This window comes from Levilactobacillus suantsaii, from assembly GCF_014069315.1.
Classification (GTDB): Bacteria; Bacillota; Bacilli; order Lactobacillales; family Lactobacillaceae; genus Levilactobacillus; species Levilactobacillus suantsaii.
Genome location: NZ_CP059603.1, coordinates 1,323,337 through 1,554,022, shown reverse-complemented (window position 1 = coordinate 1,554,022; position 230,686 = coordinate 1,323,337). Strand labels below are relative to the sequence as shown.

At 50.8% G+C, this 230,686-nt stretch carries 208 protein-coding genes, 4 tRNA genes, 2 other RNA genes, 6 pseudogenes, 1 riboswitch and 1 other annotated feature (2 of these 222 running past the window's edge); of the genes and pseudogenes, 44 read left to right on the top strand and 176 right to left on the bottom strand.

Going from position 1 to position 230,686, the window contains the following annotated elements; translation table 11 throughout:
* Both H3M12_RS07175 and deoC read right to left on the bottom strand, forming a co-directional pair.
* Positions 1-259: the beginning of a phosphopentomutase gene (locus H3M12_RS07175; protein WP_182150566.1), read on the bottom strand. 929 nt of this gene lie to the left of the window's left edge; the window shows 259 of its 1,188 coding nt (coding positions 1-259); the start codon lies at positions 257-259; its stop codon lies beyond the left edge, outside the window.
* 32 nt (positions 260-291) lie between these two features.
* Complete coding sequence (gene deoC / locus H3M12_RS07170; protein ID WP_129032902.1) at positions 292-981, bottom strand: deoxyribose-phosphate aldolase; 690 nt, start codon at positions 979-981, stop codon at positions 292-294.
* 394 nt (positions 982-1,375) lie between these two features.
* Positions 1,376-1,439, top strand: a riboswitch (Fluoride riboswitch).
* Positions 1,440-1,521: 82 nt separating this feature from the next.
* On the opposite strand from deoC, the gene eno (H3M12_RS07165) reads away from it, so the two are divergent.
* Both eno (H3M12_RS07165) and H3M12_RS07160 read left to right on the top strand, forming a co-directional pair.
* On the top strand, positions 1,522-2,808 hold the full coding sequence (gene eno, locus H3M12_RS07165) for a phosphopyruvate hydratase (protein WP_129032903.1): 1,287 nt from the start codon (positions 1,522-1,524) through the stop codon (positions 2,806-2,808).
* A gap of 49 nt (positions 2,809-2,857) precedes the next feature.
* Positions 2,858-5,146, top strand: a complete 2,289-nt coding sequence (locus tag H3M12_RS07160) for an HAD-IC family P-type ATPase (protein ID WP_182150565.1) — start codon at positions 2,858-2,860, stop codon at positions 5,144-5,146.
* Positions 5,147-5,204: 58 nt separating this feature from the next.
* On the opposite strand, the gene H3M12_RS07155 is transcribed toward H3M12_RS07160, so the two are convergent.
* The 3 genes from H3M12_RS07155 to H3M12_RS07145 all read right to left on the bottom strand — a co-directional run bounded on the left by H3M12_RS07155 (position 5,205) and on the right by H3M12_RS07145 (position 7,945).
* Complete coding sequence (locus H3M12_RS07155; RefSeq protein ID WP_129032905.1) at positions 5,205-6,005, bottom strand: fumarylacetoacetate hydrolase family protein; 801 nt, start codon at positions 6,003-6,005, stop codon at positions 5,205-5,207.
* Between the two features lie 183 nt (positions 6,006-6,188).
* Entirely contained in the window at positions 6,189-7,055 is an 867-nt protein-coding gene (locus H3M12_RS07150) for an aldo/keto reductase (RefSeq protein ID WP_182150564.1), read from the bottom strand.
* A 23-nt stretch (positions 7,056-7,078) separates the two neighbouring features.
* Positions 7,079-7,945, bottom strand: coding sequence for an aldo/keto reductase (locus H3M12_RS07145; protein WP_182150563.1), 867 nt, complete (start codon positions 7,943-7,945; stop codon positions 7,079-7,081).
* Between the two features lie 114 nt (positions 7,946-8,059).
* On the opposite strand from H3M12_RS07145, the gene H3M12_RS07140 reads away from it, so the two are divergent.
* A complete protein-coding gene (locus H3M12_RS07140; RefSeq protein ID WP_129032908.1) occupies positions 8,060-8,923 on the top strand; it encodes a LysR family transcriptional regulator in 864 nt (287 codons plus the stop codon).
* Here the strand turns inward: H3M12_RS07140 and H3M12_RS07135 are convergent.
* Entirely contained in the window at positions 8,896-10,311 is a 1,416-nt protein-coding gene (locus H3M12_RS07135; RefSeq protein ID WP_129032909.1) for an MFS transporter, read from the bottom strand. The two genes, H3M12_RS07140 and H3M12_RS07135, sit on opposite strands and share 28 nt — an antisense overlap.
* A 775-nt stretch (positions 10,312-11,086) precedes the next feature.
* Positions 11,087-11,455, bottom strand: a complete 369-nt coding sequence (locus H3M12_RS07130; protein WP_170954988.1) for a pyridoxamine 5'-phosphate oxidase family protein — start codon at positions 11,453-11,455, stop codon at positions 11,087-11,089.
* 189 nt (positions 11,456-11,644) lie between these two features.
* Here H3M12_RS07130 and H3M12_RS07125 point away from each other — a divergent pair, with 189 nt between their 5' ends.
* A complete protein-coding gene (locus tag H3M12_RS07125) occupies positions 11,645-12,691 on the top strand; it encodes an oxidoreductase (protein WP_182150562.1) in 1,047 nt (348 codons plus the stop codon).
* An 87-nt stretch (positions 12,692-12,778) separates the two neighbouring features.
* Here the strand turns inward: H3M12_RS07125 and H3M12_RS07120 are convergent, their stop codons facing one another.
* The 10 genes and pseudogenes from H3M12_RS07120 to H3M12_RS07080 all read right to left on the bottom strand — a co-directional run bounded on the left by H3M12_RS07120 (position 12,779) and on the right by H3M12_RS07080 (position 22,708).
* Positions 12,779-13,060 carry a hypothetical protein gene (locus H3M12_RS07120; RefSeq protein WP_233449148.1) on the bottom strand — a complete coding sequence of 94 codons (282 nt, stop codon included), beginning with the start codon at positions 13,058-13,060 and terminating at the stop codon, positions 12,779-12,781.
* A 178-nt stretch (positions 13,061-13,238) separates the two neighbouring features.
* Positions 13,239-14,357, bottom strand: coding sequence for an NADH-dependent flavin oxidoreductase (locus tag H3M12_RS07115; protein ID WP_129033354.1), 1,119 nt, complete (start codon positions 14,355-14,357; stop codon positions 13,239-13,241).
* 21 nt (positions 14,358-14,378) lie between these two features.
* Positions 14,379-15,059 carry a type 1 glutamine amidotransferase domain-containing protein gene (locus H3M12_RS07110; RefSeq protein WP_129033353.1) on the bottom strand — a complete coding sequence of 227 codons (681 nt, stop codon included), beginning with the start codon at positions 15,057-15,059 and terminating at the stop codon, positions 14,379-14,381.
* Positions 15,060-15,124: 65 nt separating this feature from the next.
* Positions 15,125-15,658, bottom strand: a complete 534-nt coding sequence (locus tag H3M12_RS07105; protein WP_170955019.1) for a MerR family transcriptional regulator — start codon at positions 15,656-15,658, stop codon at positions 15,125-15,127.
* A 182-nt stretch (positions 15,659-15,840) separates the two neighbouring features.
* The gene (locus tag H3M12_RS12995) at positions 15,841-16,029 is read right to left on the bottom strand and encodes a GNAT family N-acetyltransferase (RefSeq protein ID WP_225423578.1); all 189 of its coding nucleotides are present in this window, start codon (positions 16,027-16,029) and stop codon (positions 15,841-15,843) included.
* Positions 15,941-16,357, bottom strand: coding sequence for a hypothetical protein (locus tag H3M12_RS12895; RefSeq protein WP_225423577.1), 417 nt, complete (start codon positions 16,355-16,357; stop codon positions 15,941-15,943). Before H3M12_RS12895 ends, H3M12_RS12995 begins: the two co-directional genes overlap by 89 nt.
* 217 nt (positions 16,358-16,574) lie before the next feature.
* Positions 16,575-18,535 (bottom strand): annotated as a pseudogene (locus H3M12_RS07095) (alpha-L-rhamnosidase-related protein).
* Positions 18,536-18,572: 37 nt separating this feature from the next.
* The gene (locus H3M12_RS07090; protein WP_129033350.1) at positions 18,573-19,826 is read right to left on the bottom strand and encodes an MFS transporter; all 1,254 of its coding nucleotides are present in this window, start codon (positions 19,824-19,826) and stop codon (positions 18,573-18,575) included.
* 12 nt (positions 19,827-19,838) lie between these two features.
* Positions 19,839-21,416 (bottom strand): alpha-L-rhamnosidase-related protein, encoded by a 1,578-nt coding sequence (locus tag H3M12_RS07085; protein WP_129033349.1) that lies wholly within the window; start codon positions 21,414-21,416, stop codon positions 19,839-19,841.
* A gap of 11 nt (positions 21,417-21,427) precedes the next feature.
* Positions 21,428-22,708 (bottom strand): MFS transporter, encoded by a 1,281-nt coding sequence (locus tag H3M12_RS07080; protein ID WP_182150561.1) that lies wholly within the window; start codon positions 22,706-22,708, stop codon positions 21,428-21,430.
* A gap of 166 nt (positions 22,709-22,874) precedes the next feature.
* Here H3M12_RS07080 and H3M12_RS07075 point away from each other — a divergent pair, with 166 nt between their 5' ends.
* Entirely contained in the window at positions 22,875-23,789 is a 915-nt protein-coding gene (locus tag H3M12_RS07075) for an AraC family ligand binding domain-containing protein (protein ID WP_129033347.1), read from the top strand.
* Here the strand turns inward: H3M12_RS07075 and H3M12_RS07070 are convergent.
* Complete coding sequence (locus H3M12_RS07070; protein WP_182151057.1) at positions 23,724-24,755, bottom strand: IS30 family transposase; 1,032 nt, start codon at positions 24,753-24,755, stop codon at positions 23,724-23,726. The two genes, H3M12_RS07075 and H3M12_RS07070, sit on opposite strands and share 66 nt — an antisense overlap.
* 177 nt (positions 24,756-24,932) lie before the next feature.
* Here H3M12_RS07070 and H3M12_RS13130 point away from each other — a divergent pair, with 177 nt between their 5' ends.
* Positions 24,933-25,097 (top strand): helix-turn-helix domain-containing protein, encoded by a 165-nt coding sequence (locus H3M12_RS13130; RefSeq protein ID WP_407657795.1) that lies wholly within the window; start codon positions 24,933-24,935, stop codon positions 25,095-25,097.
* 102 nt (positions 25,098-25,199) lie between these two features.
* On the opposite strand, the gene rlmD is transcribed toward H3M12_RS13130, so the two are convergent.
* The 12 genes from rlmD to H3M12_RS07005 form a co-directional block, all read right to left on the bottom strand.
* Positions 25,200-26,570 carry a 23S rRNA (uracil(1939)-C(5))-methyltransferase RlmD gene (gene rlmD, locus H3M12_RS07060; protein ID WP_129031051.1) on the bottom strand — a complete coding sequence of 457 codons (1,371 nt, stop codon included), beginning with the start codon at positions 26,568-26,570 and terminating at the stop codon, positions 25,200-25,202.
* 174 nt (positions 26,571-26,744) lie between these two features.
* The gene (locus H3M12_RS07055; protein WP_129031052.1) at positions 26,745-27,785 is read right to left on the bottom strand and encodes a diacylglycerol kinase; all 1,041 of its coding nucleotides are present in this window, start codon (positions 27,783-27,785) and stop codon (positions 26,745-26,747) included.
* Between the two features lie 22 nt (positions 27,786-27,807).
* Positions 27,808-29,229: an Asp-tRNA(Asn)/Glu-tRNA(Gln) amidotransferase subunit GatB gene (gene gatB, locus H3M12_RS07050; protein WP_129031053.1), complete on the bottom strand. Its 1,422-nt coding sequence runs from the start codon at positions 29,227-29,229 to the stop codon at positions 27,808-27,810.
* Entirely contained in the window at positions 29,229-30,698 is a 1,470-nt protein-coding gene (gene gatA / locus H3M12_RS07045; protein ID WP_182150560.1) for an Asp-tRNA(Asn)/Glu-tRNA(Gln) amidotransferase subunit GatA, read from the bottom strand. The genes gatB and gatA overlap by 1 nt, the downstream gene beginning before the upstream one ends.
* A 7-nt stretch (positions 30,699-30,705) precedes the next feature.
* The gene (gatC, locus tag H3M12_RS07040; RefSeq protein ID WP_129031055.1) at positions 30,706-31,011 is read right to left on the bottom strand and encodes an Asp-tRNA(Asn)/Glu-tRNA(Gln) amidotransferase subunit GatC; all 306 of its coding nucleotides are present in this window, start codon (positions 31,009-31,011) and stop codon (positions 30,706-30,708) included.
* A gap of 231 nt (positions 31,012-31,242) precedes the next feature.
* Positions 31,243-32,367 (bottom strand): CamS family sex pheromone protein, encoded by a 1,125-nt coding sequence (locus tag H3M12_RS07035; protein ID WP_170954917.1) that lies wholly within the window; start codon positions 32,365-32,367, stop codon positions 31,243-31,245.
* A 39-nt stretch (positions 32,368-32,406) separates the two neighbouring features.
* Positions 32,407-34,461 carry an NAD-dependent DNA ligase LigA gene (ligA, locus tag H3M12_RS07030; protein WP_129031057.1) on the bottom strand — a complete coding sequence of 685 codons (2,055 nt, stop codon included), beginning with the start codon at positions 34,459-34,461 and terminating at the stop codon, positions 32,407-32,409.
* A 90-nt stretch (positions 34,462-34,551) separates the two neighbouring features.
* On the bottom strand, positions 34,552-36,804 hold the full coding sequence (gene pcrA / locus H3M12_RS07025; protein WP_129031058.1) for a DNA helicase PcrA: 2,253 nt from the start codon (positions 36,802-36,804) through the stop codon (positions 34,552-34,554).
* Between the two features lie 183 nt (positions 36,805-36,987).
* Entirely contained in the window at positions 36,988-37,227 is a 240-nt protein-coding gene (locus tag H3M12_RS07020; protein ID WP_170954909.1) for a type II toxin-antitoxin system prevent-host-death family antitoxin, read from the bottom strand.
* Positions 37,228-37,418: 191 nt separating this feature from the next.
* The gene (locus tag H3M12_RS07015; protein WP_129031060.1) at positions 37,419-38,579 is read right to left on the bottom strand and encodes an ATP-grasp domain-containing protein; all 1,161 of its coding nucleotides are present in this window, start codon (positions 38,577-38,579) and stop codon (positions 37,419-37,421) included.
* Between the two features lie 109 nt (positions 38,580-38,688).
* Positions 38,689-39,264 carry a xanthine phosphoribosyltransferase gene (locus tag H3M12_RS07010; RefSeq protein ID WP_129031061.1) on the bottom strand — a complete coding sequence of 192 codons (576 nt, stop codon included), beginning with the start codon at positions 39,262-39,264 and terminating at the stop codon, positions 38,689-38,691.
* Between the two features lie 92 nt (positions 39,265-39,356).
* Positions 39,357-40,268, bottom strand: a complete 912-nt coding sequence (locus tag H3M12_RS07005; protein WP_129031062.1) for a 1,4-dihydroxy-2-naphthoate polyprenyltransferase — start codon at positions 40,266-40,268, stop codon at positions 39,357-39,359.
* 100 nt (positions 40,269-40,368) lie between these two features.
* Between H3M12_RS07005 and H3M12_RS07000 the strand changes: the two genes are divergently transcribed.
* Positions 40,369-41,346 (top strand): polyprenyl synthetase family protein, encoded by a 978-nt coding sequence (locus tag H3M12_RS07000; RefSeq protein ID WP_129031063.1) that lies wholly within the window; start codon positions 40,369-40,371, stop codon positions 41,344-41,346.
* 100 nt (positions 41,347-41,446) lie between these two features.
* On the opposite strand, the gene H3M12_RS06995 is transcribed toward H3M12_RS07000, so the two are convergent.
* Positions 41,447-42,037 (bottom strand): DUF805 domain-containing protein, encoded by a 591-nt coding sequence (locus tag H3M12_RS06995; protein WP_129031064.1) that lies wholly within the window; start codon positions 42,035-42,037, stop codon positions 41,447-41,449.
* Positions 42,038-42,620: 583 nt separating this feature from the next.
* Between H3M12_RS06995 and H3M12_RS06990 the strand changes: the two genes are divergently transcribed.
* Complete coding sequence (locus H3M12_RS06990) at positions 42,621-43,187, top strand: GIY-YIG nuclease family protein (protein WP_129031065.1); 567 nt, start codon at positions 42,621-42,623, stop codon at positions 43,185-43,187.
* A gap of 47 nt (positions 43,188-43,234) precedes the next feature.
* Complete coding sequence (locus H3M12_RS06985; protein WP_129031066.1) at positions 43,235-43,612, top strand: hypothetical protein; 378 nt, start codon at positions 43,235-43,237, stop codon at positions 43,610-43,612.
* A gap of 1 nt (position 43,613) precedes the next feature.
* Here the strand turns inward: H3M12_RS06985 and rfbB are convergent, their stop codons facing one another.
* The 5 genes from rfbB to H3M12_RS06960 form a co-directional block, all read right to left on the bottom strand.
* Positions 43,614-44,633, bottom strand: coding sequence for a dTDP-glucose 4,6-dehydratase (gene rfbB / locus H3M12_RS06980; RefSeq protein WP_182150559.1), 1,020 nt, complete (start codon positions 44,631-44,633; stop codon positions 43,614-43,616).
* 73 nt (positions 44,634-44,706) lie between these two features.
* On the bottom strand, positions 44,707-46,443 hold the full coding sequence (cydC, locus tag H3M12_RS06975; protein ID WP_129031068.1) for a thiol reductant ABC exporter subunit CydC: 1,737 nt from the start codon (positions 46,441-46,443) through the stop codon (positions 44,707-44,709).
* Positions 46,440-48,173, bottom strand: coding sequence for a thiol reductant ABC exporter subunit CydD (gene cydD / locus H3M12_RS06970; RefSeq protein ID WP_182150558.1), 1,734 nt, complete (start codon positions 48,171-48,173; stop codon positions 46,440-46,442). Before cydD ends, cydC begins: the two co-directional genes overlap by 4 nt.
* A 223-nt stretch (positions 48,174-48,396) precedes the next feature.
* Complete coding sequence (gene cydB, locus H3M12_RS06965) at positions 48,397-49,407, bottom strand: cytochrome d ubiquinol oxidase subunit II (RefSeq protein ID WP_129031070.1); 1,011 nt, start codon at positions 49,405-49,407, stop codon at positions 48,397-48,399.
* A complete protein-coding gene (locus H3M12_RS06960) occupies positions 49,400-50,860 on the bottom strand; it encodes a cytochrome ubiquinol oxidase subunit I (RefSeq protein ID WP_182150557.1) in 1,461 nt (486 codons plus the stop codon). The genes cydB and H3M12_RS06960 overlap by 8 nt, the downstream gene beginning before the upstream one ends.
* 280 nt (positions 50,861-51,140) lie before the next feature.
* Between H3M12_RS06960 and H3M12_RS06955 the strand changes: the two genes are divergently transcribed.
* From H3M12_RS06955 to H3M12_RS06945, 3 genes are all read left to right on the top strand, one after another.
* Positions 51,141-52,091: an NAD(P)-dependent oxidoreductase gene (locus H3M12_RS06955; protein ID WP_129031072.1), complete on the top strand. Its 951-nt coding sequence runs from the start codon at positions 51,141-51,143 to the stop codon at positions 52,089-52,091.
* A 216-nt stretch (positions 52,092-52,307) separates the two neighbouring features.
* Positions 52,308-52,538, top strand: coding sequence for a CsbD family protein (locus tag H3M12_RS06950; RefSeq protein WP_129031073.1), 231 nt, complete (start codon positions 52,308-52,310; stop codon positions 52,536-52,538).
* Between the two features lie 126 nt (positions 52,539-52,664).
* Positions 52,665-53,039, top strand: a complete 375-nt coding sequence (locus H3M12_RS06945; protein WP_129031074.1) for a hypothetical protein — start codon at positions 52,665-52,667, stop codon at positions 53,037-53,039.
* 118 nt (positions 53,040-53,157) lie between these two features.
* On the opposite strand, the gene ppsA is transcribed toward H3M12_RS06945, so the two are convergent.
* From ppsA to H3M12_RS06860, 17 genes and pseudogenes are all read right to left on the bottom strand, one after another.
* Complete coding sequence (gene ppsA, locus H3M12_RS06940) at positions 53,158-55,617, bottom strand: phosphoenolpyruvate synthase (protein WP_182150556.1); 2,460 nt, start codon at positions 55,615-55,617, stop codon at positions 53,158-53,160.
* 1,189 nt (positions 55,618-56,806) lie between these two features.
* Complete coding sequence (locus tag H3M12_RS06935) at positions 56,807-57,628, bottom strand: HNH endonuclease (RefSeq protein ID WP_182150555.1); 822 nt, start codon at positions 57,626-57,628, stop codon at positions 56,807-56,809.
* A gap of 37 nt (positions 57,629-57,665) precedes the next feature.
* Positions 57,666-58,043, bottom strand: a pseudogene (locus tag H3M12_RS06930) (hypothetical protein).
* A 173-nt stretch (positions 58,044-58,216) separates the two neighbouring features.
* On the bottom strand, positions 58,217-58,486 hold the full coding sequence (locus H3M12_RS06925; protein ID WP_182150554.1) for a head-tail connector protein: 270 nt from the start codon (positions 58,484-58,486) through the stop codon (positions 58,217-58,219).
* A 120-nt stretch (positions 58,487-58,606) separates the two neighbouring features.
* The gene (locus H3M12_RS06920; protein ID WP_182150553.1) at positions 58,607-60,142 is read right to left on the bottom strand and encodes a phage major capsid protein; all 1,536 of its coding nucleotides are present in this window, start codon (positions 60,140-60,142) and stop codon (positions 58,607-58,609) included.
* Positions 60,139-61,239 carry a phage portal protein gene (locus H3M12_RS06915; protein ID WP_182150552.1) on the bottom strand — a complete coding sequence of 367 codons (1,101 nt, stop codon included), beginning with the start codon at positions 61,237-61,239 and terminating at the stop codon, positions 60,139-60,141. The genes H3M12_RS06920 and H3M12_RS06915 overlap by 4 nt, the downstream gene beginning before the upstream one ends.
* Positions 61,236-61,433 carry a hypothetical protein gene (locus H3M12_RS06910; RefSeq protein WP_182150551.1) on the bottom strand — a complete coding sequence of 66 codons (198 nt, stop codon included), beginning with the start codon at positions 61,431-61,433 and terminating at the stop codon, positions 61,236-61,238. The genes H3M12_RS06915 and H3M12_RS06910 overlap by 4 nt, the downstream gene beginning before the upstream one ends.
* Positions 61,393-63,090: a terminase large subunit gene (locus H3M12_RS06905; protein ID WP_182150550.1), complete on the bottom strand. Its 1,698-nt coding sequence runs from the start codon at positions 63,088-63,090 to the stop codon at positions 61,393-61,395. Before H3M12_RS06905 ends, H3M12_RS06910 begins: the two co-directional genes overlap by 41 nt.
* Positions 63,087-63,560 carry a phage terminase small subunit P27 family gene (locus H3M12_RS06900; protein ID WP_182150549.1) on the bottom strand — a complete coding sequence of 158 codons (474 nt, stop codon included), beginning with the start codon at positions 63,558-63,560 and terminating at the stop codon, positions 63,087-63,089. Before H3M12_RS06900 ends, H3M12_RS06905 begins: the two co-directional genes overlap by 4 nt.
* Before the next feature lie 787 nt (positions 63,561-64,347).
* Positions 64,348-64,758 (bottom strand): HNH endonuclease signature motif containing protein, encoded by a 411-nt coding sequence (locus H3M12_RS06895; protein WP_182150548.1) that lies wholly within the window; start codon positions 64,756-64,758, stop codon positions 64,348-64,350.
* Positions 64,759-64,971: 213 nt separating this feature from the next.
* On the bottom strand, positions 64,972-65,247 hold the full coding sequence (locus H3M12_RS06890; RefSeq protein WP_233449146.1) for a phage head closure protein: 276 nt from the start codon (positions 65,245-65,247) through the stop codon (positions 64,972-64,974).
* Positions 65,248-65,299: 52 nt separating this feature from the next.
* On the bottom strand, positions 65,300-65,491 hold the full coding sequence (locus tag H3M12_RS06885; RefSeq protein WP_082265209.1) for a hypothetical protein: 192 nt from the start codon (positions 65,489-65,491) through the stop codon (positions 65,300-65,302).
* A 14-nt stretch (positions 65,492-65,505) separates the two neighbouring features.
* Positions 65,506-65,985: a hypothetical protein gene (locus tag H3M12_RS06880; RefSeq protein WP_182150547.1), complete on the bottom strand. Its 480-nt coding sequence runs from the start codon at positions 65,983-65,985 to the stop codon at positions 65,506-65,508.
* 145 nt (positions 65,986-66,130) lie between these two features.
* Positions 66,131-67,525: a virulence-associated E family protein gene (locus H3M12_RS06875; RefSeq protein WP_182150546.1), complete on the bottom strand. Its 1,395-nt coding sequence runs from the start codon at positions 67,523-67,525 to the stop codon at positions 66,131-66,133.
* Positions 67,525-68,325, bottom strand: coding sequence for a bifunctional DNA primase/polymerase (locus tag H3M12_RS06870; protein ID WP_182150545.1), 801 nt, complete (start codon positions 68,323-68,325; stop codon positions 67,525-67,527). Before H3M12_RS06870 ends, H3M12_RS06875 begins: the two co-directional genes overlap by 1 nt.
* An 11-nt stretch (positions 68,326-68,336) precedes the next feature.
* On the bottom strand, positions 68,337-68,564 hold the full coding sequence (locus tag H3M12_RS06865) for a hypothetical protein (protein WP_182150544.1): 228 nt from the start codon (positions 68,562-68,564) through the stop codon (positions 68,337-68,339).
* A gap of 256 nt (positions 68,565-68,820) precedes the next feature.
* Positions 68,821-69,000: a MerR family transcriptional regulator gene (locus tag H3M12_RS06860; protein ID WP_182150543.1), complete on the bottom strand. Its 180-nt coding sequence runs from the start codon at positions 68,998-69,000 to the stop codon at positions 68,821-68,823.
* A 116-nt stretch (positions 69,001-69,116) separates the two neighbouring features.
* On the opposite strand from H3M12_RS06860, the gene H3M12_RS06855 reads away from it, so the two are divergent.
* Both H3M12_RS06855 and H3M12_RS06850 read left to right on the top strand, forming a co-directional pair.
* The gene (locus H3M12_RS06855; protein ID WP_182150542.1) at positions 69,117-69,743 is read left to right on the top strand and encodes a helix-turn-helix domain-containing protein; all 627 of its coding nucleotides are present in this window, start codon (positions 69,117-69,119) and stop codon (positions 69,741-69,743) included.
* A gap of 64 nt (positions 69,744-69,807) precedes the next feature.
* Positions 69,808-70,965, top strand: coding sequence for a site-specific integrase (locus H3M12_RS06850; protein ID WP_182150541.1), 1,158 nt, complete (start codon positions 69,808-69,810; stop codon positions 70,963-70,965).
* Positions 70,966-71,296: 331 nt separating this feature from the next.
* Here the strand turns inward: H3M12_RS06850 and H3M12_RS06845 are convergent.
* The 3 genes from H3M12_RS06845 to H3M12_RS06835 all read right to left on the bottom strand — a co-directional run bounded on the left by H3M12_RS06845 (position 71,297) and on the right by H3M12_RS06835 (position 75,002).
* Positions 71,297-71,368 (bottom strand) — tRNA-Gln (locus H3M12_RS06845).
* 217 nt (positions 71,369-71,585) lie between these two features.
* Positions 71,586-73,637 (bottom strand): glycoside hydrolase family 31 protein, encoded by a 2,052-nt coding sequence (locus tag H3M12_RS06840; protein ID WP_129031076.1) that lies wholly within the window; start codon positions 73,635-73,637, stop codon positions 71,586-71,588.
* Positions 73,638-73,655: 18 nt separating this feature from the next.
* On the bottom strand, positions 73,656-75,002 hold the full coding sequence (locus H3M12_RS06835; protein WP_129031077.1) for an MFS transporter: 1,347 nt from the start codon (positions 75,000-75,002) through the stop codon (positions 73,656-73,658).
* Positions 75,003-75,196: 194 nt separating this feature from the next.
* Here H3M12_RS06835 and H3M12_RS06830 point away from each other — a divergent pair, with 194 nt between their 5' ends.
* Positions 75,197-76,129 carry a helix-turn-helix domain-containing protein gene (locus tag H3M12_RS06830; RefSeq protein ID WP_129031078.1) on the top strand — a complete coding sequence of 311 codons (933 nt, stop codon included), beginning with the start codon at positions 75,197-75,199 and terminating at the stop codon, positions 76,127-76,129.
* A gap of 247 nt (positions 76,130-76,376) precedes the next feature.
* Positions 76,377-76,449: transfer RNA gene (locus H3M12_RS06825), tRNA-Glu, on the top strand.
* Between the two features lie 147 nt (positions 76,450-76,596).
* Here the strand turns inward: H3M12_RS06825 and H3M12_RS06820 are convergent.
* The 7 genes from H3M12_RS06820 to H3M12_RS06790 all read right to left on the bottom strand — a co-directional run bounded on the left by H3M12_RS06820 (position 76,597) and on the right by H3M12_RS06790 (position 85,410).
* Complete coding sequence (locus tag H3M12_RS06820; RefSeq protein ID WP_182150540.1) at positions 76,597-78,603, bottom strand: mucin-binding protein; 2,007 nt, start codon at positions 78,601-78,603, stop codon at positions 76,597-76,599.
* Positions 78,597-79,052 (bottom strand): hypothetical protein, encoded by a 456-nt coding sequence (locus H3M12_RS06815; protein ID WP_182150539.1) that lies wholly within the window; start codon positions 79,050-79,052, stop codon positions 78,597-78,599. Before H3M12_RS06815 ends, H3M12_RS06820 begins: the two co-directional genes overlap by 7 nt.
* 434 nt (positions 79,053-79,486) lie before the next feature.
* A complete protein-coding gene (locus H3M12_RS06810) occupies positions 79,487-80,833 on the bottom strand; it encodes a glucose-6-phosphate isomerase (RefSeq protein ID WP_129031081.1) in 1,347 nt (448 codons plus the stop codon).
* Positions 80,834-80,976: 143 nt separating this feature from the next.
* A complete protein-coding gene (locus tag H3M12_RS06805) occupies positions 80,977-81,846 on the bottom strand; it encodes a GRP family sugar transporter (RefSeq protein ID WP_129031082.1) in 870 nt (289 codons plus the stop codon).
* Between the two features lie 178 nt (positions 81,847-82,024).
* Complete coding sequence (locus tag H3M12_RS06800) at positions 82,025-83,173, bottom strand: class I SAM-dependent methyltransferase (protein ID WP_129031083.1); 1,149 nt, start codon at positions 83,171-83,173, stop codon at positions 82,025-82,027.
* Between the two features lie 45 nt (positions 83,174-83,218).
* Positions 83,219-84,685 (bottom strand): sensor histidine kinase, encoded by a 1,467-nt coding sequence (locus H3M12_RS06795; protein ID WP_129031084.1) that lies wholly within the window; start codon positions 84,683-84,685, stop codon positions 83,219-83,221.
* Positions 84,685-85,410, bottom strand: coding sequence for a response regulator transcription factor (locus tag H3M12_RS06790; RefSeq protein ID WP_129031085.1), 726 nt, complete (start codon positions 85,408-85,410; stop codon positions 84,685-84,687). Before H3M12_RS06790 ends, H3M12_RS06795 begins: the two co-directional genes overlap by 1 nt.
* A 405-nt stretch (positions 85,411-85,815) precedes the next feature.
* Here H3M12_RS06790 and ssrA point away from each other — a divergent pair.
* Positions 85,816-86,186: a transfer-messenger RNA gene (gene ssrA, locus H3M12_RS06785) on the top strand.
* A 217-nt stretch (positions 86,187-86,403) separates the two neighbouring features.
* On the opposite strand, the gene H3M12_RS06780 is transcribed toward ssrA, so the two are convergent.
* Positions 86,404-87,927: an endonuclease MutS2 gene (locus H3M12_RS06780; protein WP_170954910.1), complete on the bottom strand. Its 1,524-nt coding sequence runs from the start codon at positions 87,925-87,927 to the stop codon at positions 86,404-86,406.
* Positions 87,928-88,645: 718 nt separating this feature from the next.
* On the opposite strand from H3M12_RS06780, the gene H3M12_RS06775 reads away from it, so the two are divergent.
* A complete protein-coding gene (locus H3M12_RS06775) occupies positions 88,646-90,112 on the top strand; it encodes a peptide ABC transporter substrate-binding protein (protein ID WP_233449144.1) in 1,467 nt (488 codons plus the stop codon).
* A gap of 52 nt (positions 90,113-90,164) precedes the next feature.
* Here the strand turns inward: H3M12_RS06775 and H3M12_RS06770 are convergent, their stop codons facing one another.
* The 6 genes from H3M12_RS06770 to H3M12_RS06745 all read right to left on the bottom strand — a co-directional run bounded on the left by H3M12_RS06770 (position 90,165) and on the right by H3M12_RS06745 (position 96,873).
* Positions 90,165-90,833: a hypothetical protein gene (locus tag H3M12_RS06770; protein ID WP_182150538.1), complete on the bottom strand. Its 669-nt coding sequence runs from the start codon at positions 90,831-90,833 to the stop codon at positions 90,165-90,167.
* A 75-nt stretch (positions 90,834-90,908) separates the two neighbouring features.
* Positions 90,909-92,078 (bottom strand): hypothetical protein, encoded by a 1,170-nt coding sequence (locus H3M12_RS06765; protein WP_129031087.1) that lies wholly within the window; start codon positions 92,076-92,078, stop codon positions 90,909-90,911.
* Between the two features lie 339 nt (positions 92,079-92,417).
* Positions 92,418-93,377, bottom strand: a complete 960-nt coding sequence (locus H3M12_RS06760; protein WP_233449143.1) for a helix-turn-helix transcriptional regulator — start codon at positions 93,375-93,377, stop codon at positions 92,418-92,420.
* A gap of 127 nt (positions 93,378-93,504) precedes the next feature.
* Positions 93,505-94,341, bottom strand: coding sequence for a metallophosphoesterase family protein (locus tag H3M12_RS06755; protein WP_182150537.1), 837 nt, complete (start codon positions 94,339-94,341; stop codon positions 93,505-93,507).
* Between the two features lie 99 nt (positions 94,342-94,440).
* A complete protein-coding gene (locus H3M12_RS06750; protein ID WP_182151055.1) occupies positions 94,441-95,226 on the bottom strand; it encodes a glucose-1-dehydrogenase in 786 nt (261 codons plus the stop codon).
* 237 nt (positions 95,227-95,463) lie between these two features.
* A complete protein-coding gene (locus H3M12_RS06745) occupies positions 95,464-96,873 on the bottom strand; it encodes a DASS family sodium-coupled anion symporter (RefSeq protein ID WP_233449141.1) in 1,410 nt (469 codons plus the stop codon).
* Between the two features lie 333 nt (positions 96,874-97,206).
* On the opposite strand from H3M12_RS06745, the gene H3M12_RS06740 reads away from it, so the two are divergent.
* Positions 97,207-98,025: a glycosyltransferase family 8 protein gene (locus H3M12_RS06740; RefSeq protein WP_129031090.1), complete on the top strand. Its 819-nt coding sequence runs from the start codon at positions 97,207-97,209 to the stop codon at positions 98,023-98,025.
* A gap of 402 nt (positions 98,026-98,427) precedes the next feature.
* The gene (locus H3M12_RS06735) at positions 98,428-99,426 is read left to right on the top strand and encodes an NlpC/P60 family protein (RefSeq protein ID WP_182150535.1); all 999 of its coding nucleotides are present in this window, start codon (positions 98,428-98,430) and stop codon (positions 99,424-99,426) included.
* Positions 99,427-99,507: 81 nt separating this feature from the next.
* On the opposite strand, the gene H3M12_RS06730 is transcribed toward H3M12_RS06735, so the two are convergent.
* From H3M12_RS06730 to H3M12_RS06715, 4 genes are all read right to left on the bottom strand, one after another.
* Complete coding sequence (locus H3M12_RS06730; RefSeq protein ID WP_182150534.1) at positions 99,508-100,227, bottom strand: hypothetical protein; 720 nt, start codon at positions 100,225-100,227, stop codon at positions 99,508-99,510.
* Positions 100,228-100,267: 40 nt separating this feature from the next.
* Entirely contained in the window at positions 100,268-100,987 is a 720-nt protein-coding gene (locus tag H3M12_RS06725) for an ATP-binding cassette domain-containing protein (protein ID WP_129031093.1), read from the bottom strand.
* Positions 100,980-101,354, bottom strand: a complete 375-nt coding sequence (locus H3M12_RS06720; RefSeq protein WP_129031094.1) for a GntR family transcriptional regulator — start codon at positions 101,352-101,354, stop codon at positions 100,980-100,982. The genes H3M12_RS06725 and H3M12_RS06720 overlap by 8 nt, the downstream gene beginning before the upstream one ends.
* A gap of 192 nt (positions 101,355-101,546) precedes the next feature.
* Positions 101,547-102,041: an alcohol dehydrogenase gene (locus H3M12_RS06715; RefSeq protein WP_129031095.1), complete on the bottom strand. Its 495-nt coding sequence runs from the start codon at positions 102,039-102,041 to the stop codon at positions 101,547-101,549.
* A 215-nt stretch (positions 102,042-102,256) separates the two neighbouring features.
* Here H3M12_RS06715 and H3M12_RS06710 point away from each other — a divergent pair, with 215 nt between their 5' ends.
* Positions 102,257-102,628, top strand: a complete 372-nt coding sequence (locus H3M12_RS06710; RefSeq protein WP_129031096.1) for a DUF1304 domain-containing protein — start codon at positions 102,257-102,259, stop codon at positions 102,626-102,628.
* Between the two features lie 545 nt (positions 102,629-103,173).
* Here H3M12_RS06710 and H3M12_RS06705 read toward each other — a convergent pair.
* Positions 103,174-103,365 (bottom strand): hypothetical protein, encoded by a 192-nt coding sequence (locus H3M12_RS06705; RefSeq protein ID WP_129031097.1) that lies wholly within the window; start codon positions 103,363-103,365, stop codon positions 103,174-103,176.
* Positions 103,366-103,734: 369 nt separating this feature from the next.
* On the opposite strand from H3M12_RS06705, the gene H3M12_RS06700 reads away from it, so the two are divergent.
* Positions 103,735-104,190 (top strand): OsmC family protein, encoded by a 456-nt coding sequence (locus tag H3M12_RS06700; protein WP_129031098.1) that lies wholly within the window; start codon positions 103,735-103,737, stop codon positions 104,188-104,190.
* 43 nt (positions 104,191-104,233) lie between these two features.
* Here the strand turns inward: H3M12_RS06700 and H3M12_RS06695 are convergent, their stop codons facing one another.
* Together H3M12_RS06695 and H3M12_RS06690 are read right to left on the bottom strand one after the other, a co-directional pair.
* A complete protein-coding gene (locus H3M12_RS06695) occupies positions 104,234-104,407 on the bottom strand; it encodes a hypothetical protein (RefSeq protein ID WP_170954911.1) in 174 nt (57 codons plus the stop codon).
* Between the two features lie 26 nt (positions 104,408-104,433).
* The gene (locus H3M12_RS06690) at positions 104,434-104,901 is read right to left on the bottom strand and encodes a MarR family winged helix-turn-helix transcriptional regulator (RefSeq protein ID WP_129031099.1); all 468 of its coding nucleotides are present in this window, start codon (positions 104,899-104,901) and stop codon (positions 104,434-104,436) included.
* A 220-nt stretch (positions 104,902-105,121) separates the two neighbouring features.
* On the opposite strand from H3M12_RS06690, the gene H3M12_RS06685 reads away from it, so the two are divergent.
* The 5 genes and pseudogenes from H3M12_RS06685 to ppx all read left to right on the top strand — a co-directional run bounded on the left by H3M12_RS06685 (position 105,122) and on the right by ppx (position 110,641).
* Positions 105,122-105,943 (top strand): LicD family protein, encoded by an 822-nt coding sequence (locus H3M12_RS06685; RefSeq protein WP_182150533.1) that lies wholly within the window; start codon positions 105,122-105,124, stop codon positions 105,941-105,943.
* Between the two features lie 77 nt (positions 105,944-106,020).
* Positions 106,021-106,347 carry a hypothetical protein gene (locus H3M12_RS12890; RefSeq protein WP_225423460.1) on the top strand — a complete coding sequence of 109 codons (327 nt, stop codon included), beginning with the start codon at positions 106,021-106,023 and terminating at the stop codon, positions 106,345-106,347.
* Positions 106,311-107,552 carry an acetate and sugar kinases/Hsc70/actin family protein gene (locus tag H3M12_RS06680; RefSeq protein ID WP_225423461.1) on the top strand — a complete coding sequence of 414 codons (1,242 nt, stop codon included), beginning with the start codon at positions 106,311-106,313 and terminating at the stop codon, positions 107,550-107,552. The genes H3M12_RS12890 and H3M12_RS06680 overlap by 37 nt, the downstream gene beginning before the upstream one ends.
* A pseudogene (locus tag H3M12_RS06675) lies at positions 107,549-109,715 on the top strand (RNA degradosome polyphosphate kinase). Before H3M12_RS06680 ends, H3M12_RS06675 begins: the two are co-directional and overlap by 4 nt.
* The gene (ppx, locus tag H3M12_RS06670) at positions 109,715-110,641 is read left to right on the top strand and encodes an exopolyphosphatase (RefSeq protein WP_182150532.1); all 927 of its coding nucleotides are present in this window, start codon (positions 109,715-109,717) and stop codon (positions 110,639-110,641) included. The pseudogene H3M12_RS06675 and the gene ppx overlap by 1 nt, the downstream one beginning before the upstream one ends.
* Before the next feature lie 106 nt (positions 110,642-110,747).
* On the opposite strand, the gene H3M12_RS06665 is transcribed toward ppx, so the two are convergent.
* From H3M12_RS06665 to cdaA, 8 genes are all read right to left on the bottom strand, one after another.
* Positions 110,748-111,056 carry a hypothetical protein gene (locus H3M12_RS06665; protein ID WP_182150531.1) on the bottom strand — a complete coding sequence of 103 codons (309 nt, stop codon included), beginning with the start codon at positions 111,054-111,056 and terminating at the stop codon, positions 110,748-110,750.
* Between the two features lie 474 nt (positions 111,057-111,530).
* Complete coding sequence (locus H3M12_RS06660; RefSeq protein ID WP_129031103.1) at positions 111,531-112,616, bottom strand: ABC transporter ATP-binding protein; 1,086 nt, start codon at positions 112,614-112,616, stop codon at positions 111,531-111,533.
* 216 nt (positions 112,617-112,832) lie between these two features.
* A complete protein-coding gene (locus H3M12_RS06655) occupies positions 112,833-114,260 on the bottom strand; it encodes a glycoside hydrolase family 73 protein (RefSeq protein WP_129031104.1) in 1,428 nt (475 codons plus the stop codon).
* 95 nt (positions 114,261-114,355) lie between these two features.
* Entirely contained in the window at positions 114,356-115,060 is a 705-nt protein-coding gene (locus tag H3M12_RS06650) for a glucosamine-6-phosphate deaminase (RefSeq protein ID WP_170954918.1), read from the bottom strand.
* A gap of 621 nt (positions 115,061-115,681) precedes the next feature.
* The gene (gene glmS / locus H3M12_RS06645; RefSeq protein WP_129031105.1) at positions 115,682-117,499 is read right to left on the bottom strand and encodes a glutamine--fructose-6-phosphate transaminase (isomerizing); all 1,818 of its coding nucleotides are present in this window, start codon (positions 117,497-117,499) and stop codon (positions 115,682-115,684) included.
* Between the two features lie 264 nt (positions 117,500-117,763).
* Positions 117,764-119,128, bottom strand: coding sequence for a phosphoglucosamine mutase (gene glmM, locus H3M12_RS06640; protein WP_129031106.1), 1,365 nt, complete (start codon positions 119,126-119,128; stop codon positions 117,764-117,766).
* 36 nt (positions 119,129-119,164) lie between these two features.
* Positions 119,165-120,130, bottom strand: a complete 966-nt coding sequence (locus H3M12_RS06635) for a CdaR family protein (protein ID WP_129031107.1) — start codon at positions 120,128-120,130, stop codon at positions 119,165-119,167.
* On the bottom strand, positions 120,130-120,978 hold the full coding sequence (cdaA, locus tag H3M12_RS06630; protein WP_129031108.1) for a diadenylate cyclase CdaA: 849 nt from the start codon (positions 120,976-120,978) through the stop codon (positions 120,130-120,132). Before cdaA ends, H3M12_RS06635 begins: the two co-directional genes overlap by 1 nt.
* A 266-nt stretch (positions 120,979-121,244) precedes the next feature.
* Here cdaA and H3M12_RS06625 point away from each other — a divergent pair, with 266 nt between their 5' ends.
* A complete protein-coding gene (locus tag H3M12_RS06625; RefSeq protein WP_129031109.1) occupies positions 121,245-121,895 on the top strand; it encodes a DUF1361 domain-containing protein in 651 nt (216 codons plus the stop codon).
* 112 nt (positions 121,896-122,007) lie between these two features.
* Here H3M12_RS06625 and H3M12_RS06620 read toward each other — a convergent pair whose 3' ends face one another.
* Together H3M12_RS06620 and murB are read right to left on the bottom strand one after the other, a co-directional pair.
* Positions 122,008-124,143: a cation:proton antiporter gene (locus H3M12_RS06620; RefSeq protein WP_129031110.1), complete on the bottom strand. Its 2,136-nt coding sequence runs from the start codon at positions 124,141-124,143 to the stop codon at positions 122,008-122,010.
* Positions 124,144-124,158: 15 nt separating this feature from the next.
* The gene (gene murB, locus H3M12_RS06615) at positions 124,159-125,067 is read right to left on the bottom strand and encodes a UDP-N-acetylmuramate dehydrogenase (protein ID WP_129031111.1); all 909 of its coding nucleotides are present in this window, start codon (positions 125,065-125,067) and stop codon (positions 124,159-124,161) included.
* Between the two features lie 331 nt (positions 125,068-125,398).
* Here murB and H3M12_RS06610 point away from each other — a divergent pair, with 331 nt between their 5' ends.
* The gene (locus tag H3M12_RS06610) at positions 125,399-126,163 is read left to right on the top strand and encodes an exodeoxyribonuclease III (RefSeq protein ID WP_129031112.1); all 765 of its coding nucleotides are present in this window, start codon (positions 125,399-125,401) and stop codon (positions 126,161-126,163) included.
* Between the two features lie 22 nt (positions 126,164-126,185).
* Positions 126,186-126,722, top strand: a complete 537-nt coding sequence (locus tag H3M12_RS06605) for a 3'-5' exonuclease (RefSeq protein ID WP_129031113.1) — start codon at positions 126,186-126,188, stop codon at positions 126,720-126,722.
* Between the two features lie 144 nt (positions 126,723-126,866).
* Here the strand turns inward: H3M12_RS06605 and H3M12_RS06600 are convergent, their stop codons facing one another.
* A complete protein-coding gene (locus tag H3M12_RS06600) occupies positions 126,867-129,302 on the bottom strand; it encodes a flavocytochrome c (RefSeq protein WP_182150530.1) in 2,436 nt (811 codons plus the stop codon).
* Between the two features lie 3 nt (positions 129,303-129,305).
* Positions 129,306-129,923 carry an NADPH-dependent FMN reductase gene (locus tag H3M12_RS06595; protein WP_129031115.1) on the bottom strand — a complete coding sequence of 206 codons (618 nt, stop codon included), beginning with the start codon at positions 129,921-129,923 and terminating at the stop codon, positions 129,306-129,308.
* Positions 129,924-130,127: 204 nt separating this feature from the next.
* Here H3M12_RS06595 and H3M12_RS06590 point away from each other — a divergent pair, with 204 nt between their 5' ends.
* Positions 130,128-131,072: a LysR family transcriptional regulator gene (locus H3M12_RS06590; RefSeq protein ID WP_182150529.1), complete on the top strand. Its 945-nt coding sequence runs from the start codon at positions 130,128-130,130 to the stop codon at positions 131,070-131,072.
* 102 nt (positions 131,073-131,174) lie between these two features.
* Here H3M12_RS06590 and H3M12_RS06585 read toward each other — a convergent pair whose 3' ends face one another.
* From H3M12_RS06585 to H3M12_RS06555, 8 genes are all read right to left on the bottom strand, one after another.
* Positions 131,175-131,312 (bottom strand): hypothetical protein, encoded by a 138-nt coding sequence (locus H3M12_RS06585; RefSeq protein ID WP_170954912.1) that lies wholly within the window; start codon positions 131,310-131,312, stop codon positions 131,175-131,177.
* A gap of 1 nt (position 131,313) precedes the next feature.
* On the bottom strand, positions 131,314-131,964 hold the full coding sequence (locus H3M12_RS06580; protein WP_129031117.1) for a DsbA family oxidoreductase: 651 nt from the start codon (positions 131,962-131,964) through the stop codon (positions 131,314-131,316).
* Between the two features lie 75 nt (positions 131,965-132,039).
* A complete protein-coding gene (locus H3M12_RS06575) occupies positions 132,040-132,684 on the bottom strand; it encodes an ArsR/SmtB family transcription factor (RefSeq protein WP_129031118.1) in 645 nt (214 codons plus the stop codon).
* Positions 132,685-132,846: 162 nt separating this feature from the next.
* Positions 132,847-133,047 carry an N-acetyltransferase gene (locus H3M12_RS12885; RefSeq protein WP_233449140.1) on the bottom strand — a complete coding sequence of 67 codons (201 nt, stop codon included), beginning with the start codon at positions 133,045-133,047 and terminating at the stop codon, positions 132,847-132,849.
* 21 nt (positions 133,048-133,068) lie between these two features.
* Positions 133,069-133,356, bottom strand: a complete 288-nt coding sequence (locus H3M12_RS12880) for a hypothetical protein (protein ID WP_225423462.1) — start codon at positions 133,354-133,356, stop codon at positions 133,069-133,071.
* Positions 133,349-133,825 (bottom strand): tRNA (adenosine(37)-N6)-threonylcarbamoyltransferase complex ATPase subunit type 1 TsaE, encoded by a 477-nt coding sequence (gene tsaE, locus H3M12_RS06565; protein WP_129031119.1) that lies wholly within the window; start codon positions 133,823-133,825, stop codon positions 133,349-133,351. Before tsaE ends, H3M12_RS12880 begins: the two co-directional genes overlap by 8 nt.
* 109 nt (positions 133,826-133,934) lie before the next feature.
* Positions 133,935-134,909 carry a phosphate acetyltransferase gene (gene pta, locus H3M12_RS06560; protein ID WP_129031120.1) on the bottom strand — a complete coding sequence of 325 codons (975 nt, stop codon included), beginning with the start codon at positions 134,907-134,909 and terminating at the stop codon, positions 133,935-133,937.
* A 47-nt stretch (positions 134,910-134,956) separates the two neighbouring features.
* Positions 134,957-135,670, bottom strand: a complete 714-nt coding sequence (locus H3M12_RS06555) for a uracil-DNA glycosylase (protein WP_129031121.1) — start codon at positions 135,668-135,670, stop codon at positions 134,957-134,959.
* A gap of 170 nt (positions 135,671-135,840) precedes the next feature.
* Here H3M12_RS06555 and H3M12_RS06550 point away from each other — a divergent pair, with 170 nt between their 5' ends.
* Positions 135,841-136,401, top strand: a complete 561-nt coding sequence (locus H3M12_RS06550; protein WP_129031122.1) for an LURP-one-related/scramblase family protein — start codon at positions 135,841-135,843, stop codon at positions 136,399-136,401.
* A gap of 34 nt (positions 136,402-136,435) precedes the next feature.
* Here the strand turns inward: H3M12_RS06550 and smpB are convergent, their stop codons facing one another.
* The 12 genes and pseudogenes from smpB to H3M12_RS06490 all read right to left on the bottom strand — a co-directional run bounded on the left by smpB (position 136,436) and on the right by H3M12_RS06490 (position 149,675).
* Complete coding sequence (smpB, locus tag H3M12_RS06545; protein WP_182150528.1) at positions 136,436-136,909, bottom strand: SsrA-binding protein SmpB; 474 nt, start codon at positions 136,907-136,909, stop codon at positions 136,436-136,438.
* Between the two features lie 15 nt (positions 136,910-136,924).
* Positions 136,925-139,354: a ribonuclease R gene (gene rnr, locus H3M12_RS06540; RefSeq protein WP_182150527.1), complete on the bottom strand. Its 2,430-nt coding sequence runs from the start codon at positions 139,352-139,354 to the stop codon at positions 136,925-136,927.
* Positions 139,355-139,367: 13 nt separating this feature from the next.
* Positions 139,368-140,117, bottom strand: coding sequence for an alpha/beta hydrolase (locus H3M12_RS06535; protein ID WP_129031125.1), 750 nt, complete (start codon positions 140,115-140,117; stop codon positions 139,368-139,370).
* A gap of 120 nt (positions 140,118-140,237) precedes the next feature.
* Entirely contained in the window at positions 140,238-140,474 is a 237-nt protein-coding gene (gene secG / locus H3M12_RS06530; protein ID WP_129031126.1) for a preprotein translocase subunit SecG, read from the bottom strand.
* Between the two features lie 86 nt (positions 140,475-140,560).
* A pseudogene (locus H3M12_RS06525) lies at positions 140,561-142,119 on the bottom strand (chloride channel protein).
* 27 nt (positions 142,120-142,146) lie between these two features.
* Entirely contained in the window at positions 142,147-143,418 is a 1,272-nt protein-coding gene (locus tag H3M12_RS06520) for a hypothetical protein (protein ID WP_129031128.1), read from the bottom strand.
* 142 nt (positions 143,419-143,560) lie between these two features.
* Entirely contained in the window at positions 143,561-144,880 is a 1,320-nt protein-coding gene (eno, locus tag H3M12_RS06515) for a phosphopyruvate hydratase (protein WP_129031129.1), read from the bottom strand.
* Positions 144,881-144,984: 104 nt separating this feature from the next.
* On the bottom strand, positions 144,985-145,743 hold the full coding sequence (tpiA, locus tag H3M12_RS06510) for a triose-phosphate isomerase (protein WP_129031130.1): 759 nt from the start codon (positions 145,741-145,743) through the stop codon (positions 144,985-144,987).
* Positions 145,744-145,876: 133 nt separating this feature from the next.
* Entirely contained in the window at positions 145,877-147,079 is a 1,203-nt protein-coding gene (locus H3M12_RS06505; protein WP_129031131.1) for a phosphoglycerate kinase, read from the bottom strand.
* Between the two features lie 187 nt (positions 147,080-147,266).
* On the bottom strand, positions 147,267-148,277 hold the full coding sequence (gap, locus tag H3M12_RS06500; RefSeq protein ID WP_129031132.1) for a type I glyceraldehyde-3-phosphate dehydrogenase: 1,011 nt from the start codon (positions 148,275-148,277) through the stop codon (positions 147,267-147,269).
* A gap of 68 nt (positions 148,278-148,345) precedes the next feature.
* Positions 148,346-149,374 (bottom strand): sugar-binding transcriptional regulator, encoded by a 1,029-nt coding sequence (locus H3M12_RS06495; protein WP_182150526.1) that lies wholly within the window; start codon positions 149,372-149,374, stop codon positions 148,346-148,348.
* 229 nt (positions 149,375-149,603) lie between these two features.
* Positions 149,604-149,675 (bottom strand) — tRNA-Arg (locus H3M12_RS06490).
* 251 nt (positions 149,676-149,926) lie between these two features.
* Between H3M12_RS06490 and H3M12_RS06485 the strand changes: the two genes are divergently transcribed.
* Positions 149,927-150,535, top strand: coding sequence for an ECF transporter S component (locus tag H3M12_RS06485; protein WP_129031134.1), 609 nt, complete (start codon positions 149,927-149,929; stop codon positions 150,533-150,535).
* A gap of 91 nt (positions 150,536-150,626) precedes the next feature.
* Here the strand turns inward: H3M12_RS06485 and H3M12_RS06480 are convergent.
* The 3 genes from H3M12_RS06480 to H3M12_RS06470 form a co-directional block, all read right to left on the bottom strand.
* Positions 150,627-150,698: transfer RNA gene (locus tag H3M12_RS06480), tRNA-Arg, on the bottom strand.
* A 75-nt stretch (positions 150,699-150,773) separates the two neighbouring features.
* Positions 150,774-151,502 carry a LiaF transmembrane domain-containing protein gene (locus H3M12_RS06475; RefSeq protein WP_129031135.1) on the bottom strand — a complete coding sequence of 243 codons (729 nt, stop codon included), beginning with the start codon at positions 151,500-151,502 and terminating at the stop codon, positions 150,774-150,776.
* A complete protein-coding gene (locus tag H3M12_RS06470; RefSeq protein WP_129031136.1) occupies positions 151,499-151,960 on the bottom strand; it encodes a LytTR family DNA-binding domain-containing protein in 462 nt (153 codons plus the stop codon). Before H3M12_RS06470 ends, H3M12_RS06475 begins: the two co-directional genes overlap by 4 nt.
* A 300-nt stretch (positions 151,961-152,260) precedes the next feature.
* Here H3M12_RS06470 and clpP point away from each other — a divergent pair, with 300 nt between their 5' ends.
* Entirely contained in the window at positions 152,261-152,857 is a 597-nt protein-coding gene (clpP, locus tag H3M12_RS06465; RefSeq protein WP_129031137.1) for an ATP-dependent Clp endopeptidase proteolytic subunit ClpP, read from the top strand.
* Between the two features lie 70 nt (positions 152,858-152,927).
* Here clpP and H3M12_RS06460 read toward each other — a convergent pair whose 3' ends face one another.
* The 31 genes and pseudogenes from H3M12_RS06460 to H3M12_RS13125 form a co-directional block, all read right to left on the bottom strand.
* Positions 152,928-154,271 carry a PFL family protein gene (locus tag H3M12_RS06460; RefSeq protein ID WP_182150525.1) on the bottom strand — a complete coding sequence of 448 codons (1,344 nt, stop codon included), beginning with the start codon at positions 154,269-154,271 and terminating at the stop codon, positions 152,928-152,930.
* A 9-nt stretch (positions 154,272-154,280) separates the two neighbouring features.
* Positions 154,281-154,550 carry an ACT domain-containing protein gene (locus H3M12_RS06455; protein WP_129031139.1) on the bottom strand — a complete coding sequence of 90 codons (270 nt, stop codon included), beginning with the start codon at positions 154,548-154,550 and terminating at the stop codon, positions 154,281-154,283.
* A 150-nt stretch (positions 154,551-154,700) separates the two neighbouring features.
* A complete protein-coding gene (gene whiA, locus H3M12_RS06450) occupies positions 154,701-155,642 on the bottom strand; it encodes a DNA-binding protein WhiA (protein ID WP_129031140.1) in 942 nt (313 codons plus the stop codon).
* Between the two features lie 2 nt (positions 155,643-155,644).
* Positions 155,645-156,658 carry a gluconeogenesis factor YvcK family protein gene (locus tag H3M12_RS06445; protein WP_129031141.1) on the bottom strand — a complete coding sequence of 338 codons (1,014 nt, stop codon included), beginning with the start codon at positions 156,656-156,658 and terminating at the stop codon, positions 155,645-155,647.
* A complete protein-coding gene (gene rapZ / locus H3M12_RS06440) occupies positions 156,655-157,539 on the bottom strand; it encodes an RNase adapter RapZ (protein WP_129031142.1) in 885 nt (294 codons plus the stop codon). The genes H3M12_RS06445 and rapZ overlap by 4 nt, the downstream gene beginning before the upstream one ends.
* A 238-nt stretch (positions 157,540-157,777) precedes the next feature.
* Positions 157,778-158,323 carry a DUF308 domain-containing protein gene (locus H3M12_RS06435; RefSeq protein WP_129031143.1) on the bottom strand — a complete coding sequence of 182 codons (546 nt, stop codon included), beginning with the start codon at positions 158,321-158,323 and terminating at the stop codon, positions 157,778-157,780.
* Positions 158,324-158,502: 179 nt separating this feature from the next.
* On the bottom strand, positions 158,503-161,352 hold the full coding sequence (gene uvrA, locus H3M12_RS06430; RefSeq protein WP_129031144.1) for an excinuclease ABC subunit UvrA: 2,850 nt from the start codon (positions 161,350-161,352) through the stop codon (positions 158,503-158,505).
* Positions 161,353-161,372: 20 nt separating this feature from the next.
* Positions 161,373-163,379, bottom strand: coding sequence for an excinuclease ABC subunit UvrB (uvrB, locus tag H3M12_RS06425; RefSeq protein ID WP_129031145.1), 2,007 nt, complete (start codon positions 163,377-163,379; stop codon positions 161,373-161,375).
* A 104-nt stretch (positions 163,380-163,483) separates the two neighbouring features.
* A complete protein-coding gene (locus H3M12_RS06420) occupies positions 163,484-164,029 on the bottom strand; it encodes an acetyltransferase (protein ID WP_129031146.1) in 546 nt (181 codons plus the stop codon).
* Position 164,030: 1 nt separating this feature from the next.
* A complete protein-coding gene (locus H3M12_RS06415; protein ID WP_129031147.1) occupies positions 164,031-164,675 on the bottom strand; it encodes a YfbR-like 5'-deoxynucleotidase in 645 nt (214 codons plus the stop codon).
* Between the two features lie 179 nt (positions 164,676-164,854).
* A complete protein-coding gene (gene trxB, locus H3M12_RS06410; RefSeq protein ID WP_129031148.1) occupies positions 164,855-165,796 on the bottom strand; it encodes a thioredoxin-disulfide reductase in 942 nt (313 codons plus the stop codon).
* Between the two features lie 67 nt (positions 165,797-165,863).
* A complete protein-coding gene (galU, locus tag H3M12_RS06405; protein ID WP_129031149.1) occupies positions 165,864-166,763 on the bottom strand; it encodes a UTP--glucose-1-phosphate uridylyltransferase GalU in 900 nt (299 codons plus the stop codon).
* 33 nt (positions 166,764-166,796) lie between these two features.
* Entirely contained in the window at positions 166,797-167,810 is a 1,014-nt protein-coding gene (locus tag H3M12_RS06400) for an NAD(P)H-dependent glycerol-3-phosphate dehydrogenase (RefSeq protein ID WP_129031150.1), read from the bottom strand.
* 14 nt (positions 167,811-167,824) lie between these two features.
* On the bottom strand, positions 167,825-168,679 hold the full coding sequence (gene lgt, locus H3M12_RS06395; RefSeq protein WP_129031151.1) for a prolipoprotein diacylglyceryl transferase: 855 nt from the start codon (positions 168,677-168,679) through the stop codon (positions 167,825-167,827).
* Positions 168,676-169,623, bottom strand: a complete 948-nt coding sequence (gene hprK / locus H3M12_RS06390; RefSeq protein WP_129031152.1) for an HPr(Ser) kinase/phosphatase — start codon at positions 169,621-169,623, stop codon at positions 168,676-168,678. Before hprK ends, lgt begins: the two co-directional genes overlap by 4 nt.
* A gap of 133 nt (positions 169,624-169,756) precedes the next feature.
* A complete protein-coding gene (locus tag H3M12_RS06385) occupies positions 169,757-170,128 on the bottom strand; it encodes a phage holin family protein (RefSeq protein ID WP_129031153.1) in 372 nt (123 codons plus the stop codon).
* Positions 170,129-170,470, bottom strand: coding sequence for a PspC domain-containing protein (locus tag H3M12_RS06380; RefSeq protein ID WP_129031154.1), 342 nt, complete (start codon positions 170,468-170,470; stop codon positions 170,129-170,131). It abuts the gene before it with no gap.
* 175 nt (positions 170,471-170,645) lie between these two features.
* Positions 170,646-171,323 (bottom strand): phosphate signaling complex protein PhoU, encoded by a 678-nt coding sequence (gene phoU, locus H3M12_RS06375; RefSeq protein WP_129031155.1) that lies wholly within the window; start codon positions 171,321-171,323, stop codon positions 170,646-170,648.
* Between the two features lie 10 nt (positions 171,324-171,333).
* The gene (gene pstB, locus H3M12_RS06370; protein ID WP_182150524.1) at positions 171,334-172,095 is read right to left on the bottom strand and encodes a phosphate ABC transporter ATP-binding protein PstB; all 762 of its coding nucleotides are present in this window, start codon (positions 172,093-172,095) and stop codon (positions 171,334-171,336) included.
* A gap of 15 nt (positions 172,096-172,110) precedes the next feature.
* Complete coding sequence (pstB, locus tag H3M12_RS06365; RefSeq protein ID WP_225423467.1) at positions 172,111-172,899, bottom strand: phosphate ABC transporter ATP-binding protein PstB; 789 nt, start codon at positions 172,897-172,899, stop codon at positions 172,111-172,113.
* Positions 172,900-172,950: 51 nt separating this feature from the next.
* A complete protein-coding gene (gene pstA / locus H3M12_RS06360; RefSeq protein ID WP_129031158.1) occupies positions 172,951-173,835 on the bottom strand; it encodes a phosphate ABC transporter permease PstA in 885 nt (294 codons plus the stop codon).
* 1 nt (position 173,836) lies between these two features.
* Positions 173,837-174,769 (bottom strand): phosphate ABC transporter permease subunit PstC, encoded by a 933-nt coding sequence (pstC, locus tag H3M12_RS06355; RefSeq protein ID WP_129031159.1) that lies wholly within the window; start codon positions 174,767-174,769, stop codon positions 173,837-173,839.
* Positions 174,766-175,653: a phosphate ABC transporter substrate-binding protein gene (locus H3M12_RS06350; RefSeq protein WP_182150523.1), complete on the bottom strand. Its 888-nt coding sequence runs from the start codon at positions 175,651-175,653 to the stop codon at positions 174,766-174,768. The genes pstC and H3M12_RS06350 overlap by 4 nt, the downstream gene beginning before the upstream one ends.
* Before the next feature lie 276 nt (positions 175,654-175,929).
* Positions 175,930-177,336 (bottom strand): sensor histidine kinase, encoded by a 1,407-nt coding sequence (locus H3M12_RS06345; RefSeq protein WP_129031161.1) that lies wholly within the window; start codon positions 177,334-177,336, stop codon positions 175,930-175,932.
* A complete protein-coding gene (locus H3M12_RS06340; protein ID WP_318531324.1) occupies positions 177,333-178,037 on the bottom strand; it encodes a response regulator transcription factor in 705 nt (234 codons plus the stop codon). Before H3M12_RS06340 ends, H3M12_RS06345 begins: the two co-directional genes overlap by 4 nt.
* A gap of 3 nt (positions 178,038-178,040) precedes the next feature.
* Positions 178,041-179,198: a PDZ domain-containing protein gene (locus H3M12_RS06335; protein ID WP_182150522.1), complete on the bottom strand. Its 1,158-nt coding sequence runs from the start codon at positions 179,196-179,198 to the stop codon at positions 178,041-178,043.
* A gap of 123 nt (positions 179,199-179,321) precedes the next feature.
* Positions 179,322-180,438, bottom strand: a protein-coding gene (gene prfB / locus H3M12_RS06330) for a peptide chain release factor 2 (protein ID WP_182150521.1) whose coding sequence is annotated in 2 segments (ribosomal slippage) — positions 179,322-180,365 and positions 180,367-180,438 — 1,116 coding nt in all. Because the reading frame shifts where the segments join, the coding sequence is not laid out codon by codon here.
* 111 nt (positions 180,439-180,549) lie between these two features.
* On the bottom strand, positions 180,550-182,913 hold the full coding sequence (gene secA, locus H3M12_RS06325) for a preprotein translocase subunit SecA (protein ID WP_129031165.1): 2,364 nt from the start codon (positions 182,911-182,913) through the stop codon (positions 180,550-180,552).
* A 279-nt stretch (positions 182,914-183,192) separates the two neighbouring features.
* Positions 183,193-183,756, bottom strand: a complete 564-nt coding sequence (hpf, locus tag H3M12_RS06320) for a ribosome hibernation-promoting factor, HPF/YfiA family (protein WP_129031166.1) — start codon at positions 183,754-183,756, stop codon at positions 183,193-183,195.
* Between the two features lie 139 nt (positions 183,757-183,895).
* The gene (locus tag H3M12_RS06315) at positions 183,896-184,570 is read right to left on the bottom strand and encodes a ComF family protein (RefSeq protein ID WP_182150520.1); all 675 of its coding nucleotides are present in this window, start codon (positions 184,568-184,570) and stop codon (positions 183,896-183,898) included.
* Positions 184,570-185,879: pseudogene (locus H3M12_RS13125) on the bottom strand (DEAD/DEAH box helicase). The gene H3M12_RS06315 and the pseudogene H3M12_RS13125 overlap by 1 nt, the downstream one beginning before the upstream one ends.
* A gap of 75 nt (positions 185,880-185,954) precedes the next feature.
* On the opposite strand from H3M12_RS13125, the gene H3M12_RS06305 reads away from it, so the two are divergent.
* Positions 185,955-186,617, top strand: coding sequence for a YigZ family protein (locus H3M12_RS06305; protein WP_129031167.1), 663 nt, complete (start codon positions 185,955-185,957; stop codon positions 186,615-186,617).
* A gap of 89 nt (positions 186,618-186,706) precedes the next feature.
* Here the strand turns inward: H3M12_RS06305 and H3M12_RS06300 are convergent, their stop codons facing one another.
* A complete protein-coding gene (locus H3M12_RS06300; RefSeq protein ID WP_182150519.1) occupies positions 186,707-187,801 on the bottom strand; it encodes a glycosyltransferase family 4 protein in 1,095 nt (364 codons plus the stop codon).
* Between the two features lie 626 nt (positions 187,802-188,427).
* Between H3M12_RS06300 and H3M12_RS06295 the strand changes: the two genes are divergently transcribed.
* Both H3M12_RS06295 and lrgB read left to right on the top strand, forming a co-directional pair.
* Positions 188,428-188,796, top strand: a complete 369-nt coding sequence (locus H3M12_RS06295) for a CidA/LrgA family protein (RefSeq protein ID WP_129031222.1) — start codon at positions 188,428-188,430, stop codon at positions 188,794-188,796.
* Between the two features lie 31 nt (positions 188,797-188,827).
* The gene (gene lrgB, locus H3M12_RS06290; protein ID WP_129031169.1) at positions 188,828-189,634 is read left to right on the top strand and encodes an antiholin-like protein LrgB; all 807 of its coding nucleotides are present in this window, start codon (positions 188,828-188,830) and stop codon (positions 189,632-189,634) included.
* 150 nt (positions 189,635-189,784) lie between these two features.
* On the opposite strand, the pseudogene H3M12_RS13120 reads toward lrgB, so the two are convergent.
* Positions 189,785-190,475, bottom strand: a pseudogene (locus tag H3M12_RS13120) (sulfite exporter TauE/SafE family protein).
* Positions 190,476-190,645: 170 nt separating this feature from the next.
* On the opposite strand from H3M12_RS13120, the gene H3M12_RS06280 reads away from it, so the two are divergent.
* Positions 190,646-191,221 carry a TetR/AcrR family transcriptional regulator gene (locus H3M12_RS06280; RefSeq protein WP_129031170.1) on the top strand — a complete coding sequence of 192 codons (576 nt, stop codon included), beginning with the start codon at positions 190,646-190,648 and terminating at the stop codon, positions 191,219-191,221.
* An 82-nt stretch (positions 191,222-191,303) separates the two neighbouring features.
* On the opposite strand, the gene H3M12_RS06275 is transcribed toward H3M12_RS06280, so the two are convergent.
* The 4 genes from H3M12_RS06275 to H3M12_RS06260 form a co-directional block, all read right to left on the bottom strand.
* The gene (locus H3M12_RS06275; RefSeq protein ID WP_129031171.1) at positions 191,304-193,139 is read right to left on the bottom strand and encodes an APC family permease; all 1,836 of its coding nucleotides are present in this window, start codon (positions 193,137-193,139) and stop codon (positions 191,304-191,306) included.
* A gap of 315 nt (positions 193,140-193,454) precedes the next feature.
* A complete protein-coding gene (groL, locus tag H3M12_RS06270; RefSeq protein ID WP_182150518.1) occupies positions 193,455-195,080 on the bottom strand; it encodes a chaperonin GroEL in 1,626 nt (541 codons plus the stop codon).
* Positions 195,081-195,143: 63 nt separating this feature from the next.
* Entirely contained in the window at positions 195,144-195,428 is a 285-nt protein-coding gene (gene groES / locus H3M12_RS06265) for a co-chaperone GroES (RefSeq protein WP_129031173.1), read from the bottom strand.
* 304 nt (positions 195,429-195,732) lie between these two features.
* The gene (locus H3M12_RS06260) at positions 195,733-196,374 is read right to left on the bottom strand and encodes a redox-sensing transcriptional repressor Rex (RefSeq protein WP_129031174.1); all 642 of its coding nucleotides are present in this window, start codon (positions 196,372-196,374) and stop codon (positions 195,733-195,735) included.
* A gap of 393 nt (positions 196,375-196,767) precedes the next feature.
* Here H3M12_RS06260 and H3M12_RS06255 point away from each other — a divergent pair, with 393 nt between their 5' ends.
* Positions 196,768-198,729 (top strand): ABC-F family ATP-binding cassette domain-containing protein, encoded by a 1,962-nt coding sequence (locus tag H3M12_RS06255; protein WP_129031175.1) that lies wholly within the window; start codon positions 196,768-196,770, stop codon positions 198,727-198,729.
* Positions 198,730-198,803: 74 nt separating this feature from the next.
* On the opposite strand, the gene tsaD is transcribed toward H3M12_RS06255, so the two are convergent.
* The 21 genes from tsaD to uidA form a co-directional block, all read right to left on the bottom strand.
* Positions 198,804-199,847: a tRNA (adenosine(37)-N6)-threonylcarbamoyltransferase complex transferase subunit TsaD gene (gene tsaD, locus H3M12_RS06250; RefSeq protein ID WP_182150517.1), complete on the bottom strand. Its 1,044-nt coding sequence runs from the start codon at positions 199,845-199,847 to the stop codon at positions 198,804-198,806.
* 38 nt (positions 199,848-199,885) lie between these two features.
* Entirely contained in the window at positions 199,886-200,488 is a 603-nt protein-coding gene (rimI, locus tag H3M12_RS06245; protein ID WP_129031177.1) for a ribosomal protein S18-alanine N-acetyltransferase, read from the bottom strand.
* Positions 200,472-201,194, bottom strand: a complete 723-nt coding sequence (gene tsaB / locus H3M12_RS06240; RefSeq protein ID WP_129031178.1) for a tRNA (adenosine(37)-N6)-threonylcarbamoyltransferase complex dimerization subunit type 1 TsaB — start codon at positions 201,192-201,194, stop codon at positions 200,472-200,474. Before tsaB ends, rimI begins: the two co-directional genes overlap by 17 nt.
* A gap of 200 nt (positions 201,195-201,394) precedes the next feature.
* The gene (locus H3M12_RS06235; RefSeq protein ID WP_129031179.1) at positions 201,395-202,135 is read right to left on the bottom strand and encodes an acyl-[acyl-carrier-protein] thioesterase; all 741 of its coding nucleotides are present in this window, start codon (positions 202,133-202,135) and stop codon (positions 201,395-201,397) included.
* The gene (gene rsmI / locus H3M12_RS06230; RefSeq protein WP_182150516.1) at positions 202,125-203,021 is read right to left on the bottom strand and encodes a 16S rRNA (cytidine(1402)-2'-O)-methyltransferase; all 897 of its coding nucleotides are present in this window, start codon (positions 203,019-203,021) and stop codon (positions 202,125-202,127) included. The genes H3M12_RS06235 and rsmI overlap by 11 nt, the downstream gene beginning before the upstream one ends.
* A 16-nt stretch (positions 203,022-203,037) precedes the next feature.
* On the bottom strand, positions 203,038-203,379 hold the full coding sequence (locus tag H3M12_RS06225) for a DNA replication initiation control protein YabA (protein WP_129031181.1): 342 nt from the start codon (positions 203,377-203,379) through the stop codon (positions 203,038-203,040).
* 24 nt (positions 203,380-203,403) lie between these two features.
* Positions 203,404-204,420 carry a DNA polymerase III subunit delta' gene (gene holB, locus H3M12_RS06220; RefSeq protein WP_129031182.1) on the bottom strand — a complete coding sequence of 339 codons (1,017 nt, stop codon included), beginning with the start codon at positions 204,418-204,420 and terminating at the stop codon, positions 203,404-203,406.
* 9 nt (positions 204,421-204,429) lie between these two features.
* Positions 204,430-204,759, bottom strand: coding sequence for a cyclic-di-AMP receptor (locus H3M12_RS06215; RefSeq protein WP_129031183.1), 330 nt, complete (start codon positions 204,757-204,759; stop codon positions 204,430-204,432).
* Between the two features lie 16 nt (positions 204,760-204,775).
* On the bottom strand, positions 204,776-205,444 hold the full coding sequence (gene tmk, locus H3M12_RS06210) for a dTMP kinase (protein WP_129031184.1): 669 nt from the start codon (positions 205,442-205,444) through the stop codon (positions 204,776-204,778).
* 230 nt (positions 205,445-205,674) lie between these two features.
* The gene (locus H3M12_RS06205; protein WP_129031185.1) at positions 205,675-206,532 is read right to left on the bottom strand and encodes a diguanylate cyclase; all 858 of its coding nucleotides are present in this window, start codon (positions 206,530-206,532) and stop codon (positions 205,675-205,677) included.
* Positions 206,525-207,172 (bottom strand): hypothetical protein, encoded by a 648-nt coding sequence (locus H3M12_RS06200; RefSeq protein ID WP_233449139.1) that lies wholly within the window; start codon positions 207,170-207,172, stop codon positions 206,525-206,527. The genes H3M12_RS06205 and H3M12_RS06200 overlap by 8 nt, the downstream gene beginning before the upstream one ends.
* Positions 207,154-208,629 carry a cellulose biosynthesis cyclic di-GMP-binding regulatory protein BcsB gene (locus tag H3M12_RS06195; RefSeq protein WP_182150514.1) on the bottom strand — a complete coding sequence of 492 codons (1,476 nt, stop codon included), beginning with the start codon at positions 208,627-208,629 and terminating at the stop codon, positions 207,154-207,156. The genes H3M12_RS06200 and H3M12_RS06195 overlap by 19 nt, the downstream gene beginning before the upstream one ends.
* Positions 208,574-209,827 carry a glycosyltransferase gene (locus H3M12_RS06190; RefSeq protein ID WP_182150513.1) on the bottom strand — a complete coding sequence of 418 codons (1,254 nt, stop codon included), beginning with the start codon at positions 209,825-209,827 and terminating at the stop codon, positions 208,574-208,576. Before H3M12_RS06190 ends, H3M12_RS06195 begins: the two co-directional genes overlap by 56 nt.
* Before the next feature lie 19 nt (positions 209,828-209,846).
* Positions 209,847-211,427 (bottom strand): hypothetical protein, encoded by a 1,581-nt coding sequence (locus H3M12_RS06185; protein WP_129031188.1) that lies wholly within the window; start codon positions 211,425-211,427, stop codon positions 209,847-209,849.
* Complete coding sequence (wsfD, locus tag H3M12_RS06180) at positions 211,420-212,904, bottom strand: glycan biosynthesis hexose transferase WsfD (RefSeq protein ID WP_129031189.1); 1,485 nt, start codon at positions 212,902-212,904, stop codon at positions 211,420-211,422. The genes H3M12_RS06185 and wsfD overlap by 8 nt, the downstream gene beginning before the upstream one ends.
* 20 nt (positions 212,905-212,924) lie before the next feature.
* Complete coding sequence (locus H3M12_RS06175; protein ID WP_225423464.1) at positions 212,925-214,061, bottom strand: glycosyl hydrolase family 8; 1,137 nt, start codon at positions 214,059-214,061, stop codon at positions 212,925-212,927.
* Positions 214,062-214,217: 156 nt separating this feature from the next.
* Complete coding sequence (locus H3M12_RS06170) at positions 214,218-214,481, bottom strand: YaaL family protein (protein ID WP_129031190.1); 264 nt, start codon at positions 214,479-214,481, stop codon at positions 214,218-214,220.
* A gap of 12 nt (positions 214,482-214,493) precedes the next feature.
* On the bottom strand, positions 214,494-215,093 hold the full coding sequence (gene recR / locus H3M12_RS06165) for a recombination mediator RecR (protein WP_129031191.1): 600 nt from the start codon (positions 215,091-215,093) through the stop codon (positions 214,494-214,496).
* 21 nt (positions 215,094-215,114) lie between these two features.
* Positions 215,115-215,432 carry a YbaB/EbfC family nucleoid-associated protein gene (locus H3M12_RS06160; protein WP_129031224.1) on the bottom strand — a complete coding sequence of 106 codons (318 nt, stop codon included), beginning with the start codon at positions 215,430-215,432 and terminating at the stop codon, positions 215,115-215,117.
* Positions 215,433-215,463: 31 nt separating this feature from the next.
* Entirely contained in the window at positions 215,464-217,233 is a 1,770-nt protein-coding gene (dnaX, locus tag H3M12_RS06155) for a DNA polymerase III subunit gamma/tau (RefSeq protein WP_129031192.1), read from the bottom strand.
* A 245-nt stretch (positions 217,234-217,478) separates the two neighbouring features.
* Positions 217,479-219,287, bottom strand: coding sequence for a beta-glucuronidase (gene uidA / locus H3M12_RS06150; protein WP_129031193.1), 1,809 nt, complete (start codon positions 219,285-219,287; stop codon positions 217,479-217,481).
* Between the two features lie 170 nt (positions 219,288-219,457).
* Between uidA and H3M12_RS06145 the strand changes: the two genes are divergently transcribed.
* Positions 219,458-220,621: a helix-turn-helix transcriptional regulator gene (locus H3M12_RS06145; protein WP_129031194.1), complete on the top strand. Its 1,164-nt coding sequence runs from the start codon at positions 219,458-219,460 to the stop codon at positions 220,619-220,621.
* Positions 220,622-220,736: 115 nt separating this feature from the next.
* Here the strand turns inward: H3M12_RS06145 and ffs are convergent.
* From ffs to H3M12_RS06130, 3 genes are all read right to left on the bottom strand, one after another.
* An RNA gene (gene ffs, locus H3M12_RS06140) (signal recognition particle sRNA small type) lies at positions 220,737-220,823 on the bottom strand.
* A gap of 42 nt (positions 220,824-220,865) precedes the next feature.
* Positions 220,866-221,396: a tRNA adenosine(34) deaminase TadA gene (gene tadA, locus H3M12_RS06135; RefSeq protein WP_182150511.1), complete on the bottom strand. Its 531-nt coding sequence runs from the start codon at positions 221,394-221,396 to the stop codon at positions 220,866-220,868.
* Between the two features lie 17 nt (positions 221,397-221,413).
* Positions 221,414-222,028, bottom strand: coding sequence for a class I SAM-dependent methyltransferase (locus tag H3M12_RS06130; RefSeq protein WP_129031196.1), 615 nt, complete (start codon positions 222,026-222,028; stop codon positions 221,414-221,416).
* 201 nt (positions 222,029-222,229) lie between these two features.
* Here H3M12_RS06130 and nrdH point away from each other — a divergent pair, with 201 nt between their 5' ends.
* The 4 genes from nrdH to H3M12_RS06110 all read left to right on the top strand — a co-directional run bounded on the left by nrdH (position 222,230) and on the right by H3M12_RS06110 (position 226,499).
* Positions 222,230-222,457: a glutaredoxin-like protein NrdH gene (gene nrdH, locus H3M12_RS06125; RefSeq protein WP_129031197.1), complete on the top strand. Its 228-nt coding sequence runs from the start codon at positions 222,230-222,232 to the stop codon at positions 222,455-222,457.
* A gap of 97 nt (positions 222,458-222,554) precedes the next feature.
* A complete protein-coding gene (nrdE, locus tag H3M12_RS06120) occupies positions 222,555-224,720 on the top strand; it encodes a class 1b ribonucleoside-diphosphate reductase subunit alpha (protein WP_129031198.1) in 2,166 nt (721 codons plus the stop codon).
* Positions 224,721-224,753: 33 nt separating this feature from the next.
* A complete protein-coding gene (nrdF, locus tag H3M12_RS06115) occupies positions 224,754-225,755 on the top strand; it encodes a class 1b ribonucleoside-diphosphate reductase subunit beta (protein ID WP_182151054.1) in 1,002 nt (333 codons plus the stop codon).
* Between the two features lie 165 nt (positions 225,756-225,920).
* Entirely contained in the window at positions 225,921-226,499 is a 579-nt protein-coding gene (locus tag H3M12_RS06110; protein WP_129031199.1) for an LOG family protein, read from the top strand.
* Positions 226,500-226,565: 66 nt separating this feature from the next.
* Here H3M12_RS06110 and mprF read toward each other — a convergent pair whose 3' ends face one another.
* The 3 genes from mprF to rplJ form a co-directional block, all read right to left on the bottom strand.
* A complete protein-coding gene (mprF, locus tag H3M12_RS06105) occupies positions 226,566-229,181 on the bottom strand; it encodes a bifunctional lysylphosphatidylglycerol flippase/synthetase MprF (RefSeq protein ID WP_404819996.1) in 2,616 nt (871 codons plus the stop codon).
* Between the two features lie 433 nt (positions 229,182-229,614).
* Positions 229,615-229,980, bottom strand: coding sequence for a 50S ribosomal protein L7/L12 (rplL, locus tag H3M12_RS06100; RefSeq protein WP_125701924.1), 366 nt, complete (start codon positions 229,978-229,980; stop codon positions 229,615-229,617).
* A 57-nt stretch (positions 229,981-230,037) separates the two neighbouring features.
* A complete protein-coding gene (gene rplJ / locus H3M12_RS06095) occupies positions 230,038-230,544 on the bottom strand; it encodes a 50S ribosomal protein L10 (RefSeq protein ID WP_129031201.1) in 507 nt (168 codons plus the stop codon).
* Between the two features lie 24 nt (positions 230,545-230,568).
* Positions 230,569-230,686, bottom strand: a sequence feature (ribosomal protein L10 leader region); it runs 11 nt beyond the window's last position.

The window sequence follows — 230,686 nt, the reverse complement described above, 5'->3', positions numbered from 1 at the left end:
AATCCTTACCTGCCGAAATCTCTTGCATCTTGCCATAATAAGCATGCGGGTTCTGAGCTACCGGTACGCCGACAATCGGAGTGTCCCGTAAATTCGAGATACCTAGTTTAGCCAGGTTCGGCAACGCTAGTTTCCCGGCAAAATGTTCGCCGACGTGGCCGATGGTGTCGGCCCCGGCGTCACCAAACTGCTTGGAATCGGGAGCGGCTCCAGTCCCGACGGAATCCATTACAATGCCAAAGATACGTTTGAATGTCATACTGTTCTGCCTCCTACAACTGTCATGTCATCCTAATAACCGGCCTTTTTCGCGGCGGGCTGACCCGTTAAGATTGCCACCGTGGCACTGACCCCCAAGCGGCTGGCCCCGGCGTCGATCATGGCGAGCGCTTCCTCTTTACTGTGAATCCCGCCGGACGCCTTGACGCCTAAGCGGTCGCCCACGGTCTGCCGCATCAGTTTCACGTCGGCGACCTTGGCCCCCGCCGTAGAGAACCCGGTGGACGTCTTCACGAAGTCGGCCCCGGCCTGTTCACTCAACTGGCAACCCGTGACGATTTCATCGTTGGTCAGCAAGCTGGTCTCCAAAATCACCTTCAAAATTTTGTCCTTGGCGTGGACGGTCGCCGCCACGCTTTGAATATCTTCTTTTACAGCCTCATTGTTACCCGATTTTAATTCACCGACGTTGATGACCATGTCGATTTCTTCGGTCCCGTCATCAATGGCCGTCGCCGCTTCGAAACTCTCGCTAGCCGTGGCCATGGCCCCTAGTGGAAAGCCCACAACGGCGATAGGATTGACGGAACTGTCCTTCAATTGTTCAGCCACGAACGGAATCCAGTAAGAATTCACGCAGACAGAAGCCACGTTGAATTGTTTGGCTTCTTCGCAGGTTTGGCGGATTGAAGCTTCGGTCGCATCCGCTTTTAAATTGGTGTGGTCCAGGTATTTCGCCAATTCTGCAGTCGTTAATGTCATGATTATGAAACCCCTTTCATTTGTCACCCTTAATATACCGAATCTCTGCACATTTGTAAAGGAATTTATTGAAATTATGTTCAAAAGCAATCCAGATAGATAATTAATTCACAATAAATCCCAACACCGTCCCTGCGCGCCCACCTCACTAGCTTGCTCCGTATCCTAACCAACTACTCTGGCGGAGGAGCCAACGTTAATCGCGACTATTAACCATCATTAGGCTATGTTCAATTATTTTGGGAGGGACTGGCTCAAGCCGCACCGTTGCCGTCAAACCCATGGTCCCGTCATTAGTTGTGCCCCATTAGTATTCCCGCTCGCCTTACCAACTCGGTCTGCCGGCTTATCATCGATTGCGCGGGTCAATGCCGTGGGGTACACTAAGAGCGTAAAATCTAATGGCGATGACGTTCGCCAAAATAATTGAGCAATCAATTGATGACGTCTACTGGCTTTATTTCCCCCTGCATAACTTGCGATGCCCGGGAAAAACCGGTAGATGTCTTTTTTTGAAAGCGCGAAAGGGAGTAAATTTTTATGTCTGTTGTGATTGAACAAGTTAAAGCACGGGAAATTTTCGATTCACGGGGAAACCCTACCGTTGAGGTCGACGTCATCCTGTCCGACGGGATTCGGGGTCGCGCGGCGGTCCCATCCGGCGCTTCCACTGGGGAGAAGGAAGCCGTCGAATTACGGGATGGCGGCGAGCGTCTGCAAGGCAAAGGTGTCGCCACGGCCGTCAAGAACGTGACCACCGAAATCAACGCGGCGTTACGCGGCGCAGACCCCTTCAACCAGGCCCACGTGGACCAAATCATGATCGACCTCGATGGGACGCCAAATAAAGCGCGTTTAGGGGCTAACGCCATCTTGGGTGTCTCCATGGCCACGGCTTGCGCGGCGGCGCTGGAAACCCACCAACCTTTGTACCGGTATTTAGGCGGTGAAGACCTCGAACTGCCCCAGACCTTCCACAACGTCATCAACGGTGGCGAACACGCCGATAACGGCATCGGCATGCAGGAATTTCTGATCACCGCCGTGGAACGGACTAGCTTCCGGGACGGGTTCGAAAAGATCGCCAACACCTACCACACCTTAAAGAAGGTCATCGAAGACGCCGGCTTTACTACCGGATTAGGTGACGAAGGGGGCTTTGCGCCGGACCTTAATTCGTCGGAAGAAGCCTTAAAGATGTTACGGGAAGCCATCGTCAAGGCCGGCTACGAACCCGGCAAGGAAATCGCCATCGCCTTTGATGCCGCCGCATCGTACTTCTATAACGACCAGACCAAGAACTACGACCTCGAGGGCACGACCTACACGCCGGACGAACTCAGCGACTACTACGGTAAGCTCCTCGACGAGTTCCCCGAAATCATTTCCGTGGAAGACCCGTACGATGAAAATGACTGGGAAAACTTCGAGAAGTTCACCCAAAAGTATGGTGACCGGGTCCAAATCATCACCGATGACAACATCTGCACCAACCCGAAGTTGATTCGTCAGGCCATCAAGGACGGCATGGCCAACGCCATCTTAGTCAAACTGAACCAAATTGGGACGGTCACCGAAACGCTAGAAGCCATGCGCTTAGCTCGGAAGAACGGCTACAACACCATGATGTCTCACCGCTCCGGTGAGACCGAAGATACCTTCTTAGCCGACTTCACGGTCGCGACCAATGCCGGACAACTGAAGTCCGGGGCGCCAGCTCGTTCCGAACGGGTCGCTAAGTACAACCAACTCTTACGGATCGAAGAAGAGTTGGGCCAAGACGGGACTCGGTTAGCGAAGTTCCCCAACGAGGTCGACGCCGATTAACTTCACACTAGACTGTGGGGAGTCTTATTCGTGAAGGAAGTGACTGGTCATGGAACACCTGACCACTTTTAACGCGACCGGTCTGGCCGCCGCTCAAGTAGCCAAACGGGTCACCACTGACGGGCCCAACGACGTTCCCGAGACCCCGTTTAGTTTTCCGAAAGCCGTGCTTGCGCGCCTCTGGGAACCCTCGGCGTGGATCTTGGAAGGCGCCCTGGTCTTAGAAATCATCCTGGGCAAGACTGTTCAGGCCGGTTTCATTTTACTGATGTTGTTGTTCGCCGCCATCGACGGGGCGATTCAAGCCAAACGGGCCACCACCGTGCTTCAGTCCTTGGCCCACCAACTCACGCCCACGGTGACCGTGAAACGTGACGGGACCTGGCAACAGCGTCCCGCTAAAGACCTGGTCGTCGGCGACCTGATTAGTCTCAACCGAGGCGACTTGGTCCCGGCCGATGCGGAGGTTCTGACCCACCCCTTAGAGCTCAACGAAAGCTCGATCAGCGGGGAAGCCAACGCCCTCACCCGTGATCCAGGGAGCACGATTTTTGCCGGCACCGAAGTTCTAAATGGCCACGCCCTGGCTACCGTCACCCAAACCGGGGTCAACAGCCGTGCGGGCAAGACCATCAGCCTGGTCAACCAATCGTCATCCCCGGGACATCTCCAGCGCTTACTGGGTAAGATCATTGGTTACCTGGCGCTACTCGATACGGTACTTGCGGTCATCTTGATTGGCGTCGCCCTCTTGCGGGGAGAAAACCTGATTACCATGTTGCCGTTTCTGGCGATGCTCTTCATTGCGACGATTCCGATTGCCATGCCCTCGAGTTTTGCGGTCGCTAACTCCGTTGAAGCCAAAGTACTCAGCCAAAAACACGTGTTGGTCAGTGATCTAACGGGGATTCAGGAAGCCGCTAATTTAGACTTACTGTTGGTCGATAAGACCGGGACCATCACGGCCAACCAACCCCAAGTCGTCCAGTTCACAAACCTATCAGCGCTCAGTGACGCCACGCTGATCCAACTGGCAGCTAGTGCCACGGACCCACGTCATCCGAGTGTTATCGACCAGGCCCTACGCGCTTATGCGGCGGCTCGGCAGTTGACCGCGTTGGTTCCACAGCGCTTCATTCCATTTACCGCTGCCACGGGGTATTCTTCAGCGACCGTGGTCACCGCTGACACCACGTTTAACTTGCACCTAGGGGGGTACACCAAGTTAAGTGCGCTGTTGTCAGACGACATCCCAATCACCGTTGATTTTGCAGCCGGCCGCACCGTTGCGCTGACGGTCAACGATGCGTTAGCAGGTATCTTCGTGTTGCAAGACCAACCGCGGCCGGACAGCGCTACGGCAATCCAGACCATCCAACACCGCGGCGTACAGGTCATGATGCTGACCGGCGACAATGTGCGCACCGCCCAAGCAGTGGCCCAACAAGTCGGTTTGACCGGCCAAGTCGTGAGTTTTGACCACCTCGACCAAGTGGCTGACCCGCACCAGCTCGCCGGCATCGCCGACGTGGTCCCCGAAAATAAACTCGCCGTCGTGGAACGGTTCCAACAACTAGGCCACGTGGTCGGTATGACCGGTGACGGGGTCAACGATGCCCCAGCTTTGAAACAAGCCGAGGTCGGCATCGCCGTGGCCAACGCCACCGATCTGGCCAAGCGTGCCGCGAAAGTCGTCTTATTGACGCCGGGGCTGACCGCCTTGACCACCATTCTTGACAGCGGCCACCGCGTTTACCAACGGATGATGACCTGGACGATCACCAAACTGTCCCGAACAGCTGAGCTGACGCTATTGTTGACCCTGGGTTACCTGTGGTTGCGCCACATTCCGTTGGCACTGAACGCTATGATCTTGGTCGCCATTCTAAACGACGTGGTCACCTTGGTCTTAGGGACCGACCACACCATCACCACGGTTCAACCGGAACACTGGAATTTGCGGCGGCTTAGCCGGTTAGCCGGGGTCCTGGCCGGGAGTTGGACGATCATCGGGCTACTCCTGATGGCTATTCTAAGCGCAAGTGGTATCCCGACTGGACAGCTCAGCACGGTGCTTTACGTTTACTTGATCACCAGCGCCATGCTGACGATTCTGATGACCCGAACACCACATCACTGGTGGCAGAGTCAGCCTAGCCGGCCCGTTATGGTGGCTATCGGGACCAACTTAGCCTTGACCATTGGCCTGGCGCTTACGGGATGGGGCGTCACCGCCATCACGGTGACGCTGCTGGTTAGCACGCTTGTTGGCACCTTACTGGTTAGTTTGTTGCTCGATATCGGGTACGTGCACCTACAACGACACGATGCATTATGAGTTAAAAAATCGCCACCGTAACGGTTCGAATGAATCGCTATGGTGGTGATTTTTTAACTTATTGAATGGTCATTTTCAGTGTACCCAAGTGCGTGATGCTTCCGGTCAACTGGTCACCGGGCTTCAAAAAGAGTGGTGGCTGGTGACCGACGCCGGTTCCACTCGGCGTCCCGGTAAAAATCAAATCGCCAGGTTCGAGGGCCACAATCGTCGACAGGTAGTGAATCAAATCCGGCACCTTGAAAATCATCTGCCCCAACGGTGCCGACTGTTTCGTCGCCCCGTTCACGATGGTCGTGATGACCTCTTGGTCCAGATTGGCCACCTCGTCGAGCGTCGTCAGCCACGGCCCCACCGGCGCGTAGTTTTGAAACGACTTGCCCATGGAAAATTGAGGGTTGTCGTTCTCAAATTGCACTTCCCGGTCGGATAGATCTTCCCCGACCATCACGCCAGCCACGTGGTCCAGGGCCGACGCCACCGGAATGTCTCGGCCGCCGTCACCAATCACCACGACCAGTTCCGTCTCCCAGTCGGTCCGGGGGCCGTGGGCGGCCACCGTGACTACTGAGGGCGCCAGCGAACTACTGAACTTGGTAAAAATGCTGGGTGTCTTGGGTAAATCGATATGGATCTCCGCCGAGTGGTCTTGGTAGTTCATCCCCACCGCAAAAATCTGCCCGGGCGCATGGACTGGTAGACCTAAGTCGGCCTGGTCAAAGCGAGTTACGTCCCCTAACTGCAGTTGATTGACGGGCGTCTGGACCGTCTCTAAGACCGTAGCGGCGTTCAACACCGCTTGGCCGTGCTGATCGTCGGTCACCAAAAATGGTAATCCACGGCGTACCCCAATTTTCATCTTATCACCTCAAGTTTATGGTACCGCTTTCTGGGTGCCGAGGAAACGTTAAATTTGACCAATTACAAAAGCCGCTAGCAACGCCCCTTCTTCAATTGAAGAAAGGCTTGCTAGCGGCGGCCTATGAGTTAGCGGTAGTGTCTCCGTGCCCCATAGTCACTCTGTTGTGGGGCCTACGGTAAATTAATCGTTAGCGTGAACGTCAAAGGCGTTGAGCAACATGTCTTTCGTTCCCGGCGTGTCAGGATCGTGTTGCCCCTGGCCCTTGTCGAGTTGCCGTAATTGCGCTACTTCATCATCGGTCAAGCTAAAGTCGAAGATGTCGAGGTTGCTCTTGATACGGGCTTCGTGGACCGACTTCGGGAAGACGATGATGCCTTCTTGGTGTTCAAACCGCAGGATGATTTGGCCCACGTCCTTATTGTACTTAGCCGCCAGCTTGGTAATCACGGGTTCTTGTAAGAGGTCTTGGTTTCCCTGACCTAGCGGCGCCCAGGCTTCAAGCTTGACGTCCTTAGGTGCCAAAAGCTTCCGTAATTCGGTCTGCTGGAAGTACGGGTTGAATTCCACTTGGTTGACGGATGGCAACGTTTCAAAGTCCGGGACGAACTGGTTCCAAATCTTCGGTGTCATGTTGGACACCCCAATGGAATTCAGCTTACCCGCCTTTTTCGCAGCTTCCATGGCACGCCAAGCCCCCGGAACATCTCCGTAAGGTTGGTGAATCAGGTAGAGGTCGATGTAGTCAAGACCTAATTCGCTCAATGAGCGGTCGATGGCCTTAGTGGCGGCCTCGTAACCGAAGTCTTGGAGCCAGAGTTTACTGGTGACCCAGATTTCATCACGCGGAATGCCGCTGTCGCGGATGGCCCGGCCCACTTCGTCTTCGTTGAAGTAAGCGACCGCCGTGTCGATGTGGCGGTAGCCTGCCGCTAAAGCGTCCTTAACAGCTTGATACGTCGTGCCGTCATCCGGGCTTTGGAAGGTTCCAAAGCCGATGGCTGGAATGGCGTTGCCGTCGTTTAATTGAATCGTTGGTGTCGTTGTCATTTCAAAAACACTCCTTTGAAAAATTAGTCGTGTAACTGCTGTAAACTGGACCCAAAAATCTGTTCGATGGTCACCGGATCACGGTGGTCAAAGAACTGACTCTCCTGGCGGTCCAATCCCGCCAAGGTCGTCATTTCTGTGTCACTCAACTCGAAGTCAAAGACGGCCAGGTTCTCCGCCATACGGTCGGGGTGCACGGACTTGGGAATCACCGTGATGCCACGCTGGAGCAACCAGCGTAAGATGACTTGCCCCGTGGTCTTACCGTGATCCTGGGCGATTTTTTGGATGGTCGCATCGGTAAAGATGTCGTGTTTGCCCTCCGCAAACGGTGCCCACGCTTCAACCCGGAGACCCTCGCGTTGGTTGAAGGCAACTTCTTCGGGTTGCTGGTACCACGGGTTGACCTCGATTTGGTTCAGCACCGGAGCCACACTCATGGTCAATTCCAAGTTTTTCAACTGATCAGCATAAAAGTTCGAGACCCCAATGGCCCGAATCTTACCGGCGTGGTAGGCCTCTTCCATGGCCCGCCAAGCGCCCATCACGTCACCATAAGGCTGGTGCAGCAGGTATAAGTCGAGGTAATCGAGCTCCAACTTTTCTAATGAGGCATCGATGCCCTTTTTGGCCCGGTCGTAAGTGAAATCGGACACCCAGAGCTTCGACGTCACGAAGAACTCTTCGCGGGGCACGCCACTCTTTTGAATGGCCCGGCCCACCGCGGCCTCGTTTTGGTACGCCGTGGCGGTATCGATCAACCGGTACCCGGCCTTAATCGCGGCCGTGACCGCCGCTTCACATTCAGCTAAATCGGGGATTTGAAACACACCAAACCCCAATTGTGGCATTTGGACCCCGTTACTCAGGGTCGTCGTTGGAATCGTCATCTAATCGTCCTTTCTTGACTGGATGACTTTAGTATAATCACAATCGGTTTAATTGAAAATTACCTGTTTGCTATACTAGTATACGAGTAACGTATTCTAAGGAGCTGAACATCTTTGATTGACCTTTATTTATGGATGGAACTCGCCACCTTCGCACGGACTGGCACCCTGGCCCAGACTGCGACGGCCTTGAACGTCACCCAACCCACGGTCACCCGGGGCATGCAAAAATTGGAAGACTTGCTGGGGGTGACCCTGTTTGACCGTCACCCCAACCGGCTGGCATTGACGCCAACGGGCCAACTCGCGGCGACTCTGGCCCAACAACTGGTCACGGCTAACGACCAAGCCGTCGCACAGATTCACACCTACGACCAGGAACAACAAACATTCATCATCAAGAGCACCCTGCCAGGACCGCTCCTACTCATTGACCGCGTCCTCAACACCACCGCTCACCAGACGGAGTTCGACCCCAACTTGGTGCCCGACCAGACGTTGTTAAGTCACGCCGCCAGCCTGGTATTGTCTAGTCACGGCCTTACGACCAAGCAAATCGAGTCCCAATACCTAGGGACCGAAAGTCTTGCGGTCAACCTGGACCAGTTCATGTATCACGCCAACCAGGCCACGATTCGTTTCCAAGAGTTAAGGGGCTTAAGTTTCTTGGTACTCCAAGACATTGGCCAGTGGCGGGACATCATCCAAGACCAGATTCCGGGAGCTAACTTCCTTTATCAGGCGGAACATACCGCCTTTACCGAAATCACCCAGTACTCCGACTTTCCGTATTTCAGTACCAACCTATCGACCGCCATTCCGGCTGACCAGGCAGCTAACGACAACCGCGTGCGCATCCCCATCAGCGATACCGCCGCTCAAATGCCCATCTATGCCAGCTATTTGCGGTCCCAACGCCAACGGGTTATGCCGGTCTTAACCATGATTCGTCAAGCTTGGCCGGAAGCAGTGCGTTGAGCTTTTCGGTGTTGTTGCCAGTAGTTTATGCAATTGATTATGGCGATACACAGGGCTAATGCCCCGGTCAACCAGAAGTCGACCCGACCACCACGATAAGTCCGGGTCATGAGGCTCCCCTGACCTTGATTTTGGAAAATAGCCATCAGCGCCGTCAGGAAGACGACCCCGGTCGCGCCGGCCAGTTGCTGGGTCATGTTGAACAAGGAACTGATATCCGTGGCAGATTGTAGCGGCACATTAGTCGTTGCGTTGGAAATCGTGTTGGAGAAGCACAGGTTGAACCCGGCCCGTAAAATGATGAAGAACACCATCAACAGGATGGCGGTCAGCCAAGGCTGAAAACTGATAAAACTGACCGCTCCGATAATCATTAGGGCACTTCCGGTCAAAACCGGTAAGGCGAATCCCCGTCGATCCGCTAAGTGACCAGCTAACGGCGAGATCACCGCACCAACCAAGGTTCCCGGTAACAGAATCAAGCCGGCGACTAGTGCCCCGTTCCCCAAGACATATTGGGCGTAAACAGGAATCACGACGGAAATCCCGATGTTCAAGAATTGTAAGCCAAAGTAGGTGATGGCATCTAAGCGTACCGCGGGGATGCGAAAGACACTCAAATTGACCAGTCGCGACGTCCCACGATTGTTCTGCCATACAAAGCCGCCAAATAAAATTAGTGCGGCCACTAATAAGCCCCAGAACTCGGCGTGAAATCCATGTTTGCCGATGACGGAAAAAGCGTAGATCCAGGTCGTCATGGCTAGCGCTAACAGAATAAAGCTGCCCCAACTAAAGGGACTGACGTTGGGCGTCACCTTGCCGCGGACCCAGAGCTGGCCTCCAATCAGACTGACCAAGCCAAACGGTAATAGGAACCAGAAAATCATCCGCCAACTCATGGTCGACGAGACCAGGCCCCCGTAAGTTGGGCCCAATGCCGGCGCCAAGGAAATGATCATCCCGGCGATCCCGGTCATCATCCCTAATTTTTGCCGGGGAATCTGGGTAAAAATCAAGTGAAACAGTAGCGGCGTTGCAATCCCCGTTGCGGCAGCTTGAACTAACCGACCGACCAACAACAAGCCAAAGCTTGGGGCCAGCGCACACACCACGTCACCGACCATAAAGAAGACCACGGCCAACGCGTGCAACATTTGCGGTTGGTGTTTCTTTAATAAGTAAGCCGTCGTCCCCATCATAATGGTCACCATCAACAAGTAAGCCGTGGTGATCCACTGCGTCATGTCCAACGACTGGTGGAATAGCCGGGAAAGCTCCGGATAAGTCACGTTCATCGAGGTCTCGGTCATGATTCCCAGGAGACTTAACAGCGCTACCGAGCAAATCGCACCCCAGGTTCGGGGCTGAATCTTAGTATCATCCATATAGGTTGTCCTTCTTTACACGAAATTAAGTACTCACCCATTTTACCCCCCATTTCAAAAATGCGCTAAGGGAAGTCTCGGGCTAATTCCGGATAACTAAGACAAAAATAAAAAGGCCTCAACTGGTCGCAATCTAACCAGCTGAACCCTTTTCACGATGTGTTTGGAGGAACGCATCTTTTTTAAGATTAAGGGTGCTTAAGCCTTAATCGTGTAGTTGTTAGCCGACTTAATCGTCGGCACTATCTGTAACAGTCTGCTACTACCGTTACAGTTGGTTCTGATAAGGAACCCGCTATGCTGGCAAACTAAGCACCTGCTACCGTACTAGTCAGTACCACCATAGCCACGACACCGAAAATCGTTGCCGCTAACTTTAAAGTAAGTCAATTGACTTTATTAAATTGCGATTGCTTAGGCTCATATCGCTGGAGCCGCTAAATAATAGTTAGTTCCGCTAGAACAATTTCAGTATAACAAATCATGTCGTAATTTTTGGGGTTTTCGCTTAAGCTTAAGGGTTTTAAGGTTTATATAAGAAAATAATTCACCCGTTAACATCAGGTTTAGACGTTACCGCTTTTTTCTTATAATTACCGGTATGTCGCCATTTTATAGTTTTTGAATTTGTCCAGGTGCCAACCCATCTTTTTGACCAATCAACCTTAAATGTAACTTAAAACCTTAGTGGTCGTTTCTCCCGGTGACGCAAAAAACGACTGCACCGAGTGCCTTTTTTAGGTGCCCAGTCCAGTCGCAGCGTCACACTTCAAAATTAGATTTTTTGCTGGATATCGTCAATGGTGACCACGAGGACCGCGCGAATCCAGTCGAACTGTTGCTTCATACGGTCAAAGTTAGCGCCGGACGTTGCAAACTTTCCGGTCCCGTGGATGTGATACCCACGGCCCATCCCCTGGCTCCCCTCAACTTTGTAACTCCCGATGGTCACGGTCAGATGATTATCGGCAGTCAAATCATTTTCGATGGAATGCATGCCGGCGGAGGGAATCAATAGCGTATGGTCGTCCACCACGTTGATGTAGTGGCTCCAGGTGTTGACGACACTTGCGGGATGCGCATTAATTGTGATGATGGTCGCGGGCGTTTGGTCCTTGATCACGTCTAAGAATTCTTGTTCCATTTGATGACCAGCTTCCTTAAAATTAGTTGCCTCCAATTAAATTTGATGGGGCTTAAATTTGAGGCATAACTAGTTTACCGCGGGCTTAGGCGTTTGTCGAGGGGGCGTTGAGTCGTTATTTGAAGGCCAGCGCGGTATAATAATCAATGAATCGTTAGTTTCAGGAGTGTTTTCGGAAAGGAAGATTAGATGTCGAAATTACTGAGTCCCGTTCAGATTGCTAAACTCTCATTAAAGAATCGCGTCGTGATGTCTCCCATGTGCCAGTATGCCGTTCAAGCCGAAGATGGGCTGTTAACCCCATTCCACTTTGCCCACTATCTCACTCGGGCGATGGGTCAGGTCGGCTTGATCATCACCGAATCAACGGCGGTGACCCCCGAAGGCCGTATCACTAACAACGACCTGGGCCTCTGGAACGACCAACAGGCCGACCGTTTACACGACCTAATCACCCAACTACACCAGTTGGGGGCTAAGGCCGGCGTGCAATTGAACCACGCGGGCCGCAAAGCCGCCGACGCTAAGACACCAGTTGGTCCCAGCGACCAACGTTATGACGACAGCTATAAACAGCCACACCCGTTGACCGTCGACGAGATTCACACCATTGTCGATGAGTTTCAAGCGGCGGCGAAACGCGCGACCAAGGCCGGTGTCGACGTTATCGAGATTCACGGTGCGCACGGCTACCTCATCGACCAATTTCTTTCCCCGGCACTCAACCAACGCCATGACCCGTATGGCGGTTCGTTACAGGACCGCTACCGCTTACTCCACGAAGTCGTGGACGCCATTCGCCGCGAATTCCACGGCTCACTCTGGGTCCGATTGTCGTTGACCGACTACATGCCGGCCGGACAACAGACCAGCCTGTCCGAGTGGCAACGAGTCGCCCAGTGGCTACAACGCGATGACGTCGATTTGATTGACGCCTCGACCGGGGGCCTGTTCCCTAAGAAACCGGACTTCCCAGTCCACGACGGCTACCAGACCCGCTTCGCTACGGCGTTGAAACAAGCCGTTGACATTCCAGTCGCCACGGTCGGTTTGCTCGACAATCCCGGTTTAGCCGAGTACATCTTGCAGAACCGGCAAGCCGACTTAATCGTGGAGGGGCGCGCCTTGTTGCGGAACCCGAACTGGGTCGCGACTGCCGACATTGCGTTACACGATCATCAACTCGAACGCGATACGTTTAACCACTCATACTATCGCGGGATGGCAGAACATTGACGCACCACTACCCAATTAAATAGTAGTCAAAAAAACAGGACCACCTTCGAAACGAACAAGGTGGTCCTGTTTAACGTTATTCAAAGTTTAGTTCAACCCATCGAAGCCGTCCAAGACCCAAAACGCGACGCCCCCGACCAACACGGCCAAGATAATGACCCCACCGAGCAGGACGTTAAACGCCAACCCCAGGCCCCCACAGAGCAACAGCAGGATAAAGATGAAGGGGTGGCGAAAACAAAACTTGATGAACCCCACAATCAATTTAAAGAGCAAGATGATAAAAACAATCAGTCCAATGGCAATCGCCAACTTGGCACTGGTCGTCATTTCTAATAGGACTAGTGGCATGGTTAACTTCCTTTCCACCGCGACGGTCGGTTATACCGGCCCACTTTCCGGTCTCTGGCACCTGCCAAAGACCTCCTTAGTGAAGAAAGTTTACGCCAATTTAGCCCAAAATACCAGCCTTACCGAACTCATCAGCTCCCGATTTAAGTTTATCTTAACGAGAAGGCCCCGCCACAATGGTGAGACCGTTCAAACGCTAAATATTAGGGGTGGATTGGTAACGTTCGCCCAAGAAAGTCCGCAATGGCAAAGCAAATTGATCTTGCTCGCGGTTGAATAGGGTCTCAAACGAAGCAGTGGTCAAGTCACCGGCCGATTCCTTACCAGCTAACAGGTTGGTGGCCCAGTCCGGATCATACAGGAGCTGTTCGCCAACGGCAACCAGGTCGCTAGTGGCTAAGACTTGTTCCACGTCTGCGCGTTGCCGAACTTGACCAACACCCACGACGGGTACCCGACCATGAACGGCCTCGTTGACGTACGCTAAGATGGATTTGTCTTGATAATCCTCAGCCCGCGCGACGCGGTCGAAGTTGTTCAAGGAAATGTGGATGTAATCCAATGGCGTTTGAACCAATTTTTCCAAGAGGGCTAGGGTATCAGCAAACCGAATCCCTGGGGTCTCGAATTCTTCGGGTGAGACCCGGTAACCAACAATAAATGGCTTCTTGGCGTATTGCTTGACCGCCGCGAAGACACTGTCTAAGACCGCACCGATGAAACGGTAGCGGTTCTCTCGACTACCGCCCCACTTGTCGGTCCGCCGGTTGGAGTGCGGGGAGTAGAACTGTTGTAACAAGTAAGTGTTGGCCCCGTGGAGTTCGATGCCATCGAAGCCGGCTTCGATGACCCGCCGCGTTGCCGCCCCAAAGGCGTCGATGGTGGCTAAAATTTCGTCTTCGGTCATTTCCCGGGGCGTTTCCGCATCCGGTCGTAAGGCCGGCACGGCACTGGCCGAAACGATTTGTTCACCGCCCAACGTGGCTTTATGCGTCATCCGGCCAGCATGAAAAATTTGTACGATGGCCTTGGCACCGGCACCCTGAATGGCACTTGCAAGGTCATGTAACCGGGGCACCATCGTGTCGTCAGCGATGCTGAGTTCACCAGGCCAGCCCTTGCCTAAGGGTTCCACGTTCGCGGCCCCCGTGATGATGGCACCAACCCCGTGGGCCCGCCGTTCGTAATACTTGATTTCGTCGGTGGTCACTTCACCATCGAAGAAACTCTGCCGCGTAGTCATCGGCGACATCATCAAACGGTTCTTTAACGTGACACCGGATGGTAACTTTAGTTCATCTGTAAACTTTGCCAAAATCAAAAAACTCCTTTCATCTTAAGCCAAAAGTTGGAGGACAGCTTCACCCACACCACGAGCGGATTGTGGGTTCTGGCCCGTCACTAAGCGGCCATCCGTCACCACGTGCGGCGTGTAAGCGGCCGACTGGGAGTACTTTCCCCCGGCCTTAATCAACGCGTCTTGTGTCAAAAACGGCACAGCATCGGTCAACTGGTTTTGTTGTTCCTCTTCGTTGGAGAAGCCAGCGACTTGCTTACTCGCAATTAATTCCTGGCCATCGGTCTCGTGTAAGCCCAGTAAGCCAACTACTCCGTGGCATACAGCGGCTGTCACGCCCCCGTTGGCGTGAATAGCATCGGCAATGCTCATCAGGTCAGGATTGTTGGGGAAGTCCCACATAGCGCCGTGACCACCGGCAAAATAGATAGCTGCATAGTCTTGCGGATTGACGTCCTGCGGCTTTAATGATTGCGCCAGATAGTGGTTTCGAAATGCGGAATCGTTATAGTACGCCCACGTTGTGTCGTCCATGCCGTCCAGGCTGCCCGGATCAAGTGGCACGTAACCGCCTTGGGAACTAACGTAATCGACATCGATACCGTGGTCCGCCATCACCGCGTGAAAATGGACACTTTCGCTTAACCATAGTCCCGTTGCCCGGTCAAGGTCACTAAACCGGTTAGTGGAAGTCACCACGACTAATACTTTTTTCGTCATGCTTCAGGAACTCCTTTAATTGAGATTAAAACTTACGATATCACCTCATCTCGAGATGAGGTCAATCAATTTGTTTGAGCGACTAGTAATTCTTTTAGACTGACTGCGCACAATCCGTCTGGATACTTAGCTAGGAGGCGATTGAAGGTGGTCAACTGGTCAGTTTGACCGGTGTTTTTTAAATGGGTGGCAAACTCAGCAGCCGAACGAGCCTGAAAGTCGGCTTCTTGGACTGACCCCAGTGTGACCAATTGGTCAGCATACCACTGTTTGAAAGCCACGTAGACTTGAGTCTCAGCCAACTGTGCGGCCTGTTGGGCCAACCGGTCGGCTTGTTTGTCATAAACCTCCCGCCGGTCTTCCCAGGTCGCATCCCCCTCCTGATACAGGGTCAAATAGGTTGCGATGTCCGTTAATGGCATCTTGGTTCGTTTGAGGTTGACGATTTGGGCCACAATTTTCAGGTCGTGTGCACTGTATTGCCGCCGTCCCGCGGCATCTCGGGCAATCGGCAGTAATAGTCCCTCTTGTTCATAAAAGCGTAATGCCGGCACCGTCACCTGGTACATCGTGGCCACTTCACCAATGGAATAACTCATCTTGCCACATCCTTTCGTTAACTCGTTTAATGGAAAAATAAAAACGCCCGCTATAACCCGAACGTCTTTATTGAATTCTAAATTTAATTGTCTTTGAATTAAGAACATCATTAGCGATGTCCCTTAACTTTTAAGCATAGCTGGTCAGAGTTACGCCGTCAATTATCCCGTTACGGACTGAATTAAAGCTGACACTCGTACAACTTAGCGGGGGTCACACCGAGGTCTGGATAGTCTAGTGGCATGTCGGCGACCAATTTGAACCCATTCTTTTCGTACAGTTTATCGGCGGGGACGTTGCCTTTGACCACATCTAAATGAACCACGGTCGCGCCCTGCTGCTTGGCCGTCTTTAAAATGGCTTGGAGCATCGCTGATGAAACGCCCTGGCCCCGAAACCGCGTACAGGTGCAAGACGGCCACTTGATTGTCCGTGGCTTCGGTCGGCCACGGGACCGCATGATAGGTTGGGTCGTCACCGCGAGTGAGTTTTCCCGCCGCAGCTAAACGGCCTTCTTGATACCCACCGAGCAATTGGCCCTGCTGGCAAGCTGCCAGGATATCCGCTTGGTTCGGGTAATCGCCCCAGGTCCATTCAGGGCCGTAATCGTCTTGGGCCTGGTGGGCACAGACCGCTTGGTAGAAGTCACCGGCCGTAGTAGCATCTGCGGCTGTTAAGATTTTGACTTGATCTAACATGGGTTATCCTCCTGTTATCAATTTTCAATGTCTAGTTTGACTATTGTTTGTTATATCTTACTTTGGACCTCATGGCAAGACTCAAATGAGAAGCTCTCTCCCTGTTATGATCATGATTTCCCACAAAAGAGAAAAAGAAAAGGAATCCACTTCAGCGAACTAGACTCCTTTCCCCTTCACTAATTTAACTGACAAAATATGCCTTACTTTAAACCCTTTAGACCGTTAATTTAACGTCTACCTTAACGGCTTGCCCTTTCTTTAAAGGGAGGCGCTGCCCATCAGCGATGACCACGCCGCCATCACGGGTACTCGTGACGGTTAACTGGCCATCAGCCAAATGGAAGTCGACCTGACCACCCTTGACCGGTAAGCTACAGTCAAGTTGAGTAAAGTCATCTAAGTGTGGTTGAACTTCAAAGGTCTCATACCCGGCTTTAGTGGGTTGCAGCCCTAAGAAGTAACGACCCAATAAGTAAATAGGACTGGCTCCCCAGGCATGGCAGAGACTCTTGCCAAAGGGGTCGCCATACATCGCGTACTGGTCTTTCCCCTGAACCTGTGGATCGTACTCTTCCCAAACCGTCGTGGCACCCTTTTTGACCATGGCCCCCCAGTAGTCTTTGATGGTCGCCAAAACTTGAGGTAATTGCCCCAAGCGGCATAAGGCATCCTGTTCAAAGAACTTAAAGTACGGCGTAGTCAATTGGGTAATCTGGTCGTTAAGCAACACGTTCTTTAAGATCTGTTGTTGCTTGTCAGCGTCAACTAAATCGAACAGTACGGCTAAGATATTGGCGTGCCGGGTGACGTGATTCTTACCGGACTCATAGCTGTCAATAAAGGCGCCCTTTTGGTCATTCCAAAAGTACTTGACGACGTTTGCTTTCAGCGTGGTAAAGCAGTCCTGATACTTAGCAGGATCTTCACCGATGACTTCTTTAGCCGTCATCATGGCCTTCAAGGCCTGGAGCAAAACATCTGCTCAGCCGCTATCGTGCCATCTTTATCCATTTCCGACCAATCTACAAAGATCCAATCGCCCTTACGTCCGTAGATAAAACCTAACTTATTGGTCTGGGCCAACAAGTAGTCCATCATCGATTCCATGCGGGGCATGATCATCCGGATAAAGGCCTGATCGCCAGTCGTTTCATAATGGTTATAAATACTGATGACCCATAGCAGAGAGTAATCAACAATCGTATTGATGTGCTGCTTGATCTCATCGTGTCCGCGCAAGGCGATAATGGTCCGCTTATCCACGTCTTCGTTGAAGAAGGTATATTGGTTGATGAAAGCATCCTGATACGCATCACCGCCCCAGATCCAGCGGTCACGCTTGACGCCATCAATATAGAACAAATCAGTACAAAGTTTAAAGGTGCGCGTTGACATATCCCAGATCTGGTTGATTAAGGTCTCATTACTCTTAAACGAAGATCGGTTAGGCATCTTCAAGCCCACCGTTGTGGCCGTGATATCCAGATGATCAGCTTGATAATTAGGCACAAACAGATACTGAAACGCCCGCTTAGGAATCTTAGTCTCACTTGTGATTCCAGCTTGCTGATAGTAACAGTTTACCGTGTCCAGCGCTTCAGTCCGCGATTCGCCATAACAGATCGTAATTGGTGTTGTTTGGTTTGCAACCCGCAATTTCGCGTTAATCTCTTCCCCAAAGTCGATCAAGAGGCCACCATTCACCGCCTCCGTGGTCTTCGGCTGGACGTCATGCTCCTCGTATGGGATCACATTCGGATCATCGTCGAGGGTCGTAAACAGATTGCTGTAGCCAACGGCTCGCTGCGTCACGTAGTTATCCGCTACCCAACTGGCATCGGAATGAATAACCTCGCCTTCAATGTAGACGGTCGGTTGCTCCGTGGCACTAAAAATGTATGCCACAATCTCTTGTTTCCCGGCATCCAGGGTAATCGGCTGGTTGACTAGATATTTTTTATCATTAATCGTCAGGTAGCCAGCTTGCCGTGTGTGGACCGTAAACGTGGTGGCTTGCTTAAGAGTGTAAGTTCTTTCAAACTTCACATTGCAGTAATTGTCATCCACGTACCAATAGGCCGGCCAGCGCATCCCCCGTTCTTCTCGCGAAAAGTTCTGTAACATGCCTTGATGGATTTCGAAATCGCCTGGATACCAAATCCAATAAACACCCATGATAAAACTCCCTTCTCAATTCTATTTTTAAAATGCTTTAAGCTAAACCACGCCGGTGAAGCATCCGGACAATCACCACGGCAAAGCCACCGGAAATCAACGCACAAGCGAAAATGATCCAGAGAAACTTTTGAACGGACCAGGCCATCAACATCGGCGTAAACAGTGAGAAGATGGCCGTAAAGAACCGGACAAAGCCGTAAGAAAAACCGGTGATGGAAGCCCGGACGTCGACCGGATAGAATGTCTGGGTCCAAATCTTATAAATCGGTTCCCCACACAGCGTATTCGTCGCTGAATAAAGGATGTAAGCCACTGTGAAGGCCCACCAAACGCTACTCCAAATGCCCGCGCAGAAGAAGGCTAACGACCCCACGATAATCGCACCGTACATCACGGGATAACGGTACTTCGTATCAGACACTTTAATATAGATTGAATTGGAAGCCAAGTTGAACAGATTGGCCACCAACGCGACCAGCGTGGCAAAAGCCTGGGTTCGCCCTGAAACCGTTACCAAAAAGTAGTTGACAAACGAACCCCAGGTGTTGGCTGGTAAGTTCCAGAATAGGTAGAACAGGGTCAATACGATCAGCACGCTCAAGTATTGCTTATTCTTGAAAACATCCCATAGTTTGAGCTTCTTTTGTTCCCGTTGATCATCAGCATTGCCAGCTTCTTTTTGTTGCAAGCTAATTTCAACGTTTTTGAACTTCGTCGAAAAGGCCCGGACACACCAGTTAGCAAAGGCAACGACCGCAATCACACTAAAGATCCACCGAACGGACCCGTAAGTCATGCCGGACGTTAAGAACCCAATGAACTGCGACAGCAAAATACCGACGGTCCAAAAGACTTGGGTAATCGTAATTGAGCGCCCATACATGCTGTCAGACGTCCGTTCAGAAATGACGGCTAACGAAGTTGGCAAGTCAGCCCCCGACGCAATTCCAGCGATAATCGTCCCCACTAACAACACGGGAAGGTTGCCCGCAAAGGCAATGATAGTGGCACCAATGGCCACAAAAAGAATATCTAGATTGAAGACTCGAACCCGACCAAAGCGGTCAGACAGCCAGCCCCCAACAACTGCACCCAAGGCAACCATCAGCGTCAGTAGCGTTGAAATAAATCCGGTCAGTAACGGCGTCAAATGCATGACTTTCGTCCAAATTGGTAAAGCCACCCCTAAACTGACCAACAAACTGGAATCCAAATACGACGCAATCCCAGCGACAAATACTAGCGAAAGGGTCTTACTATCCATTTTTTGCTTTGGACTCGTCCCCATTTCGATCAACTCCTAATTTAATAAGTACTTTTTAATCAGATAAGCCGGTGTGCAACCCCAAGCATGGCAATAGCTCGATACAATGGGATTATCGTACGGTGAGTAGTCTGGATTTTCCGGTTCAAACGCTTCCCAATAAGTATCGGCTCCCAGATCGATCATCTTACCCCAATAGCTCTTCAACAATCGAATGCCGTCCTGCTTTAAACCGGATTTCAGTAAGGATTCCGCTACGTGGTGATACATATAAGGCGTCGCAATGCCTTTGATGGGAAAGAGTTCTTTTTCGGCAGTCGCCATGACATCATGCGCTTGTTTAGCTGGCATCACATCCGCTAGGGTCATCCAAACTTGACTAGAGACGTTCACTTCAGCTTGATCACCACTGACAAATAAGTTCTTGGCTGGGTCAAACAGTTCATTTAACGAGTAAGTCACCATCTTTTGCAACACAGCAGCGTACTTTTGTGTTTCCTGTTGTGTCTCTTTTAACAACGTCATAAATTGCTTCAGCACGTAGATGATAATCGCTTCACCCGAAGTGGTCTTGTCAAATTCATTTGACCAGTCCACAAAGACGGGGTAATCCTCGTCTTCATGGAAGACCCCGTTTTGGTCAATGTACTGTAAGGCATAATCCATTTGTTTTTGTGCCACGGGCAGTAGATCCGTCAAAGCAGTTTGGTCATGCGTGTGCTGCTCATAATCATATAATGTTGAGATAAAGAATAAACTGTAATCCAGTAAGAAGGTATCGTCAGGTTGTGGATCCGCGCTGGTAAAGACGTTGGCCACGATACGACCATCTTGGGCCGTCATCCCACCAAACAGATACAGGCAACGCTTTACCAAATCATTGTTTCCAAACGTGGCGTAATTGGCCAACGCCTGAAGTCTCAGGTCCCCTAGCCACAAACGCCGATCACGCTTGGGGCCGTCTTCAAAGACTTCTTGCATGCAATCATGCAACGTGTCAACACTGACATCGTAAATTTTTTGCAAATCCGGATCAGTCAATTTGATTGGCGTCAAAGTTCGTTCATCGGCGGAACTGACCGCCGTGACTTCTGGCTGGCTAAAGACCGCTGACCATTTCGGTGATGTGTCAATCACCGTTAATTCCACGTACCGAAACGCATAGCGCCGTGGTAAGGTCAACTCAACCGGGAGCTGATCAATATGGAACACTTCTTCTTGGATCCAGGATTTACTCAACCATCCGTCATAGTCCGCCGACTCATACGTCAGTTCGGCTGGAACTTCCGCAAACTTGATGCGTAATGCTAACGGCGCATCTTGAGGTGATCCCACGTGTCGAATATTAAGTTTGAATTTGCCCACGTAATGGCGGCCAAAATCTAAAACCACTTTTCCATCCCGTTGAAACTTCATTTGATCCAAATCACTAACATCGGCAACCTTTTCCATACCAACTTGGTCTAATTTACTTTTATTCGGAACAACCTTGGTTAGCATCACCGGGTGGACGACCTTTTCGGTCAATTTGGGTGTTAGTTGTGCCGCCTTCTTTAACAATTTAGTATCGTGATTAAAGGTCACGTCATTATTAATTTGAAACTTAAATGCCATTCTATCTCACCTTATCCTTTTTCGCCTTCACTAATGCCGTACTTCTTTTGGAGGGCAATGACGACTAGCCCGCCAACAAAGCCAATGGCAATCAACGCCGTGAAACCAAACATAGTGTAGCGAATCACTGATGGCATGACTAAGGCTGGCGTCACGAACGCAAACAGACCACAGGCAAACCGGGAGAACCCGTTCATAAATCCTTGCAAGGATGCACGGGATTCAACTGGGAAGGATTCCTGTGTCCAAACCTTATAAATAGCTTCCCCAGCGATATTGTTCCCAATGTTGTAGCACCCAATGGCGATAACGATTGGCCATAAATCATGACTTGAAATAGCTAAGCCAAACATTGCGGCCGCTTGAATAATCATCCCAACAATAAAGAACGTATTCCGCTTAGGACCCGCAGCAACCGACGAAAAGAGCATAACCGCAGCTAACCCAACGAAGTTTAAGACAATTCCGGCACCAGTTGCGAACGTTTGAGAGGCGTTAGCTTGGACCAACGTAAAGGTCTGGAATTGACCAAAGGTATTCGCTAATAAATTCCAGAAAATATAGAAGATGAAAATACCTAAGAACAGCCCCAAGTAATGGTTCTTCTTGCTCCCACTGAATAAGAGCTTGATGGCTGACCCACCACTAACTTCGTTAGACGTGGTCTTTTCATCAGCCGCCCGGTACTGGTTGTCCTTTTCGTGAAAGGTCTTGAATTTTGTTGAGAATGTCCGCCATAACCAAGTGATCAGCGCAATAACGGTTAAAATAGCAAAAACGATTCGGGCACCCGTAGCCCCGCTCATCTTGGAAACAATAAATGAACAAATGTATGAAATAAAAATCCCAATCTGCCAGTAAACTTGCGTCGAGGAAACTAAGCTAGAGGATACCTTGTCGTTCGGTGCATCGTGTGAGATCACCGTTAAACTCAAAGGTAAATCCATGCCTGACGCTAATCCCGTCACAATGACCCCTAATAGCAAAACTACGTAGCTTGGTGCAAAAACGCAAATAAGTGCTCCTAACGCATAAACCAAGTTCATCCAATTGAATGAACGCATCAAACCAAACATTCTGCCGACCGGTCCCGATAAGAAACCACCAATCGCAATGGCAAACGTTAACGCCGCCGAGATAACCCCGACTTCACTATTGGTCAGGCCTAATCCCTTTTGCCAGACGGTAATCGTGGCCGACAGCCCAACAATAATTCCGGATCCCAAGATCGAACCAATTCCCGCAGCAGCGGCTAAAGGTCGATATTGAGAGACTAATGCTTTATCATCCATGTTGACACTCCTTTTCTATCTAAACTCGCTACATCTATTATATTAGACGTTTTGACAGCGCTTACAATATCATAAAACTCGTATTTTTATTGCAAAACTACAGAAAATCCTTTTATAATATAACTAACAATAGCCTGTTCAATTACTATTTAAGGGGACTAAGCTAATGAATCAATTATTTGAACTATTACATCGTGAAGACGTTGTCGAAATCCAACAGCGCCTAAATCACGGGATAAACATTAACGATATGGGTCTGCGCTTTGGCCCAAATATTATTCCGCGTATCCCCAAAGGCACTTTCTTTCAACACTCCTTTGTGGCCAGTACCAAGCAACATCGATATTCCTACATGCCATCCCATACACATAACTTTGTGGAACTCAACTATCAATACTCCGGTACTTCTCACCAACACTTAGATGGTCAATCTTTTACCCTAACTGCTGGTCATCTCTTGGTCATGGATCGTGAAATTATTCAAAATTACGGCTACATGGGCAAAGATGATTTACTGGTCAACATCTTATTGGATATTGACCAGCTTCCCACCAACTTTCTCACCGAAATTTCCAACGCAAAATATTTCAGTCGTTTTTTGTACACAGCACAAGCGACCGAAATCAATCACGAAAACTTTCTGATTTATGATTTAAGCCAGCAGGTTCCAGCCACACAACTGTGGGAAACACTTATGCTGTATCTGTTAACACAAGCGCAACCTTATGCTACACGTGGGCTACTCATGGAAGCTGCAATCAGTTGTTTACCAAAACCGCTCTTCACTAATCTTCATACTCTTAAAACGACTGTAGATCCCATCTATCAAGTCATTCACTACATTGATGAACATTACGACTCGGTGACGTTAGATGAGCTTAGCCACCGATTTAGCTACAATAAAAACTACCTAAGTAATAAAATAAAAAGTCCCAAATTGCAAGAACAAATTAGCCACACGATAAATCCTATTAAATCAGTATTTTCATTAATATTCATATTTTATGGACTTAACTTAACCGGCGGAAGCAGCGGAGAAAAGCTCTTTGGGTGTTTGATAGCCAGTTTGCCGGCGCGGTAAATTGTTTAGCTTTGACTCAACTGCTTGGATATCATGAGGACCCAAAATATCCATGGATAGACCCTTGGGTACATCGCGGCGGATCATTCGATTATGCGCTTCGTTAGTCCCACGCTCAGAGGAACGATATGAATGGGCATAATAAAGGTCAGCGACACCGGTAAGTACAGCGCCAACTTCCGAGAACTCAGCGCCATTATCGGCAGTAACTGACTTCATGATTGATCCGTATTCTTGACAGATCTTGGCCAGCTCATAGTTGACTGAATCGGCATCACGACCATCGATCAAACGTAGAATTTGGCAGCGGGATTGACGCTCGATCAGCGTTAAGATCACACTCTCTTGACCGTTGCGCTTGCCCACCACGGTGTCCAATTCGAAATGGCCGAACTCTTGGCGCTGGTCGATACTTTTAGGCCGTTCATCAATACTCCGTCCGGCCAGACGCTTGTGCTTGATCGAGTGATGATGTTTGGCACGGTGGCGCGTTTTTTCGAGTAGATCAAGATTGCGGACTTCAAGTAACTGGGCATCAATATAGTGGTATAGCGTCTTGGTCGAGACCATCTCCTCAGGTTGATATAAGCCTTCAAGTTTGGCCCGTCCTACTGCTGCATCAGGCGACCAACCATCTTGACGCAAATGAGTCGTAAAATAGTCGATAAAATCAGCGACACCGACGAGTTTCAAAGGTCGATGACAGTGGGCTCGATTAGCTTCGTACTTAGCTTGTGCTGTTTCTGGTGAGTATACAGCGTAATATTGGCGTTGACCATTCACTTTTTTTACTTGGTCGATCTCGCCGCGGCACAATTCATTATTGATTGTTTGATGACAAACATTAAGCGCTCTGGCAATTGCACGATTGGAATAGCCTTGGCTGTGCAGCGTAGCAATTCTGCCTCGTTCAAACGAAGTTAGGTGCTGACCTTTTTTTCTGACTGTGGTATTCTGTTCTTGCATCAAGACAATAACCTCTTTCATTGTTTGTGTAGGAACATCAATGATAACAGAGATTTATCTTGGTGTTTTTTATTTTATCAATTAGCTAAAAGTATTTGGCTAACTTGATTATAAAACGCGCGTAAAATAAAAAGTTATACCAACTCATCATTTGGTGAACTGCTCAATCGAAAAAGGTTGCTCATCGCTGAAGGCCTCTTGCTCGACACTACTCTCCCTATCAGCACAATTTCAGCAAAAATTGGTTACAAAAATCCTTCATCCCTCTTTCGCTTGTTTACAGCCAAGCTCAACATGACACCTACCCAATTTAGGCGACAACATGCTGGTGAACACAACTAATCTCCTTAATAATCGTTTTTTCTAATAGTAAAAGCCCCTACTGAAGTTAGCATCAACTTCAATGGGGGCTTCCTTTTTGTCTTATTCAATTGTTCAAATTATTTACTTCGCCCGTTTTAACACCGTCACGGATTCCACGTGTGGCGTTTGTGGGAACTGGTCCACGGGCTGGATAGCGCCATCAATGGCGTACCCCAACTCCTGGAAGTGGGCCACGTCACGAACCAACGTTGCCGGGTTACAGCTCACGTAGACTACCTTTTCTGGGGCCATCTTGGCAGCACTGTCAATCAGACTCGATGCCAGACCCTTCCGTGGCGGGTCGACCACGATGACGTCAGGCTTCACACCCGCTTCTTGCCACTGGGCCATCTGATCTTCGGCCTTGTTCACCGCAAATTCCACGTTGGTGATGTGGTTCTTTTGCGCGTTGACCTTGGCGTCTTCGATGGCTTCAGGGACGATTTCGACCCCGTAGACCTGCTTGGTGTGCTTGGCTAAGGCCAAAGAAATGGTCCCAATCCCACAGTACGCGTCGATCACGGTCTCGTTACCGGTCAAACCAGCCTTGTCGATGGCCATCTGGTAAAGTTTTTCGGTCTGCTGCGGATTGACCTGGTAGAACGACCGTGCCGAAATGGCAAACGTCAGGCCCAACAATTGGTCTTCAATCGTTGGCTTGCCGTAAAGTACCCGGGTGACGTTCCCCATGATGACGTTGGTCCGGCGAGCGTTGACGTTCAAAATGATACTCGTCGCTGCCGGAATCTCTTTGTGGATTTCTTCCACCAGCTGTGCCTGGCTAGGTAATTTCTGTTGGCGACTGATCAGGACGATCATCATCTCGTGGCTGTAGTAGCCACGCCGCACCATCACATTACGGATGACACCCTTATCGTTGATTTCATCGTAGGCCGGGATCTCAAACTGCCGTAAGAGGTCGCGGACCTTGACGATGGCCTTATCGATTTCGGGGTCTTGAATGTAAAAGTCGGTCAACGGAATCAATTCGTGGCTGTGTTGCCGGTAAATGCCGGTTTCCAATTGCCCCTTGACCATCCGGACCGGCACTTGGGCCTTGTTCCGGTACTGCGTCGGGTTGGCCATCCCCAGCGTGGGGTCGACCGTTACATCAATGTGAGCCTTAGCAAAAAGTTCTTCGATTTGGTGTTGCTTAAAAGTTAATTGCGCCGGGTATGCCAAATGTTGCAGTGGCGCAATTCCCGTTTGCCGGTAAGTCTTGTCGACGTCGGCAACTCGGTCGGGTGACGTTGTTTGCCACGACACGACCCGGGCGAACCCGTAGTGCTTTTGGACCTTGGTGACCTGAATCGTCACCTGCTCACCGGGTAAGGCGTTTTCGACGAACAACGAAAAGTCGTCGACCTTGGCCACGCCCATGCCTTGATACGTCAGGTCGGCGATAGTCACGTCGACCCGTTGATTCTTAGTCACTGGTGCTTTGATTTTCATTAATCTACCTCATTATTTTCTAGCGTCAGAAAAGGGACTTTGCCCCATTATCACGCAAAATCCCTTTCCCGTAAACCTATATCCCTTTAAATGATGCAACGTGGACAGCAAGCTCCATGAAAATCGCCTAGCAATTTCGCAAGTTGCCCTCGGCAAACGGTTAACCACCACCGTTTAGTCTTGGTCACCTTTGGCCGATGAGACATCAGCCGTATCGTCCTCGTCTTCCGGCAAGTTCTGGACCTGCTTGACGAATTTCTCTTCGGCTTCCAGCATCTCGGCCGTTTCGTTGGTCACGGCCGAATCCGGAATGGCATCCAGATTGGCGTACATTTCGATGTGTTGCCGCAGGTTGCGGAACTTCATGGGGGCATCGCCACCGTATTCACCATCCAAATTGATCATCATGCGGTCGTGCACGGGCCGCGCCGTGACCTTATTGGTCTTGACGTAGACGATATGGGGATCGTTGATGTGCCGACCACCATTCAAGACCAACCCCATCAGCCGCAACATTTCCGGCATACTGGCGGTCTTCACGATGATCATCGTGAACTTACCGTCGTCTAAGGCGGCATCCGGCACAATCTTTTCAAACCCACCAATCGAGTTGGTCAGCGCCAACAAAAACATCGACGCCTTACCGCGGAAGTGGCCCCCATCGTAGGTCAAATCCATCTCAATCGGTTTGATCTGTGGCAGGAGTTCAGCGCCTTTGATCAGATAAGCCAGGTACCCAAAAATGGATTTCAGGTTTGACGGCACGTCGTAGGTCAGTTCGGTCAACAGACCGCCACCCGCGATGTTGATAAAGTACTGTTCGCCGGCCTGGCCAATGTCCATCTTGATGGTTTGATCTTTTAAGACCACCTTAGCCGCTGCCAACGGGTCCTCGCGGGGAATGTGTAACGCCCGCGCGTAATCGTTAGTGGTTCCGGCCGGGATGATGGCCATTTTAGGCCGGTGCGGTAAACCCGCGATGCCGTTGACTACCTGATTGATAGTCCCATCACCGCCGGCTGCAACGATGAGTTCAAAACCGGCCTTAGCCGCCCGTGTCGCCTCGTCACGTGCCGAGTGCGGTGCTGGGGTGGTCGCGTAGGCGCTGGTTTCATAGCCCGCCTGTTCGAACACCGCTAAGATGTCGATCATATCTTTCTTTAACGCCTCGCGGCCTGAGGTTGGGTTATAAATGACCCGTGCCCGTTTACGCATGTTTGGTGCCTCCGTGTTTTCTCTAGTGAGTCAAAGCGGCCATCAAGAGTTTGTTGACCACTTGAGGGTTGGCTTGGCCGTGGGTCTGCTTCATGATTTGACCCACGAGGTAACCAACGGCCCGCTTCTTCCCGTTGTTGTAGTCTTCGATAGATTGCGGATTTTGGTCCAGCACATCATCGATGATCGGTTGTAACTTCGCTGGGTCGGATAATTGTACCAACCCATGTTCTTCAACGTACGCCTTGGGTTCTTCGCCCTTAGTGACCGCCTTGAAGACCTTCTTGGCCATCTTGGTCGAAATGGTTCCGTCGGAAATCAAGTTGATCATGCCGGCTAAGTTTTCTGGTGTCAAGTCGGTCTGGCTCAAGTCGACCTGGTTATCGTTCAGGTAGGCGTTCACGTCCCCTTGCAGGTAGTTGGCCGCCATCTTCGGATCGGCCTTCAAGTCGACCATCCGGTTGAAGAAGTCGGACATTTCCTTGGTCTGGGTGATGACCATGGCGTCGTAGTCGGTTAGGCCCAAGTCACTGACGTAGCGCTTCCGCCGGTCAGTCGGCATTTCAGGCATGGCCGCATCGAGTTCCTTGATCCAGTCGTCAGAAATCTGTAAGGCTGGTAGGTCTGGTTCAGGGAAGTAGCGGTAATCGTCGGACCCTTCCTTGACCCGCATCAAAATCGTTTCGCCGGTCTTTTCGTCGAACCGCCGCGTTTCTTGACGGACGGACCCGCCGGACATCAAGACCTGTTGTTGCCGCTTTTCTTCGTATTCCAACCCGCGCTTAACGTAGGTAAAGGAGTTCAAGTTCTTCAGCTCAGTCTTGGTCCCGAATTTATCTTGGCCCACGGGACGGACAGAAATGTTGACGTCGACCCGCATGGACCCTTCTTCCATCTTCACGTCGGAGATCCCGGTGAATTGAATCCGTTGCCGTAAAGCTTCCAGATAAGCGTAAGCCTCAGCCGGCGACGCAATATCTGGCTTCGAGACGATTTCAATCAGCGGCGTCCCCTGCCGGTTCAAGTCGACGTAGGAATGATCACGTTCGTGGGTGTTCTTCCCGGCATCTTCTTCGATGTGCATTTCGGCGATACCGACCTTTTTCTTCTTACCGTCAACGTCGATTTCAATCCAACCATCGTGACCGATAGGCTTGTCGGCCTGCGTGATTTGGTAAGCTTTCGGGTTATCCGGGTAGAAGTAGTTCTTCCGGTCAAAGTGGGTGTTTTGTTCCACCGTGGCGTGTAATGCCAAAGCGGCGATAATCCCATCGGCGACCACGCCCTTGTTGGTGCTGGGCAAGACCCCAGGATACCCCCAGTCGATCACGTTGGTGTTGGCGTTGGGCTCGTCACCATATTCTACCGGTGACGGACTAAAAATTTTCGAGTTGGTCTTTAATTCCACGTGGACTTCCAACCCAATGGTCGTTTCAAAATTCATTAGTTTTGGCCTCCTAACGTGGGAATTTGGTTATGAAATTCGGTGTTTTGTTCAAAGACGTAACCGGCCTTATACAGTGTGCTTTCGTCAAACGGCCGTCCAATCAGTTGCATTCCGATTGGTAAGCCCTGACTGAAGCCAGCTGGCAAGGACAAGCCAGGTAGACCCGCCAAGTTGACCGGAATCGTCAAGATATCGTTCATGTACATGGTCATCGGGTCCGTGACTTCGGAACCGATATTGTAAGCCGTGGTTGGCGCGACCGGACCCAAGATAAAGTCGTGGTCCTTCAAGATGGCCTTGAAGTCGTTCAAAATGACGGTCCGCACCTTAGCCGCCTTCAAGAAGTAGGCATCGTAGAACCCAGCGGATAAGGAGAAAGTCCCCAACATGATGCGCCGCTTAACTTCGGGACCGAAGCCTTCGGAACGGGACTTCACGTAAACGTCGTCTAAGCTCTTAACGTCGTTCGCCCGGTAACCGTAGCGAATCCCGTCGAACCGTTGTAAGTTTGAGGACGCTTCGGATGAGGAAATGATGTAGTAAGCCGCAACCCCGTACTTATTGTGCGGTAAGGAGACTTCGTCGACCGTCGCACCCAACTTCTGGTAGGTGTCGGCGGCGGCTAAGATGGCTTGCTTGACGTCATCGTTGACCCCTTCAGCCAGGAATTCCTTGGGTAACCCAATCCGCAGGCCCTTAACGTTAGTGGCCGCGGTCAAGTCAGCCGCAAAATTCGGCACTGGTTGTGTCGAAGTGGTCAAATCGTGCGCATCGTGGCCCGCGATGGCACTTAACATGGTGGCATTGTCCTTCACGCCCCGCGTCATGGTCCCGATTTCATCAAGGCTGGAACCAAAGGCAATCAGGCCCCACCGAGAGACCCGACCGTACGTGGGCTTCATGCCGACCACACCGTTGAAGGCTGCGGGTTGGCGAATTGAGCCCCCGGTATCAGAACCTAAGGCTGCGGGTACCATGCCAGACGCAACGGCAGCTGCCGAACCACCTGACGAGCCACCGGGAACCTTGGTTTGGTCCCAGGCGTTCTTGGTGGTTTTGAAAGCAGAGTTTTCTGTTGAACCACCCATGGCGAACTCATCCAGGTTGGTCTTCCCAACAGCGACCATCTTGGCTGCGTTCAGCTTTTGAACTACCGTGGCGTCGTAGACTGGCTTGAAGTTTTCCAGAATTTTCGAGCCGGCCGTCGTCGGTTCGTCCTTGGTGACCAAGTTGTCCTTAAAGGCCAATGGAATCCCAGCTAAGGGCTGGTCATCGCTGATGCCCGCTTGGTCGATCTTTTCGGCTTGGGCTAAGGCTTGGTCTTCGTTTAAGTGTAAAAAGGCACTAATCTTGGGGTCGGTCGCTTTGATATTGTCAAAAGTAGCCTGCGTTAATTCCTTAGAACTAATCTTCTTGGCCACCAAATCAGCGTGGAGACTCGCGAGATCTGACTTAAAATAATTCATAGATTGATTAATCCTCGCTTTCGTCGATGATGGTTGGCACCTTGATGTAGCCGCGAGCGGCATCCGGTGCGTTCTTTAACAGTGCGTGGCTTTGTCCCCAGTCTTCGGCAACATCGTCGCGCATGACGTTAAGCTGATCCGTGACGCTACTGGTTGGTTCCACGTTAGTGGTATCCACTTCACCCAACGACTCGAATAAGCCGATGATGTCGTCGAGTTGTGGGGTTAAGGCGTCCAATTGGTCGTCCGTAAACTCCAGCTTGGCCAGTTCGGCCACGTGCTTGACCTGTTCACGATTGATTCGATTAGCCATCAATTTATCCCTCTTTCTAATTTATCCGGTATCCCCGTTTGCACCGTAAATCCCACAATGCAAACATACATTGCTATTCTACCATAGAACGGAGAACCACCAAAGAATCTCACCAAAAATCGGTCGTTTTACCATTTGGTGGCCATACCCCCCCATTCAAACAGGCAAAGTGGCCGGTCCCGAAATTGACTAAATTTCACTGGACCGACCACTCATAAGTGACGTTAAACTTTAATAACTGTTGAAGACGTGACTACTAAATTTCTTGGCATTCTTCGACCGGGACAAGAAACTTTGAATCCCATCCGTCGAGGATACCGTGATGTCGATTGGGACACCCGATGGCAAGTACTTCTGCGCCGTCGTCTGCAAGTACTGCGTGAAACTAATGATTTCCGTTTGACTGTAGAACTGCGTGGTGATGTTGACGTGCATCCCCGACAAGGACTTCCCATCGTATTGGGCTTGCGCAGTGACCCCACTCAGATTCGGGAAGAAGTCCTCGACCTCACTCTTAAAGTTCGAGAACGCACTAGAATCGTTACTGTTCGGACTACTCTGGCCGCTTTGCAACGGGAAGGTGTAGTTCTTGACGTCGAGGGGTGTCCACGATGAGACGCTGGTCTTACCCGCCTTATTGGTCGAGTAAGCCAGGAAGTTCCCGCCGACCAGGCTATCGTTAGATGCCTGCCGGTAGACTGCAATGACGATTGGGACGTTCTTCAACGCCGACTTTTTCCGTAAACGTTGTAAGACCGTGTTAGCCGCCTTCTTGGCGTAGGCTTCTCCTTCGGCTTTACTGATCTTGGTCTGATAAGTCGACCCGTACTGGGTCTTCTTGTAGTAGTCGATCGAGTTAACGGCAATCCCGATGGTCACGCCGCCTAAGGACAATTTATTGTTCTTTTGGGTCATGTAGTCCTGTTCTTCCAAGGCCTGAATGTAGATTGGGTTCCGCTTGTTCGGCGACTTCGACCCATTAGACGCCGGGTTCAACCCCGTCGAATTAGACTTCGACTTGCGGTCTAACCAGTTCTGGACGGTATCGCTGCTGAGGTACTGCCCTTCCTGGAAGACGTACTTCTTGGTCGAGAAGACCTTCTTCGACACGTTCAACATCCCATTTTCAAAACTCTTCAGGTTATAAGTGTTGTCGGAGTCTTGGGAGTTGGTCACGCCCCGTGACTTGCTGACCCGGTAGTGGCCACTCTCAATGACCCCTTCATAATCACTATCGGTAGACTGCCCCGTTAATTGGGTGCCTCCCGACTTACTGTTGTTCGAGCTTGTCGACACGCTCGAACCGCCTAAATCACCACATCCCGCCAAAATCAAGGGGACGGCGGCTAAGGCCATAAAGGTTCGTAACCGTTTCACGACTGTTTCCTCCTAAGATTATCCGTTATTTTCGTCCGCCATGGCCGCACTCAGCTGGGCTTCATCCCATACGGGAATCCCCAACTCCTGGGCCTTGGTCAGCTTACTCCCGGCCGCTTCACCCGCAATCACCAGGTTGGTGCTCTTGGACACGGAACTAGTCACTTTGGCGCCGCGGGTCTCCAACCATTTCGTGGCTTCGGGGCGGGTCAGATTCTGTAGCTTCCCGGTCAAGACCACCCGTTGGTCCGCAAACTGGCTGTCCGGTGCCGTGACGATTTCACCACTGGTATAGGTCAAATTGACCCCCGCGGCATCGAGCCGAGCCACCAAGTGTTGCGCCTGGTCGGTCGCAAAGTAAGTCACCACACTATCGGCGATGATCTGCCCCACGGTGTCGATGGCAGCGATAGTCGCGGTGTCCGCCGCCATTAAGCTTCGCAAATCACCGAAACGTTCCGCTATCGAGCGAGCGGCCTTAGCGCCCACGTGGCGGATGCCTAGGCCAAAGAGCAAGCGTTCTAATGAATTATGGCGACTATTGTCAATGGCTGTCAAGAGGTTTTGGGTCGACTTCTCCCCAAATTTATCTAAAGTTAACAATTGCTCAGCGGTCAAATGGTACAGACTGGCCACGTCTTGGACCAGTTGCTTATCGAAGAGTTGCGCCACAATCTTTGGCCCCAAGCCATCGATGTTCATCGCGTTACGGGAGGCGAAGTGGGCCATTCCAGACGCTAATTGGGCCGGGCAACTAGGATTGATGCACCGCAAGGCCACTTCTTCATCTAAATGGACCAGCGGCGCCCCGCAGGACGGACACGTCGTCGGAATCGGCGCTGGTTGGGCATCTTTAGGCCGTTTGTCCGCCACGAAGTTCGAAATTTCCGGGATGATGTCACCCGCTTTGTGCAGTAAGACCGCATCCCCGAGACGAATATCTTTGGCCTGCAAGTAGTCCGGGTTATGCAACGACGCGCGCGCCACGGTACTTCCCGCCAACTTCACGGCGTCCATCACCGCAGTCGGCGTGACGATGCCGGTCCGTCCCACGGTCCACTCGATATCGCGGACCACGGTCTCGACCTCTTCGGGCGGAAACTTGTAGGCAATCGCCCACCGGGGCACCTTGACAGTCGCCCCGATGGCCCGCTGTAACGGTAACGGGTTGGCCTTGATCACGATACCGTCGATGCCGTACGCCAAGTCGGCGCGTTTGGCTTGGTACTGGTCGATATAGGCCGCCACGTCGTCCATGTTATGGGCGACCTGGTAGGTCGGATTGGTGCTAAACCCCAATTCTGCGAGCTCGTCTAACAACCCACTTTGGGTGCGGGTGTCGAGTGGCTCGTAGTCAGCGATGTTGTACATGAAAGTTTCGAGCTTACGTTCCGCCGTGACCTGCACATGTAACTGCCGTAAACTACCAGCCGCCGCATTCCGTGGGTTAGCGAACGGGGCTTTTCCTTCGGCTTCACGCCGGGCGTTCAAGTCCAAGAAAGCTTGCTTAGGCATGTAGCATTCGCCCCGCACATCGATGGTCAATGGCCGGCTCAACTTTTTAGGAATCGATGGCAAGGTGGCCAAATTATCGGTGATGTCTTCCCCGATGCTTCCATTGCCCCGCGTCGAACCCTGGACAAACTTGCCATTTTCGTACCGTAACGAAATCGCTAGGCCGTCAATCTTTAATTCGCAGTTATAGTCGAAGCCCTCATCAGTCGTATCTTCAGTGGCCACGTCCTTGCGTAGTCGGTCGTTGAATTCCCGCAGTTCGTCTATAGAAAAGACATCGCCTAACGATAACATGGGAATATCGTGGTTGACCTTGGGCAAGTCACCGCGTACGCTCCCGCCGACGTGTTGGGTCGGGGAATCCGGCGTCACTAACGCCGGAAAGGCCGTTTCTAAGGCTACTAAACGGGCATAGTTACGGTCGTACACGTCATCTTCAACGGCTGGATTGTCAGCATCATAATATTGTTGGCCCCACTTGCGCAATTGGGGCCGTAACGTCGCCGCTTCCTCAGCGGCCGCTTGCTCAGTCATCTCTTGAACGGGTTTGTCAGTCATATCTGAAACGCTCCCTCTTTTAGGATTATCGTCGGTGCATCGCCAAGAACCACCAGCGCTCACCCTTTTTCAGCCATTCTTTTAACCAGGCTAATCAACACGTTGAATCGGTGCAAAGGCGGCCAATAATCGCTTGACCCCTTGTTCTGGAAAGGCAATGTCGAGTTCGGCATCTTCGCCGGTTCCACTGACCTTGACCACGGTCCCAACGCCCCACTTCTTGTGGCTGGCCTTGTCGCCGACGGTCCAGGCAACCTTCTCAGCTCCGGTCCCGGTGTTGGTGGTAATTCGACCAGTCTTACCGTGGTACGGTTTGACGACCGCACCAGCCGTCCGGCGGGCAAACGGAATATCTTTACGCCCCGGCGTCAGTCCGCGCTGGGTCTCACTGTTGTCCAGATGCAACAATTCGGGGTCGATTTCACCCACGAAGCGCGATTCTGGATTGTTCTGCCGCCGGCCATAAAGCATCCGCGAATAGGCGTTGGTCAGATACAACTTGTCCTGCGCCCGGGTGATACCGACGTAAGCCAAGCGCCGCTCTTCTTCCAGTTCGCTTTCCTCGAGCATCGCCCGGGATAGCGGAAAGATGCCTTCTTCCAACCCCATCAAAAAAATCACGGGGAATTCGAGGCCCTTTGCCGCGTGCAACGTCATCAACGTGACCTCGGCGGGATCTTCATCCACGTCGTCTTGGGCGGAGACTAAGGCTAAATCAGCCAGGAACTCCGTCAACCGATCGTCCGTCTCGTCGTGGTCGGCTTGATCCCAATCACTGTCGAACTTCTGCGTCACGGAAAGGAATTCTTCGATGTTTTCGACCCGAGTCTCTGCTTCCAAGGACTTGGAATCCTTTAAAATCTGGAGGTAACCCGTCTTATCCAGAATCGCCGTTGTCAAATCCGATACACTGCTGGTGGCCGCCGTAGCTTGGACGCCCGCAATCATTTGTCCAAACTTTTCCATAGCGTTCCGGGTGCGGGTACTGATGTTAGTAGCCAGCGTCACATTTTGGGTGGCTTCCAACTCACTCCAGTCGTTGTAATCGGCAAAGTCACGAAGCTTCTCTAAGCTAGTCGCCCCGATGCCACGTTTGGGTTCGTTGATGATGCGTTCTAGACTCAAGGAGTCGGCGGGATTGGCAATCAACGTCAAGTAAGCCAAAACATCGCGAATTTCCTTGCGGTCGTAGAACTTGTGGCCCCCGACGATGGTGTAAGGCACGTTAGCCTTGACCAGTGTTTCTTCAATCACCCGTGACTGCGCGTTGGTCCGGTATAAAATGGCAAAGTCCCCGTAGCCGCGGTGGTGCTGGTCGATCTCTTCTTGAATCTTAGCGACGACGTAATGGGCTTCATCGTTTTCATTTTGCCCGCGATAATATGAGATTTTGTCACCCTGGTCGTTTTGCGTCCAGAGATCTTTCTTCTTCCGATTGACGTTTTGCTGGATGACGTCGTTGGCCGCCTGCAAGATGGTCTTGGTCGAGCGGTAGTTTTGCTCCAACAACGTCACGTGGGCGCCTGGATAATCCCGTTCAAAGTTCAGGATATTCTCCATATTGGCGCCCCGCCAGCCATAGATACTCTGGTCGCCATCCCCGACGACACAAAGATTCTCATGTTTTTTAGCCAACATGTTGACCAGCATGTACTGCGCATCGTTGGTATCTTGGTATTCGTCGACGTGGATGTACTGGAACTTGTCCTGGTAGTAGCCTAAGACGTCTTTATCCTGCTGAAACAGCTGGATGGTCAACATAATCAAATCGTCGAAATCCATCGCTTGGTTGGCCTTCAAGGCATGTTGGTAGCGGTCATAGACCTCCGCGACCTTTTGTTTGAAGGGGTCTCCCGCATTGGCCGCCATCATAGCTGGCGTCTGTAGGGCGTTTTTAGCGTTGGAAATGGCCCCTAACACCGAGCGGGGATCGAATTTCTTCACATCTAAGTTCAAGTCGCGCAAGGTCCGCTTGATCAGCGTCCGTTGTTCGCCACTATCCGCGATGGTAAAAGCCCGCGTGTACCCCAATTTGTCGGCGTAGCGCCGTAAGACCCGCACGCACAGGGCGTGGAACGTCGAGACCCACACGTCGCTACCATCCGGGCCCAACAACTTGATGACCCGTTCGCGCATTTCTTTGGCGGCCTTATTGGTAAAGGTAATCGCCAAGATGTGCCACGGCAACACGTGGTTATGTTCGATCAAATAAGCTACCCGGTGGGTCAACACGCGGGTCTTTCCACTGCCGGCGCCGGCTAGGACCAAGAGTGGTCCTTCCGTCTGCAGCACGGCCTCCGTTTGTTTGTCATTCATGCCCGTCAATAATTCTTCTCCTGCCACCGTGAACACAATCCTCTCTGTTATTAGTCCTGACCATTATACCAAAGAAACATACGTTCCGCTGGCGTCCGGGTCGATTTTAAGGGAAAATTTCTCCAGCGAATTTGCCACACGAAAACGGGTAGGCTAGGCGTCTGCCGACCCTGACCTACCCGAATTAAGTTATCCATTTACTTGACCGTTCTAAGATGTATGTACGGCCTTGTCCTGGACTTGTCGTAAGAGCGCTTGAATCCAAACTTGGTGTTGCGGGTCACCTAAGATCCGTTGATTAGCTCGCAGATTCTGGTAGTCGGCCTCCGAAATCAAAACGACTTCTTCACCGGCGCCCGTGGTGACCATCACCGGCTTTTGACGGTCCGTTACCCCGTTCAAGTAGTGACAAAGCTTACGTTGTAGCTCTGAATCCGTAACATGTTCCATCATGAAGACCTCCTTGGCTGGGCAACGGGCAAATTCATTCGTTCTTATCATACGCGTTCGGCGGCCAAAAAGCTCACGCAAAGTTCTCATTTACTTTAAAACGTCAACTTTGTAAACCATACTATCCAAAAATGGCGACCGCCCCAAAATATGCTTCAGGTACAGTCGCCACTCATAACGTTTATTTTTAATTACTCATCAACTGGACCAGCATCATCGTCGTCATTAGCTGACCAAATACCAGTGTCGTCCAGTTGGTCCAGCATGGTCTTCACTGAATCCCCCTGTAAGGCCACATGACCCATGATATCATCAGGGCGCTGGTTCCGCAGGTGATAGAAGGTAAAGTGCCAGTTGGGCTTGATCTGCCATTGAGTGCGCATTGCCGGTTGCTGGCTGACCATGAAGGCCACGGTCACAGCAGGCGTCAAAATCTTCGGCTCAGCTAACGGCAAGCCACAGATGGCCCGCAAGTGCTCGTCGAACTCATCGACGGTCGCTGCAGCAGCAAAGACGTAGCCGTTTTCACTTGGCGCCGGTGTAATCTTCTTGACGTAGATGGCCCCGCTTTGCGTGAGGTAACAGCTGACCTCAAAGACACCGACGTAGTTCACATGTTTGCCTACTTCACCGGCGATCCGTTGCAGTTCACTAGCCACCGCGGCGTCCACGTTAGCGGGAACCCAGGTCTTAAACGGCCGGTCATCCACGGATTGCGCTTCAATGATGGGGAAGAGTTGCTGGTTGCCATCGGCATCGCGTGCGACCAATAAGGAATATTCCTTATCATAAGCAATCTGTGATTCAAGGATGTACGTCCCCCAGTCCAACAAACCTGCCGCTTTAGCGATGTCCGTTTGGGTCTTGATGACCAGTTCTCGGCCCCGGGACCATTCCTTTTGAATCGGCTTCAACACGCACGGATAACCAATCGAATTGATAGACTGGTACACGTCATCTAAACTGATGATGGTGGCGTACGGGGCAATATTGACGTTGAGTTGTTCGAAGAAGGCCCGTTCGAGTAACCGGTCCTGCATCATCTCCAACAGATCACTACCTTGCGGAATCCGGGTGTACTGGGACAAGAATTTCACCACGTCCGTGCTGACGTGATCGGAATCATAAACGACGACCGCGCAGCTTTCAGCAAAGTGCTGTAATTTATCCTTATCCTTCGCAGATCCGACCGCTTTAAAATCAGCTAACTGTAACGCTTCGCTGGTTTCGTCAGACCCGTACGCCCCCACGCGTAAACCCATTTTACGCGCCTTGGTAACGAGCATCGCGGCGTTTTCGCTACTCCCAATGACCCCAATGGTATCTCCTGGATATAAGACCGTATTCGCCAATTTACTCCCTACTTTCCACTTTTAATTTAATCCTGATGCGAAAACATTGAGTCTCTACTATTAGTTTACGGTTTCGACAAGTATTACACAAGTCTCACCCTTAAGTTGGTTAATCTTGAGCAAAGGTGACCGACCCGTTCTCAAACTTAGCAATGCTGGCCAGTGCCACTAGCGGCAAGCCGGCGTCCTTGACTAGTTGGTGTCCCTTCTGGAACCGTTTTTCAATGACCACACCGACCCCCGCAACCTTGATTTGAGCGGATTCGGCGATATCCAGCAAGCCCTGAACGGCCTGCCCGTTGGCCAAGAAATCATCAATAATTAACACGTTATCATCGGCGGACAAGAACCGGCGGTCGATAGAAATGTCGTTATTGCCCTGCTTAGTGTAAGAATAGACCTTGGCCGTATACAAATGGTCGGTCAACGTCAGGCTCTTGTGTTTCCGGGCAAAAATCATCGGCACGCCTAAGTGCAATGCAGCCATGACCGCGGGCGCGATGCCGGAAGATTCGACCGTGAGGACCTTCGTCACCCCGGCGTTTTTGAAGCGCCGGGCGAACTCGGCACCCAGCTGATCCATCAGTTGCGGGTCGACCTGGTGGTTCAAAAAGTTGTCGACCTTCAACACATCACCCGGTAAGATGGTGCCGTCCTGTAAAATGCGATCCTCTAATATTTTCATGATAGCCTCCGTTTGCCTTTTAAAGATTAACCTCCATTTTACCCGAATCCCCCGCCAAAAAACAACGACTAGCCCCAGAAATTTAGGCAACTTTAAGCCAATAGCAAGCCTAGCGCCTCGGCAACCACCGTGCTGAGGGCAAAGAGTCCCAGATTACGGACGGCCAAAATAAAAGTCTGCTTCTTGACGTGGACTTGAAAAAAGGCGCGGATATTTTTCGTGACCGGGATCAAACTGACCAGTGCTAGTAAGGTCCAAATCGGCAAATCACCTAACAGGACACTCGCAATCAATGACAGGTACCCCACAATGTAGAATCCGGCGAACAACCACAACGACTTGCGCGTGCCTAAATAGTAGACGATGGTCGTTCGGTTCAGTTCCAAATCTTCCTTGGCGTCACAGATGTTGTTCGCCAGTAATAACGCCGCAATGGCCATCACGGCAACCCCTGAAGCCAGTAAGACCCGCCACCATAGCGTCATCGTCAACGCATCGGTCTGATACAAGTTTAAGTAAACGGTAATCGCCATGATCATAAAGCCCATGGTGAAACCGGCGAAGAACTCCCCGGTCGGCGTGCCGGACAACGGTTTCGGGCCACCGGCGTAGATGTACCCGACCAGAAAGCAGAAAAGCCCCATCACGAGTAGCGGCCAGCCGGTCACCCAGACCAGATATAACCCGATGAGGGCCGCCACACCGGCGAAACTAGCCATCAACGTAAAAATACCACGCACGTTCAAGTGGTGTACCCCAATCACATTGGTGTGCTTTTTCCACTCGGCCGCTTGATTATCGTCGGCCTTGGTGTAATCTTGATAGTTGTCATTGATATCGACAGCTATATTGAACAAAAACATCGCGATGAAAAAGAGTACGCTTAATCCACCGTTGAGGTGCCCGAAGTTATAGAAGACGAAGATCAGGCCTAATAAAAATGGCCAAACGGACGCAATCTTAGCTTTGATTTCCACGAGTTCCAAAAAGACTTGTAAGTTCACAATCATTTCCCCCTATTTCGTCACCCGACTAGGGCAGCTTTGTTTGACAACGTTTCCAGTTGTCGGTAAGATTAATTTTGACTAACGAACGAGGTGCAGTATGGATCAACAACTTTGGCGGCAGTTCCCGCAGGTTGCGCCAGAACTCAACGCGTTACAGCCCTATCTGCTGGATGCGGTAAAATTGGCCAACCGACCTATCCACAGTAAAATATTAGCCTTATTAGAATCCGGCGGCAAGTTCTTACGTCCCGGGTACTTTTATTTATTTACCACCTTTGGCGAACCAGTGGCTGCAGAACGCTTGCGTGCCGGGGCGGCAGCGTTAGAAATCTTACACGTGGGCACGTTGATTCACGACGACGTCATCGATGAATCCCCGACCCGGCGCGGCGTACGGACCATTCAAATGAAGTACGGCCAACGCAACGCTATTTATGCCGGTGATTTCATGTTTACGGTCTACTTCGACCAGGTCTTAAAGTCCACCAGTGATACATATTTGATTCAAACGCATATCAATGCCATGCATAAGATACTGACTGGCGAACTTGGTCAAATGGCCTTGAACTATCAAGAGGATGCCACGCTAGACGCCTACTTGCGCGAAATCGCGGGGAAGACGGCTGAATTGTTTGCGCTCGCCTGTTACCAAGGGGCAATGTTGACCCACGCTCCTAAAATCGTCCAAGATAACGCCCGACCAATTGGGATTGCCTTGGGGAGCGCCTACCAGATGCTTGACGACATTTTAGATTACGCGGGTGACCCGCGCAAGACTAAGAAACCAATCTTAGAAGACCTGCGTTCCGGCGTCTACTCGTTGCCCCTCCTGTTGGCATTACCACACGCTAAACGTGATTTTCATCACTACTTAAAGAAGCGCCAGGAGATGACGGATGACGATATTTTGGCCGTGCGCGAATTAGTCCACCAGCATCACGGCGTCGATGCCGCCCGGCAACTAGCCACGGAATGGACCGACAAAGCGCTCAACTTGATTGAACAATTACCCGCTGGAGAGACTCAAACGGAGTTGTTACGGTTGACGAAAATGCTGTTGCGGCGGGATCATTAGAACTGGCAAATAGTTTAACCAAAAAAGAGGTGCTTCCATCACGTGTGGAAGCACCTCTTTTTTTGGAGCAGTTTATTAATCAATTTCGCCATTATTATTTTTACTGTACAGGGTACCGATTGTTGGTTGAATTCGAGGGTTGGCACGCTAAAATAAGCGTTATAATCGAGCCGACAAACGGCACAAAGTTGAGGAGCCACAGCCAGCCTGAATAACCACCGTCATGAAATCTTCGAACTTCCGCGGTTAGCGATGCAATAGTTAAAATAATATAACCAATCCCCATAGCCAAGCTTGCTGCGACAGCAACAATGTCGCCGACCGCTTCACTTCCATACCCCGCCATGTACCCAACCACAACCAAAAGTAGCCAAAGTACCCAAACTGCCATCATAGCAAGACAGACGGCAAGGGCACTCCACCAATAATCAGCTCTTCCCATGCGCTTATTCACTCGAAAAGCATCTTTAAAGAAAAGTTTGCCCGAATTAATGATACTTGGTCGACCACTTTCGTTATACGGTTGGCTAGCCCTGCCGTTTACGGTCTGGTTAGGTGCCATTTGTGGGCCGTTGTTCATCCCCGCGTTAAAACCTTGTCCGTTTTGTGCAGCACCACAAAATTCACAAAACTGCGCAGAGTACGGGATGCGTTGCCCGCAATGTGTACAGAATTTCATATTTTCTTCCATGTTGTTTCCCTCTAATCTAAATTATCTGCTTGCTTGTAAGTCACGTGTCCATGATTGACTCCAAGTCATATGTATCAGTCATCAGCTGGATTTAAGACAACATTCGCTCCATTCTTAATTAAGATTCAGGCCGCCGCACTCTGATTATCATCTCCTCTTCAAACGACTTGTCTGAAAAATTAAAAACCAGCTATGATTATAATGTGCTGGTTAATTTGTGATGACTATTAAATTTCATTTCAAACTATAGGCACATAACCCTATTATTATACATGTCTAACACCCACAGTATCAATGCCCACAATAATAACCACCATCAATTTAACACGTTGATAATCTATTAAAATTGTTTTATCAATAAATTTTAAACCCGACCGGTCAAGTCTTGGATTTTGATCAATCGGGTTAATTTTTTAGCTACAGGCAAGCTTACACATTTTTACCACATGACTTTTCTTCTATCTATAGGTCTTGATTATAATATTTATAAATCATTTAACAGCAAAACCATTTTCAAACGCGCTATTCTTAAGGCAAGAACCGGTTGAATTCTACCGATTCAAATCTAAGGAGGCTATATCATATGAATTTCTCAACACCGTCCAGACCAGATTCTGACATACAACAGTTGATTAAAGCAGTGGCAACTTTAAAGGTTCAACTCTTAACGGCTACTAATCAAATTCAGGATCTAATCAGTGACAAGCAGCAACTTAACGACCGAATCTTCATGCTTCGTGCTTGGAAATTTTTTGAAAATTATGATAGCAATCCCCACCACGATTACGTATACGTTCTTCGTCTAGAAGATCAATGTTACTACGTGGGCGAAACAAGCCATTTACGTAGTCGGCTTGCTTCTCACTTCAATGGAGAAGACGAGGCTGGTTACAAGTGTGCCTACTGGACCACGCATCATCACCCCATTGCCCTGGCAAAATTATTAGAGTTTTCATCTGAAACGCCAATTCCCGACCTCAAAAAGCAAGAGACCTTGGAGACTATTAACCAAATGCGAGCGCATGGATTTCGAAACGTCCGTGGTGGTGCTTTTGTGGCGGACGACGAAAATGAACTACAGAAGTTACTCCAAAGCGATAAGCGACAACATGACTTCAACTACACCTTTGACGAAATCGCTGGGGCTTAGTGCCGTCTAAGTTGCTTACCAAACGCTATCAGGAGGCAAATTCACCCATGTTGAAAAAAATTTTGGCCATCAGTTGTCTAGTTTTTGCTCTGAGCTGGGCGCTAGTCCTGCCGCAGAGTGCCGCCGCAAAGGGAACCTACCGTGCCATCCCCCGGACCTATCGTGGGACCTGGATTCGACGATCACCTAAGTTCGGCGGTCATCCCCGCTTAACCGTTCGCGCCCACGCCATTCACGCAACCGTCTTGCGACTAAAGGGCCATCGGTTGGGCGTCCACGTCGGTCATGGTTACGTGACGGTCTTTCAAGCCCATAAAGGTCATGCCGTCGGAGAAAATTACATTCTGAGACGGACCTGCTACCACCACCGAGTCGCCCTCAAAGTATCCTACGACACCCGCGTTGAATTCTACACCCGTGCTTAGCTCACTGCCCATGCTGGGCGTAACGGGCCTCCGTGGCTGCCTTATCATCACGCCACCACATCGGGTGCTGGCGGTACCACGCAATCGTGTTGCGTAGTCCTTGTTCGAAATCGGTCATCACCGGGTACCATCCCAATTCACGGGTCAATTTGGTGGCATCAATGGCGTAACGGCGGTCATGACCGGGACGGTCAGTCACCTGGTCGTATGCATCTTGTGGTTGGCCCATTAGTTTCAAAATCAACCGCAGGACATCGCGATTAGACCGCTCACCATTGGCCCCAATCAGGTAGGTGTTATCCGGCTTCCCCCGCATCAAGATTTCCCAAACCGTGCGGGAATGGTCGGTCGTGTGAATCCAATCCCGGATATTCCGACCACTCCCGTACAGTTTCGGTCGAATACCACACAAGACATTAGTAATCTGGCGGGGAATAAATTTTTCGACGTGCTGGTACGGTCCGTAATTGTTAGAACAGTTGGAGATTGTCGCGTTGAGGCCAAAGGACCGGCACCAGGCGTGCACCAACAAGTCCGAACTGGCCTTGCTCGCCGAATAAGGACTGCTGGGTTGGTAGCGCGACTCCGGCGTAAACTTAGTCGCCCAATCCGTTGGGGTCGTCGGCAACGGTAAATCCCCGTAGACTTCATCGGTTGAGATATGGTGGTAACGAACCCCGTATTTCGTACAAGCTTGTATCAGCGTGTAGGTTCCCACCACATTCGTTTGGATAAACGGCGCAGGTTCTTCTAATGAACGGTCGTTATTACTTTCCGCCGCATAATTCACCACGGCATCGGCTTGCTGAACCAACGGTTCGACCACCGTGGCGTCGCAGATATCACCAACTACTAAGTTGACCCGTTCTGTAGGTAATCCGGCCAAATTGGCGCGTTTGCCCGCATAGGTCAGTTTATCTAGCACCGTGATGTGGGCTACCTCCGGATGGGTCTGCACCACATACCGGACAAAGTTCGCTCCCACAAAGCCAGCACCCCCGGCAACCAACAAATTTTTCATCGTGTGCTCCTTTCGTTCACTAAAATCACAAAGTGACCTGTTCAGCAATCGCTGAGCAGACCACTTCTCGCTGTTACCGTCCGCGGTCCATATCATACAGATCCCGGAAGCGCTGATTCTCATGATACAAGTCTTGTGGCGTCCCCGACATGTCGAACTGCCCGTCTTCGATAAAGCGAACTTGATTGACGTGCTGAATCCCCGTCAAATGGTGGGTGACCCAGATAATCGTTTTGTCCTTTAAAACGTCGAAGACCGTATCCAACAAGTGTTGTTCGGTAATCGGGTCCAGACTGACCGTGGGTTCATCCAAGATGATGATGGGCGTATCCTGCAATAGAATGCGGGCCAACGATAACCGTTGCCGTTCCCCACCGGAGAACCGACTTCCGGCCTCTTGGACCTGCGTGTTGTACCCGTTAGGCAAGCCACCAATCAGGTCATCCAATTCAACGGCTTTGACCGCTTGGCGGACCTCGGCATCAGTAGCCTGCAAGTTGCCTAACCGCACGTTATTCATGACCGTTGTATTGAACAGATAAGGTTGTTGGTCCAACACCCCCATCAGTTGAGCTCGCTGTGTCTGCAACTGATCAACCGGGACACCATTAATGGTGACTTGCCCGGAATCAGGCGTTTCATCACCTAAAATCAGCTTCAATAACGTACTCTTCCCGGTCCCGCTAGGTCCGAGTAATGCCAATTTTTCACCTGGATGCAGGGTCAACGACAAGTCTTTAATGACCTGCCGCTGCGCCCCAGGATAGGTGAAACTCACATGGTCGAGCGTCAAATCCGCAAAGTCGCCAACCGTTTGTTGCGGCGCCAATTGGGGCACGTTTTCATCCAATCCGTTAACTCGGTTAATGGAGTCCTGGTAGACCGGCCATTCGCTGACCCCTTGGCTCATATCCGCAAAAGGTTCAACTGCCGGAAACAGAGCGAGTCCGAACGCCGCCACCCAATTTGCTTGCGCCTGGTTACCGGTGAACATGACGCCGGCCCACCAAACCAGCAGGATGACCGCTGCGCCAAACAGGAATTGAATGGCAAAATTCCGCCACCACTGGAAATAATGGTCACTACGCCGTAAACGGGCAATCTCATCGATGGGCTTATCCTGTTGCCCCAAGAAGGCCTTTCGACGACCGGAAATCAACCAGTCACCTAAGCCTAAGACGGCATCGGTCAACCGCGTGTAGAAGTGCCGTTGGACCTGCCGGGCTTGAAATTCTCGTTTACCATTGACCGCAACCGACATCAGCGGCATGACCACCACGATGATGCCTAACAAAAGCAACATCAACAGGCCAAAAGCCCAGTTGAAGTAGCCAATGCCAATCACAATAAACAGGTACAATAACCACCCAATAACCAGCGGAAAAATCGTCCGCAGGTAGAGGTTTTCAATATGATCGATATCCTCAGCTAAAATACCCAGGACATCGCCCGTCTGGTGCTTTTGGCGAATCGCTACGGCTTGTTTTTCCACGGACTGATAGAGTCGCTTCCGAAAGGCCGATACGATGCGCAGGACCCAGTTATGACTGGTCAACCGTTCGGCGTAACGAAAAGCCGGTCGGCCAATCCCGAAAGCGCGGGCGAGCACGATGGGCACGTAAATCATCAAAATATTAAAAGGATGCGTCGCCGCCTTACTGATCAGGTAGCCGGAGTTAAACATCAGTGCTCCACCACAGAAGAAGGTCATGAAGCCCAGGAACAAGACCAACGTCAAAAGGCCCTTGTAGCGCTTCAAGTAAGGCATGACCCAGTGGTCGTGTTCAAACGTTTTAAAGAATCCTTTCATGCTGGCGCCTCCCCTTCCATTTCAGACCGTAAGCGAACGTAGGCCCCGTTTTGAGCCTGTAACTGGTCGGGGGTCCCTTGTTCAACCACACGACCGTGATCCAAGACTAGGATATAATCCATTTCATTCATCCAGTGTAGCCGGTGGGTCGCAAAGAAGACCAGGTGGTCCTTAAAAACGGGGAGCATGGTCTGCTTCAAGTCAACTTCAGTTTCGATATCCAAATGAGCAGTCGGTTCGTCAAACAGTAAGATGCGCCGCGAGTCGTCCAAAAAGGCTCGGGCTAACGCAATCCGTTGGGCTTGGCCTCCGGAAACGCCCCGGGAACCTTCCCCGATTTGCGTGGCAAACCCATCCGGCAACGTGGCAATCCAATCAGTCAGACCGGCACGGTGCGCAGCTTGCGCGACCGCTTCATCTGAAGCAGCGGGCGTGTAAAACGCGATGTTGTCCCGCAAGCTTGCGTGAAATAAGTATGGCGATTGGGGAATGTAGACGAAGCTCTTCTGCCAAGCCGCCTGGTCCAAATGAGGGACCTGAGTGCCCCGGGCGGTGATTTGACCGGCCTGGGGGCTCAAGAATCCACTCAGCGTATTGATCAACGTGGATTTCCCGGAGCCTGACGCCCCGATGATGCCCACCTTTTGGAACCCGCGAACATTGAAACTAATGTCCTTTAAAGTCGCGTGGTCAGCATCGTACCCAACATTGACGTGGTCCAAATGCAATTCATCATCCGGCGTCCAAACAGGCGTGGCAGCTGGTAACGTGTCACGGTCGGTCGGCGTTTCCCGGTGTAAGATATCCAGCACCGCCGTCAAGGCGTTCTTCCCGTTTAAAGTTGCATGGTAGTCGTTAGCGAAATTACGCATCGGGGCAAAGTAGTCCGGTGCCAGCGTCAAGATGACCAGTGCGGGCAACAGTTGAATCGTATTGTCCATCAGCCCGAACCCTAAGAAGACCGCAATGATTGCAATTGACAACGTCGTGAAAAAGTCCAACGCAAAGTTTGACGTCATCGCAATGGTCAGTGTCGCCATCGTTTTCTTCCGATAATCTTCACTAACCGAATAAACGTTACCTGCATATTGCTTGTTCAAGCCCAACTGCTTTAAAGTCGGTAACCCCCGCAAGGTGTCGACAAAATGGTTCGATAACCGCTGGTACCCGGCGTATTGCCGGTCAGCCTTGGCCTGGGCCGCCAACCCTAAGATCACCATAAAGAAGATGATCAACGGGTAGATGACCAGCAAGAACAGTGCTTCTTTCCACTGAATCAATGCGATATAAATCAGAATCAACCACGGTGTAATCGCTAGGTCCAAGACCTTACCGATAATCATCATCAAATAAGTTTGAATCTTATCGATACCTTCGAGGCCCATGGTAACCACGTTCCCGGTCCCCTCTTGCGCGACAACGCTTGGACCGAGGTCAAAAAGCTTAGCCATGAACTGTTTCCGTAATTTTTTAGTGGTACTTTCCACAAACGGATAAGTCAGCCAATTTTTTAGGACCGTCATCAAATGCCGGCCTAAGAAAGCGACCGCAAAAATCACCAGCGGGGCCACGATAGTCCCGACGGCTTGAAGCTTCCAGAGATTCACAATTGCCACCGAAAGGTACTTGGCCTGTAAAATAATTAAAATAGCTTGAATCACAGTTAACAGGCTCTGCCAGACAATGACTTTACGAATACCCGGAAATTGGAACACACGTTGATCAATCAAATAAATCCCCCCAGTTCAATCAAGTTGCCTATACCGCTTATGATACTGCTTTCATTTCTATTTGACGAGGGCTCGCGGCAGTTAAAATTCGTTTATCATTTGATAGTTTTTCTTATCAGAACACACCAAAAGCCGCCCGACCAGTTGCCCAGTCAGGGCGGCCTTAAACGTGCTTGGTCACAAGGAGGTCACGCCACACGTTGTCAAACGCCTACTTCCAAAATTAAGCTTGTTGCTTAGGTGAAGCCAGTCGTTTGTAGAAGACCCAGTAACTCCAGATAAAGTAGACCAGGACAATCGGTAAGATGGTGAAGGTCAGAATCGTCATCAGGTGCAAAGTGTATGGCGAATTAGAGGAGTTTTTGATTAAGAGTGAATAAGCTGGATTGTTGGCCACCATGACCCGCGGGAACAACCCGTTGAAGATCAGCACGACCACGCTAATCAGCGACAACCCACTCCCGATAAATGAGAGCCATTCGTGGTTGCCCAAGACGCCCCAGTAAGCCAAGGCGGTCACGACGACCAAGAAAGCCACGATCAATGTCGTCGACAACGGCTTCTTGGTGAAGAAGTCGGTCGAGAAGAAGAGCAGTAAGGCAAAGACTACTTCGCCGGCAAAGAGAACGGGGTATAACACCTTGTTCCAGGCCCGGGCCCGGTCACGCAGACTGCCCGAGGTCTTCAGGCGAATGAAATTCAGCCCGTGGACTAAGCAGAGCACCGTAACGGCGACTCCACCAACGATGGAGAATAAGTTGACGTAATCGGTGAAGTGCGCGGTCATGTCCCCGTTCTTGTCGATTGGCATGCCCTTGATCATCGCGGTGAACAACATCCCAAATAGGAAGGCGGCACATCCGGAACCCAGGGTCCCAGCCCATTCCCAGAAAGTCTTCCAGCGCTTCGTTTCCATGTTAGCCCGAAATTCGAAGGAGACCCCCCGGAAAATCAAGGCTGCTAGAATCAGGAACAAAACCAGGTAGAAACCGGAGAACAGGGTTGCATACCACATTGGGAAGGAGGCGAACATCGCCCCACCAGCGGTAATCAACCACACCTCATTGCCGTCCCAGTGCGGGCCAATCGTCTTGATGACCACATCACGTTCGGCGCTGTTGCGGGCAAAGCTTTTAATCAGCATCCCTACCCCAAAGTCAAAGCCTTCGAGGAAGAAGAACCCACTGAACAAGACGTTAATCAGAATAAACCACAATAATTGTAGACTAGTCATGGTTAAACGCCCCTTTCGAGTACGGATCAATTGCTTGGTCATTGGCCGTCGTTGAAGTGTAGCCCTCAACATTATCCGCATCTGGTCCCGCTTTCAAAGTTCGGTGACACAGCACGACCATGACCAGTCCCATACCAGCAAACATCAAGAAGTAAATGATGTTCGAGGTCAGTAACGATGCCACGGAAACGTTTGGCGAGACCGCATCGGCAATCGTCAGCAACCCATAAACGACCCACGGGTACCGACCAAATTCAGTGATGAACCAGCCAGCCGTGTTCACGATAAATGGGAGCCACAGGCAAATCCCCATAATGTAGAGGAACCAACGCTGGTTCAGAATCGCCTGTGATTTCTTGCGGTTCATAATCAGCCCCACAATGGCAATCAAGGCAAACAATGCGGCGGCACCGGACATAATCCGGAAACTCCAGAACAAGGTCTTAGTCGGGACGTAGTAATTGATGTCCTTACCATATTTTTTATCATACTTCGCGTGTAATTCTTTATTCACTTGGTTCATCCCAGTGACGGTCCCACTCAACTTATGGTAGCTCAGTAGGTTCAAGACGTATGGGATATCGACGGACCAGGTCGTCTTGTGTTGCTTGGTATTGAACCCAGCAACGGCCGTCCATTCACCCTTTTGCGTGGAGTTCTTGTACAAACCCTCCATCGCGGCCACCTTCATCGGTTGGTTATTGATGAGGTAACGGGTCTGGGTGTCCCCACTAGCAATGGAGCCTAAGGAGAAGATCAGGCCAATGACCAAGACGACCTGTAAGGACTTGCGGTAGAACGGAACGTGATCCTTCTTGAGTAACCGCCATGCGGCACAACCCGCAACTACAAAGGCAGCGGTTACAAAAGACCCGAAAATAACGTGCGGAAATTCATTCCAGAGTTGCGGGTTCCCCACAATATCCCCAAAGCTCGTCATTTGGACGTGCCCGGTTTGCTTGTTGATGATGTAACCCACCGGATTCTGCATAAAACTGTTGGCCGCCAGGATCCACAGTGCGGATAGTGAAGAGCCAAACATGACCAGCCAAATAAAGAGGACGTGAACCCACTTGTTAAAGCGGTCCCAAGTGAACATCCACATCCCAATAAACGTGGATTCCATGAAGAACGCAGCTAGCGCTTCAATGGCTAACGGCGCACCGAAGATGTCGCCCATGAACCGGGAGTAATCCGACCAGTTCATCCCAAATTGGAATTCCTGGATGATCCCGGTAACCACCCCGACGGCAAAACTGTAGAGAAACATTTTGCCCCAGAACTGGGCCATCTTCTTATAGTCCTGGTCCCCTTTGATGGCGTACATGGTTTCCATGACGGCAACGACAAAGGCTAGGCCGATTGAAAACGGAACGAAGAAGAAATGGAAGACCGTGGTCATCCCGAATTGGAATCTGGCCAAGCCTAGAATATCTAGACCAAAATTGATCATTTTTCTAACCTCCCCAAACGTTATGTGTGTAAATAAATAATTGCTAACTTGTCTTTATTATATCGAGTGATAAGCCAACATTCAATGATTCACGATGATTATTTGTGAAAAACATGGTTTTTGGTCTCGTTTTCGCTCACTTTCGTTCGTTCAATGTCGTAACGCTTTGAACGGAGTGTGCCATTTGAATTTTTAAGCTCGCGAAAACGGTTTCTAACAGCTTCTCAAAATCGAACGTGCTAAAATGGGGCTAACCTATTTTACAAGGAGGAACTTTGCGATGACTGAACGAATTCTCGCGTTACAGCCCCTAACGGCTGACCACCTGGCCACCTTACGCGCGGCCGGAATTGACGTCGTCTCGGCAACAGATTATCAACCCGGTGGCGCACCCATCACTATTTTATATGGGTGGCAAAAGGACCTCGGGCCCCAAGTGATCAAAGACCCAAACAACCAAGTCCACTGGCTCCAAACTCACAGTGCGGGGGTCGACTACTTGCCCCTTGATTTGATTGCTGACCAACACATCAAATTGACCAATTCCCGGGGCGTCTTTTCCGACGCCATCGCCGAAACGACCATCGGTTACCTCCTGTATTTCTTACGGGGCTTCGATATCGCCCTCGAGAATCAGGCCGGCCACTTCTGGTCGCAACCCAAACGCGCTTCGTTGCCCACCCTCAGTGACCAAACCGTGGTCATCTACGGGACCGGTAGTATCGGTCAAGCAATCGCCAAGTTATTGAACGTCTTCGGCACCACGGTTCTGGGGGTTAATCGCTCGGGACACCCGGTCACTGGGTTTAAACAAACGGCTAGTCTAACTGATGATGCTCAGGTCCTAGCCAACGCTGACATCGTCATCAACGACATGCCCGCCACGGACGAAACTAACGACTACTTCAACGCGGACTTCTTCAACCGACTCGACGGCTTACACGTCTTCGTCAACGTTGGCCGGGGCAAGGCGGTCGACCTTAATGCTTTACGCGCCGCACTGAATGCCCACCAGGTAATCAATGCCGCTCTTGATGTGGTAGAAGAGGAACCTCTCCCCAAAGACGACCCTTTGTGGGACTTCCCGAACGTCTTATTGACCCCCCACCAAAGTGGGTTTGCCGCTAATAATCTTGATTTGACCTTCAAGATTTTCCACGAGAACCTGACTAGCTACCTCAAGGACGGCTCCTTAACGGTTAACGTCACGGATCCACGGCAAGGCTATTAACTCCATCGCAGTGATGTTTCACTTTTAAGAATTTGGCTAAATAATGGACGCTTCAAGACCTTAGTTTTCTTGGAGCGCCCATTTTCTTTCTGCCAGAATTAGATTGCGGCCGCATCGCAGATTCTACGTCTTATGTGAGCGTTTTAATTGTTTCTAGGCAGCATTTCTGGCATAATACATGGTGTTCACCAGGATAAGTTTATAGAAGGTATTACAATGGCTAAAGTTGACGACAAAGTTGATAGTACCAAGGATAAAGTAAGCGGCAAAGCTAAAGAAGCTGAGGGCAAAGCTACGAACGACAAGCCTCGTGAAGTTGAAGGTAAAGCCCAGAACATGTTAGGCAAAGCTAAGGATAAGATTTCTGAAGCTAAGGAAAACATCAAAGACGCTGCTGATGACTGGCAGAAGGAACACTCTGACAATAAAGACGAGAAAAAAGAGTAATTGGAACCGATTGACTAACGAGAAGCCCTGGGGCACCTGACCAGGACTTCTTTTTGATTGGCATTCCTAACACCGGCTATGGTATAGTAGCCCCATGTCACTACCGAGACCAAAGGAGTATTAACCATGTCGAAACCAAATCAGCCGAGCGGTGCAGAACGCGCTGCCCTCCGGCGTAAAAAATTACAAAAAAAGGTCGGCCAGGACGTCTGGGAACGCTACGCTGAAAGCGTCAAAAAAGGGCTTCTGACCCAAGCGGAAGCGGAAGCAGCCATGAAGGTCGTCCGCCACAAGGAAGTCACCCAAGCTAACCGGGCGCGCAAAGCCAACGGTCCGCGCCCCAAAAGCAACCGGCAACGCCGCAAGGAACACGCCGAAAAACTGGCGGCCCAAGACTGGGCTAGTCGCCGCCACACGAATGGTCACCGCGCTCGGCGTCGAATCGACTACGATGATCCGGCGACTTACCAGTTAAACGCTAACCGGCGGTCCCACCGTTAAAAACCAAATATCACAAAATTGGTCCCAGAAACCGTAAATGGTTTCCAGGACCAATTTTTTAACTCAACGTTTCTAACTTGTACAGACTCAGATTGAGTCAGCACTCATCGTCACAGCGTTATTCCCAATCGTAGTTCGTTGGGTCTTGCAGTCCACGCCCAGTCGCCTTGTCCAACATAATGCGTTGTTCAAAGTGAGCGACGTTGCGCTTCGTTTGCTTGACCATGTCAGGGTTGACAGAAACATAGTCAATCCCACATTGGATCAAGAAGTTCGTGAAGTCTGGGTACTCGGATGGGGCTTGGCCACAAATCGAAACGGTCCGGCCATCTTTGTGGGCTGCCTTGATCAAGTGCTTAATAGCCCGCTTAACGGCTAAGTTCCGTTCGTCGAAGAGCCGTGCAACCGTATCGTTGTTCCGGTCGCAACCCAGAATCAACATGGCTAAGTCGTTGGACCCGATGGAGTAGCCATCAACGAATTCATTGAACTGATCAGCTAAGATGATGTTCGATGGAATTTCAGCCATCATGTAGATCTTGAAGTCATCGCTCCGAACCAGCCCTTCGTTAGCCATGATTGTCGTAACTTTCCGAGCTTCGTCAACGGTTCTGACGAATGGGATCATGACGTTCAAGTTCGTCAGGCCAAATTCGTTCCGCACTTTCTTAACCGCACCTAATTCTAGTTTGAAGGCTTCAATGTACTTCGGATCGTAGTACCGTGAAGCACCCCGCCAGCCTAACAGGTCCGCCGGTTCGTGTGGTTCGTACTTGTCACCACCCTTTAAGTTCCGGTATTCACTGGACTTAAAGTCGGAGAGCCGCAGAACGACTGGCCGTGGCGCCATGGCCCGGGCAACTTTGGAAATCCCGTCAGCCAACATGTTAACGACTTTTTCAGGGTGTCCTTGTTCGATTAAGTACAGTGGGTGTTCGTGGATAAACGTGGTCCACAAGAACTCTTCACGCATCAGACCAATCCCATCGGCTGGTAAGGTCGAGTACTTGTCAGCTAAGTCCGGGTCACCTAAGTTCATCATGACTCGAGTTGCCGTTGGGGCAAAGGTTTCTGCAGCCACGACTTGACCGCCGCCAGCTGCTTGTGCGGTGTCGTTCTTCTTGAAGAGGCTGGCAACCTTACCTTTGTAAACAATCCCGTTGGTGGCATCAACGGTAATCACGTCACCGGTCTTCAAAACATCGGTCGCCGCAACCTTCTTACTCTTAGTCCCAACGATACATGGAATCTGCATTTCCCGCGAAACGATAGCCGCGTGGCAGGTCATCCCACCATTATTCGTCACGATGGCGGCCGCCTTCTTCATGGCTGGAACCCAGTCAGGCGAGGTCATTAAGGTAACTAAGATTTCGCCCTTCTTGAATTGGTCAATGTCATCTGGACTGTCGATTACGTGGACAACCCCACTGGCTAAACCAGGACTAGCGGATAACCCACGGACAGCAATTTCTGCATCTGATTCTTCAACCACGTTCTCATCTCCCGAAGCGTCTTGATCTTGCTTTTGCTTCTTTCTCTGAGACCAAACGGTTTCTGGCCGTGCTTGAACGATCCACAGCTTGTTCGTATTAACGTCCAAGGCATATTCCATGTCCATGTAGCAACCGTAGTGGCGTTCAATTTCCTTAGCGTAACCCGCTAATTCAATCACTTGGTCATCGGTTAAGGCTTGCTTCTCTTGCAAGTCTTCCGGAACATCTTGTTCTTCGGTCCCACCGTCGTCATTACGAACCAGTTCAACCGTTTGCTTAACCACGCTACGTTCCGCAATCTTCATCGATTGTTTGTCGATGACGAAGTGGTTTGGCGTGACCTTCCCTAAAACGATGTATTCACCAAGACCCCGAATAGCATCGATCACGATCTTCGAGCCATCGCCATTAGCGACGTTAACGGAGAACATAATCCCAGAAGCCTTGGAGAAGACCATCATTTGAACGGCTGCGGATAAAGCAACCTTTTCGTGTGGGAAGTGTTGCTTGTGCCGGTAGTAAGTTGCCCGGTCAGTAAATAGTGATGAGTAGCATTGTTGAACCCGGTTAACGACATCCGCTGCACCACGGATGTTTAAGTAGGATTCCTGTTGACCGGCAAATGAAGCGTTCGGTAAATCTTCCGCCGTAGCTGAAGACCGAATCGCAACGAATGGATTGTCTTGGCCCACCTTGGTAGCCAAGTCGGCATAGCCCTGCTTGATCTCTTCTGCCAAATCATCCGGCATCTTTGCCGAAACGATCAGGTTCCGAATCTTTTCACAGGTCGCGTGCAATTCATCTGAATCTTCGTAATCCTTGATGCCTTCTAGCAATGCGTTGACCTTATCGTTGACCCCGGTCACGTTCATAAAGTACCGGTAAGCCCGTGCGGTCGTCGCAAACCCATAAGGGACTGGAACATTCATGGATGAAGTCATTTCACCCAGTGAGGAAGATTTACCCCCCACTAAGTTCACGTCCTTACGATGTAACTCATCAAACCACAAAACATTGGCTGTATCTCGACTGGTCGTTGCAGTACCTTGACCCGTCGTCACATTTGTAGTATCTCGACTTGTCATCATAGTGCCTCCTTGCGCTTACTTTAGGTATATTTGGCTCCACCAGCGTTGAATGGAACCGCTTACATCTTACAGCTTTTATTATAATTCATTTGTGAGCAAAGTGTTAGTCCTTTCTGAAATTTTTTGCTTTCAGAACGATTTTCACCCACTAATTAAAAGGGACCCAGTCTAAGCAATCACGCCGCTTAGCGGCTCTTTTTGATGCCCAAAATAAATTAATTAAAAAGTATTTTCCAGCGCCCATTAGGTTCACAATCCGGACCAGTTAAGAAAGTGGTCCTCACCATTAATCCCCTGTTTGTCGGTATTTTTAAGAATTTCTAGGAATATTCCGAATTAGCGCAAAAAACGTTTTCTCCCCATAGATTATGCGCAATGATAATCTGAGAGAAAACGTTTTGAGCTGTTTTTGTAAGCAACCGTTTGTCTTCAAACTTGCCCGCAAAATTGGTAGCGACAGCTCGGCTTACAATTTGTTAAACTATACACAATGTCGGTAAAATCAAACTTTATTGGTCCCGTTTATGGGTGATTCCCAGAGCCCCCGCCAAGTAGCGCTAAAATTGTGAGCCCCCACCAAGCCGTGGTCGGTTTTTGATTGGTTTGGGGCAAGACCGTCGCTTTTACGGTTGCGGGCTGATCTGCTTGATTTCCCGTACCTTGCTTAGTGGTAGTCCCGGAAAGTGCGTGTTTTATTGTTGCTGGAATGGGTGCCGTCGATGCGGTTGCTTGGTACCGGACCGTAACATCCCTTACCGTTATGGGCGTAAGACTAATTTAGCATCCCTATTTACCCGGAATAGTGAGCAAGGATTATCCTGATGAGCTTTGGAAATGTATTCTCCTGATGTTTCTTTAGCCTGCTTACCATTCTTTTTGGTACTTCCAAATGGATTATGGTTTCTTATTCGATGGTAATTATCATTACCTTTGATTGCTTTGGCATTCGTGATCACCCAAAACGCAACTAACATGAAAAAAGCCCGGGCAAAATGCCCAGGCTTTCGCTAACGTTTCTTATTGATTGGGTATACTGGGAATGACCCTCACTTCTTCATAAATGCCTACACACCAGTGATAGTAATGGTTTTAACGCTTAGTAAATAATGGTTGGCTTACCATTTGGCTAACTTTACAAAAAAACCACCGTTTTCGGTGGCTTCATACTTGCGCGGGGCAGTGACTGTTAACCAATACTGGTTGGCAGTTTTTTTGATGTTACATAATCTAAATTTCTGTCCCCACCCTGATAATTCTTTGGTGAGTTAACATCAAGAACAAAAACACCAAAAAACGATATCACAGACGCATAACATCCATTCACATAATAGGTAAACACCTGAACAGAGTTTCTTGAAAAACATATTTTGTTTCCTTGCGGGTGCAAATTCGTATATTGCAATAATTTTTCAAACCAATTTTTAGCATCACCTCCATCACTTTCTAGATAATCCTCAATTAACTTTAAGGGTCCTCTAAGCTCATCAATACTAACCCTTTTATTTTTTATAGCTAATTCGCAGTGTATTTTCAATGCCTCCATCATAAGCTTAATTAAATTTATTCTACCTGACCAGCTATAGGAAGGTGCCAACTCTATCGTTTCTACTTTTTCTTTAGAATCATTTTTTCTGAGTTTATTGAGACACATTTTGGAATCCGAAATTATGTAATTTTTTCCTACAGTGGGGTGTGCTAACTGTATTTTTCGATTGTCAATGTCAAGAAAAAACGAAAGTGGAATTTGGTTATTCCCCAGCGTGATAGTTTGCTCCAATTCTACCCTCTTTTTGCCTCTGTTATTTTTGTGCTTTCTCACTGGAAAAGTGTACCCACTCAATCCTAAAAATTCCTTTAATTCATTAGAAACAGAATCGACTCGTTCACCCAGCTTACTGTTCGTTTCAGTACAAATAAGATTCTTACTTGTTTCATTACCACCGAGTGCAAATGGAATAATATGTTCTAAGGAACCATCCAACTTTTTTCCACAAAAAATACAATTCATGAAGATCCCCCTCACCAAATTAAAATAGTATTTCCAGTCATTGTCTATTAAGTTCTCCTACATAATAGCACTTAAATGCCATTATGGATTTATTTTTCATGTAGTTGAACTTGCTAACACTAACGGATAATCATTCGCAAGCCTCGCTTCGGGTGAAACGTTTCTCAATGATATAATCATGCAGGATAAATTGATACTGTGGATTGTGGATCGCATTTAGCGCGTCATCGACCTCTTTCAGCTGATAAGATAGGTCAACATAGTTAATGAGGCTAGTTTCAACGCCATTGCCGCCACTGTGACTAGGAGCCACACTTAAAACCGGGCTAGATACCTGATTAAACGTCCGAATTTCCTGTTTTAGTTTGGCATACTCTTTCAATAAATTACGAATCTTCTTAATATCTTGTCGCATTGGAATCACACTTTCTGATTCCAAATATATGTATAAGGAGAGGGAGTCGCAATCTGCGGCTCCCTTACTAACAATGAATTAAATGAATTACTCAAGGACAGCTATATTATAACATTTAGTTTAATTATTTTCACTTATTTTATATTAAAGTGAAATAAAATCATCAACACTTTTTATTCGCTTGTCAGCCCACGGAGTTGCTGGATCATGCTAACCACTTGGTAAGGGGTCTGTTTCATATCCACTACCCGGTTTTGATACCAGAATTGTGTTAGCAACGACACTGCAAAATCATATTGCTTATATTGGGTTAAATCAGCTGTATTGCTAACAGCGGTCTGAACATATTCCTTAGCAGAATCTAAGTAGCCTTGAATTAAGGTATCATCTTCGGTCAAGTCCAAGCGTAAGCTGGTTTTAATATCATCAACCGTCACAGCCATATCATCACTTCCTTTGTGGGGGTAACGATTCGTTTCCCCCTTAGTTTTAACTTATGTATATAGGGGGGTGCCAAAATGGCTCCCCCTTGTTTAGATATGTCCAAAAGTGGACACATCTAGTTACTTGCCGCTGGTTGCTGTTCCTAGTGCCACATTAATCACGGCAGACTTATCAATCACTTCATAATCGTTCCGCACGATCACTGATAACCCTTGGCTGAATTGGTCGAACTTATCCCATTGGGCGGTTACTTGGTTGCGCCGGAAGACCGCCACCGCTTGTGATAAATCACCCGCGATCATTGGGAATGTGCCATCAGCATTGTTGGCTAATAGCTTATCACTGATCATAACTACCGGAGCCCCTAACAGGGTAAATCCGCTTGGCGCCGTTGGGTTAGGTTGCAATAGGTAACGGCCCTCACTATCTTTCAAGGTATCAAGATAGTTGAATCCGGATTGATTAACTAACCACATCTTGCTCAAAGCAGGGTCTAAGGTCACATTGAAAATCTTCTTGAGATCATCAATTCCAGTAGCAGTGGCCTTGGCAAAGTCTGTACCCGTAAGCAGACCCATAATTTGAGTGTTGTCCGTATTATCAACGAGTTGTTGTAATTGGGCCTTAACTTCACTCACAATATCCACTTCGGCATCTTCTACGACTTCGTTAGATAAGGCAATCTTACCCGCCCGGGTTTTCACATCAAATGGCACTTCCGTAAACATATTCGCGTTGACGTCCGCAATATCGGCGAGTTCTTCCTTAGTGGCTAGTACAGCTGATTGTCGACTAGTCGAGATAGGATAAGTCCCAGAACCACTAGAAACTTGCTTAACCGTTGCATATTGGGCGAGATTGTAGGTGGATTGCTTTAATTGGAAAACGGGGGTAATTAGTTCCTTGGGAATAACCGCACTGGTACCACTCGTATTCAAGCCGTCTCGGGTTTCACCGTGGCTTCGTACATAAGCTTCAAAGGCAGGAACACCGGTCTTGTTGTCATCTTCATTCGTGTTTGGATCAATAATTGTTTGCTTTGCCATATTATCAGGCTCCTTTTCTTGATTGATAAATTTTTCGTAACTACGCGTATCAACTTGTACATTCGTATCGTCGTAAGCAGGAACAGCCACTACTGACACATCGAATAGGCTTTTGACTTGGTTAATGGTTCGGGTGATATTGCCATCGTCATCTTTAGTCCATTCGTCGGTATCATCATCACTATCAAAGCCAAACGAGCAGGAATCAACGTTCCCGCTTTGAACTTCTTCATAGACATCATTAGCAAACGACGTATTCGGTAACTGGGCGATGAAATGTAGCCCCTTGTCGTCTGTTTCTAGCGTCAGCGTGCCCGCCTTGACGCTGGCTAACACTTGAGTGTAGTCGTGGTTGTTGAGCATAAGAACGTTTGATAAATCGACACCATCAAGCGCCTTGGGGGTTACAATCTCGGTAAAACCACCTAAATCTTTACTTGGTGAGTTCCATACAATGGCATAACCACTAATCGTTTTCCCCTTGGCTGATTGGCCGTCTTGGGTTTGAGGATCGGTCGCATTGTCTGCAGATTCATCTTCCGGTGTTTCTGGTTGTGGCGTTTGCGCCCGCAATTCGGCGTCAATTGTTAACCGTCGATCTTGTTTCATGAATTATTCACTCCATTCTTTTGTAAATTTAAGAAAATATCACCATCATCAGTTGGTGGCAGTCCAATCTTGGCCCGGGCTTCATTGCGGCTCATAATGCCGCCCGTAAATCCAGCCACCGCTTGGGCTTGCTGGGTCTGCGGATCAAGGCTCAATAATTTGTCCGTATTGAACGTGAAGTCATGACCAAGCTTGAATGATAGTTCGCTGGTGAAGCTATCGAAGTAATGCTGTAACGTCCCTTGTAGATACTGCACGCCACTTTGCTCTTGGTTAGAATGATCGTTTTCTACCCCTAAGCGCTCTGGTGGCAAGCCAAAGGCTTTAGCAATTTGCCGGGTCGTCCAGTCATTCGAGTTCACAAGTTTTAACACATCGGTATTTAAGGGCAGATTGCTAATATCCATACCATCATCAGTGACAATCGTATTAACCGCATTTTCTCCGGTGGTCGTTTCATCAAACTGTTTCCGGACGTTTTCTTTGGCTTCTTTGCCTAAGTCCGTTTGGTGCAATTTAACGATGGTGGTGCCGTGCACGCCGGCAGTAAAAAAGCCGGTTAGCAATTTGTTGCCGGCCGACTGAATCTGGCGTTCATCTTTCAAGGCATATAGTGGGCTGATCCCCGATACCCCGTCTTTGGTGAAATATTTGAAATGCAAGATGTTGTTAGGCGCGATCTGACGACACGTTCCACTGGTTGGCGTATAAGTATAGGTCAACTTGCCGCTCACATCGTCTTGCTCAACCACCAATTGATTGTTGGGAATCAGTTTCAGGGTGTGATTAGGTAAAATCTCCGCGAAGCTATTGCCATTGAGAAGCAGGTTGGCCGCCAAGGCATATTTAAAATGGTAACCGTCCATATTGCTATTCGGGTTCTGATTAATCATGGTATTAAAAATGGCCGTATCACAAACGATCGGGTTGCTGGCAATATCACTGGCGATAATATTAATGGCCGCATAAATATCGCTATTCCGTAGAACCGCCGCGCTTACAAACGTATAGGGATCATTACTAGACAGACTAACCAAGGCGTCAGCCACTGGATCATGAGTGCCACTGGTGGTGCTTGCTTTAACAAAAATGCTCATGGGTTCACCTCCTTTTCTTCATAATTAATTAGTAGTGCCAAAACGATCAGACTCACTCCGGCCAGCATGATGGCTGCATACCCCCCTAACCAACCGCCGACACCAACGACTAGCAGAATCAGCCCCATAATCAGCAGGATTGCAGATAGGTAATTAGAACAGATCCGTTGCAGTCGCATAATATTCGTTCGCATGTTGGTTCGCCTCGCTTTCTTGGTAATAGTCCATACCGGCCACATAAGCATTAATTAACGCCGCTATCGGATCAATCCGGTTGCTATTGCGTGCCTTATCCAATTGCCAGCCATTATTCAACACTTTCAAGATGGCGTTATTGACCGCATAAGCGAGAATCTGATTGCCATTGTGTTTAATGTGACCCGCATACAGCTGATCACGGAAATTTCGGGTGGGAATATTCAAAGTCAACGTCCCTTGACGCACTTCAAATAAAGGATAATTCAATTTTTCGAACTTAGTGATTAAGGTTTGGGCATTGTATGGATCATAGGCCACGGCTTTCACTTTCCAGTTATATTGCCCGACTAATTGCTGTACATAGTCAAATAGCGCATCGTAATCAATAATGCCGCTGTCTAGTCGGGTGATACTACACTCGCCCGCCCGTTCCATTGATCGGTAATCAATACCATCACGTTTAATCTTAGAATCGAGGCCGTACTTAGTCCCCACAAACGCATGACTATCACAATAAAATTGACCGTTGCCAATTGGCACGAGCCAACTAACCGCGGTCAAATCATTACTTTTTGATAAATCAATGCCAATATACACATCACGCCCCCGCAAATTGGGGATTTCATCTAATTTACCAGCGGCCCAGTCGTCCGCAGAAATATAACTATCCTCACTGGCTTGCAACCACATATTGAAGTTCTTCACCAGCACCGGAATTAGGTTGTTTTGCTTAATGGCAAGGTCAACATCGGCCTGAATTTTCTCCGTCATGCGTTGTTTAACGTGTGGTTCACTGAACAACGGGTTTGCCTTGATCCAATTGGATTGATCGTAAACTTCTTCGCGGTCGTCTAGTTCCCAAATTGCCGCAAAGTAGCGATCAGCTTCAATCTTCCCCTTTAAAACGTCTGTCAACATCTCATATTCGGCGTGCATGGGGACGTTGAGGTTAAGGCCCGAGGTGGAAATCACCGCCAACAGGGAATTATCTTCTTGTGCTTGACCAGACTTTAAAACGTTGTACACCTTGCGGTCTTTAGCTTCGTGCCATTCATCTAAAATAACGGTAGTCCCGGCATAACCATCAAGCGTACTGGTATCACTGGCAAGGGCTAAGGCTTGCGAATCAGTTTCTAAGTCAGTAATGGCTTGCTTCTGTACCTTAATCCGTTGCCGCATGTACTTCGATTGCTTGCGGACTTGCCGTAGCCCACTTGATAGCATGTCGTAGCCTAATTTAGCTTGTTTAAGGGCGTTGCTGACGAATAATACTTGTCGGTTGCGGGCGGGCTGACGTTCCCTTAAAAGGCCATTAGCGGCCATACCAGAAGCTAGATAGGTCTTACCGTTCTTCCGTGCCATACTAATGAACGCCCGATCATAACGGCGATTGCCGGTTGCTTTTTCACGCCAACCATACAGCTCACTAATAAGCCATTTTTGAAAGGGCTGCATGGTGAGTTGGCTACCATCAGTCTTCGGCATTAATTCGATAAATTTAACCGCCTGTGCCGCTTTGTCTTCGTCATAGTAGAACGGGAAGCTGTCTTCTTTAGAACGGCTTAAATCGCGTTTAAATCGCTCACACGCCCATTTAATCTTTTGACATGCCAACACTTGGCCCGATAAAACTTGATCAACATACTCAATCATGACAACATCGCCTCGAAAGTGTCTTCGGGTTTATCATCTTTTTGCTTGTTTAATTCCATACGCGCCCGGCTAGATAGCGACATGCCTAAATCATTAGCTAGGGACTTTAGGTCTCTCATGGCTTGTGACTGCAAGGCCACGTAAGGGTTCGGCTTACGGGCGCCAGTCTCTTGATTAGTTTGTACGAGCCCATTTTTACGAATATCGTTCTCGCAAGTCTGTACCGTTGCATAAGCGCGGCAATAACTGGCTAACATTGCTCGATCAAGTTCACTAATTGGGGTATTGGCCTTTAAATAAGGCGCTACCCGTTGCCATTCGGTCAAAGCACGGTCATGCAACCAATCAGGGGGCGTTAAATCAAGTGACGGGTAATCAAACAAGGCAGTCTCGGCGTCCTTACGCTGGTCGCGTTCTTCGTTCGTTAGATGTTTCTTTAGAGTTGATAGTTGCTTAATCTTTTGACCCATTTTCGGTCTCCTTTCGCTAAATTTATATGCAAAAAAGCCACCACAGCATGGCTGAGGTAGCTCAAATGCACATATATTCGGAATTCGTTTATTATACATAAATCGTAACACTTTCGAGGTAAAAGCGCAATATATAGTATGCTGTTATCGGCTGGCATACTACATATAGTTGTGCTTCACCCCTTGACTTTTTATTTATGCAAATTTTGTATAAAGTAGTAGACATTTTCTGATTTCTGTCAATATTGGCAAAAAATCAAATTTTTAAAGGGAAATTTAAGTACGGAAAGGAGTGTGACCGCTCTTATCGGTTCATTCATAGCCCCCCATATCATTGCTATACCAAGTTTTACAATCACTTTAGAATACTCGCGGTCGAATTATCGGCTACCAAATCCAACTCAGCCTAGTTTTCGGCTTAGCTCCCCAAAATTGGGGGCTCAAAATTGAGCCACGAAAGCAACCTATTCCGTCATCTTAACGGGTCAGCTAATGCACCAAGTTAGTGCGTTGGGGTCGTAACTTGCGACCGCAGATAGTACAGCGGAAAATTCCGCTCAATAATTCAGCTGAAAGATGTCCCCAATTTTGGGGAGATGTTGGGTATGCTTGTTTTTAAGCAGACCCCCAATAAAGATGTGCGCAATTTTGCGCAGATATACTACCTAAGTTTAACTTAGCCAGCCATTTTTAATTCAGCTGAAAATTCAGCTCTACCTAACCTTATTCACTTGCGAATACTCTGTATAATCGCAACCGTCATCTATCATCAACTATCGCAGTCATATCATGCCTTACCACCATTCTTAGCGCTGGCCTCTTTTGACCGCGTTTCCCTAGCCTGCTTAGTCTTTTGATTATGGTGTCGGTAGCACAATGGTTGCAAGTTGCTTTCGTCTAGTCGTCGTGACCAATCATCACGCAACTCTACAATATGATCGACCACATCAGCCTTACGTATCACACCATCTTGGTAACATTGCACACAGATAGGGTTATTCTCTAGGAATCGCCGGGACAACTTACGCCATTGAGCTGACTTATAGAATTGTTGATAGCGTCCCTCATGTTCGCCATACATGCGCTTGTGGTACGTTTCGGCGTTAGCCTTATGCTGGTGCTTATTGCAGTAACGGACGTCAAACGGCACCAACTGACGGCACCCGGCATGGTTGCATTGCTTCATAGGTTTTGCCATATAATAAGCCTCCTTAATTTCTAAAGTGGACTACGTTTGGTCCACGTGTGTACCACGTTACTGAATGCTGTATCTCTTGCCACATAAGGCTTTGACCACGTGTACTACGTGGACCACGTTAAAACAAACATTTACTGGTATAGGGTAAAGAACAAATTAGTCATTTTCTAGACATACACAAAAAGGCCGCCTGTGAAGACGACCTCTCGTTTATTACCCGTGCTTCTGGTAGCGAACCAATGTGATCACATCGAATGAGTTAACCTCATCATCACCGGCCACATTGCTAACCCGATAAAGGGTGTCACCGATCTTAACCAGTTGTTGCTGATTGACCTGCTCATTATGCCGTACCACAATCATCTTCGTATCTGTCAGGTTGTCTCCGGTTAGAGTAATCTGCTGATTAATGGTCTGGCTATACTCACCGAACCATAGTGAGAATTGCGGTACAAATTGCGAAACGAAAGCACCTGTATTCGGGTTCATCTCACCATTACCATATACCCCGAATTGGCAGCGGTGTTTCATACGCGATACATCATAAGTCTTCATCGTCATCACCAGTCCTATAAACCAATGCTTCACAATAGATCATTTTCGAATCGCTCACTTTGATAAAGTCAATGCTAGTGCCTATCAACTCATCGTCAATATCTTGTGCTTTGTCGACTTCCGAAACTTGCGCAAATAACTCCTCCATATTGTCAGCATGTACCATCTTAATTTTCATCATTTAAACTCCTTTTATTCTCTAAAATATTGCTTCTTAACTACATCAACAACATGCTGATTTGCCAACAGGTCATAGTAATAGTAGTTATATGTTTCCCTGCTCATAATCATTACTAGTGAGGACTGACTGGGATAATACCAATCTACTTTGCTATCAAATATCACGCCCACTAAATCAAGCGACAAGACGTGCTCCGCTATTTTGCTATGAACGCTATCGGCCGGCCCATAATCATGAGCAATTGCAACAATTCGTGTAGTTCCACTTACCTTTTGCAATTCGGCATGATCTAACCAATCCCCAAGGTAAGGTGGTGTGTCATACTTATTACCCGCATTGTATGAACGATCACCTGCTAGTAGTTTTTCAAGACTATGTGGGCGTTCATACACGGCACATTTATCAAACCTAAATACGTCTTCAAATTTTTTGAGGTTTTCTGAACTGCTATATTTTGTGTCTCTCAATAATTGCATTTCTTGCCATTTCATACGTGTTTCCTCCTAGAACTGGAAATGTTTTTTTTAACGTGGTCCACGTGGTCCGGTGGTCCAAACGTTGATATATCAGCGCTTCAAAGACACCCTGACGTGGTCCATTAGGTGGTCCAACGTGGTCCACTTGGTAAATTTCTGATTAAACTTCGCGCATATACCCATGTAGACGTTGGCCATTCATTCTAATTCGTTGACTTTTCCAACCGTCCATATTGTCCATTAACAACTTAATTCGCTTAGCTTCCGAGTTTGTTCGCCCGGTTAAATAACGATCAACTGTTTTATGGAAGACAACTTCCATAATTTCCCGAGTTGTTGTTTGATTGAGCAGTTTCCGTTCATTACTAACTTGATCTTGTAGCCACTTAGATTGCTGACCGTAGTCACTGACATAGCTTTGTTTTAAGCTGGTACTCATTTTTCCCCAATCTGTGGGAACTTCCATTGCTAAAAACGCTTCGATGGCATCTCGCATAGGGTCGACAGCTTCCGCAGCCATCTGATACGCCTTAGCCTCTTTCACGGTGGCCTGATCCAGATATAGCGGTTCGCCATTCCTAAACCAGTACACGGCCTCCGCCAATACTTGAAGCATGTAATTCTTGTCCGGGTGCCATACATCTAGCTTAGCCTTGTTGACCCCACATTTAATTGGATAGAAGCGCCGTTCACCGGTCGCGTCCTTTAAATAGTCGGTTTGGTTAGTCGTGCCAATAAATACGCATTTACGCGGGTGTGGCAACGCATAGCGGCCGTAACTATTCCGATATGTGTCGGATTGTGCACTAATAAAATTTTTAATTCCCTCAACGTCCGTTTTTTTCATGGCGGAAAGCTCGGCAACTTCAATAATCCAACTACCTTGTAACTGTTGATAATCGTCTTTCTGCTTCCCCATTCCTTTCAACGAATCATTGAATTTATCTGGGTATAGATTCTTACCAGCCGTACTCTTGCCAAGTCCTTGGCTTCCCTCTAAGATAGGGACAATTTCAAACTTAACTCCGGGAACATAGGCCCGGGCAATAAGACCAGTTAGCCATTTCTTAGTGATGGTGCGGGTGTAGTGATTATCTTCGGCACCTAAGTAATCAATGAAATAACGTTCAGCACGTGGCTGGCCGTCCCATTCTACCGCTTCAATACGAGCCTTAACCGGATTGATTGTCTTGCGGCGTGCTTCTGTAACTACCGCGTCGGTAATGTTTTCCTTGCTGAATAACAAGTTGTAATGATCTTCAATATAACTTCTCAATAACGTGTCATCACTATCATTCCAAAAACCTTTGTTGAACAGTGAATTGTCTGCTTGTGGTGTTTTGACAATTTGTTCCGAGAACTCGTCAAAGACAACTAGTCCTTTCAACATTTCGTCATGTTCCATAATTAAACGGATATTGTAAAGAGACTGTGTTTTGATCCCATCGTCCGAATTTTTTTTGAAATCATTCTGCCAATCAGCGTCACGTTGCATTTTGATAACATTATTGGCCGCTTCTCGGGTCTCTGCTGGTAAATCCATTGCTTTGCCCATTAATGAACCCCCTTACTCTCTCTTTTTAAAATGGATTGAAAAATCACATTTATCTCTCTACTTGGTAGCGATGGATCTACAAAAGAATCATTTATCACCGATAGCATGTTATAAACGGTTTTTGGATCAGCACCAACGCTAAACATTCGGCCAGCCATTTTAGTAAGCCAAACGTTCCTATCACCCGTATTGGCCCCTTGCACCATCTCATCAAGCAAACGCCCAGTATATTTCTTTAACCGTGTTGTATAGGCGTATTCTGACGAACCGTTCAAATTATTGGTGCTTAATTCATCAACTAGCCAATTAGGTGCCGGTTTAATATCAGCTAGTGTTCGACCAGATAAGGGTGCATAAGCCGCACCATCAACTTCACTTGGTGCAATTACCGTGAAGTCACTTAGCAGATCAATTCCGGGCCAATTATCGACCTTGCGCACCTTGTCTCCGGTATACTTAAAGAAATAGTGGAGACCACCGCCGGCTGTCTTTTCAATGTACGTATCTGGTGAAAGTGTCTTGCCTTGACGCTGTAATTTCATCAGGCTATCTTTTCCATTCTTAGCCGAATCGTGAATATCAACATCAACTACTAATAAATGGGACGTGTCTAATCGCAAGCCTAGGTTATAATCTGGGTTACTTTGAAACCAGTCCACAATGATGTTCTGGTCCCTAGTGGCTTCTAAATATCCGTGGTGGCCCTTAGGCGGTGTCTTAGTGTTGGCTAATAAAGGATAAATTTCATACCCACTTTCAACTAAATCAAGTGCCGCATATAACGAAGAAAATTCTTCCATCACGTCACCACCTATTCTTTAGGACAAATAGCGTTTGATACTTTTAACATGGTGTCAGCAATGTTCGCCAAATTACTTTCCAGATTGCTTGATTGATGACTATTGAAAAAATAAGCTGACCATTCAGCGTCATGCTGCGCAACAGCGTTATCCATGGCTAGAAGCTCAATACTTACTTTCAGTGATTCCCATGCCCGTGTTAATTCCTCAGCTTGTTCAAGTAATTCTTCATTTGTCATTTTCCATTCTCCTTATTCATGTTAGAATTAAGGGGAAACATACATTGCAATATGCCTGACCTACTACTCGCCAAAGTAAAGTAGGTCTTTTTTGTATGCTCTCCCATTTTCTTACCTCGTATCCTTACGCTTTCTTCGTTCCAACTAACGCTGTAGCAATGCCAAGAAAATAACTGGCAAGAAAACCGACTAACAGTAAACTGACCAAATTCATAGGATCACCTCCTTAAGTTTATTCTGCCCCCGCACGGTGCAATTAAATTTTATGTGCTTCTAAGAATTTGTCAGCGTCACCTTGATCAATACGTTTTACATTTCCAACCTGAGTGACTTTTAGTCCTTCTTTAATGTAAGAATACAGCGTGTTATATGACCCGATATTGAAAAACTTCAATGCTTGCTTATAATTCATCTGTTTAGGTAGCTGTTTTTGCATTCATTTTCACCTCACTCACATGATGTGAATATATTATCACTCACAAGGTGTGAGTGTCAACGGTAAGATTCACATTTTGTGATTTACATGTTATATTCTTTTAAGGAGGTATAAAAATGGAAAATAGAATTGGAGAACTTAGAAGAGAACGGGGCCTTACTCTCAAACAGCTAGGTAAAATATTAAATGTTAGAGACAACGCATTAAGCCAATATGAAACCGGAAAAAGAAACCCTCAGTTAGGATTACTAGAGGAAATTGCAGATTACTTTAATGTATCAATTGAATATCTCGACAAGAGTACCGATAAACGCGACTATCCCATGAAATCAGATGGTGATGCAATTAACTTACTAACAAAGATTGAAAATAACGAAATTAATTATCATAACCTTTCAAAAGCTACTTCACTCGAACTTGCACTCTGGATAATTAACAACAAAGAGAAAATAAAAGCTTTAGACAATGATAGTAAGGGCCTTACCAGCACTGCTTATTTTTTTATTCATCAGCTAAGCATAGACAGCAATGTTCTGCGTGAATTTAGCAAGGATAGAATTAAGGATAATAAAAATCTTGATAAAATTGATGAAATGCTGTTATTTGATGATAACTACTTTGGAGCTAATATTGATGATGTCTTAACTTTTATGAAAGAATCAAGCCGCATTGGCTATGACCAAACCCAACGCATTATTTCTGAAATGAAAAAAATGCCAACAGTTGATTACGACGAAAATTAATCAACTTAGTTTTCTTTCTTACATAACACTGCCCCCGCACGGTACGTTATGGAGGAAATTATATATGGCAGCAATCAAGAAGTATCAGGATAAGGACGGGAATACTCGTTATCAGTTTCAAATATATTTAGGTACTGATCCACTAACTGGTAAGAAAAAAACTACCCGGCGTCGTGGATTCAAGACAAAAAAAGAAGCCCAGATTGTATTATCAAGACTTGAGCTTGATGTTTACAACCATGGACTTCCCACAAAGAATGATAATTCTGTTTTTAGTGACATCTATCAACTCTGGTTCACACAATATCAGCATACCGTTAAAGAAAGCACTTGGGCAACTACCAAACGAATGTTTCGCCTACACATTTTGCCCGTGTTTGGCGAGTACCGCATAGCTCAAATAACCATTAAAGATTGTCAAAAAGCAATCAACCAATGGTTTAACGAGGGATTAGCCAAGTATCATACGCTTATGAACTACGTTGCCAAGGTGCTTGATTATGCCATCAACATTGACTTGATCAGTGAAAATCCAGCTAAGCGCGTTATTGTACCAGTAAATAAGAACGATCGTTCACGCAAAAACTTAGAGAATTATTTTGATAAGTCAGAATTGCAACACTTCTTTGAGTGTCTGAATGATGACGACAATACGCCACAAGCTAGTGTGTTCTTCCGTTTGGCAGCATTTAGCGGTATGCGAAAGTCAGAAATGTTGTGTTTGGAATGGTCAGATATTGATTTTGTTCATCACACCATAAACGTCAGTAAAACACAGTCTCGAGGCGATATGGCTCGTTTACTGGTACAAACACCCAAGACTGCCAGAAGTAATCGAACTGTCTTCATAGACCCTAAAACAGTGCAAATTTTGCAACGGTGGCAATTGGAACAGAAGAAATATCTTATCCGTTTTGGTTTTAACGTAAATCATAGCAACAATTATGTTTTTGCCAATGAAAATAATGAGATGTTTCAGCCATCTAAGCCGCGCAAATGGCTTGAACATACCCTGACGAAATATGATCTAAAGCACGTAACCGTCCACGCATTTCGGCATACCTATGCCACCTTGGCATTTGAAGCTGGTGCTTCGGTTAAATCGGTTCAGGATCAGCTAGGACATTCAAGCTATCGAACGACTTTAGATATTTACACGGCAGTCACTGCAAAGCAAAAGAACGAAGCCACCCAAAAACTAGCAAGTTATCTTAATTTCTAAAGTGGACCACGTTGGACCACCATATGGACCACGTCAAGGGGTCTTTAAAGTGTTGATATATCAACGTTTGGACCACCGGACCACGTGGACCACGTTTAAAAAAACATTTCCAGTTCTAGGATAAAGAACGAATTAGTCATTTTCTAGCTTACCTATTTACGCAACCCAATCTTCAAAAGACTATCACAGCAGGAATAAACGTGGCTTACTTGGCTTACCATTTGGCTAACTTTTATTGATAATGAATGACAATCAATGAAACGCCTAGGCATAGAAAAAGCCGCTGTCACAAGGGTTTTGACACCCTATGACAACGGCTGAAAAGTGAGAATTGGGTATACTGGGATCGAACCAGTAAATTACGGATTCAGAGTCCGGTGCCTTACCATTTGGCGAATACCCAAAAATACGTGGTGTTGTCGCGAAACAACTATTTAATAGTACCGTGTTTGCGAATTAGTGTCAACCGATTTTTGAAAAAATATTCACGCTGTTCGATATTATTAACTCCTAAAAGTCTCGCCCAATTCCAGATTTTGGGTCAATAGAAACGCAAAGGGGCCGGCAAAATCGCACGATTTTACCGGCCCCTTTGTTAGATTTAAATGGTTAACTTCTCGCTATTGCAGGACTTTGAAAGTGGCCAGCAACGACTTGTCCGCCGTTGCCTTCACAAAGACCGGAATCTGATTTAACGGCGTCTTCACCGTTAAAGTCGTACCACCTGGCGTCGTTTCCCCAGAATAGACGTTAATCCAGTCACTCCCTTGCGGCAAGTAAACCTCTCGTTGGTGTTCATCTTGGTACAGGATAGGCGCAACTAAGAGCTGGTCGCCAAACATATACTGGTCCTCAACCGACCAGGCTTGGGCATCCCCGTCGAAATCATAGAATAGCGGCCGAATGACCGGGGTCCCCTTTTCGTGCGCAGCCTGCATCTGTCGCTTAATGTACGGCTTCAGATTTTGCCGTAATTGCATATAGGACTGCATAATTTGGTAAACCTCTTCGCCGTACGCCCAAGGTTCCGTGGGGGCTCCCGTTGGCATCTTTCCCCCGCCAGTGGTGCCTAACGGCTTTTCATGGGGTTCGCGGTCCCCGTGCATCCGCATGACTGGGCAGAAGGTCGCGAATTCAAACCAACGGGTCACGAGTTGCCGGAAAGTTGGGTCGTTATCGTCACCACCCGTGAAGCCGCCAATATCGGTCGTCCACCACGGGATTCCCGCAATCCCCATGTTCAGGCCAATGCATAATTGGTTCCGTAAGGCTTGGAAGCTAGAGTCAATATCACCAGACCAAACCAGCGCCCCGTAGCGTTGACTCCCAGCCCAGGCACTCCGAACCAAGTTGATCACGTTTTTCTCGCCAGTGGCCGTCATCCCGTCAAAGACCGCCTTCGAATACCCAACTGGATATCGGTTACCAACTTGTAAGACACTGCCGTCGTGATACCGATAATTATCGTAATCATAGACCGAGTATTCCGGTTCGGCTTCATCTAACCAGAACAAGTCCACGCCTTGGTCGTAATAATTCTTTTTCAGGAGCTTCCAGAGATACTTTTGAGCTTGCGGGTTAGTAAAATCTACGAACCCATTGTTCCCCAGGAAGTTCATCGTAATCGGAACTCCCCGTTCAGTTTGAACCAGGTAACCTTTATCACGCATCTCTTGGTAGTGTGAACTGGTCTCGTCCACCGTCGGCCATACTGAGACCATCAATTTGATGCCCATTTCGTGTAACTCATCAATCATTTGTTTTGGATTTGGCCAGTAAACGGGATCGAACTTGTACTCCCCGGACTTTGGCCAGTGGAAGAAATCGATGACGATAACACTAATTGGCAACTTCCGCCGCTTGAACTCACGGGCAGCGGCCAAGACCTCATCTTGCGATTGATAACGGAGTTTGCATTGCCAATAACCCATGGCGTAATCCGGCATCATCGGTACCGTCCCGACAACGCTCGCGTACTGTTCCTCAATGGCGTGCGGGGTCTCGCCCGCCGTGATCCAGAAGTCCAATTCCTTAGTTGCACGGGCGTGCCATTCTGTTAGGTTCTTCGCAAACGTGACATCTCCGATTGCCGGATTATTCCACAAAAAGCCGTAACCTTTACTAGAAATATAAAACGGAACGGTGGCCTGGGAGTTACGCAGCGCCAACTCCAATTTGGAATTTTTCAGGTTCAAAAAGTCTTGTTGGTACTGCCCCATCCCAAAGATTTTTTCTTGGCGGTCAGATTCAAAGCGAACCTTCAACCCAAAGTCGCCGCCCGGATTACCCTTAAATTCATGCCAATCCAGGTCCAACGCACTGTTGAAATGCGCCATCTTAAGGGCGTCTTTCCCCGGATTCATTTCGTTCACCCGGGTACGCTGATAGCCTTGCAACAACTGCTTATCTTGTTGATTATAAAAAGCCAAATTTCCATAAACGTCCAAGCGGGCCGTAATCTGACCATTCGTAATCTGCCCCGACTGGCCTTTTTCATCGACCTGAGGCGTCACTGACGCTGCTTTAACGGGCATCGTTAACGCATTTTTCCGGCCCGTAAATTCGGGATAACGCGTACTTCGAACCCGAAAACTATTCGTACCCCACGGCCGAATTTCCATGGTCTCGCCATCAGACTGTTGGTATAAGTAACCATCTTTTTGATAAATCATCAGCTAATTCCTCCTAAATTAAGATTTTGCAGCCGAATTTTGCTCATGAATCGTGTTGAGCTTAGCCGTAATATCGTCCTGCATCCGTTCATAACGCCCATAAAAGATCAGGGGAATGATGGCAATGGCGAACACCAGAATCGTGAGCCCGTTAAAGGATAACGAGATTCCTAGTAAACTGTGGGCACTCTGTTGCTGATTCGCGACGTACCCAAACAGTCCCATCAGCCAAGCTGGTAAGGCACCCCCGATTCCACTGCCAATCTTGATGCAGAATGAACTGCCAATCGCAGTCAATAGTCCCGCAGCGTTGATGCCGGACTTGTATTCCCCGTAATCAACGGCCGAGCCTAACAGCGCAAATGGGAGCGAAACCGCAATTCCACTACCCAAGTTGCCAACAACCCAACCGGCAATCAAGATTGCCAACGAGTGGCCACCAGACCAGATGATACCTTGACCAATGATGGCCAGGATTAAGCCGGAAATCCAAATGGCTTGTTGGGAAAACTTTTTGCTGAGAACTGGGACCAACAAAACTGCCACGACCTGAACGAACGAAATTCCGTTGACCAGGGGAACTAAGTTTTTATTCCCAAAGTTATAGGTCAAGTAGTAAACAATCGTCGAAGACCGCACCGTCAAGGCGACCCAGAAGACTAAATTACTGATTACAATGATAATCCACGGCCAGTTTCCTTTGATGGCCTTGACACTCTTCTTTAAGGAGACTTTGGTTTGGACGGGTTTGACCCGTTCCTTGATATTCAGAAAAGCCATAATGGTCAGGACCCAGAACAAGGTCGCAAAAATCGCCATGGTCCACCGAAACCCGATGACATCGTTGCCGCCACCTAACAAGGCCACTAGAGGTAAAGTCAACACGTTAGTGGCCAAAACCCCTAAGTTCGACCCAGCCATCCGAATCGAATTCAATGTAATTCGTTCCTGAGAATCCGGCGTCAATAATGGCAGAACCGTGGTTAATGGCGTATTGATTCCCGTATAAGAAATCCCCGTGATAATATAAGTAATCGCACAGTACATAATCCGTTGATGCATCGGGATTTGGGGCGCCCAGAACGTCAAAACGCCCATTACGGCGAAAGGTGTCGCCATCCACAAGAAGTACGGCCGCGCCTTTCCGAAGCGAGTGTGCGTCACATCAATGATGGCGCCCCAAATCGGCGCATCGATTCCATCAAAGACCCGCGCAATTAACAAGATGACCCCCGCAGTCGCCACCGGAATGCCAGCAACGTCCGTAAAGAAGTACAATAAATACGCGGTAATCACGTTAAAAATCAACTGGCCTGAAAAATCTAGTGATGCATAGCTAAATCGCTCTCGCCAACTTAGTTTCATCGTTATTGCCTTAACTTTGCTCAATGTTATCCACCTCACTGCTTCATCAAAAGCAAAACAAGTTGTCGTGATTAATCACAGGTATTGGTAAGCGCTTACGGTTATTATTGTAAAAGGTATTTTCTTTAAATATAATGGAGTAAATAACAGAAAAAGTGAACAAAGCAAACTTCTGTCGTAAGGAGAGATTCTTAATGCAACCAGATATCATCTCGTTTGATCTCCGTCAGTTACCTTTCTTTTACGTTTGTGGCACCTTCGAAGCCACCAGTCCTTGGCACCATAAACACATGTATCAACCCGGAAATTGGGAAATTATTTTTCTAATCAAGGGCACCATTTATTGCCGGCTTGAAGAGACGCCCTACACCATCCACGCGGGGGAATACTTCCTTGTCCCCCCATTTACGAACTTCTACGGGACTAAAGCGTCCCCCATCGGAACGCAGTATTTATGGTTTCACTTCTTCCCGCAAGGTAACGTCACCATCAACGACCCCCAGGCTGACAAAAGCTACACCACGGCGTCCATCCCCCGGCAGGCTTCCTTTTTGCACATCAACCACGTCCTCACGATGGCCTATCAAATTTTAGACTTGAACAAACTTTTCAAGGGCTACATTTTGGATATTTCAATTTCAGAATTACTGTTCCTGGTCGCTCAAGATTATTGTGACCACCTGCACCATAAAAACTTTCCTCAAAGCGAACGCAGTGTCAACAGTGTAAAATCGTGGATCAACGCGCACTTAAACGAGATTGAAACGTCAAAACAAATCGCCGACGAGTTCAACTTCAACGTGATTTATTTGAACCGTCTCTTTAAACGCTATTTTCATCAATCATTTTACCAATACGTCATCGGCCAAAAAATCGAACGGGCCAAGCAGCTCCTGATTTCGACTGACGCCCCGGTCTACGATATTGCGGGGGAAGCCTACTTCAACGATCCCAAAAACTTCACCCGCACGTTTAAAAAACGCACGGGTATCACCCCGAGTCGCTACCGCAAGACCTTCAGCCGGAAAAATATCCGGACTCCCAGTTACGACCCCGTCATGCCCGTTTCCGACCGAATCATGGACCAACTCCTAAAGACGGGCCACCATCCCTCTAAGACTCCCTAACCTTACTCCGTGATTAATGGCAGGTTATGATTAAGGAATATTCATAAAAGGTATATCACGTGAGACGTTGAAGTTGACGGTTTTCGCTGTAATTTTTAACTGATATCCTACGCTTCCCAGTTAAACCATCCGTAGCACAACTTCCTTGTCAAATAACTATCATGACCCAATGGTGGAATTTTTATACAATTAGTGTTGACAAGAAACCCCAATAAGTGTAAATTTAATATTGCTAGTTACCGTTATTGCCCATTGGTCAAACTGGTTTAAGACGTCGCCCTCTCAAGGCGGAGCTACGGGTTCGAGCCCCGTATGGGCTATCAGATAGGCGCTAAACGTTGTCAATTCAACGTTTAGCGCCTTTTTTGTCTCTTCATCTTCCGATATGCTGACCGTTGCTAAAACCACCAAAAATGGTAACCGGCTGGGTCGCCGATTACCATGATTAAACGTAGGTTATTCTCTTTTTAATCTTGCCGGCGCCACCAAAGTAACCCGACAAGCACTAAACTTAAGCCGCCACTAATTACGGCCCACGGCGCTGTCCGTTCGTTAGCTTGCGGCAGCTGGGCGTCCTGTTTCGCCGCTCGTTGGGTCGTAGCGGCTGCCCCACCTGTTGAGGTAAACGGCTGACGCCCCGTGATGGGGGTCCCCACCGCGTTTTTAGTGCTGGCGGCATCATGATCTGCCGTAAAGGCCGTTAAGCCCGCACCTTGACCACCGGCCGACTCTAAGATTTGTTGCGGCGTCACTGCCGGTCCCACGCCAGTTGGACCAGTCACCTGGTCGGGGTCCTTGCCCGTCTCCGGTGGGGTCGTCGGTGGCGTCACACTACTTCCTTCGTCGCTAGCGCGATACGTGACCGTCGTGGTGTAGTTTCCACTGGTTGGCGTCACCCCGGTGATGGCAGCGACCACCAATTGATCCGCGGTATATCCCGCCAGAACAGGCGAGGTTTTAGCTGGAAAACTGGTCTCGCCGGCTGCGGCGAACCAGTTGCCCCAAGTCGTCGTGCCCGTGACCAAATCGCGTTGTCCGTTCCGGGTAAACGTGAGTTGGGTCTGGTAGTCTGGTGCCGCCGTGGTCCCATCCGCATACCGGTAATGAATAGTCTGGGTGACCTGCTTACTGTCGCTCAACGTAGTCATCCCGTGTTTCAACCACACAGTAAACGCCTGGTCCGCCTTACTAAAGGTCGCTCCTGCACTGGGATAATCATCGCTCACCAGTTCATAGCCTTGCGCTAGATACGCTTGAATCGCCGTTTGAGTGCGGTAGTCGCTGGTTTCTCCCACGCTACCACTCAGCGTCTCCGTCTCTAAAATCTTGTCCGTCGTGTCGTCACGGTAGGTTACCGTGACTTGGCCCTCGGCGGCTTTGACCGGTTGATAGACCAAAGTCCCGGTCGCTAACCACAAGCTGTCTAATGGCTGGCCATTTACGCCCGTATCGTATTTAAATCGACCAGTATCTCCATAGCTAAATTGGCCATACTTAATCTGACCATCGATAACTTTGGGATTCACTAATTTATAAGTGACGAGTTGGGTCGGATCGTCCGGAATAATGGGTTCCGCCACGGTCAATACGCCGTTTTCACTCCCGTCATCCTGGTAGTAGCGAACCCGGTACTGGAACGATTCGCCTAGAATTCCCGTGATTGGCGACGGCACTTCAATCGTACTTCCCGGCTCAAAGGCTATTGGTGTTTTTACCTGTTGATACTGGTTAAAGCCACTAACCTGTCCCGAGTTGGTCATCGATTGTAACCCGCCTACCGGTGAGAAATCCGTAATGTTGTTCCCCGCAAACCCAATCATGTGGGTATTGGGGAAGTCGTTACTCAAGACCCCGAGGACGAACGGTGCTAACCGAGCGAACTGTTCATTGGTCATCCCGGTAAAATTCGGAGTATCCGATTTAGGACTGGAAAATTCGGCGTTCTGGATGCCGTCTAATTTCACCTGGGTAATTTTGTCTAACTGGGTCAAACTAACGGCGCCCCAGTAATAACTGTAAAGGTTCAACTCTTCCAAACTGAGATCCCGTAACGGTGCGAAGTCAATCTGTGCCATATCGGCTTGGGTCGACCCTAAATAAAGGGTCACCTTAACTGCCACATTGCTGGGTAAATCTTTTAAGATATCCAGCCCCGCTAGACTGTTCACGACCGTATCGTCCTTAGCCTTGAGCGTCAAGTAATTCTGAAAACTCGACTTTTTGTAATTTTGAATAAACGTTTTAGTTAAAGGTTCATCATCTTCCAGCCCCATCGCTTGGCGAACCAGTTGGCGCAACGTCGAATCCGTCAATTGGTCGCTCAGATCTGCTTCGGTATCGTCGGCCGTCGTGGTCGCGGCTTTGGTCCCGGCCTGTTTAGCCGCTGCGGCTGACGTTGACGTAGCGATTGCTGTGGATTGCTTCGCCGCCGCTGACGGGGACGTTACCGTTTTCGTCTTAGTAAGCGTTAACATTTCAGTGCTAACCGTGGCCTTTTTTGAGCAGCAACGGTTACTTTTTCGTCAGCGTCGCGATGGTTTGCAGTCGTTAGTGTCACTGGCTTGGCGTTACTAGCTGCGACCAGTTCCTCATCAGCCGTAGTCGAACTAGTCGGTTCTGCCCCCGTGGCCGCGGTATTAGTTGCTGTCTTAGCCTCAGTCGCTTCTGGAACTGTAGTGGCTTGGTCGGTAACTGAACCAGTCACCGTTTTTCCCGTTAACGTGACCTGAGTGTCATTTGTGGCAGCGGTCGTCGCCGTTGGGGCGGCCGATTCCGTAGAGGTGCTTGGCGTGGTATCCGCCTGCACAGTGGTCGTTCCCCAGGTCACCATCCCGACTAGAACTAAAGTGGTGACGCTGGACGTCCACCACCAATTGGGAGTTAAAGACAAGGTGCTTGGCGTAGGTTGTTTATGGCGTGTCATGGTATTCTCCTCCGTTGCATTTTCCATGTGAGTGGGTTAAATCTGCCGCGTAACGCGAGCCAACGGCTACTCCACCGTCAATTCAGCGGGCCAGTCGTGTCTCAGCTAAATTCTCCGCCCTCACATCCGATTATACATTATAATTAATATATTGGCCATTTTCAACACGTTTTACAAACCGAGGCGTTAATTAGTTTATCAAAAATATTAACTAACTTTTCCTTAATATATGGGAAACATAGCCTTTTTTCACCAGTTAGCCTTGTCCCGTTTCCTAACAGAGGTTTTGGGCGTCTCACTATGGCCTTTGACCAGTTTATATTTTCTGGGCAACGTCATTTAATTATCCCCAAAGCTTCAATCCACCACGCTGCCAGCACAAAAAAGACCCAGGATCACTTTCCCAGGTCTTCATAACATCATTTAATTTATACTTACAGCCGGGCGTTTAACTTCTTGCCCAAATCTTCGTAACCTGGCTTGCCCAGAAGTGCAAACATGTTGGTCTTGTAAGCTTCTACACCCGGTTGGTTAAACGGATTGATGCCGTTCAAGTAACCAGAAATAGCGATAGCCACTTCGAAGAAGTAGATCAAGTAACCCAACGTGTATTCCGTTTGGTCCGGGATATGCACGCTCATGTTCGGGACGCCACCATCGGTGTGGGCTAACGTGACCCCTTCAAAGGCCTTGGTGTTGGCGAAGCCCATAGTCCGGCCTTCCAAGTAACCTAACCCGTCCAGGTCGTCGTCTTCCTTAGGAATATCGACGTCATGTTCTGGCTTGTCGACCATGACCACGGTCTCCATCAACTTCCGTTGGCCTTCTTGAATGTACTGACCAAACGAGTGGAGGTCGGTACTGAAGTTGGCGGAAGATGGGTAGATGCCCTTGCCGTCTTTTCCTTCGGATTCACCGGTCAATTGCTTCCACCATTCGGCGAAGGCAGCTAAACGGGGTTCGTAGTTTTCCAATAATTCAACCGTGTAGCCCTTGCGGTATAAGATGTTCCGCAAAGCAGCGTATTGGTAAGCTTCGTTCTTGGTCAAATCTGGGTTGGTGTAGGTATCTTCAGCGTCGGCTGCCCCCTTCATCAACTGGTCGATGTCTGCGCCAGAAGCGGCGATTGGCAGTAAGCCAACCGGGCAAAGCACGGAGTACCGGCCACCCACGCCATCGGGGATAATGAAGGATTCGTAACCCGCTGCGTCGGCTTCGGTCTTCAACGCCCCGTGCGCCTTGTCGGTCGTGGCGTAGATACGCTTATTGGCTTCAGCTTCCCCATACTTCTTGATCAACAAGTTCTTGAAGATCCGGAAGGCAATAGAAGGTTCCGTCGTGGTCCCTGATTTCGAGATGATGTTAACGGAGAAGTCCCGGTCGCCTAACAAATGAACCAAATCGTGCACGTAATCGGCACTGATAGAGTTTCCGACGAAGAAGACTTGCGGGCCCTTGCGTTGATCAGCTGGTAAGGTGTTGAAGAAGGTGTCGTGTAAGAAGTCCACGGCCATCTTAGCGCCCAAATACGACCCGCCAATTCCAATCACGATTAAAACTTCGGAGTCGGAACGAATCTTCTTGGCGGCCGCCTTGATTCGGGCGAACTCGTCCTTGTCGTAATCATGGGGTAAAGTTAACCAATCCCGAAAGTCGCTTCCGGCACCGGTTCCTTGCCGCAATTCAGTATCCGCAGCGGTGACCATAGCTTGAATTTCTCCAAGCTCATTATCATTGACAAATGGTGCAAGTTTAGAACTATCAAAGGCGATATGTGCCATATTCAGATGACCTCACTTTATATTTGTATTACCTAGTCCATTATAACGCTCATGCCGAAAAAGTAAATGGTATAGTCCACATATTTTAGATAAATTTAAACGCGAAAAAAGGCCGACAACGCCCGTCATCAGCCCGTTTTACATTATTTCATCAAGCCGAGGGTAACCCCACCAGCAATGACCAATAGCGAGCCAATTACCGTGTAGACCATTTCTCGATTTGTCTTCTGTTCTCCCAGGAACCAGATGCTTCCAAAAGTGGAAATCACAATCCCACATTGGGCTAACGAGTAACTAATCGCCAGTCCCAAAGCTGGAATCGCCATGAACATGAAGAAGTTTCCGATGCCCCAGACCAATCCGGTCAGAACGTTCTTGGCGGTAGCCACGTGCCAAACCTTGTGCCGATTTTGCGGCGACATGATGATGAATAAGCACGCCCCTAAAATCATCCCTAACGATTGCGGGAACAGGATTAATTTGGAATCCAAACCGGAGAACTTCACGATGACCGTGTACAGCACGTAACCTATCGTGGAGATGACCAGCGCCGTTGCCCCGCGGCCAGCCGCCAGTGGTTTGCTCGAGATGCTGTGGCGTTTGTCGCGTAAGGACGTCATCGCCGCCCCGATGATCAGAATGATAACGGCTAGCGTCCCCAGTAGGACCGTCCCGGTCGTTTTCCACTCATGAAACAAGACGACACCGGCCAACGCTGTACCGGCTAACTGCATTCCCGTCGAAATCGGTACCGTGCGCGAGATCCCGATAAATTTCATCGACTGAAATTGTTCGAATTGACCGACTGCCCAGCATAATCCGGACGCCACCCCGACGCCCATTGCCAGCCCAGAAAGTTGCACGTGAAAGTAAACCAGTGAAAAGAGTCCAAACAAGACGGCCCCCGCCGTCATCCCTAGCGTCTGCTGATACGACGAGCCACCCAGTTTGCCACTGATCAGCCCGATACTGCCCCAGCAAATCGCTGGAATCAGTGCTAATAAAATGCCCATGTAAATTCCTACTTTCGTTTCATTTATGTCGAAATTATTGAAAGCGATTCTTTCAGTTCAATGTTAAGTTTAAGCGTTTCCGCCAGAATTGTAAACCATAATTAGCCATAAAAAACGCGAAGGGACAGTGGTCTAACTGTCCTTTCGCGTTTAGTCGCTTAATTTTCAGCTGCTTTCATTAATTAACTGATAGTTGGATGCCCTTCAAAACTTCGCTCTGCCGGTCAGCATCGTTGGTCATGAAATCCGCTGGTGAGTGGAACGTGTTGGAAACACTTACATGACCGGTATAATTTTCCGTGGCAGTGGCCACGGCGGTCCGCAAGCGTTTCAACGAGTAGCTCGGTGTGGTCGTGGTGATCAAGACCTGAGAGTCTGCGTGGGTCACCTGCAACGCCTGTAAAATCAAGGCTTCTAAGTCTTGGTTCAAATCAAAGTGGTGCTTCTTGCCCCGGATGAACGCCGGTGGGTTGATGAAGACTGTGTCGAAAGTCAATCCGTGTTTGATGGCGTAGTCCAAGTAGTTGGTTACGTCCATGGTCCGCATCTCAACGGCGGCCTGGTCCAGATTATTGGCCGCCAGTTGGGCTTGCACTGCCGTGGTTGCCCGGTTAGTCGGGTCGACCGTGACGGCTTCCACCGCCCCGCCGACCATCGCCGCAGCCACGACCCCGGTCTCCGCACTGTAGAGGTTCAAGACCCGCTGTTGTTGACTGTTCTTGACGGCCCAGGCCCGCACGTCACGGAATTCTAAGGCCAGTTGGGACCGGGCCACACTCAAGTCGACCGGATAACTAACACCGTTCTCGGTGACTGCGATGGGGGCCTTCGGCAAATCGCCGGTCACCACCTGGACAGTCGTTTGGTCGGTTGAGACGGACAAAATGGTCACGTCCGTGCCGAAAATCTTCTGGAAACCGGCGTAAATCAAACGAGATTGGCGTTTCAACGCTTGGTTTTGCCAGCGAAAGACGTACCGGTCACCGTACGCGTCCACGATCAAGCCCCCCAGGCCATCGCCCACATCATTGAACAAGCGGTAAGCGCCCGTTTGGGGTAGGGCCATCCGCTTGGCTTGGGCGGCCCGGAACTTGCTGGCGAAGAAGCGTTCGTCGATAGCTTCACTTTCTCGTAAGCTCAAAATATACCCGGCCCCACGATGTTGCTTGGCAAAGTAAGCCGTAGCCACAAAATGGCCGTGGTTTTCCAGTTGAATCCAGGCCCCATCATCAAAGTCCTGGCGGTTTTCTAAATCGGTTAACGCGATCACGGGATAGCCATCCTCGAACTTACGGACGGACTTCCCGGTAATTTGTATACGTTTCAAAGTTTTCCTCCTCAAAATGGTTCTTCCTATTGTAACATGTCGGTCCTAATCCGTCTTGGCCCGGTCGACATTCGTCTGGTGCTGGTCCGGGAAGATGACGGTGAAAGTGGTCCCGACCCCCTCTTTACTAGTGACGCTGATCTTACCATGATGGAGCTGTACGAGCTGGTGCACGATTGATAGCCCCAAGCCAGACTCCCCGTACTTGGTGTTCTTCCGGGATGGATCGGCTTTATAGTAACGTTCCCAGATGTTTTTGACCTGCTCGTCACTCATCCCCATCCCCGTATCGGCGATGCGAATGATGGTCTCCTCATACCCGCGTTGGGCCGAAATCGTGATGTGTCCATCCTGAGTGAACTGGATGGCATTCTGGGTAATGTTGAACATGATCTGGACGAAACGGTCGTAATCGGCGTAGACCTGAACTTCTGTTGGCACTTCAAGCTCTAAAGTATCGCCAGAATCGTCTGCTTTTTGCTTCAACTGCTCGGCAATGTTGTGCAGGGCGTCAACTGCGTTAAACTCGTGCAGGTTCAGCGTAATCTGGTTCGAGCGAATCTTCTCGTAGTCCAGGTTTTCGTTGACTAGTCGAATCAAGCGACTGGTCTCACTACGCATCAAATCAATACTTTCTTCCTTACTTTCTTCTGGAATGGCGTCGTAGGCTAGGCCTTCCAATAGGCCGTTGATCGTGGTCAGTGGCGTCCGCATCTCGTGGGAGGCGTTGGCCATGAATTCTCGCCGCCGTTGTTCTTGGCGTTGAATCTCCTCGCGTGATGCCTTCAGTGAGTGCGTCATGCCGTTAAAGTCGTTGATCAAATCATCAATCTCATCGCGGTTACGACTGGTCATTTGCACATCGTAATCCCCTTGCGAAACCTGGTTAGTCGCTACCCGCAACCGGTTGATTCGATTGGTGTAGTACCGGGCCAGAATATAACTGGCCACAATGGCGACCAGGATGGACACCAGTAACGCCCGAATCAAGTTGTGATTAATCTGGTTGATATTGGTATTGATATCGGAAACAAAGGCCCCCATCACCACTACTGCAACCAGTTTATGATTATAAAAGTAAGGTTTCATGACCTCGGTCATGGCCGGGGAGATTCGCCCTTTCTTATTACGGACCCGCCGGTCAACCACCTTGTGGATAATTTTATTTTTCTGGAGTTTTTGCCAATCCTTTTTATTGATAGATTGTTGATACAGATTAGCGGGGAACACGATTTTATTAGTCGAACTATAAATCGTGACACTCATCGCCTGGTTCTGGAGCAAGCGCTCGCTATTTTCAAGGGCCGTGGTGTCAAAGTTGACCGACTTGTCGTCGTTCGAACTGATTCGTAACGACTGTTCAATCAAGCTGTTCGAATACTTCTCTAGCGAATTCCAAGTGTTGCTGTAAACCATGTGGCGGGTCATTTGGGTATACGACACCCCCAATAAGACCAAAATAATCGTGATTGCCGCAAAGAATCCCAGCATTTGTTGATACATTAACTTCATTATTCGGCTCCACTATCGTCAAATTTATAACCCACACCCCAGACCGTTTGGATAATTTGGGGACCTACCTTTTCAATTTTTTGCCGGAGTTTTTTGATGTGGGCGTCCACCGTCCGTTCATCACCGTAGTATTCGTAATCCCAGACCAGTTGTAAGAGCTGTTCACGGGAGAAGACCTGCCGTGGCTTTTGGGCCAACGTTTTTAACAGATCAAACTCTTTGGGCGTTAAATCCTCAATCTGCCGGTCGTTTAAATACGCCTCACGCGTCTTGGTATTCAGCTTAAAGTGTTCGGTGACCACGTCAAACAACTCGGTATCATCCAACGGAGCTGCTTCCTTTTGCGAAGCGGGTCCCAATTCAGCCCGCCGATGCAGGGCCTTGATGCGGGCAATCAACGTGATGGGACTGAACGGCTTGGTGACGTAATCGTCCGCCCCCATCTCTAATCCCAAGACTTGGTCGCTCTCCGAGTCTCTGGCCGTCAACATAATAATTGGCACCGTGGGTGATAACTTCCGGATCTCGGCGCTTACCTGCATTCCGTCCATCCCGGGTAGATTCAAGTCCAGCGTGACCATGTCCCAATCGTGGGGACTGGCTGAAAACATTTCCAGAGCTTCGTTCCCATCGTAGGCAAACTGAGCATCCCATTTTTCTTTTTTAAAAAACATCGACATCATCTGTGAGACAGAATGATTGTCTTCGATCATTAATAACTTCATATGCGACCTCCAAAAAGATGACCCTATTTGGCGCCGGCTAAAAGTTGGTGGGTCATACAGGTCCGAACTTAACAGATGAATCAGACCGCGCCATGATAGAATCATGAAGTTTTTGTTACTTTTAGCGGCTGCCAGAGCGTTGTGGTTCCGTAGTTCCTTATTATACCCTGATTTTATTATAAAAATAGTCTAAGCTTCCCGCAATCACGTTGCATGAGGGATTCTTAGACTGCCTTAATTTTAACGAAAAAAATTAGATTAGGGTACTAATTAGTTCACTCTTTTTGCCGCTGTGACAAAACAACCAGTGCTTAACTAGGTTACGTAGCTACCACTGTTTCCCTATCTTAGGCGAATGATTTTGCAGGGCCTACATAATATGGTACACTATATTAGTATCATTTTGGGGCCGTTCTGGATTCGACTGGTATAGGTCGAGCCTTGGTTGCACTCCGTAGCGGCATCTACGTTAAAAGGTCCAGTTCATTATAACTGCAAAAAATAATAACAATTCTTACGCTTTAGCTGCTTAATAGGCGCTTAACGTAGATCCTCCTAGTCTTACCCGCGGGCTAGATCTGGGTCTTAAATTTAACGGGTTACGCTAATTGGCTTCCACCTGGAGCTGGTTAGAAGAGACTAATCAGGTTAGCTCAACATGTTGGCCCTGACAGGCGGCAGGTTGTTGGGTGAAAACTTAAGTAGTCTGCCTATGAGTGTAGAGGCTAGGGTGGCGATATGCTAGGACGCGGGTTCGATCCCCGCCGGCTCCATTGATTATAGTTTGCGGGATGAAATAAGCCCTTGAAACGCCGGTATCAAGGCGTTTTTATTTTTGCCTAAATTTAGACTTACATATTAATTGATTACTACCTTAATATTGCTTGACACTTGTTAAGTCTATATCGCCAAGGACGCTGATCCCATCATAGAACCTAAATGAGGCGCAATCCACGATGGTGGATTGCGCCTCATTTACTAAATTTAACTGGCTTAGTCAGCCTTAAGCTGTTGCTTGGCCAACGCTAAAATCTCCGGCTTCAACCCGATACGTTCGGCCAGCCACATGGCCTCACTGGCCCCGACCTGATTCAACAGTAACCGGTATTCCGGCTGCAACGTTTGCCGGTTAAAGGCCATCGACCCAATCACAAAGTGGGGTTGCGCAACCGCGTAATTCTTAATGCCGGTGTAGTGGGTGGTCACCACTAATTTAGCCCCCTGATCGACCAGGTACTGGATGATGGCAATTCCCAGTGCCGTCCCCTCTTCTGGGTCGGTCCCGCTGCCGATTTCATCCAAAAGAATCAGGGCATTGGGCCGTAAGTCATTAGTAATGCCCACCAGTGTCGTCATTTCCCCCGAAAAGGTACTTAGCTGCGCCGCCATATTTTGTTGGTCCCCGATGTCGATGGCAATCTGGTTAAAGACGGCTAAATTGGTCCCTTCGTCGGCTGGAATCTCTAAACCTAACTTAATCATCATCGAAAAAAGCGCGATAGTTTTCAGGACCACGGTCTTCCCGCCGGAGTTGGCTCCGGTAATCATCAGACTTTGATCGGCGGAAAGCGTCACGTTCAAGGGCACCGCGTTTTCGCCCAACAATGGGTGCCGACCATTCACGATGCGGATGGTTTGTCCCCCGTTGAGTTTCGGTAAAATCGCGTGGTGTTCCAAGGCGTATTGACCCTTGGCAAAGATTTGGTCGAGCTGACTCAGCAGGTCGATCTGTTTGTTGAGGTCTTCCCAGTGATCCTCAACGTCCCCCGTCATGGTCGCCAATATCTGGTAAACTTCGGCGTCCTCGGAAGCGAGCGTGGCCGCTAATTCCAACCCCGTTTTGGCCACCGTACTGGGTTCGAAATAGACCGTGGACCCCGTCGCCGACTGGCCCATGACGGTTCCCTTAAAGCGATGCTTGTAGGTCGCCTTGAGTTGGACACAGTAGTGCTGGTCACGACGAATCAATTGTTTTCCCTGTAGTTCGTGAGAGTGTTTACCCACGAACTGGCTTAACTGTTGTTGAATCTGACGGGACTGCTTATCCTTGTCCTTGCGCAGTTGGGCCAGTTCCGGCGTTGCATCGTCACGAATCCCGTTGCGATCCAACACGTCATCCAGCCGGTCGCGCAGCCCGTTCAACGGCGGTTGCTTAGCCAAAAAGGCCATCAATTGCGGAATGTCTGTCGCATGTTGGCGCAAAACGGTCCCCAACCGTCGCCAATTGACCAGCGTGGCCTGGACAGCCTTCAACTGATCTACTGTTAGTAACCGTCCCTGGTCCAACTTGGCGCGAATCACCGTAATCTGGTCCAAGTTGAAGAACGTCAATAAGACATCCTGGCTCAGGAGCTCGTGGGCTTCATGGGTCAGGGCTAAGTTTTGCCGGACCTGGGCCAACGCCGTAGACACGGGCGTCTTTTTCAGCGAGTCAGCCGCGTAATCACTATGGGTCAGATCGGCTACTGCCGCTAAAATCGTATCTAATTGTAACGTTTCTTGAATTGTTTTAACCATATGTTCTCCTTCATGCCAGTTCAACCGTGGTCCCCCAATTCCCGGTTTGATCATTGTCCCCACGGGCTTAAGTTGGCCCGTGGGCAGTCAGTTGTGCCGGTCGTCACCCCGACGACTCGAATAATTTCAGAGTAGCACGTTCTAAGAACGGGTTCAAACGCCGTTGGGTAAATTAAGCCTTCCGCACCACCCCGTTAAAAAAAGCTATAAAATACTTTATACACTTTCCTACTTTATTATAGTCACTGATTCTGTCACGACAGGTCACCCCACAATCTAACTTAAGCCATTGACAACCATCGCTTTGCGGCCTAAGCTAGGCTTCACAATTGAAATGTCTCGTTTAACGTGATATCAGGAAGAGTACTTAGATTTACGCGGTCGAGAGAGCACCGGGAGCTGAAAAGGTGTCCGCCAACGTCTAACGAAAATGACCCTGATTGCTAGCGCCCAGTGCAAGCTGGTCGCCCGGAGCTGTGACCCGTTACCGTCACCGACTTTTGGCAACGAAAGTTATCGAGTGGCTGGGTGTGAACTCAACCTAAAGTAAGGTGGCACCGCGGGAAATCGGCCTTCTGTTTCACGACAGATGGCCGATTTTTTAGTTAGGGGGACGATTCCATGCAACATCAACGTTTACGCTTCACGCTCGCCACACTCGGGCTCCTCGTTTTAAGTGGGTGCGGATCACAGGCCAGCGGGCACAGTCAGTTTCACCATGCTCCAAAACACCCAGGAAGGCCTGTACCGCCTGGGCAAAAACGGTAAACCACTCAAAGCGATTGCGACGCACACCAAGCTGACCAACGGTGGTAAGACCTACACCATTGACTTGCGGCACGATGCCAAGTGGTCAAACGGCGATCCGGTCACAGCCCAGAATTTCGTTTATTCCTGGCGGCGGACCTTGACGCCCAAGACAGCCGCCCAGATGCAGGATTACCTATATCCGGTGGTCAACGCCAAAGAGATTTTTGCCGGTAAAAAGGCCCCTAGTACCTTGGGAATCACGGCGCACGGGCCGTACAAGCTGACCATTCAACTCACCAAGCCGGTCTCTTATTGGAAGACGCTGTTGGCGTGGCCGGTCTTTTACCCGGAAAACCCCAAGATTGTGCAAAAGTACGGGAACCGCTACGGGACTTCTTCTAGCCGTGTGGTTTCCGACGGGCCTTACCAACTGACCAAGTGGAACGGGACCAGTAAGACCTGGACGCTGGCCAAGAACCCGCACTATTGGAACAAGGCCAACGTTCACTTGACGGCCATCAACTATCAGGTCAACGAAAGTACCGCCACCAGCTATAATCTCTTCATGTCCAAGCGAGCCGACGAAACGTTACTAAGTGGCCAACAGGTCAAGAACAACCTGAACAATCCGAACTTCGTCAAGCGTTTGCCCACCGGGACCCAACGGCTCGATATGAACCAAAAGAAAGTCCCCGCACTCAAACACCTGGTTATTCGCCAAGCCCTTTCGGCCGCCATCAACCGCGACCAACTGGTCAAAAATGTTCTTCAAGACGGTTCGGTTGCTTCGACTGGCCTGGTTCCCGTCGGCATGGGCAAGAACCCGAAGACCGGTGAAGACTTCAGCCATGAAGCCATTGTTAAATCGGCCACGTCTTACGACTTAACTCGGGCTAAGCGGCTCCTGGCTCAGGGCTATCACGAGTTACATACTAAGCACCTTGATTTGACCTTGTCCGTGGGAAACACCGATGCAACCAAACAGACGGCCGAATTCATCCAAAGTTCGCTAGAGAAACTCCCCGGCGTTAAAATTGCCGTCAGAGCAATCCCTTATGTTCAACTGATGACTCAGCAAGAACAAGGCAACTTTGAGTTAACGCTCAGCGGTGCCCAATCGGTTCTGGCAGATCCTAATGAGTATCTGGGCAATTACGTCGGCGGCACCACCGACGATAACGAAAATATCACAGGATTCAACAACGCCCGCTATAACCGGTTGATGACTCAAGCCGACAATGTAGACGGTAATAACCCAACTCTGCGCTGGCAGAAGTTGATTGCCGCCGAAAAAACATTGATGACCCAACAAGCCGTCATCCCCCTGTTCCAGCAAGCAAAATCGCAACTCCTACGGACCACGGTCAAGGGAATCATCTACAACCCTGCCGGTATCCCGTTTGACTTCACCCACGCCTACATGGCTCAGGACTAACTACGAAAAAGGGCGAGAAATCCGCGGATTTCTCGCCTTTTTGTGTTTTCGTTCAATTTTTCGCAACGACGCGAAAGTTATGCCGTAATTTCGGCCAGACGTGCCGGTCGGCAAAACTGATCAACGGTCCATTAAAAAAGACGCAAAAGAGCATCCCCAAATTCACCGAGTAGAGTTGATGACTCATGACAAAAGTCACGACCATGATGGCAATTGGCACCAGGAAGGCCACAATCTGTGCCGGCACTACCCGCCCGTGAAAGTAGCGGAAGCGCACGATGTTCGTGGTATCGTCGTTGGGGTGCATAATCAGATTTGCCCGCTGGTACAACGAAATCGCGATACAAAAAATCACGATACCCGAAAAACAGATGGCCAATTTGACCAGCCACGGTAATTGGGGAATTCCCAACCGGGTAAACAGCGCCACGAAGCCGTTGACTAAATAGCTAAAGCAACCGATAAAGACTACTTCGCCAATAAAGCGCCAACGGTCCCAGTGTTGACTCAACACCTGATTGACGCCCGCCGTTATAGTTCCAATTACCAGCATCGGCCAACCGACCGACACACCTAACAGGTGGCCCAGATTCACTTCCGAAGCCGTCCAGGGACTGGTTCCCAAGTTCGTGGCCACGGTCAGCCCGTTGCCAAACGCATTAATCAGTAGCCCCCAAAATAAGGCCCAGACACGCTGGGCCAACGGATTATTCTTGGTCATTCACCAAACTTCTTTCCATCATTAGAATTCTAATTAAGCATAGACGTTGGTGATGACCCATGTCAATTGACCCAGTTACTCATGGGTGGCCCAAAATACCCGATAAGCTGGGCCTAAGACCGTCATAAATTCGGTTAGTAATTGCGGACTGTAGTAACGTAACGTGGTCCGCGGCCGATCGCCAGGGCTAGTTGGTCCCACCTGGCGCAATGTCCCCGTCGTCAGGGGCCAGAAATAACCCACGGTCCCCGCTAAATCAGAATCGGTCACGTGGTTGCGCACATAGGCGTCCAGGAAACGACCAATCTTAGTGGCCGTGGTCTCAAAGACGGGGGCTTGGGGCCGGTGCGCTAGTTGCGCAGCCAGCGCTTTAGTGGTATGCGTTATTTTATCAGTCCCCAGATAAGCCATCTTCCAGAGCAGCCAGGCCAGCGCCGACCAGAACCCAACTGTGGGCAAGGTCACACTCATTCCTAAGAGTTCTGAATAGGTCAACAGATAGACGCGCACATCGTCTTGGCCGGTTTGATCATCGTGAAAGACGGCTTTCCAGGGACCGGCCGGACTTGCCGGCTCAGCCGTAACAATCAAGTGACGCGTTCGCGTGGGTGTCACAGCGTCACAGGCCTTGGCCAATTCGGCGATAAGGTTTTTCAACATGGTCGTGGCTTGGTCCTGAGTGATCGTAGATTGTAAATCATTCACCAATCCGGTCACTAACCGTGCTAGTACAGGCGATTGTGTCGCGATGGTTAAGATATCATGCCACCGGTACGTGGCTTGGGGCCAGGTCCACAACGTCAGCGTCTCAAGCGTCGTGGCCACGTGTTGGTTAAGATTTTCCGGCCCGTCACTGGCCAAGGGGTTCCAGCGAATCACGTTTTGATAATCGCCCCGAATCGTGTGAAAGGTCATAGTCACCACATCTTGAGCGCCACAGAGCCGTGCCTGGCCTGTCACCGTTTTATCCGGATTACCCTCTAGTCGAAAGTTAGCTTCTGCGGCCCGTACCTGCAGATAAAAGCCCACCAAGTCCGTTGCATCCCCGATTCCTTCAGCTAACGGCAGTACCCGCAAAGCCACCACCGCCTCCGCTGGGATGATGACGGTCTCTCCGGTCTTCAAGGCGAGTTCTAAAGTCACCACTCCCGTCAAATTGACCAGTGTGGCCTCCATTTTAAATTGCCGCGCGTAGCTGTGCGCAGCTTGAGTCGTCAATTGTCGTTGATTATTTATTGGGTTCATGACGTTTCCCTCTAATCATCTAAGATGAACCTAGCATACCCTGAATCATCACGGTCCGCACAAATTACGCCTTCTCCGACGCATTATTGGAAGATTTACCAGCTTAAAAATGGTTTGTTCGCTATCAAATCGCATAATCTCGCCATTTTCAGTTATACCTGTCGACCGCTATTTTTACCCAAACAACTTTATTTTGCCAATTTTCGCGGACAAATTAGTAAATAGTAGCAACTAATAATCCACCAATGTTTAGTATACTCATCCCCACGTCATAGTCTGTCATTTTGAACCAGAAAGCCAACTTTTGTGTAGCTATTCAACGGATAACTATATCCCCACTCATTTGTCCTCAATTTTCGGATACTGCGCCAAGACTGCGGCGAGCGTGGTCCGCATCTGTTTAACCAATGACAGTGGCGATAAGACTTTAACCGCCGTTCCCTGACTCAACAACCATATCATGGCGCCGCCAACCTTGACGTAGGCCTCAATCACGTGACTCCCATCAGGGTGTCGGTCAACCACGTACGACCCTGGAAAATAGTCGAGAGCCGTTTGCACGTAATTACGGTAAACGAAGCGAATCCGGGTCAACTCCCCCGTGTCTAACAGGTAGGTCTGGCGTCGATGATCCTGTAACGAGAAACGTTGGGCGTACGCCAGTCGCTCTCCCGTTGTTTTCGTTAAAATGTCAACGATACGGTCTAAGCGGTACAGCAAGTAACTGTGACGTTGCCGGTTCCACATGGCGACGTAGAAGTAGTACGTCTCAAAAAACAGTGCGACCGGTTGGGCGTGCTGGACACGGGGAGTGGGTTCGCCCGCGTGACTGCTTTGATAAGTAAAGACCAGTTTTTCGTTGTGGTCAATACTCGTCGAGATCTCCCGCAAGCGGGCCAACAACGGTTTGGCCCGTGACAGTGGCGTGTAGCTCCCCCGTGAAAGCGTCAATTGCTCATGAACCAGCGTTTGCATACTCGGTGATAACCCCGTACTCAAGAAATCCAGGGTTCGATTCAGTTCGGCCCCCGTCAATGCCCGGCTCCCCAGTAAGACGTGGCTCGCAGCCAAGACCATTTCTAAGTCGTGAACATCGCTTTGCTGGGTCAAGCAGTACGTCCCGTTTTGATCGTCGATGACTCCCACGTTATATTCCGCCAATGCCTGCCGAATATACGCCATATCACGTTGACAAGTCCGCAGACTGACCCCGTATTGTTTCTTGAGGTCAGCCTGATCAAGTACCTCACCACTCACCAACCGGACCAACATATCCGCGACGCGCCCGTTGCTCTTCATTTGCACACCCCCAGCACCAAAGTTTCGTTAGTCTTTATCATAGCACGCTTTTCCCCGCTTTAGTCCTGTCAAACATAACTTTTTGCCGCAATAAAAAACGCGGCTGGTTAGGAACCGCGTCAAAAGTTCATGAGGTGGCAATCATCGTTGCCGTAACCGGGGCATCCCCGGCATACAAATGTTGCTTGATGACCCGTCTTTTCTGAATAACTTGCCCCGTTTCGGCTAGGGTCAACCCAAAGATACCGCCGTCATAGGCACCCGACCGGCTTCCCGCATCAATCAGGTAGCGGGGCACATCCTGGTCATCGGCCTGCATTTTCAAGTATCCCTGGTGATGGTCCAGCAACTGAACTGGGGTGTGACCGGTCACGATCACCTTTCCCAAATCATTGGGATGCCACCCCAGTTCCCGGTGGGCGTCATCTTGAAAGTAATACGCGCCCCGAATCCAGAGCAAATCATCACGACGTTGGTCCGCAAGCGGCCGATGCCAATCGATTCCGGCGTGGACCGCCAGTATCTTCGGCGTCTGCCAGGTTAACGGAAGATGTTGTAAAAAGGCGGTCATGTCCACTAACGGTGCTGTGCTCAACGCATGGGCCACCCCCACTAACGTCGTAGCGTGAATCCCCAAGCGCCGCCAAGTCTGCGCTCCGCCGTTGAGTCTCCAGGTCTGATACGCCCAGTCGCTACCCTGCGCCGTTTGGGCCCAAAAATCATCGTGGTTCCCTAGCAGGGCCACATCGCCATGGTGGGTCACCCGGTCGCGCAAAATGGCTAAAACGCCCAGTGGGTCCAGACTCATGGTTTCCACGTGATCGTCGAAGCGTCGGGTTGCCAGCCCATCGATATAATCGCCCATAAAAATGACTTGGCTGGCTTGAATCACGGGGTCGGCCAATAGAACGCGTAAATCGTCGGCCGCTGAGTGGATGTCTCCTACAAACGTGTACGTCTTCATCCTTATCACCCTCCTGCAGGTCTTAACCCCTGATTGCCGTTCAGTCTACCAAGGGGGACATCGGGGACGCAACTCGCTACGCTTAGTTCGGCCGCTAAGTTAGCCTTGCCCGTCCTTAAAGGCCGGATAAAGCGTCATCCCACCGTCGATAAAGAGTGTGATACCCGTGACGTAGCTGGATTCTGATGACGCCAGCCACGCAGCACCGGCCGCCACTTCAGCCGGTTTGCCGATTCGATTCATCGGGACCATGCTAACGGTCTGGTCATACTGCGTTTGGTCCGCAAATTTCTTGGCGTTGATCGGCGTATTGATGGCTCCGGGACCAATCGAATTGACCCGAATATTGTCCCGCGCGTATTCCATGGCAATCGTTTGGGTAAACAGCTTGACGCCCCCTTTAGCCGCCGCATAACTGGCAAAGGTCGGCCAAGGAATCTGCTCGTGGACGGACGACAGGTTGATGATGTTGCCCGGCTTGCCCTGCCGTTTGAAATAGGTGATCGCCGTCTTGGCCCCCAGGAAAACTCCAGTCTGGTCGATAGCCATGACCTTGTTCCAGTCGGCCAAGGAAAGCTCGTGGGTCGGTACTTGAATCTCCATCCCCGCGTTGTTGACCCACACGTCCAGGCCACCAAACTGATTTACCGCCGTTTCCAGCAAATCGGTCACTCCGGATTCGGTCGCCACATCAGCTTGCACGCTGACGGCTTGGCCCCCGGCAGCCTTAACTTGAGCCGCCACTTTTTGAGCCCCTTTCTCGTCACTGTGGTAGTTGATCACTACAGCCATGTGCTCGGCCCCAAAGCGTTGGGCAATGGCGCTACTGATGCCTTTCGACCCACCGGTGACAACCGCGACTTTGTGCGCTAAATCAGAATACATCATGTGATAATTCCCCCTAAATCGACCTTACTGATTGACCAGCGAGTGACTGTATCGCCACTCGCGATGCTGAACCAGTTTATTATGGTCCATTACCTTTTACACCATGGTTATATCATGATGTTGGGCGTTACGCGAGAAATTAGCTTACCCTACGATTCACTTTAGATTATGGCTCGAAAAAGTGGCAACGACTCATTCGTTGAGCTATGAGTCATTGCCACTTTAATCTACGTCCTACCAAATGCCAATAATTTTCAACCAAAATAGTTCTAAGCCAATCCAGATGAGCAAGTAATATCCCCCTAGAATGGCGTTGAGCCGCCACCAATCACTTTGTTTCACATAACCGGAACCAAACAGAACAGAGGCGGGGCCGTTCGCATATTGGGTCGTGGAACTGTAAATCGCCGTCGTAAAACCTAAAATCAAGGTTGCTAGCGTGCCCGGGACTCCCGCCGCGATGGCGACGCCCAATAAAGCCCCATACATGGCCGCAACGTGTGCCACTTGACTCGCAAACAGGTAATGGGAATAAAAGTAAACTAACGCCAAGACGACCAACACCACCAACCAATTCACACCCTTCAACTGATGTGAGATGGCCCGGGATAACCACGGAATAATGCCTAATTTATTGAGCCGGTTCGCCATAAAAATCAAAATCGAAAACCAAACCACGACGTTCCACGCGCCCGTTTCATGCAAAATATCCTGGACAGATAAAACACCAGTCAACAGTAACAATGAAATCGCAATAAAAGCCACCGTTGTCGCATCTAAATTTAAAGTGCTGGATAAAATCCAGAGCAGCAGGGCCATGCCAAAGATCCCCAGCATGACTTTTTCTTTAAGTTGCATGGCGCCCATCTTTGTGAGTTCCTGCGTTGCCCACTCACGGGCATTGGTCGTTTCGCGTACAACGGGAGGATAGAGACGGTAAATGAGATACGGGACCGTTACCAAGCAAATTATTCCGGGGACTGATGCCGCCACGAACCATCCCAGCCAAGAAATCTTAATCTTAAAGGATTCTGCCAAGCTAAGTGCGATTAAGTTTGGTGACATCGCCGTCATGAACAGCGCACTGGTGATAATGTTGGCGTGAAATTCTGAAAAAATCAAATAGGAACCAATCTTTCGTTCCGTGTGGTCCTGGGGGGTGGAGTGAAACGTCTCCGATAATGCCTTGACAATCGGGTAAATAATCCCACCAGCCCGTGCAGTGTTACTAGGGATGGCCGGAGCTGTCACCAAATCAATCCCCTCAATGGCATAGGCTAGCCCCAACGTTCGTTTCCCGAACAGTTTGACAAACCACAACGCCATTCGCTTACCTAGTCCCGTCTTCGAGAAGCCACGTGAGATCATATAAGCCATCGCAACTAACCAAACCGTTTTGTTGCCAAACGCCTGCATCGTGGTCTTAATCGGGACTAATCGTAACACCAATAAGATAGTCACACTGACTAAAGCAACGCCAGCTATGGGTAAGGGTTGCGTGATGCACGCCACGATTGTAGCTAAAAACAAAGCTAGTAAATGCCAAGCAATAACTGAAATTCCTGCTGGCCGAACGGGGGTTGCCAGCCAAATTAAGCTGCCCACAATGATCGGGATAAAAAATGCTTTATATTTTATTTTCATCACATCACGCTTTCCTCTCTTTATTGTAACTACTAACAGCATAAATTTTATACCCCCGTGGGTTAAAGTAGTCATAATATAATTATCTTATAAGTTAACTCGATACGGCCCGTTGTTCAGCTGTTCAGGGCTTAAATATTACCACTGTGATGGCACAACCCTATCCACCTTTATATTTCTCCCGATTGATTTAACCTTAGCGCAGTGGCGCTCTATCCTCATCAGCAAGCAGGGGGGCTCAGCACCAGCCCGCCCAAATCTTCTAAACGTTTTGTTGGACGCCATCACCAACGACCCGCTAAACTAAAGGTAACCCTTAAGGAGGTCTGCCCCATGCTTATCAACTTGCTCTTTGCGGTGGACGACAAGTTCGTTGACCGAATGTTGGTCACGTTGTACTCAATTCGCCAAAACTCGCCCACCGATAATCAATATGCCGTATACGTGTTACAGGATCAGCCTTTCAATAATGCGGCGACACTCAAGCAAAAGCTACAACGGCTCGACATGACTTACCACCCGGTCATCGTTGACGATAAGTTATTTGCTAACGCCCCATTATCCGACCGCTACCCCCGCTCGATTTATTACCGGTTGTTAGCTAGCGACTTATTGCCCACTGATTTGGATAAAGTCCTCTACCTGGATGCTGACATCTTAGCCATCAACGATTTGACGCCACTGTACCAGACCGACCTCACCGACTCGCTGTATGCCGCCGCAATGCACACCGACTTTTTGAACTTGACCGGGACCTTCAATCAATTTCGGCTAGATACCGCAACCCCGCACTATTTTAATTCCGGAGTGCTGCTAATTAATCTAAAGCGAGCGCGCCAGGTCGTGGACGCCGACAAGATTTTCGCCGTGATCCGAGAACACCACGATGAACTACTCTTACCCGACCAAGACGTGCTCAATAAGCTATACGCCGACGATACGCAACCGGTCCCCGACGTGATCTACAACTATGACGTGCGCAAAAACCTGACCTATCAGGCTACTAGCCAAGGTAAATGGGACCTTGATTGGGTGATCCGCCACACCGTTTTCCTCCATTATTGTGGAACTAAGAAACCTTGGTTACCTAATGCCACCGACTGGTTCGCTTTCTTGTATAAACATTACCAACACCAATCTAAACGACTGTAAGTTTACAAGCATTACAAAAAAATCGCCGCTTACCCGACCCATCGTTCCCGACTTAGATGTGGTAGTATCCCGATTATTGATGGTCACGTGACTGGGGGGCATCATGACCCATCCCCCACGCACTGGCCATTTTTGCGTATTTTTCTAGCGGTTTAGTTGTTTGCCCATTTAACCATCGGTTTTATCCATAATTGGGATTGCTTAAAATTTGTCACATCTGACATTTTACGTTACTAAATCGTCGCAGTTTGTTAAGTGAGCGACACTACTCTGCAACTTAAAGTCCCTATACTAGAACTCGTACGTAACTGGTACATAAAAAAATTTGTTATGGAGTGACTTACTATCAAAGCGACAACTAAAAAAGTTCTGCTCAGTACCTTTGGGGCCGCGGCGTTATTAATGGCTGGTACCCAAGCCAACGCTAGCACGGTCAACGTGCAATCTGGTGATACGGTCTGGGGCTTCTCCCAAGCCTACCACGTCTCGATCAAATCCATCGTTAAGGCAAACAGCTTAAGCGATGCTAACTTGATTTACGTTAACCAAAAACTCAGCATTCCTGATAACCAAAAGACGACGACTAAGGCTAACACGACTAGCCAAGCCGCAACGACTTCAACGACGACTAGTGCTTCCAGCGCTGCTCAATCCAGCTCGACTCAAAGCACTGCAAACAGCAGTTCCGCAGCCAAGACGGCTACTAGCGCAACTCAAGCATCTAAGGCCGCTGCTGCTTCCTCTGCCGCAGCAAGCTCCGCCGCTGCTTCTAGTGCTGCAGCAAGTTCTGCAGCTGCTAGTTCCGCTGCAGCCAGCTCCGCAGCCGCTTCTAGCGCAGCCCAATCCGTTGCAGCTAGTTCCTCAACTGCAACCCAAGCTAGTTCTGTAGCTTCTTCATCATCTGCCGCAACGCAGTACAACCACACGGCAACTACGGCTAGCTCCACAGCTTCTAGTGCTAACACGACGACTGCTAGCTCTGCAGCTTCCAGCGCCAAGTCGACGACTAGCTCCAGCTCTAACACGAGTTCCAGCTCAGCTTCGACTTCTTCCACTAAGGGTGGCGGTGTTGCCGAAGCCTTGAAGATTGCCAACAGTGACGTCCCATACGTTTACGGTGGTAACTCCATGTCCGGTTTTGACTGCTCCGGTTTAGTCCAATACGTCTTCGGCTTAAGTGCCCGGACCACTATTCAACAAGCTAAGTTAGGGACGCACCACACCGACGTTGCTAACGCCCCATACGGCGCTATCCTCTTCTGGGGTTCTGACAGTACACCTTACCATGATGGGATTTCCTTAGGTAACGGTAAGTACGTTGCCGCACAAAACGAATCCGATGGCATCGACACTTTCACTCAAAATTCCTACTTCAAGCCAAGCTACTACATCGTGTTATAATTTTCAGCACGTTAAAACGCGAAGCCCCGATTACGGGACTTCGTGTTTTTTTGTTGTCTGCATTTATTCATTTCTAGTTGGCTAATACTTGGCTTCGACCCAGCGGTGCATCATCACAATATTGGCAGTCGCCACCACGATGACCACGACGACTAGTCCTAAGAGGTCAAACCAGACGCCGCCCTCTAAGACCGAGGCTATCCCCGTGAAAGCCGCGTAAAGTTTACTTTCTAGCTCGGCAAACCACGTCAAGAACCGTAGAAGCACTCCGGTCAAAATAATCGCTAGCACTACCTTGATGATGCGTTGCTGCACGTTGGGGAGAAACGCACTGATGGTATTCGTTCCAAAGTGGATCAAGGTGATGACTGCCCAGGCCCACAGAGCGACCACAATCCCCCACAACACGGCACTGGTTCCGTAAAAAGCCAGGTCATGCCAGGCAGCCGCCGACATGTGGATGTTCAACTGTAGCCACATGCGGATGATATTGCCGCTCATCGCCGTACCAACCGCCAGCAAGATGACCTGGATGACGCCCACGTAAAGGAGCGCGACTAACGACGTCCCTAAGTTGGCCAGGTATAACTTAGTGTCGCTGGTGGGCAATAAGCGGTAAGTATCGCTAATCACGACCTGCTCATTTTGCCGCGCCAAAAGGACAAAGGCGACGAAGCCAAAGATACTGCCCCAAATGGTCACCGTACTGATCATTTCCAGTTGGGCAAAGCCACGCCGCCAGATCTGGTAGACCATGGTCACGACCACCGCCAATAAGTTAAAGAATAAAAGCTGGTTCATGCTGCGAAACTTCGGTCGCCACATAACTCGAAATAGATGGTTAAAACTGGTCATCGCTAATGTCCCCCTCGTAAACACTTTCGTAAAAGGCTTCAATCCCCAATCCAAATTCACGACGAATTTGGTCACTGCGCTTGTGCGTACAAATCGTATGGTCCTTGATAATCACCACTTCGTCCAATAAGGCGGCGATTTCCGACACGTAATGGTCGCTGATCACCATAGTGGCTGAATCCTGCTTCCAACGAATGATACTGCTGATGATGCGCTTACGGCTCATACTATCGATGCCGCTAAAGGGCTCGTCGAGTAAGTACACCGCGGCTTCGCGGGATAACGTCAACGCGATGATGAATTTTTCCCGGGTCCCCTTCGACAGCGTCGCGAGTTTCTGGTCATCGTCAATCTGTAAAAAGGTAATCAAATCCAGATATTTTTTAGCCGAGAAGTCCGGGTACGCCAACGCGTAAAAGTCACGAATCTGACTAAGTTTATCGCCGGGGCGAAACCCCTGAAGCGCCTCACTAAAACTGACAAAGGCTCGGCGGGTCGCCGCCGTCGTTTGACCGTGCACGGCAATGGTCCCCTTTTCTCCCTTGGCGAGTCCCGCAATCAAGCGCATCAAAGTCGTTTTGCCGGCCCCATTTTCGCCTAACAGCCCAACGATTTTTCCCGGATTCAGTTGCAAAGTAACGTTCGTCAAAATCTGCTTAGTGTTGCGCCGGTAATTTAAATTGGTAATGTCAATCGCTTCAGTCATCTGCGTCCCTCCGTTTCTCGATATACGTTTCAATTGCCTGTAGGATTTCAGTATCGCTTAACTTCAACGCGTGTAGTTGACGATAAAAGGCTTGGCTGTAAGTACGTAGTAACTCGTGCTTCAACGTCGTAATCTTGGCAGCATCCGCGGTCACAAAATTTCCTCGCCCCCGCTGCGGCACAATATAGCCTTCGGCAATCATTTCGCGTAACGCCCGCTGAACCGTATTAACGTTGACGGTCAGGTCGACCGCCAGTTGTCGAACTGCAGGCAGCTTGTCGCCAAGTTGTAGGTCACCAGCTACTATTCGGTGATACAGGTAGTTCTTGATCTGATAATAAATCGGCACCTTATCGTCAAACAGCATGTGTCTCACCTCACTAGTGTTATATCTTTCTATAACACTATAACACAATTCCCCCCAAAAAGAAATTCAGTCGCACGGGGGACGCTTCCTATTTGGGCGTGGGACTCGTCTTATCTGATTGGCTGAATAGTTGTGCCCCAACACAAAAAAGCCGACCCCCAACGGATCGGCTCATGATTGATCAGATTTAATTTAACTCTCAGCGGGAACTTCTAACTTCAAATCATTCTTCTGCGCTAATTGTTTCTCGGCAGCCTTCCGTGCCGCCACAGCATCGTAGAAGTCGCTAAAAGTTTGGTTCAAGACATAGTGACCATGGTAAAATAGGCGTGCCGCCCACTTACCTGACCGCTTATCAAAACTAACTCCAATTACTCCCGAAATATTCCGGGAACTAATCTTCGTTAAAGCAGCCACGTTAGACCCGTTAACCAGGGGTAAGTTCGTGGCGTTCCCAATTTGCTTCCGGGTGCGGGGGTCCTTGGTTAACCGGGCTTTGCTAATATCTCGCCGATAGCAGCCGCAGCTGACCGTAATCCCGTGGCGTAGCCGGTAACTGTCAACCGTGACCAATTGGCCACAGCTACATTTGCATAGCCAAGTCGCGTTACCATTCTTTGCAGTCCCGTCGCGACGGATAACCGTCAGTCTGCCGAATTGTTGTCCACTCAAGTCTAAGAGTCTCATAAACAATTCCTCCATTCTTATATTCTTAGAAAGCTTGATTTACCAGAATCTACCCCGATTTCACTCTTTGCTCCCCCGTGGAAAAATATCCTTATATATTATTCTACACATCAAACTAAAAGTTAGCTTAAACTAATCATAGGTTGAGACGTTTGCGTGACTCCAGATACAAAGGATTTTATCATGCCAACCACCCAGAAAGGAAATGATTTACCATGACAATTTTGATAACCATCTTAATTATTCTCGTTGCCCTCGAACATTTAGGCATTATGGCTCTCGAAATCTGGGGACACCCTGCCCAACAAGCCCGGGCTTTCGGGATGCCCTTAGCCTTCGTCCAGCAACCACAGGCCCGTACGGCGTTAGCCAACCAAGGAATTTACAACGGGATGTTGGGACTCGTGATCTTATCCAGTTGGTGGTTGTTAGCTGGCACCGCTCAGCACATCACGTTAGCGCTCTTACTACTGTTCATCGTCGTGGTGGCCCTCTTTGGCAGTTTAACTGCCAATCGTAAAATCTTCTGGCTTCAGGGATGCCCCGCCTTGATCACGCTACTCCTACTGCTAGGTTGGTGGCTTTAATAAATTCTTTAAAAAGATGGTTTACAGACGTCGGGTCACACGTTATAATGAAGTCACATATTCAGGTGAGAACATGCCGCGGTTTCGATTATTGGAGGATTTAATTGAGCTTAAGCCATTATTAACACCATTGGACCCGTACACATACTTCTATTCTGCTGGTTGCGTTCATTCGTAACTAGCTTTTTTTATGGCCTTTTCCCGATGACTTAATTCAGCCTACCGGGTGGAGCTTAACGGCAGCTTAATTTTTCAGAAATAAAACCTAAAACCGTGAGATGTTTACCGCACAATTTAAAATGGGATCCTACTAATGTTCGCGTAGGATCCCATTTTTAACGATAATTAAAAAGAGCGCGGCCCTGGCCCCACTCTAACGTGTTCCCTTACATCTGACTAATGGCAATCCACAGTAAACCTAAATGATAAATGACCACCAGCATCATGGCAATAAAGAGCCATCCACCAGCATAGTACACATAATACATTCCTGGATGCTTCATCCTGCGACCTCCTTCAGTGGGACGGACAAGTTTACCAACACTTCAACTGACCCAATCGGGCCGATTAGCAGTTCGTCGCTCCTTGGCGGCGAGCATGATGGCTTCTTGCTCAGCAATAGTCGCGGTGAACTGTTGCATCTGATCATGAGTAACGACTTGCGTACCATGTTTCTGGGCGCGCCATGTAAGCATCTGAAATTTACGCTTTTCTTCCGACAGCTGATTATCTAACATTTGGTTCCCCCCAAATACTTGCGCCAGTGTTCTAATTCCTGTCACCAATTATTATAAGCGTTTTTTCCCAATCGGTCTACTCATAAGGCCAAATGTTACAAAACATTTACACAGTCCGCCATTTCGGGGCTGTTTTACTTTTATTTAGTCATTAACTTACCAAATGTAACTGCTTTTACTTAAATTGGTATAGTTAAAGTGTGCAACCGGTTGCCATGTGACTAAATGGACGATTAGTAACAATAGTTGTTTGACTCAACTTTTAATGGTTTAGATTTATCTTGTTTTAGCTGTCCCCACCGTAAATCAATTGTGTTTTCCAGCCGAACGGGGTAGGCTAAAGGTAGGTTTTAGAAAGGGGTTTCAACCATGTCCATTGATCGTCAAAAATTCCCGCCACTTTACCGGACCGTTGCTATCAACGACGATGGCCTCGATAGCCACTCCTACATTCCTGGCGGTCTCGATGCCGTCACCAGTTCACCGCTAGCTGCTAAGCCGGGGGCGAACCCCGAACAATTTGTCGGCTTAGCGCTGAGCACGTGCTTGAACGCCACACTCGAAGCCATCGAAAAGCGTCGGAACTTGCCACACCGCTCACAGGTACACACTATCGTTGAATTTGCCCGCGATGTCCAGGGGTTTCAATTCTACGTCAACGCCCAAGTCCGAATCCCCGGCATTGATCCCCAGACGGCCCAGGCCATGGTGGATTTAGCGGAACGCCGTTGTCCTGTGGCTAAATTGATGGGTGGTAGTAACAACGTCACCGTTACCTTAGTTAACGACTTCAGTCCGGTGACACCAGTGGCTGACAAAGCCTAAAAATGGACCGCCCAGCAATCTTGCCATGGCGGTCCATTTGAGATTAATGATGAGAAAAGTGCGCCTTTAGGCGGTGCCACCACGACTGCGGGTGGCGTTCCCCATACACATACGATTGCGACCGTCGACCGGGATGCCGGTCCTCACGCTCGTCGTCCATGAAGACAATCTTGCGCCAGCGCTTGGCTTCTTCATCACTCATGCGCTTTTTACTCATTGACTTCAATCTCCCTTATCCTTTTCTCATGTCCGATCGTGTGGATTATCACGCGTCTTAAATCGGGTGATCTGGCTGAAATCCCGAATAAAGTTAAGGAGTTCATGTGCCTGAGCTTCACCGTAGATATCAAGCCAACCTTGGAACCGGTGCTCAATCCGTTGACGGATTAACCGTTCGGCTTGTTCACCAGTTGGCGTCGCCAAAAGATACAAGCGCCGGCGGTCATTTTCATCGGGCTGTTGGCGCAAATAGCCCTGACGAATCAAAACGCGAATCTGCCGGGAGACGGCACTACGCGTCACTTGGCGTTGAATGGCAATATCCATCAACGTGACGTGTTCGTGCTGGGTGACTTCCCGCAAGATCAGATACTGTTCAAATGACAGATGAAACGTCTTGGTTGGTTCCGATACGAATTCATCCAGGTGCTTCAACGAACTCATATAAACATCAATAAAGGCGTCCAGCAAAGCTGTTTTTTCTTCGGCCATGAATCTCCACCTACAATTCTCAAAATACGATTTTTATCTTAGCATTTACATTCCGTAAATACCAGTTTTTTTCGTGAGCGAGGTCAGTCGCACTGCTAAAGTTATGTTAGAATAGAGAAACGCTTTTGGCCACGGTAAACATGATTATGATGCTTAATTAGCCACACAATTGTTAATCACTGTTACATTTTTCCCGTAACAGACCAGAAAGGAACTTGCTATGTCCGGTTTAATCGATCGCATTCACCGGGTTGAGTTGGGTAACTTAGCCCAATTTGTGAAAATATGTACTAAGCTGCAACTCCCCTACACGTTACTTGGTGGGTCTTTATTGGGAGCCATCCGTCATCAGGGCTTCATCCCCTGGGATGACGACGTGGACGTTGGCCTCTTACGCGCAGATTACGACCAATTATTAGCTGCCGCCCCGGCACTTTTGCAGTCGACCCACTACTTCTTACAGACACCTGATAGCGATCCCAACTACGCGTTGAGTTACGCCAAGCTTTTAGATCGTAACACCTATATCGAAGAGAAAAATAACGTTAATCACGCCCGTAAAGGAGTCTTTATCGATATTTTCCCACTCGACCGGGTGCCCCAGGAACCCACGCACCAACGTGAGCAACTGGCTAAGTTCCAATGGTACAACACCCGGATTTTACTACAACTCCGGTACCACCTGGTCAATAACCCCTTGGTCAAGTTGCAACCCCCTCTGGATGCTGCCCAGCGTGCGGACGTGCAGGTATTAAAGGATGCCCGCACCGCGGTCATGACCCAATACCAGTCCCAAGCGGACCTGCCAAACGTCAAGAATTTAGCTTCCCAATACGCTTACGATAAGGAAGTCTTTACCATTACACAGGTTACTGACCTAACAATGGTTCCCTTTGAGCAATTACGCGTACAAGTCCCCCGCGATTATGCGACAATTTTAACAGGGATGTACGGCGATTACATGGCATTACCGCCGAAAAATCAACGGACCGAAAAACACCTGGAACGGTTAATCATGGATAATCAAGTCTTTACCGATTAAGTGGCCCTAAGCTTTAAGTTTACCCCCAAAACGCGTCATCCCGTTACCCCCATTTTGAACAGAAAGTAGATGAGTATATGGCTGATAATTATTTCGGCGCTATTTTGGTTAACGTCACGAGCATGGAACTCTCAATTGTCAATCTAAAAACCGGTCAACGAGCCGAGCACGTTAAGTCAACGGTCGCCATCGGGGAAAATATTTACAACCATGTCTATATCGACTTGCAGACCGTCGTGGACGCTGCCGAAGCACTCCGCGGTTTTCTTCAAATCATCAAAGATTATGGCATCACCCGTTACAAGATTTGGGGCTCCCAAGCCCTCTCCAGTGCCCCAACGCAGACTTTATCCGCGACCAGCTCTACGTGCGGACCGGCCTTAGGATCCACTGGTTATCGTTAAGCGAAGAATCCTTCGTCCGTAACGAAGCCGTTGCGATTCATTTTGCCGACTACCGCAAGCTGACCGCCGACCACGCGGCCATTATTGGCCTCAATTCTGGGAGCACGACCTTCTCGTTTTTCGCCAACCACGAGCTCAAAGCAGCCCCTAACATGAAACTGGGGCCAACTCGGGCCAAGGAAGTCCTGCAAAACTTACGGATGACCGCGCCTAACCCCCTCGCTGTGCTTGACGACTACATCAACAGTAAGGTTGACGATTTCTACCGCTTTATCCCGGAAGATCTCCAACAGGCGACGAACCAAGTCATCCTGATTGGTGCCACTCCCCTCAACAACTATTTCATTCCGGAAGGCGATACCAGCTACACCCTGTCGATTTCGCGGTTCCGCCAATTTACCCACGAAGTTACCGCGGCTTCCGACCAATACTTAATGGAACACCTCAAAGTCAGTAAAGAATCCATCGGGCTCGTCTTACCCGAGGTTTTACTGATTCAAAAACTCCTCGCTGTCGTCCATGCCGAACAAGTCCACCTGGTCAATCTAAACGTCCTTGACGGGTTGACCACCAACCGGGCCATCGCAAGCGGCTACCATAAAAAGTACGACTTTTCCCAGCAGATCTTAGGGTCGGCGTTAGCCATTGCCCAACGCTACCGGGTCGAACCTCACCACATGAAATTAGTGGAAAAGTTTGCCCTCCACCTATTCGACCAGTTGAAGAGTCTGCACCATTTGAAAGCACGCGACCGACTATTGCTTCAGATTGCGGCCATCCTGCACGATAGTGGTTGCTTCATCGACACTCACCAGCACTACCTACATTCGGATTACGTCTTGCGTCAGTCTGAGATCTTGGGGCTCTCTACCGAAGAGATTCAGATTATCGCAGCAGTCTCACGGTACCACAGCGCTCGCACTCCGGTCAGCGAACTGGCTCACTTCCGGCAACTTGGCGCCTCGAAACGGCTCGCCATCGCCAAGTTAGCGGCTATTTTACGGTTGGCCGATTCCCTAGACGATGCCCACCAACAAACGGTGGAACGGATTTCCGTTTCCGTGCGACCAACGCAAGTCATCATCACGGCCTTTAGCGACGATGATCTCGCGTTGGTCCACTGGGCATTCTCCCGTAAAGCTGAATTCTTTACGGACGTCTTTGGGCTCCAGCCCGTTTTCAAACAGAGGAGGTTACATAAATGACAGTCGATTTCACGAAGCCAACTTATTACACCAACCGGGAACTCAGTTGGCTCGACTTTAACGCTCGGGTCCTTGATGAAGCCCGGGACAAGGCCAACCCACTCTTAGAGCGGGTCCGGTTTTTGGGAATCACTCAAAGTAACGTTGACGAATTCTTTATGGTGCGGGTGGCGTCCCTCGCCAAATTAGCAGCCGTCAACTATCCGAAGCCGGACGCCTCAGGCATGACCGCAGAAGACCAACTGATTGCGGTCAACGCCAAGGCTCACGACCAAGTCATCAAACAATACACCACGTTGACGCGGATGTTGTTGCCCCTATTAGGAAATTTAAACATCCATTTAAAGACCGTCGACGATTTGACCGCCGAGCAACAACGCTTCATCGAACACTACTTTACTAACGAATTATCACCGGCACTGACGCCCATGGCGGTCGACAGCTCGCGGCCCTTCCCGTTCATCGGCAACAACACCTTGAATCTGGCCTTGCGCTTGCATAAATCCGGTGATAAACACGACAAACGCTTCGCTACGGTCCAAGTGCCCGACATTTTCTCCCGGACGGTGCGGTTACCCGGGGCAGAGAACGACTTTATCTTGCTCGAAGACATCATCAAGACATTCATTGGTAACCTGTTTGTCGGCTACAAAGTCCAAGAAACGGCGACCTACCGGGTCATCCGGGACATGGACCTCGACGTGGCCGAAGAAGACACCTCCGATTTACTGAAGGAAGTCCAACATCAGTTGAAGCAACGGGAACACGGGGGGGGCCGTGCGACTCGAAGTCGAATCTGGAATCTCTAACGCCCTCCAGAAGCGGTTGGCGACATCTATCAAGGTGCCGGCCTACGCCATTTACAGCATTGCCGGCCCAATTGATTTGACCTTCTTAGGCAAGTGGACCAAGCAGATTACCAACCACGCCGACGAAAGTTACTCGAAGTTCACCCCCGCCCAAACACCCGGCATGGGGACCGAAGACGACTTGTTCGCAACGATTCGTGACCACGACGTTTTCGTCCAACACCCCTACGATTCCTTCGATGCCGTGACCAACTTGGTCCGGCAAGCCGCCAGTGACGACGAAGTTTTAGCCATCAAGATGACCCTCTACCGGGTCTCGGCCAACTCCCCCATCATCAAATCCTTGGGGACCGCGGCCCAGAACGGTAAACAGGTCACCGTATTAGTCGAAGTCAAAGCACGATTCGATGAGGAAAGCAACGTCCGCTGGGCACGCCAACTGGAAAAGATGGGCTGTCACGTGATTTACGGGTTGATTGGCCTGAAGACCCACTGTAAATTAACGCTGATCGTGCGCCGTGAAGAAGATGGTATCCGTCGCTACATGCACATGGGAACCGGGAACTACAACGACGTCACCGCTAACTTCTACACCGACATGGGGTTATTCACCACCAACACGGACATGGGCATCGATGCCTCCAACATTTTCAACATGTTGTCCGGTTACTCCGAACCACCGTATTTCCACCAGTTACACATCTCACCAGATGGCATTCGCGAATTCCTGTCTAATCGGATCGATGAGGAAATCAACAACGCGCGATTAGGACAACCGGCCTGGATTAAAATGAAGATGAATTCCTTGTCTGACTCGGCCATGATTGCCAAGCTCTACGAGGCTTCTCACGCCGGCGTCCACGTTGAATTAGTCGTTCGGGGCATCTGCTGTCTCAACGTCGGCATTCCGGGGGTCAGTGACAACATCGCCGTCCATTCTATCGTCGGCCGTTTCTTAGAACACAGCCGCATCTACGCCTTTGCCAACGGAGGCGATGAGCAAGTCTACCTGTCCAGTGCCGATCTGATGACGCGTAACCTGAACCGCCGGGTCGAACTGCTCTTCCCGGTTCAACAACCGCAACTTCGCCAACGGATTTTTGATATTTTCCAGACCATGTGGGATGATAATGTTAAGACACGGGTGTTGCAGGCCGACCGCGAATACGGTCGCGTCGATCGCCGGGGACTGGAACCTCTGGATGCACAGACCGCGTTTATGCATGCCGCTGAAGCGAAGACCAAGCAACTGCCGCAAGACACGGACCAACCCGTGGGCGCCCCGCGGCGTTTTCGGCCGATGCTGAGTCCGAAGAATCAGCCCAAATCCCCTATTGATCGGAGTCCTCAATAATGAAAAACCTCGTCGTGATCGACCTGGGTTCTAACTCAGTTCGGATGACCGTGACTGAAGTCGATAGTCACGGCAATTACCAGACGGTCAACCAAATCAAACGCTACGTGCGGTTATCCGCCAACATGGGACCGAAACGGGTCCTCCAACCGGAAACCATCGACCGCACCATGGCTGCGTTAGTCGATTTCAAGGCCATCTATAGTAAGTTAGATCATCCTGAGATTCACGCCGTAGCCACCGCGGCCGTGCGCCAGGCAACCAACCAAAAGGCCTTCTTGAAACAAGTCAAGGAAAAGATTGGCTTGAGTTTAGAAGTCATTTCGGGAGCCACCGAAGCCCGCTACGATTATCTAGGCGTGGTCAACACTTTGCCCATCATCAACGGCCTGGTGGTCGACACCGGGGGTGGGTCGTCCGAACTGATCCTAGTTCAAAACCAACAACTCAAGCACGTGGTGTCGATACCTTTAGGTTCCGTCACGTTATCCCAAAATTATCTCGAAAGTGACAAAATTAAACCGGACTCGTTGTTCAAAGCCATGACCTTCGTCAACAACGTCTTTAACGACATCTGGTGGCTCCGAGAAGCAACGAATCTGCCCATCGTCGGTTTGGGGGGCGCTAACCGGACGCTGGCCAAAATCAACCGGCGCAAAAAGAATTTCTTGAACGCCGAAGATGTTCACGGCTACAAGCTCACCGATGAAGACGTCTACGAGACCCTGACACGCTTGTTAGGGGCGACCCTGGAGGAACGGAAGAAGGTCCCCGGACTCGCCAAGGAACGGGCTGATATCATCATTGGTGGCCTCATCCCGGTCACATTACTCATGCGGTTGCTAGATTCGCAGCAAATCATCTTCTCTAACGCTGGTCTGCGGGATGGCATCCTCTTTGAATATCTGAATAAGCTAAAAGCTTAGTCCCAACACTTATGTTGGACGGCTAAATTTAAAAAGCGGCTGACACAAGATCTAAAAGTCTTGTGTCAGCCGCTTTACGTTTAACCAATCCTAGCCAGCCCAACGGTTAGCCAATGTGGTTTTCCTGTAAGATGGCGTCCACTTCTTTTTGAATTTTTTCGGGCTTGGCCCATTCCTGGAATTCAGTAAAGTCTTCAGCGGGCATCTCGTAATTTTCGTTAACGTAATCTTCATAGGCCTGCACGTGTGGGGTGTGTGCGATGTTCAGTTGCAAAATACGCACTTGCTTGATCAGTCCCCGTTCGGCCGCGAGTTCCGCCCGGCCGTTTTGGACCATGTCGCTGATTTCCATGTACTTCGACCCGTCTAAACGGGTAATTTCCTCGATTAAGGTAAACGTTTCATGACTTTTCATTACTAACTTTCCTCCAGTGCTAGCTCCATTATACCAAGGATTCGCCGAAACAACAGCCCCGCTTCCCCTGCTCGTATGGCCGGGTTAACTCAGCTGTGGCCCCACTTAAATTGCGGTATGCCAGCGTTTCTCTCGGAGCACACAAAAACCACTACCAGGGAATGGTAGTGGTCGGCATAAGAGAGAAAGAGAATTGATTAGAAGGTAATTATTAATACCTTACAGCTACTAATATACCCACATTTGAAAGCGCTGTCAATGCCTTTTCACTAAAAAGTTAAGGGTTTTCGTTATCCAGCCTCTAAAAAAAGGTCGGAAAGTTGCCTTTCCGACCATACCATTTAGTCTGCACCAAATGAGAGATAGATCCTTGACCGGATTCATTGGGCAACCCGATTAAGGGGTAAATAAATGGTAAGTTAAAGATACCACTAAAATTAAAATAAATCTATCTGTTTTTTAATTATTTTTTAATTATTTGAGTTCCGTCGTGGCGTTCGGGTCGTGCAGGACCGTTTCGGGGTGAATCAAGTTACTTGGTTGTTGTACCACGTCACTCAACGAATGCCCCGAAATGTTGACCAGGCAGACCAAGACGAAGAGGACACCCACGACCGTGGTTAGGATGCGATTGCTGAGACTCATCTTTTCACTGATTACTGACCCGTAGAACTCTTTCTTCACGTCCGCAGCGACCGCCTTGTTTTCCGGCTCGGCTTTTTGACGTTCATCGGTCACGCTTTGTTGGTAGGCATCGATGTCAAACGACTTCTGGTTGGCCTTCATTTGCCGCTGGAAGTGCTTCTTTTCTTTCTTAGTCTGGGTCTTGAACCACTTAGTGAACGCCCGGTAATTCTTGACGACCGTCTTGGTATCACCCAGTTCTTTTAGGGTCCCGTAATGAATCCAAGCGACCCGATCACACAAGATTTCGATTTGTTTCAAAGAATGACTGACGAAGATGATCGTCTTGCCCTCATCCTTAAATTCTGCAATCTTATCCACACACTTTTGATAGAAGGTATCGTCCCCAACGGACAAAGCTTCATCAATGATCAAGATATCGGGGTTCACGTGAACCGCGATGGAGAAACCTAACCGTGACTTCATCCCGGAAGAGTAGCTCTTGACTGGTTGATACAAGAAATCACCAATATCAGCAAACGACACGATGTCGTCCATCAAAGCATCAATCTCAGGATTGGTCAGCCCCTGCATCAATGCCTTCAACCGAATGTTTTCTAAACCGGTCAAGTTACCCCGCAACCCGGCCCCAATCGCGATAATCGAGGTGTCTCCGCGAACATCCACGACCCCCGTCGTTTGGGGAATGATCCCGGAGATGATGTTGGATAACGTGGACTTACCGGAACCGTTGACCCCGATCAAGCCCAGCGTCTCACCGGGTTTAACTTCTAAGGAGATGCCCATTAATGACCAAAAATGCGGCACCTTGCTGTTGCGTAACGAAAAAAACGACCGCAGCTTTTCGGACTGGCTCTTGTATAAGTCGTACTCCTTCGTGACGTTTTGGACCTTAATTTTATATGCATTATCCATGAATTAAACTTCCTAACTCAGTTATTAGCGTGCTCGATGAGTCCGGCGCACCACTTGGTGATTTGTCACCCGTTTACCCCGAACTCATTCAATCTGTAGTATTATACCAGAAAAAAACGATAAACGACAAAAATCCCTGTGAGCTTAGACATTTCTTTAGCCCACCGAAAAAATGGCACTGCGCTACCGCCGTGCCATTGAAAATCAGTTAGTCACTCAGTCCAACGCCCGGGCATCGACCCAGTAATTGGTCTTATCACCGCTGAACTTGAGCCGATACCACGTTGTCTGGTACCGCGGCTTGACCCCTTTCAAGTTCACCGTCACCTTAGTTCCTGACTTGGCCTTTTTAGGCCAGGCCACTTGTTTTTGATCAAAATGCGTCTTCTTCACGTGATTGTATAGATGATACGTCGTGAATTTTTGGCTCAACTTCTTAGTCGTCTTCTCAGGTGTGTAGACCACGTAATCGTACTGGGGCGCGGCCGCAATTTCATCAGCGGCGACCCAATACTTGGTCTTACCAACAATGATGCGGTACCAGGTTGACTTGTTCCCATCCTGGGTCTTCACCGCTTGATTGTCTGCCTTATAACTCTTAGCCTTCAGCTGACTGATTTTCCCCTGGGCTTTAGCCAGGTACGGGGAATTAAAGACGTGGTTGTAGTAACTGCCCTTAGTCGAATTGAGTTTGATGGTCGCCTGTCCCGCCGTGTAGGTCACCTTCGGTAAGGTCAAAACCGAGTCGTAAACCCAGTACTTCTTCGCGGATTTTTTATTGGTCAATGTAATCCGGTACCAAGTGGTTTTCTTGCCGGTCGTTGGTGATTGCTTCACGCCCCGCATGTTAACGTAGACCAGTTGGCCCGTACCGACCTTCAATTTCTTCCACGCGGTCTTCGTCACCTTAGCCCGCGTCCCTTTGATGTGGTTATAGACTCGATAACTGGTATGTTTAGCACTCAACCGGGCCGTTTGGGTTCCACTAGCCCCGTAGTACTTAGCCGTGGCGTAGGTCACGGTCGGGGCACTACTGCTGCTATCCGCCACACTGGACGAACTGCTACTGCTGGTCGTGCTGTTACTTCCGTCTAAGTTTGCCAGGTTGTATTGTTGAATCAACGTAATCAGCGTGGCCCCGTACGTCGGCGCCGTAGCGTAGGTGCCCGTCAACGCGTTGGCCGCGTCGGCATAAGTCACCGCATTCTCCCGCCACGTTCCACTATAATAGGTGGGATCCGAACTGATTCCGTTACGTAGAAGCTTCGCGTTATCAGTCATCGAGGCCTTCGCGCTGGGGTACTTCCGAAAGTTAGCGTCCGTCGTGTACAGTTGACCGTTGGCGTCATATTCCGACGTGGGCATACTGACGGATTGGCCGTTATAGCTGCCCTTGATGCCAAAATAATTATTCGCCTGTAGCGTCAGTTGGCTGGTCCCCCAACCACTTTCTAGCGCAGCCTGCGCCAACATCACCGACGGGTACAGATTGTACTGATTAGCCACCGTTTGGACGGGACTTTTCAGCGATGAAATAAACGTTTGCTGGGTAGTAGCCGCATGACTGGTCAACCCAATCACCCCACTAAGACCGACACTTACAACGACGGCCGCGGCTAAAAACCACTGTTTGCTTCCCTTCATGATGTTCCCCCCTAAAATCGCTTCCAGAATAAGAATACCATAATTCCAGAAAGCGGTGTCGAAAATTAGTCGGGGAAACCGGGAAAACTTGCGGTTTATTTGAGTTGACTCGCTGCTTGCTCATCCAAAATCACGGTAACGTTCGGATGAGTCTGCAAAAAGCTGGCTGGAACGTCTGCCGTCACGGGGCCTTGCAGCATCGCAGCCACGGCCGCGGCCTTTTCAGCGCCGTAGGCCACAATCAAGATCTGCTTAGCCTTCAAAATCGTCCCAATGCCCATTGAATAAGCGTAACGGGGTACTTCATCAGCATTGTCGAAGAAGCGCGCGTTGGCCGCAATCGTCGAAGGAGTCAGGGCCACCTTGTGCGTAGTCGATTGCGGGGCCGTCCCGGGTTCATTGAACCCCACGTGGCCGTTACGTCCTAAGCCTAAGAGCTGCAAATCAATTGGGTTCGCAGCAATAATACTTTCATACCGCTTGGTCTCGGTATCCGCATCGGTGTTTAACCCATCAGGAACGTAGGAATGTGCGAACGGCTTGGCGTTAAACAAATGGTGTTGCATAAAGTAACGGTAGCTTTGGGGATGATCCGAGCCCAAGCCCACGTATTCGTCTAAATTGATAGACGTTAATTGGCTGAAGTCCAGGTCACTAGCCGTCAATTGGTCATAAATGGAAATAGGCGTACTTCCCGTAGCTAAACCAAAGACCTTAGCGCCAGCGGCTAACGCTTGTTGGAAAACCTTGAAACCCGCTACGCCCCCGGCAGCGGGATCCTTTACGATTTGAACGTGCATATTCTGTAATTGTGTCATCATCATGCATCTGACCTTTCTCCCTTAATGGTATATCCCAATTATAATCGCTCTAGACCAGTTTTGCAAGGATTTACCTCAACTATCGTATTAGGCTGTGACTATTTCTTGCCGTTAACTTACCTAGCTTGGTGGATAACCAAACTAACGACGTAAAAAAGCCCAAGGGACGTTTCCCTCGGGCTGGCTGCCACTTAGCATGGCAACGTTATTTACGCCGGACACCCCGACGGTTCGCGTTTAATTCGTTTTGTTGTTTCCGGAACTTCTCAAATGTGGCGTCCCGTTGTTTTTGATTTTTATGAGAGTTTTCACGTTTCGTATACTTCATGGTCGTCACCTTCTTTTTCTCTTGTGTTATGCGAATACTATATAACGAAAAGTTAGGGAACGCAAGATTTTAGGATTGGTTAGCCCCTAATTAGGAGCACATTACTCATTTCTAAAAGCCCTTGCTGCCGGGGCTGTTTAGCCGAGCACTAGGTATTTTAAAATATCGACAGCACCAAGTCGCATTGGTTGGTCCACTGTTGTTCTCATGATAATTACCGCGAGGACTAAAAAGGACCCGCCGCTTTCGCGCAGGTCCCCAATTGCTAATTCTTATTCAACCGTAACACTCTTAGCCAGGTTCCGTGGCTTATCGACATCCAAGCCCTTGTTCAGGCTGGTGTAGTAGGCCAATAACTGGGCCGGAACCACCGTCAGCAACGGCATCAACATTTCATCAACGTCTGGTAAGACCAGTGTGTCGCCATCGATAGCTAAACCTTCGCGCACGATGGTCATGGTCTTGGCGCCCCGGGCCATGGTTTCTTGCAGGTTGCTCCGGGTCAGGCCAGCCGTCTTTTCCTGGGTGATAAACCCAATCACCGGCGTCCCCTTTTCAATCAAGGCAATCGTCCCGTGCTTCAGTTCTCCAGAAGCAAACCCTTCGGCTTGAACGTAGGAGATTTCCTTAAGCTTCAAGGCCGCTTCCAGAGAAACGGCGTGGTCGATGCTCCGGCCAATGTAGAAGGCTCGGTTAGACGCCATCAAGTAGTCGTTCGCCAACTGCTCAATCTTGCCCTTTTCATCGACGATAGCCTGCATTCCCGTGGCCACTAACCCTAATTGTTGGCGCACGTTAAAGTTTTGCGCTACGATTTGCCCATTGACTTCACCTAAGGCTTTAGCCAAGATAGCTTCCAACGCGATTTGGGCGGTGTAGGCCTTAGTCGAAGCCACGGCGATTTCTGGACCCGCATGAAGCAACAGCGTGAAGCTAGCTTCCCGCGACAGCGTGGAATTTTGCACGTTGGTGATCGTCAAACTTGGGTAACCGGCGTCATTGACGTTGACCAGAACTTCACGACTATCGGCCGTTTCACCGGACTGCGTCAAGAAGACGAAGAATGGCTTCTCGGACAGCATTGGTTGCTCGTACGCAAATTCGGAGGAAACATGAACTTCCGTTGGGATGTGGGCCAAGCGTTCAAAGAGCCGCTTGCCGACTAAACCAGCGTGGTAACTAGTCCCGGCACCGATGATGTAGAGCCGGTCGGCCGCCTGCATGGCCTGAATCAGGTTCTGGTCGATTTGTGGCTGGCCGTGTTCGGATAAGTAAGTTTGGGCTAACTTCCGCATCACGTTCGGTTGCTCGTCGACTTCCTTCAACATGTAGAAGGGATACGTCCCCTTATCCGTTTCGTCGGCATTCATGTCCACGTGGAATGGTTTCCGGTCAACAGCGTTGCCGTCAGCATCTTCAATGGCGACCTTGTCCGGCGTGATGGTGACGACTTCGCCATCCATCAATTCCAAGAAGTCGTGAGTTTCGCGTAACATGGCCATCGCATCGGAGCAGACCACGTTAAAGCCATCGGCTACCCCAATCAATAGCGGACTCTTGTTCTTGGCAACGAATAAAGTATCGGGTTGTTCCCGGTCCATCAACAAGAAAGCATACGAAGATCCTTTTAATAAGCCCAAAGCCTTTAAGAACGCGGATTTAGCGTCTAAGTTGTCTTCGACTGCGAACTTATCGATCAACTGAACCACGACTTCAGTATCGGTCTGGCTCTTGAATGGCACATCACTCAAGTACTGGGCCTTGAGTTCTTGGAAGTTGTCGATCACACCGTTGTGGACCAAGTAGAACCGGTCGTCGTTTGAGAAGTGCGGGTGCGCGTTATCCACGCTGACGACCCCGTGAGTCGCCCAGCGGGTATGGCCAATCCCGGTGGAGCCGTGCACGTCCGGGGTGATTTTTTCCCGTAACTGCGAAATCCGGCCCTTGGTCTTGACCAGGTAATCCTGGCCCTTCTGGTCGTTTACGTAAATCCCTGCCGAATCGTATCCCCGGTACTCCAGCTTCTGGAGCCCTTCAACCAGGATCTTAACGGCATTGTCGTTACCCGTAACACCAACAATTCCACACATAATCTATCTTCCTTTTCTGACTGGCGTTCTGAAAATGACGCCGGTTTTGATTTTATGATGAAAATGAATTAGCTTTCTTAAAATTGGTATAGACTGAAATAAATTGAAAGCTAACCCTGAATGACTATACTTTACAGCCTTCAGTCGAGGTTGTCAATTCAAAAATCCAATAATGGTATATCTTATATTTAAAATTTAATTAAGCTAGATTAAAGTGTAAAAAAACGTTGCCGCCCTGGCAACGTTTTTGAGGCTTTATCAGGTTTACTGGTCATCTTTAACGCCGACTTCGGCCCGCACAACTTCCGCGATCCGTTCCACGAATGTCGCCACGGCTTCTTCGGTTGGGGCTTCCGCCATCACCCGTAAGAGGGGTTCCGTCCCGGAAGGCCGCACAAGAACCCGGCCATCGCCATTCATTTCTTTTTCAACGGTCGCAATCATCGCCTTGACCTTCGGGTTATCCATGGCCGTGGCCTTATCGGCGACCTTGATGTTGACTAACTTTTGCGGGTAGGTCGTGACGTCAGCCGCTAATTCGGACAACTTCTTGCCGGTCGCCTTCAAAATGTGCAGCAATTGCAAACTGGTCAGTAGACCATCCCCAGTCGTATTGAAGTCCAAGAAGACGATGTGGCCAGACTGTTCACCACCCAGATTATACCCGGACTTGAGCATTTCTTCAACCACGTAGCGATCTCCAACTTTGGTCTTAACCGACTTCAAGCCGTTTGCTTCCATCGCTTTGTACATCCCCAGGTTACTCATGACCGTGGTCACGATGGTATCCTTCTTCAGCCGGCCGTGTTCGGACATATACTTACCGCAAATGTACATAATCTTGTCCCCATCTACGATATCACCGTTCTCATCGACCGCGATGCACCGGTCCCCGTCACCATCAAAGGCCAAGCCAATCTGAGCGCCCTTTTCGACAACGAACTTTTGCAGGTTCTCCGGGTGCGTCGATCCGACCTGATCGTTGATGTTGATGCCGTTGGGCTGCGTCGCAATCGTATCAAAATCCAGGTTAAAGTCAGCGTATAACCGTGAGACCAAGCCACTAGTCGAGCCGTTGGCCGCATCGACGGCGATATGTAGTCCCTCTAAATCATCCGAAATGGTTTGTTCCAAGAATTGAATGTACTTTTGGCTACCCTCGGAGTAATCTTCAACGGTGCCTAAGCCGTCCGTTGCGGGCCGGGGTTGGTCGTCGTTAGGCGCATCCAGTAGGGCCTCGATTTCTTCTTCCATCTCATCAGACAACTTGTAGCCATCGTTCCCAAAATACTTGATACCGTTGTATTCCGCAGGGTTATGCGACGCGGTGATCATGACCCCGGCTGCGGCGCCCTGAGTCCGGACCAAGTAAGCCACGGCGGGCGTGGTGATGACGCCTAACCGTAACACTTCGATACCGACCGACAGGAGGCCAGCAACTAAGGCGTTTTCTAATAATTCACCCGAAATCCGGGTGTCCCGGGCCACTAAGACTTGGGGATGCTTGTTTTCGCTATCGGCATGCTGCGTTAACACGTAGCCCCCGTAACGGCCCACTTTAAACGCCAGTTCCGGCGTCAATTCCTGATTGGCAACGCCCCGTACACCATCTGTTCCAAAGTATTTCATGACAGAATTCCTCATTTCTCAAAATTAATTTATTGGCTAATCGTCACTCGCACTGACCTTGACCTTAATGGTTGTGGGATCAAAGGCGGTCACCTTATTGTCATCGGTGTCGAGCGTCACAGTCTTAGTATCTGAGCTCTTCACGTTGCTGACATCCACATCAACCTGCGCCTTGGACAGAGCCTTCAACTGAGAAGAACTCCCAAAGGCTTTAACCTTGGTCGTCGAACTGCTTAGTTTATATGTCTTTCCGGACGAGCCATTCTTGGCATTTAGCTTCACGGGCACCGTCTTGCTATCACCCTTTGAAGTAATCGGCAAATTAGCGGTGGTGGTCGACGGCGTCAAAATCACGTTGACCGTCTTGCCCTTTTTATCCAAGGCTTCGATGACCGCTTGACTGTTCACGGTCTTCTTGGTGTTTTGCGGCACGGACAATTGCGCAATGACCTGGTCGATCCGGGCGATTTCGTTAGCGGCCCCGGTTGCCTTAACGCTGGAAACGTCAGTCGTTGGTGAGCCCGCCGTGTAGCCCGACGCAATGTTGTCCTTATTGTACTTGACCTTGACCGGGAAGGAAACGGTCCGCCGTGGTTCAATATCCACGGTGATTTTGGCTGGAGAAATCGACGATTCGATTTCCCGGTTCAAGCCTTCCTGGTGTAACGATACCTTGTGCTTCCCCACGCCCAAATCACTGAGCGACGCGTAGACCTTAAAGTTCTGGGTGTTAGCGGTGGTCGTGACCAACGCCAACGGTCCGTGGAGCGTGACCTTGACCTTTTCCGGGTAGCCAGTCACGAAGTACTTATTGTTGTTCACATTCAATTGTAACGGAACGGACACCTTCACGGTCTTAGTCGCCGTGAGGGACGTCTTGCTGGAACTGGACGATTGCTGGTTACTCCCCGTTTGCGTGCTATTCACGTAAAAGAACAGTAAAATCGCCAGAATCAAAGCTAAGACCCGGTAGATCCACGCCGTATAGTGTTGACTTTTCATTACCGGCGCCCCCTATGCAAGTGTCGATTGATCCAATCTAACGCTGTATCAAAAATATTGTGGTTCTGCGTGGCCTCATCGTTGACTAACTCGTGCTTCAAAAACTTCAAATAATCTTCTTGCGTTAACCCACGTAATAATTCGTTATTCTTGGTGATGGAAACCTCACCGGTCTCTTCGGAAATAACGATGGTCAACGCGTCGGTGACCTCTGAGATTCCTACAGCGGCCCGGTGACGAGTCCCCAATTCTTTGGGAATCAAGTTACTCTCCGACAACGGTAGGTAAGCCGCGGCCACAGCAATCCGGTTGTTGCGAATAATCACGGCCCCATCATGCAGGGGCGTATTGGGAATAAAGATGTTGATCAAAAGTTCTCCGGTTAATTCAGCATCCAAATCAATCCCCGTTTCGATGTAGTCTTCGAGTCCCGTATCCTGTTGAATCGTCATCAAGGCCCCGATACGGCGCTTCGACATATACTGAATCGCCTTATCCAGCCCCGCAATCATCCGGTTAGCGGCTTCATTTTCGTTGCGCATCCGGACAAATAACGAGCCTCGGCCAAGATGTTCCAGCCCCCGTCTGATTTCAGGCTGGAAGATAATAATCACCGCAATAACTCCCCAGTTGATCACCTGGTCCATTAACCACGAAACCGTGTTGAGACCAAAGTAACTACTAATTACCTTGACCACCAGAATCAAGATGACGCCCCGGAAAAGTTGAATGGCCTTCGTTCCCCGTAACATGACGATCAGTTCGTAGATAACGAACCAGACCACCAGGATATCCAAGACGTTGACCAAGTTCCCTAACGTTAGGAGATTTCCCCAGTTCAGGTTCATTTGACTTTCCCTCCAAATCGAATTCAAATTTCATTATATCACGCTCACCGTGGAAACGCCTTAATTCCCCCCAAGGTCCATTGAATCTGTTCATTATCGGCCCTCATCCCCCGCTAACACCGTCTAAATATACAAAATTTATTAAGGTCCCGGTTAAGTTTCAAGTCCCCACTTAATTTCTGGTAAGATAGAAAGCATATTGTGTTTCTCCAGATTCAATTCGCTGTAAAATAGAGTTGGGTCATGAAAGGATTGGGTGATTGATTATGAATCGGCGGGCTAAATGGGAAATTCGCGGCTTTTTCGTGGCGTGGATGCTCTATTTATTTTTTCGGGCGCGCGATCCCTTTTCATTTTTATTACTGAACACGTTTCTAGGGTACATCCCTATCGAAATTAGTTTTCACCTAGGTCGGCAACGATCGGCCTGGCTGTTCTGGCCGTTGGTCATTATCTGGCTGCTGTTTTATCCGAACGCTCCATATCTACTGACCGACCTGTTCCATCTCTCCCTCCTCCAACCTTATGCGGCCAGCGGGCTCTTGCGGGTCACCCCGCACATCTGGATCTACTTCACTTACTTGATGACCAGTGCCCTCTTCTGTGCCTTCCTGGGTTTTTGGAGCCTCAACTTCGTGAGCGAAAGCATCTCCAACCGTCTAGCGGACGGGCACCTGGTGGTCCGCTTATTGGTCGTGTTGATTTTGACCTTTCTGTCTTCCGTTGGCGTCTATATTGGCCGCTTTCTCCGAATCCACACGGTCTACTTGTTCCTAAACCCCGAGCAGTTTATTCGACCGCTCCTCGACATGTGGACGTCCAACCTCTGGATATTCGTCCTGCTAATGACTTTCATCCAGCTCTTCTGTTACTGGATATTACACCTCATCATGACCGCTAAAAAGACAGCGGCTTAACCTTAATTTCAAACCGGCGACGCGATTCGGCAACGAATCGGTCGCCTTTTTTGTTGCCGTTAACGTCAAAACGCGGCCGCCACCTTCAGGTAACGTCCGCGTTCAGTCAGTGTTAATCACTATCTTCGTTATTCAATGACATGACCAACACGTTTTCGGCATAGTTCACGTACTGCCGCAAGTGCGAAGCCATGGTCCAGGAAATATTGCCCGCTTCCAGCAAGTTTTGAATCCCGGTCCGTTCGGCACTCAACGCCCGCACCCGCAAGCGACTGAATTGATGCTGGTAATCAGCTTCGTGGGTCGGGGTCTCCACTGCCTTGGCTCGCTCGATTCGGTTACGATAGTGGACAATCAAGTGGTAAATCGCCTGGTTATCGAACTGCGTCTCATCGATATCCGTTCGGGCTAGGTACTCCGACAACGTTTTAATCGCTGCCTTGGCCGTCTGGCGTTCAATCAAATTACTTTCCGCGTGTAACCGGTCGGTATCTTCGGAATGCAACCAGTAAGTCGCGTTACGCCACAAGTGCCGGAAAAACAGTAACCAGTACCGCAGCACACTCGGAACGCCGTGACCGCCAACTTGGGTGACCCGACTCTCCATCCGTTCGATTCGCCGTAAAGCCCCCACGTAGCTGGTCTTGGTAATCTCACCAGACTCACGCATGCTCTTCAACTCGGCCCGTTCGCCCTTGAGCGCTACTTGACGGAGCTTCAATTCGTCACTTAGGACCCGTTGCATGGTATCATCCGCCCGGTAATTCATTTCCAAGCGGCGAATCACGAATTGATAATCCAAAATCAGGTCGTAAGCCGCCCGCTGATTATTCGGTCGCCGCAATTCTTCAATCTTGGAAATAGCCAACCGCATAATATAGGCGCGGGCTTCATCTTCACTAATTTGGCGTACGGGTTCCGCCGGATACTCTTCTTCCGGCTCATCGTCCTCAATATCTAACCCATCGCTCATATCACTCGCACTGCCCCGGGTCTGCAACGGCGTCCCGTCAGTTGAAATCAGGGGTAACATCAACGTCGCGGCCACTAAACTGATAATAATGACCCCGGACGCCACGAACAACATCAACGACCGCGTCGGGAATCCGGCGCCACTGGAAACCGTCAACGGCACGGACAGGACCCCGGCCATGGTGACGGCGCCCCGTACCCCGGATAACCCAGACAAGATGGCTGTCCGAAAGCTCGGATGTTCAGTGGTCGTATGGCGTAACCGTTGAAAAATAATGTACCCGTAAGTCCAGAAAGTTCGAATCACCACGAGGATTATCCAGGTCCCCAACGCAAAGAGGAGTGCTTGGCCCGTGTTGAATTGGCCACCTTTGATCAACTTGGTGGTGGCTACGGGTAATTCGATACCTAAAATCACAAACACAATGCCGTTCAACGAATAAATAATAATGTCCCAGACTTTTTCGGTCACCAGTTTCAATTCTGGTGAGTCTTCCACAATTTGACTCTCACGGGCATGGTAGAGCACACCCGCCGTGACGACCGCAATCACGCCGGACGCGTGAATAATTTCCTCGGTCACCAGATAGACCACAAACGGCGTGGCAATCTGCAAGACCGTGTTAAAAATCACGTCATCGATACCTTGGCGACGCAAGAAATCCATCAAAAGCTGCACGGCCGTCATAATAATCAAGCCGGCTAAGAAGCCAACGATACTGATATAGAAGAAATCACCCGCGGCCGTCTTCAATGAGAAGTAGCCGGTCACCGTGGCCGCAATCGCGTACTTAAAGGCAATCAACCCGCTGGCATCGTTGATCAGACTTTCGCCACTGACCAAGTGCAAGAGGCTTTCCGGTAATTTGACCTGTTTAGAAATCGACTGCACGGCCACCGGGTCGGTAGGTGACAGGATGCCCGCCAAGGCAAAGGCCACCGTCAGCGGCATCTTGGGAATCAACCAGTAAATCAGAAAACCACCTAAAATCGTGGTCAGAAAAACTAACAAAATAGCGTTGCCGAAGATGGGACCACGAAGCCGCCAGAGTTCCTTACGCGGGAAGCGGCGCCCATCGTTATACAGCAAAGGTGCAATAAATAGAAGTAAAAACCAATCGGTTTCGAGGGGTACCTCGAAATTCCAAATCAGGGCCACCACCAGGCCTAACGCAATTTGGATTAAACTGACTGGGACAAACGTGAGGTAGTGACTGATAATGTTTGAAAGCAGGACTAACACAATCAATAGGATCACTGCTTCAATAATTGGCAAAGAAGGTCCCCCTTTCTATGCTTGTGGTTCTTCGCCGATAATCCGGACCTCGGTCTCAAGACGAACCTGGTCCCGTTGCCAAATGACTTGTTGAATATGGTGAATCAACTCTAAGTAGTCGGTCGCCGTGGCGTGATCGATGTTGACGATAAAGCCCGCATGCTTGGTCGATACCTGAGCACCACCCCATTTTAACCCCTGGAGGCCGGCTTCCTGAATCAATTGACCCGTGTAATGCCCTGTCGGCCGTTTGAAGACACTTCCGCAAGACGGTAAGTCTAGCGGTTGTTTGGCCGCGCGGCGGGCATTGAAGTCGTCCATTTGGGCCTGAATCTGGTCGCCGTTACCCGGCGTCAGACTGAAGGTCGCCGTCAAAACGATATCGTGATAATCCTGAATCGAACTGTGACGGTAACCAAAATCGAGTTCCGCTTGGTTCAAAGTTCGAACCTCACCTTCCGGAGTCAAAATCTCCGCGGAAGTTGCTACAGCCGCGATTTCGCCCCCGTAAGCCCCAGCGTTCATAAAGATGGCGCCACCAACACTGCCGGGAATCCCCGCAGCAAATTCAAGGCCGCTCAACTGATGCGCCTGGGCCACCTGGGTCACTTCGATCATCGCCGCACCCGCCGCCGCAGTTACCGTATGTGCCACGTCGTCGACCGTCACGGTCTTAAACTTCGTCAGGATCATCACTAATCCCCGGATACCGCCATCCCGGACGATCAGGTTGCTGGCATTGCCAATCACCGTCACGTCAAGGTCCAATTGATGAGCATAAGCCAATAATGACTTGGCCTCTTGCACGTTGGTCGGAAAGGCCAGGTAGTCGGCTGGACCCCCAGTCTTAGTGTGCGTGTAATCAGCCAGTGACGCGTGTTCTAAAATCTTAACTGCTGGAAATGCCGTTGCGATATCTTCCATGAGTAGTAATTTCCCTTCATCTTGAAAAGTTTAACCCGGTCAGTTTGCGCCCGACCGGCGGGGCGTCACCAGAACCTGCCAACCGCGATTACGGTGCAGTCGGTGTCAGTGCTAGCTTAATGATTCTCATACGGGTCGCTTCCCGGTTTCACATGCCTTCAAAGCGTGCAAAGACCTGCAAATAACTCCCATGGGTGGACTGACCGTGAGTTTTAGTAGCACTAAGTAACATTTTAGCATGAATTTTCACAAAACAACACGCAGAACCCCTGGAAGCCGGGAAAAGTCCTTTTTCTGGTATACTAGACGTATTCATGGAGGTGTGTTTGACGTGAAATTTATTTCTTGGAACGTCAATGGCTTACGGGCCATCGTTAAAAAGGACTTTATGGGCATCTTTAAAAATTTAGACGCTGACTTCTTTGGGATTCAAGAGACCAAGCTCCAAGCCGGTCAAATCGATTTGGACATCCCCGGCTATTACCAATACTGGAACTACGCTGAACGTAAGGGCTATTCTGGCACAGCACTCTTTACCAAACATAAGCCGTTGAACGTCCACTACGGTATCGATGCGCCCGACTTCGACCATGAGGGCCGGGCCATCACCCTCGAATACCCCGACTTTTACTTACTGACCTGTTACGTCCCCAATTCCGGCGCTAAGCTGAAACGGTTGGACTTCCGCATGGGCTGGGAAGACGCCTTTTTAGGCTACATCAATCGACTCAACGCCGACAAACCGGTCATCTTCTGTGGCGACCTCAACGTCGCCCACGAAAAGATCGACCTGAAGAACCCGCAATCTAACCACCATAACGCCGGATTCTCTGACGAGGAACGGGGAAAGTTTTCGACTCTGCTGGATGCCGGCTACGTGGACACTTTCCGCCACTTCTACCCGGACGCCACTGGTCGCTACTCTTGGTGGAGCTATCGGTTCCACGCCCGCGATACCAATGCCGGCTGGCGTATCGACTACTTCGTGACCAGCCAGCGCTTGCAAGATCAGCTCCAAGACGCTAAAATACTAGACCAGGTCATGGGATCCGACCATTGTCCGGTCGAACTCGACGTGGCCGATTTAACCGTCTAATCGTAGAAAGGAAGATGTCGTCGTGAACTTCGTTGCCATGGACTTTGAAACGGCTAACGCCAAGCGGTACAGTGCTTGTTCTTTGGCCCTGACCGTGGTCCGCAATAGCCAAGTCGTCGATGAATTTTATTCATTAATTAAACCGGATACTGATTTTTTCTGGCGCAATATCCAGATTCACGGCATCCACACCGCCGACGTCGCCAACGCCCCCACCTTTCCCGAAGTCTGGGAACACGTGGCGCCGTTCTTCCAACGCGACCGGTTGGTGATTGCCCACAACGCGCCTTTCGACAATGGCGTCTTGCGCAGCAGCCTCGAACATTACCGGTTACCAGCGGCGCGCTATTTGACCCTAGACACCGTCAAGACCAGCCGGAAGTTCTTCCCCGAATTTCCCAACCACAAGCTCGACACGGTCTGCAATCAACTCAGCATCGACTTACACCATCACCACAACGCCCTAGATGATAGCCTCGCTTGCGCGAATATCTTGCTGTATGAGGCCAACCACTTTGGGACCGAACCTTTGAAGTCGTTCATTAAGGTGACGGCGTAATAGCTAGCTTAACATTCAGTCTCTGAAATCAAAAAAGTCACGCTCAACTTCGACGAGTTAAGCGTGACTTTTTACTTATTTTAGGATTATCAAGGTAATTGACGGAATGTGTGGACGAGAACACCTCAACGCTAGCTTCAGCAGTTAGTCCGTGACGGCCAGTTCGTCAGCCAACGCACTCGTCGCGGCGATGCGGCCGAAGGTGAAGATATCGGCTAGTGAATTGCCACCGAGCCGGTTGCCGGCATGAATCCCCCCAGCCACTTCACCGGCCGCGTACAAGCCGTCGATGGCCGTGCCACCGGCCGTCAAGACATGGGCGCCGGTGTCGATCTTCAACCCACCCATGGTGTGGTGGGTCGCTGGTTTCCGTGGCGTAGCGTAGAACGGCGCGACCTTGACTTTCAGGTCAAAGGCGTTCTTGTGGAACTCTGGATCATCGCCAGCGTCGACATAGCTGTTGTAGTCGTGAACCGTCTTGACCAGCGTGTCCGGGTCAACCTTGATCTGACGCGCCAAATCTTCTAACGTATCGGCTCTAAACAACGTCCCCGCTTCAACTTGTTGGTCAATCTTCGCTTGCGTCGTGTTGTACGCGGTCTTCTTGATTTCATCATCGGCGAGGAGATAGAACAGACTACCGTTGTCGATGGCGGCCTGGGTGAGTTGGTCCCGACTGCCGTACTCGTTGACGAACCGCTTTCCCTGCTGGTTGATCATCACGTAGTTCTGCGGCGGCACTTGCAGGCCACTAAAGAGTTCACCGGTATCCGGGTCAGAAACGGGCATCATCTGCGAGAAGCCCATGCCAACCAAGTCGGCGCCCACAGCAGTCGCTAAGCGAATGCCGTCCCCGGTCATAGCCGGGGAGTTGGTGGTCTTGATGTCATCATCGATGTTAGTCCAGTACGTGTTGTACTGTTTCAACATCTTGGTGTTAGCCGCAAATCCACCGGAAGCTAAGATGACGGCTTGGGCGTGAACGGCTAATTCTTGGTGGTCAACGCCCTGGGCCTGAACGCCGACGACCCGGCCATTTTCGGTGGTCAGTTGCGTGACGTCCGTTTCGGTCATGATAGTGCCCCCATGACTGGTGACATATTGCTTAAGCGTCTTGATGTACGCAAAGCCCAGGTCGCCCATTGGCTTGTGACCGCGCCGCCAGATGGCACCGACCGGCATCGTGACCTGCGTCTTATCGAACTCGACGCCGATCTTTTCCAACCATTGTACGGATTCCAAGGCGTGGTCGGTCAATTCTTTGACCAAGTCGTATTGGCCGTAAATCTTATGGCCCTGTAAGTCGCGCCGCTTCCCGCCCAAATAAGTTTGGATGCGGTGGAGCAACTTCGAATCGAACAAGTAACCACGTTGATCCGTGTTCTCTTGCAAGTAATCGTTGATTTGGTCCTTCAAGGCCCGGAAGTCTGGGCGATATTCGGGATCGATAGTCGCTTCATCAATCTCCGTAATTTCCTTCAAGGTGTGTTTTTCACCCAGAATGGCGTCAAACTGGCGTTGCCAATCGGGGTCGGCCGCGTTCATCGGTCCCCCAGCCCGGACGGTGTTCCCACCGACTGCCGGGAATTTTTCTAAGACCAGCACGCGTTTGCCACTTTGGAGTATTTTAGCGGCGGCAGTCAGACCAGCCCCACCGGCACCTACAACGACCACGTCGGTATCGAGGTCTTTGATTGCCGGTTTAGCAGCGGCAGTTTGCTTCGGCCGCTTCTTCAAGATGTCGGGGTCAGCACCGGCTTGCTTAACCGCTTCAGCCACCCCATCAATGACGCCGTGACTGGTAATCGATGCTCCGGAGACGGCATCGACATCCAGCGTTTGCCCGTCAACGATTTGCTTGGGAATCCGTTCAAAGGCCACGTCGGCGATGCCTTCCGTTTCCGTGGACGTGTCAATCTGGATGTTCTCGATTCGGTCCTTCGATAAGGTAACCTGCATCGGGAGTTCCCCGTTGTGGCCGGTCGCCGTCACGTCATAGGTCCCGGGTTGATAGTTAATCTCATCGGGCACGTTCATGGCTTCGACCACCTTAGTGAACTTCATGAACTTCTTAAAGCAACTGGTCAAGAAGTCGACCGTGCCGCTAGATTTCAAGTTACCCTGTTCGTCAAACGCAGTGTGAGCGCGACCCAGTAAGAATTCTGAGCCGGGCATGACGTTAGCGCCGACGCCGGGGGCATCTAAGACTTGGCGCAGATGCAGTTGCACACGGGAAGAGCCTTGGACACTGTAAGAGGCCCCAACGATCATCACTGGTTTGCCATCTAACGGGTGGGCCTTAAAGGACAACCATTCCAAGAGACTCTTCAACGCGGAAGGCAACGAGTGGTTATGTTCGGGCGTTGCCACGATGACCCCGTCAGCCGCCGTAATCTTTTGGATGAAGTTTTGGATGACCGGACTGTCCGTTTGGTCTTGCGATTCGTTAAACATCGGGACGTCGGTCAGTTCTAAGATTTCAATTTCCGCTTGGTCTTGAAAATGAGTCTGCATGTACGTCAGTAACTGACGGTTATATGACTTACGGGCGTTGGTGCCCACGATTCCGATAAATTTCATAGTTTACTCCTTTCCAGCTGTGAGTTGACTCCAGGAAAACTGACGGGTCTCCTCAAAGAACTTGTTTTGCGGTGTGATTTTTTGCATCAACGTGACAAATTCAGTGAAGGCTTGAAAATCCTTGTCCAATTCCTGCGCCTTCGCTTGATCGACCAGGTCCCCCTGTTCGTCAAAGGCTTGTAACGAGTGGCCCAACATGTATTCGACGTTGGGCATGACCAGCGCTTTTAATTCGGGCGCTTCTAAAATCTGGCGTAAATGCGCCTGGGCACGAGAAGTTCCTAAAGACCCATACGATGCACCGACGACCATCACGGGTTTGTTGATCAACGGCCGCGTGGTATAGGACAACCATTCGATGGCGCTCTTCAAAACGGCCGGAATAGAGTGGTCATATTCGGGGGTCGCAAAAATGACCCCGTCCGCGTGTTCGATCTGGTCCGCCAACTGCTGTACGGCAGCTGGCGCGTCCCGTTGTTCTGGTTCATTAAAGGCTGGTAAATCAGCGATTTCACAAATTTCTAATTCCGCAGTTGACGCAAAATGGCGTTGCATATACTGTAACAACTGCCGGTTGGTCGATTTCACGGCGTTAGTGCCGACAATTCCAACTAATTTCAAGATTCAACGTCCTTTCTAGGTGTTCACTCACATCTGCTACACATTTTGATAATAAAAAGGTTATTATTAAGGGACCGGGGCGGATGAGATTCGGTAAAAAACGCCCCAGTTCTACAAATGCTAGTTTACGAGTAACTGCTTAGTTTGTGAAATATTTATTTATCTATTGTCCCATAGCAATTTTGTTATCAAGGAGGAATTCGTATGCCCAAAGCAGACCCCTTTCGGATGCGGCGCTTCTTAGACGTCCTGCTCAAACACGGCAACTTTACCCGGGCAGCCAAAGATCTTTACATCTCGCAACCCTACCTTACGCAAACGATTCAAAACGCCGAAACCGAACTCGGCGTTGCCATCATCAACCGGGCCACGAGCCCCATTAGATTGACTGCCGCCGGGCGGATTTATTACCAATACCTAACCACGTTAGAGAACGAACAAGCTCAGTTTCATAAACGGCTGAGTCAATACACGGCCCCCGCCAAGCAAGTCATCCGGGTAGGCATCCTGTCCAGCTTAGGCTACTACCTATTGCCACTGATTTTGCCAGACTTTTTACAGGTGCATCCCACGGTCAAAATCGACCTGACTGAAGACATCTCCGAACGCAACGAGCAACGCTTATTACACCACGACTTAGATTTTCTGATTGGTCAAGATCCCCAAACCATCGCGGCTGGCTTGACGGTCCACGACCGCGGCCATGACGGGTACTACGCCATCATTCCGCACACGTCTGCCCTATACCAGCCACATCAGGCTTACATCAACCCCCACTCACTTTCAATGGACCAACTTCTGCAGGCGCCACTGGTCTTATCGCCGCAGGGATCGTCGATTCGGCGGCAAGTCGATTACCTGTTGCAAAAATTCCACGTTGACCCGCACATCGTGGTCGAAAGCAGCAATACTTTGACCGTCCAAAAACTGGCGCAACGGGGGCTGGGCGTGACCTTTCTGCCGGACAGCGTCACCGTTACGCCGGATAGTGCGCACTACAACCTCTATCCGTTACCCCAAGACCTGGTCTCACTAACTTACTTCATCGCCTCTCCAGCCGGAAAAGAATTAACGACTCCAGAAAAGGATTTTGTGACCCTCTTTTTGACGAACCTCGAGGCCAGTCTGGCGGACCCCTCTTCGCGCTAAGACACGTCACACGAAGAACTGGACGGTGAGTCCGCTAAAATGCGCGAACTCACCGTCCAGAAAACAGTTGACTATCATATGTTTAATTTTAGACCGGCGTCATTACTTGGCGCCTTTTTTAGTGGGCTCCTTTTGCTCGCGGTGTTCGGCGATATTGCAGCCATCGGGACCACAAACGGCACTCGCGTCCGCGTCGCCTAGCGATTTAAAATTCGGTGTCGTCGATTGTTTTTCAGTCATTTTAATCGACCTCCTCAGCCAAGACCTGTCGCAAGGCACTTACCATGGTGTCGTAGGGTTGCGCACCGGAAATGCCATACTTGTCGTTCAACACGAAGAACGGAGCACCCTGAATCCCCAGCTGTTGAGCTTCGGCCTCATCACGGCGAACGTCTTGTGCATACTTGTCACTTGCTAACACGTCATCAACCGCCGCTGCGGGTAAACCAGCATCCACGACCGCACGCCGTAAAACGGTATGGTCTGCGATAGACGCGCCTTCGCTAAAGTAAACGTGGTATAACGCGGTGATCACTTGCTCCGTCACAACCGCATCACCTGACGCCTGAGCCAACTTGATCAATCGGTGAGCATCCATGGTGTTCGTTGGGATAGCGTGAGCTAAATCAATCGTCAACCCATCGCCAGCGCCCATTTGCTCAATCTGGGCCATTTGTGCCTGTGCCTGGTCGACCGTCATGCCGTGACCGCCAGCAAAGTTGTCGGTCATCGTCTTCGTGGTCGTCGTCGGTAAGGTCGGATCCAGTTGAAACGCCTTGAACTCCAAGGGCGTCTCGTCAGCAATGCCTAATTCCTTGATGGCGCGCTTCATGCGCGTCGACCCAATATAACAAAACGGACAAGCAATATCGGACCAGTACTTAATTTTCATGTTGCGCCTCCTATTCAATTACTTAGTTGAATAGATTCAGTTTAACAGTTTGCTCTAATTTGTCAATTCACCGGCCTATCCTGTCACAGCCACCTGCCAATCATAATAACTCGCATGCAGGCTGTAGGCCTGACGTCCCCGTTGGCGTAGCCACTGCGTCGCTTGATTCGTGAGACTACAAAGTGGCCCCCGACAATACACAATCAATTCCTGATCAGCTGGAATCTCAGTCAGGCGGTCGCTAAGTTCATCGACGGGGATATTATAGGCCCCGTCAATATGTCCCACCTGAAATTCCTCCGCTGGGCGAACATCCAAGAGTTGCACGTCATCGCGGTCCATCAGTTTCAGGGCCGTCGACAAATCTAACGTTTGGATGCGTTTAACCGTATCATCGTGGCGTTGAATGGTCTGCATGGTGGGCAACTGGGCCTCCCCCACGTCACGTAACAAGTAGAAAAGCTGTTCGACCTGGGCGGACGCCAAACAATAAATGGCGTAATTGCCCCGCTGAACACGGCCCACCAAATTGGCCTCCCGCAACGCCTGGAGGTGCCGCGACGTGTTGGCAATGCTCATTCCGGTTTGCTGCGCTAAGGTCGCCACTGTTTTGGGACTTTGGGCTAATAAATCCATGATCTCTAAACGCCGGTCGCTCGCCAAACTTTTGCCAATCTTCGCCAGTTCCCGATACAGCTGCGCATGCTGGCCTGCTGCCATATCATCAGACTCCTTTCCGTGTCGTTGACTGCTATTAATCAACGATTTAATTGAATAGCTTTATTTTACTGTCTTGTCCGCGTTTGTCAACTTTCGGGCCACGCTAAAAGAACCTGGGAGACTTCCCCCCAGGTTCTACGCTAATTTTTCACCATGCTAGGCTTATTGCAACGGGTAAACCATTTCAACGGCCGTAACTTGTTCACCGTCGTCATCGGTCACCGTTTGCTCAGCCGTTTGGGTCCGTTGAAAGCCCATCTTTTGGTAGAGCTTCATGGCCGCCACGTTGCGCGTTTGCACCAACAGTCCCACTGCTTCTAAGGTACTGGCCGTTTCTGCCCAATACAGGGCTTCATCGACCATCGCCGTGCCAATCCCTTGGCGCTAATAAGCCTTTTCGATGGCAATCCCCAACTCACCCACGTTGCCTTGTGGGGTGGGCGCAATCGACAACACCCCGATCAAGCGGTCACCAAGACTGGCGACCAACAACAAGTGGGTCGGACTCTGATTGATCTGTTCTAACTGATCGGCTTCTTGCACAACGCTGATCGGGTCGTCAGCGTCTGCCAACGTAAACGTGTCACTTTCTCGCTGCAATTGCGTGAGTAACCGCAAAAGTTGCGCAGCGTCAGTGGCTTCTGGTAGCCGAATGGCGACTTCTTCACTCATGACATGAAGCCTGTAATTGGGCGACCAACTGGTCAAAGTGGTCCCCGTGCGGCTCAAAGCTCAACGTCCGCTGATTTTCCCCGGCTGCGTCGTCACGCTTAAAGATAATCCGCAAATAATGTTCTGGCAATTCGTCGGCGATAAACTTGGACCATTCGACCACGTTAACGCCATCGCCATTGAAGTATTCCTCTAAGCCCAATTCATCCCCACTGCCATCTTCCAAGCGGTAGACGTCCATATGATATAACGGTAACCGCCCGTCTTGGTACTCGCGGATGATGGTAAACGTCGGACTCTTGACGTTCCGTTTAATGCCCAGGCCCGCCGCTAATCCCTTGGTAAAGGTCGTTTTACCGGCACCCAGGTCTCCATCTAGTAAAATGACATCCTTGGCACGTAGGCCGGGCGCGAGTTGCTGCCCGATTGCCATGGTCATCTCTGGACTTGTGACCGTCATTTTTAACATTTTGCCAACCCCTTCACCGTTAAATTTATTACTGCCCAAATAATACCCGGATTACGGCTAAAGCGCAATCCGGGTATCGGGTTAATTAACTAAGTCTCAAATCGAACCCCTAAAGGGCTTGAGCCGCCGTGATGATGGCAACCTTGTAAACATCCTCTTCGTTGCAACCCCGTGACAAATCGGAAACGGGTTTGTTCAGGCCTTGCAAAATCGGCCCGATAGCTTCGAAACCGCCGAAGCGTTGGGCAATCTTGTAGCCGATGTTCCCGGACTGAAGTTCTGGGAAGACGAAGACGTTGGCGTGCCCCGCCACGCTAGAATCGGGCGCCTTTAACGCCGCAACGTCGGGCACCATGGCGGCGTCGAATTGCAACTCGCCGTCGAGCGCTAAATCGGGAGCGGCTTCGTGGGCCAACTTAGTCGCTTCTTGGACCTTAGTGACCATGTCACCCTTAGCTGAACCCTTGGTGGAGAAGCTCAGCAAAGCGACTTTCGGGTCAATATCGAAGACCTTCGCCGTGTGGGCGCTTTCGACCGCCACTTCGGCCATCCCAGCCGCATCTAGTTCGATATTGATGGCACAATCCGCAAAGACGACCCGCTGGTCCCCTTTTTGCATGATGAAGGCGCCACTGATTCGGCGCACGCCTTCCTTAGTTTTAATGATTTGTAAGGCGGGCCGGACCGTGTCCCCGGTGGCGTGAATCGCCCCAGAAACCATTCCGTCGGCTTGGCCCATGTAGACCATCATGGTCCCCACGTAATTCGGGTCTTTGAGCATTTCTTGTGCCTGTTCTGGGGTGTTCTTCCCCTTCCGCCGCACCACTAACGCGTCCAGCATCGCCTTGGCCTGGTCGGCTGGCAAATTGGCTGGGTCTAATAACGTGAGCTGGCTAGTATCGATGTTGTGGGCTTGGGCCGTTTTATCAATTTCAGTTGGACTCCCCAACACGATGGCTTGAATCAAGCCATCCTTGACTAAGCGACTAGCTGCGCCCAGGATCCGCTGATCGGCACCCTCGGGGAAAACGATGGTTTTATGTTGTCCGTTAATCTTTTGTTTCAGACTATCAAAAAGTTCCATAGGTGAAGACCTCCATAAAATATCCGACGAATCAATTCTCTTCTTGCTTACGCCTGATTAGCCTGTGAAGCGTCATCGACACTGACCGTCTCCGGCAGTTGCCAATCGATGGGCGTTTCCCCTAATGATGTGAGTGCGATGTTGGTTTTGGAAAATGGCTTGGAGCCGAAGAAGCCCCGGTTAGCCGACAAGGGACTAGGATGGGCCGATTGCAAGACGATGTTGGTCTGGGTATCGATCAACTCAATCTTGTTACGTGCGGCCCGCCCCCACAAAATGAAGACGACGGGTTCCGGTCGCTCGGACAACTTACGAATTGCCGCGTCGGTCAGCCGTTCCCAGCCGTGACCCTTATGGGAAAAGGCAGCGCCGTCGCGGACCGTTAGGACTGAGTTCAACAATAAGACGCCCTGGTCGGCCCATTTCTTGAGGTACCCGTGGTTCACGGGCGTACACCCCACGTCAGTCTGTAATTCCTTATAGATATTAAGTAACGACGGTGGAATCTTGGTTCCCGGCAGCACGGAGAAGCTACACCCATGTGCCTGCCCCGGGTTGTGGTACGGATCCTGGCCCAAGATGACCACCTTGACCTTGCTAAACGGGGTCCATTCGAACGCCGTGAAAATATGGTACATGTCCGGATCGATCCGGTAATGCTGATATTCCGTCACCAGAAACTGCCGCAGGTTTTGATAATAATCCTGCTTAAACTCTGGTTCTAAGACCGGCCACCAGTCATTGTGAATAAACGGTTTCATTGCCAACACCTCAGGTCTCATTTTATCATACTGGCTAACGAAATGATATTCTCGAACGCGAAGTCGAAAACATGGTAAAATAAGACAAATACCCGTTACTCGACGCCACTCCCAATTTAAACTGGTCGGCGCCTTAACGGCAGATTATTTTATCTTGTTGGAGGTGCCCCATGCGTCAATTGTATCTCAATCAGACGGCCCTTTCCGCCCGTGCGACCACGGTGATTCGGGACGCCCAGAACCAATCGTGTTACCTACTCGTCGGCAAATGGGGACTCCGTGCTGACGTCTTGACGGTCTATCTCATCAACGGCTCACTCGAAGCCGAAGTCAAACAGGACTCCTTGGGGTTGTTACCCCGGTTTCGCTTGTTATACCGCCGCCAACCGGTCGGTCGGGTCAGCAAGACCTTCGGCGTTATTCGCGAAGTCCTCTTTGTTCGTGGCCTTAACTGGGTAATTATGGGCAATCTAAACAACGGTCGTTTCCGGATTTTTCACGGTCGCGACCTGATTGCCAACATTACCCGGGTCTCCCCGGATGGTTTGACCATGTCCCTCGAAGTCGATCAGACCGACCACGAGGCACTGGTCGTCTGTCTAGCCGCCATCCTCGACCGCTGGGCTAAGCGCCAGCAAAAGGTCCCGGGGCTGGTAAAGAACCGGGGCTGGGCGCCCGGCTTTTCCTCAGAAATCGCCCCCTTTACGACTCAAATCAAAAAATCGCGTTAACCGTCGGCTGGCGGTTAACGCGATTTTTAGTAAATTAGTAATGTTTCATTACCCGAGCAATCTGCCGGTCTTGTTCCCGTCGTTTCAGAGACTCACGCTTATCATACTCGTGTTTCCCATGAGCGACACCAATCAAGACCTTCGCAAAACCGTGCTTAAGGTATACCTTCAGTGGAATCAAGGTGACCCCCTTATCCTGCGTGGCTAACCCTAAGCGCCGAATCTGCTTCTTATGCAGCAACAACTTTCGGTTGCGTAGCGGATCATGGTTGAACTGGTTGCCTTGAACGTACTCACTGATGTGGACGTTCATCAACCAAGCCTCACCATTGCGAATCTGGGCGAACCCATCTTGCAAGTTGATTCGCCGTTCCCGCATCGATTTAATCTCGGTCCCGGTCAGGACCAAGCCGGCTTCAACGGTCTCGGTAACGGTATAATCATGCCGGGCCTTCCGGTTTTGTGCCAGTTGGTTGTCCGGTGTTTTTTTCGGTTTACGTTTAGCCAAGTGTGTTCACCTCGCTTAATGTTGACTCCCGCGGTTGGCGGAACGGTGTTGGCCGCCCTGGTGGTTCCGGTTACGGTTGCCATTCTGGTTACGGTGTTCCGTCGACCGGTTCGTGGTGTTGGACCGGTGCGGGTTATTCCGGTTGCGGTTGCCATTACGATGGTTGCGGTTATTGCCGTTTCCATTACGGCCACCGTTACCGTGCTGGTTGTTGTTCCGGTTATTGCCGAAACGACCCCCACGGGAGCGATGTTCCCGGTGCGGCAACAAGTCACTGACCGGCGCCTTTTCCGGATTCAACAATTCGAAGTCGATTTCACTTTGTTCCTTATCAACGTGAATGACCTTGACCCGAATTGGTTGGCCAATCCGGTACGTCCGCCGCGTGTTACGGCCGACTAAGGCCAAGTACTTTTCCACGTATTCGTAGTAATCGTCCTTCATCCGACTGATGTGGATCAGGCCTTCGATAGTGTTTGGCAGTTCAACGAACATCCCAAACTTCATCACGGAGCTGACCACGGCGTCGAATTCTTCGCCCACGTGGTCGGCCATGTATTCGGCCATCTTCATATCTTTGGTGTCGCGTTCGGCATCGACGGCCCGGCGTTCCATCTCGGACGTATGCGTCCCGATTTCTTCCAGAACGGGGGCAAATTGTTCCTTCGAAGCCGCGTTGATCCCGTGATCTGCGTAGTAGTGAATCATCCGGTGCACCATGGTATCAGGGTACCGCCGAATTGGGGAGGTAAAGTGAGTGTAGAACTGTGCACCCAAGCCAAAGTGACCTAAGGACTGGTCACTGTACCGGGCCTGCTTCAAGCTCCGTAACATCATGACCGAGACCATGGCCTCTTCTGGCTTACCAGCGACTTGCTTCAAGACGCCTTGCATCATCTTTGGCCGCAAGTGGTTCGGGTCACCCTTGACGTTAATCCCAAAGGCCGTTAAGAATTCGAAGAAGCTACGTACCCGGTCGCCATCTGGCGTTTCGTGGACCCGATATAAGAACGGGACCTTGGCGCGGAAGTAGTGTTCCGCAACCGTTTCGTTAGCAGCCAGCATGAAGGATTCAATCATCCGTTCAGCTAAACCTCGAGTCCGTAACTTCACGTCAATCGCGTGGCCCTTGTCGTCCACGATGATTTCGGCTTCGCGATCATCAAAGTCAATGGCGCCCCGGTTCTTCCGGTGCTTGAGTAAGATACGGTGTAAATCACCCATCGTTTCAAACATCGGCACTAAGTCCTTGTACCGATCCATGGTGACCTCATCGTGGGCTTCCAAGATTTGGTTAACGGCCGTGTAGGTCATCCGTGCCTTAGAGCGCATCACGGACGGGTGAATGCGGTGCTTGACCACGTTCCCGTCATGGTCGATTTCCATTTCACAGCTCATGCATAACCGCAACTCGCCTTCGTTCAACGAGCAGATGCCGTTTGACAGGCGCCGCGGTAACATTGGAATGACCCGGTCAGTCAGGTAAACGGAAGTGCCCCGTTTATAGGCTTCCTTATCAATCAACGACCCTGGCGTGACGTAATGGGACACGTCGGCGATGTGGACCCCTAAATGGTAGTTTCCGTTGGGTAACTGCCAAGCAGTCACGGCATCGTCCAAGTCCTTGGAGGACTCGCCATCGATGGTGACCAGGTTCTGGTTCGTGACGTCTTCACGGCCGGTCATTTCCTCGGGCAAGACGTGGTCCGGAATATCATCGGCGGCCTGTAAAACGTCCTCCGGGAAGTCCGCGGGGATGTTGTGTTGGTACACAATCTGTAAAATATCGATACCGGGATCATCGACACTCCCGATGACCTGCTTGGCAATCCCAACCATGGCGTCCGGATGAGCGTCGTTCGGGTATTCCGTGATTTCGGCCGTGACCACTTCGCCCGGCGTCGGCTTCAAGCCAACATCGGTCACATAGAACTTGTACTTCAATAACTTCTTGTCCGTCAAACTCACTTGACCCACGTAGCCGGCATCGTCGTCGGTCTGGAGGAATTCTCCCACGACCTGTTCGTAATGCCGTTCCACGATCTCCACGACCTTACCTTCGGGGCCCTTGCCCGTCCGGGGATCGCCGGCGCGAATCAACTCGATGTTGACCGTGTCGCCGTTTAAAGCGCGCATGGTGTTATCGGGCGCAATATAGGCGTCGGGTTCGACCTTGTTTTCGTCGTACGCCACGAAGCCAAAGCCCTTGTCGTTACCGTGAAAAATCCCGGTTAAAATCTTTTGACTGGGGTCCAACTGAAAATGGCCCCGGTCCGTCACCTGAACTAAGCCATCGCGTTCGAGCTGCGCGAGCTCTTGGACGATAAGCTTAAAGGCTGCCGAACCGTGGTAATGCAGGGCATCCGAAATGCCCTCAACGGTGTATGTCTGATCCGCGTGTGCGCGGAAGAATGCTGTAATATCTGTTTTTAAATTATCTTGCACTATAAATTCCTCGTTATTTTTCAAAGATTGGGTGTAAAAACGCTAAGAGATCCGTTTCGAGCGCGTGGTGGGCCGAATTAACGGTCAGCACGTGACCCGCACCGGCATACTCGTGATAATCAACTTGAGACGCGGGATAAGCGTCCGCGAGCCACTGCCCCGAACGCGGATCAATCATCTGATCCGCCGTTCCCTGAGCAATGAACACGGGTTGCTGAATATCTCGCAAACGGGTGGCTGTGGTATCCGCAAAGGCCTGAATGGCCGTTAATTGGGCTGTCAAGTGGTCTTTGAGCCACGCCACCTTTTGTTCTTGGGCTGGTCCCAGAATGTTCTGCGCCCGGTAGGTGGCACGCGCCATCTCGATGAAGGTCGTCGGCACGTGTGTCTGTCCCCGGAAGATGACCGGTGACGCGAACGTGCCGCCCCCCACCAATTGCGGGTCTTCTAGTAAGGCGCGGGTGGCAAAGAGCCCCCCTAAAGACAACCCAAAGATGGCGATTTTCTGGTACCCCCGTTCTCGTAAGAACGCAATTGCCGCTTGTGTGTCTTGCCACCATTTCTGCGGGGAACCGTCCCGTAAAATATCAACGGGATCCCCCGTGGCATGACCGGTAAAGATTGGCGCGAGAACGGTATATTGTTTACTTTCTAGTTTCCGGGCTAGCAAGCGCATGTCGTTAGAGCTACCCGAATAAGCGTGTAATAAAATTACTGCGTGAGGACCCTGCTCAAAAAAGAGCGGGGTTGGTTTTCGAATCATGTCAAACCACCGCTTTCCACTATCGAAGATTGATTCAGACCGCTGCCGGTCTTTAAAAGCGACCAGACAGATTTAACTAAAAAGCCCCCTGTTAATAAACCGGACAGGAGGCTTAAATCTCTAGTGTGAAGATAGATATACTAAAGCCAGTGCCAATGCGAAAAAGACGAGACCTAAGACGACCGTCACCTTTTGCATAAAGGCTTCAAACCCTCGCGGCTTTTGCTTGGAGAAGAGGTCATCGGCACCCCCGGAGAGGGCGGATAACGCATCATTCGTCTTAGCAGGCTGCATCATAACCGCAATGATAATTAAAACACTGACAATTAAAATACAGGTCATTAAAAAATTATACACAAATTTGCCTCCTACCTACCGAATAGGTCTAACTATACTCCCCTTAATCTATCATAATCGGCCGCTTTTTACCAGCCCTAGCCCTTTCATTCGGGTAAATACCCGGCTGGGTGATCCATGCGACGCATCTGTTGGCGCACGTACGCCCGATTATGCTGATAAGTCAAAATAATCAGGGTATCCCCCGACCGGATCAACGTGTCGCCATGAGGAATCACCTGGCGTTCCCCGCGTTGGACACCCACCAGTAACGACCCCAAAGGCCATTTCAGATCCCGTACTTGGCATTCGACCAGTGCAGAATCTTCCCCAATGGGGTACTCCACTCTATCCGACAAAACGTGCGCGTCTGGGTCAGCTGGCGTCACCATTTGTTCCAATAATGCTTCGTAGATGGGGGCACCACCCAAGAGATCGACGGTGATGTAGGCCACGATAGCCACTACCGCCAGTGGCAAGAGATGTTGCAGGCTCTCGACCATTTCGGTAATCAGTAAAATCGCCGTGAATGGCGCCTTGGAGATTCCGGCGAAGTACCCCGCCATCGCGTAGATAATAAAGTTTGCGATAAAACCGGCAGGCAACCACCCCAAAGCCACGAAGCTTTGCGCCCCGATGGCACCAAGCAACGCCCCTAACGTTAAGATGGGTAAAAAAATACCGCCCGGGAGTCCCGAACTATAACTAATCATGGAAAAGACTAATCGTAAAACGAAGTACCCAATTAGGGGGACTAATAACGGTGTGGTCTGGGCGAAATCCACAATCATTTGGTTACCGCCACCCAGTGATTCCGGCCAGAACAATCCGATGGGAATCACTAACAGGAAGGGCACAATCCCGTTGAGGTGGGCTGGTAACCAGGTTAGCTTGGCATAGACCTTGCCCCCGCGCAACGTCCCCTGCTGGTACACGTAGCCCAGCAGGCCCAAGCCAACGCCCAAAATAAGTAATAAGCCATAATACTTCAACGGAAGCGCCCGTTGATAGGCAATGTGTAAGACCGGTGTCAGGCCGAAGACCTCGCTCGATACGAAATCGGCGACCACGGCACTGGTCAGCGACGTGATCCAAACCAACGTCGAAAAGCTATGATAAACCTCTTCCAGGACGAATAACGTGGAGGCGATTGGGGCGTTGAACGCCGCAGACAACCCCGCGGCCGCCCCACCGGCAATCATTAGCCGACGTCGGCGACCGTTAAAGTTCAATCGTTCGGCGAGCCCCTGGGCAACCGTACCACCTAATTGAATCGATGGTCCTTCCCGTCCTAGAAATAAGCCCGCACCAATCCCTAAATACCGCCAACAAATTTCTTCCACAAAACTGGCCGCCAAGGATAATCTAAGTCTCCCGCCAGTTGACCTTCAATTTGAGGTATCCCAGACCCCTTGATCATGCCGGTTTGCTTGACCAAATGACCGACAAATACGGCCACTAAGACCAACAAAATAGCCCAGGGGAGCACCCAGATGGGGTGTCCCCCGAGCCAGCCATAGATGACCCGCATCAGTTTGAGGAGTTGTTCAATGCTTAAGCGAAACGCACTCACGACGATGCCGGCGCCGATTCCCACCAGAATCCCGAACCAGATAGCCTGGACCCGGGTAAAATCGTGGTGCGTTGTCTGTTGCGATTGTTGCATGCTACGAGTTCCTCCTCTAAATTTTGTCTACGCTCCAGTGTAGCACAAAATTAACGATGGCCCGTAAACTTCCGGCGAAAAATCATACCGCCACTCAAAATGAGGCCGAACAAGCCCCAACCTGAGAAGCTTCCAGTCGGCGTTGGCTCCCCCCGTTTGCGGTAGCTTGACGCGTGCGTGAGGGGCGTGGTTGATTGCAGAGCGAGACGTTTGCCGGTCAACTGCAATCCGTTGCGTCCGCTTTAGCGTTTGAACACGTCGGTGTCCGGGTCGTTCAGGTCGGTCCTTAAATTGGGCCACGGTCGTTGGTAAGTCAAGGCCTTGCAACTGGTCGTGGTGGTCCTCAGTTAAAGTCGTATGGGACGTTACTGGCCTAGTTTGAGCCCTTTTTAGTGATACTTTAGTCGGTTGTGTTGGGAGAAACCAATTTACCACGCCAGGTTGTTTATGCGTCACCTGTGGTACTTTTTTTACTGGTGTTGGGCGCACCTGCACCCGCAATGGTTTAGTTTCTTGAACTTCTGACTGAGGCAGCTTACTTGTCACTGGCTTCGATTGTACCGGTGGGATTGGGCCTACTGGCGGTGTTGGCGCCATCGGCTTTGGGTGAGACTGTAAAGACGGTTGCAACTGCGTTGGTAGCGTTACTGATGGGATTACCATTGGTTTAGATTGTGGTTGTGGAACTGATGTCACCACCTGTGAAGATTCTGGCTCACTAGTTGATGGCGTGGTAGCTGGTTGCTGCTCCGTTGGTCTGTGTATAGACTTAGGAACGACGTAAATCGTCATATCATTTTTCTTTTTAGTAATTCTTCGTTCACTATCGACCTTATTCGCAAAAGTATATCCTTTAGGCAGTTGATAATCCGGAACCCCTCCGACTGTAACCCACTGTAAGGATATCTTTTGATTGGGATCTACTTCTTTATTTTTATGACTAATATCAACGTAAAAAATAGTTCCAGATGCCTTGCTACCTCTATATGTAACTGTGTATTCCACCTGAGAAGACTGTGCTTTCTCGTTATTTTCACGACTATAACCATAGCCTTTTCCATCATAGATATCTCCAAGTCCTGGAACCAATTCATTTTCCATAACAGGAACATCATGTTTGGTCTTCAATTCTTTTCTTAAATATTCGGTATCCTTTCCGTTTTTGTATTCAAGCAAGTAATGTATCGTTACCTTAAGCTTATTATTTTCCGCGGCTTTAGCGCACCCCACGGACCCACTCCAACTACCACTCAAAACGGTGATCCCCACGATGACGGCCAACTGTTGCCATTTCTTCATTGGTTATCCCTCCCTTTCACAGGAAGGGTCCGGTAACCATGACTCCATTTTTTCCAACAAAGTCATTTTAAAATTGGGGCCACAAAAAATCGCGCCTTCCCCTCAAAGGGAAAAGCGCGATCAGAACGTAATTTAATTAAAATTACTTGTTGACGATGGCTTCCCGAGCAGCTTCGTCCAAGTTGTAGAAGGAGTGAATCCCCTTGTATTCGGACGTCTTGCCCAAGTTGTCTTCGATCCGCATCAATTGGTTGTACTTCGCGATCCGTTCGCCACGGCTCATGGAACCAGTCTTGATTTGGCCAGCGTTTAAGGCTACAACCAAGTCAGAGATGGTCGTGTCTTCAGTTTCACCAGAACGGTGAGAGATAACGGCCGTGTAACCAGCTTGCTTAGCCATTTCAACGGCTTCAACGGTTTCCGTCAAAGTCCCGATTTGGTTCAGCTTGATTAAGATGGAGTTGGCAACGCCCATCTTGATACCCTTAGCCAAGTAGTCCGTGTTGGTAACGAACAAGTCATCACCGACAACTTGGACCTTCTTGCCTAAGCGCTTCGTGGCCATCTGCCAGTCTTCCCATTCGTTTTCATCCAATGGGTCTTCGATGGAAACAACTGGGTACTTGTCAACGATACCTTCCAGCAAGGTGACAAATTCGTCAGCAGAGTAGCTCTTGCCGTCACCCTTAAGTTCGTACTTCTTGGTGTCAGCGTTGTAGAATTCGGAAGCGGCACAGTCAAAGGCAATGGCAACGTCCTTACCAGGAACGTAGCCGGCTTGCTTGATGGCCTTGACCAAGATTTCGAATGGTTCTTCGTTGTTCTTCAAGTCAGGGGCGAAACCACCTTCGTCACCAACGGCGGTGGAGTAGCCTTCGTCGTTTAAGATTGACTTCAAGTTGTGGAACGTTTCGGAACCCATCCGAATAGCTTCCTTAACACTCTTGGCACCGACAGGCATGATCATGAATTCTTGGAAGTCGACCTTGTTGTTGGCGTGCTTCCCACCGTTGATGACGTTCATCATTGGCGTTGGCAAAACATGACCATTGAAGCCGCCCAAGTAGTTGTATAACGGCATTTCTAATTCGTCAGCAGCAGCCCGTGCAGCAGCTAAGGAGACACCCAAAATGGCGTTGGCACCTAACTTGCCCTTGTTTGGCGTACCATCCAAGTCGATCATGGCTTGGTCGATACCGCGTTGGTCGGTAACGTCGTAGCCAACGATTTCCTTAGCAATCAGCTTGTTAACGTTGTCAACGGCCTTGGTAACACCCTTGCCCATGAAGCGGCTCTTGTCGCCATCACGAAGTTCAACGGCTTCGTGTTCACCAGTGGAGGCACCAGAAGGAACGATCCCCCGGCCCATAGCACCAGCTTCGGTGTAGAGTTCAACTTCAACAGTTGGGTTACCACGAGAGTCTAAGACTTCGCGTGCGTAAATATCAGTAATCAGTGACATTGTATTCTCTCCTTATGAAAGTTTGACTTCACGGGAACAAAACACCCATCCCACGTTTCATTCTATAAGTTTAACTTTGAACTTTCAATTATATTTTGTTAGTTTTACAAATTTTGGTAGTTTGCGAGCTGAATAAATGACTCTTCGGGCAAACTGGACCCGCCGGCGAGCACCCCGTCGATATTATCCCGGGCCATTAACCCGGAAATATTGTCGGGCTTGACACTACCGCCATATAGGATTCGTACCCCGTTGGCCAAATCATCCGAGTAAATATCAGCAATGGTTTGACGAATCAGATAGCAGCCTTCTTCGGCCTGGTCGGAAGACGCCCGTGAGCCACTGCCAATCGCCCAGCTGGGTTCGTAAGCGATGACCATGCGCGCAGCATCTTCGGCTGGGACTCCCTTGAGGGCCGCGCTGACTTGGTTGACCACCCAATGAATCTTCTCGCCGGAACTCTGACGGCCCATGGTTTCATCACAGCAAATGATGGGTGTCATGCCATTACGAAAGACCGCGTGGACCTTCCGGTTGATGACGTCATCGGTCTCGTTGAAGTACCGCCGGCGTTCCGAGTGGCCCACGATGACGTAGGGAATCGCTATTTGGCGTAACGCCTTGGGGCTAATTTCCCCCGTATAGGCTCCTTCATCTTCATAGTAGCAGGTCTCCGCCGCAATCCGTAAGACTTGATCGACGTTGGCTTCTAGCATCGTCTCCAAGAACAATGCCGGTGCCGCAATCGCCGTTTCCACCTTATCGGGCGCCGGGAGTTTTCCCTGGACCGCCGTGACAAACGCGCGGGCCTCCGCGACCGACTTATTCATTTTCCAGTTTCCTGCAATCAGTGGTATCCGCATCTCTGTCGCCCCTTTACCTAAAATCACTTATGCTCTACATCTTACCGGACTTCCCAGCATTCTGCCAGTAAAAGCCCTTTCAGGTCGAGCCACTAAAAAACCGTGATGCTGCCACCACGGTTTTGAAGTTACCTTACTTGTCAGAAATTGCCGCGATACCAGGCAACGTCTTTCCTTCCAGGTATTCCAGCGAAGCGCCACCACCGGTTGAGATGTGGGATAGCTTGTCAGCTACACCGAGTTGTTGTACGGCAGCAGTTGAGTCACCACCACCGACAATCGTCTTGGCGTCACTCAAAGTTCCTAAGAACTTACCGATTTCCAGCGTGCCTTCGGCGTAGTTGCTCATTTCAAAGACACCCATTGGGCCGTTCCAAACAACCGTCTTAGCGGTCTTTAAAACGTCTTCGAACGTCTTGATGGACTTTGGTCCGATATCTAAGGCCATGTAACCATCCGGCACATCGCCCTCGACCGTCTTGTGTGGCGCATCGTTATCGAACTTTTCAGCGACCACGGAGTCTTCTGGCAGAACCAACTTATCGCCGGCCTTATCCAAGATTTCCTTGGCTAAGTCGATCTTGTCCTTTTCAACTAAGGAGTTCCCAATCTTCATGCCCTTAGCGGCGTAGAAGGTGTAGGTCATTCCCCCACCGATCAAGACCTTGTCAGCCTTAGACAGCAGGTTGTCGATAACCCCGATCTTATCGGAAACCTTCGCACCACCTAAGATGGCAACGAATGGGTGTTCAGGGTTGTCCACGGCACCACCGATGAACTTGATTTCCTTTTCCATCAAGAAACCAGCAGCGGTTTGAGTCATGTTGGAAGCAATGCCGACGTTGGAAGCGTGGGAACGGTGAGCCGTACCGAACGCATCGTTGACGAAGACGTCACCCAACGAAGCCCAGTACTTCCCTAATTCAGGGTCGTTACCAGATTCACGCTTGACGTACTTGCCGTCCTTCACGTCTTCGTAACGGGTGTTTTCCATCACTAAGACGTCGCCGTCGTTTAAGCCATCGATGGCATCTTCGAGTTGCTTACCTTCCGTCGTTGGGACGAAAGTGACCGGCTTGTTCAATAAGTTGGACAAGCGTTCTGCAACTGGCCGCATGGACAAGCCGGGCTTGTCATCTTCGGTCTTAACCCGACCCAAGTGGGACAACAAGATAGCCTTGCCACCGTGTTCGACGACGTACTTGATGGTTGGTAATGCCGCAACGATTCGGTTATCGTTACCGATCACACCGTCTTTAATCGGGACGTTAAAGTCAACACGCATGAGGACTTTTTTGCCCTGTAACTCTAAATCAGAAACTGTTAATTTTGCCAATTTAGAAAATCCTCCTTCAATTTAGGACTTATAATGATTACTTTCACAATATACAGCACTTCCACCCGAATTTCAAAGGACTTCTTCTAATTCCGGGTGCCAAACAAAAATGCGGCGAGGAATACCCTCCCTCGTCGCATTCCTGCGGAACTTCTTCTGGCACGTGACCGTGTCAGTTAAGATTTAATTAAAGCGTTGCGAACTTCAATAAAGTACGAACCATGTTGCAAGTGAAGCCCCATTCGTTGTCGTACCAAGCAACCGTCTTAACTAATTGGGTGTCACCGGCAGTGGTGATTTCCGTTTGAGTTGGGTCAAAGACGGAACCATGAGGGTCGTCGATGATGTCAGTGGAAACAATTTCGTCAGCGTTGTAACCGAAAGCATCGTTGTTTTCAGTGTGCTTCTTCATTGCTTCGTTAACATCGTCAGCCGTAACCTTCTTGTCCAGAACGGCAACTAATTCAGTCAAGGAACCGTCAACAACACCAACCCGTTGGGCGTGGCCTTGTAACTTACCTTGTAAGTCAGGAACAACTAAGCCGATCGCCTTAGCAGCACCAGTAGAGTGAGGAATGGTGTTGATTGAGGCAGTCCGGTTGTTCCGCATCTTCTTGCCACGAGGGCCATCCAAAATCATTTGGGTAGAAGTGAAGGCGTGGATCGTAGTCATGGTACCAGCCTTGATACCGAAGTCCTTGTTCAAGAAGTAAGCCATTGGTGCCAAGCAGTTCGTGGTGCAAGAACCAGCGGAAACGATCTTGTCGTCTTCGCTCAAGACATCCAAGTTAACGCCTGGAACAACGGTCGTAACAGGACCAGCTGGTGCGGAGATCAGAACCCGCTTAGCGCCAGCATCAAGGTGCGCTTGGGACTTTTCTTTAGAAGTGTAGAAACCGGTACATTCGAGGACGTAGTCAACCCCATCGTTCTTAACCCAAGGAATGTCTTGAGCCTTTGGTTCAGCGTATACAGGGTATTCCTTGCCGTCAACGACGATGCCCTTTTCCGTTGATGAAACTTCACCAGGGAAACGGCCATGAGTTGAGTCATACTTCAATAAGTAAGCCAACATGGAAGGCGTCGTCAAATCGTTGATTGCGACAACTTCAATGTCAGATGATTGAAGTTCGTGAATCCGCTTGAAAGCCAACCGACCGATACGGCCGAAACCATTAATACCAATCTTTACAGTCATACTGTGATTTCCTCCTTCAGGAAGCAAACAAAGATAATTTTTTTAAAAAGCAGTACATACGAAGTGTATCACTTTTTTAAAACAAAGTCAGCAGCTCCTTGGTCGGTGATCAACCAAGTCTGAGCTGGCGCTAAATGCATGTACGCCTGGATAGCGGCCCCTTTCTCGGAGCCACCCGCTACGGCGATGACCAGCGGTTTGGCCGCCAAATCGGCAATGTCTAACCCGATAGGTGGAAATTTCCGAACGACGTGACCCGCCGCATCGAAGAAGTACCCGAAGGCCTCCCCCACGGCGTGTGCCGCGTTCAGATCTGCCACCACATCCGGTGCCATGTTTCGCCGTTTGGCCATGGCAGACGCTTCGCCAATCCCGTGGATCACCACGTTACTGTGCGCAATCAATTGCAACACGTCGTGGATAGCCGGTTCTGCAAATAACGACTTGTAAGTTGCGGTGTTCAATTGTTCCGGAACGTAGAGCGCCCGAAACTGCCCGTTCGTCCGTTGCGCCATCTGGGCGCTGACCGCGTTGGCCTGAATCTCAGGGGCTTCACCGATGCCCCCGCGCGCTGGCACGAACAACAATTGCCGTTGGGTGCTCAACGCCGGGGTCAGTCCTGCCGCCACCGCAGCCAAGGTATGACCACCCATGACGGCAATGGTGCTAGCACCTATCGGCAACTGGTCGGCTAAGACCCGCTTAGTGGCCTGGGCCAACCCTGTCAACGTCCCGCTAGGTAGCGAGCTGTCGCCCGGAACTAACGTACAGTGGGCAATCCCCAACTGCCGGGCTAGGGCCTGCTCCTGTTGATGGCGCCCCGCTAAGGTATCAATCACGGGGTGTAACCCCGCCACGACCCGTTGGCCTGCTGGCGTGATCTGCATCCCTTTGACCGTCATCTGGATAAAGCCCAGATTGGCCAAGGCATCGGTAGTCGCCCGCACGGTCCGTTCAGTACAGGCGAGATGGTAGGCTAAGGTGCGTCGGCCAACGGGTTGCAGTCGTTCGACAGCTTGAAGAACCCGGAAACGGGTCGTCAGTTTTGCGACCATCTGGGGAACAATTGCCTCGACCCATTGCCATTCGTCTTGCATCCAAACCTTACCTCCCAGTGGGACACTAATTGACCAGGGGGGCAAAAACGCGCCCACCCCACTCAAAAAAATAGCGGTCAACCTTTGCTAACCTAACTTACTGTGACATTATAAGCCCGCATCCCAGTAAATGGCAAGCCATTCCCCTTATAAATTTAGGCTTCCCGCGGACAAAATCACTCACAAAAAAAGGCACCGTCCCCCGACGGTGCCACCTGCTGATTTCCGATGCGCCCGGAGGGAATCGAACCCCCATTTCAAGAACCGGAATCTTACGTGCGATCCATTACACTACGGGCGCATAGTTGCTGTGCTCAACAACACTTAATTACTATAACTGATTCTGAATAAAAATACAAGGCTGTTTTTAAAATTCCACCTTTTAACCGTTTTCACCTCTATTTTACCACCTCGTTTTGCCACGCCAGCGCTCCTCATGCCAAGTTTTCCGTCACGAGCAGCACGTTTCCCCGGTCCAAGCCGCGTTTCCGCTTTCAGTAAAGCATGCTATAATGGCAACATTAGTAATGCTTGCAGAAGGAGCTTGCCACCATGTCACATCAAAAAACGTTCCGCCTAGTCATCGATGCCCTCTTAATGGCCATCGTCCTGTTACAGAATATTTTTCCATTCATTGGGTATATTCCCTTCGGTCCGTTCAGTATGACCCTGATTGGGTTGACCGTCATCGTGGCCGGGGTCGCACTTGGCCCCAAAGATGGCGCCTTAATCGGTGGCTTCTGGGGATTAATCACCTTCATTCGGGCTTTCACCTGGCCGTCTAGTCCAGTCGCCCCACTGGTCTTCGTCAACCCTTTCGTCTCGATTCTTCCCCGGCTTCTGATGGGGATTGGGGCCGGGTATCTCTACCGTTGGGGCCGTGACAAACAGACCTGGCGAATGCACCACTCCATGCGCTTAGCCGCCGCTGGAGCCGCCCTCATCAACAGTCTGTTAGTCCTCGGTCTGGTCTATTTCTTCTACCAAACACCAGCCGTGGCCCAAGCCTTTGGCGCTAAAGGTAACCAAACGCTAGGGTACGTCTTGATGGTCTCCTTACTCACCAACGCCGTGCCGGAACTGATTTTAGACGTTATCATAGCACCGGTGATTGCCGCTCCTCTGCGACTGCATTGGGACCGCATCAAGCCCACTAAATAAACCATTTACGATACTGACCCGGACGAGTACCGGGTCTTTTTGATTTTTACGCACAAAAAAATCGCAACCACCATGGATTGCGATCACGTGATGCGCCCGGAGGGAATCGAACCCCCATTTCAAGAACCGGAATCTTACGTGCGATCCATTACACTACGGGCGCATGGGTCATGTCCTTAACAGAACACTAACCACTATACTCGACCCTAGTTTGAATTACAAGGGCTAATTTTAATTTTTAAACGTAATAGATTACTAAGCCCGACAGTGAGAGATTTCCTTGAATCACCACGGTTGGGCCGTTGCCCGGAAGATGCTGCCCCTTCTCGTCGATATCGGCGAGATTATTCGCCAGGGCAAACTTCACTGGCCAATCTTTCGGGAGGTACAACTCGACCCCACTCAACGAGGCTGACACGTCAATCGTCGCTCCCGTTGGCGCTAAGCGCACATCAGTCAGATAGAGCTTGACGTTACCCAGCCGCGCGTCGATGCGGGCATGGGTGAAGTTTTGGGACTGCAGATAGCGGATACTACTGCTCATGTTGACCCGCACCGTGGTTTCGGCCTCGTCGGTGGTCATGCGCTCCGTCGTTGCCTGGCCATTCCAGTGATTGTTTTGATTCGACCGGTACGAGTAGAACTTAGTTTTAAAATAGTTGTGCGGGTTCAAAATCAAGGACAGCCCGATTGTCACCAACAACGCCACCCCCAGAATCGTCCAGGGCGCTAATGCCGTGATACCTAAGGGCTTAGCGAAAAGAATCGCCAAAAAGGCCAGCCCGAAAACTGTTCCACTGATTGTCCGGTGAGCCACGCTAAAAATCACAATCGCCAGCAGGAAGATCCCCGTTAAGAGTTGCCAAAATCCAAACTGAGCGGAAATCCACCCCAAGCGGCTGGCGACCAGTAAAACCGCTCCTAGTATGAAGAAACTCCCCCAAAACCATCGTCGTTTGGTTGTCATGTTACCGACCCCTTTCCTTCTAATGCCCGTTTCAACTCGCCGTAGTAGCGCCGGGACACGTATAACTGCTTTAGCGACCGTTGAAACGTCACTAAATTTCCAGTCAATGACTTACTCAGAGAGGCCACCTGGTGGAGGTTGAGCACCGCCGATTTCGACCCACGGTAAAAGTAACTGGGCAGTTGATCGGCGAGTTGATACAATGGGACCCGCGTGGCGTAAGTCTCTTGAGCGGTATGCACCATCACCCGGTGCCCCGTCGCCTCACAAAAGAGGATTGTGCCCACCGGAACCCGAACCAAGCTCCCCTGCCAGCGCACCGCTAATTGCTGCGTTGGGTCATCTAAGGCGGCCAATTGCCGTTTCAAGTCGGCGACAGCGGCCGTTTGCGCCTTAGGGACCCGTAACACGACTTCCGGTTCCGTTAACTGATCATCCTGTTCGAGTCGTACTTTCACGGTAGCACCTCCTCTCTGATTAATCTTAGTACACCACAGCCTCCGTCCAAAGTAAATCCTAAGCGCACCAGTGGTCGTATTAACGCCCTAACTGGTTCCCCACACGTGCTACCGTACCCAGACCATTTCTCAATAGAATACGTGACGTTTAGTCAAATTCTGGTATGATAGTCATAGTTAGATGGCACGGAGCAGTAGGGGAAGGCGTATCGTTTGACCTATACTGACCAATGCAGTAAACTAGCACCATGTTAGCAAACTGCTAGCCATACACGATTACTCAAAGGAGGCTTTCTTGTCATGAATTTAGTACCAACGGTTATTGAACAATCATCCCGTGGCGAACGGGCTTATGATATCTATTCACGACTTTTGAAAGACCGGATTATTATGCTTTCCGGTCCTGTCGAAGATGACATGGCAAACGCCATCATTGCGCAATTACTCTTCTTGGACGCCCAAGATTCCACGAAGGATATTTCCCTTTACATCAACTCACCTGGTGGCGTGGTTTCTTCCGGATTGGCAATTTACGATACGATGAACTTCATCCAATCCGACGTGCAAACCATCACGTTGGGGATGGCCGCTTCGATGGCCAGTGTTCTGGCCTCATCCGGGACTAAGGGTAAGCGGTTTGCTTTACCTCACGCCCAAGTTCTGATTCACCAACCTTCTGGTGGTGCTCAGGGTCAACAAACCGAAATTGAGATTGCGGCGAAGGAAATCCTGAAGACCCGGAAGTTGATCAACCAGATTTTGGCGGACAACTCGGGACAATCAATCGAACGAATCAACAAAGATACCGAACGGGACAACTACTTAAGTGCCCAGGAGGCCGTTGATTACGGGTTGATTGATCACATCATGACCAACAGCTCCGAACAAAAGAAGTAAGCTCAAATCCTTGCGACAAAAACGTTCTCGCCTTGCGACGGGAACGTTTTTTTGTGCTTGTTTTTCGTGATTAGTTTTTAAACGAGTGAATCGGGGCCGGAATATGCCCCCCACGAGCAATCAAGGCCGTGGATTGACTCGGGTTGACCGGCATGACCGGCGCGCGGCCAAATAAGCCCCCGAATTCGACTTCGTCACCGACCGTCTTGCCGGGGGCCGGGATGACCCGGACCGCGGTGGTCTTGTTGTTGATCATTCCGATAGCGGCCTCGTCGGCAATCATGCCACTAATGCTGGCTGCACTGGTGTCACCAGGAATCGCAATCATGTCTAGCCCGACTGAGCAAACCGCCGTCATGGCTTCCAATTTTTCTAAACCGAGGCGACCCGCGCGAACGGCGCGAATCATTTCGGCGTCTTCCGAGACCGGGATAAAGGCCCCGGACAGGCCACCAACGTGTTCACAGGCCATCACGCCACCCTTTTTGACCGCGTCGTTCAATAACGCTAAGGCGGCCGTAGTGCCCGGGGCGCCTACGCTGTCCAGGCCAATCTCCTCGAGGATCTCAGCAACCGAATCCCCTTCATTGGGCGTCGGGGCTAGTGATAGGTCCACGATACCAAACGGCACGCCTAAGCGTTGCGCCGCAATCGTTCCCACGAATTGGCCCATCCGGGTGACCTTGAAGGCCGTCTTCTTAATCTGTTCAGAAACCACGTCAATGCTTTGGCCACGGACCTGTTCGAGCGCCCGTTTGACCACGCCCGGGCCACTAATACCCACGTTGATGACTCGGTCGGCTTCCCCAACGCCGTGGAAGGCCCCGGCCATGAAGGGATTATCCTCCACGGCATTGGCAAAGACCACCAGGCTCATACAGTTGACCGGGTCGATGGCCGCCGTTTGCTTCACGATGTGGCCCAGTTCACCGACCGCATCGAGGTTGATGCCGGCTTTGGTGGACCCGATATTGACCGAACTGCAGACCCGGCTGGTCTCGGCTAAAGCTTGGGGGATCGAGGCAATCAACTTGCGGTCCCCGCTTTGATAACCCTTTTGGACCAGCGCCGAAAACCCACCAATCAAGTCTACGCCCAAAGCTTCTGCGGCTCGTTCCATGGTCTGTGCGTAAGCCACGTAATCTGCATCCCCACTGGCCGCAGCAATCAGGGCTATCGGCGTGACCGCGATACGCTTGTTGATGATGGGCACACCGTATTCCGTTTGAATCTGTTCGGCGACCTTGACCAGGTCTTGCGCACTGCGGGTAATCTTGTCGTAGATTTTCCGCCGGGCTTTAGCCCCATCACTATCGATGCAATCAAACAGCGAGATGCCCATGGTCACAGTCCGGATATCTAAGTTTTCTTCGTCTATCATTTGAATCGTTTCGAGAATTGAGCGACTTTCCATGGGAACCCCCTATACTTTCTGAATGGCATCAAAGAGCGACTCCCGTTGCATCCGGATTGTCAGCTGCTTTTGCTGTCCTAATGTTTCTAACGCCTGCTTCACGGCCGTAAAGCTCAGGACCTGTTCGTCCCATTCTCCCAGTAACATCATGGTGAAGTTCTGGTCCATGATGGTCTGTGACACATCGACAATGTTGATGTGTTTCTGGGCTAGCGTGGTCGCCACTTCGGCAATGATTCCCACGTGGTCTTGGCCAATCACCGTAATAATTGCTCGCATCTTATTTGCCTCCAATTGAACTCATTATTTTCTCATAATAGCATGTCCCACCCGTAAATGCATCCATTTTATCAAATCACCACACGCCCAATGACTAGACCCCGACACAAAAAGCGCTCCGCCACTAAGGAACGGAACGCTTCTTGATCGTTAAGCCGTGGCTTCCCCCTCACGGAGGTGCTTGGCATAATCATTGATTTTACGTAACCGGTGATTGATTCCCGACTTCGAAATCGGGCCTCCGGGCACCAGGTCGCCCAGTTCCTTCAAACTGACTTCCTGGTGTGCTAAACGGGTCTCCGCCACCTCACGCAGCTTGGTCGGTAATTGTCCCAAGCCCACCGTGGCCTCGATATACTGAATGTTATCGATTTGCCGGGTCGAAGCGGTCGCCACCTTATCCAGGTTGGCGTTTTCGCAGTTGACCAGCCGGTTGACCGAGTTACGCATGTCGCGCATGATGCGGACATCCTCGAATTTCAGCATGGCCGTCGTAGCACCAATCAAAGACAAGAAGTCAGCGATGTGTTCGGCCCCTTTTAAATAGGTGATGTAGCCACTACGCCGTTCGATTGAGCGGGCGTGCAAGTTATACTGGTTCATCATCCGCGCAATCATCTGGTTATGTTCTTCATACAAAGAGTAGATCTCCAGGTGATAACGACTGGTTTCCGGGTTGTTGACCGAGCCGCCCGCTAAAAAGGCGCCCCGGAGATACGAGCGCATCTGCAGGTCCGACTTTAAAATGCTCGCGGGCACGGCTTCGGACAATTGGGACCCGTCAAAGATGCCCAGGTCCGATAAGACGTCGGTCACACCACTCTTCACCCGGACGATGTAAAGGTTATTCTTCTTGAGCTTCATCTTACGCCGCACTAGCAATTCACTTTCCAAATCGTAGAACTGCTTCAACAGTTGGTACATTCGCCGCGCGATGGCGGGATTTTCCGTCTGGACGTTCAACACGAAATGATGATTGGCTAACCCTAAGGTCCCATTCATCCGAATCAAAGCCACCAGTTCTGCCTTGGCGTTGTCCCGGTGGACTTCTAACGTGGTGAGTTCTTTTTTGACTTCACTGGCATAGGACATGGTTAAGACCCCCGATTCATGCGATAAGTGGGTTGACCAATCAGGTTCAACAGTTCGTGGACGACTTCCTTACCGTTATGGAACGCACCGTTATCGCGTAATTCGAGAAAGTCCGTCGAGATGACCCGGCAGCCCTGGTTACGCAAGCCTTGAAAATCATGCTTGACGGGTTGCGAGATTTCATCCCACCGTTGGTAATCGATGTAGCGGTCCGGCACCTTTCGGGTGTTGACCAAAACGGTATCGATAAAGTTCGCGTGTAAGTGGCGGTTCAAGACCCGCACGTGGTCGGCGTCGGTGAAATTTTCTGTTTCACCTTTTTGGGTCATGATGTTACAGATGTACACCACTTCAGCCGGACTGGTGCGCACGGCATTACCCACGCTACTAATCATTAAGTTCGGTAAAATACTGGTAAATAAACTCCCGGGCCCCAACACGATTTGGTCGGCGGACATAATCGCGTCGATCACCGGTTGAACCGCTTGGGGTTGCTGGTGGTGGTCACTGGTCTCGACCCACACCCGTTTAATCAGCTTATGTGCGGCGGTGATCTCGGACTCACCACTTAACGTGCTACCGTCCGAAAACTGGGCGTGCAACTCTAAGGGCTCGTTAGCGGCCGGATAGATGTGCCCGTTGACCCGCATCAACTGGGACAACTCTTGAACAGCATCAAAAATTCCGCCCTTCATCTCTGAGAGGGCTGCAATAATCAGGTTCCCGATGGCGTGGCCCGCAAAAAAGTCGTCGGTCGTTTCAAACCGATATTGGAACAGGTCCTTGTAAATCGAGGGGACCTCAGCCAAAGCGACCATCACGTTACGGATGTCACCCGGCGGCACCACGTTGACGTAGTGGCGAATAATGCCGGATGAGCCCCCGTCATCAGCGACGGTCACGACCGCCGTAATATCGACGTTTTGGTCACGCAGATTCCGTAAAATGACCGGTAATCCGGTACCCCCACCGATCACGACAATTTTGGGCCGGTGCGTATGCATTGGATCTATCATGAGCGGTTAGCGGACTCCTTTCGTTTCTCAATGTCGCGGTGGGTCACATGGACGGGATATTCATCCCCCAAGGCCTGGCCCAGTCGTTCAGCTAACGCGACTGACCGATGTTGGCCTCCCGTACACCCAATGGCGACAGTAAGATTTGATTTGCCTTCTTTTTTATATCCCGGCATGATCGACTGTAATAAGCCCAAGAAGCGTTGGTAGAAAGCTTCGGTCTGGGGCTGTTTCATCACGTAGTCGTACACCGGTTGGTCCAATCCCGTCTGGTCCCGTAGTTCGGGTAAATAATACGGGTTGGGCAAGAACCGGACGTCCATCACGATATCGGCATCAATTGGTAACCCATACTTAAAGCCAAAAGACATCAATTCGACGTGGAACGTTTGGGTAGTTTCCGTTTCATAGTTATGGAAGATTTCCTCCCGCAACTTCCGGGGGGCAATCTCAGTGGTATCAATCACTAGTTGGGCAGCTTGACGAATCGGCGCCAGTAACCGGCGCTCACGCTGAATGCCTTCCATCACCCGACCATTACGGGCCAACGGGTGGGAGCGTCGGGTTTCCTTATACCGGGACACCAATTCCTCGTCGGAGGCGTCCAAAAACAGCACCTGCGCCTGCATCGTGCCGTGAATAGCGACGTCGTTCAACATCCGGACAATCTCATCGTAGAAGGCCCGGGAACGCAAATCAATGACCAAAGCAATCTTATTCAACTTGCCAGATTCGCGTACCAGGTCCCAAAACTTTGGCAATAACGATGGCGGTAAATTATCGATACAGAAGTAGCCCAAATCCTCGAAACTTTGCATGGCAACGGTCTTACCGGCACCACTCATGCCCGTAATAATCACCAAATGAACCTGTTCTGTCATAGTTGTCACCTTCCTTGTGGTCAAAAAACATCTTAGAGCAGTATAACACACCGGGCGTGTCTTTCCCAATGATTCCCAAAAAACGCCGGCTAGTCCACCGCCAATGCGTAGGCGACACCCCCCTTCCTTAAGCTTTACTAAAGGGTTGGGCAAGCGACCTAAAAAAACGACCCTCCTTAGTCAACGTGACTGAGGAAGGTCGCTTTAAATTTTGCCATCAGCGATGAAATATCAGCATTTAGCTACGGCTACGAGCAATCGCAATCCAGATGGCGTTCACCCCAAAGAGTCCAAAGAAGATGGCAATCAAGGTGTTTAATGAAACAGCCGCCACGATGGGATTGACGAACAGCAAGATCCCAATAATCAAGGTTAACAAGTCCAAGATGATCGAAACCCAGTAAAAGCCCCCACCAAAATCACGCAGGTGCCGGCCGACGAGCAACCGTTCCAGTGAATCAACAATGAACCACAACGCAAAGAGGTACCCTAACGTGACGATGGCACTGGACATATCGAAGAAAAAGACCAGTGCAATCAGAATATCGATAATCCCGAGCAGCAGCGCAAAATTTGCGCGCATCCCCGTAACGTCGTGTAGTTTCCGGTAGCCGGCAATGGTGGTCAATCCACTTAAAAGCGCAAGGGTCGCGAAAATAATAGCAAGTCCCGTTAAGCCAATCTTTGGCGAGCGGAATAGGCCGTACCCGGCAACCAGAAACAGGATGCCTAGGATGAATTCCCCCCAATCAAAGCCCCAGCGGGTTCGGTTCATATTAAACATGATGTTGACACTTCCTCTCACAAATTCAGTCAGATGCGACTGGTTTAAACCATTGTACTGGTTTTCCGTGGTTCTCACAAGTTAAGGGGTCACACTAACGGCGCGTTTCCCTGGTTTAATCCGGGAAACGCGCCGTTAATTTTTAGTTAATTTCAATTTTTACCTGGAATTCGAACAGCTTACTGATCTGTTTCGGTGCGCTTGCGGTCCCGTTCCAACACGGGTTTCAGGTACTGACCCGTATAGCTGTTCTTCACTTGGGCCAATTCCTCAGGCGTCCCGGTAGCGACCACGTAACCGCCGGCTTCCCCACCCTCAGGACCTAAGTCGATCAGATGGTCGGCCGTCTTGATGACATCGAGATTGTGTTCGATGACCAACACCGTGTTGCCCTTGTCGACTAACCGGTGGAGCACTTCCAACAGGCGCTTGATGTCGTCGGTGTGCAATCCAGTGGTGGGTTCATCCAGAATATAAAAGTTCTTGCCGTTTTGTTGCTTGTGTAGTTCAGCCGCCAACTTCATCCGTTGGGCTTCCCCACCGGATAAGGTCGTGGCGGGTTGACCCAACTTCACGTAGCCCAAGCCGACATCCTGAATCGTTTGTAATTTCCGGGTAATCTTCGGAATCGCTTCGAAGAATTTGAGGGCTTCACTGACTGTCATGTCCAAGACGTCGGCGATGTTCTTGCCCTTGTACTCGACTTCCAGAGTCTCAGAATTGTACCGCGTTCCGTGGCAGACTTCACACGGCACGTAAACGTCGGGCAAAAAGTTCATTTCAATCTTTAAGATGCCGTCACCGTGGCAGGCCTCACACCGACCGCCCTTGGTGTTGAAACTAAAGCGGCCCTTCTGGTAGCCCCGCAGTTTGGCGTCATTGGTCTGAGCGAACAACGCCCGCACATCGTCGAAGACTCCGGTGTAGGTCGCCGGGTTACTCCGCGGTGTCCGACCAATCGGACTTTGGTCGATGTCAACTAAGCGTTCGATGTTTTTGACACCCGCAACGCTCTTGTATTTGCCGGGCTTGGCTGAATTCCGATTCAGCTTCTGGGCCAGGACCCGCTTCAAAATGCTGTTGACCAACGTGGATTTCCCGGAACCGGAGACCCCGGTCACGACCACAAACTCACCTAACGGAAAGTCCACGGTGATGTCCTTCAAGTTGTTCTCGGCCGCACCGGTCAAGCGAATCTGCTTGCCGTTGCCCTGACGGCGTTCTAACGGCACCGGAATGTACTTCTTCCCGGAGAGGTATTGGCCGGTCAACGACTTACTTGAGCGCATCACTTGCTTAGGCGTGCCGGCGGCCATGACCTGGCCCCCGTTTTCCCCGGCTCCCGGACCAATGTCAACGATGTAGTCGGCAGCCCGCATGGTGTCTTCATCGTGTTCGACCACGATCAGGGTGTTCCCTAAATCACGCATTTGCTTCAATGACGAAATCAACCGGTCGTTATCTCGTTGGTGCAACCCGATGGACGGTTCGTCCAGGATATACAGCACCCCGGACAGGTTCGACCCAATCTGGGTGGCCAACCGAATCCGTTGGGCTTCCCCACCGGACAAAGTCCGCGCCGAACGACTCAGCGTTAGGTAGTTGACCCCCACGTTGCGTAGGAAGGTCAACCGGTCGCGAATTTCCTTTAAAATGGGGTGGGCAATCGTGGCGTCTTGTTCGCCAAAAGTCAACCCCTTGAAGAACGTTAATTCCTTATCAACGGGTAAATCGGAGACTTCCCCGATGTGTTGGCCGTCGATTTTGACACTCAACGCCTTTTCGTTGAGCCGGTAGCCGTGACAGGTATGACAAGTCAATTCGGTCATGTACTTGCGCATCACGTCGCGGGTGAAGTCACTGTTGGTCTCGTGGTAGCGCCGGTTGACGTTCGGGATGACCCCTTCGAATGCCACGTCGACGTCACGCACGCCACCAAAGTCGTTTTCGTAGTGGAAGTGGAACTGCTTGCCCTGTGACCCGTAAAGGACTAAGTCGCGGTCTTTTTTGGCCAGCTTATTAAAGGGTGTATCCATGTCAACGTTGAAGGCAGCACAAGCCTGTTCCAGTAAGGCTGGGTAGTACTGTGAACTGATGGGGTTCCAAGGCTCTAAAGCCCCTTCCCGCAAGGTCTTGGTCTTGTCCGGAACAACTAAGTCCAAGTCGACTTCCAGTTTGACACCTAACCCGTCACAATCGGGGCAAGCACCAAACGGGGCGTTGAAGGAGAACAGCCGTGGTTCCAGTTCACCAACCGTAAACCCACAAATCGGGCAGGCGTAGTGTTCGGAAAACACCATCGGTTCGCCATCAATCAAATCGGCGATCGCATAACCCCCACTCAAGCGTAACGCCGCTTCGAAGGAGTCAAACAAGCGGGACCGAATCCCCTTCTTGACCACGATTCGGTCGATGACGATGGCGATGTCGTGACGTTGATTCTTATTAAGTTCCGCCACGTCGTCGAGGTCTTGGGTCTCGCCATCCACGCGAACGCGAACGAAACCTTCCCGGCGAATCTTTTCGAAAATCTGCTTATGCTGGCCCTTCTTGCCCCGCACGATGGGCGACAAAATCTGGAGCTTGGTCCGTTCTGGCAAGGCCAAAATCTGGTCTACCATCTGTTCAACACTTTGGCTGGTAATCTTCGTGCCGTCGTTAGGACAGATGGGCGTGCCGACCCGCGCCCATAAAAGCCGCAGGTAGTCGTTGATTTCCGTAACGGTCCCCACGGTCGACCGTGGGTTCTTCGAGGTCGTCTTCTGGTCGATAGAGATGGCCGGACTCAGCCCATCGATGGAGTCCACGTCCGGTTTGTCCATCTGGCCTAAGAACTGCCGCGCGTAGGAAGATAAGCTCTCCACGTAGCGCCGTTGGCCTTCCGCGTATAGCGTGTCAAAGGCTAACGAGCTCTTCCCTGAACCGGAAAGACCACTGATGACCACAAACTTATTCTTAGGAATCGTGACGTCAATATCTTTTAAGTTATGGGCCCGTGCCCCATGAATGACAATCTTATCGTTCATCAAGTTTTCTTAGCTCCTTCTTCCTAATCACCAATCTCCGTCTTCATGTCCATGATGGTATCCCTTAAGGACGCCGCTTGTTCGAAGTCGAGTTTTTTCGCGGCTGCGCGCATCTCGTCTTCCAGACGGGCAATCAGCTTCTCCTGGTCGGCCTTATCCATATCCTCGAAGTCGTTAGTGACAAAGTCGTCGCTCTCGCCACTCTGGTCGTCCTTCTTGGTCACGGAAATCAGGTCACGGATTGGTTTGACAATCGTCTTCGGGGTAATCCCATGCTTTTGATTATAAGCCTGTTGAATCTTCCGCCGCCGAGCGGTCTCATCAATGGCGGCTTGCATCGAGTCAGTGACGCTATCCGCGTACATGATGACGTGCCCGTGAACGTTCCGGGCCGCCCGGCCGATAGTTTGAATCAGCGACCGTTCGTTTCGTAAGAACCCTTCCTTGTCGGCATCCAAAATGGCAATCAACGAGACTTCAGGAATATCGATACCTTCCCGCAAGAGGTTGATGCCGACTAAGACATCGTACTTGCCTAAACGCAAGTCCCGCATGATTTCGGTCCGTTCCAAAGTCTTGATGTCAGAATGCAGGTAGGCGACTTTAATGCCCAAGTCTTTCAAATAATCGGTCAAATCTTCGGCCATCTTCTTGGTCAAGGTGGTCACAAAGGTCCGTTCGTTGGCCTCGACCCGTTGGTTGATTTCACCCACCAGATCGTCCATTTGACCCATGATGGGGCAGACTTCGATGGTCGGATCCAATAACCCCGTCGGTCGAATAATTTGTTCGACCACGTGATTGGTCTGATCTTCTTCGTACGGCCCTGGCGTGGCGGACATGTAGACGACCTGATTGACGTGTTGTTCGAACTCATTGAGCTTTAACGGGCGGTTATCGAGCGCACTAGGCAACCGGAAGCCGTAGTCAATCAACTGTTGCTTGCGGGCACGGTCCCCGTTGTACATCCCCCGCACTTGGGGCATGGTGACGTGCGATTCATCGACCACCAGCAAAAAATCTTTGGGGAAGAAATCGAGTAAGGTGTACGGCGGTTCGCCCGCTTGGCGACCTTCCATCCAGCGTGAGTAGTTTTCAATCCCACTGGTGTAGCCCATCTCGCGCATCATTTCCACGTCGTAGGTGGTCCGTTGCTTCAGCCGTTGAGCTTCCAGTAACTTCCCCTGACTTTCGAACTCGGCCACCCGGTCCTTCATTTCACCTTCGATTCCAGCAGTGGCTTTCGCCATGATATCCTCATTGGTCAAAAAGTGGGTCGCCGGAAAGATAGCCACGTGGTCGCGGTCGCCGACGATTTCCCCGGTCAAGGCATCGACCTCGCGAATCCGGTCGATTTCGTCGCCGAAGAATTCGACCCGTAACGCGTGTTCGTCCCGCGATGCCGGGAAGATTTCGACCACATCACCGTGGACCCGGAACCGGCCCCGTTGGAAGTCGTAATCGTTGCGTTCGAATTGAATATCGACTAATTTCCGTAGTAACGCGTCCCGTTCGATTTCTTGACCGACCCGGAGTGAAACCACGTGGTTCTGGTATTCTTTGGGATCCCCTAATCCGAAGATCGAGGAGACGGAGGCCACGACGATGACATCGTTACGTTCCAGTAAGGAACTAGTTGCTGAGTGCCGTAATTTATCAATCTCATCATTAATAGATGAGTCTTTTTCAATATAAGTGTCGCTCGAAGGGACGTAAGCTTCCGGTTGGTAGTAGTCATAATAACTGACGAAATACTCCACCGCGTTATGCGGGAAAAACTGTTTGAATTCCCCGTAGAGCTGTCCCGCTAACGTTTTATTATGCGACAAAATCAGCGTCGGTTTATTGACGTTTTTGATCACGTTGGAAATGGTGAAGGTTTTCCCCGTTCCCGTGGCGCCTAGTAGAATCTGCGCCTTTTCGTGATTCTGGATTCCCTTGGTCAGTTCCTTGATGGCCTCGGGTTGATCCCCCGTTGGCTGATAGTTGGAGACCAAATCAAACTTCTGGTCCGTTTGTCGATCAATCATGCAGGTCCCTCCTTACCCGTTCAAAATGAATTTCAGCGAAAAAAATGGGAAACGTAGCGCTCCCCATCACGTTCAAATAGTTTACCACACCGAACATACTTTCGCTAGTTTGCGGTTCGGGTGTCAAATTTATCTTGATAAATGGTCACGTTGGCACTCCGGGAGCCCCGAACTACCGTGGTTCGTTGGACCTGCGTCAGCCCCTGGTCGGTCCAAAAGGTCGGCGCGTCACGGTCGCCCATAAAGACGCTCAGCTGGAGTTGCACCGCATCGACCGTCAGTAACGTCTGGACCAGACTTTGGTACAACTCGCCCTGTTGCGCGCGCGACAGTTGCTTATCGGGTAACCACAACCCCAGCCACACTAAGCTGGGAAGTGGGTAATCAATGATGAGGTCCACGATAAGTACCAAGCGGTCGTGGTCAAACACGCCCAGGTAGGCTTTTTGGTCCGCCGTCGCGTTGAGCGGAACGTCTTCCACGTCTTGCACCGCTTCGCGCCGCGTCACCGGATGGTCTTGAAAATGCCCAAAATATTCCGGGTGTTGGGCCTGAAACTCATAAATCAAGTCGTCATCAGCGTGGGTCAACGCCCGCACCGTGGTACCAGTGCCTTCGAGGCGGTGATTCCACACAGTTGCTAATGTCATGTTAGTCCTCCTTGGCGTGCTTCAACAGTTGATTCGTCAGCGCGGCGAGCTTCTGCCGGTCACTAAAGTCGGCCGACAACAGTTCGGCCAGGACTTCCTTTAAAAAGTACTGGACACACGCCATTTGTTTGAATTGTAAAATCGTGGCCAAGCTTTCGCGGTAGATCTCCGTGTAGACCGGTTCGGGATTACCCTTTTCGATTTCCCCAAAGGACTCGTACAGTAAGTCGACCTTATCGGCGACCGATAAGATACGGCCTTCTAGAGTATCGTCCTTGCCTTCACCTAGTCGCCGAGCGTACGCCGCTTGGAACTGTTCGGGAATTTCATTGTGGATGAAATTGGCAGTCAACGAATCCTCAACGTCGGCCAGCATCTTGCGCAGTTCCGGTGTCGCGTATTTCACCGGCGTCTTGATGTCACCGATAAAGCGTTCAGTGTAGTCGTGGTTTAACGATTTTTCGTATAACGACCGCCAGTTGATGGTGTGACCAGCTTGTTCCTCAACATCGCCTAAGAACTGGGCCACTTCCGCCACTTTAAACGAATGAGCGGCCACGGAGTGTTGTTCGAATTTGAAATACCCCGGTGCCCGGTTGATTGTTTCCAAGTCACTCAAACTCTGTAAATACTGGTTCATTCCCATTTTACTCAACTCCCTTGGTTGTGGTGGGTGCCCTAACGACATATCTACGTCTATCCTAGGCGATGTCCGTGCAGATTGCAAAATATATCTTAGTCGTAACGCACCCCCGAACTTAACCCGACACAAAATCGGACCGAGACTTGCCGTCTCGGCCCGATCATTGGTTTAGTTCAACTTAGTTAGGCTTCTGATGAGGCCTGTGCTTTGAGGGTTTCCAAGTAGTTAAAGGCTGCTTGACCAGCAGTTCCGCCTTCACCAACGGCCGTCGTGATTTGACGGAGATCCTTTTGCCGGACGTCGCCAATCGCGAAGATGCCAGGAACGGCCGTGGCCATGTGGTCATCGGTCTTGATCCAGCCCGCGTCATCGGTGATGCCCAGGTCCGTAAAGGCCGTGGTCATTGGCAACGTCCCTACGTAAATGAAGACGCCACTAGCATCGAGGTGCCCCGTTTCGCCAGTTTGGTTGTTGTGGGTCGCCACACCGGTGACCTTCATCTTGTCACCCTGGATTTCGGTAACGTTCGTGTTCCAGACGAATTCAATCTTATCGTTAGCAAACGCCCGGTCTTGTAAGATCTTTTGGGCCCGTAATTGGTCCCGCCGAACCACAATGGTAACCTTTGACGCTAATCCAGCTAGATAGATGCCTTCTTCAATCGCGGAGTCACCTCCGCCAACGACGATGACGTCGCGGTTCTTGAAGAACGCCCCGTCGCAGACCGCGCAGTAGGACACGCCCCGGCCACCGTAGTTATCCTCACCCGGAACGCCGAGTTTCTTGTACTCGGATCCCGTGGCGATTAAAACGGCTTTAGCGCTGTAATCCCCATCATCGGTCTTGACGACTTTATGATCGCCATGGTCTTCGATACTGTCGACACTTCCATAAGCGAACTCGGCCCCAAACTGGGTGGCGCCGTCGTACATATCCTTTGCCAAGTCCGGCCCTAAGACCGACTTGAACCCCGGATAATTTTCAATTGCCGCAGTGTTGTTCATTTGGCCACCGTAAATTCCCCGGTCTAACATCAGGACGGACAGGTTGGCCCGCGATGCGTATAATGCACCAGTCATGCCACCTGGTCCGGCACCAATAACAATGACGTCGTAATTCTTCAAGTTAGCGACTTCCCTTCATCTTAATTTGCCTGACCATTACTTTACTAGGAAAAAGTAAGTTTGTCACCTATTTTGACTTGGGTTGGTCTTCCGCCGTCAATTTTTTGCCTAGCGTTTCGATATAATGTCGCAATTGGGCCTTAGTTTCGGGGTGCCGCAGACCAAATTCGATATTGGTCTGTAACCAGCCAAACTTATTGCCAACGTCGTACCGTTTGCCGGTATACTCGTGGGCAAAGACCCGCTGCGTCTTGTTCAAGTGATCAATAGCATCCGTTAATTGTAATTCATTTCCCAAACCTACGGGGGTGTGTTCTAGGGCCTCAAAGATTTCAGGCGTAAAGAGGTACCGGCCAATAATAGCCAAGTCACTCGGGGCCTTATCCGGTTCTGGTTTTTCCACGAAGTTCGTGACGTTATACAAGCCGGGCAACGTCTCTTCAGACGGATTGATGACCCCGTATTTGGCGGTGTCTTCGTGTGGCACCCGCATCACGGCTAAGGTCGACGCACCGGTCTGCTCGTAGCGGTCCATCAATTGTTTGGTCAACGGGACCTTACTTTCGGTCATATCGTCACCCAGCATGACCACGAACGGTTCATCCCCAATGAACGCTTTAGCGGTCAAGACTGCGTCTCCCAAGCCCCGTGGATAGGGTTGGCGAATGAAGTACAAGTTCATCCCCGTGGTCTCTTGGACTTGCTTGAGCAATTGATCCTTATGCTTAGCCCGCAAGTTGGCTTCCAATTCCGGGTTTGAGTCGAAATGGTCTTCAATCGACCGTTTGGACTTTCCGTCAACGATCACGATATCTTCAATACCGGACCGCCGAGCCTCCTCCACGATGAATTGAATGGTCGGCTTGTCCACGATGGGTAACATTTCCTTCGCTAACGCCTTTGTCGCTGGTAAGAAACGAGTCCCGAGACCCGCAGCCGGAATAACGGCCTTTCTGACTTTTCTCATAAAATTGAGCCCTCCTCAAAATAATAAAAAACTCTAAAACTCCGAACGTCCTTCACGTTGCATTAAATCTGAAATGGCTGTTTTGATGTCCTTCCCCTGGTAGAGCACCTGATAAATCGCAGTCGTAATCGGCATCGAAACGCCACGTTGTTGCGCCAGCTCGTAAGCCGCCTTGGTCGTGGCGACGCCTTCGATTACCATGCCCATGTGACTGATGACGTCGTCAAGTTTTTCGCCGCGACCAAGTTCGTCCCCGGCGCGCCAGTTTCGCGAATTGGTACTGGTAGCCGTCACGATAACGTCCCCGACGCCAGATAACCCGATAAAGGTCAACGGGTCGGCACCAAATGACGTTCCCAGCCGGGAGATTTCAGCCAACCCCCGGGTCATCAACGCCGCCTTAGCGTTGTCGCCGTAACCCAGGCCATGTAAGGCCCCGGCGCCTAACGCGATAATGTTCTTCAAGGCCGCCCCAATCTCAACACCGATCACGTCGGAGTTGGTGTAGACCCGGAAGTACGGCGTCATGAACAAATCCTGCGTGTTCTTTGCCGCTTCGGGGTTCTCACTAGCCGCCGTAATCAAGGTGATGTCGTGTCGCGCCACGTCTTCCGCGTGACTCGGACCGGACAAGACCGTGATGGACCGCCGGTTTGCCGCCGGAATCTCTTCCGCTAAGACCTGCGAAATCCGCTTATAAGTCTTTTGCTCGATGCCTTTGCTGGCGTGAATCAACGCGGGTTGGTTGTGGTCTTTCGCTAAGACCTCGGCCACCTCATGGGCCACCGACCGCACTGCTTTGGTCGGCACCACGAATAAGATGGCATCCACGTCGGCCAACGCGCTCGCCATATCGGCATACGCCACTAATGACTTCGAATAAGTGAAGTTTTGGATGTAGTGCGTGTTCGTATGCTGCGTATTGAGTTCCTCGACCTGCTTAGGGTTGTAAGACCACAAGCGGACGTCATGCCCGTTCTCATCCAACAAGTTGGCCAAAATCGACCCCCAGGAACCAGCACCAAGTACGGCAATTTTTTCTGACATAGTCTCGATTCTCCTTAATTAGAAAGTTTTGTGCGTTCGCGGAACGGATTACCGGCTAGGTAATCGGTCGGCGGATTGGTCCGCCGCCGGTAGATCCAGATAAAAATGGCGCCGACAAACAACACCACGGACAAGAGTTGGGACACCCGAATCGTGCCGAGTAACATCAAACTATCGGTTCGCATTCCCTCGACGAAGAAGCGGCCCAGCGAATACCACATCACGTACCCTAAGAAAACTTCGCCCTGCTTAAAGAGTTGTGGATAATGCCGCAGACTCATCAAAACCACGAAGCCCATTAGATCCCAGGTCGATTCGTACAAGAACGTGGGTTGCCGGTAAGCCCCATTGATAAACATTTGATTGATGACAAACTGGGGCAAATGCAACCCCTGCAGGAACGCCAAACTGGTAACCCGACCAAACGCTTCTTGGTTCATGAAATTACCCCACCGACCGATGGCTTGCCCCATGATCACGGTCGGGGCCGCCACGTCGAGCATCAACCAGACAGGGATGAACCGGGAGCGACAGAAGAAGAAGACCACCAGCCCCGCCCCAATTAGCGAGCCATAAATGGCGATTCCTCCGTCCCAAATGGCCACGATTTCGTTCAAGTGCTGACTATAATACGACCACTGAAAGACCACGTAGTACAACCGCGCGGCAATCAGGGCCGCTGGTAACGCCCACAGGATCATATCGTAGATGTCGTCGGGGTCGATGCCCCGTTTGCGCCCTTCACGGACGGCCAGGAGTACGGCTAGAATCACGCCCGAAGCGATAATCACCCCGTACCAGTGGACTTGCAACGGGCCTAAATGCACCGCAATGGGATTTAGGGCCGCCGTAAAAGGGGTTATCGTCATGATTTGCCGCCATCCTTTTGTGAATTTTGTTTGATCAAGCGGTTCAAGTTATCGTCAAAGACCTTGGTGGCATCGTAACCCATCGACCGCGCCCGGAAGTTCATCGCCGCGGCTTCAATGATGATGGCCAAATTCCGCCCAGTTTTGACCGGGATCGTCACCTTAGGGACCACCACATCAAAGAACCGTTGGGTATCGGTGTTATTGCCTAAGCGGTCGAAGTGATTATCATCGTGCCAAAGTTCCAGGTGGACGATCAGTTCGATATCCGCCTCACTCCGCACGGCACCAGCGCCAAAGAGGTTCATGACGTCAATAATGCCAATCCCTCTAATCTCCAACAAGTGATTCAAAATGGGGGGTGCAGCCCCGACTAGAGTCTGTTCGTCTTGTTGATAGACTTCTACGCGGTCGTCGGCAATCAACCGGTGGCCCCGCTTGACTAGCTCCAAGGCCGTTTCGCTCTTACCGACCCCGGAATCGCCGGTGATCATGACCCCGACCCCGTAGATATCGACCAAGACCCCATGAACGGATTGCCGTTCGGCGAGTTTGCCTTCGAGAAAATTGGTCATGTTACTCAAGACCCGCGACGTGGTCAGCTTAGTCCCCAGAATGGGAATCTGCGCTTCCCCCGCGGCTTGCTTCAATTCTTCCGGTGGGTCCAATTGTGTGGACACCACAAAAGCCGGCGTTTCCGGCTGACACATTTTTTGCATCACATCCAGGAGCTGTTGGTGACTCATCCCCTTGGCAAAGGACGTTTCCGTGATGCCCAGTAGCTGGATTCGTTTGGCAGGGTAATAATTGAAATACCCCGTCAGTTCCAGACCGGGACGGGAAATATCACTGGTCGTAATTTGCCGATCCAAATAATCCTGACCGGAATAGACATCTAACCGGTTGGCTTTGACCAAATCGGCAACAGTTACGCTTTCTGGCATGAACGCTCCTCCTTACTACACAAATTTATCAACTTACTCTAATTCTAGCACTTTCATTCGGGTTCTCCTATCAAATTAAGTCCGCCGTCATCCAGCGTCACCCTCGCAAGAAAACGCTTTATCAGTTAGAGGCTTAACGGTGGGCTAAATGGTCACTGATGATTGCGTTAAACAGGGCCATCACGATGGCGACGACCAAGGTCACCCCAAACGAGGCGAAGGTAAAGTTACTGCCCACGACCCATGAGGTCAATTCCAACATCACCGCGTTCAACACCACGCTAAATAGGCCCAACGTCAAAATGGTGATGGGTAACGACAAGATAAACAAAATCGGTCGTACCAGCGTGTTCAACACGGCCAGAACCAAGCTGGCCAGGAGTGCAATTCCCACACCAGACACGTAAAACGCGTGTTGGTAGGTGCCCGCTAATGAACTTTGAAAGAATCCGGCTAACGCCAAAAAGATGATGGCGTTAACTAAAATTCGTGACCAAAACCGCATCTAATCACCGTCCTTATTCTCATGGTGAACGTCACGTTCCTTCACGTCATGAATCACTTTGCGTCCCGGCTTTTGAGAAGCCTGTGTGCCGCGGCCAAACCCAAATAGATCACTCAGATTGGGGCCGTTGGTCGGCGTATCATCTAACGGAATGAACGTCATTAAAATGACATAGACCAGTAACCCTAATACCACGTGCGCAAACGGAATTGAAATCGTGATAATCACGTAGATCAGCCGCAAGAGGTTGGCGTTCCAACCAAAGTACTCGGTAATTCCGCCCAAGACTCCCCCTACCAGGCGGTTAGTCCGGGACCGTACCAGGCGTTTTTTTGCTGCCATCGTCATGGCCTCCTTAAATTTAGACTAGCTAGACCGGCTAAGCAGTTAGCTGTCTTAGCGACTTGTTGCCCACACTTTTAACCGGTCCTATTGGGAAAAGAATAACGAAAGCGGCCACTGAAAGCAAGTTTTCAGTGGCCGCTAGGCAAAATCTTCAGTTTTCGCTAAGAATTGCTTAGCTTTCGGTCCCTTCACTTGCCGAATTCAGTTCCACGATTTGTCCGGAACGGAGGTAGATGATCCACTCACAGACGTTCGTGACGTAATCCCCAATGCGACTCAGATCTTGCGCCACGTTCAGATAAATCGACGCGCCGGTCTCAAACGTTGCGTCTTGACGCATATCCTTGTAGCTTTCACTGCGGACCTGGTGATTCAAGTGATCTAACTGCCGGTCGACGTCGGCCAACGACCGGGCTTCGTGGTCGTCCTTGTTGACGTAAGCCGTGATGACATCTTCGACCGTTTGAGTAGTCATCTGGCCCATCTTCGCCATCAACTGTTCCAGTTCGGACACCTTTTGTTTTTGACCCATCTTAATCGTCGAATGGGCAATGTTACGGGCATGGTCCCCGGCCCGCTCCAAATCAGACACCGCTTTTAGAATCGTCACGATTTCCCGTAAATCGGAGGTCACCGGTTGGTAAAGGGCAATCATCTCAAAGGTCTTCTTCTCCAAAGCAATTTCCCGTTCGTTGATTTTGTGGTCTTCATCGATAATCTGTTGGGCCGCCGCAGCGTCCCGTTCGAGAAACGCGTCGACCGCACGTCGAATGACCCCACTGACCAACATGCCCATTTCCGTAAAGTCTGCGTCTAACTCCGCTAATTCATCATCAAATAATCGCCGCATAGCCTGCCTCCTATCCGAACCGACCACTAATGTAGTCTTCTGTCTGCTTATTTGCCGGGTTCATAAAGATATTCTTAGTCTGGTCCACTTCCACCAGTTCCCCGTTCATGAAGAACGCCGTGCGAGCGGCAATCCGGGATGCTTGCTGGAGGTTGTGGGTTACAATAATAATCGTATAATCTTGGCGTAAATTCAAGAGAGTTGCTTCGATTTGGCTACTCGAGACCGGATCCAACGCACTAGTCGGTTCATCGAGTAAGATGATTTCCGGGGACACGGCTAAGACCCGCGCGATGCAGACCCGTTGCTGTTGGCCCCCAGACAGCGCCAGCGCACTTTCGTGGAGGTGGTCTTTCACTTCATCCCACACGGCCGCTTGCCGTAATGACTTTTCCACTACAGCGTCGAGCTTTTCCTTGTCCCGTTCACCGGCGATGCGTAATCCGTAGATCACGTTGTCATAAATCGAGAACGGAAACGGGTTAGGCTGTTGGAAAACCATCCCGATTTCCTTGCGAATCTGAACGGTGTCCGCATTCGGGGCGTATAAGTCCTCGCCCTTGAACTCCGCGGTCCCGGTAATCGTGACCCCCGGAATCAAGTCGTTCATCCGGTTCAGCGTCCGTAAATACGTCGACTTACCACACCCAGACGGGCCAATCAAAGCCGTGATGCCTTTTTCCTCAAAGCTCAGGTTGATGCCCTTGAGCGCTTCGTTACTCCCGTAATACAGGTGCAAATCTTGCGTCGTTAAAATTTCTTTCGTCGTCATCTTTTTTCGCTCCTCCTAACCAAAGTTCCCCGAAACATAATCACTCGTCACTTGCACCTGCGGATTCGTGAAGATTTGGCTGGTCGTGTCGTACTCCAAGACCCGACCTTGATTGAAGAACGCCGTGTATTCACTGATCCGAGCCGCCTGTTGCATGTTGTGTGTCACGATGATGATGGTGTAATGCTGCTTAAGCTTCAGCAAGGTATCCTCCAGCTGACTCGTCGACACGGGATCAAGCGCACTAGCCGGTTCGTCCAACAATAAGATGTCGGGTTTCACGGCAATCGCCCGCGCAATACACAATCGTTGCGCCTGCCCCCCGGACAGCGCCAACGCGCTCTTGTCCAGGTCGTCTTTGACCTGTTCCCACAACGCGGCTTGTCGCAGGGAGGTCTCGACGATTTCATCAAGCTTAGTTTTAGCCGTTACACCGCGTAAGCGCAAGGCAAACGCAATATTATCGTAAATTGATTTGGCAAATGGGTTAGGTCGTTGAAACACCATCCCCACCCGCCGGCGCATCTCGTACACGTCGATATCGGGTTGGTTGATATCCACGCCCCGGTACATGATGCGCCCTTTAACCGTCGCGATGCGGTCGTTCATCCGGTTCAGTGACCGTAAATAAGTCGACTTTCCGGACCCGGACGGCCCAATCAGTGCCGTAATCTGATTCTGGGCAAACTGCAAATCGCCCTCGAAGATGGCCTCCTTACTGCCGTAGTACACGTGGAGGTCCTCGGTCGCAAGCACGATGGGGTGCCCCGCTTCATGAGGCTGGGTCACGTGGCGCTCTTGCATGGCCGTACGCCGTTGAACATCACTACTCATAAACATCTCTCGACATCCTCCTTAGGCTGACGTCAGCCGCTTGTACAGGCGTTTCCCCAGATAACGGGCCGCCAGGTTGAACAGTAAGATGGCAATCACTAAGACCGCCGACGCTCCGGACGAAATCGCCTTGGCGTCGGGCATGATGCCCTCTGAATTGATTTTCCAAATATGCACGGCCAACGTTTCGGCCGGCCGCATTGGGTTCAACGGACTGGAGATGTTGAACGGGTTCCAGTCGGCGAAATTTAACGCCGGTGCACTTTGCCCTGCCGTATAAATCAACGCGGCGGCTTCCCCGAAGACCCGCCCGGCACTCAAGATGAACCCCGTCAAGATGCTGGGGACGGCGGCTGGTAGAATCACCCGGGTAATGGTCTCCCACCGCGACAGCCCGAGTGCCAGCCCCCCTTCGCGTTGTTGTGGGTCAATCGTGCGCAGTGAATCTTCAATGCTCCGCGTTAGTAGCGGCAAGTTGAAGAACGTCAACGCAAACGCTCCGGACAGAATCGAAAACCCCATGTTTAGCTTGACCACGAAGAACAGGAACCCAAACAGTCCCACCACCACAGACGGTAACGAACTTAGAATCTCAATCGCAGTCCGCACCGTGTTGGTCACCCAATTATCCTTAGCGTATTCGTACAGATAAATGGCCGACCCCAACGCGATGGGAAACGAAATCAACATTGCTAGAATCAATAAATAAAACGAATTGAAGAGTTGGATGCCCACACCCCCACCCTTCGTGAAGGCTTTGGCGGGTGCCGTTAGAAAGTGCCAACTCAACTGGGGCACCCCACTGACCAGGATATAACCGAGCAAGGCCAGCAAGATGAGGACCACCAGGCCGGCGATGCCGTATAACGTTCCAATCGCCACTTTATTTTGTCGTTTTGCGTTCATGTTATTGCAGCCGCCCCTTTCGTCCAATCAGTCGAATAATCAGGTTAAAGACCAGTGACATCACTAACAGCACTAACGCCAGTGACCACAGCGCGTTATTTTGTAACGACCCCATGACCGTGTTCCCGATTCCAGTGGTCAAGACCGACGTTAAAGTTGCGGCTGGGTCGACCAGACTATGTGGCATCAAGGCCGCGTTACCAACCACCATTTGGACCGCCAGTGCTTCACCGAAGGCCCGGGCCATCCCGAAGACCACCGCCGTCATCAAGCCCGGTGTCGCGGCCCGCAAGACCACCTTGTAAATGGTCTGCCATTGGGTCGCTCCTAAGGCCAGTGAGGCTTCACGGTAGTAACGTGGGACCGCCCGCAAAGCGTCCGCACTCATCGACGTGACCGTCGGTAAGATCATCACGAACAACACACAGGTCCCGGACAAGATTCCGAACCCACTACCACCAAAGGTTGCGCGAGTAAAAGGTACGATGACGCTCAATCCAATGAACCCGTAAACCACGGAGGGGATCCCCACCAGTAGTTCGGTTACGGGTTGGAGGATCTTAGCGCCTTTGCCTGGCGAGATTTCATTCATAAAGACGGCCGTCCCGATGGCAAACGGGGTCGCCACCAGCGCCGATAAAATCGTAATCAGAAATGACCCGACGATCATCGACAAAGCCCCAACTTCGGGCTTGCCGTGGGCATCGGTAATGCTGGGGTTCCAATCTTTCCCACTTAAAAACGACCATAAATTCACGTGATTAGTGGTGAAAGTTGCCAATCCTTTGGATGCCACGAAACCGATAATCGCAACCACCACGGCCGCGATGATAATCAGTGCGGTAAAACTCACGACCCGCCCCCAGATTTCCAGCTTAGCCGCCTTCGAGCGACGTTTTAACTCGTGTTCGAGCTGTTCCGGTGATTTGGTCATGAGTGCTGGCCTCCAATCTTTGTGATTTGGCCGTGCACGTCCCGTTCGACGTGCATCTGGCTAGGTGACAAGTAACCCAATTGCCGGACCAGTGTTTTTTGAATGGCCGGCGATTGGACGTACTTGATAAAATCCTTGGTCAGTCCCGTGGGCTGTCCCTTCGTGTAGAGGTGTTCGTACGACCAAATTTTCCAGCGGTTATTGATGACGTTAGCTTCGGTCGGAGCCACGTGGTTCAACGCCACAGCCTGGACACCCTTGGTCACGTAGGAAAAGGCCACGTAACTGATGGCCCCCGGCGTGGTCTCCACGATTTGGCGGACCATTCCCGAAGAATCTTGTTCTTGAGCGGTCTTGGAACGATGACCGGCTAACCCGAACTGTTCAAAAGTCGCCCGGGTCCCACTGCCTTGCGCCCGATTGATCAACACGATGGGCACATCTTTCCCACCAACTTGTTTCCAGTTGGTCACTTTGCCGGTAAAGACAGCGACTAATTGTTTGGTCGTCAATTGGGTGATCCCCGTTTTACGGTTCACGATGGGCGTGATGCCCACGACTGCCACGCGGTGATCGACCAGGCCTTTCGCCCGAATTCCCTTTTGTTCCGCCGCAAATAAATCCGAATTACCAATCTGCACGGCGCCTTCTTGAATCTGGCTCAACCCCGTCCCGGTCCCACCGCCTTGAACGTTGATAAACGTCCCCAGGTGGTCGCCGGCATATTGCTCGCCAGCCGCTTCAACCAATGGCTGTAGCGCCGTGGAGCCTACCGCCGTAATTGATCCACCTGCATGGCTGACCTGGCGGGTCTGGTAAGCAAAGATGCCCAGAGCTACTAAAATCATGAGGAGTAGGCTCTGTAACCATCGTCGTTTTGTCATCCCGTTTGTCCCTCCTATCCCGGTTGGTTGCGTTCCGGCCGGGTATCTCAGGAATTAGTATACCGGGTGAATGTAAATGTGATGTAGACGTATTGTAAAGGTTATGTAAATGTCCCCGCAAAGTAAGGTCAATTACGATTAAAAGTGGAGGCCAAACTGACTTTGGCTGCCGTTTCGATCTCTTATGGACACCGACTAATTGCAAAAAAAGCACCCCCTGCAAATGGAAATTCCATTTAAAGGTGGTGCACTTAGTGTTTGGTCTCAGGCCCCAACTTATCGAGATAGCTCCGTTTTACGAGCCGCCAAGCGCTGTTGCGCCGAAAGGGCCTCGGCCGTTTTGCGCGGAAAGGTCAAAGTCACCGTGGTCCCCTGGCCCAACTCACTTTGCAACTCCAGCTTACCGTTCAAGGCTTGGACCAATTCACGCACGATGGCTAGCCCCAAGCCACTCCCGCTGACCCGCTGGTTGGAATGGGAAAGTTCCGCCCGGTAAAAGCGTTCAAAGACTCGCAACTGGTCTGACTGTGAAATGCCTATCCCAGTATCGGCAATTATGAGGCTCCAAGTTGTGGTGGTCGTTTTCAGACGCAACGTAACGCTTCCCTGCGGCCGATTATACTTGATGGCGTTACTCAACACGTTTTTAATGATTTGGTCCAGCTTACGCTGATCGGTCGCCGCTGTGAACTCAGCGGGCACCTGGTTCGTTAACGCTACCTGATTGACGCCAGCGAGGGGCGTCAACAAGTGGACCTGGTTGGCGACCAGTTGACCCACGCCAACCTGATTGATTTCCACGGCGTTCCCCGATTCCAGGTGCGAAATAGTCAGCACGTCGTTGATCAGCTCGACTAACCGGTCGCTTTGCTGGTCGATGATCTGTAAAAACTCCACCGATTTTTCGGGGTCATCCTTGGCACCCGCCAACAGCGTCTTGGCAAACCCGGAAATCGCGGTGACTGGCGTTTTCAGTTCGTGCGAAGCATTGGACACGAAGTCCATCTGCATCTGCTCGACCGCATAAACTTCGGTCACGTCGTACAACAACACTAGCACTTGGAAGTAGTCTTGTGATGTCGCCGTGTAGACTACCTGAGCGTCGATTGTCCGCTCGTTGGGCGACCCCGGGAGCTTCAAGACTCGGTGTTGGGTCTGCCGCTCGGACAACGCCTTATTGATCAAACTTGCCAGTTCGAACTGGCGGACGTCTTGCGTAAACAGGTGACGTCGTGGCGAGATACGTTGTTGCAAGAATTGCTCCATTGCTGGGTTGGCCAATTCCACCTTGCGGTAGCGGTCAATCACCATGACCCCAATCGGCAAATAATCCAGCAAGGTCGCGAATTCTTGATTCTGCCCCGCCATCTTACGGTGGAACTTGCGTTGCTGGGTCTGTAAGTAATTGATCTGTAAGGCCAACTGGTAGAACGGGTCGTGGGGCGACAGCAACACGTGGGCCAGGGCCTCAGCGTGACGCATTTGCTGAACTTTTTTGGTCAAAATATTGATTCGTTGCTGCGCCCAACGCTGGACCCACAATAAACAGCCCCATTCGATGGCAGCAAACGACCAGCCAATGACCAGCGCCCAGCCACTGTTATCGGGGCGTAACCCCCACACCAATAACGTATTCAAACTCAATAAAACAATGGCGCTCCCCCAAGTGAATTGGCGGCTCATGGCACCGCCTCGAAGGTGTAACCAAAGCCCCGCACCGTTTTCAGCAAGCTAGGATGCTTGGGGTCGGTCTCAATTTTTTCCCGTAAATGGGACACGTGGATGTCGACCATCCGCGTTTGGCCACTGTAGTCGAAGCCCCAAACCCCTTCGAGTAGTTGCTCACGACTCCAGACCTTGCCAGGACGTTTGGCAAAGAAGAGTAACAGTTCAAACTCCTTGGGCGTTAATTCAATTTGTTGTTGACCACGCTTGACCTGGAACTTGTCCTGGTCGATGCTCAACCCCGCAATCTGGATCACGTTGCCCGCTTCCGTAGGTTGCTGCGGGTGGTCATCTTCGTGGTACCGGCGCATGACCGCCTTCATTCGTGCCAACACTTCGCGTGGACTGAATGGTTTGGTGATGTAATCATCCGCACCTAACTCTAAGCCCACGACCGTATCGAACTCACTAGTCTTGGCGGTGATCATAATAATCGGTGTCTGGATTTTTTCCTGACGTAACCGTTTGGTCACCTCAACCCCGTCTAACTTCGGCAGCATCAAATCTAACAAAATGACATCAAAATTCTCATGTTCCGCCAACTGTAACGCCTGTTCGCCATCGATGGCCGTGACCACCTGATAGTCTGCTTGTTCCAAATTATACTGTAACAGCGTCACAATTGACGGCTCATCATCCACGACTAGCACTCTACTCATGATTTACCCCTCCTGATCTCTGAATAGAACAATTCCGATTTCGTGTGGCGCCCCGGAATAAATGGCCGTTTCCGTGACTTTTAAATCGCCTGCCATGTTGCGCACCCGCAAATGGCAGTATGTTGGGTTTTGCAATAGCGCTTCGTAAAACGCCGTTTCGCTATTCACCGCGCGATGGTTGCATTCCAAAATAATGTCGCCCGCCGCTAAGTCGAGTTTGTTAGCCGGCGTACCTGGTCGGATGGCCAGCACCCGGACCCCATCGTCTACCTGAGAATACCAAAATGATTGCCGGTGGTCATAGCGTTTGGCTTGCCATAAGCACCACCCATAACAAACTAACAACACGATAACACCAATCGGTAAGTCTTGTGGTCGCCACAGCAACCACCCCAACAAGACTACCGCTAAGCCAGCTAACACCAAAATTTGCCGGGACAGGTGCCGATAAACCGCTTTAGGCACTTCCCGAAAGACCGTGAAGCGGACCCCCAACAGCAAGGGTAAAAACAACACGGCAAAGGTCTGTCCGTGTAGGTTCAGCATCGGCCACCAGGACAAGCCGCCTTGAACGAACCAGTCCCCGGGAACCAAGGTCACGACCGGCACCACCAGCAACTCTCGCCAAGGATAACCGGCGATTCGCTTGCCCCGTTGCTTGGCGTAGATGCGTGGGCTATCGAAACGGCCGCCATAGTGAGCGACCCAATGGCCTAAACCCAAGAAGGCAATCACAAATAACCAGGCAAAATTAGTTGCGGGCACGTCAGCAGTACTCAGTCCCAGCGTTTGCAGATCAAAAACGGGCAACCAACTACTTCCCAGAACCCCGGCCAATAGTGTCGTCACCACTAAAAGGGTGATGGGCAAGACCGTGGTCGGCAAGATAAGTAAGGAAAGACTGGCTAACGCTTCGTAAATCAGAATCCAGTTAAGCGGCAGACTGAACCCCACGATGAGGGTCAAAATGGAGAGTCCCACCCCGAGGATGACGCCCTGCGTCAGCATATGTCGTAATTCATAATGATCACTATACACGGCACTACTAAAGTCATGCCGTTCGTGGGCCACCCGTGAGCGACTGGTCAGCCAAGAACGCAAAATAGCTAACCATAACAGGGGTTGTAACGCAAAGCTACCCACAACCAATAAAGTCCGCATGCAATCGACACCTTTCTAAAAAACTAGCTGACATCAGTATAGCATTAACTAAAAACGGGTAACACCAGATTCGCGTTACCCGTTCAACCAATTTATTTATATGACGTGTCACCGACTCCCAGTCTAGTCGGGATTTTTTTGACTCAATTGCCACTGCAAATAAGCATCGATAAACGGGTCTAAGTCGCCATCCATAACGGCTTGGCCCTGCGACGTCTCGTGGTTGGTGCGGTGGTCTTTGACCATGGTGTACGGGTGGAAGACGTAGGAGCGAATCTGCGACCCCCAACCAATATCCATCTGGACACCTTCCAAAGCCGCCTTTTCCTTAGCCTTCTTCTCTTCTTCCAGTTCGTACAGTTTGGCCCGCAACATGGACAGTGCCGTTTGCCGGTTTTGGAGTTGCGACCGTTGGGCCTGACTTTGCGTCACGATGCCCGTGGGCAGATGGGTAATCCGCACGGCTGACGAGGTCTTATTGACGTGTTGGCCTCCAGCTCCGGAAGCCCGGTACACGTCGACCTTCAAGTCGGCGGGGTTAATCTCCACATCGACCGAATCATCTAGTTGCGGTAACACATCTACCGATGCAAATGAGGTGTGCCGCCGCCCCGCGGAATCAAATGGCGAGATTCGGACCAGCCGGTGCACGCCCTTTTCGGAACGCAAATACCCGTAAGCGTTGTGGCCGGCAATCAACAGGGGCGCACTACTCAAGCCGGCCACTTCCCCCGCTTGGTAGTCTAAGACGGAAACTTTGAAGTGGTGCTGTTCGGCCCAGCGGGTGTACATCCGCATCAACATTGAGCCCCAGTCTTGCGATTCTGTTCCCCCGGCCCCCGGGTGAATTTCTAAAATGGCATTGTTGCGATCGTACTTCTGGTTCAATAACAAGTTCAACCGGTACTGCCGCAAAGCCGCCTGAGTCTTAGCAAAATTCTGGTTGAAATCGGCCTGAATATCGTCGTCCGGTTCCTCACTCAGAAGGTCGATGGCAACCTCCAAATCGGCAACTTGGTCGAACAATTTCTGAAAAGCGCCGACTTTTTGCTTCATCTCGTTGGTGGCATCGATCAGTTTTTGGGCCTGTTGCGGATCGTCCCAGAATCCTGGCTCTGCCATTTGGCCTTCGTTGACACTGATGCTCTCGTTCAGCGCATCGAAGTCAAAGTGACCTCCTAAAGCCGGTTAATTGTGTTTTCATGGTTTCAATGGCGTGTTTAGCATCCGTTAATTCCATTTTGTTGGCTCCTTTTTAAGGTGATTTTTGGTGGTGATAACCAAACAGGGACCCGGGACAACGTCCCCAGGTCCCTGTTCAAACGCTCCTATTAAGCGCGTCACACGGTCTTTACCGCGTAATGTTTTGTCGAATTTCAGACTTCATGAACAACCGCGTCGTGTCATATTCGATGTCGGAAATCATTTCTTCGAACATCCGGAACCCGTCTTGTTGGTATTCAACCAACGGGTTCAATTGACCGTAACCCCGTAAGCCGATGGATTGTCGTAACTGGTCCATCGCATCGATGTGGTCGGTCCAGTGCGAATCTACGACCCGCAACAGCACGACCTTTTCAAATTCAAGCATTTGTGCGGGATCGTAAAGTTGCTTGGACTTATCATCGTAAACTTTATTGGCTAAGTCCATGAAGAAGTCCACGATTTCATCCGCGGTTTTGTCCTTCAAACCAGCCAGGCTGATTTGGTCGGGCGAAACCATCGCTGAAATCCCGAAGTCGAGCAAGGTATCCAAATCCCAATCAGCTTGGTCACCCTGTGTATGCAAGCTAACGACCCGGCTGACGGTCCGCTTGATCATCGGCATCAAGACCCATTTCAGGGACTTTTCTTCCTGGATGACTTGGTTCCGTTCACCGTAGATGACGTTCCGTTGTTGCCGCATCACGTCATCGTATTGCAAGACGTTCTTCCGGGAATCATAGTTGTTCCCTTCAACCCGCTTTTGCGCAGATTCCACCTGCTTGGTGATCATCCGGCTACGGATAACGGCGTCTTCGCCGTCAACGTTCATCCGTTGTAAGAAGTCTTTGACCCGGTCAGAACCGAACCGCCGCATCAAGTCATCTTCCAGCGACAGGTAGAACTGGGTCAGACCCGGGTCACCCTGCCGACCAGAACGGCCCCGCAGCTGGTTATCAATCCGCCGGGACTCGTGCCGTTCCGTCCCAATCACGGCTAAACCACCTAATTCAACCACGCCGGGTCCGAGCTTGATATCGGTCCCCCGTCCAGCCATGTTGGTGGCAATGGTGACGGCGCCCCGTTGACCGGCGTTTTGAATAATATCGGCTTCACGCGCATGGTTCTTGGCGTTTAAGACCACATGCGGAATCTTTTCTTGGTCTAAGCGTTGCGACAGGTATTCGGACGTTTCCACGGCCACGGTCCCGATTAACATCGGTTGGCCCTTCTTATGAAGCGCCGCGATTTCCTTGACAACGGCGTCAAACTTAGCTTCCAAAGTCGGGTACAACACATCCGGATGGTCAACCCGCACGACCGGTTTGTTGGTCGGCACGGAGATGACTTCCATGTTGTAGATTTCCCGGAATTCCTCGGCTTCGGTCTTGGCCGTCCCGGTCATCCCGGCTAACTTACTGTACATCCGGAACAAGTTTTGGTACGTGATGTTGGCCATGGTCTTGGTCTCTTCTTGAATCTCGACGCCTTCCTTGGCTTCAATGGCTTGGTGCAGCCCATCGGAGTACCGCCGGCCTTCCATGACCCGGCCAGTAAAGGAATCAACGATCAAGACTTCGCCGTCTTGAACCACGTAGTCTTTATCCCGCAACATGATAAAGTTCGCCCGTAAGGCTTGGTCCATGTGGTGGGTCAACGCGGTGTTGTCCGTGTCGTATAAGTTCTTCAAATTAAAGTATTTTTCGGCCTTTTCAATCCCGGTATCCGTCAAGGACACGGTCTTGGATTCCAGGTCGATCTTAAAGTCTTCCTTTTCGTGCAAGGTCTTAGCGAACCGGTCGACCCGTTTGTAGAGCTGACTAGTTCCTTCGGATTGCCCCGAAATGATCAACGGCGTCCGGGCTTCATCAATCAAGATGGAGTCCACTTCGTCGACGATGGCGAAGTTTAGTGGCCGTTGCACCATATCTTCTTTGTAGACCACCATGTTGTCCCGCAGGTAATCGAACCCGATTTCCCCGTTGGTGGAATACGTGATGTCAGCGTTATAAGCTTCCCGCTTTTCATCTGGCGTCTTTTCGGCGGAGTTCAACCCAACGGATAAGCCCATCCAGTTGTACAGTTCACCCATTTCCGTGGCGTCCCGTGCGGACAGGTATTCGTTGACCGTGACCACGTGGACCCCTTTGCCTGCTAAGGCGTTCAGGTACACGGGCATGGTCGCCGTCAAGGTCTTCCCTTCACCAGTCTTCATTTCGGCGATGTTACCTTCGTGAAGCACGATTCCCCCCATGATTTGAACATGGAATGGGTACAAGCCGAGGACCCGGCGCGCACCTTCACGACAAGCCGCAAAAGCCTCAGGCAATAAATCATCCAAGGTTTCCCCGTCTTGATACCGCTTTTGAAATTCGGGCGTTTTGGCCTTCAAATCTTCGTCTGAAAGCTTTGCGTACTCGTCAGCGTAAGCACCCACTTGGTCCGCTAACTTACTGAGGCGTCGTAAAGTTCGTCGATCACTTTCGACCCATTTTTTTAAAATGTTTGCCATGTGAGAATTCCCTTCAGTACTGCGTTTTAATTAGTCTATTTAAAATTACCCATTGTTTTGCAATAAATCAACCTACATTTTAACACTATCCCCCCCAAGATGAAACTCTCCACTTCGGTTCGCAAAGCCTGAACCGCTTTCATTTGCGATTTGCCAGTTTAAATTTAACAAATGCCGAACGGTTGGGTGACGGGACAGTTAATTAGTTGATTTATAATTTCGTTACCCGACTAAAAAAGCCCGGGCAGGCTCCCAGGCTTGATACCATTTCACGTTAATCTAGTCTTCATCGTTGGCTTCAATCAAGCCGTAGCGACCATCATTACGCCGGTAAACGATGCTGACACCATTCGTTTCAGCGTCTTGATAGATGAAGAAGTTGTGTCCCAACATATCCATCTGGAGAATGGCTTCTTCATTATCCATCGGCTTCAAAGACAACCGCTTCGTGCGGACCACTTCGAAATCATTGCCATTGGCCGATTGGTCGTCTTCGGATGTTGCTTCTGGTGCAAAGTCTAAGTTCTTATAGCCCTTTTCACGGGACTTACGGTTAACTTTGGTCTTGTACTTACGGATTTGGCGTTCCAATTTGTCGGTCACCAAATCGACGCTGGCGTACAAGTCTGGTGAGGTCTCCTCCGCTCTTAAGGTCAAGTATGGGAGTGGGATTGTTACTTCAACCTTCGCGTTCTTGTTTTGGTAAACCTTCAGGTTGATATGCGCAATTGCCTCGACGTTGTTGTCGAAATACTTTTCTAACTTGCTGATTCGCTTCTCAACGTAATCCCGTATTGCGTCAGTAACTTCGATGTTTTCACCACGAATATTAAATGTGAGCATAAAACTTCTCTCCCTTCAGCCAAGAGATCGCTTGGCTTGCTTAGCACACGAAGGACCACTCTTCTGCAGTGCTTTGCTTACTTTCATTATAAAGGAAAGCGCTACGATAGACAATTATTCTGCCGGACAAAAATGAACGTCAGCGCGCTAGAGTCAGGCTAGTAACCGCTTTCGCACCCCCTAAATAAATTTGCGCTGCGGCGTGCCGGATGGTCCGCCCCGTCGTATAGACATCATCCAGTAGCAATACCCGGCGATTCGCCAGCACCGTAGCGGCCTGCGGGACCAACTCAAATGGTTGTGGCATGGCCAGGCGTTCGCGGCGTGTCTTACTGGACTGGGGTCGGGGCTTGCGGGCAGGGGGTACGGTCAAGACCGATTGGAAAGGTTGGTCCGTTAACCAACCGGTCACTTGATTAAACCCGCGCGTCTGCCAGGTCGTTGCGGTAATCGGAATTGGCACCAATACGTCATACTCTATTTGAGCTAATGCGCGCCGTAAATAGGGCTGCATAACCAATCGTAATCGATAATCCCCCTGAAATTTATACTGTTGCATGTAGGCCTTTATCGCCTCATCGTACGGAAAGATGGCCTGGTTATGCCACTCATCAGCCCACCGGGCACAATCTGGACAGACGGTCGCCGTGGCCTGTTGACGGCCACATTGCGGACACTGCGGCGCGTGTAGCGGCTGTAACCGCTGCGCACAGGTCGTGCACAACTTAGGAGGCACGATGACTTGCCACCGTAGCAATATCCGCAACGTTACTGGCACTTTTACAACGGCCTGACACCATAGACAGGTTGCCATTACGACCGTCCCCCTAACCGTTTCCCCCGCCGATTCAACTCGCGAATCATGTGCTGAGCGTGGTAGATTTCCCGGGTTAAGCTTTGACAATAACACCAAACGTCACCGGTCGGATAGTCGCGATGGCGCCCCACTCGACCAGCAATCTGGACCAGTGCCGCAGTCGAAAAGACCGGGTCATCCCCACCCAAGATCACCACGAACACGGCGGGAAACGTGACCCCACGCTCTAGAATCGTAGTGGTGATAAGGCATTGTCCCTGACCATCCCGAAAGGCTTGGACCTTGGCCTGGCGGTCGGGGTCGGCGGCATGCACGGTCACGCCTTCGGGTAACCCCGCTTGCCGGAGTGCCCGGGCCACTAACCGCAAATCGCTCACCCGCGGCACGAAGAATAAGTATCGTTGGCCCGTCTGCGCATAGGCACGTAATTGCCGCAACACTTTAGGGGGCAACCCGTGGCGCACTAACCGGGTCCGCCCGCCCCCACTAGCTTAGTCCGCAACGGTGGTAAGAGGTGCCCGTGGTACCGCAGCGGCAGATAAGTCACCGCTAGTTGATGGCGTTTCAGTTTCCGCTGCAGGTCTGGTCCTGGGGTCGCCGTTAAATATAGGTGACATCCCGCGGGTTTTTGGGCCTGGACAATGGCGCGTTGAAGCATCGGGCTGGTTGCTAACGGAAAAGCGTCAACTTCGTCCACCACGATCCAATCGAAGGCGGCCTCGAACCGCAGCAGTTGGTGCGTGGTGCAAATAGTCAGTTGGCAGTACCGGTATGGCGCGGGTTGTCCCCCATACAAGACGGTCTGGGGCACCGCAGCAAACGCTTGGGCCAACCGTGGCGCCAGCTCCAAACACACATCGACACGCGGTGACGTCCACGCTACCCGCCATCCCCGTTGTAACGCCCACGCCAGTGCCGGGTACACCATCTCGGTCTTCCCCGCCCCAGTGACCGCCCACAACAATTGGTCACGTTGCGCCTGAACTAACCGGCAAACGGCTAAGGCAGCTTGATGCTGTTGCTCACTTAACGTCCCCGCCCAACTCAAAGGCGAATCCGACCATTTCAAAAACTGATTGGGTTCCGGAATAGTGTATAATTTAGTATGCTTAGTCAATCGCCCCAGGTTCAGACAGTGCCGACAATACGGTACGCCGTGTGGCAAGCAATCTTGCGGTGCGACCCACTGGTGACACCGCTGACACTGCCAGTGCCCGTTGACCAACTGTAACGCCGGTTTCCCCGTGGCCTCCGGGGGCGCTTGGGTGAGTGGCACGCGACGACCAAATAACTGAGTTTTATCCATAACTGACCATCCTTTCAGGTTATCCTGAAGGTAGGTCCGTAGGTCGCCAACGAAATTTTGAAGAAGGGTGTTCACATGGAAACAGACTATTTAACCGTAAAAGCTGCTGGTAAGCATGAACTGGAAAGCAAGAAGTCGCGTTTTATTGCCGATCTCGGCCGGGTCACGACCGAAGCCGAAGCTCAGGCGTTCTTAAACGACGTCATCGCCAGAGAACCCAAGGCCACTCACCATTGTTGGGCCTATGTCTTGGGTGACCACGACTATATCCAACGGGAAAGTGACAACGGCGAGCCCTCCGGGACGGCTGGCGTTCCCATCTTGACGGTCCTCCAACGCAACCACCTGCGCAACACGATTGCCGTGGTCACCCGTTACTTTGGTGGCATCAAGCTAGGTGCCGGAGGCCTCATTCGGGCTTATAGCAACGCCACGTCCACCGGAATCGAAGCCGTGGGCGTCGTGAAGCGCGTTCAGCAACGGGCCGTGCAGATCACCGTTAATTACCCGCACTACGACCAGCTGACCCACTACCTTGAAGAAAATCACCTCATTGTCTTACAGACCCTTTACACTCAAGTGGTCCAGATTACCATCGGCGTCGATTTAGCTGCCGTCGAGGCGACGACTCAAGCCCTCACCGACCTGCTGAACGACCGGTTAGACATCAAGCTGGGAGACGTAGCCTATCATGAGGTCCCTGTCGAAATCCATGCCAGCAGTCGCGATGATGCTTAATACCATAATTGACCAACCAAAAAGTCCCCCACAATCCTTGATGATTGCGCGGGACTTTTTGGTTGGACCCCTAGTGGTCCATTAAACTTTCAATCCGAAGTTTTTGACGTAAACTGTTTCACGATATGCTTAATCCAGTGCAATAGCGGTTGACGATTCGACCCAACCAGACCGATGGCTTCCACGAAGAGCTCTAGCCCCACCAGGATGGCCACGGTCAATAGGACCGAGCCCCAAATCGTCGACAACGGGTAAAGTAAGGCGATGAACGAAAAAATCAACGCAATCCCGTAGATGACCAACACCGTCTGGCGGTGCGTCAATCCCAATTGCATCAAGCGGTGGTGCAAATGGTGTTTATCCGCATGCGAAATGGGTTGCTTGTTTAGAATCCGGCGAATCATCGCGTAGACCGTATCCGTAATCGGAACCCCCAAGATGATGACCGGGATGATAACGGAGATGAAGGTGACGTTCTTTAACCCGTACAACGAGAAGCAGGCAATCATAAACCCGATGAATTGTGCGCCCGTATCCCCTAAATAAATCCGCGCTGGGAAAAAATTATAGGGCAAAAAGCCAACCATGGCGGCGACCAACGCAAAAATCATGATGGCGACCCAGGTGTTGGCCACGTTCAAGAAGAACAGCCCGGTAATCCCGGTCGTGGTCAAGGCAATGATAGACACCCCGGTGGCCAACCCATCCAGTCCGTCAATCAGGTTGATGGCATTAATGATCGCCACAATCCAAAGCAACGTAATGGGCAACGCCAAGAGCCCCAGGTGCCAGGTTCCCACAAACGGTAACGTCAGATAACGCATCCGCACTTCGGCCACGAAGTAAACTTCTAAGGCCGCCAGTAATTGCCCAAGCACTTTTTGATGGGGCTTGAGTTCAAAGACGTCATCGATCATCCCCTCAGCCACGATAATGCACTCCCCGCCAAACAGTCCCCACAGCTGATGAGTCGGCATTTGGTCCCGGAGTAAAAACATGGTGGAAAAGGTAAACGCAATAAAGATGGCCAACCCACCTAAGGTCGGCATGGCCACTTTGTTAACCCGACGTTGATTGGGCTTATCTACCGCCCCAATTTTAAACGCCAAGCGCCGAATAAACGGCGTTAGAATCGCGGAGATGATCATGGTAGCAAATAAGCTAACAATAATCTCAAATTTCATAACTGTCCTCTTTCTATTCTTAATAGCCAAGCTTAGCGCGGTATCCGCGCCGCTAGCTGGCGTCCCGTTTATCCCCGGGAACGTCCCCGTTGACCGCTAAACATGCGGTTCATGGCCATGACCCAAGTCCAGTCTGGAAGCCACCATGGGCTACCCTTCCCAGACCATTCCCACTCAGGTGGCCTTTTGCTAATTATACAAAGCCATGAAATCAAACACAACCGCCAGTTTAAATTGAAATAAACCAGTTCGGGTTAGTTCGGTCACCTAAACTCGCTTCACAAAATGAGGCACTGTCAAAAAATGACGGTGACGTGGCCACTTAGCTAATTCTCCCTAGTGATGGTTAGCTTCTCAGTTGTTTTAAATAGCAACTGTTTTGCCTCATAGCCATTATAAGTATTTTAGCTTGTACTTGAAAACTAAAATTCATATAATGGGCTTATGGAGTCGGCGAAGACTGCCGGCGTCTTTTCATGGCTCCAGAAGTGTATCAAACGCTTTGTGAAATTATTATATTTTGTTCGGTTCAGCTTAGCTGAATTAGAAGGGAGATTTTTTTATTGGCTACTCAAAATAAAGTCACACCAACTGACAGCCCGCAACCGACGCCTATCCTCATTCAAATGGGAATCTTCGCAGCGGTCCTCTTTGTTTCTAGTCTGATTTCACCGCTGTTTCCCGCATCGTTTCCTGTGCCAACGCCTGTTATTGGGCTGATTTTACTTTACCTGTTACTCGCAACCCACATCGTCAAACTGCATAACGTCGAAAAATTTGGCGATTTCATGATCAGTTTGATTGCCTTTCTGTTCGTGCCCTCCGGAATCCAATTAGCCGCTAACCTCGATATTTTACGGACTGAAGGGGTCCAGATTGTCTTAGTGACCCTGATTGCCACGATTATTCTCTTGGTTGTCGTAGCTTACACGACCGCTGGGTTCATCTGGTTGGCCAAGCACGTCTTCCACGTCAATACGACCGTCGACAACTAATTGCCCACCATTTTTTTGAAAGGATGATATCATGATTAGTTTAGCTGTAACACCGCACATGGCGGTCTGGGGCAAGTGGTTGAGCGACGCGCTCGGCACGACTGCCACCGGGGCCAGTGCCGGTAACGCCATTTTTGGAATCTTCTTGTCCCTGGTCGTTTACCTCATTGGCCAGTGGCTTTTCAAGATTGGCAAGGGCTTCTTCTTGTTCCAGCCCCTCTTCGTTGGGATGGTCCTTGGGATCTTCATTCTTTTTCTGTTGGCCAAGGCATTCGGGACCACGACTGCGGTCTTCTATAAATCCGCATACCTCCCGGGAGGTAACATTATCTTTTGGTTCTTGAATCCAGCCACGATTGCCTTCGCCATTCCGCTTTATCGGCGGAACGACATCGTCAAACGTTTCTGGCCGGTCATCTTGCTCTCATTGATTGTGGGCCTGTTCATTTCTTTGGTCATCATCTACTGGGTCGCCAAGCTTTTCGGCCTCAACAATGCGGGTATCGCATCGATGCTGCCACAAGCCGCCACGACTGCCATTGCCATGCCAATCTCTACGGCTATTGGGGGCAACGCCGCGATTACGGCGATGGCCTGCATTTTAAACGCCGTCATCATTTACGCCTTGGGTGATTGGCTGGTCAAGTTCTTCCGCATCAACCACGACCCCATCGGTGCCGGCTTAGGGTTAGGAACCGCCGGGCACACCGTGGGCTCCGCTAAGGCACTTCAATTAGGATCCATTCAAGGGTCAATGGCCTCCATCGCGGTGGTCATCATCTCCATCGTGGTCGACCTGGTCGTCCCTGCCTTTGCGTCCTTCATGGGCTTACATTAACTTCTAACCTTTGAAAATCGGCTTGATAGCAACTAAACGAGCGGATGCTATTACAGCCACTGAATAACTTAAAAGTGCACCGCCTTTAAACGGAAAATCCGTTTAAGGGCGGTGCACTTTAGCATTTTATCGCCGTCTCATTGTTCGTCACTATTTGAAAAATATATTAATCCCGAAATAAACGATGACCAGACCAATGATGGGAGTCAACCATTGGTTCAAATGGACCAGTTTAAACTTTCGCAAGACAATTGGCGTACCGACCGCCCCAATCACTGAACCGACCATCAAGGTCAACCCGGCACTCCAGGCAATCGACCCAGTAAATAAGTGACTGATCACCCCAACTAACGCCATCACGCTAATGACGTACGTCGACGTCCCAGCAGCTTGCATCGCGGGTAGCCCCAAGATCGACAGCCCCGCCGGTGGGACCACCACCAGTCAGACCGCCGATACCGACCATCAGGCCACTCAAGAAACCCAGACCGATAGCCACACCAAAGCGCGATTTACCCGCCAGGGTCTTGGCGCGGTGGCGTAAGCTTCGAATCACCACGATGGCCCCCATGACCATCAAAATGGTCCCGACGACCCAGTCATAGATTTTCGCAGGAATGAACGGTGCCACCCCAGTCCCTAAAAGGATGCCGGGCAACGAAGCTAGAATCATTCGGTTCCCCAGGTCGTAGTGGATGTTATGAATCCGCATCTGAACCGCACACCCAAAGACCAGTGCCGGAATCGCCACGACTAACGAGGTCGGCGCGGCCACGGCGGTCGACATTCCCAGCTCACTGGTCAAGACCCCCAGGTATAACGCGGCGCCACCGCCACCCATGATACTGATAAAGATTCCAATTAATAGTCCATAAAAGACAATTAACATTCCTGAGACGCCCCTTTTCACGGTTTAAGTACACCCCTCTATTTAAGTGGAACTGGTTCCACTTGTCAAGCCTCACCGAAAAGTGTAGGTTAGACGTAACTGATCATCGAGGAGGACTCATCATGCGCGCCGATGCCCGTGCCAACCAACAAAAAATTTTGACCACCGCTAACCGGCTGTTTGCGGAGCAAGGAGTCGCCAACGTGGGGATGAAACAACTGGCCCACGAGGCTCACATCGGGGTCGGGACTTTATACCGTAACTACCCCAGCAAGGGCGCCCTGTGCGTCGCCCTCATCCGTGACCGAATGCAGCACTACGTTGACCAGGCCAATGCTTACCTCGACACCACGACCGACCGGCCAGAAAAGCAACTGACTGTGATCTTGCAGGGCTACCTCGACGTGCGGGTGGCTCACGAAGGCTTCTTCACCATCATTGAAAATGAGACCACCCCGCTGGGCTTCACCCAACTCCTACAAACACCCATCTACCGCAACCGCATCGACCTGTTGATTCGGTTCCTGCGGCGCAACCAACCGGCGAGCTCCGAACAGTATTTGTGCTTTCAAGCCGACATGGTCGCCGCCATGCTCCGTAGCCGGGTCTACGCTTTCGAACGCCATCAACGACACCTGAGCAACCAAGACTTGCTCCACGCGATTCTACGTCTATTGACGGGCAAAACTCAGCAGTAGCCTGCAAGTCAACCTAAAAAATGAGCTTCCCCAATACTGGAGAAGCTCATTTTGCGTTTCATTCCTGCTAACTAGAATGAAACTACTCTTTTAAGTGATAATTATAAGTTGAAACGATGATGTTTTCCCGAGAGTTCAAGACGGTCCGCAAGCGTAACGCCGTTTGGTTATGCAGAACATTTTGCCATGGGTGCCGCGGGACAAACTGCGGGACCAAGACCGTCGTGGTAAAGTTCCGTTCAGTCGCCCGTTTAGCGATGACGTCACAGAACCGCAACGTTGGCGTCGCAATCGACCGGTAAGACGAGTGAATATCCACGAAGCGGATATCGGGGAATTCAGCCTTGAATTCCAAGGCTGTCTTGTGTTCCTTTTTGGGATTCTCGTCAAACGACACGTGCATCGCAATCACGTAGTCTCCAATGGAACGCGCGTAATTGATGGCGCCACTCGTTACCCGGGTGATGTTGCTGACCAGGACAATGACCGTGGCCCCATCGTACTCGTGGACCACCGACTTAGTCTTGGCTTCTACCCGTAACTGCCGAGCAACGTTGATGTAATGCTGATGAATCCGATAGAACATCATCAATAATAATGGCATGATGATTAGGTATGGCCAAACGTTCCCGAAATGCAAGAACAGTAAGAAGATAACCAGAATTAGTGAGATCAACGCCCCTAACAGGTTGATAGCGGCTTTACCCAGCCACCAGCCTTCTCGGACCCGGAACCAGTGAATAATCATCCCGGATTGGGACAAAGTAAACGGGACGAAGACCCCAACCGCATACAGCGGAATCAGTAAGGTCGTTTGCCCGTGGAAGATGAAAATCAACACGATGGCCCCAACGGCTAACGAAATGATTCCATTGGAATAGCCTAAGCGATCCCCACGGTCCAGATAAGCGTGTGGGAGAAATTTGTCTTTAGCCAAATTGTAAGCCAAAATGGGAAAGGCCGAGAACCCGGTGTTGGCCGCGACCGCTAAAATCAAAGCCGTAGACAGTTGCAGCAGGTAGTACAGCACCCCGTGGCCAAAGACGCCAGTGGCGATTTGGGAAAGGACGGTCTGACTCGATTCCGGTCGAATCCCCATGTAGTAACTCAAGTAGGTAATCCCGGCAAAGAAGATGGCCAAGATTCCAGCCATAATCGCCAGCGTCGTCGCCGCATTATGCCGCTTCGGGGCCTTAAAGTTCGGCACCGCGTTACTGATGGCTTCGACCCCGGTCAGAGAAGATGACCCAGAGGAGAAAGCCCGAAAGAACAGTAGCAGCGTCATGCCTTGCACCGGCGCACCTAGTCCGGCAGCAGCATGGTAAGTCACTTGACCCGTCGCGATGTTGTATAAGCCAACCCCGACCATGACTAGAATCATGACGATGAAGAAATACACTGGAATGGTCAAAAAGGCCGCTGATTCGCGCATCCCCCGTAGGTTCAATAACATAATCCCAATCACAATCAGGACGGATACTAACACCGAATACGGGGACAACGCCGGAATCGCCGACGTGATGGCCTCGGTCCCAGAAGTGGTCGAAACGGCCACGGTCAACATGTAATCAACCAGTAATGATCCCCCGGCGACCAGCCCCGCGTTTTGGCCCCAATCGGTGGTCGCAACCACGTAGGCCCCCCCGCCGGAAGGATATGCCCGGATAATCTGCTGATAAGAAAGCGTGATGGCAAATAACAGTACTAAAACCAAAGCGGCAACCCAGAGTTGGTACATCAGGGCTGCAGCGGATAAGGTAATTAAGACTGTGGTAATTTGCTCAGTACCATAAGCCACGGAAGATAGCGCATCAGACGACAGTAACGCTAAAGCTTTAAACTTAGTTAGCGCCTGGCCGCCTTCGTCCATGGTTTTGAGGGGTTTCCCAATTAAAACCCGCTTTAAATAATGCCACATGACTATTTACTCCTTATCTCCACGAAATAATGATTGAAACCCCGGCCAGAGACCGGAAAACACCACTCGCTTTTGCGAATGCAAACGTCATTCTACTACATCTAGGTCCACATTACCACAATTCTTCGCATTAACAACCCGCAATTTTACCGCCCCGAAGCCCCTCGCCGCCACCCGCTGCTTTCACTCCTAGGTACTCGTTGCCCGTCAACTTGTTTACCGGCTTAGCGATCCACCCATTTATCGGCGCCACCGCACACAAAAAAGCCCGGACCGAGGTCCAGGCTTGATAACACATTACTAATTTAATTGAGCTTACATCATACCGCCCATGCCGGGTTGTGCGGCTGGAGCAGCAGGTGCTGGGTTCTTTTCTGGCTTGTCCGCAACCACCGCTTCGGTCGTCAGCAACAAGGCAGAAACAGAAGCAGCGTTTTGCAGGGCAGAACGGGTGACCTTGGTTGGGTCGGTAATGCCGGCAGCAACCATGTCTTCGTACTTACCGTTGGCGGCGTTGTAACCAATACCTGGCTTTTCGCCCTTTAAGTGTTCAACGACAACGGAGCCTTCAACACCAGCGTTTTGCGCGATTTGGCGAACGGGTTCTTCCAGAGCGCGGAGCACGATGTTGACCCCCGTCTGTTCGTCGCCTTCAGCTTCAACGGCGGCGACATCCTTGATGACGTTGATCAAGGAAGTCCCCCCACCAGCAACGAAGCCTTCTTCAACGGCGGCACGGGTCGCGTTCAAGGCGTCTTCAATCCGGTACTTGCGTTCCTTCAATTCGGTTTCAGTAGCAGCACCGACCCGAACGACAGCAACCCCACCGGCTAACTTCGCCAAACGTTCCTTCAGCTTGTCACGGTCGAAATCAGAAGTCGTGTCAGCGATTTGACCCTTGATTTCATCAACCCGAGCGGAGATTTGGTCCTTAGAACCAGAACCTTCAACAATCGTGGTGTTGTCCTTCGTGACGTTGACCTTTTGAGCTTGGCCTAATTGATCGATGGTCGTGTCCTTTAAGTTCAGGCCTAAGTCATCGGTGATGACAGTCCCACCAGTCAGAACGGCGATGTCTTGGAGTTGAGCCTTCCGGCGGTCACCAAAGCCAGGGGCCTTAACAGCAACCACGTTGAAGGTTCCGCGCATCTTGTTCAAGACCAACGTTGGCAAAGCTTCACCAGTGATGTCATCGGCGATGATCAACAGGGAACGGCTTTGTTCAACGACGGATTGTAATAATGGTAAGATGTCTTGGATGTTCCCAATCTTCTTATCCGTGATTAAGATGTATGGGTTGTCCAGGTTAGCTTCCATCTTGTCGTTGTCGGTGACCATGTATTGAGACATGTAGCCACGGTCGAATTGCATCCCTTCAACCACGTCCAGGCTGGTTTCAACCCCACGGGATTCTTCAATGGTGATGACCCCATCGTTACCAACCTTTTCCATGGCGTCAGCAATCAAGGAACCAGTTTCCTTGCTGGCAGAAGAAATCGAGGCGATTTGGGCGATGTCGTCCTTGGTCTTCACATCGTGAGACATCTTGTGCAGGCCCTTAACGGCAGCGGCCGTTGCCTTTTCGATCCCGCGACGGATGCCAACTGGGTTGGCACCGGCCGTGACGTTCTTCATGCCTTCGTTAACGATGGCTTGGGTCAAAACCGTGGCCGTCGTAGTCCCGTCACCAGCGATATCGTTGGTCTTGGAAGCAACTTCGGAAACCAGCTTAGCGCCCATGTTTTCAAAGTGGTCGTCTAATTCGATGGCCTTAGCGATGGTAACCCCATCGTTCGTGATGGTCGGGTTACCGTAACTTTGTTCCAGCACCACGTTGCGACCCTTAGGCCCTAAGGTGGTCTTGACCGTGTCAACTAACTTGTCGACACCGGTTAACATTGCGCTACGTGCATCTTCAGAAAATTTCAATTCTTTAGCCATTATTCTCGTTCACCTCATATAGATTTTTTTAAATGAATTTTTAAATCAATCGTGGGGAAAGTCTTAGTCGATAACCGCAACTAAGTCCTTTTCGTGTAAAACAAGGTAAGTCTGGTCTTGGTACTTAACTTCCGTACCCGCATACTTATCGAATAAAACCTTGTCGCCAACTTTGACGCTTGGCGCAACCTTATCGCCATTGTCTAACACCCGGCCGTCGCCGACTGCGACAACGTTAGCCGTTTGCGGCTTTTCTTGCGCGTTACTTGCTAACACAATGCCGCCAACCGTTTCTTCTTGCTCTTCTGGTTGGTCTAAAATGACGCGGTCTCCTAATGGTTTTAACACTTGAATCCCTCCAATGAACTTACTATTAACATTAGTTTTTAGCACTGTTAGCACTTGACTAACATAAGTGCTAATCACAGTTTCTAATATATGAGTTTTCGTTTTAAAAATCAAGGAATTTAGCAAACTTTCTAAGGCGGCCCAACCAGTTGCACCCAATAACACCGTGTCGCCCCGGGCTTCTCGCCATTAGCGTACCAAAAAGGCGCTGGGACCGTGGTCCCAGCGCCATTCTCACCAATTCATCCTGCCTCTAGCATTTAAGGGGCGCAATTAGTCAGTTAAACGTGACGTTTTAAAGCCCTTAGGCTTCCTTTTGGTTGTAGTGTTCCAAAAAGTAGATCAGGGTCTGCAGTTCGTTGGTCAAGTCCACGTTTTGCACCCGAACGCCCTTCGGCACCGTAATCCGCAGTGGCGTGAAGTTCAAGATTCCTTTGATGCCACCCGCCACAGCTTCATTCGTCACTTCTTGGGCGACATCGGAAGGAATGGTCAAGATAGCGACCTGAATTTGCTGTTCCTCGAGTTGCGTCCGCAAATCAGACATCGGGTAAATCGGGACCCCACTTTGAATGGTGTTCGCAATTTCTTCATTGATATCAAACGCCGCACTGATCCGGACGTTACTGTCCTGGTGAAAGTTAAAGTTCAAGAGGGCGTGGCCCAAATTCCCGACCCCGATCAAGGCGACACTAGTCAGTCGGTCTTGGTTCAAGATCTTGCGGAAAAACTTAATCAAACTCTCGACGTCGTATCCGTAACCACGTTTCCCTAACGCTCCAAAGTAGGAAAAGTCCCGCCGAATCGTGGCGGAATCCACCTTTACTGCCTCGGAAAGTTCCGTGGACGAAACCCGCGTCTTATCCGCGTCCAAAAGAATATTCAAGTAGCGATAGTAAATCGGCAACCGTTTCGCCGTCGCGCGTGGAATTTTTTGTTCTGTCAAAGCATGTTACCTCCTAATCAATTCTTGCCGGTCATCGCTTGATAAGATTTCGTCACGATAACTTACAAACCTAACTTATAGTCTAATTGTGAAACCTGATTTCCTATAGATTATAGCATATCAGCCCATCTTGTGAAAGAATTTGCAAATATTTTTCAAATTCCTTCACAATCTGCATTTGTGCATAACGAGCCTAATTATTTCACAAGCCCGCCCAAAACGCAATTTTATTTCTCATATTTCTCACAAACTAGTTTACGGGGCAAAATTGTAGCGGTCGCTTCTACCCGTTGCTTCCCTCCATTCCCCCCTAGACAATATTTCGGCTTAACTGCACAATATGCTAAAATGAAGGTTATTAATGAAAGTCATACCGAAAAGGAGGTTGGTTTTGTGATTCTCTTACAAGTCCAACAAGTGTCCCGGCGGTTTGGCGCTACCGTGCTGTTTCACGACGTGACTCTCGACGTCAGTGACCACGGCCGGGTAGCGCTCGTCGGACGCAACGGGGCTGGTAAATCCACCCTAATTAAAATGATTGCCGGGGAAACCACCCCCGATGACGGTCAAATCACCCGCAAACGCGGATTGACCGTTGGCTACCAGGCGCAAAACGCCGGGTTAAACTCTACTAAAACTGTTTGGAATGAAATGTTAACCGTCTTCGCCAAGTTACGGGCGATGGAACAAAAAATGCACGACCTGGAAGGCCAAATGAGTGACCCCCAGGTCATTGCTGACGCCGACCAATTGCAGCAGATCACCAAGACCTACGATCAATTGCAACAGGACTTCAGTGACCAAAATGGATACGGCTACCAAGCCGAGATTCGGGGCGTACTCCACGGGTTCGAATTCAACGAAGACTACTATGATAAACCTGTCAGCGAGCTTTCCGGGGGACAACGGACCCAATTGGCCTTAGCCAAGCGCCTACTGGAAAAACCGGACCTCTTGATCTTAGACGAACCCACGAACCACCTCGACGTCGAAACTTTGACCTGGCTAGAAGGCTATTTACAAAGTTACCCCGGCGCCCTACTCGTCGTCTCCCATGACCGGTACTTCCTGGACCACGTGGCAACTGAAGTCTATGACATGTCCCGTGGCAGTCTCAGCCATTATCAAGGTAACTACTCGCACTTTATCGACGAGAAAGCTCAGCGACTCCAGCAAGCCTGGAAGGAATACGACAAGCAACAGACCGAAATCTCCAAGCTCGAAGACTTCGTTAACCGTAACATCGTGCGGGCCTCGACTACCAAGCGGGCCCAGGCCCGGCGCAAACAATTGGAAAAGATGGACCGCTTAGACCGGCCCGAGGGTGACGAAAAGGTCGCGCGTTTCTCCTTTCGTCCCCACCGCCAAAGTGGCAACGTTGTCCTCGACGTGGTCAACGCTGCCGTCGGATACGATGGCCACACCCTATCTTCGCCCATTAACTTGGACATCAAGAAACATCAAGCTATCGCCATCGTGGGGCCCAACGGGGTCGGTAAATCGACACTGCTTAAGACCATCTTAGGCAAGCTACCGGCGTTAAAGGGCCAGATCATTTTTGGCACCGGCGTAGACACCGGCTATTACGACCAAGACCAGGCTAACCTGCATGATAAGAAGACGGTACTTCACGAGCTTTGGGACGACCACCCAACCACGCCGGAGGGCGATATCCGCTCGATTCTGGGCAGTTTCCTGTTTACCGGCTCCGATGTGGACAAGACCGTTCACAGCCTCAGTGGGGGCGAAAAGGCCCGACTTTTGTTAACTAAGCTGGCCCTACGTCACGATAACTTCTTGATGCTTGATGAACCGACCAACCACTTGGATATCGATAGCCGTGAAGTTTTGGAAAACGCCTTAAACGACTTCGATGGGACCATCCTGTTCGTCTCCCATGACCGGTACTTCATCAACCAAATCGCCACGCAGGTAATCGAGTTAAGCCCTAACGGGACGACCCGCTATCTGGGCAACTACGATTACTATGTCTCCAAGAAGGCCGAACAAGATGCCTATGCGGCAAAGGAAGCCGCTGAAGCGGAGGCCGCCCACCCGACCGTCACGGCACCCAAGCAGACGCAGGTCGACTACCAACAACAAAAGGACCGCCAGAAAGCCAAACGCAAGCTTTCCCGGCAGGTCCAAGCCTTAGAAGACCAACTCGGAGACCTAGAAAAAGAGAAGACCCAAATCGAAGAAACTATGAGCCAACCAGAGTCTTTCAACGATGCCGATAAGCTGGCGGATCTTCAGCAACAGCTCGATGTCGTAACTACCAAGCTCGACCAGACCGAAGATGACTGGACCAACAAAAGCCTTGCCTTGGAAGATTTTGACGATGCAACTGATTAATTGACCTATCCTAAATATCCAAAAGGACGCGGAGAATTCTCCGCGTCCTTTTTCAATCAGGTATTCAATTCATGTTACTTCACCGCATCAGCAATCCAGTCGAATTCTAAGCTCGGGTCGGCATTTAGCGTGGCATCCGCAAAAACGCCATGGCGGTAGGCCACGTTGGCAAAGGCACCGATCATCGCAGCATTATCGCCACACAATTTGAGCGGCGCTTTGAGTAAATGCGTGCCGGCAACGTTGGCCAGGTCACGGTCCAAGCGTTCCCGCAAGCCGAGGTTAGCCGCCACCCCACCAGCTAAGATGAGCTGGTGGACCGGGTAATCGTGCAACGCGCGCAACGTCTTTTCAGCCAAAACGTCCACGACGGCTTGTTGGAAACTGGCCGCCAGGTCGTGCTTGTTAAGCGTGTCACCGACCTGGTCCGCGTGGTGAGTGGTGTTGATAAAGGCACTCTTCAACCCGCTAAAGCTAAAGTCGAAGTTGTCGTCGGTCTCCATCGCCCGCGGGAAGTGGAAGGTATCGTGACCCTGGTGGGCCCATTGATCAACTGTTTTGCCGGCTGGGTAGTTCACCCCCATGACCCGGCCAATCTTATCGTAAGCTTCACCGGCCGCATCGTCACGGGTCTCGCCAATGATTTCAAATTCATTTTCGGCGGGCATGTAGACCAGCTCAGTGTGACCCCCAGAAACCAGTAAGGCCATCGCCGGAAATTCGATGGGTTCCACGTACCGGGCCGCATAAATGTGCCCCGCCATGTGGTTGACCGGAATCAGCGGTAGTTTGTGGGCAAACGCCACGGTCTTGGCCGCAGTGACCCCAATCAACAACGCGCCGACCAACCCGGGACCGTACGTTACGGCCACGGCATCGAGGTCGTCGTAAGTCACGTTAGCCTCTTGTAAGGCGTCCTTGATGCACAAGGTCACCTCTTCGATATGGTGGCGACTAGCCACTTCGGGTACGACGCCCCCAAACCGTTGGTGACTCTTGATTTGGGTGGCAACAATGTTGGAGAGAATCCGGTGACCGTCTTCAACGACCGCCACACTGGTTTCATCACAACTCGATTCAAACGCTAGAATTAAATTTCGCTTATCCGTTGGACTCACTCCTTTTGATTATCAATCCCCACTAACTTGAGCAGTCGTCACTGTTCTTCCAAGTTTTCCGTCGTGGCGAGTGGCTTGTCCAAAGTCAACACCATATCCACGGCGTCCTCGTGATCACCGAAGTAGTAACCGCGCTTGATGCCGGTTTGGTGGAAGTTTAAATGATGATAGAGATGTTGGGCCTGTTGGTTCGAGATGCGAACTTCTAGGCTCACGGTCTTATAGTTCAATTGTTGGGCTTTATCGATCATGATATTCAGCAGGAAACGGCCGAGGCCCTTCCCTTGAAAGTCAGGTAAGACGGCAATGTTCGTGATATGGGCGTCTTGCGTCCGGTCATCAAAGGTACAACCGATGAACGCCAATAATTGGTCATTCTTACGTACGACCAAGTAAAGCCGATCACGTTCACGGCGGAGTTCATTGGCAAAAGCCGTCGAATCCCACGGGGCCTTCCCCGCGTACACGGCCCGTTCGATTTCAATCATTTCTGGAATATCGGTAAAGAGCGCCTTGGCGACAAAATAAGTCGCGCCCTTAACCTCGACTTGATGGTTTTTAACCCCCAACGTCTCCTCTCGAATGATTTCCCGATGCGTCCCAAAGACATTTTTATACCAGACTTTAAATTTTTTCAACATAGGATTGGTTAAACTCTTTTGGGTGGTTTGCGCGCCAGTCAGCTTCTGCCTGCGTCAGCCGTAAATAGTTAGGGACGAACCGATCAACATCGGTGACTGGGTCTAGGTGCTGACCTAGTAACCCAATTGTAGCAACTTGCGGCAGATTCAGCCAGCCATTGACCGCGGGTGTCGCGGCCGAAATCGTGGTGTGAATCTGGTCGCTAAAGTGGTCGGCATCGCCTAAGAACCAGATGGGTTCGGCGTACTCTTTAACGGCCGCTAAGAAATCGGTGATGCTAGTGTGCGCGTCAGCAATCACCGGTTGTGGCCCGTTTGCCGTGATCCGGTACAGCCCCGCAAAAACGTTTTGGTTGCGGGCATCGAACATCGGCGCTACCAACGCATTCATGACCGGCACGTTGGCGGCCAACGTGGCTAAGCTGGATACCGCCACTAAGTCGATATTCAACGTAGCTGCCAAGGTCTTAGCCGTAGTCACGGCGATTCGAATCCCAGTATAGGATCCGGGTCCAGCAGCCACCACGACCCGGTCTAAATCACCAGGCGTTAAGTCCGCCATGGCCAGTAACCGTTCAATCTCCGGCAAGAGGTACTCCGCGTGCTTTTGGTGGACCGTCACCGTAATGGTCGCTAATACCGTGTCATCATCTAACACGGCCACACTTAAGGGCCGGTTGGACGTATCAATTGCTAAAACTTTCATGCTTGTCAGGTCCCCCTCGACGAAATTCGCGCAACCAGATAACAAGAGCGGTGCGCCAGAATCGCTACACCGCTCCGTTCACCCGTTGGGCGTGATTGGTTTTCTGTCCGCGCAATCAGACGGTCTTACGATTTATCCAGTTTACTATACTACCACAAAATCGTCCCGACAACACCCTTTGGCAGAAACGGTACGCAAACTTAACGCGCCTGCCAACTCACCGTTGCAATCGCAGCGATAGTGCTACCCACTTTAATCTGGTGCTGGGTAGTCGTGGCGTCTGCTTGGACGGCCGCACTGATGACTTCGTGCCCGTATTGGACCTCATTTTCAAAACGAATCTGCACGTCTACTGGTCGGTGCGTCCGTAAGAAGTCCGCGGACAACGTATCGAACAACCAGTCGAAATAGTGGGCATTATTGACGTGACCGTTATTGTCGATATCAAAGTAACGGACCCGGTACGGTTTCGTCACTTGCGTCTTGGTCGTGTCCAACCGTTGCGGCCGGGGTAACCGGGGTAAACGCTTGACTTCTTCACTCTGGTACGGCGCCATCAATTCCGCGGGAATCGTGGCAATCTTGCGGGTCGCGTAACTCATGGTGACCCAGATTGAGTCGCCATATACCAAGGTGTCCCCGTTTTCCGCGAGTAACCAGTACTCGCGGTAGGCAAAGTAGCGGTTATACGACGTGGCGCGTGTCTTTAAGGTCACCCGCTCACCGATGTGGGGCAAGCGCGTTAATTGTAAGTGGTACTGGGTGACCACCCAACCGACACCTAAGCCGTGAATCATGTCGGCGAACATCCCTAATTCGATGTTCTGGTCATCAGAGACCAGGACGAATAAGTCAATCAGCGTCGCCACGGTCAACTGACCGGTCTCGTCGGCCTCATAATAAACAATCCGGTGGGGTTCTGTATATGCCTTAGCGCTCATCCGTTGATTCCTCCTGATTTAAATGATGATAAATGCGATAAACTTCTTGTTTCTTGAGGTGCCGTAAATTGGCGACCTCTTTAATCGCGGCGTTGGGACGTTCACCCGCCGCAATCAGGCGGTCAACTTGAACCGGAATTGGTTCACTCAAATCAATCGTATCTTCTTCCGTGGTCGGGTCCGGATTACCTCCGACCAAAACGACGAATTCCCCGCGCACGGTGTCGGTAGCGGCCCATTCGGCCAGCTCCCCTAAGGTGCCACGGAGAAATTCTTCGTACCGTTTCGTCAGCTCCCGGCACAACACGGCGGGCCGGTCCGCCCCAAAGCCACCAGCGAGGTTTGCTAGCGTCTTCTTCAACCGGTGCGGGGCTTCATAAAAAATCAACGTTTCCGGGCGTTGCGACAGCGCCGCGACTTCGGCCTTTTGGTCCTTGGGCTTGCGGTCCAAGAAGCCATAAAAGTAAAATGGCTGGGGCGCTAACCCGGAGGCAATCAAGGCGGTCAAGCCGGCATTGGCTCCCGGTAATGGAACTACCGGAATCTGGGCTTGGGCACAAGCCACGACCAGTTCGTGACCGGGGTCACTAATGGAGGGCATCCCCGCATCACTGACCTGGGCGATTTGGGCGCCCGCTTGGAGCTTGGCCAATAACTGCGGAATCCGTTCCTGCGTGTTATGCTCGTGAAAACTAAGTTGCTTAGTCGTAATCTCAAAGTGATTTAAGAGCTTTTGCGTGTTGCGCGTATCTTCGGCGGCAATCAGATCAACGTCCTTGAGGGTTTTAACGGCCCGAAACGTCATGTCATCGAGGTTGCCGATGGGTGTAGGCACCAGGTACAGCCGGCCGATCGTCTCGGATTGAAAACTACGTAGTCGTTGCATCGTTTCTAAATTCCTCCTATTGATCACGATAAATAACTTCTAAACAAAAGGCGCACTCTTCGTCTTGTTTCCGCCGCGTGCCGTAGAATTCCCGGCACACGTGAAACCCCTCTTCGTAGAGTTTTTCCAGAACCTGCCGGGACTTCGACAACCCCTGCTGGGTGGTTTCCGGGGCTTCTGGCAAGGTGCGCTGGAGCTCCTGCAGAAGATCACGCAAGTGTTGATTCTCAATTTCTAGTTCTGCGTTCTGTTCAAATACCTGAGTCAACTCTGCTTGCAAGTCCGTGAACTGGGTCAAAGTCGTCTCGAGTTGTCCCTTCAAATCCTTTAATTGATCATATACTGCTTGTTTATCCAAATTGCCACCCCTTTTCTGGTCGGTCTAGCGTGCGACTTGCGCCAAAATCTGTAACGTTAAGGTTTCTAAGATTGCTTGAAAATTCAGGTTCCCGGCGAGTTGTTGCCGAGTATTCAAGGTCAACGTGACCACCGCCACTAACCGATCGACACTCAGTTGCTGCGCGATTTGTTGGCTCTGCGTGGCGACCTGCGGGTAACTTAACGTCTCCTTGGCGACAGGTCCCGCTTGCTGTAACAGCGCGTCGTGCCAGACCTCCACCAACATATCCAAGACGATTCCTTGCCGATCGCGGTTTGTCGCCAGTGGGACCAGTTCCGTCTGGACCCGTACAAAGGCTCGTTCGTCAGCTTGGCAACAAGCACTGAACCAATGTTCAACCCGCTTCTGTGCCGTGGCCAACCAATCGTCAGCGACCAGGTCTTTAGCCGCAGCGATACTTTCGGTCAACGTCGTGAGTAAGGTTTGTTGGCTCGGAGCCACCCCCACATCAGCCAAGGCACTGGCTAGTTCCTTGGGGGCCACCGGCAAGAGGTCAACAATCTGTGTTCGCGATAAGATTGTGGGCAAAATCAAGTTTTTATTGGTGGTCAAGAGTAGGGCCACCGTGTTCCCGACCGGTTCTTCAATGAATTTCAACAGGCTGTTAGCCGCCCCGGTGGTCATCCGTTCGATTTGATCGACGATAAAGATCTTTTGGTTCCCTTCGACCGCGCTTTTGGTGAACTCGGCCTTTAGGTAACGGACTTGGTCGACCTTGATGCGTTGGCCGTCCGGGACCACCCGAATCACGTCGGGATGGTCACCAGCCAGGATGCGCCGACACTCGGCGCACTGGCCACAGGGCAACCCATCGGCGGTCACGTTTTGGCAAAATAACCGGAGCGCCACAGTTTCCGCTAGGGCCTGCCGTCCCGTGCCGTCCATGCCGTTAAACAGGTAGGCATGAGACAGGTCCCCAGCCTGAATCAAGTGCATGAAATGGGTCAACAGTTGTGGTTGCAGGCGTTGGACCGTCGTAATCGGGCTTTCTTCGGTCATGAGCACCCCCTAGAAGCGATGAAACTGGTCGACGGGGAGCACGAAGACCGTGGCGCCCCCGACCTGAACTTCTACCGGATACGACGAGGTGTTGTCCAATTGGGCATCCAGATTGACCGGCGGGGTCATAAACTGTTGCCGCGTGTGACTGGCAGTCTTGATCAAGTCCAAGACATCGTCGACCCGGTCATCCTCCAGCCCAATCATAAACGTGGTGTTCCCGGACTTGAGAAAGCCCCCGGTCGTCGATAAACGGGTTGCCCGGATGTCGTGGTCGATGAATTGGTTGCTCAACCGGTTAGCATCCTTATCCTGGACAATGGCTATTAACATTTTCATATGTGGAGTTCCTCCCTTAAGCGCCAGGGGTAAAGTAAGCCCTGGCGGTTTGTTTGATCAACGTCAACGCACTGGCCACCACCTGAGCGGGCGGTTGCGTGGCGTCAATCAGCTTAATGCGATTTGGCTCGGCTGCTTGTAAGCGCAGGTAAGCGGCCCGGACCCGGTCGTGAAACGCCGTTTTTTCAACGTCCAACCGGTCGACCTTGCGTGGGTCGCGGTGAGCCTGGATACGTTTCAACCCGACCTCGGCGGGAACGTCGAAGTAAACGGTCAACTCGGGTAGCAACCCGTCCGTGGCAAACGTGTTCATCTTCGCCACGGCGGCCTCACCAATCTGCCGGCCGGCCCCTTGGTAAGCCACCGAGCTGTCCACGTACCGGTCACATAAGACCAGTTGGCCGGCTTCTAAGGCCGGTAAAATGGTCTCGGCCAGATGTTGGCGCCGCGCCGCCGCGTAGAGTAACGCCTCGGTGCGGTAATCCATGGCCGTGTTGGCCCGGTCCAAAATAATCGACCGGATACTTTCTGAGATTGCGTTGCCACCGGGTTCCCGCGTGACCGTTAACCGGTCACCCAGTAGCGGCTGTAGTGTCGTGGTAATCGCCCGCAACGCACTGGTCTTGCCAGCGCCGTCCGGACCTTCAAAACTAATAAACGTTCCTGACAAAATTTTCGACCTCATTTTCACGTCATATCAGACGAGCTAATTCTCGACATTGTTGCATCCATTGTACTTTAATTCAGAATTGATGTCTATTTGCGAATGAGTCGCCCCACCAAAAAAGCCACCCCCCAGTCTCACTTTTTCTCGATTCATTTATTATGGTAGAAACCCGCTTACTTGGCACCTGATTAGCGCTCTGGCAAGCCAAAAAGGACCCCTCAAAATTCTTGAGAAGTCCCTGCAGGCACCTAAACATCGTATTCCGTTTCTTTAATGCCGGCATTCATCAGATCATAAGGTGATTGCATCCGTTCGGCATCCCAGGTCGCCACCCCTACGACCAACCGGATATCTAGTGACGCTAATTCCTCGGTCGTGGTGACGGCTTCAGCGAACTGCGTTTTGATTCGTTCCGCCACCACCGTGGCCCCGTTCGACGTGGCGAACAGCAAGGCCGCCCAAGTCGGGTTATTGCGGTCCAACAAATAAGTGATGTCATTAGTCCGCATCCCCTGTTTGACGGTCTGTGACACCAATTGAAGTAACGCCTTCAACTGGGTCTCGCTCAGCATGTTGCGCATCTCATGAAAGTAGCGCACCCGAATGATCATGGTGGCTACCGGCAAGTCAAACTGTCGGTTGGTCTCCGTAAACACCGCAGTGTCTTCGATGTAGGAGACCGTAGTGCGCAGATTGGTGACCTCATCGAACGCCCCCCGCTCCACCAGGTCGCTTTGCAGCTTAACATTTTGGGCCTGCAACCGCCGCGAATGGGCCGTCATGCCGTAAAACGACAGCGATAATAATAGTGGAATGAACAACCAATACAGCAAGACCCAGGGAACTTGATGGTCTAAGACCTGATTTTCATAAATCACCGCTAATAATTGGACAAAGATAAAGAGCAAATTAGCCAATAATCCGGTGATCAAGCCCCCAAAATGGGTCGTCAAAATGAGACAGATTGTCACCCCCAAAAAGATGGTATTCAAGAACAAGTACTGGGGACGGGTAGCTGCCATGCCAATAGCCAGGACGCTCATCCATCCCAAAAAGGCCATCAGATAGATGTCGGTCAACCAATTTTCACGGTTCTGTTTAGTCATAACGAGTCCCCCCTCGGTGCCGTAAACCCCGGTGCTTTCGCCACAGTAAGACGAGTGCCAGGCTGATGACGGCCATGACGCCAGCCGCAATCCCCAGGTACAGCCCCAATTGGCGGTTCTGGGTCAACCGATGATGGGCCGTAGCTGCGGGATCGATCAGCGCTTGGCGTTGGAAACGAAAGTGCCGTTGAACGTTATCAGCATCGACTACCAACGCGTCGCCACCGATTACTGACAAATCTGCTGGCGTACTCAGGTGAGTCGCTGCTCTGGCAGTCGCATCTGGTGTGGCGCCGGTAACGACCAGTAACCCGCGCCGGTCATTATACGGGGAACGTAAGAGTTGCGCCGTTCCCAACGTTGCCCCGTACCGCGGTTCAACGCTCAACTTTTCGTTGGCCACTACCCGCGTCTCGGCGGTGTTGAATTGAAAATACAAATGGTCGTTGAGGTCGTGAATCAGGGGATTTTGCCGCGGCGTGCCCAACGCAATCACGTTAGCCGTCTTCAAGACGTCTTCGTGGGGTCGCTGGTGGTAAAACTGCAGTTGGCCCCGATTACTGTCGACGTAATGGCCTAAGAGGGCAAATACCCGGCTGAGTGTCTGATAATCGGCGGCCGTCAGCTGCCGCGGACGCACAACGGCGAGATGGTCGTAGGCACCCTGCTGTAAAAAGAGCCCCGGATATTGAGCAAACAGCAAGCGGTCCCCGGTTCAATGATCTCCCAGGGTGTCGGCCGGGCACTCCCCTTAGCACTGGTCGCCACGGGCAAGTCTAAGGCCACCCGCACGGTAAAATCATGCCCCACGGCTAAGCGTTGGGGGATACGCACGCTAAAGGTCTCCCCATCGGCGTGGCGTGCGGTCAATCGATGACTTCCAATGGACTGACCGTTGACGCTCACGGTCGCTAAAGCGGCTTGGAAATCCAGGTTCTTAGCGTAGCGCAATTTGACTTGAATAGTCGATCCCGCCGCAGCTACCCGGTCGACCGGCAACTTGACGAAATAATCGCGTTCCTGTCGCGTTGCCCCCACCAGCCGGTCTGCCGTGGTCGTCAAGGCGTACTCATTTTGTGGCGTCGTCTCCGGCGTGAGCACCGCACTCTGCGCGGTCAAAGTTGTACTGGCGTGGGTGGCTTGCCGCAAGAGCTCCGCGTTCGCCAGGTACCGTCCGGCTTGGGCCAACAATTTGGCGTTCGGGGCTGTGACGATCAGGTAATGTTTATTAGCTGCGTCATAACGTTGGATCCGTGCTGTTTGTCCCAGTGAAGTGCGAGAAATCTGGTGCTGGAAGCGAGCCGGTAAATGGTCGTAGGTCGCCAGCACAATCTGGTAGGTCGCTTTCTTGGCAATCGCCGTGTCCGCCGTAGTGACTGGCAACTGCTGGTCGACGGTCGGGGTAAAACGCGTCCCCCCGGTCACGGCCAGCATCCCCGCTTGCAGTTCCGCATCGGAAACCTGGTCAGGTAAAATAACAGCCGCTCGTTGTTGACTGATGGTGTCTAAGCCCGTTAGCCGCTCGTAAAACGTGCTAATCTTTTGACCGGGTGCCCCCACCGTGTAGGCACAAGTCACACTTGACGCTGGCATCACGGTCAGCCAGTTGGCCGCACCAGAGGTCGTCGCGTCACTGCTCTGGTCACTGGTCAACTGCAGCTGACCACTCAACTTGACCACGTTATGCCGCCGCACGGCCGAGACCGGCAAAGTAACTTGTCGGGTCTGCACGCTGGTGCGGTGCTGGGGCCGAAACGTCGTGACTGGCGTACCATTCAAACTCACGGTCACAGCCGATAACCGCTGATCCGTTAACGGTGACACCTGAAAGGCCAACGTGAGCGTCACGTGGCTGAGTCGCCAGTAATCGGTCGTTGTAAAATCTCCGCTAGTTACCACCGCTTGTCCAGCCAAACTGCTGGCTGTCGGGTGAAACGGTTGGGTGTAGGTCTGAGACGTCGCCGCAGCCTGGGCAGTTTTCTGCGGTCCCAGGCTCCCCCAGCTACTGACCAGCAATAACAACCCCACGGCCCACCAGAGTCTACTGATAACGCTTGGTCTTGTACCATTTTGCTGGTTGATGAAAAACTTGTTCACGAATATATTCCCCCATCCCATAGGTTGCAACAGCCAGCCACAGCTGACTATATAGTAGGTACATCCAAATAATGATCACCAGGTTGCTAAGCGTCATTTCGCCCTTTTCCGTGGTGATGGTCACAAACGTGCTAATCACAAACAACACGATGGCAAAGACCCACAAGGTATTAGTGAATCCCTGTAATGTCGAATGAGCCACCCCCGCCACCGACAGAACGAACACGCTATCGGAAAGCACTAACGATGCCATTAAGACGAAGTAAACCACTAAGAAATACAGCAAGTCGAAACGAATCGGCCGGCCAACCTTCCGAAACAGCAGGGGCAGATTCTTCAAAATCACGTAAATGTTGCCCTTGACCCAGCGCGTTCGTTGGTGAAACCAGACGTCAAGTGTCTGGGGTTCCTGCTCCCAGGTCACCGCTTTAGGCTGGAAGTTGATGCGGTAGCCCAACCGGTAGAGCCGAAAGCTGACTTCGGTATCTTCCGCCAGGGCCTTAGTATCAAAGCCTCCAATTCGTTCTAAGACCGAGCGACGAATCACGTAGTTGGTCCCCGGAATCGTACAAAGTTTGAAGAGTCGTAACCGCCCCGCCTGTGCCATCCACTGGAAGGCCAGGGTCTCGATATTGACGAAGCGGGTCAACAGTGTCGCCCATTTGTTACGGGTCCGGAATTTGCCAATTACTGCGCCGTAATGCTGGTTCTGCAACAGATCCGCGACCAATAACCGCAAGGCGTCGCGTTCCGGAGTGTTATCCGCATCGTAGACCGCAATCACCGTTCCTTGCGCCCCCCGTAATGCTAGGTTCAGCGCGTTGGATTTTCCCTTACCGCCGGTCTGGGCATCGGTGTTGATGACCGTTAAGTTCCGTTGCGGGTAGTCAGCCTGTAACTGCGCCAATAACTGAGCGGAATTATCACTCGAATTATCGTTGATCACGATGATTTCGTAACGGTCGTGTGGGTAATCCAAGTTCAACAACGCCACCACTGTCCGTACGATTACGATGCCCTCGTTATGGGCGGGGACCATCACACTCACGAACGGGGCCACTGCCGGCAATCTCGGCGCCGGGGTACGAACGGTCCTTAAGTATTGGGTGTATCCCGCCATCGTCAAAATCAAATTCACGACTAGAATGCCCCAAATTGCTAAAATCGCCACAAAAACAAACCAATCTAACCCACTCATTCTGTCCTCCTCATATCATTCACTGCTTGTCCTGCCGGAAAAATTTCCGCCGGTAAAGTCGTCGGCCCACCACTAGAAACCCTACCAAAACGACCGTCGTCAGACTAAAGAACGTCAGCAACACCCACCCCTGATATTTGAAGTAGTTTTGCATCGTGACCTGCGTTGGCCGGGTAAAGTGGTAGTTGGGGATACCGGCGTTAGTGGTACTTACGGCAACAGTCTGCCCATTCAACTGGTAGGTCCCCCGGCGATAGGCAAAAGTTGCTGACGCACTGGTCAATTCCGCCGTCAGTTCCCGTTGCGGCGCGTACCAAGTCACCTGCAAATCCTGCAAACGGTGTAATTGAGCCGTCAATTGCCGCGTCGATTGGGGAAACGGCACCGTCACGGCCGTGGGGACCGCAAACGTCGTCGGTGTTCCCTGTCCAGTCTGCGGCGTTTGCAACTGGTCTAACTGCAACGCAAACCAACTTTGACCATAAGTTGCACCCAAATTATCAGCGTGCCTGGTCAACGTCTCTTCCTCATCGGGGAGGAACAACACGTTTTGGGCGCGTTGTAACCCGGCTGAGCGTAGTACCGCATCCTGGTTCCAAGTTCCCGGGGCACTTAGCCCCACTGGAATCACCTGTCGTTGCCCCAATTGGTTCAACTGGGCCACCATTTCGTGTTCCAAAGCCGGGCCGCTACTGGTCCTAGCGACCGCCCCCGTTGGCACCCGCAAGAAGATGACCCCACCACTCGTCTCAACTTCCCGCAACGTTTTGGTGAACGTGGCGAAGCCCTGGAGTCCGGTATTACGGCTCACGGTCGTCGTACTCACAGCAAACGGGATTCCCGCCGCCTTGAGCCACCGACTGAGTTGCCGCAAACGGGCCAAATCACTATACGGGGTCACCCCGGTAATCGTCAGTAACGGCGCATGGTCCGCGGCCTGGTCAAAGAGCGTGGCCACCGTCCGCATGGCGCAGGTCATTGCCACCCCAGTGGTCAGAAGTTCGGGCAAATAGCCGGCTTGATCCACGACGGTACCATACGCGTAGGTCGCACCACCACCTCCTGACGCGCGTAATGTCCCAATCTTGGTTTGGGGTCCCGTTGGTTGTAGAAGCGTAATCACGGATTTAAATGGGAGCAATTGCCAGGTCGAGCCGGCCCGTAAGGTGACTTGTTGATGGTCGAGCAAGCGACGCGTGGCGTTTAATTGAGTTGCTTCTTGGGCGCTCAATCCTTGACCCACATGTAGTTTACGACCGGTAAAACGGGCGCGGTCCCGGAAAAAGGCAGCGTTTTTAACCGGGTCGTTGGGCGTGTTCACCAAAGTCACCACGCCCTGGTATTTGTCGCCAGTCAGTTGCCCCGCATGGTAGGCCGCTAACGCTTCTGTTTGGCTAGGCACTCCCACGCTGGCCAGCAACCGTTGCATCGTTGCAATCTTGGTGCGCCCCCCGTGTTGGGGGTCTTCACGGTCATAAACCACTAAGACGCGTTGCGTCCGGTCTAACGCCGCGTGTGCCACCAGAACTCGATGTGCGTAACCCCAACTCAGTAGCACGCAGACCACCCCGGCAACCAACCACTGCCACAACCTAAGCATGAGCCATCACCGGCTGGTCGGGACTGCACCAGAACCGTTGCGTTGCTAAGTCGGCAATCAGGACCAGGCCGACGAGTTCGAGGCTGATGGGCGCTAAGTAGATATTTTGAACCAAGTTGGTTTCCCCCGTTCTTAATAAGACCACGATTGGAATCAGTAAAAAGTTCAGTAAGCAACCGGTCATCAAGGTCAGCCGCACCACGCCGGCGGACCGACGCACCTGCCAGTCCCGGTAAGCCCCCACCCCAAACAACGTTAGAAGTGTGCCCACTAGCAACAAGTCAAAGGCAAAGCGACGGGGGAAAAAACGGGCCAGCCCCGCACTGACCAACGTTAAACCTTGAACCTGGGCCTTGGGTCCGTGCCCACTTCGGGCGGGATAATTGCCCACGGCCGTGACTCGAGTCTCCAGCATATGGGTCGCTGCGAGGTTCAAGAGCTGTTGTAATTGCGCGAAATGAGTCGCGTAATACTTGAAAATCCAGCTGAAGGTCATCTTTTTAGTCAAGCCAGTCGCCACCGCTGAACTGGCTGGGTCAAGGGCTGTAAAGTCCGCAGAAAAGTAGTCATCGCCGCGCATCAGGGCAAACTGGGGGTCAATGCCTCGTTGTTTCAGCGTGGGACTGGGATCACTCGCCGCATGTTGCAACACGCCGTGGGTGAAGGCCTGATATCGATTCACCTGCCGCTGTTGCGGGGTCAACGCTAAGCCCATCAGGACACCACAAGCCACCAGCCCGACGCCACCGCATAGCAGACCTAACCGCTGGGCAGGATGGCGAAAGGCCACGAAACTCCCCAGGCTCATCACCAAATAACTCAGTGTCAGCAAGGCATTTTGCGGTTGACTCGTCACCAAAAGTGCGGCACTGACAAAGTACAAGCTAATCCAGCGACCGCGGTGTTCGGGCGCACGCCCCAGCAACAGCAGACTCGCCACCATCGTCACCGACAGAATCACCAGTAACGGCATGGTGTAAAACGAATTGAACGGTAACAGCACCGTGGTATCAGCCAACACCAAAACAATCAGGGCGGCCAAGCCGTAGCTGCGTTTGGGTTGGTCTGTCCGGGTCAACGCCCGCGTCAATAAGCCCACGGCGCCTACTAATAATCCCAAGTAGACTAGCCCTAAACAGCGAATATCAAAGACCGTGGAACTAACGATTAATTTGTTCAGCAGGATAGCCAATTGAATGAACAGGTGGCGGGATGACACCCCACTCAACCCCGTTTCGCGCCCTTCTACGTAGCCTTGTAAGAAACCAAAGCGTGCCGTCACGTAATCTGCTTGGGTGCCGGGCAGTTGAAACAACCCGTTATTGGTCAACACCCGTTGAAATGCCCCGTTATCACCCAAGCCGTGAACCGGACTGGTCAGTAACAGACTGGCGCCGATCACAGCCGTGGCCAGCATCGCCAGTTTGACCGGCGATACCCACCATAACGCAATCGATGGCCATGTTCGTCGTGCCACGTTCCCACTCCCCTTTCTTTCTATTGACTGGCCGCATTCAAGGCCGTTAAGTTGTTAAATGAGTAACTCTGCCCCGTTTGGGCGTTCCCAATTCCACCTTGAATGGCGCTATGGGCGGTAACCTGGTCTTGCCAGACCATCGCCATGGCCCGCTGGTAATTCGTACGGTCACGTACTTGGGCAAAGATCATCGCCGCTAGGGCGTAATTAGCCGCTGATTGACCGGAATCGGTCACACTTCCGGCGGTAGTGTAGCCATTATAGAGGGTCTTATCGCGTACTTGTTGGGTCAGCCAACTGCGACTGGCCGCCTTCAGATGTTGACTTTCGGCCAAATGTAGGAGCGTTTCGAGTGCTTCCGAGGTGTTGAGCGGATGATCGCTATACGTCAGGGTATCCCAATTGAAGCTTGCCGAATACAACGGAAAGACATCCCCGAGATAACCGCCCCGCACCAACTTCAATTGCTCGCGGTAGGCCCGTCGTCCAGCAGTAGACCCCCGTTCGTAAAACCCTAATGTCCGCAAATCGATGTAAGCCAAACTACTGGTCCTTGCGACCTGCTTAGTCTGTGGATTGTAATAATCGTAGACCTTGCCGTCGCGTAACGCCCCCGCTTTTAACGCTGCAAAGTGGTCAGCGGCCGCCTGACGGTAATGGGTGGTGTGAGTCATCGCATCATAGAGATTCAACGCCTTGATCAGCCGAAGATCATCTAACGTGGCGTTGACCGCAAAGCGTTTGCTGCGGTCGGGATCGTAGCGATAACTGAATTGACCGTGCTCACCAAAGGTCGCGACCGTCAGCTGATAAAACCGCCGAAATTCCGCAAAGCGGTAATGCTCAGCTAAATAGATCAACCACATCCCCGCCGATTCACTCAACATTTCGTGGCCCGTTGCCAGGTTCGCCTGGCGGACATCGGTCTCTACGTAATTAGTGTAGATGCCTTGCGCCGCCACTAACCGGTTGGCGATAAATTCAGACAGTGACCGCTGCTTTTGCTGGTCTTGCCGAGTATGAAACGTCACGGCTGGGGCCCGAAAAGCCTGCGGCGACTTTTGTGGTGGGGCGGCATGGGTCACCGTATGGCGGCACGCCGTCAAACTGAATAGGGTCCCCACGAGTCCCAGCCAAAGCCAAAATTTTCGTGTCACGGTCTCGTGCCTCCTTTATATTTAATAGTGCTAACATCTCATTTCAATTGAACCAGTTCGCTCAACCTTCCCCGCAGTTTACCGAAAAAAAGAACGCCTGGCCAGCTTTACTGCTGACCAGGCGTTTTTAAACGCAACTATTGATAAGAATTTTTGTTAATCTTGAAAAACGGTCGCCGCGATGTGCTTACTGCGGACACGCCGGCGCCGGGCTTCCCGGTATAAAAAGAGGTACGTTTGCCGCGCCAAGGCGGTGTTGGCCGTCATTTCATTATCGGCATCGGCAATGGCTTCCTGGGTCTGCTTGGCGTGGTCCCAGTTATCTTTGGCGGCATCAATGGTCGCCAAGAGCTGATCATCGTATGCGACCCGTAAGTCTTGCAGGTGCTTGCGTTGCTTGCGTCGCTTTCGTCCAAACATCTCAAGACCTCCTTACATTTCGGTTCGGCCTTCAACAGCCTTGTACAGGGTCATCTCGTCAGCGTACTCGATATCACTACCGACCGATAACCCGTGAGCTAACCGCGTCACCCGAATGCCCGCCGGCTTGATCAGCCGCGACAGATACATCGCCGTGGCTTCCCCTTCTGGCGTGGCGTTCGTGGCAATGATAACTTCCTTAATGCCCGGGTTCTTCTGCAGGCGACTGAGTAGACTTGAGATATTCAAATCTTCAGGCCCCTTGCCCTCGATGGGGGACATAACCCCGTGCAAGACGTGGTATAGTCCGTGATACTCTTTCATTCGTTCCATCACCATAATGTCCTTGGCCTGTTCGACGACTAAGACGTGCGACTGGTCGCGCGTCTTATCCGCACAAATGGTGCAGGGGTCACTTTCGGTGATGTTCCCGCAGATCGAACAAAAATGCAGGTCCCGCTTGGCCGCAATCAGCGCCTTGGAAAACGCCGTCACGTCGTCTTGCGCCATATCAATGGTAAAAAACGCCAGCCGCGTGGCCGATTTTTGCCCGATTCCGGGAAGCTTCATGTAACTGTCAATCAGCTGCGCAATGGGTTCTGGATACTGCATCATGTCGTCCTTTCTGGCAGGTTACATGCCCGGGATGTTCATCCCTTGAGTGTACTTGCCTAACGTTTGTTTCGTTTGATCTTCGACCTTGGTCAACGCGTCGTTGACCGCCGCAACGACCAGGTCAGCTAACATGTCAGGGTCATCGGGGTCGATGGCTTCCGGCTTGATGGTCAAATCAGTCATCTTCCGTTCGCCGGTAAAGGTGGCCTTGACCAAATCGTCTGGTGACGTCCCCGTAAAGCTCTGCGCGTTCAAGGCGGCTTGGTCCTCCGCCATCTTCTTTTGCATCTGCCGCATTTGTTTCATCATGTTGCCCATGTTACCCATATTGCCCATGTTCCGCATGAGTCATCCATCCCTTCAAATTTTAATCAGTTTTTACATCCACGACGTCTTTCCCAAAGAGCTCCTCGGCCTTCGTCACGACTGGATTAGCCGCGGACTGCGGTGGGTCGGACTCGCCCTGCTGCGTATCAGGGGTCCCCCGGTGCGTCAATTCATCCTTATGCGCCGTCAGGTAGTTCTTGCGAATGACCGGCCACTGGTCCTTGGGTACGAACACGATGGGAAGCGCCGTGCCTACCATCCGGTCTAATCCATTTTCCAGTGCGTCGGTCAATTCTTGGTCGCTGGTGGCTTGTTGGTACAAGAACGAATAATCAAATGCCACGATAACCCCCGAATCAGCGGCCGCAACGGGTTGCGACACCTTCATCACGGCCCGCTGGGTCACGGTCAGACTGTTCAATAAGTCCGGCCAGACCTCCTGCAGCTGGGTCAGTTTCTCCCGCGTGGCCGATCCCAAGACCGGGTTGATCTTGGCTAGATTGACTTCGGGTGCCTTAGTAGCACTGACCCGTGGTTTAACTGGCCGGGCCGCGGGCTTGGCTACCGCGGGCTGTTCCAACTGTTGGACAGCGACTTTTAATTGGTCGACTTGATGTTGTAAAGCCGTGATGGTATCTGCCGCCACTGCCGTAGTCGGCGCCGCTGCGTCGGCCGGAGTCGCTGGCGCTGTAGCAGCCGGTTGTGCCGGGGCCGCTCCCTGTGTCCGGCCGATTTCAGCCAACTTGATGGTCAAAATCTCCAGGTAGACGTCGGGGTGGGTCGTGAAGCGCATCTGTTGTTGAATCGTGTTCAATTCGTTAATCATAGCGTACATGGTCGTCGCCGGGGTTTGCTTGGACAATTGTTGAAAGTCTTCGCCCACGCTGCCCATCTCAGCTTCTTCCACCAATTGTGGGGCTTGTTGATAAAGTAAAAGGTCGCGCGCATAACCCACTAAATCTTCGGTGAACCGTTCGGCGTCCTTACCAGCTTCGAGGACTGATTGTAGCGTGGCCAGAGCTTTCTTGGTGTCGCCCCCTAAAACCTGTTGGACGTAAGCCGCTAACAGGTCGTGGGTGACGCTTCCCGTGACCAGCAAGGCGTTGTCTAAAGTAATTTCGTTATCCCCAAACGACAACGCTTGATCTAAGATACTGAGGGCATCGCGCATGCCCCCTTCGGCGGCCTTAGCGATGACCTTGACAGCCTGGTCGTCATAGGTCACCTTTTTCTGGTCAAGAATGTAGGTCATCCGGTCGTAACTGTCACTGGCCGCAATGCGTTTGAAATCAAAGCGTTGGACCCGGGAAATGATAGTTGCCGGGATCTTGTGTGGTTCGGTCGTGGCTAAGATAAAGATGACGTTAGCCGGTGGCTCTTCTAGCGTCTTCAATAACGCGTTGAACGCCCCCGTCGATAACATGTGCACTTCATCGATGATGTAGACCTTGTAATCAGCCACCGTGGGCGCGTACTTGACCTTGTCTCTGATGTCCCGGATCTCTTCGACCCCGTTGTTGGACGCCGCATCGATTTCGATGACGTCGTTTAACGTCCCCGCCGTGATGGCCTTGCAAGTATCACACTCGTTACACGGTTCGCCATCTTGTTGGTGGTGACAGTTAATCGCCTTGGCTAAAATCTTAGCGGCCGAGGTCTTCCCGGTTCCCCGAGGGCCGGCGAACAGATAGGCGTGACTAATTTGATGAGTAGTGATCGCGTTTTTTAAGGTCCGCGTAATCACTTCTTGACCGATCATGTCGTCGAAGCGTTGTGGTCGCCAGACCCGATAAAGTGCTTGATACGCCATATTATCTGTTCCTTTCTCTCATTATTCGGTAAAATTCGCTGCTCACTATTATAGCCTTTTTCTAGGGGGGCTGTCACGTATTCCACCGGGGAATTTAGGGGAACTTAACCTTGCTTGACCCCGCCGTGAACCGTTTCGCTCTCTGTCACCCACGGCGCAGAATTTTTCTGCAAATCAAACGGGAAGTCATGCCACGATTCGTGGTGTCGACTTCCCGTTTTAAACTCAATCTACGTCACAATCAACTAAGCCTTCTTTGGCTTATACCCTAGACTTGGAATGGCTCGCCACCGCCGCTGCAGGTAGCGCACGACCATCTTGGGCTCGCGGTCACGCGTAAAGATCCCCTTCTTGTTGCCCTGGACCCGCTGAATCCCAAACTTGGTCTGGAAGTCCGCGAAGTTCCACAGTTGTTCCCCGACGAAGTTCTCGAAGTCGTCGAAGACCCGGCTGGCCATCCGGTAGTAGTCCTCCTGAAATTCCTCGGAGAACGGTTCTCCATAGTTGCTGTGGACCCCGGCAATCGTATCGGCCCCGTATTCCGTGTACATGATGGGCTTATTCGGATAAAGCCGTTGATAGAGAGCCAATTCGTCACGGGTCGCCTTTTCGGCCGCCTTCAGGTCACCAGTCTGAACATACCAGCCGTAGTAACGGTTCAAGGCGATGACGTCCACTAAAGACAAGCACTTGTCGGTCTTAGCCGTGGTCTGCATGATACTGGTGTAGGTGCACGGGCGTTGCTGTGGGTCTAGCCGTCGTGCTAAATCGAACAGGGGCTTAAAGTATTCGTAAGCTCCGTCTTCAAAGTTAGCCGCTTCGTTGGCCAGTGACCACATCGCCACACAGGCATGGTTTTTGTCCCGACCAATCATCTCGCGAATTGCCTGTTGGTGCGCCGTAGCGGTCTGCATAACCTGCCAAGTCTGGTCCTGCTTCGTCGAATTCAAATCAAAGCCAAAAGATTCAAATAACCCTACGACTGGCACTTCGTCGATAACCACGATTCCGGCGCGGTCACACAACCGCATCATCTCTTCGGAGTACGGGTAATGCGACGTCCGAAACGAATTAGCGCCCATCTTCTTCATCAAGTTAACGTCCAACACGTTAGCGGGTTGGTTCAGCCCTCGTCCATGGATGGCCGTATCTTCGTGCTTGCCGAAGCCCTTAAAGTAGAAGGGTTGCCCGTTGAACAGGAATTGACCGTTCGTAACCTCGATCTTGCGGACCCCAAACGGTTCGCTGTACTGATCGACGACCTCATCGTTACGCAAAGCCGTCACTTGGGCCGTGTAAAGGTAAGCGTGCAGGGGTTGCCATAGGTGGACGTCGGTGAGGGTCAGTTGACTCGCCTTACCACTTCCCTTAGCAACCAGTTGTTGGTCCTCATCGAAGAGTTTAACCTGAACTTTATCGATGTCTCCTTGCGTGGTGACCCGGGTCTGGATAGTCGCCTGATGAGCGGTCAAATCGACCGTCGGCACCACGGCCACATCTTCCACGTAACTTTGCGGCGTGGTGTAGATTTTGACCGGTCGTTGGAGCCCCGCGTAGTTGAAGAAGTCAAAGTTTTCATCAAGGTGACGCACCAAATGTCCGGCGTCGTCCGTGGTCTCGGAATAGTGAGCGACTGGCAAACTGGTGTAATCCAACATATTGCTAAGTTTGACCGTCAACCGGTTTTCTCCGGCAACCAAAGCCTGATTAATGGCCACTTCAAACGGCGTAAATCCACCCTTATGATGGGTCATCAACTGGCCGTTCAAGTAGACCCACGCCTCGTGGGTGGCGGAGCCAAACCGCAAGACTAACCGTTGGGTCCGTAAGAAGTCCGCGATGTTAAAGGTCGTCTCGTACCACACGTACCCCACGTGGTTGCGAATCTTAGCCTGAGAGCTTTGGTCGTTAAAGGACGCGGGAACCGCCACGTCATCGTGGGTGGGTAAGGGGTGCGTGACGTCAACCGGTGAGTTTTCGTCTTCAATCATAAAGCGCCACAGCCCCGACAAATCAAGTACGGTCCGGGTAGGCGTCGTTACTGGATATAACATTATTAATTTCCTCCAAGCATTGTACTTTTCACAGGACGAGGCCTTGTTTTCCCGCCCGTGATTACCTACACTATAAATAACTCACCGTTAAATTGCTTGGCGATTGCTATCCTAATTTGGTTAGTTATGACTTTTATGTAATCGTTAACATTTCAAAGGAGCTTGTTTGTATGTTCCCTACCAGTACCGTCGCTCAGTTGATTCAAACTACCCTGCACCTCGACGTGCGTGCTTACGACCGCCAAGCCCAATTGGTGGTCGCCGTCAATAATCCCGCCGTCACGCCACCGCATCGCCCGGCGTTTCCCGACCTGCGCACCCTGACTAAATGCACCCGCTTTACGGATGTCTGGCAACTTAGCTATTTTTTAATCCCACAGTCGGCTATCGTGTGGGTCGTGGGGCCCTTCACCACCACAGCCTTGACCTCCCAACTAATTGCCAGTGTCCTCTCTCGTAATCAAGCGACCATCAGCGACCGGCACCAATTCGCGCAATTCTACAATACCTTGCCGATCTTAAGTCAACACGAAGTCCAGACTACCGGCACCTTGCTGGTCAATCTTCTGGCCCACCCACTGCGCATCCCCGCTTGGCAGACCCTGACGACCCCCCAAACAGCGCCAGCACCGGCCGCGCTCCCCTTCAAACGCCCCACCACCACGGCGCACCACTACCAAATCGAAGCCAACTTGATGGCCACGATTCGCACTGGCGACACTGACAAAATCACCGATTACTTCGCCCCAATGACTGCCATGCTGGACTTCTTTCAAAATCGCCTAGCCAACCGGCCACTACGTTCCTGTCAGGATATGTGTCTGGTCAGCAATACCATCGACCGCATTGCCGCGCGCCAAGGTGGGGTCCACCCCGGCGACCTCGACAGTTTATCGGAAAAATTTGCGCTTTTGATTGAACGTCAGCGGAGCATCGTTGGATTGAAGCGCCTCATCGTGGCCATGCTCACGGAATACACCCAACTGGTCCACGACCGGTCGACTGCGGGGTATAGCCCCCTCATTCAACGGGCCGTTGCCGCCATCTGGCAACACTTAGGCGATTCCTTTAAGGTCGCTTCATTAGCCCAGTGGCTCCAGACCAGTCCCAGCTACTTGTCCCGGCGCTTTAAGCAGGAAACGACCCAGACTCTTACCGAATTCATCACGGCCCAACGACTAGCTAGCGCTAAAACTTACCTGTTGAACACCACGACGCCCATCACCGCCATCGCCCTTCTGGTCGGTTTTAGCGACCCAACCACGTTCACCAAGCGCTTCAAACAGGTCACCCATCAGACGCCCAGCGAGTACCGCCGACACCCCCGGTCATAGATTGTCGTAGGTCCGGGCCACCAAAAAAGCGACTGCCCCCGTTTAGTTCGGAACAGTCGCTTAATTACTCAAAGAAAAAGAGCTCGGGAAAATCCCGGGCTCAGGTTATTTACTCAAAAACTTGAAGCACAAAGCGGAGCAAACTTAGTGCTGCTTCCTTCCGGACCTGACACGATTTGTAAGTCCACCCTTGCTTCAAGGCCTTAACGGCAAGTTCTAGTGTATCACGATTAGTGCAACCTGTCTAGTGACTTTCTGGTGTGGTCGTTTGAGCCTGTCGTTGCGCCTTTTTGGCCGCTTTGCGCCGTTTGCGCGCCGCTTTAAAGAAGCTCACCAGGCGTTGACTGGCTTCGGTGGCGTACAGGCCATCGGCAACCGTGACCGTGTGATTCAATCGCGAATCGGTCAGCGTGGTGTACAAGCTGTCAACGGCGCCGGCCTTGGGATCGGGAGCACCATAGAAGACCGTGGGAATCCGGGCGTTGATGATGGCCCCACTACACATCAGACAGGGTTCGATGGTCACGTAGAGTTGGCAATCTTCTAAGCGCCAACTCTTCAACGTGGCACATGCCTCTTCGATAGCCAGCACCTCGGCGTGCAACGTGGCGTCGTTGGCGTGTTCGCGTAAATTGTGGCCCCGACCAATAATCTGATCATCGTGGACGATGACCGCCCCGATGGGGACTTCGCCGATGATTGCCGCTTGGTCGGCTTCAAAAAGCGCCTCCTGCATGTAGTGGCGCTGAGCCACGGTATAGGTCGTCTGGTGCATCTGCCACCCACTTCTTTCTAAACTTCTGCCTGAAACGTACTCTCTAAGATATAGTAACCTTTATCCTTTTTCAGAATCTGGCAATTGCCAAACGTTGCCGTCATGTTTTTCTTAGCCGACGGGGCCCCCTGCTTCTTCTGCAGGACCACAGTCAACGTGCCTCCCGGTAAGAGGTGTTGGGCGGCTTCCGTCAACATGGCTGTGACCACGTCTTTGCCCGCCCGGACCGGCGGATTAGTGACGATGCCCGCGTATTTCGTGGTCCCAAGCGCCGCGTACCGGTCCGATTCGACGATTTGGACGTTCTCGATTTGGTTGGCCGTGGCGTTTTGCTGGGCCAGTTGTAGGGCCAGTTCGTTGACGTCGGCCATGGTCACCTGACGTTTAGGGTACTGCTTAGCCAACGCCAAGCCGATGGGGCCGTAACCGCACCCCAGATCGAGCCAGGGCCCCGCCGGTGTTTGGTCGGCCCGAAACGCAGTCAATAACACGCGTGAGCCGTAGTCCACTCGGTTTTTGGAGAAGACCCCGTTATCCGTAGTAAACAACAATTCGTTGCCTAACAAGGTGAACGGCCAGTGGTGTTCTTCGTGTACAATATCTGGATTTTGTGTATAATAGTGATTAGTCATTCTCTCGACCACCTTTTAGGTCTATTTTACCGTAGTTATTTCACTGGTGGCAACTAAAATAAATTTAAGCGGCTCAGCACTATATTTAGTAGTTATTGTATCCTTCAACCACTAAATATGGTGCTTTTTTCGATTGAAATTTCCCTAATCTGGTGTACACTAAACACATTGAGAAACAAATTTTTAGAGGATGTGGCAACCATGAAAGTAACGATTTATTCTAAAAACAACTGTATGCAATGCAAGATGACCAAGCGGTTCCTAACCGAACATAACGTGGCCTTTGAAGAACGCAACATTAACCAAAATCCTGAGTATGTGAGCTATTTAAAGGATCAGGGCTTTCAGTCCCTGCCAGTAGTGGAAGCACCCGGTCACAAGGCCTTTTTTGGGTTCCGGCCAGATCAACTACAACAGATTGCGGGTTAATGGATGACGTGTCGACAACCCCACCCGGGCGGCGTCGTTTCGCAAGACGTCGCTTTTGTTTTGACTAAATTCGGTGTAAGAAAGGAAGCGTGCGCTTATGAGTCTTAAAGACCTCCAAAACGTCACTTATTACGATCTAAATAACGAAATCAATATCCCCGTCAACGGCCAGATTCCTTTGAACAAGGACCAAGAAGCCTTGCAGGCCTTCCTAAAGGAAAACGTCCAGCCCAACACCAAGACGTTCGCGTCGCTGCGTGAGCGTTTTGATTATCTGATTGATGGCAACTACGTCGAGAAAAAAGTCATCGACGAGTACCCGTTTAGCTTCATCGAGGACCTTTACAGCTACTTACAAGCCCAACATTTCCATTTCAAATCCTTCATGGCAGCCTACAAGTTCTACGCCCAATACGCGTTGAAGACCGACGACAACGCCTACTACTTAGAAAACTTCATCGACCGGGTGGCCATGAACGCGTTGGACTTCGGTGGCGGAGACCAACAACTGGCCCATGACTTAGCCGACGAAATCATCCACCAACGCTATCAACCGGCGACGCCTAGCTTCTTAAACGCGGGTCGGGCTCGTCGCGGCGAATTAGTGTCATGCTTCCTGATTCAATCGACCGATGACATGAACACCATCGGTCGGACCATCAACTCCGCCTTGCAGCTGTCGCGGATCGGTGGCGGGGTCGGCATCAACCTCTCCAATCTTCGGGGGGCTGGCGACCCAATCAAGCACATCGATGGCGCCGCTTCCGGGGTCGTCCCCGTCATGAAGTTGTTGGAAGACAGCTTCTCGTACTCCAACCAATTAGGCCAACGGCAAGGGTCCGGCGTAGTCTACTTGAGCGTCTTTCACCCCGACATCATCGCCTTTTTGAGTGCCAAAAAGGAAAACGCCGACGAAAAGATTCGGTTAAAGACCCTGTCCTTAGGGGTCACGGTACCTGATAAATTCTACGAACTCTGTGAACAAGACGCCGATATGTATCTCTTCAGCCCCTACGACGTTGAACGGATCTACGGCAAGCCATTTTCTTACGTGGACATCACCCAGGAATACGACAAGATGGTCGCTAACCCGGACATTCGCAAGAAGAAGCTCAAGGCCCGCGAACTCGAAACCGAAATCGGTAAACTCCAACAAGAATCCGGTTACCCCTACATTGTCAACATCGACACGGCTAACCGGGAAAACCCCATCGACGGTCGCATCGTGATGAGTAATTTGTGCTCCGAAATCATGCAGGTCCAAACCCCGACCACCTACGATAACCAACAAAACTACCAAAAGTTGGGGACGGATATCTCCTGCAACCTGGGGTCGACCAACATCGTTAATTTGATGGCATCGCCAGATTTCGGTCACTCGGTCGACACCATGGTCCGCGCCTTGACCTACGTCACGGACCACTCCGATATCGACGTGGTGCCATCCATCCAACACGGTAACCACTTGGCCCACACCATCGGCTTAGGTGCCATGGGCTTACACAGCTACTTCGCTAAGAACCACATGATGTACGGGTCTAAGGACAGTATCGCTTTCACCAGCGTGTACTTCATGCTCTTGAACTACTGGACGTTAAAGGCATCGAACCAAATCGCCCGCGAACGTCACGAGACCTTCCACAACTTTGAAGCCAGCAAGTACGCCGACGGCTCCTACTTCGACCGTTACACGGGTCATGACTGGCGCCCTACGAACAAGAAGGTCCAGGACCTCTTTGAGGGCATTTGGCTACCGTCTCCCGACGACTGGGCTCAATTAAAGGCTGACGTCATGAAAGACGGCCTCTACCACCAAAACCGGATGGCAGTGGCCCCGAACGGCTCGATTTCTTACATCAATGACACCACGGCCAGCTTGCACCCAATCATCAACCGAATCGAGGAACGGCAGGAAAAGAAGATTGGGAAGATCTACTACCCGGCCCCATACCTCGACAACGACACTATGCCGTACTACAAGTCGGCTTACGACACCGACATGCGTCGGGTCATCGACGTGTACGCGGCGGCCCAAAAGCACGTGGACCAAGGTATGAGTTTGACGTTGTTCATGCGCTCCACCATCCCCAGCGGTCTCTACGAATGGAAGAACGGCCGTACCGACAAGATGACCACACGAGACCTCAGTATCCTGCGCAATTACGCTTATCGTAAGGGCATCAAGTCCATCTACTACGTGCGGACGTTTACCGACGACAATAACGAAGTCGGCGCCAACCAATGTGAAAGTTGCGTTATCTAGAGACCGTAAAGGAGTGCACAAACCATGACAGCAATGAATCAAGACGGAAATTACGAAGCAATCAACTGGGACGCCGTCTCTGACGAGATCGACAAGGCGACCTGGGAAAAACTGACCGAACAATTTTGGCTAGATACCCGGATCCCCGTATCCAACGACTTGGACGACTGGCGGACCCTAGACACCGACCACCAATGGGTCGTGGGTCACGTCTTCGGCGGGTTGACCTTACTGGATACCCTCCAATCCCAAGACGGAATGGCCGCGTTACGTCACGACGTGCGGACACCCCACGAAACCGCGGTGCTCAACAACATCCAATTCATGGAATCGGTCCACGCCAAGAGTTATTCGACCATTTTCTCGACGTTGAACACGCCCGAAGAAATCGACGAGATCTTCAAGTGGAGTGACTCTGAAGAGTTCCTCCAAAACAAGACCAAGCGCATTTACACGCTCTACCACGACGATGAACACCCACTGAAGAAAAAGATCTCCAGTGTCTTCTTGGAAACCTTCCTGTTCTACTCTGGGTTCTTTACCCCGCTGTACTACTTAGGGCATAACAAACTGGCCAACGTGGCCGAAATCATCAAGTTGATTTTACGGGACGAATCCGTGCACGGCACCTATATCGGCTACAAGTTCCAGTTGGGCATGAAGGAATTGAGCGATAACCAACAACAGGACATGAAGGATTGGATGTACGACTTTCTGTACAAGCTCTACGCTAACGAAGAAAAATACACCCACCTGATGTACGACCAAGTTGGCTGGACCGACGAAGTGTTGACCTTCATCCGCTACAATGCCAACAAGGCCTTGATGAACCTGGGGCAAGATCCACTCTTCCCCGACACGGCCGAAGACGTCAACCCCATCGTCATGAATGGGATTTCGACGTCGACCGCGAACCACGACTTCTTCTCGCAAGTCGGGAACGGTTACCTCTTAGGAAATGTGGAAGCCATGAACGATAGTGATTACCACATCGGCGAACCGGCCGACCCGAAGGACCCAAACCACGACCACTAAAATTCAATCTATCAATCTAAACGAGCCTCGTGAGACGCTACCGTCTTGCGGGGCTCGTTTAGGTCTAGTCACCAAACTTAACCCCCACCCCGACTTGATTTTGCTCCCCGTTGACCACTGACCTGCAGTATAATAAAGGCATTCCAACGTAACGGGGGTCTCACTATGCCAACCATTAAAAATGTCTGCGTCTTTTGCGGGTCCAACCACGGACTCGACCCGGCTTTCAAACGCCAAACTATCGCTTTGGGCGAGTCGCTCGCCGCTCATCACCACCCCGTGGTCTATGGTGGGGGCAAGGAAGGCCTGATGGGAACTATCGCCGATGCCACCCTAGCCGCTGGCGGTCAAGTCATCGGCATCATCCCCACCTTTTTGAGTGAAATGAATCTGGCTAAAGACGGCTTAACACAACTGATTGAAACGGCCACTATGGATGAACGTAAGGACGAGATGCTGCGGCAGTCCGACGCCTTTATCGTGTTGCCTGGCGGTTTTGGGACCTTTGAAGAGTTCACCACCATGCTGTCGTGGAGCCAACTCAACGTCCACCAAAAGCCCATCGCCCTCTTCAACATCAACCACTACTATGACAATCTGGTCGCCATGATGAAGACCTGTTGTGACCAGGGCTTCGCACCGCAGGAAAACCTCGACTTGTTCATTGATGCCACCAGTATCGACGACATCTTTACGGGGTTCGACCACTTTCATCACCAATTACCTTATAAATACACGAATTAAGCTAAATAGCGGCGCCGCCAGAGGTCATCCTCTCGCGACGCCGCTATTTTCGTTAAATTTAAGGCGTTATCGGTTCTGCCAATTCACTTCGTCGACCAGCCAACGGTTCAGCCACTGTGGCAAGAAGCGCGCCTTGGCCGCGACTCCCGGTCGGTTGATGACCTGCATCAACTGCAACATGGTAAAGACCAAGGACTCTCGCCGCCGGTACGCCAAATATTTGGGTTGCCAGGTAGTCACGTACTTGTCCTTGTAGGCCCGTAACCCCTGGAAACTGTAGAAGGTCGACCCGTACTCGTAGATCAAGTGGGCTAAGCGTTCCTCGACGAAGCTAAACTCGGAGACGCCGACGTTGGCTAGTGGCGCCATCCCCAGGTTGAAGCTAGTGTAGCCTTGGTCCCGACAGGTCAAGAACAGGTAAACGAACAGCCCGTCCATGCTCCCGGACGGCGCATCGTGACTACTACGCATCAAATCAATCGAAATCACTTGATGGTCGCCGGTCGGCATCAGATTGGCAAAAGCTACCATCTTGCCATGGAAATCGGTCATCACCGCAATCGGCGCTTCTCCCAGGTAATCCCGATCGAAAAAGCCCATCGAAAAACTCTTCTCGGTCTCGTCGCCCAGCCAGGAATCCGAAATCGCCTGTAATTCCTGGTACTGTGCGACACTGAACGGCGGCTGGAGCAACTCGAACTGGTAGCCCTCACGCTTGAACTTGTTGACCAAGGCCCGTTCCCCGCGCCGGGGCTTGCCTGTTAAGCTAAAGCTCGGCAAATCCACGTGGCCCTCTTCCCCGACTTTGATGAAGTCGAAGCCCATTTCGTGCAGCCGCAGGGTCAGGTCCTCGCTGATTTCGTAAAAGACGGGGCGTAACCCAGCCGCATCGGCGGTCCGCATCAACGTTTGTAAGGCCGGTAACAGTTTTTCCTGGTTCCCAATCGGTTCCCCCATGATCAAGAGTTTATCAGCCTTTTGCCGGAATAGGAACAAGAGTTGGTCCTCGCCGTCTTCTTGATAAAAGAAGGTGGTCTTATCCCGCAAAAACGCCAAGTGACTGACCTCGTTGCCGCCGTATTTTAGAATCAAATGGCGTACTCGCTGGGCATCGAAGGGCGTGGTCAACCAGGCCGCTTGCGTCGCCGATAAGTAGTGACGAATCGCCAGCAGGATGATCAGGGCAATCAAGAGGCCCCCTAAGCCGTTTAACCAGACCTGTGTGGACGTGGGCAACCAGGCCTGTAAGACTAGCGGCCCTCGGTGCGGACTGCGCGCCACCAGCCCTAAAATAGCGTACAGCACGAAGGTCACCGCATAGATACTGCCATCGGTCAATAGCCCACCCCAGGAATAGTGAAAACTTTGCCGGGAAAGTTCCGGTTTAGCCAATAACAGGCAGACCAAAACCGCGCCCAATAATAGCGCTAAGCCCCCCGGAAAATTCTCCCGCCACAGAGTGTTGCCAATCGCCAAGACCAAAACGATCAACGTCGGCCAAAACGCCCGGGCCACCTTGGCGCGCACGCCGCGGGCGAGGCCAATCAGCAGAAAGGCCATAATCAGGTTGGTCACCTGACTCAAGAAATAAAACATAAACGGGATCAGCTGCATGTACAGCCGGTTAGCCAAGACCACGTCCGGAATAGTCGCGTACAGCAGCATCATAACGCCCGAAAAGTACATGAAGGTCACCACGAACCAGTGGGCCCCCCGCCGTAACAACGTGACCGGTAAGCCGGAAAAAAACCGGTTCAACCGGTGGCCAGCGTCGTGAACGAACAATCCGACTCCCACACAGAACGGTAATAAGTAATAGAACAGCCGGTACAGTAACAACCAGCCGACCGCATCGGCGCGGCTGACGCCCAACAGGCCCAGGCCAAAGATCATGAAAACGTCAAACGACCCCAAGCCCCCAGGAATCATCGAGATGACCCCGGCGACCGAGGCGACCACGAACATTGGAAAGACCGCCGCAAAGTCCAGCGGGAAGCGTAACGTCCAGCCAATCAATAAGAAGAAGAGCGCACAGCTCCCCCACTCCAGGCTAGACCCAACAATCAACCGCAATTCTCGCGCCCAGGTCAAATCCCGAAAGAACTCGTTATCGGTCAAGCGGGTAAAAGCAAAAAGCACCGGGAAGTACAGGCCCCCGCCTAATAACCAAAACCAGTAGCCCTGATAAGGCGTCCCGATGTGCCAGCCAAAGATCATGGCTAAGGCCACCCAACAGGCCAGCGATAGTCCCGCCAACAGGAACAACGCAATTTTCGAAATCGCGTAGAGCACCTGCTTCTTCGTGGCGGCAGCCGAATAGAAGTTGGCCCGTAAGCTGGCCCCTAACAAACCGCCCATTCCCGCAAGATTGGTGAAGGTATTAGTCACCCAACCACTGCGGATGATGTAGCCCAGCGAAAACTTGCCGGGTAAAAATTCCACGATCGTAAAGTCATAAATCAACATTGGTAAGACGGCAATGAAGCCCACCACCGCCAGCAAGAGGCAGGTACTGAAATCCAGATTGCCCAACGCCACGCGGAGTTGTTCCCCGCTGATTTCGTGGCCGATCCGCCCGAGTTCCCGGATCACCAGCAGTAAAACGGAAAGCAGGAAAATCCCCTTGATTAAGGTCAATCGCTTTTGCACCCACCGTTGAAGTCGTTGCCACACGTTTGCCACCCCCAAAATAATCTCCCCCTTCATTATCTAAACTCCGCGTCAAAACGCCAACGCTTTGTCCCCTAAACCATGAAGTTGGTTGTGTCACTTAAATTGAACCCAATCTTTACCCAGTATACCAAAGGTCGCTTCCTCGTCGCGGTCCCCAAGCAGAGTTTAAGCGAATTGTAGTTATTTTTGCATCGGTCATTAGTCTAAAGCTTATCTGTTAAACTTCACATTTTATTTTTGCCACATTTAAATTAGGGAAATAATAGTCATTTATACAAAAATATTCAAAGTGGGGGTACCGGTTAATGGCTGTACCGCATTTGTACCGTATTTTGATGAAAAATAGAGAAAACCAGTGAAAATTTCAACCACAAAAAAACGGGCGCAACCCCGGTTTAATAACCATTGGGTTGCACCCGTTTTAATGATCGTTGGATAGTGACTACTTAAGCGTAACCACACCGCCAGCGGCTTCAAGCTTTTCCTTGACGTCGTTAGCTTCGTCTTCAGAAAGACCTTCCTTGATGACGGATGGTACGTTGTCAACAAGACCCTTAGCGTCCTTCAAGCCAAGACCCGTGATTTCACGAACGGCCTTAATAGCCTTAACCTTAGCGTCACCGGATTCAGTCAATTCAACATCGAATGAGTCCTTGGCAGCAGCGTCGCCACCAGCAGCGCCGGCTGCGGCAACTGGTGCAGCAGCGGAAACGCCAAATTCGTCTTCGATACCCTTAACAAGGTCGTTAAGGTCGGTAATGGATGCTTCTTTAAGAGAAGCAATGATAGCATCTTTATCAAAAGCCATGTTATTTTCCTCCAAAATTGAGTTTATATTTTTTGTGTTACAGGAAACGGATTAAACCTATGCGGCTTCACCGTCATCGCCCTTGTCAGCAACGGCCTTAACAGCGTAAGCCACGTTACGGATAGGTGCCTGAAGAACGTTAGCCAGCATGGAGAGCAGGTCTTCACGACTAGGCAAGGTAGCGTAAACGTTGATTTCGTCGAGGGACATAATCTTACCTTCGATGAAGCCACCCTTGATTTCCAAGGCATCAGCACTATCAGAGAAGTTCTTCAAAATCTTAGCTGGGGCAATTGGATCCTCGTTAGAGAAGGCAACGGCCGTTGGTCCAGCAAAAATGTCGTTCAAGTCGCCGTAACCAGCCTTGTCAGCAGCCCGGGTCAAGATCTTGTTCTTGATGACGCTCATTTGAACGCCAGCGTCCCGTAATTGCTTCCGTAAGTCAGTTACTTGGGCCACCGTTAAACCACGGTAGTCCACGATGATTGCGCTGGTGGCGTTACTGAATAATTCAGCGACGTCATCAACCTTCTTTGCTTTAACAGCAATAGCTTGTTCACTCAAATTGTTCACCTCCCAGAGTAGATTGGTGGGATAAAAAAATCCCCATGCCACCAAGACATAGAGAGTTAAAAGTTCAAAATTAAACTTCTTCCTCGGCAGGCAAAATTAAGGTCAGTCGACCGCCTGAGTCTTCGGTAGATCT

Excerpts from the sequence above, each read along its gene's own strand:
- deoC (WP_129032902.1), bottom strand. The coding sequence starts at position 981 with ATGACATTAACGACTGCAGAATTGGCGAAATACCTGGACCACACCAAT.
- eno (WP_129032903.1), top strand. The coding sequence starts at position 1,522 with ATGTCTGTTGTGATTGAACAAGTTAAAGCACGGGAAATTTTCGATTCA.
- H3M12_RS07160 (WP_182150565.1), top strand. The coding sequence starts at position 2,858 with ATGGAACACCTGACCACTTTTAACGCGACCGGTCTGGCCGCCGCTCAA.
- H3M12_RS07155 (WP_129032905.1), bottom strand. The coding sequence starts at position 6,005 with ATGAAAATTGGGGTACGCCGTGGATTACCATTTTTGGTGACCGACGAT.
- H3M12_RS07150 (WP_182150564.1), bottom strand. The coding sequence starts at position 7,055 with ATGACAACGACACCAACGATTCAATTAAACGACGGCAACGCCATTCCA.
- H3M12_RS07145 (WP_182150563.1), bottom strand. The coding sequence starts at position 7,945 with ATGACGATTCCAACGACGACCCTGAGTAACGGGGTCCAAATGCCACAA.
- H3M12_RS07135 (WP_129032909.1), bottom strand. The coding sequence starts at position 10,311 with ATGGATGATACTAAGATTCAGCCCCGAACCTGGGGTGCGATTTGCTCG.
- H3M12_RS07130 (WP_170954988.1), bottom strand. The coding sequence starts at position 11,455 with ATGGAACAAGAATTCTTAGACGTGATCAAGGACCAAACGCCCGCGACC.
- H3M12_RS07125 (WP_182150562.1), top strand. The coding sequence starts at position 11,645 with ATGTCGAAATTACTGAGTCCCGTTCAGATTGCTAAACTCTCATTAAAG.
- H3M12_RS07110 (WP_129033353.1), bottom strand. The coding sequence starts at position 15,059 with ATGACGAAAAAAGTATTAGTCGTGGTGACTTCCACTAACCGGTTTAGT.
- H3M12_RS07105 (WP_170955019.1), bottom strand. The coding sequence starts at position 15,658 with ATGAGTTATTCCATTGGTGAAGTGGCCACGATGTACCAGGTGACGGTG.
- H3M12_RS12995 (WP_225423578.1), bottom strand. The coding sequence starts at position 16,029 with ATGCTCCAAGCCATTTTAAAGACGGCCAAGCAGCAGGGCGCGACCGTG.
- H3M12_RS12895 (WP_225423577.1), bottom strand. The coding sequence starts at position 16,357 with ATGTTAGATCAAGTCAAAATCTTAACAGCCGCAGATGCTACTACGGCC.
- H3M12_RS07090 (WP_129033350.1), bottom strand. The coding sequence starts at position 19,826 with ATGGGGACGAGTCCAAAGCAAAAAATGGATAGTAAGACCCTTTCGCTA.
- H3M12_RS07085 (WP_129033349.1), bottom strand. The coding sequence starts at position 21,416 with ATGGCATTTAAGTTTCAAATTAATAATGACGTGACCTTTAATCACGAT.
- H3M12_RS07080 (WP_182150561.1), bottom strand. The coding sequence starts at position 22,708 with ATGGATGATAAAGCATTAGTCTCTCAATATCGACCTTTAGCCGCTGCT.
- H3M12_RS07075 (WP_129033347.1), top strand. The coding sequence starts at position 22,875 with ATGAATCAATTATTTGAACTATTACATCGTGAAGACGTTGTCGAAATC.
- H3M12_RS07070 (WP_182151057.1), bottom strand. The coding sequence starts at position 24,755 with ATGCAAGAACAGAATACCACAGTCAGAAAAAAAGGTCAGCACCTAACT.
- rlmD (WP_129031051.1), bottom strand. The coding sequence starts at position 26,570 with ATGAAAATCAAAGCACCAGTGACTAAGAATCAACGGGTCGACGTGACT.
- H3M12_RS07055 (WP_129031052.1), bottom strand. The coding sequence starts at position 27,785 with ATGCGTAAACGGGCACGGGTCATTTATAACCCAACCTCAGGCCGCGAG.
- gatB (WP_129031053.1), bottom strand. The coding sequence starts at position 29,229 with ATGAATTTTGAAACGACCATTGGGTTGGAAGTCCACGTGGAATTAAAG.
- gatA (WP_182150560.1), bottom strand. The coding sequence starts at position 30,698 with ATGAATTATTTTAAGTCAGATCTCGCGAGTCTCCACGCTGATTTGGTG.
- gatC (WP_129031055.1), bottom strand. The coding sequence starts at position 31,011 with ATGGCTAATCGAATCAATCGTGAACAGGTCAAGCACGTGGCCGAACTG.
- H3M12_RS07035 (WP_170954917.1), bottom strand. The coding sequence starts at position 32,367 with ATGGCCTTAGCCGCCGTCCCCTTGATTTTGGCGGGATGTGGTGATTTA.
- ligA (WP_129031057.1), bottom strand. The coding sequence starts at position 34,461 with ATGACTGACAAACCCGTTCAAGAGATGACTGAGCAAGCGGCCGCTGAG.
- H3M12_RS07020 (WP_170954909.1), bottom strand. The coding sequence starts at position 37,227 with ATGGAACATGTTACGGATTCAGAGCTACAACGTAAGCTTTGTCACTAC.
- H3M12_RS07010 (WP_129031061.1), bottom strand. The coding sequence starts at position 39,264 with ATGAAAATATTAGAGGATCGCATTTTACAGGACGGCACCATCTTACCG.
- H3M12_RS07000 (WP_129031063.1), top strand. The coding sequence starts at position 40,369 with ATGGATCAACAACTTTGGCGGCAGTTCCCGCAGGTTGCGCCAGAACTC.
- H3M12_RS06995 (WP_129031064.1), bottom strand. The coding sequence starts at position 42,037 with ATGGAAGAAAATATGAAATTCTGTACACATTGCGGGCAACGCATCCCG.
- H3M12_RS06990 (WP_129031065.1), top strand. The coding sequence starts at position 42,621 with ATGAATTTCTCAACACCGTCCAGACCAGATTCTGACATACAACAGTTG.
- H3M12_RS06985 (WP_129031066.1), top strand. The coding sequence starts at position 43,235 with ATGTTGAAAAAAATTTTGGCCATCAGTTGTCTAGTTTTTGCTCTGAGC.
- rfbB (WP_182150559.1), bottom strand. The coding sequence starts at position 44,633 with ATGAAAAATTTGTTGGTTGCCGGGGGTGCTGGCTTTGTGGGAGCGAAC.
- cydC (WP_129031068.1), bottom strand. The coding sequence starts at position 46,443 with ATGAAAGGATTCTTTAAAACGTTTGAACACGACCACTGGGTCATGCCT.
- cydB (WP_129031070.1), bottom strand. The coding sequence starts at position 49,407 with ATGACTAGTCTACAATTATTGTGGTTTATTCTGATTAACGTCTTGTTC.
- H3M12_RS06960 (WP_182150557.1), bottom strand. The coding sequence starts at position 50,860 with ATGATCAATTTTGGTCTAGATATTCTAGGCTTGGCCAGATTCCAATTC.
- H3M12_RS06955 (WP_129031072.1), top strand. The coding sequence starts at position 51,141 with ATGACTGAACGAATTCTCGCGTTACAGCCCCTAACGGCTGACCACCTG.
- H3M12_RS06950 (WP_129031073.1), top strand. The coding sequence starts at position 52,308 with ATGGCTAAAGTTGACGACAAAGTTGATAGTACCAAGGATAAAGTAAGC.
- H3M12_RS06945 (WP_129031074.1), top strand. The coding sequence starts at position 52,665 with ATGTCGAAACCAAATCAGCCGAGCGGTGCAGAACGCGCTGCCCTCCGG.
- ppsA (WP_182150556.1), bottom strand. The coding sequence starts at position 55,617 with ATGACAAGTCGAGATACTACAAATGTGACGACGGGTCAAGGTACTGCA.
- H3M12_RS06935 (WP_182150555.1), bottom strand. The coding sequence starts at position 57,628 with ATGAATTGTATTTTTTGTGGAAAAAAGTTGGATGGTTCCTTAGAACAT.
- H3M12_RS06925 (WP_182150554.1), bottom strand. The coding sequence starts at position 58,486 with ATGGCTGTGACGGTTGATGATATTAAAACCAGCTTACGCTTGGACTTG.
- H3M12_RS06920 (WP_182150553.1), bottom strand. The coding sequence starts at position 60,142 with ATGAAACAAGATCGACGGTTAACAATTGACGCCGAATTGCGGGCGCAA.
- H3M12_RS06915 (WP_182150552.1), bottom strand. The coding sequence starts at position 61,239 with ATGAGCATTTTTGTTAAAGCAAGCACCACCAGTGGCACTCATGATCCA.
- H3M12_RS06910 (WP_182150551.1), bottom strand. The coding sequence starts at position 61,433 with ATGCGAACGAATATTATGCGACTGCAACGGATCTGTTCTAATTACCTA.
- H3M12_RS06905 (WP_182150550.1), bottom strand. The coding sequence starts at position 63,090 with ATGATTGAGTATGTTGATCAAGTTTTATCGGGCCAAGTGTTGGCATGT.
- H3M12_RS06900 (WP_182150549.1), bottom strand. The coding sequence starts at position 63,560 with ATGGGTCAAAAGATTAAGCAACTATCAACTCTAAAGAAACATCTAACG.
- H3M12_RS06895 (WP_182150548.1), bottom strand. The coding sequence starts at position 64,758 with ATGGCAAAACCTATGAAGCAATGCAACCATGCCGGGTGCCGTCAGTTG.
- H3M12_RS06890 (WP_233449146.1), bottom strand. The coding sequence starts at position 65,247 with ATGAACCCGAATACAGGTGCTTTCGTTTCGCAATTTGTACCGCAATTC.
- H3M12_RS06885 (WP_082265209.1), bottom strand. The coding sequence starts at position 65,491 with ATGAAAATTAAGATGGTACATGCTGACAATATGGAGGAGTTATTTGCG.
- H3M12_RS06880 (WP_182150547.1), bottom strand. The coding sequence starts at position 65,985 with ATGAAATGGCAAGAAATGCAATTATTGAGAGACACAAAATATAGCAGT.
- H3M12_RS06875 (WP_182150546.1), bottom strand. The coding sequence starts at position 67,525 with ATGGGCAAAGCAATGGATTTACCAGCAGAGACCCGAGAAGCGGCCAAT.
- H3M12_RS06870 (WP_182150545.1), bottom strand. The coding sequence starts at position 68,325 with ATGGAAGAATTTTCTTCGTTATATGCGGCACTTGATTTAGTTGAAAGT.
- H3M12_RS06865 (WP_182150544.1), bottom strand. The coding sequence starts at position 68,564 with ATGACAAATGAAGAATTACTTGAACAAGCTGAGGAATTAACACGGGCA.
- H3M12_RS06860 (WP_182150543.1), bottom strand. The coding sequence starts at position 69,000 with ATGCAAAAACAGCTACCTAAACAGATGAATTATAAGCAAGCATTGAAG.
- H3M12_RS06855 (WP_182150542.1), top strand. The coding sequence starts at position 69,117 with ATGGAAAATAGAATTGGAGAACTTAGAAGAGAACGGGGCCTTACTCTC.
- H3M12_RS06850 (WP_182150541.1), top strand. The coding sequence starts at position 69,808 with ATGGCAGCAATCAAGAAGTATCAGGATAAGGACGGGAATACTCGTTAT.
- H3M12_RS06840 (WP_129031076.1), bottom strand. The coding sequence starts at position 73,637 with ATGATTTATCAAAAAGATGGTTACTTATACCAACAGTCTGATGGCGAG.
- H3M12_RS06835 (WP_129031077.1), bottom strand. The coding sequence starts at position 75,002 with ATGAAACTAAGTTGGCGAGAGCGATTTAGCTATGCATCACTAGATTTT.
- H3M12_RS06830 (WP_129031078.1), top strand. The coding sequence starts at position 75,197 with ATGCAACCAGATATCATCTCGTTTGATCTCCGTCAGTTACCTTTCTTT.
- H3M12_RS06820 (WP_182150540.1), bottom strand. The coding sequence starts at position 78,603 with ATGTTAACGCTTACTAAGACGAAAACGGTAACGTCCCCGTCAGCGGCG.
- H3M12_RS06815 (WP_182150539.1), bottom strand. The coding sequence starts at position 79,052 with ATGACACGCCATAAACAACCTACGCCAAGCACCTTGTCTTTAACTCCC.
- H3M12_RS06810 (WP_129031081.1), bottom strand. The coding sequence starts at position 80,833 with ATGGCACATATCGCCTTTGATAGTTCTAAACTTGCACCATTTGTCAAT.
- H3M12_RS06805 (WP_129031082.1), bottom strand. The coding sequence starts at position 81,846 with ATGGGCATTTTATTAGCACTGATTCCAGCGATTTGCTGGGGCAGTATC.
- H3M12_RS06795 (WP_129031084.1), bottom strand. The coding sequence starts at position 84,685 with ATGAAGTTAATGTATCAACAAATGCTGGGATTCTTTGCGGCAATCACG.
- H3M12_RS06790 (WP_129031085.1), bottom strand. The coding sequence starts at position 85,410 with ATGAAGTTATTAATGATCGAAGACAATCATTCTGTCTCACAGATGATG.
- H3M12_RS06780 (WP_170954910.1), bottom strand. The coding sequence starts at position 87,927 with ATGGTTAAAACAATTCAAGAAACGTTACAATTAGATACGATTTTAGCG.
- H3M12_RS06775 (WP_233449144.1), top strand. The coding sequence starts at position 88,646 with ATGCTCCAAAACACCCAGGAAGGCCTGTACCGCCTGGGCAAAAACGGT.
- H3M12_RS06770 (WP_182150538.1), bottom strand. The coding sequence starts at position 90,833 with ATGACCAAGAATAATCCGTTGGCCCAGCGTGTCTGGGCCTTATTTTGG.
- H3M12_RS06765 (WP_129031087.1), bottom strand. The coding sequence starts at position 92,078 with ATGAACCCAATAAATAATCAACGACAATTGACGACTCAAGCTGCGCAC.
- H3M12_RS06760 (WP_233449143.1), bottom strand. The coding sequence starts at position 93,377 with ATGAAGAGCAACGGGCGCGTCGCGGATATGTTGGTCCGGTTGGTGAGT.
- H3M12_RS06755 (WP_182150537.1), bottom strand. The coding sequence starts at position 94,341 with ATGAAGACGTACACGTTTGTAGGAGACATCCACTCAGCGGCCGACGAT.
- H3M12_RS06750 (WP_182151055.1), bottom strand. The coding sequence starts at position 95,226 with ATGTATTCTGATTTAGCGCACAAAGTCGCGGTTGTCACCGGTGGGTCG.
- H3M12_RS06745 (WP_233449141.1), bottom strand. The coding sequence starts at position 96,873 with ATGAAAATAAAATATAAAGCATTTTTTATCCCGATCATTGTGGGCAGC.
- H3M12_RS06740 (WP_129031090.1), top strand. The coding sequence starts at position 97,207 with ATGCTTATCAACTTGCTCTTTGCGGTGGACGACAAGTTCGTTGACCGA.
- H3M12_RS06735 (WP_182150535.1), top strand. The coding sequence starts at position 98,428 with ATGGCTGGTACCCAAGCCAACGCTAGCACGGTCAACGTGCAATCTGGT.
- H3M12_RS06730 (WP_182150534.1), bottom strand. The coding sequence starts at position 100,227 with ATGAACCAGCTTTTATTCTTTAACTTATTGGCGGTGGTCGTGACCATG.
- H3M12_RS06725 (WP_129031093.1), bottom strand. The coding sequence starts at position 100,987 with ATGACTGAAGCGATTGACATTACCAATTTAAATTACCGGCGCAACACT.
- H3M12_RS06720 (WP_129031094.1), bottom strand. The coding sequence starts at position 101,354 with ATGCTGTTTGACGATAAGGTGCCGATTTATTATCAGATCAAGAACTAC.
- H3M12_RS06715 (WP_129031095.1), bottom strand. The coding sequence starts at position 102,041 with ATGAGACTCTTAGACTTGAGTGGACAACAATTCGGCAGACTGACGGTT.
- H3M12_RS06710 (WP_129031096.1), top strand. The coding sequence starts at position 102,257 with ATGACAATTTTGATAACCATCTTAATTATTCTCGTTGCCCTCGAACAT.
- H3M12_RS06705 (WP_129031097.1), bottom strand. The coding sequence starts at position 103,365 with ATGTTAGATAATCAGCTGTCGGAAGAAAAGCGTAAATTTCAGATGCTT.
- H3M12_RS06700 (WP_129031098.1), top strand. The coding sequence starts at position 103,735 with ATGTCCATTGATCGTCAAAAATTCCCGCCACTTTACCGGACCGTTGCT.
- H3M12_RS06695 (WP_170954911.1), bottom strand. The coding sequence starts at position 104,407 with ATGAGTAAAAAGCGCATGAGTGATGAAGAAGCCAAGCGCTGGCGCAAG.
- H3M12_RS06690 (WP_129031099.1), bottom strand. The coding sequence starts at position 104,901 with ATGGCCGAAGAAAAAACAGCTTTGCTGGACGCCTTTATTGATGTTTAT.
- H3M12_RS06685 (WP_182150533.1), top strand. The coding sequence starts at position 105,122 with ATGTCCGGTTTAATCGATCGCATTCACCGGGTTGAGTTGGGTAACTTA.
- H3M12_RS12890 (WP_225423460.1), top strand. The coding sequence starts at position 106,021 with ATGGCTGATAATTATTTCGGCGCTATTTTGGTTAACGTCACGAGCATG.
- ppx (WP_182150532.1), top strand. The coding sequence starts at position 109,715 with ATGAAAAACCTCGTCGTGATCGACCTGGGTTCTAACTCAGTTCGGATG.
- H3M12_RS06665 (WP_182150531.1), bottom strand. The coding sequence starts at position 111,056 with ATGAAAAGTCATGAAACGTTTACCTTAATCGAGGAAATTACCCGTTTA.
- H3M12_RS06660 (WP_129031103.1), bottom strand. The coding sequence starts at position 112,616 with ATGGATAATGCATATAAAATTAAGGTCCAAAACGTCACGAAGGAGTAC.
- H3M12_RS06655 (WP_129031104.1), bottom strand. The coding sequence starts at position 114,260 with ATGAAGGGAAGCAAACAGTGGTTTTTAGCCGCGGCCGTCGTTGTAAGT.
- H3M12_RS06650 (WP_170954918.1), bottom strand. The coding sequence starts at position 115,060 with ATGCACGTTCAAATCGTAAAGGATCCCGCTGCCGGGGGCGTAGCGGGT.
- glmS (WP_129031105.1), bottom strand. The coding sequence starts at position 117,499 with ATGTGTGGAATTGTTGGTGTTACGGGTAACGACAATGCCGTTAAGATC.
- glmM (WP_129031106.1), bottom strand. The coding sequence starts at position 119,128 with ATGAAATACTTTGGAACAGATGGTGTACGGGGCGTTGCCAATCAGGAA.
- H3M12_RS06635 (WP_129031107.1), bottom strand. The coding sequence starts at position 120,130 with ATGAAAAGTCAACACTATACGGCGTGGATCTACCGGGTCTTAGCTTTG.
- cdaA (WP_129031108.1), bottom strand. The coding sequence starts at position 120,978 with ATGAACCTGAACTGGGGAAATCTCCTAACGTTAGGGAACTTGGTCAAC.
- H3M12_RS06625 (WP_129031109.1), top strand. The coding sequence starts at position 121,245 with ATGAATCGGCGGGCTAAATGGGAAATTCGCGGCTTTTTCGTGGCGTGG.
- murB (WP_129031111.1), bottom strand. The coding sequence starts at position 125,067 with ATGGAAGATATCGCAACGGCATTTCCAGCAGTTAAGATTTTAGAACAC.
- H3M12_RS06600 (WP_182150530.1), bottom strand. The coding sequence starts at position 129,302 with ATGAAATTTATCGGAATCGTGGGCACCAACGCCCGTAAGTCATATAAC.
- H3M12_RS06590 (WP_182150529.1), top strand. The coding sequence starts at position 130,128 with ATGCCCAAAGCAGACCCCTTTCGGATGCGGCGCTTCTTAGACGTCCTG.
- H3M12_RS06585 (WP_170954912.1), bottom strand. The coding sequence starts at position 131,312 with ATGACTGAAAAACAATCGACGACACCGAATTTTAAATCGCTAGGCGAC.
- H3M12_RS06580 (WP_129031117.1), bottom strand. The coding sequence starts at position 131,964 with ATGAAAATTAAGTACTGGTCCGATATTGCTTGTCCGTTTTGTTATATT.
- H3M12_RS06575 (WP_129031118.1), bottom strand. The coding sequence starts at position 132,684 with ATGGCAGCAGGCCAGCATGCGCAGCTGTATCGGGAACTGGCGAAGATT.
- H3M12_RS12885 (WP_233449140.1), bottom strand. The coding sequence starts at position 133,047 with ATGGTCGATGAAGCCCTGTATTGGGCAGAAACGGCCAGTACCTTAGAA.
- H3M12_RS12880 (WP_225423462.1), bottom strand. The coding sequence starts at position 133,356 with ATGAGTGAAGAAGTCGCCATTCGGCTACCAGAAGCCACTGACGCTGCG.
- tsaE (WP_129031119.1), bottom strand. The coding sequence starts at position 133,825 with ATGTTAAAAATGACGGTCACAAGTCCAGAGATGACCATGGCAATCGGG.
- pta (WP_129031120.1), bottom strand. The coding sequence starts at position 134,909 with ATGGAACTTTTTGATAGTCTGAAACAAAAGATTAACGGACAACATAAA.
- H3M12_RS06555 (WP_129031121.1), bottom strand. The coding sequence starts at position 135,670 with ATGAAACCGTTTATTCACAATGACTGGTGGCCGGTCTTAGAACCAGAG.
- H3M12_RS06550 (WP_129031122.1), top strand. The coding sequence starts at position 135,841 with ATGCGTCAATTGTATCTCAATCAGACGGCCCTTTCCGCCCGTGCGACC.
- H3M12_RS06535 (WP_129031125.1), bottom strand. The coding sequence starts at position 140,117 with ATGATTCGAAAACCAACCCCGCTCTTTTTTGAGCAGGGTCCTCACGCA.
- H3M12_RS06520 (WP_129031128.1), bottom strand. The coding sequence starts at position 143,418 with ATGAAGAAATGGCAACAGTTGGCCGTCATCGTGGGGATCACCGTTTTG.
- eno (WP_129031129.1), bottom strand. The coding sequence starts at position 144,880 with ATGTCACTGATTACTGATATTTACGCACGCGAAGTCTTAGACTCTCGT.
- tpiA (WP_129031130.1), bottom strand. The coding sequence starts at position 145,743 with ATGCGGATACCACTGATTGCAGGAAACTGGAAAATGAATAAGTCGGTC.
- gap (WP_129031132.1), bottom strand. The coding sequence starts at position 148,277 with ATGACTGTAAAGATTGGTATTAATGGTTTCGGCCGTATCGGTCGGTTG.
- H3M12_RS06495 (WP_182150526.1), bottom strand. The coding sequence starts at position 149,374 with ATGCAAGACGAATGGCAATGGGTCGAGGCAATTGTTCCCCAGATGGTC.
- H3M12_RS06485 (WP_129031134.1), top strand. The coding sequence starts at position 149,927 with ATGTCACATCAAAAAACGTTCCGCCTAGTCATCGATGCCCTCTTAATG.
- H3M12_RS06475 (WP_129031135.1), bottom strand. The coding sequence starts at position 151,502 with ATGACAACCAAACGACGATGGTTTTGGGGGAGTTTCTTCATACTAGGA.
- clpP (WP_129031137.1), top strand. The coding sequence starts at position 152,261 with ATGAATTTAGTACCAACGGTTATTGAACAATCATCCCGTGGCGAACGG.
- H3M12_RS06460 (WP_182150525.1), bottom strand. The coding sequence starts at position 154,271 with ATGGAAAGTCGCTCAATTCTCGAAACGATTCAAATGATAGACGAAGAA.
- H3M12_RS06455 (WP_129031139.1), bottom strand. The coding sequence starts at position 154,550 with ATGCGAGCAATTATTACGGTGATTGGCCAAGACCACGTGGGAATCATT.
- whiA (WP_129031140.1), bottom strand. The coding sequence starts at position 155,642 with ATGTCCTATGCCAGTGAAGTCAAAAAAGAACTCACCACGTTAGAAGTC.
- H3M12_RS06445 (WP_129031141.1), bottom strand. The coding sequence starts at position 156,658 with ATGATAGATCCAATGCATACGCACCGGCCCAAAATTGTCGTGATCGGT.
- rapZ (WP_129031142.1), bottom strand. The coding sequence starts at position 157,539 with ATGACAGAACAGGTTCATTTGGTGATTATTACGGGCATGAGTGGTGCC.
- H3M12_RS06435 (WP_129031143.1), bottom strand. The coding sequence starts at position 158,323 with ATGTTTAATATGAACCGAACCCGCTGGGGCTTTGATTGGGGGGAATTC.
- uvrB (WP_129031145.1), bottom strand. The coding sequence starts at position 163,379 with ATGATTGATCGACAAACGGACCAGAAGTTTGATTTGGTCTCCAACTAT.
- H3M12_RS06420 (WP_129031146.1), bottom strand. The coding sequence starts at position 164,029 with ATGACATTAGCAACTGTGTGGAATCACCGCCTCGAAGGCACTGGTACC.
- H3M12_RS06415 (WP_129031147.1), bottom strand. The coding sequence starts at position 164,675 with ATGGGAATGAACCAGTATTTACAGAGTTTGAGTGACTTGGAAACAATC.
- galU (WP_129031149.1), bottom strand. The coding sequence starts at position 166,763 with ATGAGAAAAGTCAGAAAGGCCGTTATTCCGGCTGCGGGTCTCGGGACT.
- H3M12_RS06400 (WP_129031150.1), bottom strand. The coding sequence starts at position 167,810 with ATGTCAGAAAAAATTGCCGTACTTGGTGCTGGTTCCTGGGGGTCGATT.
- lgt (WP_129031151.1), bottom strand. The coding sequence starts at position 168,679 with ATGACGATAACCCCTTTTACGGCGGCCCTAAATCCCATTGCGGTGCAT.
- hprK (WP_129031152.1), bottom strand. The coding sequence starts at position 169,623 with ATGCCAGAAAGCGTAACTGTTGCCGATTTGGTCAAAGCCAACCGGTTA.
- H3M12_RS06385 (WP_129031153.1), bottom strand. The coding sequence starts at position 170,128 with ATGCGGTTTTGGTCACGAATTTTAGTTAACGCCATCATCTTTTTGGCG.
- H3M12_RS06380 (WP_129031154.1), bottom strand. The coding sequence starts at position 170,470 with ATGGCAGCAAAAAAACGCCTGGTACGGTCCCGGACTAACCGCCTGGTA.
- phoU (WP_129031155.1), bottom strand. The coding sequence starts at position 171,323 with ATGCGGCGATTATTTGATGATGAATTAGCGGAGTTAGACGCAGACTTT.
- pstB (WP_182150524.1), bottom strand. The coding sequence starts at position 172,095 with ATGACGACGAAAGAAATTTTAACGACGCAAGATTTGCACCTGTATTAC.
- pstB (WP_225423467.1), bottom strand. The coding sequence starts at position 172,899 with ATGCAAGAGCGCCACGTGACCCAGCCTCATGAAGCGGGGCACCCCATC.
- pstA (WP_129031158.1), bottom strand. The coding sequence starts at position 173,835 with ATGAACGCAAAACGACAAAATAAAGTGGCGATTGGAACGTTATACGGC.
- pstC (WP_129031159.1), bottom strand. The coding sequence starts at position 174,769 with ATGACCAAATCACCGGAACAGCTCGAACACGAGTTAAAACGTCGCTCG.
- H3M12_RS06350 (WP_182150523.1), bottom strand. The coding sequence starts at position 175,653 with ATGACAAAACGACGATGGTTACAGAGCCTACTCCTCATGATTTTAGTA.
- H3M12_RS06345 (WP_129031161.1), bottom strand. The coding sequence starts at position 177,336 with ATGAGCCGCCAATTCACTTGGGGGAGCGCCATTGTTTTATTGAGTTTG.
- H3M12_RS06340 (WP_318531324.1), bottom strand. The coding sequence starts at position 178,037 with ATGAGTAGAGTGCTAGTCGTGGATGATGAGCCGTCAATTGTGACGCTG.
- H3M12_RS06335 (WP_182150522.1), bottom strand. The coding sequence starts at position 179,198 with ATGCGGACTTTATTGGTTGTGGGTAGCTTTGCGTTACAACCCCTGTTA.
- secA (WP_129031165.1), bottom strand. The coding sequence starts at position 182,913 with ATGGCAAACATTTTAAAAAAATGGGTCGAAAGTGATCGACGAACTTTA.
- hpf (WP_129031166.1), bottom strand. The coding sequence starts at position 183,756 with ATGCTCACATTTAATATTCGTGGTGAAAACATCGAAGTTACTGACGCA.
- H3M12_RS06315 (WP_182150520.1), bottom strand. The coding sequence starts at position 184,570 with ATGGCAACCTGTCTATGGTGTCAGGCCGTTGTAAAAGTGCCAGTAACG.
- H3M12_RS06305 (WP_129031167.1), top strand. The coding sequence starts at position 185,955 with ATGGAAACAGACTATTTAACCGTAAAAGCTGCTGGTAAGCATGAACTG.
- H3M12_RS06300 (WP_182150519.1), bottom strand. The coding sequence starts at position 187,801 with ATGAAATTTGAGATTATTGTTAGCTTATTTGCTACCATGATCATCTCC.
- H3M12_RS06295 (WP_129031222.1), top strand. The coding sequence starts at position 188,428 with ATGGGAATCTTCGCAGCGGTCCTCTTTGTTTCTAGTCTGATTTCACCG.
- lrgB (WP_129031169.1), top strand. The coding sequence starts at position 188,828 with ATGATTAGTTTAGCTGTAACACCGCACATGGCGGTCTGGGGCAAGTGG.
- H3M12_RS06280 (WP_129031170.1), top strand. The coding sequence starts at position 190,646 with ATGCGCGCCGATGCCCGTGCCAACCAACAAAAAATTTTGACCACCGCT.
- H3M12_RS06275 (WP_129031171.1), bottom strand. The coding sequence starts at position 193,139 with ATGTGGCATTATTTAAAGCGGGTTTTAATTGGGAAACCCCTCAAAACC.
- groL (WP_182150518.1), bottom strand. The coding sequence starts at position 195,080 with ATGGCTAAAGAATTGAAATTTTCTGAAGATGCACGTAGCGCAATGTTA.
- rimI (WP_129031177.1), bottom strand. The coding sequence starts at position 200,488 with ATGTTGAAAAAATTTAAAGTCTGGTATAAAAATGTCTTTGGGACGCAT.
- tsaB (WP_129031178.1), bottom strand. The coding sequence starts at position 201,194 with ATGAAAGTTTTAGCAATTGATACGTCCAACCGGCCCTTAAGTGTGGCC.
- H3M12_RS06235 (WP_129031179.1), bottom strand. The coding sequence starts at position 202,135 with ATGAGCGCTAAGGCATATACAGAACCCCACCGGATTGTTTATTATGAG.
- rsmI (WP_182150516.1), bottom strand. The coding sequence starts at position 203,021 with ATGCAACGACTACGTAGTTTTCAATCCGAGACGATCGGCCGGCTGTAC.
- holB (WP_129031182.1), bottom strand. The coding sequence starts at position 204,420 with ATGACCGAAGAAAGCCCGATTACGACGGTCCAACGCCTGCAACCACAA.
- H3M12_RS06215 (WP_129031183.1), bottom strand. The coding sequence starts at position 204,759 with ATGAAAATGTTAATAGCCATTGTCCAGGATAAGGATGCTAACCGGTTG.
- tmk (WP_129031184.1), bottom strand. The coding sequence starts at position 205,444 with ATGAGGTCGAAAATTTTGTCAGGAACGTTTATTAGTTTTGAAGGTCCG.
- H3M12_RS06205 (WP_129031185.1), bottom strand. The coding sequence starts at position 206,532 with ATGACTAAACAGAACCGTGAAAATTGGTTGACCGACATCTATCTGATG.
- H3M12_RS06190 (WP_182150513.1), bottom strand. The coding sequence starts at position 209,827 with ATGAGTGGGTTAGATTGGTTTGTTTTTGTGGCGATTTTAGCAATTTGG.
- H3M12_RS06185 (WP_129031188.1), bottom strand. The coding sequence starts at position 211,427 with ATGCTTAGGTTGTGGCAGTGGTTGGTTGCCGGGGTGGTCTGCGTGCTA.
- H3M12_RS06170 (WP_129031190.1), bottom strand. The coding sequence starts at position 214,481 with ATGTTTGGACGAAAGCGACGCAAGCAACGCAAGCACCTGCAAGACTTA.
- recR (WP_129031191.1), bottom strand. The coding sequence starts at position 215,093 with ATGCAGTATCCAGAACCCATTGCGCAGCTGATTGACAGTTACATGAAG.
- H3M12_RS06160 (WP_129031224.1), bottom strand. The coding sequence starts at position 215,432 with ATGGGCAATATGGGTAACATGGGCAACATGATGAAACAAATGCGGCAG.
- dnaX (WP_129031192.1), bottom strand. The coding sequence starts at position 217,233 with ATGGCGTATCAAGCACTTTATCGGGTCTGGCGACCACAACGCTTCGAC.
- uidA (WP_129031193.1), bottom strand. The coding sequence starts at position 219,287 with ATGTTATATCCAGTAACGACGCCTACCCGGACCGTACTTGATTTGTCG.
- H3M12_RS06145 (WP_129031194.1), top strand. The coding sequence starts at position 219,458 with ATGTTCCCTACCAGTACCGTCGCTCAGTTGATTCAAACTACCCTGCAC.
- tadA (WP_182150511.1), bottom strand. The coding sequence starts at position 221,396 with ATGCACCAGACGACCTATACCGTGGCTCAGCGCCACTACATGCAGGAG.
- H3M12_RS06130 (WP_129031196.1), bottom strand. The coding sequence starts at position 222,028 with ATGACTAATCACTATTATACACAAAATCCAGATATTGTACACGAAGAA.
- nrdH (WP_129031197.1), top strand. The coding sequence starts at position 222,230 with ATGAAAGTAACGATTTATTCTAAAAACAACTGTATGCAATGCAAGATG.
- nrdE (WP_129031198.1), top strand. The coding sequence starts at position 222,555 with ATGAGTCTTAAAGACCTCCAAAACGTCACTTATTACGATCTAAATAAC.
- nrdF (WP_182151054.1), top strand. The coding sequence starts at position 224,754 with ATGAATCAAGACGGAAATTACGAAGCAATCAACTGGGACGCCGTCTCT.
- H3M12_RS06110 (WP_129031199.1), top strand. The coding sequence starts at position 225,921 with ATGCCAACCATTAAAAATGTCTGCGTCTTTTGCGGGTCCAACCACGGA.
- rplL (WP_125701924.1), bottom strand. The coding sequence starts at position 229,980 with ATGGCTTTTGATAAAGATGCTATCATTGCTTCTCTTAAAGAAGCATCC.